The organism is Microbacterium aerolatum (genome assembly GCF_007988825.1).
Classification (GTDB): Bacteria; Actinomycetota; Actinomycetes; order Actinomycetales; family Microbacteriaceae; genus Microbacterium; species Microbacterium aerolatum.
The window spans coordinates 54,688-280,370 of sequence record NZ_BJUW01000002.1; the positions used below are offsets into that span (position 1 = coordinate 54,688).

Annotated in this window: 221 protein-coding genes and 6 tRNA genes (2 of these 227 only partly in view); 78 read left to right on the top strand and 149 right to left on the bottom strand. The window is 68.5% G+C overall.

Going from position 1 to position 225,683, the window contains the following annotated elements; all coding sequences use genetic code 11:
• The 26 genes from rplE to MAE01_RS02525 all read right to left on the bottom strand — a co-directional run.
• Positions 1-150, bottom strand: partial view of a 50S ribosomal protein L5 gene (gene rplE / locus MAE01_RS02405; protein WP_147037968.1) — the 5' end (the start) only. Its footprint begins 441 nt before the window's first position; only the first 150 of its 591 coding nucleotides appear in the window; it begins with the start codon at positions 148-150; its stop codon lies off the left edge, out of view.
• Entirely contained in the window at positions 150-509 is a 360-nt protein-coding gene (rplX, locus tag MAE01_RS02410) for a 50S ribosomal protein L24 (RefSeq protein ID WP_147037969.1), read from the bottom strand. The genes rplE and rplX overlap by 1 nt, the downstream gene beginning before the upstream one ends.
• A 2-nt stretch (positions 510-511) precedes the next feature.
• Positions 512-880 carry a 50S ribosomal protein L14 gene (rplN, locus tag MAE01_RS02415; protein WP_147037970.1) on the bottom strand — a complete coding sequence of 123 codons (369 nt, stop codon included), beginning with the start codon at positions 878-880 and terminating at the stop codon, positions 512-514.
• A 27-nt stretch (positions 881-907) separates the two neighbouring features.
• Complete coding sequence (rpsQ, locus tag MAE01_RS02420; RefSeq protein WP_036324786.1) at positions 908-1,216, bottom strand: 30S ribosomal protein S17; 309 nt, start codon at positions 1,214-1,216, stop codon at positions 908-910.
• A complete protein-coding gene (rpmC, locus tag MAE01_RS16130) occupies positions 1,216-1,533 on the bottom strand; it encodes a 50S ribosomal protein L29 (protein WP_147037971.1) in 318 nt (105 codons plus the stop codon). The genes rpsQ and rpmC overlap by 1 nt, the downstream gene beginning before the upstream one ends.
• The gene (gene rplP / locus MAE01_RS02430) at positions 1,533-1,952 is read right to left on the bottom strand and encodes a 50S ribosomal protein L16 (protein WP_144792547.1); all 420 of its coding nucleotides are present in this window, start codon (positions 1,950-1,952) and stop codon (positions 1,533-1,535) included. Before rplP ends, rpmC begins: the two co-directional genes overlap by 1 nt.
• Positions 1,952-2,710, bottom strand: a complete 759-nt coding sequence (gene rpsC / locus MAE01_RS02435; RefSeq protein ID WP_147037972.1) for a 30S ribosomal protein S3 — start codon at positions 2,708-2,710, stop codon at positions 1,952-1,954. The genes rplP and rpsC overlap by 1 nt, the downstream gene beginning before the upstream one ends.
• On the bottom strand, positions 2,710-3,108 hold the full coding sequence (gene rplV, locus MAE01_RS02440) for a 50S ribosomal protein L22 (RefSeq protein WP_147037973.1): 399 nt from the start codon (positions 3,106-3,108) through the stop codon (positions 2,710-2,712). Before rplV ends, rpsC begins: the two co-directional genes overlap by 1 nt.
• Before the next feature lie 25 nt (positions 3,109-3,133).
• A complete protein-coding gene (rpsS, locus tag MAE01_RS02445) occupies positions 3,134-3,415 on the bottom strand; it encodes a 30S ribosomal protein S19 (protein WP_120229702.1) in 282 nt (93 codons plus the stop codon).
• Positions 3,416-3,427: 12 nt separating this feature from the next.
• Positions 3,428-4,267 (bottom strand): 50S ribosomal protein L2, encoded by an 840-nt coding sequence (rplB, locus tag MAE01_RS02450; protein ID WP_147037974.1) that lies wholly within the window; start codon positions 4,265-4,267, stop codon positions 3,428-3,430.
• A 21-nt stretch (positions 4,268-4,288) separates the two neighbouring features.
• The gene (gene rplW, locus MAE01_RS02455) at positions 4,289-4,612 is read right to left on the bottom strand and encodes a 50S ribosomal protein L23 (protein WP_147037975.1); all 324 of its coding nucleotides are present in this window, start codon (positions 4,610-4,612) and stop codon (positions 4,289-4,291) included.
• Positions 4,609-5,271 carry a 50S ribosomal protein L4 gene (gene rplD, locus MAE01_RS02460; protein WP_147037976.1) on the bottom strand — a complete coding sequence of 221 codons (663 nt, stop codon included), beginning with the start codon at positions 5,269-5,271 and terminating at the stop codon, positions 4,609-4,611. Before rplD ends, rplW begins: the two co-directional genes overlap by 4 nt.
• A 3-nt stretch (positions 5,272-5,274) precedes the next feature.
• Positions 5,275-5,934 (bottom strand): 50S ribosomal protein L3, encoded by a 660-nt coding sequence (rplC, locus tag MAE01_RS02465; protein ID WP_147037977.1) that lies wholly within the window; start codon positions 5,932-5,934, stop codon positions 5,275-5,277.
• Positions 5,935-5,944: 10 nt separating this feature from the next.
• Positions 5,945-6,253, bottom strand: a complete 309-nt coding sequence (rpsJ, locus tag MAE01_RS02470; protein WP_017201594.1) for a 30S ribosomal protein S10 — start codon at positions 6,251-6,253, stop codon at positions 5,945-5,947.
• A 352-nt stretch (positions 6,254-6,605) separates the two neighbouring features.
• Complete coding sequence (locus tag MAE01_RS02475) at positions 6,606-6,818, bottom strand: hypothetical protein (RefSeq protein ID WP_144792566.1); 213 nt, start codon at positions 6,816-6,818, stop codon at positions 6,606-6,608.
• Positions 6,819-6,961: 143 nt separating this feature from the next.
• Positions 6,962-8,152, bottom strand: coding sequence for an elongation factor Tu (gene tuf / locus MAE01_RS02480; protein ID WP_144792569.1), 1,191 nt, complete (start codon positions 8,150-8,152; stop codon positions 6,962-6,964).
• A gap of 193 nt (positions 8,153-8,345) precedes the next feature.
• Positions 8,346-10,460: an elongation factor G gene (fusA, locus tag MAE01_RS02485; RefSeq protein ID WP_147037978.1), complete on the bottom strand. Its 2,115-nt coding sequence runs from the start codon at positions 10,458-10,460 to the stop codon at positions 8,346-8,348.
• A gap of 85 nt (positions 10,461-10,545) precedes the next feature.
• Entirely contained in the window at positions 10,546-11,016 is a 471-nt protein-coding gene (gene rpsG / locus MAE01_RS02490; RefSeq protein ID WP_017201608.1) for a 30S ribosomal protein S7, read from the bottom strand.
• A gap of 5 nt (positions 11,017-11,021) precedes the next feature.
• On the bottom strand, positions 11,022-11,390 hold the full coding sequence (rpsL, locus tag MAE01_RS02495) for a 30S ribosomal protein S12 (RefSeq protein WP_017201609.1): 369 nt from the start codon (positions 11,388-11,390) through the stop codon (positions 11,022-11,024).
• Positions 11,391-11,606: 216 nt separating this feature from the next.
• The gene (locus MAE01_RS02500) at positions 11,607-12,254 is read right to left on the bottom strand and encodes a spermidine/putrescine ABC transporter substrate-binding protein (RefSeq protein WP_147037979.1); all 648 of its coding nucleotides are present in this window, start codon (positions 12,252-12,254) and stop codon (positions 11,607-11,609) included.
• A 55-nt stretch (positions 12,255-12,309) separates the two neighbouring features.
• A complete protein-coding gene (locus MAE01_RS02505; RefSeq protein WP_147037980.1) occupies positions 12,310-12,804 on the bottom strand; it encodes a DUF6121 family protein in 495 nt (164 codons plus the stop codon).
• A 7-nt stretch (positions 12,805-12,811) separates the two neighbouring features.
• On the bottom strand, positions 12,812-13,876 hold the full coding sequence (locus MAE01_RS02510) for an MFS transporter (protein WP_147037981.1): 1,065 nt from the start codon (positions 13,874-13,876) through the stop codon (positions 12,812-12,814).
• Between the two features lie 111 nt (positions 13,877-13,987).
• Entirely contained in the window at positions 13,988-14,149 is a 162-nt protein-coding gene (locus MAE01_RS15870; protein WP_186806108.1) for a hypothetical protein, read from the bottom strand.
• A gap of 58 nt (positions 14,150-14,207) precedes the next feature.
• Entirely contained in the window at positions 14,208-15,098 is an 891-nt protein-coding gene (locus MAE01_RS02515; RefSeq protein ID WP_147037982.1) for a sugar ABC transporter permease, read from the bottom strand.
• Complete coding sequence (locus MAE01_RS02520; protein ID WP_147037983.1) at positions 15,098-16,711, bottom strand: ABC transporter permease subunit; 1,614 nt, start codon at positions 16,709-16,711, stop codon at positions 15,098-15,100. Before MAE01_RS02520 ends, MAE01_RS02515 begins: the two co-directional genes overlap by 1 nt.
• Before the next feature lie 65 nt (positions 16,712-16,776).
• The gene (locus tag MAE01_RS02525) at positions 16,777-18,009 is read right to left on the bottom strand and encodes a sugar ABC transporter substrate-binding protein (protein WP_147037984.1); all 1,233 of its coding nucleotides are present in this window, start codon (positions 18,007-18,009) and stop codon (positions 16,777-16,779) included.
• A gap of 189 nt (positions 18,010-18,198) precedes the next feature.
• Between MAE01_RS02525 and MAE01_RS02530 the strand changes: the two genes are divergently transcribed.
• Positions 18,199-18,687 carry a YajQ family cyclic di-GMP-binding protein gene (locus tag MAE01_RS02530; RefSeq protein WP_147037985.1) on the top strand — a complete coding sequence of 163 codons (489 nt, stop codon included), beginning with the start codon at positions 18,199-18,201 and terminating at the stop codon, positions 18,685-18,687.
• Here MAE01_RS02530 and MAE01_RS02535 read toward each other — a convergent pair.
• From MAE01_RS02535 to MAE01_RS02555, 5 genes are read right to left on the bottom strand one after another with little or no spacing between them, the layout of a single operon-like run.
• Complete coding sequence (locus MAE01_RS02535) at positions 18,674-19,726, bottom strand: alpha/beta hydrolase (RefSeq protein ID WP_147037986.1); 1,053 nt, start codon at positions 19,724-19,726, stop codon at positions 18,674-18,676. The genes MAE01_RS02530 and MAE01_RS02535 overlap by 14 nt on opposite strands.
• 37 nt (positions 19,727-19,763) lie before the next feature.
• Positions 19,764-21,158: an FAD-dependent oxidoreductase gene (locus MAE01_RS02540; protein ID WP_147037987.1), complete on the bottom strand. Its 1,395-nt coding sequence runs from the start codon at positions 21,156-21,158 to the stop codon at positions 19,764-19,766.
• A gap of 34 nt (positions 21,159-21,192) precedes the next feature.
• The gene (locus MAE01_RS02545) at positions 21,193-22,254 is read right to left on the bottom strand and encodes a polyprenyl synthetase family protein (protein ID WP_147037988.1); all 1,062 of its coding nucleotides are present in this window, start codon (positions 22,252-22,254) and stop codon (positions 21,193-21,195) included.
• Between the two features lie 21 nt (positions 22,255-22,275).
• Positions 22,276-23,028 carry a class I SAM-dependent methyltransferase gene (locus MAE01_RS02550; protein ID WP_147037989.1) on the bottom strand — a complete coding sequence of 251 codons (753 nt, stop codon included), beginning with the start codon at positions 23,026-23,028 and terminating at the stop codon, positions 22,276-22,278.
• Positions 23,025-23,609 (bottom strand): DUF402 domain-containing protein, encoded by a 585-nt coding sequence (locus tag MAE01_RS02555; RefSeq protein ID WP_229718223.1) that lies wholly within the window; start codon positions 23,607-23,609, stop codon positions 23,025-23,027. Before MAE01_RS02555 ends, MAE01_RS02550 begins: the two co-directional genes overlap by 4 nt.
• 58 nt (positions 23,610-23,667) lie before the next feature.
• On the opposite strand from MAE01_RS02555, the gene MAE01_RS02560 reads away from it, so the two are divergent.
• A complete protein-coding gene (locus MAE01_RS02560) occupies positions 23,668-24,933 on the top strand; it encodes an isochorismate synthase (RefSeq protein WP_229718224.1) in 1,266 nt (421 codons plus the stop codon).
• A gap of 187 nt (positions 24,934-25,120) precedes the next feature.
• Here the strand turns inward: MAE01_RS02560 and MAE01_RS02565 are convergent, their stop codons facing one another.
• The 5 genes from MAE01_RS02565 to MAE01_RS02580 all read right to left on the bottom strand — a co-directional run bounded on the left by MAE01_RS02565 (position 25,121) and on the right by MAE01_RS02580 (position 29,303).
• Positions 25,121-25,975 (bottom strand): polyphosphate kinase 2 family protein, encoded by an 855-nt coding sequence (locus tag MAE01_RS02565; protein WP_147037990.1) that lies wholly within the window; start codon positions 25,973-25,975, stop codon positions 25,121-25,123.
• A gap of 106 nt (positions 25,976-26,081) precedes the next feature.
• Complete coding sequence (gene menD / locus MAE01_RS02570) at positions 26,082-27,752, bottom strand: 2-succinyl-5-enolpyruvyl-6-hydroxy-3-cyclohexene-1-carboxylic-acid synthase (protein WP_147037991.1); 1,671 nt, start codon at positions 27,750-27,752, stop codon at positions 26,082-26,084.
• Positions 27,749-28,096 (bottom strand): PLD nuclease N-terminal domain-containing protein, encoded by a 348-nt coding sequence (locus MAE01_RS02575; protein ID WP_147037992.1) that lies wholly within the window; start codon positions 28,094-28,096, stop codon positions 27,749-27,751. Before MAE01_RS02575 ends, menD begins: the two co-directional genes overlap by 4 nt.
• A 66-nt stretch (positions 28,097-28,162) precedes the next feature.
• Positions 28,163-28,235 (bottom strand) — tRNA-Met (locus tag MAE01_RS15875).
• 57 nt (positions 28,236-28,292) lie between these two features.
• On the bottom strand, positions 28,293-29,303 hold the full coding sequence (locus MAE01_RS02580) for a helix-turn-helix transcriptional regulator (RefSeq protein WP_147037993.1): 1,011 nt from the start codon (positions 29,301-29,303) through the stop codon (positions 28,293-28,295).
• 62 nt (positions 29,304-29,365) lie between these two features.
• On the opposite strand from MAE01_RS02580, the gene MAE01_RS02585 reads away from it, so the two are divergent.
• The 3 genes from MAE01_RS02585 to MAE01_RS02595 all read left to right on the top strand — a co-directional run bounded on the left by MAE01_RS02585 (position 29,366) and on the right by MAE01_RS02595 (position 31,558).
• Positions 29,366-30,400, top strand: coding sequence for an ATP-binding cassette domain-containing protein (locus MAE01_RS02585; protein WP_147037994.1), 1,035 nt, complete (start codon positions 29,366-29,368; stop codon positions 30,398-30,400).
• Entirely contained in the window at positions 30,397-31,176 is a 780-nt protein-coding gene (locus MAE01_RS02590; RefSeq protein ID WP_147037995.1) for an ABC transporter permease, read from the top strand. Before MAE01_RS02585 ends, MAE01_RS02590 begins: the two co-directional genes overlap by 4 nt.
• Positions 31,177-31,243: 67 nt before the next feature.
• Positions 31,244-31,558: a DUF4229 domain-containing protein gene (locus MAE01_RS02595; RefSeq protein ID WP_147037996.1), complete on the top strand. Its 315-nt coding sequence runs from the start codon at positions 31,244-31,246 to the stop codon at positions 31,556-31,558.
• A gap of 3 nt (positions 31,559-31,561) precedes the next feature.
• Here MAE01_RS02595 and MAE01_RS02600 read toward each other — a convergent pair whose 3' ends face one another.
• From MAE01_RS02600 to MAE01_RS02610, 3 genes are read right to left on the bottom strand one after another with little or no spacing between them, the layout of a single operon-like run.
• Positions 31,562-32,530 (bottom strand): 1,4-dihydroxy-2-naphthoate polyprenyltransferase, encoded by a 969-nt coding sequence (locus MAE01_RS02600; RefSeq protein ID WP_147037997.1) that lies wholly within the window; start codon positions 32,528-32,530, stop codon positions 31,562-31,564.
• A gap of 24 nt (positions 32,531-32,554) precedes the next feature.
• The gene (locus tag MAE01_RS02605) at positions 32,555-32,848 is read right to left on the bottom strand and encodes a DUF4287 domain-containing protein (RefSeq protein ID WP_147037998.1); all 294 of its coding nucleotides are present in this window, start codon (positions 32,846-32,848) and stop codon (positions 32,555-32,557) included.
• 17 nt (positions 32,849-32,865) lie between these two features.
• Positions 32,866-33,222: a cupin domain-containing protein gene (locus MAE01_RS02610; protein WP_147037999.1), complete on the bottom strand. Its 357-nt coding sequence runs from the start codon at positions 33,220-33,222 to the stop codon at positions 32,866-32,868.
• A gap of 45 nt (positions 33,223-33,267) precedes the next feature.
• On the opposite strand from MAE01_RS02610, the gene MAE01_RS02615 reads away from it, so the two are divergent.
• Positions 33,268-34,302, top strand: coding sequence for an ArsR/SmtB family transcription factor (locus tag MAE01_RS02615; protein ID WP_229718225.1), 1,035 nt, complete (start codon positions 33,268-33,270; stop codon positions 34,300-34,302).
• Here the strand turns inward: MAE01_RS02615 and MAE01_RS02620 are convergent.
• Positions 34,299-34,748, bottom strand: coding sequence for an Lrp/AsnC family transcriptional regulator (locus MAE01_RS02620; protein WP_147038000.1), 450 nt, complete (start codon positions 34,746-34,748; stop codon positions 34,299-34,301). The genes MAE01_RS02615 and MAE01_RS02620 overlap by 4 nt on opposite strands.
• A gap of 71 nt (positions 34,749-34,819) precedes the next feature.
• On the opposite strand from MAE01_RS02620, the gene MAE01_RS02625 reads away from it, so the two are divergent.
• Complete coding sequence (locus tag MAE01_RS02625; RefSeq protein WP_147038001.1) at positions 34,820-36,253, top strand: DUF6421 family protein; 1,434 nt, start codon at positions 34,820-34,822, stop codon at positions 36,251-36,253.
• A 15-nt stretch (positions 36,254-36,268) separates the two neighbouring features.
• Positions 36,269-36,910, top strand: a complete 642-nt coding sequence (locus MAE01_RS02630; RefSeq protein WP_229718226.1) for an SDR family NAD(P)-dependent oxidoreductase — start codon at positions 36,269-36,271, stop codon at positions 36,908-36,910.
• Between the two features lie 197 nt (positions 36,911-37,107).
• Here the strand turns inward: MAE01_RS02630 and MAE01_RS02635 are convergent, their stop codons facing one another.
• Positions 37,108-38,517 carry an MFS transporter gene (locus MAE01_RS02635; protein ID WP_147038002.1) on the bottom strand — a complete coding sequence of 470 codons (1,410 nt, stop codon included), beginning with the start codon at positions 38,515-38,517 and terminating at the stop codon, positions 37,108-37,110.
• Between the two features lie 47 nt (positions 38,518-38,564).
• On the opposite strand from MAE01_RS02635, the gene MAE01_RS02640 reads away from it, so the two are divergent.
• Both MAE01_RS02640 and MAE01_RS02645 read left to right on the top strand, forming a co-directional pair.
• A complete protein-coding gene (locus tag MAE01_RS02640; RefSeq protein ID WP_147038003.1) occupies positions 38,565-39,632 on the top strand; it encodes a threonine aldolase family protein in 1,068 nt (355 codons plus the stop codon).
• A 91-nt stretch (positions 39,633-39,723) separates the two neighbouring features.
• Positions 39,724-40,461, top strand: coding sequence for an SDR family NAD(P)-dependent oxidoreductase (locus MAE01_RS02645; protein WP_147038004.1), 738 nt, complete (start codon positions 39,724-39,726; stop codon positions 40,459-40,461).
• Between the two features lie 59 nt (positions 40,462-40,520).
• Here the strand turns inward: MAE01_RS02645 and MAE01_RS02650 are convergent, their stop codons facing one another.
• Entirely contained in the window at positions 40,521-41,120 is a 600-nt protein-coding gene (locus MAE01_RS02650; RefSeq protein WP_147038005.1) for an NUDIX hydrolase family protein, read from the bottom strand.
• A 44-nt stretch (positions 41,121-41,164) separates the two neighbouring features.
• Between MAE01_RS02650 and MAE01_RS02655 the strand changes: the two genes are divergently transcribed.
• Positions 41,165-41,818: an alpha/beta hydrolase gene (locus MAE01_RS02655; RefSeq protein ID WP_229718227.1), complete on the top strand. Its 654-nt coding sequence runs from the start codon at positions 41,165-41,167 to the stop codon at positions 41,816-41,818.
• Here MAE01_RS02655 and MAE01_RS02660 read toward each other — a convergent pair.
• Positions 41,807-42,121, bottom strand: a complete 315-nt coding sequence (locus MAE01_RS02660) for a glycine zipper domain-containing protein (protein WP_147038006.1) — start codon at positions 42,119-42,121, stop codon at positions 41,807-41,809. The two genes, MAE01_RS02655 and MAE01_RS02660, sit on opposite strands and share 12 nt — an antisense overlap.
• A gap of 281 nt (positions 42,122-42,402) precedes the next feature.
• On the opposite strand from MAE01_RS02660, the gene MAE01_RS02665 reads away from it, so the two are divergent.
• Complete coding sequence (locus MAE01_RS02665; protein ID WP_147038007.1) at positions 42,403-44,022, top strand: ABC-F family ATP-binding cassette domain-containing protein; 1,620 nt, start codon at positions 42,403-42,405, stop codon at positions 44,020-44,022.
• Here MAE01_RS02665 and MAE01_RS02670 read toward each other — a convergent pair.
• Positions 44,015-44,428: a DUF6157 family protein gene (locus tag MAE01_RS02670; RefSeq protein ID WP_147038008.1), complete on the bottom strand. Its 414-nt coding sequence runs from the start codon at positions 44,426-44,428 to the stop codon at positions 44,015-44,017. The genes MAE01_RS02665 and MAE01_RS02670 overlap by 8 nt on opposite strands.
• 70 nt (positions 44,429-44,498) lie before the next feature.
• Between MAE01_RS02670 and MAE01_RS02675 the strand changes: the two genes are divergently transcribed.
• From MAE01_RS02675 to MAE01_RS02700, 6 genes are all read left to right on the top strand, one after another.
• Positions 44,499-49,256: an Lhr family ATP-dependent helicase gene (locus MAE01_RS02675; protein WP_147038009.1), complete on the top strand. Its 4,758-nt coding sequence runs from the start codon at positions 44,499-44,501 to the stop codon at positions 49,254-49,256.
• 36 nt (positions 49,257-49,292) lie between these two features.
• On the top strand, positions 49,293-49,541 hold the full coding sequence (locus MAE01_RS02680; protein ID WP_147038010.1) for a type II toxin-antitoxin system Phd/YefM family antitoxin: 249 nt from the start codon (positions 49,293-49,295) through the stop codon (positions 49,539-49,541).
• The gene (locus tag MAE01_RS02685) at positions 49,538-49,807 is read left to right on the top strand and encodes a Txe/YoeB family addiction module toxin (protein ID WP_147038011.1); all 270 of its coding nucleotides are present in this window, start codon (positions 49,538-49,540) and stop codon (positions 49,805-49,807) included. The genes MAE01_RS02680 and MAE01_RS02685 overlap by 4 nt, the downstream gene beginning before the upstream one ends.
• Complete coding sequence (locus MAE01_RS02690) at positions 49,804-50,742, top strand: EI24 domain-containing protein (RefSeq protein ID WP_229718228.1); 939 nt, start codon at positions 49,804-49,806, stop codon at positions 50,740-50,742. Before MAE01_RS02685 ends, MAE01_RS02690 begins: the two co-directional genes overlap by 4 nt.
• Positions 50,735-51,508: a DNA-formamidopyrimidine glycosylase family protein gene (locus MAE01_RS02695; protein ID WP_147038012.1), complete on the top strand. Its 774-nt coding sequence runs from the start codon at positions 50,735-50,737 to the stop codon at positions 51,506-51,508. Before MAE01_RS02690 ends, MAE01_RS02695 begins: the two co-directional genes overlap by 8 nt.
• Before the next feature lie 102 nt (positions 51,509-51,610).
• Positions 51,611-52,018, top strand: coding sequence for a transferase (locus tag MAE01_RS02700; RefSeq protein WP_147038013.1), 408 nt, complete (start codon positions 51,611-51,613; stop codon positions 52,016-52,018).
• A gap of 28 nt (positions 52,019-52,046) precedes the next feature.
• On the opposite strand, the gene MAE01_RS02705 is transcribed toward MAE01_RS02700, so the two are convergent.
• The 3 genes from MAE01_RS02705 to MAE01_RS02715 are packed head-to-tail and all read right to left on the bottom strand — an operon-like array spanning position 52,047 to position 55,752.
• Positions 52,047-53,876, bottom strand: coding sequence for a PhnE/PtxC family ABC transporter permease (locus MAE01_RS02705; RefSeq protein WP_147038014.1), 1,830 nt, complete (start codon positions 53,874-53,876; stop codon positions 52,047-52,049).
• The gene (phnC, locus tag MAE01_RS02710; protein WP_147038015.1) at positions 53,873-54,772 is read right to left on the bottom strand and encodes a phosphonate ABC transporter ATP-binding protein; all 900 of its coding nucleotides are present in this window, start codon (positions 54,770-54,772) and stop codon (positions 53,873-53,875) included. The genes MAE01_RS02705 and phnC overlap by 4 nt, the downstream gene beginning before the upstream one ends.
• A gap of 41 nt (positions 54,773-54,813) precedes the next feature.
• A complete protein-coding gene (locus MAE01_RS02715) occupies positions 54,814-55,752 on the bottom strand; it encodes a PhnD/SsuA/transferrin family substrate-binding protein (RefSeq protein ID WP_186806093.1) in 939 nt (312 codons plus the stop codon).
• A 148-nt stretch (positions 55,753-55,900) separates the two neighbouring features.
• Between MAE01_RS02715 and MAE01_RS02720 the strand changes: the two genes are divergently transcribed.
• A complete protein-coding gene (locus MAE01_RS02720; protein WP_147038017.1) occupies positions 55,901-56,509 on the top strand; it encodes a LysR substrate-binding domain-containing protein in 609 nt (202 codons plus the stop codon).
• A 189-nt stretch (positions 56,510-56,698) separates the two neighbouring features.
• Here MAE01_RS02720 and MAE01_RS02725 read toward each other — a convergent pair whose 3' ends face one another.
• Entirely contained in the window at positions 56,699-59,236 is a 2,538-nt protein-coding gene (locus MAE01_RS02725) for an ATP-dependent Clp protease ATP-binding subunit (protein ID WP_147038018.1), read from the bottom strand.
• 116 nt (positions 59,237-59,352) lie between these two features.
• On the opposite strand from MAE01_RS02725, the gene MAE01_RS02730 reads away from it, so the two are divergent.
• The gene (locus MAE01_RS02730; protein WP_147038019.1) at positions 59,353-60,066 is read left to right on the top strand and encodes a glutamine amidotransferase-related protein; all 714 of its coding nucleotides are present in this window, start codon (positions 59,353-59,355) and stop codon (positions 60,064-60,066) included.
• Between the two features lie 166 nt (positions 60,067-60,232).
• Here MAE01_RS02730 and MAE01_RS02735 read toward each other — a convergent pair whose 3' ends face one another.
• Complete coding sequence (locus tag MAE01_RS02735; protein WP_147038020.1) at positions 60,233-60,688, bottom strand: glutaminase; 456 nt, start codon at positions 60,686-60,688, stop codon at positions 60,233-60,235.
• Between the two features lie 83 nt (positions 60,689-60,771).
• Here MAE01_RS02735 and purU point away from each other — a divergent pair, with 83 nt between their 5' ends.
• Entirely contained in the window at positions 60,772-61,635 is an 864-nt protein-coding gene (purU, locus tag MAE01_RS02740; RefSeq protein WP_147038021.1) for a formyltetrahydrofolate deformylase, read from the top strand.
• 63 nt (positions 61,636-61,698) lie between these two features.
• Here purU and MAE01_RS02745 read toward each other — a convergent pair whose 3' ends face one another.
• The 3 genes from MAE01_RS02745 to MAE01_RS02755 all read right to left on the bottom strand — a co-directional run bounded on the left by MAE01_RS02745 (position 61,699) and on the right by MAE01_RS02755 (position 65,000).
• The gene (locus MAE01_RS02745; RefSeq protein ID WP_147038022.1) at positions 61,699-62,427 is read right to left on the bottom strand and encodes an amino acid ABC transporter ATP-binding protein; all 729 of its coding nucleotides are present in this window, start codon (positions 62,425-62,427) and stop codon (positions 61,699-61,701) included.
• Positions 62,424-63,893 (bottom strand): amino acid ABC transporter substrate-binding protein/permease, encoded by a 1,470-nt coding sequence (locus MAE01_RS02750; RefSeq protein ID WP_229718229.1) that lies wholly within the window; start codon positions 63,891-63,893, stop codon positions 62,424-62,426. Before MAE01_RS02750 ends, MAE01_RS02745 begins: the two co-directional genes overlap by 4 nt.
• Before the next feature lie 72 nt (positions 63,894-63,965).
• Positions 63,966-65,000, bottom strand: coding sequence for an NAD(P)H-dependent flavin oxidoreductase (locus tag MAE01_RS02755; RefSeq protein WP_147038023.1), 1,035 nt, complete (start codon positions 64,998-65,000; stop codon positions 63,966-63,968).
• 45 nt (positions 65,001-65,045) lie between these two features.
• Between MAE01_RS02755 and MAE01_RS02760 the strand changes: the two genes are divergently transcribed.
• Together MAE01_RS02760 and MAE01_RS02765 are read left to right on the top strand one after the other, a co-directional pair.
• Positions 65,046-65,333 (top strand): DUF6412 domain-containing protein, encoded by a 288-nt coding sequence (locus MAE01_RS02760; RefSeq protein ID WP_147038024.1) that lies wholly within the window; start codon positions 65,046-65,048, stop codon positions 65,331-65,333.
• Positions 65,334-65,398: 65 nt separating this feature from the next.
• Positions 65,399-66,145, top strand: a complete 747-nt coding sequence (locus MAE01_RS02765; RefSeq protein WP_147038025.1) for a YidC/Oxa1 family membrane protein insertase — start codon at positions 65,399-65,401, stop codon at positions 66,143-66,145.
• 2 nt (positions 66,146-66,147) lie between these two features.
• Here MAE01_RS02765 and MAE01_RS02770 read toward each other — a convergent pair whose 3' ends face one another.
• Positions 66,148-67,089, bottom strand: coding sequence for an EamA family transporter (locus tag MAE01_RS02770; protein ID WP_147038026.1), 942 nt, complete (start codon positions 67,087-67,089; stop codon positions 66,148-66,150).
• Between the two features lie 64 nt (positions 67,090-67,153).
• Here MAE01_RS02770 and MAE01_RS02775 point away from each other — a divergent pair, with 64 nt between their 5' ends.
• Positions 67,154-68,209 (top strand): hypothetical protein, encoded by a 1,056-nt coding sequence (locus MAE01_RS02775; protein ID WP_147038027.1) that lies wholly within the window; start codon positions 67,154-67,156, stop codon positions 68,207-68,209.
• On the opposite strand, the gene MAE01_RS02780 is transcribed toward MAE01_RS02775, so the two are convergent.
• From MAE01_RS02780 to MAE01_RS02795, 4 genes are all read right to left on the bottom strand, one after another.
• Complete coding sequence (locus tag MAE01_RS02780) at positions 68,196-69,284, bottom strand: alcohol dehydrogenase catalytic domain-containing protein (protein WP_147038028.1); 1,089 nt, start codon at positions 69,282-69,284, stop codon at positions 68,196-68,198. The genes MAE01_RS02775 and MAE01_RS02780 overlap by 14 nt on opposite strands.
• A 1-nt stretch (position 69,285) precedes the next feature.
• Positions 69,286-69,993 (bottom strand): HAD family hydrolase, encoded by a 708-nt coding sequence (locus tag MAE01_RS02785; RefSeq protein ID WP_147038029.1) that lies wholly within the window; start codon positions 69,991-69,993, stop codon positions 69,286-69,288.
• Entirely contained in the window at positions 69,990-71,129 is a 1,140-nt protein-coding gene (locus MAE01_RS02790) for a TIGR03364 family FAD-dependent oxidoreductase (protein ID WP_229718230.1), read from the bottom strand. The genes MAE01_RS02785 and MAE01_RS02790 overlap by 4 nt, the downstream gene beginning before the upstream one ends.
• 345 nt (positions 71,130-71,474) lie before the next feature.
• Positions 71,475-72,524 carry a sensor histidine kinase gene (locus tag MAE01_RS02795; RefSeq protein ID WP_229718231.1) on the bottom strand — a complete coding sequence of 350 codons (1,050 nt, stop codon included), beginning with the start codon at positions 72,522-72,524 and terminating at the stop codon, positions 71,475-71,477.
• A gap of 324 nt (positions 72,525-72,848) precedes the next feature.
• On the opposite strand from MAE01_RS02795, the gene MAE01_RS02800 reads away from it, so the two are divergent.
• A complete protein-coding gene (locus MAE01_RS02800; RefSeq protein WP_147038032.1) occupies positions 72,849-73,505 on the top strand; it encodes a response regulator in 657 nt (218 codons plus the stop codon).
• Between the two features lie 9 nt (positions 73,506-73,514).
• Here the strand turns inward: MAE01_RS02800 and MAE01_RS02805 are convergent, their stop codons facing one another.
• On the bottom strand, positions 73,515-74,381 hold the full coding sequence (locus MAE01_RS02805; RefSeq protein ID WP_147038033.1) for an EamA family transporter: 867 nt from the start codon (positions 74,379-74,381) through the stop codon (positions 73,515-73,517).
• 205 nt (positions 74,382-74,586) lie between these two features.
• Between MAE01_RS02805 and MAE01_RS02810 the strand changes: the two genes are divergently transcribed.
• The 4 genes from MAE01_RS02810 to MAE01_RS02825 are packed head-to-tail and all read left to right on the top strand — an operon-like array spanning position 74,587 to position 78,764.
• Positions 74,587-75,867: a M18 family aminopeptidase gene (locus MAE01_RS02810; RefSeq protein ID WP_147038034.1), complete on the top strand. Its 1,281-nt coding sequence runs from the start codon at positions 74,587-74,589 to the stop codon at positions 75,865-75,867.
• Between the two features lie 33 nt (positions 75,868-75,900).
• Complete coding sequence (locus MAE01_RS02815) at positions 75,901-76,734, top strand: EamA family transporter (RefSeq protein WP_147038035.1); 834 nt, start codon at positions 75,901-75,903, stop codon at positions 76,732-76,734.
• Between the two features lie 15 nt (positions 76,735-76,749).
• Complete coding sequence (locus tag MAE01_RS02820) at positions 76,750-78,198, top strand: purine-cytosine permease family protein (RefSeq protein WP_147038036.1); 1,449 nt, start codon at positions 76,750-76,752, stop codon at positions 78,196-78,198.
• Positions 78,195-78,764, top strand: a complete 570-nt coding sequence (locus MAE01_RS02825) for a cysteine hydrolase family protein (protein ID WP_147038037.1) — start codon at positions 78,195-78,197, stop codon at positions 78,762-78,764. Before MAE01_RS02820 ends, MAE01_RS02825 begins: the two co-directional genes overlap by 4 nt.
• Before the next feature lie 246 nt (positions 78,765-79,010).
• On the opposite strand, the gene MAE01_RS02830 is transcribed toward MAE01_RS02825, so the two are convergent.
• On the bottom strand, positions 79,011-79,718 hold the full coding sequence (locus tag MAE01_RS02830; protein ID WP_147038038.1) for an MBL fold metallo-hydrolase: 708 nt from the start codon (positions 79,716-79,718) through the stop codon (positions 79,011-79,013).
• An 85-nt stretch (positions 79,719-79,803) separates the two neighbouring features.
• On the opposite strand from MAE01_RS02830, the gene MAE01_RS02835 reads away from it, so the two are divergent.
• The 5 genes from MAE01_RS02835 (at position 79,804) to MAE01_RS02855 (ending at position 84,581) form a co-directional block, all read left to right on the top strand.
• Positions 79,804-80,415 (top strand): TetR/AcrR family transcriptional regulator, encoded by a 612-nt coding sequence (locus MAE01_RS02835; RefSeq protein ID WP_147038039.1) that lies wholly within the window; start codon positions 79,804-79,806, stop codon positions 80,413-80,415.
• 121 nt (positions 80,416-80,536) lie between these two features.
• Complete coding sequence (locus MAE01_RS02840) at positions 80,537-81,592, top strand: alpha/beta hydrolase (protein ID WP_147038040.1); 1,056 nt, start codon at positions 80,537-80,539, stop codon at positions 81,590-81,592.
• A gap of 35 nt (positions 81,593-81,627) precedes the next feature.
• On the top strand, positions 81,628-82,512 hold the full coding sequence (locus tag MAE01_RS02845) for a tryptophan 2,3-dioxygenase (RefSeq protein WP_147038041.1): 885 nt from the start codon (positions 81,628-81,630) through the stop codon (positions 82,510-82,512).
• Entirely contained in the window at positions 82,512-83,369 is an 858-nt protein-coding gene (locus MAE01_RS02850) for an amidohydrolase family protein (RefSeq protein ID WP_147038042.1), read from the top strand. Before MAE01_RS02845 ends, MAE01_RS02850 begins: the two co-directional genes overlap by 1 nt.
• Positions 83,370-84,581, top strand: a complete 1,212-nt coding sequence (locus MAE01_RS02855) for a kynureninase (protein ID WP_147038043.1) — start codon at positions 83,370-83,372, stop codon at positions 84,579-84,581.
• 125 nt (positions 84,582-84,706) lie between these two features.
• Here the strand turns inward: MAE01_RS02855 and MAE01_RS02860 are convergent, their stop codons facing one another.
• From MAE01_RS02860 to MAE01_RS02895, 8 genes are all read right to left on the bottom strand, one after another.
• Complete coding sequence (locus tag MAE01_RS02860; protein WP_147038044.1) at positions 84,707-85,192, bottom strand: FBP domain-containing protein; 486 nt, start codon at positions 85,190-85,192, stop codon at positions 84,707-84,709.
• Between the two features lie 207 nt (positions 85,193-85,399).
• Positions 85,400-86,611, bottom strand: a complete 1,212-nt coding sequence (locus tag MAE01_RS02865; protein WP_229718232.1) for a M20 metallopeptidase family protein — start codon at positions 86,609-86,611, stop codon at positions 85,400-85,402.
• 104 nt (positions 86,612-86,715) lie between these two features.
• Positions 86,716-87,489: an ATP-binding cassette domain-containing protein gene (locus MAE01_RS02870; RefSeq protein ID WP_147038045.1), complete on the bottom strand. Its 774-nt coding sequence runs from the start codon at positions 87,487-87,489 to the stop codon at positions 86,716-86,718.
• The gene (locus MAE01_RS02875; RefSeq protein WP_147038046.1) at positions 87,486-89,336 is read right to left on the bottom strand and encodes a dipeptide/oligopeptide/nickel ABC transporter permease/ATP-binding protein; all 1,851 of its coding nucleotides are present in this window, start codon (positions 89,334-89,336) and stop codon (positions 87,486-87,488) included. The genes MAE01_RS02870 and MAE01_RS02875 overlap by 4 nt, the downstream gene beginning before the upstream one ends.
• Positions 89,337-89,343: 7 nt before the next feature.
• Entirely contained in the window at positions 89,344-90,369 is a 1,026-nt protein-coding gene (locus MAE01_RS02880; RefSeq protein ID WP_147038047.1) for an ABC transporter permease, read from the bottom strand.
• Positions 90,370-90,379: 10 nt separating this feature from the next.
• Positions 90,380-91,972 (bottom strand): ABC transporter substrate-binding protein, encoded by a 1,593-nt coding sequence (locus MAE01_RS02885; RefSeq protein ID WP_147038048.1) that lies wholly within the window; start codon positions 91,970-91,972, stop codon positions 90,380-90,382.
• Between the two features lie 33 nt (positions 91,973-92,005).
• Positions 92,006-93,580 (bottom strand): hydantoinase/oxoprolinase N-terminal domain-containing protein, encoded by a 1,575-nt coding sequence (locus tag MAE01_RS02890; protein ID WP_147038049.1) that lies wholly within the window; start codon positions 93,578-93,580, stop codon positions 92,006-92,008.
• Positions 93,577-94,683: an S-methyl thiohydantoin desulfurase family protein gene (locus tag MAE01_RS02895; RefSeq protein ID WP_147038050.1), complete on the bottom strand. Its 1,107-nt coding sequence runs from the start codon at positions 94,681-94,683 to the stop codon at positions 93,577-93,579. Before MAE01_RS02895 ends, MAE01_RS02890 begins: the two co-directional genes overlap by 4 nt.
• A gap of 73 nt (positions 94,684-94,756) precedes the next feature.
• Here MAE01_RS02895 and MAE01_RS02900 point away from each other — a divergent pair, with 73 nt between their 5' ends.
• Complete coding sequence (locus MAE01_RS02900) at positions 94,757-96,235, top strand: PucR family transcriptional regulator (protein ID WP_222591642.1); 1,479 nt, start codon at positions 94,757-94,759, stop codon at positions 96,233-96,235.
• 15 nt (positions 96,236-96,250) lie between these two features.
• On the opposite strand, the gene MAE01_RS02905 is transcribed toward MAE01_RS02900, so the two are convergent.
• From MAE01_RS02905 to MAE01_RS02930, 6 genes are all read right to left on the bottom strand, one after another.
• Positions 96,251-97,378: a CaiB/BaiF CoA transferase family protein gene (locus MAE01_RS02905; RefSeq protein WP_147038052.1), complete on the bottom strand. Its 1,128-nt coding sequence runs from the start codon at positions 97,376-97,378 to the stop codon at positions 96,251-96,253.
• 94 nt (positions 97,379-97,472) lie between these two features.
• Positions 97,473-99,056, bottom strand: a complete 1,584-nt coding sequence (locus MAE01_RS02910; protein WP_186806094.1) for an amidohydrolase — start codon at positions 99,054-99,056, stop codon at positions 97,473-97,475.
• A gap of 10 nt (positions 99,057-99,066) precedes the next feature.
• Complete coding sequence (locus tag MAE01_RS02915; RefSeq protein ID WP_147038054.1) at positions 99,067-100,542, bottom strand: amidohydrolase; 1,476 nt, start codon at positions 100,540-100,542, stop codon at positions 99,067-99,069.
• A 30-nt stretch (positions 100,543-100,572) separates the two neighbouring features.
• Positions 100,573-101,601, bottom strand: a complete 1,029-nt coding sequence (gene ocd / locus MAE01_RS02920) for an ornithine cyclodeaminase (RefSeq protein ID WP_147038055.1) — start codon at positions 101,599-101,601, stop codon at positions 100,573-100,575.
• On the bottom strand, positions 101,598-102,236 hold the full coding sequence (locus MAE01_RS02925; protein WP_147038056.1) for an FMN-binding negative transcriptional regulator: 639 nt from the start codon (positions 102,234-102,236) through the stop codon (positions 101,598-101,600). Before MAE01_RS02925 ends, ocd begins: the two co-directional genes overlap by 4 nt.
• A gap of 9 nt (positions 102,237-102,245) precedes the next feature.
• Complete coding sequence (locus MAE01_RS02930; RefSeq protein WP_371861756.1) at positions 102,246-105,686, bottom strand: bifunctional proline dehydrogenase/L-glutamate gamma-semialdehyde dehydrogenase; 3,441 nt, start codon at positions 105,684-105,686, stop codon at positions 102,246-102,248.
• A 131-nt stretch (positions 105,687-105,817) separates the two neighbouring features.
• On the opposite strand from MAE01_RS02930, the gene MAE01_RS02935 reads away from it, so the two are divergent.
• Positions 105,818-106,708 (top strand): LysR family transcriptional regulator, encoded by an 891-nt coding sequence (locus tag MAE01_RS02935; protein ID WP_147038058.1) that lies wholly within the window; start codon positions 105,818-105,820, stop codon positions 106,706-106,708.
• 236 nt (positions 106,709-106,944) lie between these two features.
• Here the strand turns inward: MAE01_RS02935 and MAE01_RS02940 are convergent, their stop codons facing one another.
• Genes MAE01_RS02940 through MAE01_RS02955 form a run of 4 tightly spaced genes read right to left on the bottom strand, consistent with a single transcriptional unit; the run spans position 106,945 to position 111,240 of the window.
• On the bottom strand, positions 106,945-107,763 hold the full coding sequence (locus MAE01_RS02940) for an FAS1-like dehydratase domain-containing protein (protein WP_147038059.1): 819 nt from the start codon (positions 107,761-107,763) through the stop codon (positions 106,945-106,947).
• The gene (locus tag MAE01_RS02945) at positions 107,760-108,989 is read right to left on the bottom strand and encodes a CaiB/BaiF CoA transferase family protein (RefSeq protein ID WP_147038060.1); all 1,230 of its coding nucleotides are present in this window, start codon (positions 108,987-108,989) and stop codon (positions 107,760-107,762) included. The genes MAE01_RS02940 and MAE01_RS02945 overlap by 4 nt, the downstream gene beginning before the upstream one ends.
• The gene (locus tag MAE01_RS02950) at positions 108,986-109,963 is read right to left on the bottom strand and encodes a hydroxymethylglutaryl-CoA lyase (protein WP_147038061.1); all 978 of its coding nucleotides are present in this window, start codon (positions 109,961-109,963) and stop codon (positions 108,986-108,988) included. The genes MAE01_RS02945 and MAE01_RS02950 overlap by 4 nt, the downstream gene beginning before the upstream one ends.
• The gene (locus tag MAE01_RS02955) at positions 109,960-111,240 is read right to left on the bottom strand and encodes a hydroxymethylglutaryl-CoA reductase, degradative (RefSeq protein WP_147038062.1); all 1,281 of its coding nucleotides are present in this window, start codon (positions 111,238-111,240) and stop codon (positions 109,960-109,962) included. Before MAE01_RS02955 ends, MAE01_RS02950 begins: the two co-directional genes overlap by 4 nt.
• A 200-nt stretch (positions 111,241-111,440) precedes the next feature.
• On the opposite strand from MAE01_RS02955, the gene MAE01_RS02960 reads away from it, so the two are divergent.
• The gene (locus MAE01_RS02960; RefSeq protein WP_147038063.1) at positions 111,441-112,289 is read left to right on the top strand and encodes an alpha/beta fold hydrolase; all 849 of its coding nucleotides are present in this window, start codon (positions 111,441-111,443) and stop codon (positions 112,287-112,289) included.
• 80 nt (positions 112,290-112,369) lie between these two features.
• Positions 112,370-114,274: a helix-turn-helix domain-containing protein gene (locus MAE01_RS02965; protein WP_147038064.1), complete on the top strand. Its 1,905-nt coding sequence runs from the start codon at positions 112,370-112,372 to the stop codon at positions 114,272-114,274.
• Between the two features lie 58 nt (positions 114,275-114,332).
• Here the strand turns inward: MAE01_RS02965 and solA are convergent, their stop codons facing one another.
• The gene (gene solA / locus MAE01_RS02970) at positions 114,333-115,442 is read right to left on the bottom strand and encodes an N-methyl-L-tryptophan oxidase (RefSeq protein WP_147038065.1); all 1,110 of its coding nucleotides are present in this window, start codon (positions 115,440-115,442) and stop codon (positions 114,333-114,335) included.
• A 177-nt stretch (positions 115,443-115,619) separates the two neighbouring features.
• Here solA and MAE01_RS02975 point away from each other — a divergent pair, with 177 nt between their 5' ends.
• A complete protein-coding gene (locus tag MAE01_RS02975; protein WP_147038066.1) occupies positions 115,620-116,435 on the top strand; it encodes an endo alpha-1,4 polygalactosaminidase in 816 nt (271 codons plus the stop codon).
• 22 nt (positions 116,436-116,457) lie between these two features.
• Here MAE01_RS02975 and MAE01_RS02980 read toward each other — a convergent pair whose 3' ends face one another.
• Positions 116,458-116,676 carry a hypothetical protein gene (locus MAE01_RS02980; protein ID WP_147038067.1) on the bottom strand — a complete coding sequence of 73 codons (219 nt, stop codon included), beginning with the start codon at positions 116,674-116,676 and terminating at the stop codon, positions 116,458-116,460.
• 188 nt (positions 116,677-116,864) lie between these two features.
• Between MAE01_RS02980 and MAE01_RS02985 the strand changes: the two genes are divergently transcribed.
• A complete protein-coding gene (locus MAE01_RS02985) occupies positions 116,865-117,212 on the top strand; it encodes a hypothetical protein (protein WP_186806095.1) in 348 nt (115 codons plus the stop codon).
• 27 nt (positions 117,213-117,239) lie between these two features.
• Here MAE01_RS02985 and MAE01_RS02990 read toward each other — a convergent pair whose 3' ends face one another.
• Positions 117,240-117,638 carry a four-helix bundle copper-binding protein gene (locus MAE01_RS02990; protein ID WP_147038068.1) on the bottom strand — a complete coding sequence of 133 codons (399 nt, stop codon included), beginning with the start codon at positions 117,636-117,638 and terminating at the stop codon, positions 117,240-117,242.
• Between the two features lie 170 nt (positions 117,639-117,808).
• Between MAE01_RS02990 and MAE01_RS02995 the strand changes: the two genes are divergently transcribed.
• Both MAE01_RS02995 and MAE01_RS03000 read left to right on the top strand, forming a co-directional pair.
• Complete coding sequence (locus MAE01_RS02995; protein ID WP_147038069.1) at positions 117,809-119,173, top strand: MFS transporter; 1,365 nt, start codon at positions 117,809-117,811, stop codon at positions 119,171-119,173.
• Positions 119,174-119,214: 41 nt separating this feature from the next.
• Positions 119,215-119,820, top strand: coding sequence for a dihydrofolate reductase family protein (locus tag MAE01_RS03000; RefSeq protein ID WP_147038070.1), 606 nt, complete (start codon positions 119,215-119,217; stop codon positions 119,818-119,820).
• 52 nt (positions 119,821-119,872) lie between these two features.
• Here MAE01_RS03000 and MAE01_RS03005 read toward each other — a convergent pair whose 3' ends face one another.
• Positions 119,873-120,088: a DUF2795 domain-containing protein gene (locus MAE01_RS03005; protein ID WP_147038071.1), complete on the bottom strand. Its 216-nt coding sequence runs from the start codon at positions 120,086-120,088 to the stop codon at positions 119,873-119,875.
• A gap of 55 nt (positions 120,089-120,143) precedes the next feature.
• Positions 120,144-120,566, bottom strand: coding sequence for an Hsp20/alpha crystallin family protein (locus tag MAE01_RS03010; protein ID WP_147038072.1), 423 nt, complete (start codon positions 120,564-120,566; stop codon positions 120,144-120,146).
• A 112-nt stretch (positions 120,567-120,678) separates the two neighbouring features.
• On the opposite strand from MAE01_RS03010, the gene MAE01_RS03015 reads away from it, so the two are divergent.
• Positions 120,679-120,978: a MerR family transcriptional regulator gene (locus MAE01_RS03015; RefSeq protein ID WP_147038073.1), complete on the top strand. Its 300-nt coding sequence runs from the start codon at positions 120,679-120,681 to the stop codon at positions 120,976-120,978.
• Positions 120,979-120,987: 9 nt separating this feature from the next.
• A complete protein-coding gene (locus MAE01_RS03020) occupies positions 120,988-121,212 on the top strand; it encodes a hypothetical protein (RefSeq protein WP_147038074.1) in 225 nt (74 codons plus the stop codon).
• Between the two features lie 41 nt (positions 121,213-121,253).
• On the opposite strand, the gene MAE01_RS03025 is transcribed toward MAE01_RS03020, so the two are convergent.
• Positions 121,254-121,562, bottom strand: coding sequence for an ArsR/SmtB family transcription factor (locus MAE01_RS03025; RefSeq protein ID WP_267901835.1), 309 nt, complete (start codon positions 121,560-121,562; stop codon positions 121,254-121,256).
• Between the two features lie 131 nt (positions 121,563-121,693).
• On the opposite strand from MAE01_RS03025, the gene MAE01_RS03030 reads away from it, so the two are divergent.
• Both MAE01_RS03030 and MAE01_RS03035 read left to right on the top strand, forming a co-directional pair.
• Positions 121,694-122,992, top strand: a complete 1,299-nt coding sequence (locus MAE01_RS03030) for an FAD-dependent oxidoreductase (protein WP_186806096.1) — start codon at positions 121,694-121,696, stop codon at positions 122,990-122,992.
• Between the two features lie 36 nt (positions 122,993-123,028).
• The gene (locus MAE01_RS03035) at positions 123,029-123,436 is read left to right on the top strand and encodes an arsenate reductase ArsC (RefSeq protein WP_147038077.1); all 408 of its coding nucleotides are present in this window, start codon (positions 123,029-123,031) and stop codon (positions 123,434-123,436) included.
• A gap of 67 nt (positions 123,437-123,503) precedes the next feature.
• On the opposite strand, the gene araA is transcribed toward MAE01_RS03035, so the two are convergent.
• The 4 genes from araA to MAE01_RS03055 form a co-directional block, all read right to left on the bottom strand.
• Positions 123,504-125,027 (bottom strand): L-arabinose isomerase, encoded by a 1,524-nt coding sequence (araA, locus tag MAE01_RS03040; RefSeq protein WP_147038078.1) that lies wholly within the window; start codon positions 125,025-125,027, stop codon positions 123,504-123,506.
• A 9-nt stretch (positions 125,028-125,036) separates the two neighbouring features.
• Positions 125,037-126,620 carry a xylulokinase gene (locus MAE01_RS03045; protein ID WP_147038079.1) on the bottom strand — a complete coding sequence of 528 codons (1,584 nt, stop codon included), beginning with the start codon at positions 126,618-126,620 and terminating at the stop codon, positions 125,037-125,039.
• Positions 126,617-127,351, bottom strand: coding sequence for an L-ribulose-5-phosphate 4-epimerase (locus MAE01_RS03050; protein WP_229718233.1), 735 nt, complete (start codon positions 127,349-127,351; stop codon positions 126,617-126,619). The genes MAE01_RS03045 and MAE01_RS03050 overlap by 4 nt, the downstream gene beginning before the upstream one ends.
• A 103-nt stretch (positions 127,352-127,454) precedes the next feature.
• On the bottom strand, positions 127,455-128,468 hold the full coding sequence (locus MAE01_RS03055; protein ID WP_229718234.1) for a LacI family DNA-binding transcriptional regulator: 1,014 nt from the start codon (positions 128,466-128,468) through the stop codon (positions 127,455-127,457).
• A 204-nt stretch (positions 128,469-128,672) separates the two neighbouring features.
• On the opposite strand from MAE01_RS03055, the gene MAE01_RS03060 reads away from it, so the two are divergent.
• Positions 128,673-129,857, top strand: a complete 1,185-nt coding sequence (locus MAE01_RS03060) for an integrase core domain-containing protein (RefSeq protein ID WP_147038081.1) — start codon at positions 128,673-128,675, stop codon at positions 129,855-129,857.
• A 349-nt stretch (positions 129,858-130,206) separates the two neighbouring features.
• Here the strand turns inward: MAE01_RS03060 and MAE01_RS03065 are convergent, their stop codons facing one another.
• Complete coding sequence (locus tag MAE01_RS03065; RefSeq protein WP_147038082.1) at positions 130,207-130,899, bottom strand: TetR/AcrR family transcriptional regulator C-terminal domain-containing protein; 693 nt, start codon at positions 130,897-130,899, stop codon at positions 130,207-130,209.
• Between the two features lie 137 nt (positions 130,900-131,036).
• Between MAE01_RS03065 and MAE01_RS16135 the strand changes: the two genes are divergently transcribed.
• Both MAE01_RS16135 and MAE01_RS03075 read left to right on the top strand, forming a co-directional pair.
• Entirely contained in the window at positions 131,037-132,134 is a 1,098-nt protein-coding gene (locus tag MAE01_RS16135; protein WP_147038083.1) for an oxygenase MpaB family protein, read from the top strand.
• A gap of 2 nt (positions 132,135-132,136) precedes the next feature.
• A complete protein-coding gene (locus tag MAE01_RS03075; protein WP_186806109.1) occupies positions 132,137-133,546 on the top strand; it encodes an aldehyde dehydrogenase family protein in 1,410 nt (469 codons plus the stop codon).
• A 219-nt stretch (positions 133,547-133,765) separates the two neighbouring features.
• Here the strand turns inward: MAE01_RS03075 and MAE01_RS03080 are convergent.
• Both MAE01_RS03080 and MAE01_RS03085 read right to left on the bottom strand, forming a co-directional pair.
• A tRNA-Ser gene (locus MAE01_RS03080) sits at positions 133,766-133,857 on the bottom strand.
• Between the two features lie 30 nt (positions 133,858-133,887).
• Positions 133,888-134,937, bottom strand: coding sequence for a LacI family DNA-binding transcriptional regulator (locus tag MAE01_RS03085; RefSeq protein WP_222591643.1), 1,050 nt, complete (start codon positions 134,935-134,937; stop codon positions 133,888-133,890).
• A gap of 163 nt (positions 134,938-135,100) precedes the next feature.
• Here MAE01_RS03085 and MAE01_RS03090 point away from each other — a divergent pair, with 163 nt between their 5' ends.
• Genes MAE01_RS03090 through MAE01_RS03110 form a run of 5 tightly spaced genes read left to right on the top strand, consistent with a single transcriptional unit; the run spans position 135,101 to position 141,534 of the window.
• Positions 135,101-135,466, top strand: coding sequence for an L-rhamnose mutarotase (locus MAE01_RS03090; protein WP_147038086.1), 366 nt, complete (start codon positions 135,101-135,103; stop codon positions 135,464-135,466).
• Positions 135,467-135,468: 2 nt separating this feature from the next.
• Complete coding sequence (rhaI, locus tag MAE01_RS03095) at positions 135,469-136,632, top strand: L-rhamnose isomerase (protein ID WP_147038207.1); 1,164 nt, start codon at positions 135,469-135,471, stop codon at positions 136,630-136,632.
• 29 nt (positions 136,633-136,661) lie between these two features.
• Positions 136,662-137,972: an MFS transporter gene (locus tag MAE01_RS03100; protein ID WP_222591644.1), complete on the top strand. Its 1,311-nt coding sequence runs from the start codon at positions 136,662-136,664 to the stop codon at positions 137,970-137,972.
• A gap of 38 nt (positions 137,973-138,010) precedes the next feature.
• Positions 138,011-140,047 carry a bifunctional aldolase/short-chain dehydrogenase gene (locus tag MAE01_RS03105; RefSeq protein ID WP_147038087.1) on the top strand — a complete coding sequence of 679 codons (2,037 nt, stop codon included), beginning with the start codon at positions 138,011-138,013 and terminating at the stop codon, positions 140,045-140,047.
• Positions 140,044-141,534, top strand: coding sequence for a rhamnulokinase (locus MAE01_RS03110; protein ID WP_147038088.1), 1,491 nt, complete (start codon positions 140,044-140,046; stop codon positions 141,532-141,534). Before MAE01_RS03105 ends, MAE01_RS03110 begins: the two co-directional genes overlap by 4 nt.
• A 119-nt stretch (positions 141,535-141,653) precedes the next feature.
• On the opposite strand, the gene MAE01_RS03115 is transcribed toward MAE01_RS03110, so the two are convergent.
• The 4 genes from MAE01_RS03115 to MAE01_RS03130 are packed head-to-tail and all read right to left on the bottom strand — an operon-like array spanning position 141,654 to position 147,342.
• Complete coding sequence (locus MAE01_RS03115; RefSeq protein ID WP_147038089.1) at positions 141,654-144,212, bottom strand: family 78 glycoside hydrolase catalytic domain; 2,559 nt, start codon at positions 144,210-144,212, stop codon at positions 141,654-141,656.
• A 26-nt stretch (positions 144,213-144,238) separates the two neighbouring features.
• The gene (locus tag MAE01_RS03120) at positions 144,239-145,099 is read right to left on the bottom strand and encodes a carbohydrate ABC transporter permease (protein ID WP_147038090.1); all 861 of its coding nucleotides are present in this window, start codon (positions 145,097-145,099) and stop codon (positions 144,239-144,241) included.
• On the bottom strand, positions 145,096-145,989 hold the full coding sequence (locus MAE01_RS03125; protein WP_147038091.1) for a carbohydrate ABC transporter permease: 894 nt from the start codon (positions 145,987-145,989) through the stop codon (positions 145,096-145,098). Before MAE01_RS03125 ends, MAE01_RS03120 begins: the two co-directional genes overlap by 4 nt.
• Positions 145,990-146,046: 57 nt before the next feature.
• Positions 146,047-147,342 carry an ABC transporter substrate-binding protein gene (locus tag MAE01_RS03130; RefSeq protein WP_147038092.1) on the bottom strand — a complete coding sequence of 432 codons (1,296 nt, stop codon included), beginning with the start codon at positions 147,340-147,342 and terminating at the stop codon, positions 146,047-146,049.
• A gap of 116 nt (positions 147,343-147,458) precedes the next feature.
• Here MAE01_RS03130 and MAE01_RS03135 point away from each other — a divergent pair, with 116 nt between their 5' ends.
• Together MAE01_RS03135 and nagE are read left to right on the top strand one after the other, a co-directional pair.
• Positions 147,459-148,508: a LacI family DNA-binding transcriptional regulator gene (locus MAE01_RS03135; RefSeq protein WP_147038093.1), complete on the top strand. Its 1,050-nt coding sequence runs from the start codon at positions 147,459-147,461 to the stop codon at positions 148,506-148,508.
• 124 nt (positions 148,509-148,632) lie between these two features.
• Entirely contained in the window at positions 148,633-150,564 is a 1,932-nt protein-coding gene (gene nagE / locus MAE01_RS03140; RefSeq protein ID WP_147038094.1) for an N-acetylglucosamine-specific PTS transporter subunit IIBC, read from the top strand.
• A 33-nt stretch (positions 150,565-150,597) separates the two neighbouring features.
• On the opposite strand, the gene MAE01_RS03145 is transcribed toward nagE, so the two are convergent.
• The 4 genes from MAE01_RS03145 to serS form a co-directional block, all read right to left on the bottom strand.
• On the bottom strand, positions 150,598-151,866 hold the full coding sequence (locus tag MAE01_RS03145) for an LCP family protein (RefSeq protein WP_147038095.1): 1,269 nt from the start codon (positions 151,864-151,866) through the stop codon (positions 150,598-150,600).
• A gap of 17 nt (positions 151,867-151,883) precedes the next feature.
• Positions 151,884-151,968 (bottom strand) — tRNA-Ser (locus MAE01_RS03150).
• A gap of 43 nt (positions 151,969-152,011) precedes the next feature.
• Positions 152,012-152,842, bottom strand: a complete 831-nt coding sequence (locus MAE01_RS03155; RefSeq protein ID WP_147038096.1) for an HAD family hydrolase — start codon at positions 152,840-152,842, stop codon at positions 152,012-152,014.
• Entirely contained in the window at positions 152,839-154,155 is a 1,317-nt protein-coding gene (serS, locus tag MAE01_RS03160; RefSeq protein WP_147038097.1) for a serine--tRNA ligase, read from the bottom strand. Before serS ends, MAE01_RS03155 begins: the two co-directional genes overlap by 4 nt.
• Before the next feature lie 59 nt (positions 154,156-154,214).
• Between serS and MAE01_RS03165 the strand changes: the two genes are divergently transcribed.
• Complete coding sequence (locus MAE01_RS03165; protein ID WP_147038098.1) at positions 154,215-155,213, top strand: diacylglycerol/lipid kinase family protein; 999 nt, start codon at positions 154,215-154,217, stop codon at positions 155,211-155,213.
• A 102-nt stretch (positions 155,214-155,315) separates the two neighbouring features.
• Here the strand turns inward: MAE01_RS03165 and MAE01_RS03170 are convergent, their stop codons facing one another.
• The 3 genes from MAE01_RS03170 to MAE01_RS15880 form a co-directional block, all read right to left on the bottom strand.
• Positions 155,316-156,077: a hypothetical protein gene (locus MAE01_RS03170; RefSeq protein ID WP_147038099.1), complete on the bottom strand. Its 762-nt coding sequence runs from the start codon at positions 156,075-156,077 to the stop codon at positions 155,316-155,318.
• 20 nt (positions 156,078-156,097) lie between these two features.
• Positions 156,098-157,552, bottom strand: a complete 1,455-nt coding sequence (gene cls / locus MAE01_RS03175; protein ID WP_147038100.1) for a cardiolipin synthase — start codon at positions 157,550-157,552, stop codon at positions 156,098-156,100.
• Between the two features lie 73 nt (positions 157,553-157,625).
• Complete coding sequence (locus tag MAE01_RS15880; RefSeq protein ID WP_186806097.1) at positions 157,626-157,799, bottom strand: hypothetical protein; 174 nt, start codon at positions 157,797-157,799, stop codon at positions 157,626-157,628.
• A 117-nt stretch (positions 157,800-157,916) separates the two neighbouring features.
• On the opposite strand from MAE01_RS15880, the gene MAE01_RS03180 reads away from it, so the two are divergent.
• Positions 157,917-159,041 (top strand): DUF4192 family protein, encoded by a 1,125-nt coding sequence (locus MAE01_RS03180; RefSeq protein WP_147038101.1) that lies wholly within the window; start codon positions 157,917-157,919, stop codon positions 159,039-159,041.
• A gap of 1 nt (position 159,042) precedes the next feature.
• On the opposite strand, the gene lysS is transcribed toward MAE01_RS03180, so the two are convergent.
• On the bottom strand, positions 159,043-160,572 hold the full coding sequence (lysS, locus tag MAE01_RS03185) for a lysine--tRNA ligase (protein WP_147038102.1): 1,530 nt from the start codon (positions 160,570-160,572) through the stop codon (positions 159,043-159,045).
• A 171-nt stretch (positions 160,573-160,743) separates the two neighbouring features.
• Between lysS and MAE01_RS03190 the strand changes: the two genes are divergently transcribed.
• On the top strand, positions 160,744-162,534 hold the full coding sequence (locus MAE01_RS03190; protein WP_147038103.1) for a DUF2207 domain-containing protein: 1,791 nt from the start codon (positions 160,744-160,746) through the stop codon (positions 162,532-162,534).
• A gap of 101 nt (positions 162,535-162,635) precedes the next feature.
• Here MAE01_RS03190 and MAE01_RS03195 read toward each other — a convergent pair whose 3' ends face one another.
• From MAE01_RS03195 to hpt, 10 genes are all read right to left on the bottom strand, one after another.
• The gene (locus tag MAE01_RS03195) at positions 162,636-163,325 is read right to left on the bottom strand and encodes a DUF2520 domain-containing protein (protein WP_147038104.1); all 690 of its coding nucleotides are present in this window, start codon (positions 163,323-163,325) and stop codon (positions 162,636-162,638) included.
• Positions 163,315-165,126 (bottom strand): PH domain-containing protein, encoded by a 1,812-nt coding sequence (locus tag MAE01_RS03200; protein WP_229718235.1) that lies wholly within the window; start codon positions 165,124-165,126, stop codon positions 163,315-163,317. Before MAE01_RS03200 ends, MAE01_RS03195 begins: the two co-directional genes overlap by 11 nt.
• Positions 165,123-165,716, bottom strand: coding sequence for a PH domain-containing protein (locus MAE01_RS03205; protein ID WP_371861757.1), 594 nt, complete (start codon positions 165,714-165,716; stop codon positions 165,123-165,125). The genes MAE01_RS03200 and MAE01_RS03205 overlap by 4 nt, the downstream gene beginning before the upstream one ends.
• Positions 165,673-166,155, bottom strand: coding sequence for a DUF3180 family protein (locus tag MAE01_RS03210; protein WP_147038105.1), 483 nt, complete (start codon positions 166,153-166,155; stop codon positions 165,673-165,675). The genes MAE01_RS03205 and MAE01_RS03210 overlap by 44 nt, the downstream gene beginning before the upstream one ends.
• A complete protein-coding gene (gene folK / locus MAE01_RS03215) occupies positions 166,152-166,673 on the bottom strand; it encodes a 2-amino-4-hydroxy-6-hydroxymethyldihydropteridine diphosphokinase (RefSeq protein WP_147038106.1) in 522 nt (173 codons plus the stop codon). The genes MAE01_RS03210 and folK overlap by 4 nt, the downstream gene beginning before the upstream one ends.
• Entirely contained in the window at positions 166,673-167,047 is a 375-nt protein-coding gene (gene folB, locus MAE01_RS03220) for a dihydroneopterin aldolase (RefSeq protein WP_147038107.1), read from the bottom strand. Before folB ends, folK begins: the two co-directional genes overlap by 1 nt.
• Position 167,048: 1 nt before the next feature.
• Complete coding sequence (gene folP / locus MAE01_RS03225) at positions 167,049-167,855, bottom strand: dihydropteroate synthase (protein ID WP_147038108.1); 807 nt, start codon at positions 167,853-167,855, stop codon at positions 167,049-167,051.
• Positions 167,852-168,439, bottom strand: a complete 588-nt coding sequence (gene folE, locus MAE01_RS03230) for a GTP cyclohydrolase I (protein ID WP_147038109.1) — start codon at positions 168,437-168,439, stop codon at positions 167,852-167,854. The genes folP and folE overlap by 4 nt, the downstream gene beginning before the upstream one ends.
• A 2-nt stretch (positions 168,440-168,441) precedes the next feature.
• The gene (gene ftsH / locus MAE01_RS03235) at positions 168,442-170,454 is read right to left on the bottom strand and encodes an ATP-dependent zinc metalloprotease FtsH (RefSeq protein ID WP_147038110.1); all 2,013 of its coding nucleotides are present in this window, start codon (positions 170,452-170,454) and stop codon (positions 168,442-168,444) included.
• Positions 170,455-170,542: 88 nt separating this feature from the next.
• Complete coding sequence (gene hpt, locus MAE01_RS03240; protein WP_147038111.1) at positions 170,543-171,094, bottom strand: hypoxanthine phosphoribosyltransferase; 552 nt, start codon at positions 171,092-171,094, stop codon at positions 170,543-170,545.
• 84 nt (positions 171,095-171,178) lie between these two features.
• On the opposite strand from hpt, the gene MAE01_RS03245 reads away from it, so the two are divergent.
• The gene (locus MAE01_RS03245) at positions 171,179-171,772 is read left to right on the top strand and encodes a DUF937 domain-containing protein (protein WP_147038112.1); all 594 of its coding nucleotides are present in this window, start codon (positions 171,179-171,181) and stop codon (positions 171,770-171,772) included.
• Between the two features lie 14 nt (positions 171,773-171,786).
• Here the strand turns inward: MAE01_RS03245 and tilS are convergent, their stop codons facing one another.
• Positions 171,787-172,779, bottom strand: a complete 993-nt coding sequence (gene tilS / locus MAE01_RS03250) for a tRNA lysidine(34) synthetase TilS (protein WP_147038113.1) — start codon at positions 172,777-172,779, stop codon at positions 171,787-171,789.
• 63 nt (positions 172,780-172,842) lie between these two features.
• Here tilS and MAE01_RS03255 point away from each other — a divergent pair, with 63 nt between their 5' ends.
• Together MAE01_RS03255 and ppa are read left to right on the top strand one after the other, a co-directional pair.
• Positions 172,843-173,454 (top strand): TMEM175 family protein, encoded by a 612-nt coding sequence (locus MAE01_RS03255; protein ID WP_229718236.1) that lies wholly within the window; start codon positions 172,843-172,845, stop codon positions 173,452-173,454.
• Between the two features lie 43 nt (positions 173,455-173,497).
• The gene (gene ppa, locus MAE01_RS03260) at positions 173,498-173,989 is read left to right on the top strand and encodes an inorganic diphosphatase (RefSeq protein WP_147038114.1); all 492 of its coding nucleotides are present in this window, start codon (positions 173,498-173,500) and stop codon (positions 173,987-173,989) included.
• A gap of 89 nt (positions 173,990-174,078) precedes the next feature.
• Here ppa and MAE01_RS03265 read toward each other — a convergent pair whose 3' ends face one another.
• Complete coding sequence (locus MAE01_RS03265) at positions 174,079-175,443, bottom strand: peptidoglycan DD-metalloendopeptidase family protein (protein WP_147038212.1); 1,365 nt, start codon at positions 175,441-175,443, stop codon at positions 174,079-174,081.
• A 230-nt stretch (positions 175,444-175,673) separates the two neighbouring features.
• Between MAE01_RS03265 and MAE01_RS03270 the strand changes: the two genes are divergently transcribed.
• The 5 genes from MAE01_RS03270 to MAE01_RS03290 all read left to right on the top strand — a co-directional run bounded on the left by MAE01_RS03270 (position 175,674) and on the right by MAE01_RS03290 (position 177,636).
• Positions 175,674-175,746: transfer RNA gene (locus MAE01_RS03270), tRNA-Glu, on the top strand.
• A gap of 27 nt (positions 175,747-175,773) precedes the next feature.
• Positions 175,774-175,847 (top strand) — tRNA-Asp (locus MAE01_RS03275).
• A 72-nt stretch (positions 175,848-175,919) separates the two neighbouring features.
• A tRNA-Phe gene (locus MAE01_RS03280) sits at positions 175,920-175,992 on the top strand.
• A 238-nt stretch (positions 175,993-176,230) separates the two neighbouring features.
• Positions 176,231-176,902 carry a helix-turn-helix domain-containing protein gene (locus MAE01_RS03285; protein WP_147038115.1) on the top strand — a complete coding sequence of 224 codons (672 nt, stop codon included), beginning with the start codon at positions 176,231-176,233 and terminating at the stop codon, positions 176,900-176,902.
• Positions 176,878-177,636, top strand: a complete 759-nt coding sequence (locus MAE01_RS03290) for a hypothetical protein (RefSeq protein ID WP_147038116.1) — start codon at positions 176,878-176,880, stop codon at positions 177,634-177,636. Before MAE01_RS03285 ends, MAE01_RS03290 begins: the two co-directional genes overlap by 25 nt.
• A gap of 258 nt (positions 177,637-177,894) precedes the next feature.
• Here MAE01_RS03290 and MAE01_RS03295 read toward each other — a convergent pair whose 3' ends face one another.
• Positions 177,895-179,019, bottom strand: coding sequence for a carboxylate-amine ligase (locus MAE01_RS03295; RefSeq protein WP_147038117.1), 1,125 nt, complete (start codon positions 179,017-179,019; stop codon positions 177,895-177,897).
• A gap of 129 nt (positions 179,020-179,148) precedes the next feature.
• Here MAE01_RS03295 and MAE01_RS03300 point away from each other — a divergent pair, with 129 nt between their 5' ends.
• The 5 genes from MAE01_RS03300 (at position 179,149) to MAE01_RS03320 (ending at position 184,361) form a co-directional block, all read left to right on the top strand.
• On the top strand, positions 179,149-179,955 hold the full coding sequence (locus MAE01_RS03300) for a class II glutamine amidotransferase (RefSeq protein ID WP_186806098.1): 807 nt from the start codon (positions 179,149-179,151) through the stop codon (positions 179,953-179,955).
• Positions 179,956-180,083: 128 nt separating this feature from the next.
• Positions 180,084-181,664 carry an HNH endonuclease signature motif containing protein gene (locus tag MAE01_RS03305; RefSeq protein ID WP_186806099.1) on the top strand — a complete coding sequence of 527 codons (1,581 nt, stop codon included), beginning with the start codon at positions 180,084-180,086 and terminating at the stop codon, positions 181,662-181,664.
• A gap of 172 nt (positions 181,665-181,836) precedes the next feature.
• The gene (locus MAE01_RS03310) at positions 181,837-182,445 is read left to right on the top strand and encodes a hypothetical protein (protein WP_147038120.1); all 609 of its coding nucleotides are present in this window, start codon (positions 181,837-181,839) and stop codon (positions 182,443-182,445) included.
• Positions 182,446-182,484: 39 nt separating this feature from the next.
• Complete coding sequence (locus MAE01_RS03315) at positions 182,485-182,904, top strand: DUF6630 family protein (RefSeq protein ID WP_147038121.1); 420 nt, start codon at positions 182,485-182,487, stop codon at positions 182,902-182,904.
• Between the two features lie 56 nt (positions 182,905-182,960).
• Positions 182,961-184,361, top strand: coding sequence for a threonine/serine exporter family protein (locus MAE01_RS03320; protein WP_147038122.1), 1,401 nt, complete (start codon positions 182,961-182,963; stop codon positions 184,359-184,361).
• On the opposite strand, the gene MAE01_RS03325 is transcribed toward MAE01_RS03320, so the two are convergent.
• Positions 184,351-185,766, bottom strand: coding sequence for an amidase (locus MAE01_RS03325; protein WP_147038123.1), 1,416 nt, complete (start codon positions 185,764-185,766; stop codon positions 184,351-184,353). The genes MAE01_RS03320 and MAE01_RS03325 overlap by 11 nt on opposite strands.
• Positions 185,767-185,820: 54 nt before the next feature.
• Here MAE01_RS03325 and MAE01_RS03330 point away from each other — a divergent pair, with 54 nt between their 5' ends.
• On the top strand, positions 185,821-186,276 hold the full coding sequence (locus tag MAE01_RS03330; RefSeq protein ID WP_147038124.1) for a hypothetical protein: 456 nt from the start codon (positions 185,821-185,823) through the stop codon (positions 186,274-186,276).
• 12 nt (positions 186,277-186,288) lie between these two features.
• Here the strand turns inward: MAE01_RS03330 and MAE01_RS03335 are convergent, their stop codons facing one another.
• From MAE01_RS03335 to MAE01_RS03350, 4 genes are all read right to left on the bottom strand, one after another.
• Positions 186,289-187,317: a fatty acid desaturase family protein gene (locus MAE01_RS03335; RefSeq protein WP_147038125.1), complete on the bottom strand. Its 1,029-nt coding sequence runs from the start codon at positions 187,315-187,317 to the stop codon at positions 186,289-186,291.
• A 205-nt stretch (positions 187,318-187,522) separates the two neighbouring features.
• Positions 187,523-187,786 carry a hypothetical protein gene (locus MAE01_RS03340; RefSeq protein WP_147038126.1) on the bottom strand — a complete coding sequence of 88 codons (264 nt, stop codon included), beginning with the start codon at positions 187,784-187,786 and terminating at the stop codon, positions 187,523-187,525.
• Positions 187,787-187,982: 196 nt separating this feature from the next.
• Positions 187,983-188,969 (bottom strand): intradiol ring-cleavage dioxygenase, encoded by a 987-nt coding sequence (locus tag MAE01_RS03345; protein WP_147038127.1) that lies wholly within the window; start codon positions 188,967-188,969, stop codon positions 187,983-187,985.
• Between the two features lie 63 nt (positions 188,970-189,032).
• Positions 189,033-190,244, bottom strand: coding sequence for a glycosyltransferase (locus MAE01_RS03350; protein WP_147038128.1), 1,212 nt, complete (start codon positions 190,242-190,244; stop codon positions 189,033-189,035).
• A 69-nt stretch (positions 190,245-190,313) separates the two neighbouring features.
• Between MAE01_RS03350 and MAE01_RS03355 the strand changes: the two genes are divergently transcribed.
• The 3 genes from MAE01_RS03355 to MAE01_RS03365 are packed head-to-tail and all read left to right on the top strand — an operon-like array spanning position 190,314 to position 193,843.
• The gene (locus MAE01_RS03355; protein ID WP_147038129.1) at positions 190,314-190,577 is read left to right on the top strand and encodes a glutaredoxin family protein; all 264 of its coding nucleotides are present in this window, start codon (positions 190,314-190,316) and stop codon (positions 190,575-190,577) included.
• 28 nt (positions 190,578-190,605) lie between these two features.
• A complete protein-coding gene (locus MAE01_RS03360; protein WP_147038130.1) occupies positions 190,606-192,051 on the top strand; it encodes an MFS transporter in 1,446 nt (481 codons plus the stop codon).
• Between the two features lie 31 nt (positions 192,052-192,082).
• Positions 192,083-193,843, top strand: a complete 1,761-nt coding sequence (locus tag MAE01_RS03365) for an aldehyde dehydrogenase family protein (protein ID WP_229718238.1) — start codon at positions 192,083-192,085, stop codon at positions 193,841-193,843.
• An 83-nt stretch (positions 193,844-193,926) separates the two neighbouring features.
• On the opposite strand, the gene pip is transcribed toward MAE01_RS03365, so the two are convergent.
• On the bottom strand, positions 193,927-194,889 hold the full coding sequence (pip, locus tag MAE01_RS03370; RefSeq protein ID WP_147038132.1) for a prolyl aminopeptidase: 963 nt from the start codon (positions 194,887-194,889) through the stop codon (positions 193,927-193,929).
• Positions 194,890-194,980: 91 nt separating this feature from the next.
• Positions 194,981-195,859 carry a KPN_02809 family neutral zinc metallopeptidase gene (gene ypfJ / locus MAE01_RS03375; RefSeq protein ID WP_147038133.1) on the bottom strand — a complete coding sequence of 293 codons (879 nt, stop codon included), beginning with the start codon at positions 195,857-195,859 and terminating at the stop codon, positions 194,981-194,983.
• A gap of 47 nt (positions 195,860-195,906) precedes the next feature.
• Between ypfJ and MAE01_RS03380 the strand changes: the two genes are divergently transcribed.
• Both MAE01_RS03380 and MAE01_RS03385 read left to right on the top strand, forming a co-directional pair.
• A complete protein-coding gene (locus MAE01_RS03380) occupies positions 195,907-196,896 on the top strand; it encodes a malate dehydrogenase (RefSeq protein WP_147038134.1) in 990 nt (329 codons plus the stop codon).
• Positions 196,897-196,937: 41 nt separating this feature from the next.
• Complete coding sequence (locus tag MAE01_RS03385) at positions 196,938-197,384, top strand: recombinase family protein (protein WP_147038135.1); 447 nt, start codon at positions 196,938-196,940, stop codon at positions 197,382-197,384.
• A 28-nt stretch (positions 197,385-197,412) separates the two neighbouring features.
• On the opposite strand, the gene MAE01_RS03390 is transcribed toward MAE01_RS03385, so the two are convergent.
• From MAE01_RS03390 to MAE01_RS03520, 27 genes are all read right to left on the bottom strand, one after another.
• Positions 197,413-198,105 (bottom strand): hypothetical protein, encoded by a 693-nt coding sequence (locus MAE01_RS03390; protein WP_147038136.1) that lies wholly within the window; start codon positions 198,103-198,105, stop codon positions 197,413-197,415.
• A 15-nt stretch (positions 198,106-198,120) separates the two neighbouring features.
• Positions 198,121-199,770 (bottom strand): alpha/beta hydrolase, encoded by a 1,650-nt coding sequence (locus MAE01_RS03395; RefSeq protein WP_147038137.1) that lies wholly within the window; start codon positions 199,768-199,770, stop codon positions 198,121-198,123.
• Complete coding sequence (locus MAE01_RS03400; protein ID WP_147038138.1) at positions 199,767-200,099, bottom strand: hypothetical protein; 333 nt, start codon at positions 200,097-200,099, stop codon at positions 199,767-199,769. Before MAE01_RS03400 ends, MAE01_RS03395 begins: the two co-directional genes overlap by 4 nt.
• A 74-nt stretch (positions 200,100-200,173) precedes the next feature.
• A complete protein-coding gene (locus tag MAE01_RS03405; RefSeq protein ID WP_229718268.1) occupies positions 200,174-200,947 on the bottom strand; it encodes an FHA domain-containing protein in 774 nt (257 codons plus the stop codon).
• A 93-nt stretch (positions 200,948-201,040) separates the two neighbouring features.
• Positions 201,041-201,421, bottom strand: coding sequence for a hypothetical protein (locus MAE01_RS03410; RefSeq protein WP_147038139.1), 381 nt, complete (start codon positions 201,419-201,421; stop codon positions 201,041-201,043).
• Positions 201,422-201,438: 17 nt separating this feature from the next.
• Complete coding sequence (locus MAE01_RS03415) at positions 201,439-202,074, bottom strand: DNA/RNA non-specific endonuclease (RefSeq protein WP_147038140.1); 636 nt, start codon at positions 202,072-202,074, stop codon at positions 201,439-201,441.
• Between the two features lie 43 nt (positions 202,075-202,117).
• A complete protein-coding gene (locus MAE01_RS03420; RefSeq protein ID WP_233442696.1) occupies positions 202,118-202,744 on the bottom strand; it encodes a hypothetical protein in 627 nt (208 codons plus the stop codon).
• Between the two features lie 11 nt (positions 202,745-202,755).
• On the bottom strand, positions 202,756-203,457 hold the full coding sequence (locus MAE01_RS03425) for a WXG100-like domain-containing protein (protein WP_147038214.1): 702 nt from the start codon (positions 203,455-203,457) through the stop codon (positions 202,756-202,758).
• A gap of 71 nt (positions 203,458-203,528) precedes the next feature.
• On the bottom strand, positions 203,529-204,386 hold the full coding sequence (locus tag MAE01_RS03430) for a hypothetical protein (protein WP_147038142.1): 858 nt from the start codon (positions 204,384-204,386) through the stop codon (positions 203,529-203,531).
• A complete protein-coding gene (locus tag MAE01_RS03435) occupies positions 204,383-205,066 on the bottom strand; it encodes a hypothetical protein (RefSeq protein ID WP_186806100.1) in 684 nt (227 codons plus the stop codon). The genes MAE01_RS03430 and MAE01_RS03435 overlap by 4 nt, the downstream gene beginning before the upstream one ends.
• Positions 205,047-206,165, bottom strand: a complete 1,119-nt coding sequence (locus MAE01_RS03440; protein WP_147038143.1) for a hypothetical protein — start codon at positions 206,163-206,165, stop codon at positions 205,047-205,049. The genes MAE01_RS03435 and MAE01_RS03440 overlap by 20 nt, the downstream gene beginning before the upstream one ends.
• On the bottom strand, positions 206,155-206,832 hold the full coding sequence (locus MAE01_RS03445) for a hypothetical protein (RefSeq protein WP_147038144.1): 678 nt from the start codon (positions 206,830-206,832) through the stop codon (positions 206,155-206,157). Before MAE01_RS03445 ends, MAE01_RS03440 begins: the two co-directional genes overlap by 11 nt.
• Positions 206,829-207,095 (bottom strand): hypothetical protein, encoded by a 267-nt coding sequence (locus MAE01_RS03450; RefSeq protein WP_147038145.1) that lies wholly within the window; start codon positions 207,093-207,095, stop codon positions 206,829-206,831. The genes MAE01_RS03445 and MAE01_RS03450 overlap by 4 nt, the downstream gene beginning before the upstream one ends.
• A 14-nt stretch (positions 207,096-207,109) precedes the next feature.
• On the bottom strand, positions 207,110-207,811 hold the full coding sequence (locus MAE01_RS03455) for a glycohydrolase toxin TNT-related protein (protein ID WP_147038146.1): 702 nt from the start codon (positions 207,809-207,811) through the stop codon (positions 207,110-207,112).
• Positions 207,812-207,814: 3 nt separating this feature from the next.
• Complete coding sequence (locus tag MAE01_RS03460) at positions 207,815-208,513, bottom strand: WXG100-like domain-containing protein (protein ID WP_147038215.1); 699 nt, start codon at positions 208,511-208,513, stop codon at positions 207,815-207,817.
• A gap of 88 nt (positions 208,514-208,601) precedes the next feature.
• Positions 208,602-210,320: a periplasmic substrate-binding domain-containing protein gene (locus MAE01_RS03465; RefSeq protein WP_147038147.1), complete on the bottom strand. Its 1,719-nt coding sequence runs from the start codon at positions 210,318-210,320 to the stop codon at positions 208,602-208,604.
• A 10-nt stretch (positions 210,321-210,330) separates the two neighbouring features.
• Entirely contained in the window at positions 210,331-210,552 is a 222-nt protein-coding gene (locus MAE01_RS03470; RefSeq protein WP_229718239.1) for a hypothetical protein, read from the bottom strand.
• Positions 210,553-210,653: 101 nt separating this feature from the next.
• A complete protein-coding gene (locus MAE01_RS03475; protein WP_229718240.1) occupies positions 210,654-210,950 on the bottom strand; it encodes a WXG100 family type VII secretion target in 297 nt (98 codons plus the stop codon).
• 110 nt (positions 210,951-211,060) lie between these two features.
• Complete coding sequence (locus MAE01_RS03480; protein WP_147038148.1) at positions 211,061-215,575, bottom strand: type VII secretion EssC family protein; 4,515 nt, start codon at positions 215,573-215,575, stop codon at positions 211,061-211,063.
• A gap of 58 nt (positions 215,576-215,633) precedes the next feature.
• A complete protein-coding gene (locus MAE01_RS03485; protein ID WP_147038149.1) occupies positions 215,634-216,893 on the bottom strand; it encodes an RDD family protein in 1,260 nt (419 codons plus the stop codon).
• Positions 216,890-218,518: a serine/threonine-protein kinase gene (locus MAE01_RS03490; RefSeq protein WP_147038150.1), complete on the bottom strand. Its 1,629-nt coding sequence runs from the start codon at positions 218,516-218,518 to the stop codon at positions 216,890-216,892. Before MAE01_RS03490 ends, MAE01_RS03485 begins: the two co-directional genes overlap by 4 nt.
• On the bottom strand, positions 218,515-219,804 hold the full coding sequence (locus tag MAE01_RS03495; RefSeq protein WP_147038151.1) for an FHA domain-containing protein: 1,290 nt from the start codon (positions 219,802-219,804) through the stop codon (positions 218,515-218,517). The genes MAE01_RS03490 and MAE01_RS03495 overlap by 4 nt, the downstream gene beginning before the upstream one ends.
• Positions 219,804-220,619, bottom strand: a complete 816-nt coding sequence (locus tag MAE01_RS03500; RefSeq protein WP_147038152.1) for a PP2C family protein-serine/threonine phosphatase — start codon at positions 220,617-220,619, stop codon at positions 219,804-219,806. The genes MAE01_RS03495 and MAE01_RS03500 overlap by 1 nt, the downstream gene beginning before the upstream one ends.
• Complete coding sequence (locus MAE01_RS03505) at positions 220,616-221,839, bottom strand: RDD family protein (RefSeq protein ID WP_147038153.1); 1,224 nt, start codon at positions 221,837-221,839, stop codon at positions 220,616-220,618. Before MAE01_RS03505 ends, MAE01_RS03500 begins: the two co-directional genes overlap by 4 nt.
• Complete coding sequence (locus MAE01_RS03510) at positions 221,836-224,256, bottom strand: transglutaminase TgpA family protein (protein WP_186806101.1); 2,421 nt, start codon at positions 224,254-224,256, stop codon at positions 221,836-221,838. Before MAE01_RS03510 ends, MAE01_RS03505 begins: the two co-directional genes overlap by 4 nt.
• A complete protein-coding gene (locus tag MAE01_RS03515; protein WP_147038154.1) occupies positions 224,253-225,512 on the bottom strand; it encodes a DUF58 domain-containing protein in 1,260 nt (419 codons plus the stop codon). The genes MAE01_RS03510 and MAE01_RS03515 overlap by 4 nt, the downstream gene beginning before the upstream one ends.
• Positions 225,512-225,683, bottom strand: partial view of an AAA family ATPase gene (locus MAE01_RS03520; protein WP_147038155.1) — the 3' portion only. The gene runs 800 nt beyond the window's last position; the window shows 172 of its 972 coding nt (coding positions 801-972); the start codon falls outside the window, past its right edge; its stop codon occupies positions 225,512-225,514. The genes MAE01_RS03515 and MAE01_RS03520 overlap by 1 nt, the downstream gene beginning before the upstream one ends.

The window sequence follows — 225,683 nt, forward strand, 5'->3', positions numbered from 1 at the left end:
GGTGTTGACGACGACCTTGACGAGGCCGGGAATCTGCATCACGTTCTCGTAGCCGAACTCGTCCCGCAGCTTCTGCTGGATCTCGGCCTTGTACTTCTGCTTCAGGCGCGGCTGGATCTTGCCAGCCGGCGCGGCAGTGTCGGTGCTCATCAGAGGTCCTTACCTGACTTCTTCGCGTAACGCACGCGGACGGTGCGCTTGACGCCGTCCTTGGTCTGCTCCTCGACCCGGCGGCCGACGCGAGTCGGCTTCTTGGTCTCGGGGTCGACGAGTGCGACGTTCGAGATGTGGATGGGAGCCTCGAGGGTCTCGATGCCGCCCGTCTTGGTGCCACGCTGCGTCTGGCCGACGCGGGTGTGCTTGGTGATGTAGTTCACGCCCTCGACGATGACGCGGTTCTGCTCGGAAAGGACCTCGAGGACCTTGCCCTGCTTGCCGCGGTCGCCGCCACGCTCGGGCTTGGCGCCCGAGATGACCTGAACCAGGTCACCCTTTTTGATGTTCGCCATGATCAGATAACCTCCGGGGCGAGCGAGACGATCTTCATGAACTTCTTGTCACGAAGCTCACGACCGACCGGTCCGAAGATACGGGTGCCGCGGGGCTCCCCGTCGTTCTTCAGGATGACGGCGGCGTTCTCGTCGAACTTGATGTACGAGCCGTCCGGACGACGGACGGACTTCTTCGTGCGGACGATGACCGCCTTGACGACGTCGCCCTTCTTGACGTTGCCGCCCGGGATCGCGTCCTTGACGGTGGCGACGATGGTGTCACCCAGACCTGCGTAACGACGGCGGGAACCACCGAGAACGCGGATCGTGAGCAGCTCCTTCGCGCCGGTGTTGTCGGCGACCTTGAGGCGGGATTCCTGCTGAATCACTATTACTCCTTGAAGTAAGCCGAAGGCTTACTTGGCCTTCTCGACGATCTCGACCAGACGCCAGCGCTTGGTGGCGCTGAGCGGGCGAGTCTCACTGATGACGACGAGGTCGCCGATGCCGGCCGAGTTGGTCTCGTCGTGCACCTTGCGCTTCTCCGTGCGGCGGATGACCTTGCCGTACAGGGGGTGCTTCACGCGGTCCTCGACCTCGACGACGATGGTCTTGTCCATCTTGTCGCTGACGACGTATCCACGCTGCGTCTTGCGGTAACCGCGAGCGTTCTCGTCACGCACATCGTGCGAGACGGGAGCTTCCGCTTCCTTCTTGGTGGCCATTACTCAGCCTTCCCTTCGGCGTCAGCCGAGGCATCCTCGGTCTTCTTCGCCTTCGACTTGGACGCCTTCTTGGCCGGTGCTTCGACCGGAGCGGGCGTGGCACGGATGCCCAGCTCGCGCTCGCGGATCACCGTGTAGAGGCGCGCGATGTCGCGCTTGACGGCGCGGATGCGGCCGTGGCTCTCCAGCTGGCCGGTGGCCGACTGGAAGCGGAGGTTGAACAGCTCCTCCTTGGCCTTGCGCAGCTCCTCAACGAGGCGCTGGTCTTCGAACGTGTCGAGCTCTGCCGGGGCGAGCTCCTTGGTGCCGATCGCCATTACGCGTCGCCCTCCTCGCGCTTGATGATGCGTGCCTTGAGAGGCAGCTTGTGAATGGCTCGGGTCAGTGCTTCGCGAGCGAGTTCCTCGCTCACACCGGCGACCTCGAAGAGGACGCGACCCGGCTTGACGTTTGCGACCCACCACTCGGGCGAACCCTTACCGGAACCCATGCGGGTCTCAGCAGGCTTCTTCGTGAGCGGACGGTCGGGGTAGATGTTGATCCACACCTTTCCACCGCGCTTGATGTGACGCGTCATCGCGATACGAGCTGCCTCGATCTGACGGTTGGTCACGTAAGCGGGGGTGAGGGCCTGGATGCCGTACTCGCCGAAGGAGACCTTCGTGCCGCCGGTAGCCTGACCCGAGCGACCCGGGTGGTGCTGCTTGCGGAACTTGACCTTACGGGGGATGAGCATTATGCCGACGCTCCTTCTGCAACAGGTGCCTCGTTGCGCGGGCCACGACGACGGTCGCCACCGCGGTCATCGCGACCACGGGACTTCGGCGCGTTGGCCTGCTCACGAGCGAGTTCCTTGGCGGTGAGATCGCCCTTGTAGATCCAGACCTTCACGCCGATGCGGCCGAAGGTGGTCCGCGCCTCGTAGAAGCCGTAGTCGATGTTCGCGCGCAGCGTGTGCAGCGGCACACGACCCTCGCGGTAGAACTCCGAACGGCTCATCTCCGCGCCGCCGAGGCGGCCGGAGACCTGGATGCGGATGCCCTTGGCGCCGGCGCGCTGAGCGCCCTGCAGACCCTTGCGCATCGCGCGGCGGAACGCCACACGAGCAGAGAGCTGCTCGGCGATGCCCTGCGCGACGAGCTGAGCGTCGGCCTCGGGGTTCTTGACCTCGAGGATGTTCAGCTGGATCTGCTTGCCGGTGAGCTTCTCGAGGTCGCCGCGGATGCGCTCGGCCTCGGCGCCACGACGACCGATCACGATGCCCGGACGGGCGGTGTGGATGTCGACGCGGACGCGGTCACGGGTGCGCTCGATCTCGATGTTCGAGACACCGGCGCGGTCGAGCTGCTTCTTCAGCAGGTTGCGGATCTTGACGTCCTCGGCCACGTAGTCGGCGTAACGCTGGCCCGGCTTCGTCGAGTCCGAGAACCAACGGGACACGTGGTCCGTGGTGATTCCGAGGCGGAAGCCGTACGGGTTTACTTTCTGGCCCATTACTTGCTCGCCTTCTTCTTGCTGTCGCCCTCGGCCGCAGCAGCGACCTCCGGCGTCGAGAGCACGACCGTGATGTGGCTCGTGCGCTTCTTGATCTGGAAAGCGCGACCCTGAGCACGGGGGCGGAAACGCTTGAGCGTCGTGCCCTCGTCTACGTAGGCGTTCGCCACGTACAGGTCCTGCTCGTCGAGGTACTCGCCGTCACGATCCGCCTTCACCTGCGCGTTGGCCATGGCCGACGCGACAAGCTTGTAGATCGGCTCACTGGCGCTCTGCGGGGCGAACTTGAGGATCGCCAGAGCTTCCTGGGCCTGCTTGCCCTTGATGAGCGCGACGACACGACGAGCCTTCTGAGGGGTCACGCGGATGTGTCGCACGCGTGCGATGGACTCCACCATTTCTCTCTCCTCTATCGTCCCCGCGTCAGCGGCGACGGCCCTTCTTGTCGTCCTTCTCGTGGCCGCGGAAGGTGCGGGTGGGCGCGAACTCGCCCAGCTTGTGGCCGACCATGGTCTCGGTGACAAACACAGGGATGTGTTTGCGACCGTCGTGGACCGCGATCGTGTGACCCAGCATGGCCGGGATGATCATGGACCGACGTGACCAGGTCTTGATGACGTTCTTGGTACCGGCTTCGTTCTGCACGACGACCTTGCGAAGCAGGTGCTCGTCGACGAAGGGGCCCTTCTTGAGACTCCGTGGCATCTTCTTCTACTCCTACTTGCGCTTCTTGCCGGCGGTGCGACGGCGCACGATGTACTTGTCGCTTTCCTTGTTGGCGTGACGGGTACGACCCTCAGCCTGGCCCCAGGGGGTGACGGGGTGACGACCACCGGACGTCTTGCCCTCACCACCACCGTGCGGGTGGTCAACCGGGTTCATGGCGACACCGCGGACGGTCGGGCGGATGCCCTTCCAGCGGTTACGGCCGGCCTTGCCCCAGTTGATGTTCGACTGCTCGGCGTTGCCGACCTCGCCGATCGTGGCGCGGCAGCGTGCGTCGACGTTGCGGATCTCACCCGACGGCAGGCGAAGCTGCGCGTAGGGACCGTCCTTGGCGACGAGGCGGACGGATGCTCCGGCGGAGCGAGCCAGCTTGGCACCACCACCGGGACGGAGCTCGATCGCGTGGATCACCGTACCGGTCGGGATGTTCTTCAGCGGCAGGTTGTTGCCGGGCTTGATGTCAGCCGATGCGCCGTTCTCGACGACGTCGCCCTGCTTCAGCTTGTTCGGCGCGAGGATGTAACGCTTCTCGCCGTCGAAGTAGTGCAGCAGCGCGATGCGTGCGGTGCGGTTGGGGTCGTACTCGATGTGAGCGACCTTGGCGTTGACGCCGTCCTTGTCATTGCGACGGAAGTCGATGACGCGGTACTGGCGCTTGTGGCCACCACCGATGTGACGGGTCGTGATGCGGCCCTGGTTGTTGCGACCACCGGTCTTCGAGAGCGGGCGCAGCAGCGACTTCTCCGGCGTCGATCGAGTGATCTCGGCGAAGTCAGCCACCGACGAGCCACGGCGACCCGGGGTCGTGGGCTTGTACTTGCGAATAGCCATGATTGTCCTTTATCCCCCGGGTCAGCCGATTGCCGTGAAGATGTCGATGGTGCCCGACTTCAGAGACACGATGGCGCGCTTGGTGTCCTTGCGCTTGCCAGTGCCGAAGCGGGTGCGACGGGCCTTGCCGACGCGGTTGATCGTGTTGACCGACGCGACCTTGACATCGAAGATCTTCTCGATGGCGAGCTTGATCTCGGTCTTCGAAGCGCGCGGGTCGACGAGGAAGGTGTACTTGCCTTCGTCGATCAGCGAGTAGCTCTTCTCAGAGACGACCGGCTTCAGAATGATGTCGCGGGGGTCCTTGTTCAACGCCGTGTGGAGGGCGCCGTTCTGCTCGGTCATGCCGAGACCTCCTCGGTTGCACCGGTCTTGGAGGCGATGAAGCCCTCGAGAGCGGCCTTGGTGAAGACGATGTCGTCAGAGACGAGCACGTCGTAGGCGTTGAGCTGGTCGAAGCTGATCACGTGGAGGTTCGAAAGGTTCCGAATGCTCTTGGTGGTCAGCTCGTCGTTGCGCTCGGTCACGACCAGAACGTTCTTCGACGTGGCGACGGTCGCGAGGAACTTCGCGGCAGCCTTCGTCGAGGGCGCTCCGTCGATCCCGAAGGACTCGATGGCGTGCAGGCGGTCACCGCGGAAGCGGTCGCTCAGCGCACCCAGCAGGGCGGCGGCGATCATCTTCTTGGGGGTGCGCTGCGAGTAGTCGCGCGGCTTCGGGCCGTGGACGATGCCACCGCCGGTCATGTGCGGCGCGCGGATCGAGCCCTGACGGGCGTTACCCGTGCCCTTCTGCTTGAAGGGCTTGCGGCCGGCACCGGAGACCTCGCCACGACGCTTGGTCGAGTGCGTGCCCTGGCGTGCCGCCGCGAGCTGCGCGACGACGACCTGGTGGATGAGCGGAATGTTCGTCTTGACGTCGAAGAGCGCGGCGGGCAGCTCGATGGAGCCTGCCTTCTTGCCGTCGGCCTTGAGGACGTCGAGCGCGAGAGTCGAGTCAGCCATGGACTAGGCCCCCTTCACTGCGTTGCGGACGTAGACGACGCGGCCACGAGCACCGGGGACGGCGCCCTTGACGAGCAGCAGACCCTTCTCGGCGTCGATGCCGTGCACCGTCAGGTTGAGGACGGTCACGCGCTCGCCACCCATACGGCCGGCCATGCGCATGCCCTTGAAGACGCGGCTCGGGGTCGACGATGCGCCGATCGAGCCGGGCTTGCGGTGGTTGCGGTGTGCACCGTGCGATGCCGAGACGCCCTTGAAGTTGTGGCGCTTCATGACACCCGCGGTGCCCTTGCCCTTGCTGGTGCCGACGACGTCGACTAGCTGGCCCGCCTCGAAGAGGCCGTCCACCGTGAGCTCCTGACCGAGTGAGTAGTCAGCAGCATCCGCGGTGCGGATCTCGGTGACGTGACGGCGCGGCGTGACGCCGGCTGCCTCGAAGTGGGCGGTGAGGGGCTTGTTCACCTTGCGGGGGTCGATCTGGCCGGCCGCGATCTGAACGGCGTTGTAGCCGTCCTTCTCGGGCGTGCGGACCTGAGTGACCACGTTGGGTGCCAGCTCGATGACGGTGACGGGGACGAGCTTGCCGTCCGCGTTCCACACCTGGGTCATGCCGAGCTTGGTGCCCAGCATTCCCTTGGAAATCTTTGCGTTGATGTCAACCATGAGAGACCCCTTACAGCTTGATCTCGATGTTGACGTCAGCCGGGAGGTCGAGACGCATCAGCGAGTCGACGGCCTTGGGCGTCGGGTCGACGATGTCGATCAGACGCTTGTGGGTGCGCATCTCGAAGTGCTCGCGGCTGTCCTTGTACTTGTGGGGCGACCGGATGACGCACACGACGTTCTTCTCGGTCGGAAGCGGCACGGGGCCGACGACAGTCGCGCCCGCACGGGTCACGGTGTCGACGATCTTGCGCGCCGACGTGTCGATGACCTCGTGGTCATACGACTTCAGGCGAATGCGGATCTTCTGTCCCGCCATTGTCTGCTCACTCTCTATAAAGCGTCTTACCATTCGAAGCCGGCGGCTCCGAGGCATTGGACGCATTGCGCCACTGTTCTTCTATCAGCCCGCCGCGCACGACGAAACGTCGATGCGAACTGTCGGGGCTTGTTCTGCTACCCGCGGCCTAGATCACTGTGCTTGTCGCACCGTCTATGCACTGCCCTGGTAGTGATCCGGTGGACGCTCAGCGCACCGCCGGAATGTGGAACCTGTCTATTCTGCCATGCCGGATTTCACTTACGCAAACCCGGGCGTGTCGCGCCGCGATCCCGCGCGAACACAGCGAAGGCGGCGCATCCCGAGATGCGCCGCCTGAGTGCCGAAACGACTACTCGTTTCCGATCGATTTGTCGGCCTCGTCGCGGATCTGATCGATCTTCTCGGAGGCTCCTGGTGCGATCTTCTTCGCGAAGTCCGCGACACCGTCGAGGACCTTGTCGCTGATGTCCTCGGCCTGCTCGCTCTTGACTGCCTCGGCGATCTTGTCCTTGTTCTGCTCGTACAGGTCCTTGCCCTTGTTCACCACGTCGTCGACACCCATGAGAATCCCTTCGAAGGCCGATGCCGGCGGGACTCCCCGCGGCCCTCTCATTGTGCATGCGGATGCCGCGCCATGGAAGAGGCCGGGGCATACGACAGCGGGGCCGGGCCCGAAGGCCCGACCCCGCTGAGGAGTAAGAGAACTTACTTGACGATCTTCGTGACCGTACCGGCGCCGACGGTGCGTCCACCCTCACGGATGGCGAAGCCGAGGCCCTCCTCCATGGCGATCGGCTGGATCAGCTCGACCGACATGTCGGTGGTGTCGCCGGGCATGACCATCTCGGTGCCCTCGGGCAGCGAGATGACGCCGGTGACGTCGGTGGTGCGGAAGTAGAACTGCGGGCGGTAGTTCGTGTAGAACGGGTTGTGACGGCCACCCTCGTCCTTGGACAGGATGTACGCGGTGCCCTCGAAGTTCGTGTGCGGGGTAACCGAACCCGGCTTCACGACGACCTGGCCGCGCTCGACGTCCTCACGCTTGAGACCGCGAAGCAGCAGACCACAGTTCTCGCCGGCCCATGCCTCGTCGAGCTGCTTGTGGAACATCTCGATACCGGTGACCGTGGTCTTCTGCGTCGGGCGGATGCCGACGATCTCGACCTCGGAGTTGATGGCGAGGGTGCCACGCTCGGCGCGGCCGGTGACGACCGTTCCACGACCGGTGATCGTGAAGACGTCCTCGATCGGCATGAGGAACGGCTTGTCGCGGTCACGCTCCGGGTCCGGAACGCTGTCGTCGACAGCCTGCATGAGCTCGAGGATCGCGTCGACCCACTTCTCTTCGCCCTCGAGCGCCTTCAGCGCCGAGACCTTGACGACAGGAGCGTCCTCGTCGAAGCCCTGGCCTGCGAGCAGCTCGCGGACCTCGAGCTCGACGAGCTCCAGGATCTCCTCGTCGTCGACCATGTCGGACTTGTTCAGCGCGACGAGCAGGTACGGAACGCCGACCTGCTTGGCGAGCAGAACGTGCTCACGGGTCTGAGCCATCGGGCCGTCGGTGGCGGCGACCACGAGGATGGCGCCGTCCATCTGAGCAGCACCGGTGATCATGTTCTTGACGTAGTCAGCGTGACCCGGGGCGTCAACGTGCGCGTAGTGGCGCTTGGGGGTCTCGTACTCGATGTGCGAGATGTTGATCGTGATACCACGCTGACGCTCTTCAGGAGCGGAGTCGATGGTCGCGAAGTCGCGCTGCACGTTGGTGTCAGACGGGTACTTGTCAGCGAGCACCTTGGAGATGGCTGCGGACAGCGTCGTCTTGCCGTGGTCAACGTGACCGATGGTTCCGATGTTGACGTGCGGCTTGGTCCGCTCGAACTTGGCCTTGGCCACTGGGTCCTCCTCAGGACGTTCGTGTAGAGATTGCCGGGCACTGGATTGTGACCGGTTCGCTACGGGGTTTGATTCTCAGTTTAGTAGAGAGTGCTTTGTGAAGTTGTGTGTTGTCCGACCGGACGCCCCTGCCCTTCGTGCTTCGACAAGCTCAGCAGGCTCAGGGAGCGGGGCATCCGGCCGGGCTCAGGGCTTACTCGCCCTTGGTCTTCTGGATGATCTCGTCTGCGACGGCCTTGGGGACCTCGGAGTACGAGTCGAACTCCATCGAGTACACCGCGCGACCAGAGGTCTTCGAGCGCAGGTCGCCGATGTAGCCGAACATCTCGGACAGCGGAACCGATGCCCGGACGATCTTGATGCCGGTGGCATCCTCCATCGACTGGATCTGTCCACGACGCGAGTTCAGGTCGCCGATGACGTCGCCCATGTACTCCTCGGGCGTACGTACCTCGACAGCCATCAGCGGCTCGAGCAGCACGGGGTTCGCGCGGCGCGCGGCCTCCTTGAAGCCCATGGATCCTGCGATCTTGAACGCCATCTCCGAGGAGTCGACGTCGTGCGCGGCACCGTCGACGATGGTCGCCTTGACGCCCACCATCGGGTAGCCGGCGAGCACGCCGACGTTCATCGCATCCTGGAAACCAGCATCGATGGAGCCGATGTACTCACGCGGGATACGACCACCGGTGACCGAGTTGACGAATTCGTACGTCTTGTCGGCCGTGACCTCGAGCGGCTCGATGTTGAACTGGATCTTCGCGAACTGTCCAGAACCACCGGTCTGCTTCTTGTGGGTGTAGTCGTGCTTCTCGACGGCCTTCTTGATCGTCTCGCGGTAGGCCACCTGGGGCTTTCCGACGTTCGCCTCGACGCGGAATTCGCGCTTCATGCGGTCGACGAGGATGTCGAGGTGCAGCTCGCCCATGCCCTTGATGGTCGTCTGACCGGTCTCGGGGTTGAGCTCCGTGCGGAAGGTCGGGTCCTCCTCAGCGAGCTTCTGGATCGCGAGACCCAGCTTCTCCTGGTCGGCCTTGGTCTTCGGCTCGATGGCGACCTCGATCACCGGCTCCGGGAACGTCATCGACTCGAGGACGACCGGGGCGGCCGGGTCGGCGAGGGTGTCACCGGTGGTGGTGTCCTTCAGTCCGATGACGGCGTAGATGTTGCCCGCGGTGAGCGAGTCGACCGGGTTCTCCTTGTTGGCGTGCATCTGGAAGATCTTTCCGATGCGCTCCTTCTTGCCCTTGGTCGAGTTGACCACGGCAGAGCCCGAGTCGAGGTGGCCCGAGTACACGCGAACGTAGGTCAGACGACCGAAGAACGGGTGCACGGCGACCTTGAACGCGAGAGCCGAGAACGGGTCGTTGGCGTCGGGACGACGCTCGATGACCTTCTCCTCGTCCTTCGGGTCGTGCGCCTCGATGGCACCGACGTCGAGGGGGTTGGGGAGGTAGTCGACGACTGCATCCAGCATCGGCTGAACGCCGCGGTTCTTGAACGCGGAGCCGCAGAGGACCGGGTAGATCTCGTTCGCGACGACCATCTTGCGGATGGCGCCCTTGATCTCGGCGATCGTGAGCTCTTCGCCGCCGAAGAACTTCTCGAGCAGCGCGTCGTCGGTCTCGGCGACGGTCTCCAGCAGCTGCTGGCGGTACTGCTCGGCCTTGTCCTTGAGGTCGGCGGGGATCTCCTGCACCTCGTAGGAGGCGCCCATCGTCACGTCACCCTTGGAGTCACCGGGCCACACCAGCGCGCGCATCTCGATGAGGTCGACGACGCCGACGAAGTCGTTCTCGGCACCGATCGGGAGCTGCAGCACGAGCGGCTTGGCTCCGAGGCGGTTGATGATCGTGTCGACGGTGAAGTAGAAGTCCGCACCGAGCTTGTCCATCTTGTTGACGAAGCAAATGCGCGGAACGCCGTACTTGTCAGCCTGACGCCACACGGTCTCGGACTGGGGCTCGACGCCCTCCTTGCCGTCGAAGACGGCGACAGCACCGTCGAGGACGCGGAGCGAGCGCTCCACCTCGACCGTGAAGTCCACGTGACCGGGGGTGTCGATGATGTTGATCTGGTTGTTGTTCCAGAAGCAGGTCACGGCGGCAGACGTGATCGTGATGCCGCGCTCCTTCTCCTGCTCCATCCAGTCGGTGGTCGAGGCGCCATCGTGCGTCTCACCCAGCTTGTGGTTCACGCCCGTGTAGAACAGGATGCGCTCGGTGGTGGTGGTCTTGCCGGCATCGATGTGCGCCATGATGCCGATGTTGCGGACCTTGCTCAGGTCGGTGAGCACGTCTTGTGCCACAGGAGTGTCCTTTTCTGTCTAGCAGTGAGACTGCGAAGAGAGTGGGGTGCCCGCCCCGGCGCGACGCCGGGGCGGGCGAGGCTGTTTACCAGCGGTAGTGTGCGAACGCGCGGTTCGACTCGGCCATCTTGTGAGTGTCCTCACGACGCTTGACTGCAGCGCCCAGGCCGTTCGAGGCATCCAGGATCTCGTTCTGGAGGCGCTCGGTCATGGTCTTCTCACGACGACCCTTGGCGTAGCTGACGAGCCAGCGCAGGGCGAGCGTGTTGGCGCGGTGAGGCTTGACCTCGACCGGCACCTGGTAGGTCGAGCCACCGACGCGGCGGCTGCGGACCTCAAGGGTGGGGCGCACGTTGTCGAGCGCCTTCTTGAGGGTGGCGACGGCATCCTGGCCGTTCTTCGCCTCGACGCCGCGGAGGGCGCCGTAGACGATCGACTCGGCCAGCGACTTCTTGCCGTCGACGAGGATCTTGTTCACCAGCGAGGTGACGATCGGCGCGCCGTATACGGGGTCGTTGACGACGGGGCGCTTGGGGGCGGGACCCTTACGAGGCATCTAACTCAACCCTTCTTCGCGCCGTAGCGGGAACGAGCCTGCTTACGGTTCTTGACTGCCTGGGTGTCCAGGGCGCCGCGGACGATCTTGTAACGCACACCGGGGAGGTCCTTCACACGACCACCGCGCACGAGCACCAGCGAGTGCTCCTGCAGGTTGTGGCCCTCGCCGGGGATGTAGGCGGTGACCTCGGTGCCGTTGCGGAGCTTCACACGAGCGACCTTGCGCATCGCCGAGTTCGGCTTCTTCGGCGTGGTGGTGTAGACGCGGGTGCAGACCCCGGCCTGCTGGGGGTTCGACTTCAGGGCGGGCGCCTTGGTCTTGGTGACCTTGGGCGAGCGACCCTTGCGAACCAACTGCTGAATGGTTGGCACGTTCTCTCCTCATAATGCTGCACGGTGACAGCGTGATGGGTTTCACATCATGACCCACCGGCACGCCTGATCAGGCGGGCTTTTGGTGTGATGGGTATGCCGTGGGGGCTGACCGGTATGGACCGGAGCCCGTGTGCAGGCACGCCGAGACGTGCACACACCTGATCAAGTGTAATGCCGCGTAACGCAAGCGGTCAAATGACCGTGGATGCCGTGCTACGGCGCCTCCGGGTCGAACGGTGAGTCCAGCGCTTGAGTGAGTTCTTCGAGCATCGCCTCGATCTGCGGCTCGACGTACTGCGAGATCGCGGCCTGCACCGCGAGTCGGTGCCGAAGCAGCATCCCGCAGATCTCGCGACCGACCATGTTGGCGTATTCGTCGGCGAGCGCGACCTCCTGGCGCAGAGCCGTCTTCGCCTCGTCGGACAGTGGCGGCAGCGGAGGCAGTTCGCCGGTTGCGTCGTCCGCGAGCCCGGCGATCGTGAACAGGAACGGTGCCCCGGGCACCGGATCGGGGTCCAGCGGCATGCCCTCGTACTCCGGAGCGAGGTCTTCGGACGGCCGGTAGCTGCGGGCACGGTTGCGGGCTGCCTGCTGGTCGAGCTCCGCCTGGAGCATCGGCAGGTTTCGTGCGGTGTACTCGGCGACGGCATGGTCGACGACCGTCTTGATACGGGTCGAGAGCCCGTGCTGCACGCCGTGCGGAACGTTGGACCCGATGCCGACGGCGGAGAGGATTGGCGAGCCGAGGCAGCGACGGCAGGGAGCGACGCGTCCGCGGTGCGTGGCGGGCTCCCAGCGCGGCACCCAGCGCAACCAGGCTTCGACAGCCTGGTCGACCTGCGTCTCTAGCGACCGCTCCACACCTAAAGAGTACGGTCATCCGCGCGGACACAGGAGATTTCCGGCATCCGCATCGTCAGACGTCGGGTTCGTCGCGCTCCCACGGCCAGCGCGGCCGGCTCGCGCGGGTGCGCCGCAACGCGACGCCCGCCCACCCCGCGACGGCTGCGGCGGCGAGCACCACGACGCTCGCTCCCCCGGTGATGAGGTCGCCCATGGCCGCCAGCGCCGTGACGAATTCGCCTGTCTCGACCAGCGCTGTCACGCCGACGCCGAGCAGGTGCGCGAGCGCGGTGGCGATCGAGATCACCCAGACTGAGCGGAATCGCGGGTGCGCGATGCGCACCGCCAGCCACAGGATGCCGGCATACGCGGCGAGTGCGATGATCATGCCGACGATGCCGGGAGCCTGGCCGAGGCCGGGCACCGAGATGATGTCGGTGTCGGTGGTCACGCTCAGCGCCCCGAGCCCGAACACGGCCAGTGCGAAGAACCCGATGGTCGTCATGACCGTCGCCAGAACGGCCGAGACCCCCGCGGGCGCAGGGCTGCGGGGGTCTGGCGATGACATGTCGGCGTTACCTCGAGAGGGTGGGGCCGGCTTCGAGCGTGCGCTCGTACTCGCGCTGCGCCTCTTCGTTCAGCTCGGTCTTGCGGGCTCCGCTGCGGGCGACCCATGCGCCGAACCAGATCGTCAGTTCGCGGCCGAAGACGAACGCGGCGATGGCCAGCGGCGCCAGCAGCTCGCCGCTGACGAGCTCTGCGCCCTCGCGAGCGGTGAGGAGCCAGAACGGCGCTTCGAACAGCTGGCCCAGGATGTGACCGGCGTACGCGAACAGTCCGACGATGATGCCGAAGACGACCCACAGGCCCCAGCGGCCACGGTTGATGATGGCACCGAGAAGCCAGAACCCGATGAAGAAGACGACAACCGGAACCCAGAAGGCCCAGGTCATCAGCGGTGCGAGAGCGGCTTCCCCGATGTTCTCGCCGGTGACATCGCCGGCGAGTGCGCCGAGCCCGAGCCACGTACCGAGGTACAGGATTGCGAAGGCGAGGGTCGCGAGCAGGCCGATCGCTCCGGCTGTTCCGCGGTTGCCGCGCTCCGCCGGAGGCTCGGGAGCCTGCACGAAGATCGGCTGGTGCTGCGATACGGGCTCGGCGACGACCGCCGCCGGGACGAACGATTCGTAGCCGTTTCGATCGGACGGGGCGGGCTCTGACGCGACGGGCTCCGACGGAACGACGCGCGTCTCGGTGTCGTCGGCGGCCGGCGCGAGGTACGCGCTGTCGGCGATGGACGGGTCGGAGGCGTGTCCGCCGAGGGCGCTGTCGGCCGCGGCATTCCCAGTCACGGCATCCTCGGTCTCGGCATCCGTGTTCTCGGCGCGATAGGTCTCGGTGCCGTATGCGTCCGCAGCGGCGGACTCGCGCGCGTCCGGCGCGGAGAACGTGCCGGGGTGCTCCTGCTCGGCGGCCTCGAAGGCCGCGAGGTCGGGGTCGACCTGATCGTCAGCACGGTCGGCGCGCCCAGGGACGTCGCCGCGCGCGGCTTCCGCCTCTGCGAGTCCGGCCTTGGCGCTGTCGACGACGTCGTCGACGTCGGACTTCTGCTCTGGCTGGGGAACCTCGGGGTCACTCATGGGGGCGCCTCTCGTCGGATATGTGCACTGCGAGGATATCGCCGCCCGCAGACGCGCTCATGGAGGCGTGCCGACGTGTCGCCGGACCCGGATTCACCGCGCGGAGCGGGGTCAGGGGCTCGCGGGGGCCACGATGCGCAGCGTCTCGCCGACGAACGCCGCGAAGCCCGGCATCATGGGCGTCGCGAACCACAGCAGCGCGCCGATCACGCCCACGCACAGTACGCGCGCGATCCAGCTCACCGCCACGTTGCTTCCGTCTGCCCGTGCCATGCCTCCAGCGTACGACCGGGATCGGGCGCAACCGGGCTGGACACGCGCTCGGACGAGCTCAGCCCTTGGTGGCTCCTGCGGTGAGTCCTCCGACGATGTACTTTTGCAGGAAGAGGAACAGGATCATGACGGGGATCGCGGCCATCACGGCGCCGGCCGAGAACGCCGACCAGTCCGCGTAACGCGGGTTCGAGACGAGCTTGGTGAGCCCGACGACGAGGGTCTGCTGCTCGGGGTCGATGAGCATGACGCTCGCGACGACGTACTCGTTCACCGTGCCGATGAAGCTCAGCAGTCCCACCACGGCGAGGATCGGGGCGACCAGGCGGAGGATGATCGTGAAGAAGATCCGCGCATGCCCTGCCCCGTCGATGCGGGCCGCCTCGTCGAGCTCCTTCGGGATCGTGTTGAAGAAGCCGTACATGAGGTAGGTGTTCACGCCCAGCGCGCCGCCGAGGTAGACGAGGATCAGGCCGGTGTGGGTGTTCAGGCCGATCGCGGGGAACCAGTCCCCCAGGGTCGACATGAGCAGGAAGATCGCGACGACGGCGAGGAGTTGCGGGAACATCTGCACGACAACGATCGTGACCAGGCCCACGCGTCGGCCCGCGAACCGCATGCGCGAGAAGGCATACGCCGCGCACGCGCCGATGAAGACCGTGGCGAAGCCGGTGACGACCGCGATGACGAGCGTGTTGAGGAACCACATTCCGTACGGGTTCTTCGGATCGGTGAGGATGCGCACGTAGCTGTCGATGCCGATCGCCGAGAACAGCTGATTGGAGCCGGTCAGCGTGCCGTTCGGGTTGAGCGATGCGGACAGCACGTACAGCAGCGGGAACAGCGCGAAGATGCTCACCACCACCGCGACGACGTGACGCCATCCGGTGTCGGCGAACCAGCCGCCGAACGTGCGGCGCCGCACGGGTGAGGACGATGTCGTGGTCATCAGTTCAGCTCCTCGAGCGCCTTGGTCTTGCGGAAGCTCACGATCGAGATCACGGCCACCACGATGAAGATGATGATCGTGAACGCCGAGGCGAGGCCGTAGTCGCGCGTCTGGCCTGTGAAGGCCACCTTGTAGACCATCGAGATCAGGATGTCGGTGTGCCCGACGGGAATGGAGACGTCGGTGAAGCGCGGCCCGCCGTTGGTGAGCATGTAGATCAGGTTGAAGTTGTTGAAGTTGAACGCGAACGACGAGATCAGCAGCGGCGCGACGGTCACCAGCAGCAGCGGCAGCTTGATCTGCCGGAAGATCTGCCATGGGTTCGCGCCGTCCATGACACCGGCCTCATTGACCTCTTCGGGGATGCCCTGGAGCGCGCCCATGCAGACCAGGAACATGTACGGGAACCCGAGCCAGAGGTTGACGATGAGGACCGAGACCTTCGCGAGGACCGGGTCCGTCAACCACGGGATGGATGCTCCGCCGAAGAGCACCTGGTTGATGAAGCCGAAGCTCTCGTTCATCATGCCTGCCCACACCAGTGCGGAAAGGAAGGCCGGGAACGCGTACGGGAGGATGAGCAGGATGCGGTAGCCGTTGCGGAATCGCATGCGGGTGTTGTTGAAGACGATGGCCAGCAGGAGGCCGAGGAAGAACGTCGAGGCGACCGAGATCAGCGCGAACACGAACGTCCAGACGGTCACCGAGATGAGCGGTCCGCGGATCGAGTCGTCGGTGACCGCGCGGACGAAGTTGTCGAAGCCGACCGTGATCTGCCAGCCGGGCAGGAGCTCTTCGCCGTCTGGCGAGGTGAAGGCGCCGGTGCCGATGTCTTCGTAGACGGTGCCGGAGCCGGTGTCCGTCATGGTGCCGGCGGCCTCGTCGTACTCGAGCGTCGAGACGTAGAGGTAGCCGTTCTGGCCGTCGGGGGTGCGGATGGCGCCGTCGTTGGGGTCGTCGCTGTATGCGACCGAGAGCTGTTCGATCTCGTTGGAGCGTGCGAGCACCTGGGCGAAGCTGAGCGTGTTCCAGCCATCGACGGCGACGGCCTTGCCGTCCTCGATCGTCGCGCCGTCGACGTCAGCCAGCGGCTGATCGTCCGTACCGACGCTGACGTCGCCGTCTGCAGGGTCGGTGACGAGTAGGCCGAGCGTGCCGAGCTGCTCCACCACGGTCACCGGGAAGGCCGGCGAGTCCTCGACCCGCTCCTGCGCCGAGGCCATGAGTGCCGCGACCGCCTGATCCTTCGAGCCGTTGTGTCCGGTGCCGTAGTTCGTGAAGCCGATGTAGCCGGTGTACAGCAGCGTGAACACCTGGAAGACGACGAGGAAGATGACACCCGGCGTGAGGTACTTGGCGGGAATCGCCTTGCGCGAGAAGTAGACGTAGTTGACGAACACCGTGACGAGCACGACGAGCCCGAGCACGACCCACTCGCGGTGCGTGAACAGCACGAAGACTGCGTAGAGGGCGACGGCGTCGACGATCGCGAGGAGCACGATCTTCAACAGCATCCAGCCGATGCGCCCCGATGCCGCCTCGGCGATCTGCGCGGCCTGACGCTGGCGCTTGGTGGGCGGCGGCGTCTGCTCCGTCGTGGTGGTGTCGCTCATCTTCATCCCGTCATCACACTGTCGGGGCGAGCGCGTGCGCACCCACCCCGACAGAACGAACTGTGTTACTTGATGGCTGCTGCCACGTCGTCGGCCAGCTTCTGCCACGTCGCCGCGGGATCCGCACCGTTGATGATGGCGGCCTCGGCGATGCCCCAGAACTGCCAGACGGCGCCCATGGCGGGGATGGCAGGCATCGGGACGGCGTCGGCACCGACGGCCTGGAAGCCAGCGATGATCGGGTCGGATGCCGCGGTGTCAGCGGCTGCGGTGAGCGCCGGGAGGATGTTGCCGGCCTCGAACAGGGCGAGCTGGACGTCTTCGGTGCCCAGGTAGTTCACCAGGAAGTCGTTCGCAGCGACCTTGTTGTCCGACTCGGAGCTGACGAAGAAGCCCTTCACGCCGGCGAACGGCGAGGCGACCTGGTCGGTCGGGCTCGGGATCGGGTCGATCTCGACGTTGATGCCGGCGTCGACGGCTGCGCCGACGTTCCACGGGCCGGTCAGCCAGAAGGCCGCCTTGCCGTCGATGAACTGCTGCTTGGCGATCTCACCGTCGATGTCGGTGTTGAGGACGCCGGCTGCGCCCTGGGCGCCGAGCCACTCGGCGAAGGCCGTGCCGCCCTCGCTGCCGAGCTGCAGGTCGGCAGGGTCGTAGCTGCCGGAGGCGTCGGTGCCGAACACCGGGGCGCCGAACGCGGTCTGGAACGGGTACAGGTGGTACGGGTTGCCCTCGGCGCCCTGCTCGACGACGAACGGCTGGTCGAGACCGGCGGCCTTGCCCTTGGCGATCATGTCGTCGAAGTTCGAGGCGGCTTCGGGGACAACGTCGGCGTTGCGCAGCACGGCGATGTTCTCGACGGCGTACGGGAGCATGTAGACGGTGCCGTCGTAGGTCGACGCCTGGAGTGCGACGTCGAGATAGTCGGACGCCGAGTCACCGAGCTCGAGCGGAGCGACGACGCCGTTGGTGGACAGCTCGCCCAGCCAGTCGTGCGCACCCATGGTGATGTCCGGACCCTTGCCGGTCGGAACCTGCTGGATGAAGTCGTCCTTGATGGTGTCGACGTCCTTGCCGACGATCTCGACGGAGACGCCGGTCTTCTCTTCGTAGGCGTCGGCCGCGCCCTGCACGGCGTCGGCGCGCTCTGCATCCACCCAGACGACGAGCGAGGAATCGGTGGACTCAGCGCCACTGTCGTTGTCATCTGCGCCACCTGCGGCGCAGCCTGCGAGCGTGAGCGTGGAAACGGCGGCGATGGCGCCGAACGCGAGGATGCCCCTCTTGTTCACCTTCATTGGTGTGTTGCCTCTCTTGATGCGTGTGCCCGCAGAACTGCAAGCGCTTACAGTATGCATTGCAGTCCGCCATTAAGGCAATGCCTGGAACGGCTGATATCAAGCTGTAATACAACGGCGATCGGCGCCGGTTCTCGTGGAAGCGTTTCCAAGATCGTGCGGAGAAAGGCGAATCGGTAGGATGGCGCCATGGCAGACTCATCGTTCGACATCGTCAGCAAGGTCGACCACCAGGAGGCGGAGAACGCCCTCAACCAGGCCCGCAAAGAGGTCGAGCAGCGCTACGACTTCAAGGGCACCGGCGCTTCGATCGAGTGGAGCGGCGAGTCCGTTCTGATCAAGGCGGGCACCGAGGAGCGGGCCAAGGCCGTGCTCGACGTGTTCCAGTCCAAGCTCATCAAGCGCGGCATCTCACTCAAGAGCCTCGAGTCGGGCGATCCCTTCGCCAGCGGCAAGGAGTTCCGCATCGTCTCGACGCTGAAGGACGGCATCTCCTCCGAGAACGCGAAGAAGATCGGCAAGATCATCCGCGACGAGGGCCCGAAGGGCGTCAAGAGCCAGATCCAGGGCGATGAGCTGCGTGTGCAGTCCAAGAGCCGCGACGACCTGCAGGCTGTGATCGCACTGCTCGAGGGCTCGGATCTCGACATCGACCTGCAGTTCATCAACTACCGGTAGCCGCCACCCACCCGGTCACCCAGCGCTCCAGCCGCGCGTACGCATCGTCGCGCGCCTGCTTACGTGACAGGAACACGTCGTGGAGCGCGCCGTCGATGCGCTCCACTGTCACGGACGATCCCAGTTTGAGAGAGCGCTGGGCGATGTCCTCGACGACGAGCACGGTGTCGGCCGAGGTCAATTCGTCCGACCAGCGCGTGGGCAGGGCGGACTTCGCCGACAGCAGCACGCACACGGGCGCCGGGATCGACAGCCCCTCGGCCACCGTTCGATGCCCGTGCAGGATCGCGCGCAGCCATCCGGCGTTCACCGACATCGCCGGGACGGGGCGCCACTGCGGGTTCGTCTCCATCAGGTCGTCCGGATCGGCGACGGCGGCCTGAGCCCTGGCGTAGAACCCGAGATCGATCTGCGGCGCGGCATCCAGTGGCCGCAGACGCGCCTGCAACTCCACCATCGGGGCGATCGCGGCGCGCAGCGGCGCGAGCTGGAACTCCAGCCACGGGGAGTTGAGGATGACGGCATCCGCCGCGTCGGGATGCCGCGACGCCCACAGACTCAGGACGAGCCCACCGGTGGAGTGCCCCATCAGCACCAGCCGGCGGCGAGTGCCGGAGTCCGCGGCATCCGCCCGCATCGCCTCGAGTGCCGCGGCGATGTCCTCGTCGTACGTCGCGAGGTCGGCGATGTATCCGGGGGTCTGACCTTCGCGCAGGCTCCGGCCGTACTTGCGCAGGTCGAGGGCCAAGAAGCGCGCCCCGCGCGAAGTCCAGAACCGGGCCAGTCGCTTCTGGAAGAAGTAATCCGACCACCCGTGCACGTACAGCACGTCGACCCCGTCGAGCATCGGCGGCGGATCGACGAGCGGGCGCCCTTGCACCCGCCGCACGAAGCGCTCCCACGCGGTCGGCGCGGGCGGCGGCGCCTCGGGCAGCGCTCGAACGAGCGTCGCCACGATCTCACCTTCGTGATCCTCGCCGAGCGGCAGCGTCAGCTGCTCGAACTCGTCACCGAGGACGTCGGGCACCCACGCGGTCATGCCCTCAGGCTATCGACAGGCTCACCCCGCCGTGGACTCACTCGCCGCGGGAGATGCGCACCATCTCGTCACGCGGGACGACCTTGACGCGCGCACGCTCGTGCGGCTCGCCCAGGGCGACCTCGTGCTGGTCCAGCCGGTGCCAGCCCTCGAGGTCGGTCCACTGGATGCCGCGCGACTCCAGCAGCGCCGGGATCGCGGACTCCTCCGGGTGCTCCGGCTGCCACCAGGAACCCTGATCGTTGACGAGGTGCTGCACGGTCTCCATGGCGTCGGACTTGGTGTGACCGATGAGGCCGACCGGTCCGCGCTTGATCCAGCCCGTGGCGTAGATGCCGGGAACCCGCTGGTTGGAGTCCTTCGCGAGCACCTGACCCTCGTGGTTGGGGATCACGCCGTGCTTCTTGTCGAACGGCACATCCTTGAGCGGCGAGCCGAAGTAGCCGACGGCGCGATACAGCTGGCCGATCGCGACCTCGCGCATCTCGCCGGTTCCCTTCATTCCGCCCGAGCCGTCCGGCTGCGTGCGTTCGTAGACGATGGCGGCGACCCTGCCGTCGGCATCCTTCTTGATCTCGACAGGCTTGGCCCAGAAGTGCAGGTGCAGCCGGCGGCTCGCCCTCCCTTCGACAGGCTCAGGGAGCGAGGAATAGTTGTTCACGCCGGGGCGCGTGCGCCACTGCTGCAGCACCCGGTCGATGACCTTGACCTGCTTGTTGCTGGAGATCGCTGCGATGGATGCCTCGTCGTAGTCGAAGTCCTCGTCGTAGACGACCATGTCGACATCGCGCAGCTCGCCGAGCTCGCGCAGCTCGAGCGGGGTGAACTTCACCTGCGCGGGGCCGCGGCGCCCGAAGACGTGCACATCCGTGACCTTCGACGCCTCGAGTCCGGCATGGACGTTCCCGGGGATCTCGGTGGGCAGCAGGTCCTCGGCGTGCTTGGCGAGGATGCGCGCCACATCGAGGGCGACGTTGCCGTTTCCGAGCACGGCGACGGACTCGGCATCCAGCGTCCACTCGCGCGGCACGTCGGGGTGGCCGTCGAACCAGCTCACGAAGTCCGCAGCGCCGTAGGAGCCCTCGGCGTCGATCCCCGGAATGTCCAGGGTGGTGTCGCGAATGGCGCCGGTCGCGAAGATCACCGCGTTGTAGTGCTTCTTGAGGTCGGCGAGCGTGATGTCCTCGCCGAAGCGCACGTTGCCGAAGATGCGGATGTCTCCGCGGTCGAGCACGTCACGCAGCGCGTTGATGACGCCCTTGATGCGCGGGTGGTCCGGGGCGACCCCGTAGCGGACTAGCCCGTAGGGCGCGGGAAGCTGCTCGAACAGGTCGATCGACACGTCGAACGAGCGCTCGGTCTTGAGCAGGATGTCTGCGGCGTAGATGCCGGCGGGGCCTGCCCCGACGATGGCCAGCCTGAGCTTGGTCATGGGTGTCCTTTCGGATGCTGCAGCGAGCGGATGCTCAGCTGCTGCGGTCTGCGAGAGATTCGGCGAATCGCATGAGCGCCTCTCGCACCGGGCCCTTCGGCAGCGGTGCGAGCGCCGCGATGGCGTCGCTGGTCCAGGTGCGCGCGAGCTCGAGCGTCTTCTGCGTGACGGCGTGGTCGCGCAGCTCGGCCAGCGGCTGATCGAGGATGACGGGGTCGGCACCCTCGGCGATGCGGGTCACGCCGTCGTCGATGCGAGCGGCGAGTTCGGCGGACGCGGCATCCTGCTCGGCCTTGAGCAGCAGGTACGGCATCGTCGGCACGCCGGCGCGAAGGTCCGTTCCCGGCACCTTGCCGGTCTCGGCGGGGTCGGCGGACAGATCGATCACGTCGTCGAGCAGCTGGAAGGCCACGCCGACCTTCTCGCCGTAGACGCGCAGCGGCTCCTCGTACTCCGTCGGCGCGTTCGAGAAGATCGCTCCGCCCTGCGTCGCCGCGGCGATGAGCGAGCCCGTCTTGTCGGCGAGCACCTGGATGTAGAACTCGATCGGGTCGTCGCCGTCCTGCGCACCCACCGTCTCGTGCAGCTGTCCCATGACGAGCCGCTCGAAGGTGTCCGCCTGCAGCCTGATGGCCCGGTCTCCGTGGCGCGACATGAGCTGGCTGGCACGGGAGAAGAGGATGTCGCCGGTGAGGATGGCGACGCTGTTGCCCCAGACCGCATGCGCGGCGGGAACACCTCGCCGGCGGTCGGCACCGTCCATGACGTCGTCGTGGTACAGCGAGCCGAGGTGGGTCATCTCGAGCGCCTTGGCGATGTCGATGACCGCCGGGATGTTCCCCTCACCGAGCTGCGCTGTCAGCAGCGTGAGCACAGGGCGGATGCGCTTGCCGCCGGCCTCGTAGAGATAGCGCGCCGACGCGTCGGCGATCGAGTCGGCGACGCGGAGCTCTTCGGCAAGGCCGCCCTCGACGAGATCCAGCCCGTCCTCGATCTGCCGGGCGACGCGCCGGGCGGCGGGCCCGATGAACACGCGGTCGCTGAAGCCGAGACGGCTCGCGAGGCGCGAACCCGGGGCGGCGGGGCTCGAAGTCACGGTTCCCACCCTACCTGTGGCTCACTCGGGCTTCGTCGCCGCCGCGGACGCGGACGCCGCGGTCGCGGGCTTGGTCGCACGATGCAGCGCGACGATGCCGAAGGACAGGTTGCGGTAGGCGACGTCGGTCCAGCCAGCCTCGCGGATCCAGGCAGAGAGCAGCTTCTGATCCGGCCAGTCGCGGATCGACTCGTTCAGGTAGTCGTACGCGTCGGCGTTCGTGCCGGCCAGACGGGCGACACGGGGCAGCACCTGCGCGTTGTAGAACCGGTACAGCCCGCGGAACGCCTTGCCCGGGGGCGTCGAGAACTCGTTGATGACCAGGCGACCGCCCGGCTTGGTGACGCGGAACAGCTCGGCGAGCGCCTTCTTCGGCTGCTGCACGTTGCGCAGCCCGTACGACATCGTCACGGCGTCGAACTCGTCGTCGCCGAACGGCAGATTCATGGCGTCGGCTTCGACGAACGAGAGGTTCGGCAGATGGCCGTGCCGGCGCCTGCCCTCGGCCAGCATCCCCGGCGAGAAGTCGGCTGCCACGACGTCCGCGCCGCTGGCGGCGAGGGATGCCGACGAGGATGCCGTGCCCGCGGCGAGATCGAGGATCCGCTCGTAGCGCTGCGGAGCCACCGCGCGGGTGGTCGCCGCACGCCAGAACGCGTCGTTGCCGAACGTCATGACGGTGTTGGTGCGGTCGTATCCGGCCGCGACCTGGTCGAACATGCCGCTGACGCGCTGGGGGTCCTTACCGAGGTCGGCGCGATTGGGCTGGCTCATCCATCCAGTCTAGATCTGTGCAGGCTGAGCGCCTCCAGACGATCGAGCCATCCGTCCGCGGTGGCGTCGTCGAACGGGGTCTCCTGCGCGCGTACGCGCGTCTCGAGATCGAGTGTGAGGTCTTCCAGGCGCGTCATCACGTCTGCCGGATATGCGTAGCGGATGCTGTGCTCCGCCCACTCGTCGCGGTCGTCGACCCAGGTGCCGTTCGGGCCGTCAGCAGGGTCCCGATCGCGTTCCAGGCGGATGACGTCGAGGTCCATGTCGATGCCTGTCGCCAGCAGCGGGTCGTCGGTCCAGCGCACCTCCCAGCCGAGATCGATGTAGGTGCGCATGCCGATCGGGTGGTCGCGGTTGACGGTGAGGGCGAAGTCGCCAGACGGCGGCACCAGTGTCACGTTGGAGGCCGCCGCATAGAACTCGGCGCCGGGGCGGAAGCTGTGCCACCCGACGGGCTGGCCGACCCAGTCGCCCCATTCGTCCGCGCCGAGGTAGACGCATTCATGGCGCCAGTGCGGCGAACCATCCCACTTGCGCCACTGGAAGACCATCTCGGTGCCGGGTGCGGGGCGTCGATTCACCCGGCAAGCCTAGCCCCGGGCATCCTGTGGGCCCTGCGCGGCGAACTATCCTGGGAGGGTGAGCAACCGCCTGATCGTGCAGACCCGTGAATTCGATCCGGTCGACGATCTTCTGGCTTACGCAGACCCGGATGCCCCGCTCGCCTGGCTGCGCCGCGGCGAGGGCGTCGTCGCGGTCGGCGGTGCGGCGCCGGTGTCGATCCGCGTCTCCGCGGGGCAGGGACCGTTGCGCAGCGCCATCCTGGCGGATGCCTGGCGCGATCTCGCGGCAAACGCCGAGATCGACGATCCGGTCGGCCTGCCAGGCACAGGCCTCGTCGGCTTCGGCGCGCTCACCTTCGATGAAGGGTCTGAGGCGGACAGCATCCTGATCGTGCCGTCTGTGATCCTCGGCAAGCGCGAGGGCCGCGGCTGGATCACCAGGATCGCGGAGGCCGGCGAAGACCTTCCGCAGGACCAGCCTGGTGCGACGATCGAGCCGCGCGCGTACGGTGCGCACTGGGCGGGAACCGTCGGGCCGGGCGCGCAGTCGCCCGACGGCTATCAGTCCTCGGTGCGCACGGCGCTGGAGCGCATCGGCACCGGCGGCGTCAGCAAGATCGTGCTGGCGCGCGACCTCGCCGGGACGATTCCGGCAGGTTCGGACCTGCGCCGGCTGGTGCGCGCGCTCTCGAGCGGATACCCGGACACGTGGACCTTCGCCGTCGACGGACTGATCGGCGCGAGCCCGGAGACCCTCGTCACGGTTCAGAACGGAACCGTGACCGCACGCGTGCTGGCGGGCACGATCGGCCGAGGAGCGGATGCCGACGAGGATGCCGCGGCGTCGGCTCATCTCGCATCGAGCACCAAGGACATCGACGAGCACGAGTACGCCGTGCAGAGCCTGCTCCAGTCGCTGCGGCCGCACGTGCGGGCGATGGCGTCGAGCGAGCAGCCGTTCCTGCTGAAGCTGCCGAATCTGTTCCACCTCGCCACGGATGTCGAGGCCGGACTGTCGGATGACGGATCCGCCCTGGACCTCGTGGGGGCGCTTCATCCCACGGCTGCCGTCGCGGGAACCCCGACGGATGTCGCTGTCGCGGCGATCCGCGAGATCGAGCCGTTCGACCGGGGCCGGTATGCAGGCCCCGTGGGATGGATCGACGGCGACGGCAACGGCGAGTGGGCGATCGCACTGCGCTGCGCCCAGTTCACGGCGTCGGAGGATGCGATCGGCGTCACGGCGTACGCCGGCGCCGGCATCGTCGCGGCGAGCGACCCGGAGACCGAGTTGCTGGAGACCCGGGTGAAGTTCCGGCCGCTGGTCGACGCGCTGGCCTGAGGGCGAAGCTTCGACTCGCTCCGCTCGCTCACTCCGTTTCGTCTGCGGAGGCTGCGCCTCCTCCGCGGGGCGCCCCGCACTTCAGCACGGAGTTTCATTGGTGCGGGTCGTTGAGCGAGCGGAGCGAGACGAAACGCGTTGAGCGCAGGCGCACAGCGCCGGAGTCGAAACGTCCCCACTACGGACGTCAGCTCGCGGCGAGGCGTTTCTTCTCGGCCTCGACGTCGTAATCGGCGGCCGGCCACTGCGGGTCGATATCCTCGAGCGCGGCGAGCAGCAGCTCCTGCACTGCGAGCCGGGCGTACCACTTGCTGTCCGCGGGCACCACGTACCAGGGCGCGTGTGCGGTGGATGTGCGGTCGAAGACCGCCTGATACGCCGCCATGTACTGCGGCCACAGCATCCGCTCGTCGACGTCGCCGGGGTTGTACTTCCAGTGCTTGTCCGGGCGTTCCAGGCGCTCCATCAGCCGGTCCTTCTGCTCCTCGGGCGAGATGTGCAGCATGACCTTGACGATGCGGGTGCCGGATGCCACCACTCGCGCCTCGAACTCGTTGATAGCGTCGTACCGTCGTTCGATCTCGTCCGCCGGCGCGAGTGCGCGCACCTTGCCGATCAGCACGTCCTCGTAGTGCGATCTGTCGAAGACTCCGATGAACCCCGGCTGCGGCAGCCGCTTCTCGACGCGCCAGAGGAAGTCGTGGGCGCGCTCCTCGTCGGTCGGGGCTTTGAACGCCGCGAGCTCGACACCCTGCGGGTCGACACCGCCGACGACGTGACGGACGATGCCGCCCTTGCCGGCTGTATCCATCGCCTGCAGGATGAGCAGCACAGAGTCCCTGGCGTCGCCGACCCGGCCGATGGCGAACAGTCGTTCCTGTAGTTCGCCGAGCGCCTCGGTGCCTTCGGCGAGGTCCTTCTCCCCGGATTCCTTGTCTCCGCCGTATCCGGGGTGGCTGCCTGCGTCGACGTCCGAGAGCCGGAAGCCCTCGCCCACACGAAGGAGTTCGGTCGCTTCGTCGGTCCAGCTTCGGTTGCGCATGCCCCTATCGTGCCTGAGCACGGCTTCGGACCACAGCCCTTGACACGCCGGCCCAGCTCATGGACGGCGGCATGTCGCCGACGGCTTCCGAAGCTGTGCACGCGGGTCACCGTGGCAGGGGCACCTCGATGATCTGCGGCCCGGCGACGGGCGAGGTGAGCGCCTGGTCGAGCGCAGTGCGGGTTGTGATGCGCTTATAGTCCCAGCCGTAGGCGCCCGCGAGCTGCTCGATGCCGGCGGTGTGCGGCGTGTAGAAGACGCGGTCGAGGTCGGCGCGAGGTGCGGATGCCGCGACCTCGAGCCCGTCGAAGATCGTGCCCCCGCCGTCGTTGCCGACGATGACCTGGATGCGGGGCTTCTGCTCGTCCGGCGGCAGCAGCAGCGCGCCGACGTCGTGCAGGAAGGCGAGATCGCCGAGCAGCACGCGCGTGACGCCCGCTGCGCCGTCGGCCTGGCTCGCGATCGCGATGCCCGTGGCGGTGGCGATCGTGCCGTCGATGCCCGCGAGCCCCCGGCTCGCGTGCACAGGCACCTTCTTGCCACCGAGCACGGCGTCGGCGACGCGGACGAGGCGGGAGGAGCCGAACATCAGCCGGTCGTGCGGCCAGGTCGCGCGCCACACGGCGTCGACGAGCAGCTCGCGGTCGAGCGGACGGCGGACCGCGTCGAGCTCGGCGCGGACCGCGTCGCGGCGGGCGGCGGGATCGTTGGAGTGCAGGCCGTCCTGGTCGGGGGCGTTCTCGCTCAGGTCGATGACGGATGCCGCGGATGCCCGCATCCATTCGCCGAGCCACGCACGATCAGTATCCCCACCGCCGACGTCGACGGATGCCGCGGCGAGCGTGCGTCCGTTGAGGTTCAGCGCCTCACCGCCGGAGCGGACGGCGACGACGTCGACATCGTCACGTTTCAGGAGAGCGGTGACCTCACGGCTGAGGGTGGGATGGCCGAGCACGACGACGCGCTCGATGCGACCGCCCAGGCTTTCGTCCCGCAGGTGTTCACGGTAGCCGTGCACCACGTATCGGCCGAAGCGAGACCCGCTGACGATCTCGGCGACGAGCGGCCAGGACCCGGCGTGCGAGATCTCCTCGGCGGCGGGGCCGGCATCGGCTCCGGCGACGACGACGGTGCGAGGCTCTCGTTCCAGGATCAGGGGTACACCGGCATCCGGCGTCGGCGCGGGGCCGGCGGTCGCGGCGAAATCGACCGGAAGCGCGCTCGACAGCGGCTCGCGCATGGGGAGGTTCAGGTGGACGGGGCCGGCGACGCCGGGAAGTGCGGCCGGCGTTTCGTCGGCACCCATCGCGGCGGCGACTGCCTGCGTCGCCAGGCCGTCCCAGCTGCCGTCGCCGGGAACGGGTGCGTCATGCTGCCATCGCACGAACGCGTCGAACAGCCCGGGCTGGATCGTGGCCTGATTCGCTCCGACGCCGCGCAGCTCGGGCGGACGGTCGGCGGTGAGCAGCAGCAGCGGGACGCCCGAGTGGAAGGCCTCCATCGTCGCGGGCAGCAGGTTCGCTGCCGCCGTACCGGAGGTGCAGATCACCGCGGTGGGGACGCGCGTCTCACGGGCGAGGCCGAGAGCGGTGAAGCCTGCGACGCGCTCGTCGATGCGCACGTGCACGCGGATGACGCCCTGCCGGGCGAGGTGCGTGGCGGCGAGCGCGAGGGCCTGCGAGCGCGATCCCGGCGAGATCACGACGTCGCGGACGCCGGACGCTACGAGTTCCGCGAGAAGGGATACCGCGGCATCCGCTGCCGGGGATGGGCTCATGAACGCGAGTCGGCGGCGGGGCCGTCGGTCTCGTCGTCGAGGCGTGCGAGTTCCTCTTCCAGGCGGCGGATCCGCTCGTCCTGCTCGGTCTTGCCCAGAGTGCGGAGGAACTCGGGGTCGTCATCGGGTGCCACGGAGCGCATGCTCGCCTGGTCGCTGCGCCGCCGCCGGCCGAGCACGAACCAGAGGATGCCGCCGAGCACGGGGATCAGCACGACAATGGCGATCCAGGCGCCCTTGGGCACACCACGATGCCGCGTCGCCGGCTGCACTGCGCAGTCGACGATGCTGAACACCCAGAACACGAGGGCCAGGAAGCCCCCGACGATCAGTACTCTCGCCACGTCTCCAGTCTAGGCGGGATATCCGATGATGGGCCTGACAGCTCACAGGCGCGAAGCGCGTAATAGACGCGACGGCGGGAGTCGAACCCGCAACACCGTCAGGTATGAGCTGAAGCCCGGGGCCACCCGGATCGCCGCGATGGCACCGACGCTACCGGGCCGCGATCGTTCTGACCAGAGCGGATGCGCCGATATCTCAGCGTGAGTCGTCCGATGACAGCGTGTGACGCGCTACGGGCGGTGGTGCATCCAACGCCCGCAGCATCCGGACCAGCGCCTCTCGGAGCTCCGACCGATGCGGTTCGGGAAAGTCGGTCGTGTACTCGACTCCTGGTGGAATCCACAGCAGGGCATAGATCGCCTCGCGCCAGTCCGCCCCGCCGAAGGGCCAGCGTGAATGCGCCGTATCTTCGGCGCTCGCACCCTGCGCCCAGATGCCGAAACGCTCCTCCATCTGCGCCAGCGGAAGCTCCATCACGACGTCTGCTTCGATCTTCTGCGGCGACCAGGATGTCGCGATCAGGATCCGGTCGGCGACCTCCTCTTCAGAGATCTCACGCCGGGTGAACAGCACCCTGCTGTGCTCGACTCGCGTGATCCGATCCACACGGAAGGTGCGCCAGTCGTCGCGGTCGAGGTCCCAGCACAGCACGTACCACTTGCGATCCGCCGGCGCGAGGATGTGCGGCTCGACGCGACGCGTGCTCTCGACACCCCACACATCCGTGTAGTTCAATCGGATGCGTTCGCCGTCACGGGACGCGAGAGCGAGCTCGCTGAGCACCACCGGGGAGATCACCGGAGCGTCGCCCATCCCCACCGGCTGGACCGACGAGGCCAGCGCGTTCACCCTCCGACGCAGAGCAGACGGCAGCACCTGCTCCAACTTGGCAAGTGCCGTGAGGGTCACCTCCGGACCCCCGACGAGATGCTGAGTCGCGGCGGCGCGGAGTCCGATCGCCATCGTGACCGCCTCATCGTCGGTGAGCAGCAGGGGCGGTACCGCGCTTCCCGCCTCCAGACGATACCCACCCGCCAAGCCAGGCGCCGACTCGATCCGGTAGCCGAGCTCGCGCAGTCGATCGACGTCCCTCCGCACGGTGCGCTCGGTGACTTCGAGCCTGCGTGCGAGGTCGGCACCCGACCAGTGCTGGTGCGTCTGCAGCAGATTGAGCAGGGCGAGCGCTCTGGTGGTGGTGTCGGTCATGGATCTCAGATTGTCAGATCATGCGGACAGGATCTGTCCGCATCCGTTTCTACGCTCGGCCCATGGCACACGAAAACATCATCCAGAGCGAAGGCCTGACGAAGGTCTTCACCGTCAAGAAGGCGAAGGTCGCCGCGGTCAGCGACCTCACCTTCACCGCCCGTCGGGGCGAACTCGTCGCGTTCCTGGGACCGAACGGCGCCGGAAAATCCACCAGCCTCCGCATGCTGACGACCCTCATTCCACCCACCTCCGGCACCGCCCGGGTTGTGGATCACGACATCCGATCGGATGCGGCCGGCGTGCGGGCGCGGATCGGTTACGTCGGCCAGCTCACCAGCGGCAGCTTCTCTCAGCGCGTCCGCGACGAGCTGTTGAGCCAGGGTGCCTTCTACGGGATGACGCGGCGCGACAGCGTCCGCCGAGCCGACGAACTGATCGAGTCACTCGATCTCGGCGGTTTCGCGAACCGCTCAGTGCAACAGCTCAGTGGAGGGCAGAAGCGCCGACTCGACATCGCGCTCGGCCTGATGCACGCACCGTCCCTGCTCTTCCTCGACGAGCCGTCCACGGGCCTCGACCCGCAGAGCCGGGCGAACCTCTGGGATCACATCCTCCAGCTGCGCGCCCAGCACGGCACCACGGTGTTCCTCACCACGCACTACCTCGAGGAGGCCGACCGATACGCCGAGCGCGTCATGGTGATGGACCGCGGACGAATCATCGCCGACGACGGCGCCGACGCGCTCAAGGCGACCCTGGCGGGAGACCTGCTGACCTTCGGCTTCGCGAATGCTGCGGAGACGCACGCCGCGCAACGCGAGATCGCGCGCCTCACCCCGGCTGAGATCACGCAGGACGGCACGACCCTCTCGTTCTCCGTGCCGGACGGCGACCGTCTTCTCCCGCTCGTCGTGCGCGAACTTGATGCCGCCGGACTCACCGTCCGCAGCGCCATCGGCGTTCCCCCCACCCTGGACGACGTCTTCCTCAGCCTCACCGGCCGCACGCTGCGCGAAGCCGGTGAAGGAGACGACAAGGATCCGGCGACCTCGACACCAGAGATGGCACCCGCAACGACAGGAGCATCCTCATGACCACCGCTGACACGCTCGTCCGCGCGAACCTCGCCCGCGACGTCTGGAACGTGCTGACCCGAGAGCTGAAGCCGGTCCTGCGAGACCCCTTCACGCTGATCTTCAGCCTGCTTCAGCCGCTGGTCTTCCTCGGGCTGTTCGCACCGTTACTGATCAGCGGATCGAACGCACCCGCCGGCGAGACGCTGCAGTGGTTCGTCCCTGGGGTCCTCGTGATGATCGTGCTGTTCGGCACCGGCGCCACCGGATCGAACCTGCAGTACGAGATGATGACCGGTTCGCACGAGCGCACCCTCGTGGCGCCCCTCGCCCGCTCATCGCTGCTTATCGGCCGCGCGCTGAAGGAGGTCGCGCCGATCGTCATCCAGTCAGTGATCATCGTGGTGATCGCATGGCCGTTCGGATTCTCCGTCAATCCGCTCGGCCTGCTCGCCGGCTTGGGGCTGCTCGCGGTGTTCGGCGTCGGGCTCGGCTCCCTGTCGTACACGCTGGCGCTCGGGACCAAGGACCGCGAGTGGCTCTTCTGGGGCGTGCAGCAGTCGCTGATCTTCCCGCTGCTGATCCTCTCGGGCATGCTGCTCCCTCTGGATGACGGTCCGGCGTGGATGCGGGTCGTGGCATCCGTGAATCCGGTGAACTGGGTCGTCCAGGCGGAGCGTGCACTGCTCGCCGGCGACTTCGGTGCGATGACTGTCGCGTGGGGCTGGGTGTCTGCGCTCGCGGTGTGCGTCGTCGGTCTGCTCGTCGGCGTGCGAGCGATCAGACGGAGCAGCTGATCCCTCACTGGTGCGGTGCCCCGTCCACGACGGAGTGCCGCACCAGGACGCCGATTACACTGGAAGGGTGAAGATCCCGCCCATTGTCACCTATACCGTGCTGCGCCTGCTGGCGTTCCTCGTGCCTCTGGCGATCATGTGGTTCTTCTTCCCGATCATGCGCGAGCTCTGGTGGCTGACGGCGATCTTCGCCGCGCTCATCGGCATGAGCCTGTCGATCCTGTTCCTGCGCAAGCCGCTGTCAGGCGCATCCGCCGGGATCCACGAGCGTCGCGAGGCGCGCGGAGTCGGCCGGCAGAACGTGGCGGCGCAGGATGCCGACGCCGAGGACGCAGTGCTCGATTCGACGAACGACGAGACTGCCGCTCCCCGCGAGAGCTGATCCTCAGCCGACGAACGCCCAGTACAGCGCACCTGCGTATGCGAGCGCCGTGAGCGACGTGAGCCCCAGCGCGACCACGAGTTCGCGCGACCGGCGGTACGACCACACGATGATGATCGCGGGGATGCCGGCGAGCAGCGCCATCAGCGCGAGCCACGCGATCGGGTAGAGCAGCGCGATGAGCGCTGCGATCAGGAACGGCACGATGATGAACGCGGTGTACAGCGCCTGAGTGGCACGACGCCCGATCATCACGGTGAGCGTGCGCTTGCCGACCTCGCGGTCCTGATCGATGTCGCGCAGGTTGTTGGCGAGCAGCACCGCGCAACCGAAAAGGCCCGCGGCGATCGCGCCGAGCCACGCCTCCTGCGGCAGCTGGAACGCCTGGACCCAGGTGGTGCCGAGCACCGGGATGAGCCCGAAGAAGACGAAGACGAAGACCTCGCCGAGGCCGAAGTAGCCGTAGGGGCGCTTGCCGCCGGTGTAGAACCAGGCCGCGACGATGCAAGCGGCGCCGACCGCCAGCATCCACCACTGCCCGGTGCGGATCACGATCACGAGCCCGGCGAGCGCGGCGAGCGCGAAGAAGGCGAGCCCGATCATCAGCACAGTCTTGGGCTTCACGCGCCCCGAGGCCGTCAGGCGGGCGGGCCCGACCCGGTGGGCATCGGTGCCGCGGATGCCGTCGCTGTAATCGTTCGTGAAGTTCACGCCGATCTGCAGCAGAACCGCGACGGCGAGGCAGGCAAGGGCGATCACCCAGTGCAGCTCAGGATCGACCAACTGCGCGGCGCCCGTGCCGATGACCACGGGGGCCACTGCCAGCGGCAGCGTGCGCAGGCGCGCGGCGCCGATCCAGTCGCGGGCGGTGATCGGTGGCGCCTCGACGATCGGTCGCTTTGCGGGGTTGCCACTGGTGCGGACCGGCTTGCGCTTGGCCGGCGTCGTCTTGCGCTTCGAGGATGCTGCCACGGAGGGCAATCCTAGCGGCGGGGACTATGCGCCGTTCGGATTCGAATCCTTGCCTTCGAGCCACAGGGTGTCGCCGGCATCGGCGTGCGAACCACCGGAATCGACGTGCTTGGCGTCGATCTTCGCCCCCTTGGTGATCACATGCACCATGGCCATTCCGTGACCACGGCCGAGGTCGTAGTCGGACTTCAGCCATTCGAGGATGGGCGTCGCCTTGGTGGTCTCGTCGAAGCCCTTCTCGCGAGCGAGTTCGACGAGCTGGCGCGGGGTGAGTCCGGTCTTGGTCTCGACGGCGTCGAGGTAGGCCTGAAAGGACATGATTCTCCTGGTTTCGGTCAGTCGATGAAGGTCTGGATGATCTCGGCGGATGCGTGGATGCAGAGGATGCGCAGCGTGCCCTCGCCGATGTTGGTGAAGCCGTGCACGACGCGCGGCGGCACGGTCACGGTGTCTCCCGCTTCGGCGATCAGGATGTCGTCGCCGCGGCGGATCCGCACGGTCCCCTCGAGCACCACCCACGTCTCCGAGTAGGGATGCCAGTGCAGACCGGGGCCCTCGCCCGGCTGATTCTCGACGAAGAAGTACGAGACGTCCGCGCCGTGCTCGGCGCCGACGAACCGGCGTGTGCGACCGGTGCCGATGCGGGTCTGCGCAGCGGTGACGATTCCGTCTGGCAGGGATGCGGTGTTCATGCGTCCAGTCTCGACAGCGACACGGCCGCCCCCTAGAGTTTCGATGTGACTCGAAACATGACGGGAGTGGGCCCCGTCGAGGGCGTAGTGCACCCGGACCATCGCGTCGAGTTCGTGCTCAGCCGCGGCGACATCCAGGCCGTGCGCTTCGGCATCTCTCCCGGGCACGAACTGGCGCACGCCGTACGGGTGCTGTTGCGCCCTCAGCAGCATCCGCTGCAATGGGGCTGGCTGCGCGCCGTGCGCGACCGGCTCCCGCGCGAGGGCTTCCGCCTGCTCGCCGCCGTGATCGGCGACGACGGGTACCTGCCCGACTTCCTCACCGCGGCGCCGAGCTGGGACATGACACCGGCCGCCGAGCTCGAGGCGCTGCGCTCGACGCCGCTGGACCCGATGCGCGTGGACTTCGCGAAGATGGTGCTCCGCTCCAGCGGCTCTCGCCAGAGCGCCCTGCGGGAGATGCAGGATCAGCCCGCACGCGCGAGGGCGATGATCGCGGATGCCTGGCAGGAAGTGTGGGATGCCGCGCTGGCGCCGGTGTGGCCGCAGCTCGAGCGCCTGCTGCGGGCCGACATCGCGGTGCGCTCGCGCACGATCGCGACCTCGGGGATCAGCGGCATGGCCAACGGACTGCACCAGAACGTCAGCTGGGGCGCCGGCGCCGTGCGCGTGCGGCTACGCAGGCACAGCGAACAGGTGGACTGCCGCGGCAGCGGCCTCGTCCTCGTGCCGTCGGTGATGTCGTCGTGGGGATGCATGGTGCTGACCGAGCCGCCGGCGCAGCCGACGCTGTTCTATCCGGCGCGCGGGGTCACGGCGGGGTGGGCGCGGGATGCCGCCGACGTCGCCGGCGCGCTGAGCGCGCTGCTCGGCTCAGCGCGCGCTGAGATCCTGCTCGGCGCCGGCGCCGCGCGCACCACATCTCAGGTCGCTGCGGATACCGGGATCGCCGTGTCGACGGCATCCCACCACCTCACCGTGCTGCGCGACGCCGGGCTCATCGCCAGCGAACGCGACGGCGCACGGATGCTGCACCTGCGCACGCCGCTCGGCGAGGCGATGGTCGGAGCGGTGCTCTAGTCCTCGACCGCGATCGGCCTGTTCTCGTAGTACGTCTGCAGAACGACGGTGGTGCGAGTGCTGACGTTCGCGATGCCGCGGATGTCGCCGACGAGCTGCTCCAGGGCGCGCGGCGAGGCGACTCTGACGAACAGCATGTAGCTCGCGTCGCCCGCGATCGAGTGGCACGCCTCGATCTCGACGAGGTGTTCGAGCAGCTCGGGGGCGTTGTCGGGCTGCCCCGGATCGAGTGGGGTGATCTCGATGAACGCCGACAGCGGCTTGCCCAGCGCCTCGGCGTCGAGCATCGGACGGTAGCCAATGATCACCCCGCGCGATTCCAGCCTGCGCAGCCGCGACTGCACGGCCGACGTGGACAGCCCGACGGCGTCCGACAGCTGCGCCAGCGTCGCCCGGGCGTCGCGGGAGATCTCGGCGATGATCCGGCGGTCGACAGTATCCTCCATAGGTGGAAGAATATCGGCATACACACTGTTTCGCCGGATATTTTCCGCTGAGTCCACGATCGGAGGTCCCGATGTCCACTCCCCTTCAGAACACTGCCATCATCGGCGAGCCCGAGGTCGTCGAAGACGCCGCCACCGCCGAGAGCAGTGCCGCGTGGCGGATGCTGAAGGATGCCGCGATCGCGCTCCGCGAGCTGCAGATCAAGGACGGGTCGATCCCGTCCGCGGAGGACCACTCCGAAGCTCGCACGCACGTCGCCGCGATCACGGCCGGCATCCGTGCGCTCGCCCCCGCCTTTCCGCACGACGCCGAGTATCTCGCCGCGTCGGTCGCGGACTTCGAGCGCTGGGCGTCCGGCGGTTTCGAGGCGCCGGACTTCCTCGATTCCCTGATGGCGTTCCAGCCTCAGCAGCACCGGATCGACGGCATCCGTCACCTCGTCGTCTTCCCGATGTACACCCAGAACGGTTCGTCGGATCGGCTGGTCGAGGCGCTCATCGTCCAGGCGATCTGGCCCGAGTTCGTCGCGGAGCTGGAAGCCGGCGACTACGGCAACAAGCTGTTCGTCTCGCTTCGCCTGATCGATTTCACGCCCGGCTACGACACGAACTCGGCAGTGCTGTTCCCCGAGACCGTCGCGATGCGCGAGATCCCGCCGTTCACCTGGGGCGCGATCTTCCAGGACCGCGAGGCCGCCCGCTATCGGCGAGTGGTGCGTGCGGCATCCGAGATCACGAAACTCGAGCTGCCCGAGGAGGCGGCGCGGATGCTGGACGACCAGGATCTCGCCGAGAAGACGTTCGTGATGTGGGACATCATCCACGACCGCACGCACATGCGCGGCGACCTGCCGTTCGACCCGTTCATGATCAAGCAGCGGATGCCGTACTTCCTGTATTCGCTCGAGGAGCTGCGGTGCGATCTGACCGCGTTCCGCGAGTCGGTGGCCATCCAGAAGCGGCTCTCCGCCCGGGCGGTCGCTGAGCCCGCCGAAGCGCTGTCGGATGCCGAGCAGGAGATGCTCGAGCACGCCGGACTCGTCCAGTACGCGGTGATCTTCGACCGGATCTTCCGGTTCGCGATCACCGGCTCCCGGGTGCGCAACTACGACGGACTCGGCGGACAGCTGCTGTTCGCCTGGCTGCACCAGCGCGGCGTGCTGCACTGGACCGATACGCAGCTCACGTTCGACTGGGACGGTGTTCCGGATGCCGTGATCGCCCTCGGCGAGGCCATCGACGAGCTGTACTGGCGGTCGATCGACCGCCCGAAGACGGCGCACTGGCTGGCGGCGTACGAGCTCGTGAGCTCGGTGCTGACCCCGAACCCGGCATCCGTATGGGCACGAGGCCTGACGGACGAGGTGCTCGCGGGCGCTCCCAAGGGGTACACCGACGCGGTGCTGGACGACGAGTTCCCGCTGTCGATGTTCTTCGAGGCGCTGGAGAAGAAGATGCGCCCGGTGATCGCGTCGACCGCGGGAATCCGCGGCACCGACGACTGATCCGATGGGGACGCCGTGACTGTTGCGGGACGCACAATCGTGCTCGGTGGGGCAACGAGCGCGGCGGGGAGAGCGGTCACGCGGGCACTGGCGGATGCCGGAGCCCGCGTGATCGCAACCGGGAGGTCGGAGTCACGGCTGGGCGCATTGCGGGATGCCGGTGCGGAGGTCGTCGTCGCCGATGCGACCTCGCTCTCCGACATGCAGAGGTTCGCGGGGACGCTCGGGGCCGTCGACGCGGTGATACCGCTGGTCGGCGGATGGCGGGGAGGCGGCGGGCTCGCCGGGCAGTCCGATGAGGATCTCGCCGCCCTCCTGCCGGCGCTCGAGGCCGTGCGGGCGACTTCGCGCGCCTTCGACGCGCTGCTGCAGGCATCAGATGCCGGGCGCTTCGCGATCGTGTCATCCACCGCGGTCGCCCGCCCTCTCGCCGGCGGAGCGAACTACGCGGCGGTGAAGGCCGCGAGCGAGGCGTGGGCACGGGCGGTTGCGCACGGGTTCGCGAAGAGCGCTCGGGATGCCGGTGCGCCGCTGCGCGCGGCATCCATCGTGTTCCGGGCGAAGGCGCTGGAACCGGAGGCGCTCGCTGCGGCTGTCGTGGGGCTGTGGGATGCCGACGCCGCCGAGCTCAACGATCGCGTGATCGACCTCGGCTGAGGTGATCAGGCTTCGACTCGCCTTCGGCTCACTCACCCCGTTTCGTCTTCGGAGCGTTCGGCTCCTCCGCTCAACGAACGGCGAAAGAAGCGTTCGGCTCCTCCGCTCAACGACCCGCGAAAGACGCTCCCGCGGGTCGTTGAGCGAGCGAAGCGAGACGAAACGGGGTGAGCGAGCGCAGCGGGTCGAAGCCGACGTCAGGCGTGCGGGCCCGTCAGCCCGGGAGGCTGCCCCGGCACGGGCGGCGGCGCATCGACAGACTCGTTCGGCACCGCCGCATCCGGGATCTGCTGCTCCGGCGCCTGCTCGTAGAGCAGCGTCAGCTTCCGGTACGAGCGCGTGAAGAACGCGAGACCCGCCACGACGACCATGATGAGCCCGGCGAACAGGCACACCAGCGCGATGCCTCGGGCATCCCCCTCGCCCAGCAACCAGCCCCACTGCCGCTGACCCGCCGAGCTGCCCATGTACGGGATGATGATGAACTCCGCTATCGGCGCGATGAGGAACGCCGTGATCGGAGCAGCGCTCGCCTCCAGAGCCGCCGCCGTGCCGAACACGCGGCCCTGCCGCTGGAAAGGGACGACCTTCTGGATCACCGTCTGCTCTGCAGCCTCGATGGGCGGCACGAGCATCATGTACAGCCACATGCCGATCACGTACAGCGGCCACCACTCGCGCAGCATGAAGATCGAGCCGAGCAGACCCATGGCGATCACGACGAGCAGCATGGTCCGCACCGGCCGCTTGCCGAGCCCGAACTTCGCCACCAGTGCGCCGCCGATGAGGAACCCAGTCGACGCGAACGCGAGGGCGATGCCCCACAGTTGCGCGTTGAAGAGCGTCAGCCCATACGGATCCATCAGCGCCATGTAGACGCCGCCGATGAGGTTGTTGAATGTCGAGAAGATGATGAGCGCGAACAGCCCCGGAGCCAGACGGATCGCCTGCACGCTGCCGCGGAAGTCGAGCGCACCGGAAGAATCCGGATCGGGTACCGGCTCGGCCTCCGGGATCCGGATGAACAGCAGATGCACGAAGCTCACGCCCATGAAGACGATCGCGATGACCAGCGTCCACCCCATGCCGAGGAATCCGATCGACAGCCCCGAGAACACGCTCGTCACGAGGAAAGCGATGCCCTGCACCGTGCCGACCAGGCCGTTGGCGTTGGCCCGTTTCTCCTCCCCGATGAGCAGGGTCACCGTGGTCGAGAGCGCGATGTTGCGCAGCTGCTCGATTACACCGCCGAACAGGATGATCGCGGCGAACAGCCAGAACCAGGGCGCCCCGAGGTCCAGCAGCTGATCCTCGGTGAAGAAGAGGTAGAGCACGCCGGCGATGCCGAACGCCACGGCCGACACGATGCTCGACAGGACCATGACCGCGTGCTTGCGGTGCCGGTCGACGACCGTGCCGAACACCATCGCGAAGAGCGCGACGAAGAGCATGTACGCGCCGCCGATGATGCCCGTCGCGAGCACGGACTGCGTCTGGATGTACACCCAGAACGTCAGGGCGAACCAGAGGAAGCTCGTCGTCACGTTGGCGATGAGCGTGTTGATCAGGACGCCGATGAAGGCCCTTTGCGCTGCGGTGCGCTGCATGAGAAAAGAGTAGGCGTCACCGCCGACATCCGACATAGGCTGTTTCAGTGAGCACTCTGCATGACCCCGCGATCCGGGGATTCGCGTCGGATAACTACTCCGGCATCCACCCCGAAGTTCTCGCGGCCATCGCCGCCGCCAACGACGGCCACCAGATCGCCTACGGCGAAGACCACTACACCGAGCGCCTGCAGGAGGTCTTCCGCGGGCACTTCGGCGACGGCATCCAGGCCTTTCCCGTCTTCAATGGCACCGGCGCGAACGTCGTCGGTCTGCAGTCGATGCTCCCCCGCTGGGGCGCGGTGATCACGGCATCCACTGCGCACATCAACGTCGACGAGGGCGGTGCGCCGGAACGCATGGGCGGCATGAAACTGCTCACCGTCCCGACCGAGAACGGCAAGCTCACCCCCGAGCTCGTCGACCACGAGGCCTGGGGCTGGGGCGACGAGCACCGCGCGCAGCCGCTGGTGGTCTCGATCACCCAGTCCACCGAGCTCGGCACGCTCTACACCGCCGACGAGATCCGCGCACTCGCCGACCACGCGCACGACCACGGCATGCGTCTGCACATGGACGGCTCGCGCATCGCGAACGCCGCGGCGGCCCTCGACGTACCCGTGCGCGCCTTCACCCGCGACGCCGGCGTCGACGTGCTCAGCTTCGGCGGAACGAAGAACGGCGCCATGCTCGGCGAGGCGATCGTGGTGCTGAACGACGAGGCATCCGACGGCCTGATCTACAGCCGCAAGTACTCCATGCAGCTGGCGTCCAAGATGCGCTTCGTCTCGGCGCAGCTCATCGCTCTGCTCGAGGGCGACCTGTGGCTGCGCAACGCCCGCCACTCGAACGCCATGGCCGCGCGGCTTCGCAGCGGCATCGAGAACGGCCTCGCCGACGGGTCGATCCGCGGGGTCGGGTTCAGCCAGCCGACCCAGGTGAACGGCGTCTTCGCGACGCTCCCCGAGGGAGTCGCCGACCAGCTGCGCGAGGCGTTCCGTTTCTACGACTGGGATGCCGCACGCCGCGAAGTCCGCTGGATGTGCAGCTTCGACACCCAGGAGCAGGACGTCGACGCGTTCATCGCCGAGCTCAGTCGACTGACCACCGCCTGATTCATTCACTGGAATACAAATAAGATTCGCTTGTTGCATTGAGTACAGGCCCGACGAACGCCGGGTCGATCCCACAAGGAAAGAGGAGATCATGACTCGTTTCGATGGACGTGTCGCCCTGGTCACGGGCGGCGCAAGCGGAATCGGCAAGGCGACGGCTCGTCGCATCGCGTCCGAGGGCGGAACGGTCGTGATCGCAGACGTGCAGGACGACCTCGGCGCGCAGGTCGTCGCCGAGATCGAGAAGGACGGCGGCAAGGCGCTGTTCATCCACCTCGACGTCACCAGCGAAGACGGCTGGAACGACGCGGTCGCGAAGACCATCGAGACTTACGGCGGGCTGAACATCCTGATCAACAACGCCGGCATCGGCGACAACGAACCAATCGAGGTCACCTCGCTCGGAACCTGGGACAAGGTCGTCGCCGTGACGCAGACCAGCGTCTTCCTCGGCATGAAGGCCGCCGCCGAGGCCCTCAAGAAGAGCGGCAACGGCTCGGTCGTGAACACCAGCTCGATGTACGGCATCGTCGGCTCGGGCGTGAGCCCCGCCTACCACGCGGCCAAGGGCGCTGTGCGACTGCTCACCAAGACGACCGCTCTCGGCTGGGCCAAGGAGGGCGTGCGCGTGAACTCCGTGCACCCCGGCTTCATCGACACCCCGATCCTCGGCGAGACCGACCGCGACATGCTGATCGCCGGCACCCCGATGGGCCGCCTCGGCCGCCCTGAGGAGATCGCCGCTCTGATCACCTTCGTGGCGAGCGACGACGCCAGTTTCGCCACGGGCGCGGAGTTCGTCGCAGACGGCGGCGTTACCGCCGGCTGAGATTCCGCACTGAAGGATGCGGCGGGCCCTCCGGGGCTCGCCGCTTCTGCGTCAGCGGATCAGCGCAGCAGGCCGAGGCTCGCGAGCGCGTTGCGAATCAGCGTGCCGCGGCCGCCCTCCATCTCGGCGGCGACGGCATCGGAGGCCGCCTCCTCGGGGGAGAACCAGGTCACCTCGAGGGCGTCCTGACGCGGCTCGCACGTGCCCGTCACCGGCACGACGAACGCCAGCGACACGGCATGCTGCCGATCGTCGTGGTAGGCGCTGACCCCGGGGAGCGGGAAGTATTCGGCGACCGTGAACGGCAGCGGCTGCGGCGGCAGCAGCGGGAACGCCATCGGACCCAGGTCGTTCTCGATGTGCCGGAACAGCGCGTCGCGGACGGTCTCGCCGAACCGTACCCGACCGGACACGATCGTGCGGGTCATCTCGCCCAGCGGCGTCGAGCGGAGCAGGATGCCGAGCTCGGTGACCTGACCGGTCCCGTCCGTGCGCACGGGGATGGCCTCGACGTACAGCATCGGCAGCCGGCGCCGCGCCTCGGCGAGCTCGAACTCACTGAGCCAGGCAGGGTTGCTCGCGTCGGCGGGCAGCTCACTGAACTGCGAGAGGTCGTCGTCCTCGCCGTCGGGCTCTGGATCTGGTGTGCGCACCGCCATGCTCCATTTCTACCAGTGTCGGTGTGCGCTGGCAGGATGTCAGTGTGAGCGACCCCCTGATGATCGACGCGGATGCCACGCGGTGGGCACCCGGTGACCGTGACGGCCTGCCGCTGCTGGTGATGCTCCATGGCTACGGCTCAGACGAGAACGATCTGTTCGGGCTGGTCCCGTTCCTGCCGGACGGGATCGCCGTGGCATCCGTCGCCGCCCCGCTCACGCCGCCGTGGCCTTCGCCCGGGCGCTCCTGGTACCCGATCGAGGGCATGGAGAGCCGGCATCCGGATGCCGTCACCGCCGCCGCGCGAGCGCTGCTGCACTGGCTGGATGCCGCGGCCTCCGATGCCCCGAAGATCGCGCTGCTCGGCTTCTCGCAGGGCGCCGCGGTCTCTCTGCAGGCGATGCGACTGGATGCCGCCCGCTTCGGCGCGATCGTCGCGCTCAGCGGCTACGCCACCCCGGGAGACCTGCCCGACGACGAGGAGCTGCGCACGTCACAGCCTCGCGTGTTCTGGGGGCGCGGCACGCACGACGACGTCATCCCGCAGGCACTGATCGATCACACCGCGCAGTGGCTGCCCGACCACTCAGAGCTCACCGGCCGGGTCTACCCCGGCCTCACGCACAGCGTGTCAGAGGACGAACTGCAGGACGTGCGGGTGTTCCTGGAGAAGTGGCGGGACGGCTCAGCGGACTGAGCCGGGGCCGTCCGGATCGGCGTCGTCATCGAAGGCGTCGCCGTCAGTTGCAGCATCCTGCGGGCCGTCGGTTTCGGGACCGTCAGCAGTCTCGTCGGCACTGCCATCCCCTGGCTTCCGACGCCCGCTCGCACCGAAGGCGAGCGCGAACGCGATCCCGATCGCGATGCCGATCGCGATGCCCATTCCCATGTTGTCCAGAGCCGAGCCCATCGCGACGCCGACGCCCATTCCCAGCGCGATGCCGATGCCCCAGCTGGCGCGCTGACGGGCCTCGCTCCTGCTCATGTCGTGGTCGGCCATGACTTCACGGTACGTCGTCGCGGCGGTGACAGCATCCGCCGCTCGACGGATATCGCGACACGCCCGACGGTTGCGCCGCGCGACACGCCCGGGTAGCATCGTCGAGTCCTGTCCGCCGTGTTTGGAAGTTCATTGATCTGAGTCGTCGCCTCCGCGCCCATCTTTCCGCGCGCTGACACGACCCTTCCTTGTACGGTTTCGCCGCCGCCTTCGGCGTCGTTCTTCGACGCGCCCAGCCGCCGCGACCGGTGTCAGTGCATTCGCACACCCCGGAGACACGCATGTCAACACCCACCATCCACTCCTCGGTCACCCTCGACCGACTCACCTTCACCTGGCCCGACGGGTCCACTGCGCTCGACGGCGTCACCGGATCGTTCGGGACCGGCCGAACCGGCCTCGTCGGCCGCAACGGCTCTGGCAAGTCCACGCTGCTGCGGCTGATCGCGGGCGAACTCGTCCCGAAATCGGGGACGATCACGACGACCGGCGACGTCGCCTACCTGCCGCAGCAGCTCACCCTCGACACGGATCGCCGCGTCGCCGAGCTGCTCGGCATCGCTTCGGCGCTGGACGCGGTGCGCGCCATCACGGCGGGCGACGTCGACCCGGCGCACTTCGATGCGGTCGGCGACGACTGGGACATCGAGGCGCGCGCCGAGGTCGCTCTGGCCGAGGCGGGCCTGGACCCCTCGTTCCTCGACCGCTGCGTCGGAGAGCTGTCGGGCGGTGAAGCCGTACTGGTCGCCATCGCCGGCATCCGCCTGCGACGCGCACCGATCACTCTGCTCGACGAGCCGACCAACAATCTCGATCGCGCTGCGCGAGCAGCGCTCGCCGCGATGGTGCGCGCCTGGAAGGGCACGCTCATCGTGGTGAGCCACGACGTCTCGCTGCTCGAGCTGATGGACGACACTGCCGAGCTGTACGAACACACGCTCAGCGTGTTCGGCGGACCGTACTCGGAATGGCGGGCATGGCTGGATGCCGAGCAGAACGCGGCCCGTCAGGCCGAACGCGACGCGAAGCAGGCTCTCAAGAAGGAGAAGCGCCAGCGCATCGAGGCCGAGACGAAGCTCGCCGGACGTGCTCGAGTGGCGAACAAGGCGTACGTCGAGAAGCGCGTGCCGAAGATCATCGCGAACGGGCGGAGGATGGCCGCGCAGGTGTCGGCCGGCCGGCTGCGAACGGAGGTCGCCGAGAAGGAGGCCGAAGCGCGTGAGGCTCTGGACGCGGCGGGCCACCGGGTGCGAGGCGACGCCTCGATGAAGATCGAACTGCCCGATCCCGATGTGTCGCGTGGCCGGCGCATCGCGACGATCAGCGACGCCGAGCGATCCTGGGTGATCCAGGGACCGGAGCGCGTGGCGGTCATCGGCCGCAACGGTGTCGGCAAGACGACGCTGCTGCGGCGGCTGGTGGCACCCGTCGCCGATGAGCCGGCACCGACGCTGGACGCGCATGCGCACACCGACCGGATCGGCTACCTGCCGCAGCGGATCGACGGGCTCGACGACTCGCGATCGGTCATCGAGAACGTGGCGCTGGCCGCACCGGCGATCCCCGAGAAGCAACTGCGCAACCGGCTCGCCCGGTTCCTGATCCGCGGAGACACGACCGACCGCCCGGTCAGCACGCTGTCCGGCGGCGAGCGCTTCCGCACCGCGCTGGCGACGCTGCTGCTGGCCGACCCCGCACCGCACCTCGTGGTGCTCGACGAGCCGACCAACAATCTCGACCTCGACACGGTCGACCAGGTCGTCGAGGCGCTGCGCGCCTACCGCGGAGCCGTGCTCATCGTCAGCCATGACGACGCGTTCCTGGACCGGCTCGACCTCGATCTCATCCTTGAGCTCGATGCCGACGGTCGGCTCGGCGACGTGGCGGAGGCGGCTACTTAGCCCGGCTGCTGCGCATCGCCCTGGTGTGCGCGAGCGAGGGATCGGCGGCAAGCGCCGCGTACTCCTCCGAATCTCGCGGCACCAGGGCGACGCGCCCCTCCGCATCATGATGCGTGCCCCAGCCGTAACGCTTGCCGATCGGCGAGGACCGCAGGCACGGCTGCCCCTTCGAGAAGAACTCCACCCTGGCCGCCGCGTCATCCGGGTCGATGCCCTTGCGCAGCGCGTGCGTCTCGAAGATGACGTCGTCGGAGGTGCGGCCGTACGGCTTCTCGGCGATGAGCCGATAGTGCAGCGCCGCGATGGACAGGTTCTCGGCGATCGGCGGCTCGGCGCCGTGATCGATCGGACAGTCCTCGGACACCTCGATGAACGTGCCCTGGTAGTTCGTCGCGTGGTCAGCCATGACACCACCATCCACCCGCGCAGGAACATTGTCGAGAGCGCATGTCGGATGCCTGCACGAAGATGGAGGGATGAGCGATGTGCTCGACAGGTTCACCCCGGCCACGCAGGACTGGTTCCGGGGTGCCTTCGCCGCGCCCACCAACGCGCAGGCGGGAGCATGGGAGGCGATCTCCGCCGGCAAGCACGCTCTCGTGGTCGCTCCGACCGGATCGGGCAAGACGCTGTCGGCGTTCCTGTGGGCGATCGACAGCATCTTCCGCGAGAAGACGGATGCCGTGGATGCCGTCGGCACCCGCATCCTCTACATCTCTCCGCTGAAGGCACTCGGCGTCGACGTCGAGCGCAATCTCCGCTCCCCGCTGGTCGGCATCGGCCAGTCCGCGCGAAGGCTCGGCGTCGACGCGCCGGGAGTGACGGTCGGCGTGCGCTCGGGAGACACGACCTCGAGCGATCGCCGCAAGCTCGTCACGAACCCGCCTGACATCCTCATCACCACGCCCGAGTCTCTGTACCTCATGCTCACCAGCCGGGCCGGTGAGACGCTGCGCGGAGTGCACACGGTGATCATCGACGAGGTGCACGCGGTCGCCGCCACCAAGCGCGGTGCGCACCTCGCAGTGAGCCTGGAGCGCCTGGACGCGCTGCGCCGCGCCGCGGGGGCGGATGCTGCGGCTCAGCGCATCGGGCTGTCAGCGACCGTCCGGCCGATCGACGAGGTGGCGCGGTTCCTGGGCGGTTCGGCGCCGGTCGAGATCGTCGCGCCCAAGGCATCGAAGACGTTCGAGCTCTCCGTGTCGGTCCCGATGGACGACATGACCAATCCCCCGCCGCCCCCTGGGGTGCCGGCGGCCGACGACGCGGATGCCGAGTACACCGAGGTCACCGGGTCCGTCTGGCCGCACGTCGAAGAGGCCATCGTCGATCGCATCCTCGAGAACAGCTCGACGATCGTCTTCTCCAACTCGCGTCGCCTGGCGGAGCGTCTGACCGGGCGGCTCAACGAGATCTACTCGGAGCGGATCGGCGTGCCGCTGCCTGATGCGTCGGCGCCGCCCGCCGCGATGATGGCGCAGGCGGGCTCCACCGCGGGCGCTGACCCCGTACTCGCCAAAGCGCACCACGGCTCGGTGTCGAAGGAGCAGCGGGCGCTGGTCGAGGAGGAGCTGAAGTCCGGCATCCTGCGCTGCGTCGTCGCGACCAGCAGCCTCGAGCTCGGCATCGACATGGGCGCGGTCGATCTCGTCATCCAGGTGGAGGCCCCGCCGTCCGCGGCATCCGGTCTGCAGCGCGTCGGGCGCGCCGGCCACCAGGTCGGTGAGGTGAGCCGCGCCGCGCTCTTCCCGAAGCATCGCGGCGATGTGCTGCACACCGCGATCGTCACCGAGCGGATGCTGGCGGGTCAGATCGAGGCGATCGCCGTGCCGCGCAATCCGCTCGACATCCTGGCTCAGCAGACCGTCGCGGCCTGCGCGCTGGATGCGATCAGCGTCGAGGAGTGGTTCGAGACCGTGCGCCGGTCCGCACCGTTCCAGTCCCTGCCGCGCTCCGCGTACGAGGCCACGCTCGACCTGCTGGCCGGGCGCTTCCCCTCCGACGAGTTCGCCGAGCTGCGCCCGCGCCTGGTCTGGGACCGGGATGCCGGCACTCTGACCGGGCGCCCCGGCGCGCAGCGGATCGCGGTCACCAGCGGCGGCACGATCCCGGACCGCGGGCTCTTCGGCGTGTTCGTCGCGGGCGAGGGCGCCGGCCGCCGTGTCGGAGAACTCGACGAGGAGATGGTCTACGAGTCCCGCGTCGGCGACGTCTTCACGCTCGGGACGACGAGCTGGCGCATCGCCGAGATCACGCACGATCGGGTCAACGTGATCCCGGCGTACGGACAGCCCGGCAAGGTCCCGTTCTGGCACGGCGACGGCATCGGCCGCCCGTACGAGCTCGGCGAGGCGCTCGGAAAGTTCTCGCGCGAGGTGGATGCCGCCGCTCCCGAGAAGGCCGCACAGCGCCTCATCGACGCGGGTCTCGACGAGCAGGCCCGTGCCAACCTCCTCGCGCACCTGCGGGAGCAGCGTGAGGCCACTGGCACCCTTCCGACCGACCGGAACCTCACCGTCGAGCGTGGCCGAGACGAGGTCGGCGACTGGCGCGTCATCCTGCATTCCCCGTACGGCATGAAGGTGCACGCGCCGTGGGCCCTGGCGATCAATGCGCGTGTGCGCGAGCGCCTGGGTGTCGAAGGATCGGCGGTGGCGAGCGACGACGGCATCATCGTGCGCATCCCGGATGCCGACGCCGAGCCGCCTGGTGCGGACCTCTTCGTCTTCGACGCCGACGAGATGGAGCACATCGTCACTGAGGAGGTGGGCGGGTCCGCCCTGTTCGCCTCCCGGTTCCGCGAGTGCGCCGCCCGCGCGCTGCTCATGCCTCGCATGAACCCGAACAAGCGGACGCCACTGTGGCAGCAGCGGCAGCGATCCGCGCAGCTGCTCGAGGTGGCGCGCCGGCATCCGACTTTCCCGGTGATTCTCGAGACCCTGCGAGAGGTGCTGCAGGACGTCTACGACCTGCCCTCGTTGCGCCGTCTCACCACCGCGATCGCCGAGCGCCGCGTGCGGCTCGTCGAGACCGAACCCGCGCAGCCGTCGCCGTACGCGCGCGACCTGCTTTTCGGCTACGTCGGCGCGTTCATGTACGAGGGCGACTCGCCGCTGGCCGAACGCCGTGCGGCGGCGCTCTCGGTCGATCCCGCTCTGCTCGGCGAACTGCTCGGCACGGTCGAGATGCGCGAGCTGCTCGACCCCGACGTCATCGCGCAGTTCGAGCGCGAGGCGCAGCGGCTGGAGCCGGACCGTCATGCCCGCGGCATCGAGGGCGTCGCCGACCTGCTGCGCACGCTCGGCCCGCTCGATGCCGCCGAGGTCGCCGAGCGGTTGGAGCCGGACCCTTCGACAGGCTCAGGGCCCGGCACCGAGGCGTTGAGTGGGCCGGAAGGTTCTCCCCGCGGGTCGTTGAGCGAGCCGGACGGTCCTCCACGCGGGTCGTTGAGCGAGCCGGAGGCGAGACGAAACGGGTTGAGCGAGGACGGCGAAGCCGCCCGAGTCGAAACCACTCTCGCTGAAGCCCAAGCCCACCTCGACACCCTGATCACTGCCCGCCGCGCCATCCCTGTCACGATCGCAGGTGCCTCGCGGGTCGCCGCCATCGAGGATGCCGCACGCCTCCGCGACGCGCTGGGAGCGGCGCTGCCGACCGGCATCCCGGTCGCCTTCCTCGAACCGGTAGCCGACCCGCTCGGCGACCTCGTCTCCCGATACGCGCGCACGCACGGCCCGTTCACGACCGATGCCGTCGCCGCCCGATTCGGTCTCGGAACGGCCGTCGCACGCCACACGCTGCAGCGTCTCGAGCAGTCCGGACGGGTGACCAGCGGGTACTTCCTGCCCGAGGCCTCCGGAGCCGCGACGGAGAACGAATGGTGCGACACCGAGGTTCTGCGGCGGCTGCGCATGCGCTCTCTCGCCGCGATCCGCGGCAGTGTCGAACCGGTCGCCCCGGAGGCGTACGCGCGATTCCTGCCGGACTGGCAGCACCTCACCCGACCCCTGGAGGGCATCGACGGAGTGCTGGCCGTGGTCGAGCAGCTCTCCGGTGTGCCGATTCCCGCGAGTGCCTGGGAATCGCTCGTCCTTCCGTCGCGGGTGCGCGACTACTCCCCCGGGCTGCTGGACGAGCTCACCTCGAGTGGCGAGGTCGTCTGGGCGGGGCACGGGACGCTTCCCGGGCGCGATGGCTGGGTGTCGCTGCATCCCGCCGATCTCGCACCCTTCACACTTCCGGTGACCGACGCCGAGATCGCGCCGGATTCGCTCGAGCACACACTCCTGGAGGCGCTCGGACGCGGCGGCGCCTACTTCGCCGCACAGCTGAAGGAGATGGCCGGTGCAGAGAACGAGCAGTCCGTGCTCGAGGCCCTGTGGAACCTGACCTGGTCGGGTTTCGTCACCAACGACACCTTCGCCCCCGTGCGTACGTTGCTCGCCGGCGGATCGCAGGCCCACAAGTCGGTGCGGCGGGCTCCGCGGGCGCGAACGTTCCGCGGCGTCTCCTTCTCGGGGCTGTCGGGCCCCGCACAGCAGTCACGGCCGACGGCCACGGGCGGACGGTGGTCGCTGCTCCCCACGGCCGGTCCCGCGGAGGCCTCGGCGACGGCATCTCGCCGCGCTACCGTTTCCGCCGGCCTGTTGCTCGATCGCTACGGCGTCGTCACGCGAGGAGCAGTGCAGTCCGAGGGCACACCCGGCGGCTTCGCCCAGGCGTATCGAATCCTCGCGGGGTTCGAAGAGGCCGGGCACTGCCGGCGCGGCTACGTCATCGAGAAGCTCGGGGCGGCGCAGTTCGCGGCATCCACGACCGTCGATCGGCTGCGCACGTTCGCGAACCTGCCCGATCCTGCACCCCTGCGGTCCATCACTCTCGCTGCGACGGATCCGGCGAACCCGTACGGCGCCGCGCTCGCGTGGCCGCGACGCGAGGGCGTCTCGCACCGCCCCGGTCGCAAGGCCGGCGGGCTCGTCGTGCTCGTGGACGGGGCGCTCGTGCTGTACCTGGAACGAGGCGGCCGCACGGTGCTGGCGTTCGATGACGATCCGGAGGTGCTACGGGCGGCGGCATCCGATCTCGTCGCCACCTCACGCGCCCGCCGGCTCGAAACGCTCACCGTGGAGAAGATCAACGGCGAACCGATCTACGGCACGACCTTCGCCACAGCCCTGCAGGAGGCCGGTTTCGTGCCGACTCCGCGGGGATACGCCCTGCGGAAGGCCATCTGAGACTGGTACGATATCTGGTACAAGTCGGGAGGAATCATGGCAATCACCACGAGCGAGGCACGTCGCGATCTGTTCGGGTTGATCGAGCGAGTCAACCTCGACCACAGCGAAGTGGAGATCACCTCGCGGCGAGGATCAGCCGTGCTGATGTCGAAGGACGAGTACGACTCGCTCATCGAGACCAGTTACCTGCTGCGCTCGCCCGAGAATGCGCGGCGTCTGCTGTCGGCCCTGGACTCGGCGCGCTCCGGGAGCGTCGAGGAGCACGACCTCCGCGACGCATGACCACCGCCCGGCTCCTCACCTGGACGCCCGAGGCGTGGGAGGACTACCTGCACTGGCAGACGCAGGATCGGAAGACTCTGCGGCGAATCAATCAGCTCATCGCGGACGTGCTGCGCGACGACCCTTTCGAGGGCATCGGCAAACCCGAGCCGCTGCGGCATGCTCTAGCCGGTGCCTGGTCGCGGCGCATCGATGAGGCGAACCGCCTGGTGTACGTCGCCGACGCGACGCACGTCACCATCCTTCAAGCGAGGTACCACTATTGATTCGGGAGTTCTTCGCCGGTGTGGGCACGCTGCTGCGCGGGTTCGGGATGTGGAAGTCGAACACGAGGCTCTTGGCCCTGGGCCTGATCCCGGCGTTCATCGCGTGGCTGGTTCTGCTGGCCGCGCTCGCGCCGCTCGTGATCTGGTTGGGTCCGATCACCGACTGGATGACCCCGTTCGCGGACGGCTGGACCGCACCGTGGCAGGGTGTCCTGCGATTCGGCCTCGGTGCTGTGGTGCTGGTCGCCTCGCTCGCCCTCGCCGCGGCGGTCTTCACCGCCCTCACTCTGACGATCGGCGACCCGTTCTACCAGCGGATCTGGCGTGGCGTCGAGCGCTCGCTCGGCGAGGAGCCGACTGGCGAGACCGGTTTCTGGGCGACCGTGGGTGAGGGCATCCGCCTCGTCTTCCTCGGCCTGCTCGTCGCGCTCGTGACGCTCGTGATCGGCTTCGTCCCCGTGGTCGGCGGTGTGGCGGCATCCATCATCGGCGTCGTCCTGAACGGCAGGGTACTCGCCCGCGAACTCACCGGACGTGCCTTCGATGCGCGCGGGCTCACCGGATACTCACGATCCGGGATGCTGCGCGCAGGCCGCGCCCGCGTCATCGGCTTCGGCGTGGCGACGCAGCTGTGTTTCCTTGTGCCGTTCGGCGCGATCGTCACGATGCCCGCCGCGGTCGCCGGTTCGACGCTCCTCGCGCACGACCTGCTGCGGCGCGCGAATCCCGACCGGACGCCGGAGGTGTCGCAAAGTGCCGCTCCCGCGCCCGCCGGGCGGCAGGAAGAGCCACCTCCAGGGAGAGCAGCCGCGACCTCCACGCGGGAGGTGTCGCAAAGTGCCGCTCCCGCACCCGCCGGGCGGCAGGAAGCGACACCTCCCGGGCCGACCGCAAGCGCGCCGCCGCCGCCTCCACCGGGGCCGCCCCGTGCCTGAGGGCGACACCGTCTTCCGCACCGCGCGGCGGCTCGACGAGGCCCTTGCCGGGCACGAGGTCACGCGGTTCGATCTGCGCGTCCCGCATGTCGCGACCGCGGATCTCACGGGCGCCACGATCCGCGGCTGCGCGGCGCGCGGCAAGCACCTGCTGCTGCACATCGGCGATCACACGCTGCATTCTCATCTGCGCATGGATGGCGCGTGGTTCCTGTACCGACCGGGTGAGAGGTGGCGGCATCCGGCGTTCAAGGTGCGCGCGATCGTCGGCACGACCACGCACGAAGCCGTCGGCGTCGACATCGCCGACATCGAACTGATCCCCACTCGCGACGAGGAGCAGATCGTCGGGCATCTGGGTCCCGATCCCCTCTCCGACGACTGGGATGCCGCGACTGCGGCGGCCCGCCTGAGCGCCGATGCCCGCAGCATCCACGTCGCTCTGCTCGACCAGCGCAACGTCGCGGGCTTCGGCAACGAGTACGCCGCCGAGCTGCTGTTCCTGCGCGGGATCCTGCCGACCACGCCTGCGACAGAGGTCGACACGGCAGCCCTCGTCGACCTCGGTGCCCGCACGATCCGCGCCAACCGCGAGCGGGTCGATCGCACCTTCACCGGGGTGAACCGGCCAGGACGCACGACCTGGGTGTACGGCCGCGCGAACCGGCCGTGCCGACGATGCGGAACGCTGATCCGCCGCGGCGAGCAGGGTGCCGATCCGACTCGCGAGCGCATCACTTTCTGGTGCCCGAACTGTCAGCGCTGACGGTCAGAACCACTCGATCCGGTTCAGCATCCCGATTCGGGAATGAATTCGCCCCTCCCATGGTTGTTGATATATCCGGAGATGTCCGGACTGGGAGGAATCTTGGGTAAGAACTACATCGATATCGAGGACGACCAGGGCACGACGCTGCGTTATCGCAAGCACGTCAACGGCCGTGGCCTTGTCGCGCACGGCGCGAAGGTGCATCCGAAGGCCGTTGTCGAGGTCGGCGCCTATGTCGAACCGGGGGCTCGCGTGGGCGCGGGAGCCAGAGTGATCCGCGGAGCGTGGGTCGAACCGGATGCCGTGATCGGCGAGAACGCCTACATCGACGCCCACGCGCACATCGGCGAGGGTGCAGCCGTCGGCGAGGGCGCCCACATCGGCGTCCGCACCGACATCGGCGCCGGAGCCCGCATCGCACGAGGTGCCCGAATCGGTGACGACGAGACCGTCGCAGCGGGGCTCCGCATCGCCACCGACCGGAAGGGTCTCTGGCTGGCCGCCTGAGCCCGGTCGGGTCTGCGAGGTCCGCGCGCTACTTCAGCGCGCGCCGGATCAGGATCGAGGCGCTCTCGACGACCACGACCATCGCGATGATCACCAGCACGTAGGCGAGCACTTCGTCGAAGTGCCTCCCCTGCAGGGCGTTCAGCAGCAGGAATCCGATGCCGCCTGCGCCCACGATGCCGAGCAGCGTCGCCGAGCGGATGTTCTGCTCGAGCAGGTACATCAGGTGGCTGACCATCGCGGGCACCGACATCGGCAGCGTCGAGGAGAAGAACACCTGCGTGCGTGTGCTGCCGCCTGCCGCGAGCGCGCGCTCCGGTCCGTTCGGCACCTCCTCCATCGAGTCACCGATGAGCTTCGCGAGCAGTCCCACTCCGCCGATGCCGAGGGCCAGCGCGCCGGCCTGCGGACCGATGCCGGCCGCGATGATGAACAGGATCGCCACGACGAGATCGGGGATCGCTCGGATGAACAGGGCGATGCCGCGGAAGGTGTTGCGGATCCAGCTGTTCGGTGCGACGTTCCGCGCTGACAGCGGGCCGACCACGGCGGAGATGATCGCGCCCATGAGCGTGGCGGCGAAGGCGATCTGGATCGTCGTCACCACGGCCGCCGTGACATCGGCGACGCTGCGGCTGCCGAAGTGCGGGGGCCAGATCGCGCGGTCGCGCGCGGGATCGACGAGCTCGTTCCATGACGGCGCGAGCATCTTCGTGATGTCGGGTGCCGCGTAGACGAACGCGCCGATGACGACGAGGATGCCGACCCAGATCCACAGCGTGTTGCCGATGCGGCTGCGGTCCCAGGGCCGGTGCATGGCCGCCTCGATGCGGGCGTGGCGATCCAGCGTTCTGATCGTCCCCGTGCTCTTCGCATCCGCGACGGCGGGCTTGCTGCGCGCGACGGCGCGGGCCACCGTGTCGCCAAGACCCTTGCCGGTCGGCTGCACGCCGAGGAGGCGGGTGCGCAGCAGTGACGAGACGACCTCGAACAGCACGCAGAGGACGATGATGATCACCACGAGCGGGATGACGCGTCGCATCCCCGCAGGTCCCCCGTGCAGCGCTTCGTCGAGCTCGTAGCCGATGCCGATCACTCCGACGACACCGAGGATGACGGTGCCGCGCAGGTTGATGTCGGCGCGGTGGAGAGCGACCGCGATCCACGCCGGAAGCACCTGCGGAACGACGCCCGACCAGAACTCCTGCGACTTCGAGCCTCCGGCGGAGCGGATGGCGAGCCGCGGACCCTCGTCGATCTGCTCGATGGCATCGGCGAACATCTTCGAGATCATGCCGACCGAGTGCAGGCCGATCGCGACGATGGCCGGCAGCGTCCCGGAGTTGAACCAAAGGAAAGCGAAGATCACCACGAAGACGACGTCGGGGACAGCGCGAGCGATGACGCCGATGCCGCGGCAGGCGGCCAGCACGAGCCCGTGCGGCGTGGTGTTGCGTGCGGCCCCGTAGGCCACCGGCACCGAGAGCACGGCAGCCAGCGCGGTACCGGCGATCACCAGCGCCAGCGTGATGACGATCGTGAGGAACATCTCCCAGATCGGCGCGAAACCGACCCAGGTGGTCACGTACGTCGTCGTGCCGTCGGCCTGACGCTCGCCGGCGACCTCCCAGCCCGGCCACTGCATGGGGGTCGCCATCCCGAGGAAGCGGGCGATGTTCTTGCCCGTCGTATCGAGACTCTTCAGGCTGTAGTCGAGTCCGATGAACGACCAGACACCGAGGGCGAGGATCGCCATGATGACACCGTAGGAGACGATCGTGGACAGTCGCGGCGCCGGACGCCGGACGAGTGCGGAGCGAGCGGCGATAGCCGTGGGGCGTTCGGCGACCGTGGTCACGCGGGCTCCTCGTTCGCGAAGTCCTCGGCGAGGCGGTCGCGAGCGGATGCCGCACGCTGCGCCTCCTGGCTGCGCACCTGTTCGCGCGCCTCGGCGAGCTCGTCCTCGAGCGCCGCGATCTCACTGGTCGTGGTGGCGACGCGGCCGTAGATCTCCATGACCTCTTCGCGGCTGAGGTCGTCGGTGCGCGTGTCGAGCACGACCCGGCCGGCGCGCAGGCCGACGATGCGGTCGCCCCAGCTCAGTGCCAGATCGACTTGGTGCAGTGAGCAGATGACGGTCAGCGATCGTTCGGCCGCGATCTCTCGGATCAGCGCCATCACCTGGCCGCTCGACTCGGGGTCCAGGGATGCCACGGGCTCATCGGCCAGGAGGATCTCGGGGTCCTGCATGAGTGCGCGGGCGATCGCCACGCGCTGCTGCTGGCCGCCGGAGAGCTGATCGGCCCGCTGGTAGGCGAACTCGAGCAGCCCGACCCTGTCGAGATGGCCGAGTGCCTTCTCGCGCAGGGCGCGCGGGTAGGTGACGATGCCCACGCGCGGGCCGCGCAACGACGACAGACCGCCGGTGAGCACGTTCTCGAGTACGGTGAGCGCGCCGACGAGCTCGAACTGCTGGAAGATGAAGCCGATGCGACCGCGCAGGGCGCGCAGGTGCCGACCGATGAGCCCCGCGACGGGTTCGCCGAGGGAGACGACGGCCCCCTCGGTAGGGGTCTCCAGCCCGTTCATGTGACGCAGGAGCGTCGACTTGCCCGAGCCCGAGAGCCCGAGCAGGACGACGATCTCTCCTGGTTCGACGGACAGCGACACCCCCTCCAGTGCCGGGACTTTGGCTCCGGGGTAGGTCTTGCCCAGATCTGTGATCCGGACTGCGGGGGTGTCGCTGTTCGTCATGTCAATTGCTCCTGGCTGCGTCTACGTGGGATCGGACAGGGTCAGGCGCGGCAGGCCTCGACCTCATCGGCGATCTCGGTGCACAGCGTGCGGATGAGGTCGTAGTACGCGTCGTCGACGGCACCGAAGCCGAACCAGCCGTCGGTGAGGAACTCGTTGAGCTCGACGCCCGCGTCGGTCAGGTCGGACTGGGTGCTGTCGGCGAGAGCCGCGACCAGCTGGTCCTGCACGTCCTGCGGCAGAGCGGCCTGCATGACGATGGGAGCGGCGGGAACCTGCACGCGCTGGACCTCTTCGAGCTCACCAGACTCGATCAGCGGGTCGGCGTCGATGTCCTGCGCGAAGCCGACCTGGCAGTCGGTGCCCTCGGCGACCTTCCTGGCGTTGAGGTCGTGCTCCTCGCCGAAGAAGCGGTCGTCATCGGCGACGGTGACACCCGCCTCGAGGAGGCCGCCCATCGGAACCGCGAAGCCCGAGGTCGAGGTGGGGTTGACGAAGCAGACCGGGCGATCGGCGAAGTCCTCGAGCGAGGTCACGTCGGTGGCCGCGGGGTTCTTGACGGCGACGGAGAAGTAGCCGGGCTCTGCACCCTCCTGGGTGATCTGCGCGCCGATCGGAACGATGTCGGCGCCGGCGTTCTGCGACTGGAAGTACGTGAAGGCGGAGATCTGCGCGATGTCGATCTGGTCGGCGGCGAGGCCCTGCACGACGGCGGTGTAGTCGGTCGCCTGGAAGAACTCGACGTTCTTCCCGGTGATCTCGGCGATCCAGTCGGCGATCGGCTGGGCGTCCTGGTCGGCGCCCTCGTGGTCGGGAAGGACGGCGAAGACCAGCGTGTCGGAGTCACCGGAGGCGAATGTGCCCTCGGCGTTTCCGCCGTCGGTGGAGGAGTCGGCGGTGTCGGCGGCGCAGGCCGTGAGACCGAAGGCGAGGGTGAGGCCGGCGGCGAGCGCGAGTCCGCGCTTGAGGGTGGACTGCATGGAGGAACCTTTCGAAGGTGCGGGTGCAGGGTGATGTGCTCGGCTGGGACGCCGACCTCCACGAGCTAACGGGCGCAGAGCGACCAGCGCGGATAGAGAACCTGACGTGGCCGTGAACTCGACATGAACAGCCGAGTAGCCTGAACGCATGGCATCGCGCACGTCCACCCCCCGCACATTCCGGCTGGGCGCTGTCCCCGGCGCGACACCAGGCAAGTGGATCGACACCTGGAAGCAGCGGATGCCGCGAGTCCTCCTGGAACTCGTGCCGATCGAATTCGCCGATCAGCGCACAGCGATAGACGACCTGGATGCCGCGCTCGTGCGCAGACCGCTCGACGATGCCGACGATCTGCACGTCATCCCGCTGTATGACGAGGTTCCGGTCGTGGTGGCATCCGCGGAGTCGCACCTCATGGCCGCAGATCAGCTCACCGCCGACGACCTCGTCGGTGAAGTGCTGATCACCCCGCTCGACGACGTGCTCGGCCCACTGTCGCTGCCGACCGTCGCGCCGAAGTTCTCGCCGCTCGCGACGACGGCGGATGCCATCGCCACTGCCGCATCGGGTGTCGGCATCGTCGTCGTACCGATGTCGCTGGCGCGCCTGCACCAGCGCAAGGACGTCGGCTACCGCCCCCTGCTGGCAGGACCGACGTCCCCCGTCGTCCTCGCCTGGCGGCGAGATCGGACCACGGAGGACGTCGAGACCTTCATCGGGATCGTCCGCGGACGCACCGCGAACTCCTCGCGGTGAGGCCGAGCGATTCGGAGCCTGGCTTCGACTCGCTGGCGCTCGCTCACCCCGTTTCGTCTCGCTGACGCTCACCGCACCGCACCGCACCGCACCCCGCAGGGCACAGTAGTGCGGGTCGTTGAGCGAAGGCGCGAAGCGCCGAAGTCGAAACGGGCTGAGCGACCGAAGGAAGTCGAAGCCACCTTCCGATCAGGCCGCCAGGACGGGGGCCTGTACCGCGAGGCCCTCGGCTCCGGCATCCACCTGCACGGCGCCGCCGTCCGCGAGTTCCCCCGACACCAGCAGGTCCGCGATCCGGTCGTCGACCTCGCGCTGGATCAGCCGGCGCAGTGGCCGCGCACCGTATTCGGGCTCGTACCCGTGCTCGCCCAGCCACTCGACCGCGGCGTCCGTGACCTCGACAGCGATAGAACGCTCCGCGAGCCGCGCGGACGTCGCCTGGAGCATGAGCCGCACGATCCGTCCGAGCTCGTCACGCGTCAGCTTCTGGAACAGCACGATCTCGTCGATCCGGTTCAGGAACTCCGGACGCATCGCCTCACGGAGCTTGCCCATCACGCGTGCGCGGAGGTCGGCCTGAGACGCGAACCCGTTCGCGGAAGCATCCTGCGAAGACACGAAACCGAGCGCTCCCGAACGCGAGGCGAGGAACTCCGAGCCGATGTTCGAGGTCATCACGATCACCGTGTTGCGGAAGTCGACCGTGCGGCCTTGACCGTCGGTGAGGCGGCCGTCGTCGAGCACCTGCAGCAGCAGGTTGAACACGTCGGGGTGCGCCTTCTCGATCTCGTCGAACAGCACGATCGAGTACGGGTTGCGTCGCACGCGCTCGGTGAGCTGTCCCGCCTCGTCGTAGCCGACGTATCCCGGAGGGGCGCCCACGAGCCGCGAGACCGTGTGCCGCTCGCCGAACTCGCTCATGTCGAAGCGGATCACGGCGTTCTCGTCGTCGAAGAGGCGGTCGGCGAGAGCCTTCGCCAGCTCGGTCTTTCCGACGCCGGTCGGACCGAGGAACAGGAACGATCCCACCGGGCGGCGGGCGTCGCCCATGCCGGTGCGGCTGCGTCGCACGGCACGTGCCACCGCGGCCACGGCGTCGTCCTGACCGATCACGCGCGCGTGCAGGTCGGCCTCGAGATCGGCGAGACGCTCGCGCTCGTCTTCGGTGAGCCTGCTGGCCGGGATGCCGGTGGCACGCGCGATCACCTCGGCGATCTCGCGCTCGTCGACGATCGCTGCGGCGTCGTCGGTGCGACCGGCGGATGCCGCATCGATCCGGGCCTGGACCGCCGCCATCTCATCGCGCAGCCGCGAGGCCTCCTCGTACTGCTCCGCAGTCACGGCGGCGTTCTTGCGCGACTCGAGGTCGGCGAGTTCCGCCAGCAGCGCCGACGGGTCCTCGGGCAGGCCGAGCTTCAGCCGCAGCCGGGCGCCCGCCTGGTCGATCAGGTCGATCGCCTTGTCAGGAAGCACACGGTCCGGCAGGTAGCGGGCGCTCATCGTCACGGCGGCGCGCAGCGCGGCATCCGTGTAGGTGACCGCGTGGTGCTGCTGGTAGGCGTCCTTCAGCCCCTCGAGAATCCGAACGGCGTCCTCGATGGAGGGCTCGTCGACCTTGACCGGCTGGAAGCGGCGTTCCAGTGCCGGGTCCTTCTCGATCTGGCGGTACTCCTTGAGCGTGGTCGCACCGACCATGTGCAGGTCGCCGCGGGCGAGGCGGGGCTTGAGGATGTTCCCGGCATCCATCGCCCCTTCGCCGGCTCCGCCTGCGCCGACCACAGTGTGCGCCTCGTCGATGAAGACGATCACCTCGTCCTTGTGCGCGTCGATCTCGTCCATGGTCTGGGTGAGTCGCTCCTCGAAGTCACCGCGGTAACGGGTGCCGGCCAGCATGGCGGGCAGGTCGAGCGCGATGACGCGGCGGCCGGCGAGCTGCGCGGGGACGGCGCCGTCGACTATCGCCTGCGCGATGCCGTCGACGATCGCGGTCTTGCCGACGCCCGCCTCACCGATCAGCACCGGGTTGTTCTTGGTGCGGCGGCTGAGGATCTCGATGGTCTGCTCGATCTCGTCGCTGCGGCCGATCACGGGGTCGAGCGCGCCCTCGCGCGCCCGTGCGGTGAGGTCGGAGCCGTACTTGTCGAGCATGGGCGACTCGGATGCCGTGGCCTCCGCGTCGGCGGTCTCGCCGCCGACCGGGGCGGTGACGTGCTCGCGCGCGCCCTGGGTGAGTGCCTCGGCCGTGACGCCGGCGCGGGCGAGGACCTGACCGGCCGGCACATCCTGGCCGAGCACGAGCGCGAAGAACAGGTGCTCCGGATCGATGTATGTGGCGCCGGCAGAGCGTGCCACCTGGTAGGCGTGGAAGAGCGCGCGGCTCGCGCTCGGCGTGATCGTGGCGGCGGCCACTCCGGTCGCTTCGCCGGGGAGCGGCAGTCGGGCCTCGACGGCCTCGACGATCTGCGCGGGCTGCACGCCGATGTTCTCGATCGCGCGCACGACCGTGTCGTCCTCGACGATCATGCGCAGCACGTGCAGGGCGTCGAGTTCGGTCTGGCCGCGCTCGAGGGCGAACCGACCGGCGCGCTGCAGGATCCGCTGGGTGCGCGCGGTGAGGAACCGGCTGAGGTCGATGGATCGGGCCTGCCGGGACTGTTCGCCCGCGAGATACCGGGCGAGGAAGTCGTCGAACGAGCCTGCGCCGGTGTCGCTGAAGTCGTTGGGCACTGTGTCCTCCTGAAAAGTTGAGCGTACATCACTCAAGTACGAAGTTGAGCGTAATGCACTCAAGTTCAACACGCTCCGGCGGAGGATATTCCCGCCCGGCCGAATAGAATTCTCAGGTGGCCTCGATCCTGTACGTCTGCGTGAGGCCGGAGCAGGGCGCGGCGGATGCCGAGCACCAGTCGTTCCGGCGAGCACTCGGCGTGCCCTCGCTCGACCGGTGGGATCTGCTCGAGACGCCGCTGGACGCCTCTGTGCCGGAGCAGTACGACGGAATCGTCGTCGGCGGGTCACCGTTCAACGTCGTCGTGGAAGAGCGAGGCGAGCTGCAGCGGCGGGTGGAGGGCGACCTCGAGCGACTCGCGCGGGCCGCGCTCGACGGCCCGCTCTCGGCGTTCTTCACCTGTTACGGCATCGGAGTGGTGACGCGGATGCTCGGCGGCACGGTCGGCTCCGCAGTGCCGGAGTCGACGCGGGCCACACAGGTGCGCATCACCTCGGCCGCCGCCGAGGATCCGATCTTCGGCCCGTCGGCGCCTGCGATGTCGGTGCTCACGGCGCACAAGGAGGGCTCGATCGAGCCGCCGCCCGGAGCCGTGCTGCTCGCCACGAACGACGACTGCCCCGTGCAGGCGTACCGGGTGGGGAACCGGCTTTATGCGACGCAGTTCCACCCCGAGGTCACCCCGCAGGACTTCGTGGATCGGATGGCGTACTACCGGACCACGGGGTACTTCGACCCGCGGGAGTACGACCTGACGGCCGAGCGCGTGCTCGCGGCATCCGTCACCGGCACCGACCTGCTTCGCCGCTTCGCGGCGATGCTGGGCTAGGGCCGGCTTCGACTCGTCGCTGCGCTCCTCGCTCACCCCGTTTCGTCTCGCTCCGCTCGCTCAACGACCCGCAAAGACACTGAGCTCAGTGCGGGTCGTTGAGCGGAGGCGGCGCAGCCGCCGCAGACGAAACGGGCTGAGCGACCGCAGGGAGTCGAAGCCAGAGCTACGGCCGCAGCAGCTCGAGCTGCTCGCGCAGGTACGCCTCGAGCGGGCGGTACGCGCTGCCCGACCAGTTCACCATCGGCACGCCGTCGCGCATGGCGAGCGGACCGGACGAGCCGCCGGCATCCACGGCATCCAGGTCGACGACCGTCCAGCCGATGTGCGCGACCTCTCCCTCGCCGAATCCACCGCGCAGCGCCATCTGCCTGCGCGCGGCGCGCTCGCGGGCCGACTCGGCCGTGTAGCCGCGGCGTCCTGGGTCGGCGGCGCGCAGAATCTCGGCGGTCACGAGCGTCCGATCGTCGGTGAGCAGCAGCACACCGACGTGCCAGGCCTCGCCGACGCGCACGATCCGGTCGCCGCGCCAGCGCGAGGAGCGCTCCTCGCCGAGCCCCTCTTTCGGGATGCCCTCGAGCGCGCCACGCGCGTCGGCGATCAGTTCGGCGGCGGAGGTCACGGATTCAGGCTACTCGCGCCCCCGATTCGTCACCGCCGCCGCGAACGCGGCAGAATCGATGCACACCCCTGCAAGGAGCATCCATGTCTCAGACCGATACCGCACGCCTGCTCATCGCCTGCGATGACCAGCCCGGGATCGTCGCCGCCGTCGCGAACGTCCTCGCTCAGCACGGCGCGAACATCATCTCGCTCGATCAGCATTCGACGGATGCCGAGGGCGGACGGTTCTTCCAGCGCACGGTGATCCACCTGCCAGGGCTCGCAGCCTCCCGCCCCGCGCTGGAGGCATCGATCGAAGAGGTGGCCGAGAGGTTCGGCATGGAGTGGTCGCTGCACGACACCTCACGCCGCAAGCGCGTCGCGATCTTCGTGTCGAAGTACGACCACTGCCTGATGGAACTGCTGTGGCGTCAGCAGCGCGGGCAGCTCGACGTCGACATCACGATGGTCGTCTCGAACCACCCCGACCTCGCCGAGGCGGTGCGCACGTTCGGAGTGCCGTTCGTGCACATCCCCGGCGGAACCGGTCCCGAGGCGAAGGCGGCGATGGAGTCGCGCCAGCTCGAGCTGCTCCAGGGCAACGTCGACCTCGTCGTGCTCGCCCGCTACATGCAAATCCTCACGGACGACTTCATCGAGCGCATCGGCGCACCGGTGATCAACATCCACCACTCGTTCCTGCCCGCGTTCATCGGCGCGAACCCGTACGCGCGCGCCAAGGAGCGCGGTGTCAAGCTCATCGGCGCGACGGCGCACTACGCCACGGCAGACCTCGACGAGGGCCCGATCATCGAGCAGGACGTCACGCGCGTGACGCACTCCGAGTCGGCCGCCGAGCTGCAGAGCCGCGGCGCCGACGTCGAGCGGCTGGTGCTCGCCCGCGCCGTGCAGTGGCACGCGGAGGACCGCGTGATCGTGCACGGCCGCTCGACCGTCATCCTCTGACGTTTCCTCGAACACGAAGAACGGCCCGGGCGATCGCCCGGGCCGTTCTTCGTGGTGCTGGTCTCAGAGCACCTTGGCGAGGAAGTCCTTCAGCCGGTCGCTCTTCGGCGCACCGAACAGCTCGGCAGGCACAGCCTCCTCGACGACCACTCCGGCGTCCATGAACACCGTGCGGTCCGAGACCTCGCGTGCGAAGCCCATCTCGTGGGTCACGAGCACCATCGTCATGCCGCCCTCTGCCAGGTCGCGGATGACCTGCAGAACCTCGCCGACCATCTCGGGGTCGAGGGCGCTGGTGGCCTCGTCGAACAGCATGATCTCGGGGTCCATCGCCAGCGCGCGGGCGATCGCGACGCGCTGCTTCTGACCGCCGGAGAGGGATGCGGGCTTGGCATCCGCCTTCTCCGAGAGTCCGACCCGCTCGAGCAGAGCCAGCGCGCGCTCGCGGGCCGCCGTCTTGGAGAGCCGTCCGAGTTCGATCGGCGCGAGCGTGATGTTCTCCAGCACGGTCATGTGCGGGAAGAGGTTGAAGTGCTGGAACACCATGCCGATGCGCTGGCGCACCTCGTCGAGCTTGACGCTCTTGTCGGTGAGGTCGACGCCGTCGATGATCACCTGGCCGCTGGTGGGCTCCTCGAGCTTGTTCAGGCAGCGCAGCAGCGTCGACTTGCCCGAGCCCGACGGGCCGATCACCGCGACGACCTCACCGTCGGCGACCGTGAGGTCGATGCCCTTGAGGACCTCGTTGCTCCCGAAGGACTTGTGCAAGTCTCGGACGTCGATCTTGCTCATGCGTTGAACTTCCTCTCCAGGCGGTTCGCGAGCAGCGTCAGCAGCGTGATCACGACGAAGTAGATGATGGCGACGATGGTCAGCACCTGCGCCGACAGGTACGTCGAGGCGATGATCTGCCGCGACTGGAACGTGAGCTCCGCGAGCCCGATGACGCTGATGAGCGAGGTGTCCTTCAGCGTGATGATGCCCTGGTTGACGAACGACGGGATCATGATGCGGAACGCCTGCGGCAGCACGACCTTCTGCATGGTCTTCCACTGGCCGAGGCCCAGCGACCGCGACGCCTCGTTCTGACCGGGATCGACGGCCTGGATGCCGCCGCGGATGATCTCGGTCATGTACGCGCCGGTGTTCAGCGACAGCGTGATCGCACCGGCGACGAACGGGTTGAACGTGAGCCCGGGGAACAGCTGCGGGATCGCGAAGAAAACGAAGAACGCCTGCACGAGGATCGGGGTGCCGCGGAACACGTACACGTACGCCGTCGAGACCCAGCGGAACAGGAAGAACTTCGAGATGCGCCCGAAGCCGAACACGATGCCGAGGATGAAGGCGACGACGATCGCGACGATCGTCGAGAGGATCGTGAGCCACAGACCCTCCATCAGGGCGGGCCAGTACTGGATGGCGACCGAGATGATGTCGGTCGGCTGCGTCGACTGCTCGCCGCCGCCGAGGTAGCGGTCGACGATCTCGTCGAACTCGCCGGATTCCTGCACGTTCGCGAGGCCGGCGTTGAACATCTCGAGCAGCTCCGGGTTCATCCCCTTGTTCACCGCGAAGCCGTACTCGCCGCCGAGCTCGGGCTCGCCGATCAGACGGAAGCCGGATCCCTGCTGGATGCCGTAGGCGAGGACCGGGAAGTCCTCGAAGTAGCCGACGGCCTGGCCGGCCTTGACCGCATCGACCATGTCCGTCGTGTCCTGGTACGGAGTCACGCGGAAGCCGTACTCGTCCTTGTTGTCATCGGCGAAGGTCTGCCCCTGCGTGCCGGTCTTGACGGCGACGGTCTTGCCGTCGAGGTCGTCCAGCGACTGGATGTCGCTCGCCTCGAGCACCCCGAGCTGGATGCCGCTGGTGAAGTACGGGTCGCTGAAGTCGAACGCCTGCTTGCGCTCGTCGGTGATCGACATTCCGGCCATGACGGCATCGACCTGGTTGGACTGCAGCGCCTGCACTGCGGCGTCGAAGCCGAGCTGCCGGATCTCGACCTCGAAGCCCTGGTCATCGGCGATCGCGCGGAGCAGGTCCATGTCGATGCCGACCAGATCGCCGTCGGAGTTCGTGAACTCGAACGGGGCGAACGTCGTGTCGGTGCCGATGACGTAGGTCTCGCCCTCGTCGGCAGCTGTGGCCGGCGCTGCCACGCCGAACAGCACGCCGGCCGCGACCAGGGCGGTCATCGCCAGCGCCGCGATCCTGCGCCCGAGCGAACGCGAGGGTTCTGAAAGATTTCGGATCACGACGGATGCTCCTCGGATCGGTGATACGACCGGACAGCCGCGGTCATCCAGCCTAACCCCGCGATCTGGACGTCACAGCCCGACGATGAGCTCCGCGAACACCTCGTCAGCGCTGTCGAGTCGCGCAAGTGGGGCAGCCTGGCCGAGCCAGAGCGACTGTAGCTCGCCGAGGTTCTGCTCGCCCGCCGCAGCTCGGAAGCGCCCGGTCAGCCAGTTCTGCATCGGGAACGGCGCGATCGTGCCGCTCGCCTCGATCGCCCGCACTGCACGGTTCCGGGCGCCGCGAGCGAGCCGGCCGCTCATCGCTCGAGTCAGCACGCTCTCATCGGCGGCCGTCGTGCGGATCGCCGCACGGTGGGCGTCGTTCGCCGCGGACTCCCGGGTCGCGAGGAACGCCGTGCCCACCTGCACACCGGCTGCGCCCAGAGCGAGGGCCGCCGCCACGCCTCGCCGGTCGGCGATGCCGCCGGCCGCGACCACGGGGATGCCGACGGCATCCACCACCTGCGGCACGAGGGCGAACGTGCCGACCAACGACTCCGCCGCGTCACGCAGGAACGACACCCGGTGCCCGGCGGCTTCCGCGCCCGAGGCGACGACGACGTCGACGCCGCCCTGTTCCAGCGCGACCGCCTCGGCGACCGTCGTCGCGGTGCCGATGACGCGGATGCCGCGGCGATGCGCCTCTTCGATGACCTCGGCCGACGGCACTCCGTAGACGACGCTGAGGGCCGCCGGCGCGGCATCCCAGATCGCGTCGAGCTGCTCGTCGAGTGTCGGCAGATAGCGTTCGGGGCGGTGCGGAATCTCTACCCCGACCGCCTCGTAGAAGGGCTCGAGCGCCTGCGCGAACACGGTGTGCTGCGGACCGGGTTCGACCTCGTCACCGGTCGGCAGCCAGATGTTCAGCGCGAACGGCCCGTCGGTCGCCTCCCGCAGCGCGGCGGCCGTGTCACGGATCCGCGAGCCGTCGTAGCCGTACAGCCCGTAGGCGCCGAGCCCGCCGGCCTCGCTCACCCCCGCTGTCAGAGCGACGGACGACATCCCGCCGAACGCTCCGAGAAGAATCGGATGCCGGATGCCCAGGACTTCGCGCAGGTCGCTCATGAATCCGAGGCTACGCCTCAGGGGGTCGCTGGTAGCCTCTGTGACATGGCGGACGGGATCGAGCAGCTGATGCAGCTCATGCTGTCTGCGCTCGGCCTGATCGCGATGCCCGATCTGGCATCGCTCGACCTCGCCGCCCTCACTCTCGCCGTCGCCCTGCTGACTGTCGCCGCGCTCGTCGTCGCGATCACGCTCGGCGTCGTGCAGGCAGGGCAGGGTTCCGCCCCGCACCCGCTGCGCGCCATCGATCCGTCCACTCTGCTCTCACAGAGCGACCCGGGAGCCGCCGGGCATCCGCGTCCCAGGGCGCCGGGAGTCGTGCGCGCCGTGTGACCGTCCGTTCGTGACGGGAGCACGGCCTTCAGCCGACTCTCCCGACACCCAGAACGGACACCTCCTTGGACATCTATGCCTTCCCGCCGATCGCGGCGATCCTCGACGCCGCCTACGGCGCGCTGACCGCGCTCTCTGCAGCGCTCGAACCTCTCGCCGGCAGCGCCGCATCCGCAGCCGCCGTCATCCTCGTCACCCTCCTCATTCGCGCGCTCCTCATCCCGGTCGGCGTCTCTCAGGCGAAGGCCGAGCGGACGCGTGCACGCCTCGCGCCGAAGCTCCGCGAGCTGCAGAAGCGCCACAAGAAAAACCCCGAGCGCCTGCAGCGCGAGACCATGCAGCTGTACAAGGACGAGAACACCTCGCCCTTCGCGGGATGCTTGCCGGTGCTGCTGCAGGCTCCGGTCGTCGGCATCCTCTACACGCTGTTCCTGCGCACTGACATCGCGGGGCACGCGAACGAGCTGCTCGCGCACGATCTGTTCGGCGCCTCGCTGGGCACGAGCCTGGTGCACATGCTGTTCGCGGGCCCCTTCTCGTTGCCGACGCTGCTCGTGTACCTCGCACTGATCGCGATCATGATCGTCGTCGCCGAGGTCACCCGGCGCGTGTTCCGCCCGGCGCCGGTCGACGACTCGCCGCTCTCCTCCCCCGGGATGCTGCGCATGATGAGCGCGATGCATTACCTGACGGCGGTTTTCGCGGTGTTCGTGCCGCTGGCCGCAGCGCTCTATCTGACCGTCACCGTGGCATGGACGCTCGTGCAGCGTGTGGTCCTGCGCCGTCGCTATCCGCTTCCGGTGCCCGTGTGAGGTCAGTTCGGAACGATAGGGATCGTGCCGGTGAAGACGGCAGGCGGCCCGTCCGGGCCGCTCTTGCCGTCGACGCGGCGCTTCTCTCGACGCACCCCCAGCGCCGTGCCCACGCTCGCCGCGACGACGAGCGCGACGGCGGCGAGCTTCAGCGGCGTCGCCGACTGGCCGAGGACGAGCCAGCCGGCAAGCGTCGCGAACGCGGGCTCGAGGCTGAGCAGCACCCCGAAAACGCGCTGCGGCAGACGACGGAGAGCTGCAAGCTCGAAGCTGTAGGGGATCACCGACGACAGCACCGCGGTGAGGAACGCGAGCAGAAGCAGCATCATGTCGCCGTCCACTGCGGCGACCGTCGGGATGCCGACCGGGAGCAGCAGGACGGACGCGACGAGCAGCCCGACCACGAGGCCGCCGCTGCCGGGGATGGACTCGCCGACCTTGGCGCTCATCCGGATGTAGAACACCCAGAACGCTGCGGCGATCAGAATGAAGACGACGCCGAGGAGGTCGAGCGGTTCGCCACCCAGCATCCCGTCGAGCCCGAGCAGCCCCATGCCGATCAGGGCGACCGCGACCCACACGCCGTCCATCAGCCGGCGGGTGAGAACGGCCGCCAGAATCAGCGGACCGAGGAACTCGATCGCGACCGCAGGTCCCAGCGGAACGCGCTCGATCCCGGAGTAGAAGAAGCCGTTCATGCCGGCCAGCGACACCCCGAACAGCACCGCCGCGAGCCACTGCTGACGGCTCCAACCACGGGTCCTCGGCCGCACGATGACGAGCAGGATCAGCGCGGCGATCCCGATCCGAAGCGACGTGACGCCCCAGGCGCCAAGGGCCGGGAAGAGCTGCGCGGCGATGGCCGCGCCGAACGGCAGCGACAGGCATGACCCGATCACGAGCACCACGCCGACGGCGGGGCGAGAGGACGAAGTCGAGGTCACGTACACAGCGTGCTCCCCGCGGGACGTCCTCGTCCAATCGTGCGGGCCGCGATAGGTTCGACGGGTGACCTCGACTCGGATCGCCGCCGGTGCACGGCGCACGGCGTGGGTGCCCGTCGTCGCGGGTGGGCTGTGCGGTGTGATCGCCGCAGTCGTCTACGGCATCATGCTCGGGCTGCCGTTGAGCGTCTTCTCGCTCTTGCTGATCGGCGGATCCGGTCTACTGATCGGCGTCGTGCCGATGGGACTGGTCCTGCTCGCCTCGGCCCTGTCCGCGCCCATTCCTCGGACCCTCGTGATCTCGGGGGCGGCATCGGTCGCACTCGCCGCCTTGGCGTCCTGGGTGCTGACCCGCGGCCATTACTTCGTGCCGATGGTCGCCACGGCGGCGGTGACGACCGTTGTGCACATCTCCGCCGCTCGTGCCGCTGCCGGCCGGCCAGGCGGCAGACCGGCCGCGCGAGACGCCGACACGTCGATCACGGCGCGTGTTCTCACTCTGATCGTCGGGGGATTCGTCGCGCTGTTCACGTCGCTGGGCGCGATCGGGATGCTGCGCGAACAGCTTCACTTCGGGTGTTCCTACGGCACCGAGGGTGAGGCTGCCGGTGCTTGGATGTGTGCCGACGGCATCGGCTACATCTTTCCCGGCCTCACGCTCCTGTTCGGATCTGCCGTCGCGCTGCTGAGCGGGATCCTCGTACTGCTCGGTGCACGAGGAGAGAGCACCCGGGCGCGCACTCTCACGGTCCTCGCGTTCGTACCGCTGCTGTGGTCAGCCGGCTGGCTCGGCACAGTGACGCTCCCGCGCGCCGACCCGCTGCCGGATGGTGAGACCTGGTTGAGCGTCTGGGTGATCAATGTCGGCATCGGAACGCTGCTCGCCGTTGCGGGCGCGACTCTCGCGGCTTCCGCACCGGTGCGGCGTGGTCGAGTCTCCAGGCTCTTGTGGATCGCGGCCGGCACGCTCCTCGCCGCCGCCACGATCGCGCAGCCAGGGCTCGCGGTGGCGACGTTCGCCGCCGCATCGCTGTTCGCCGCCGCGCGGCTGATTCCGGCCCTCGCTCAGACAGCGCCGCCTTCCGCAGGCGATGAGCGCGACAGAATCAACGCGGGTTGATCGCGACGCGCAGGGGCGCTCCCGGTGCGGATGCCGCGGCGATCGCCTCATCCACCTCGGCGAGCGCGAACACCTCCCCGACGACTTCCGCGAATGGGTAGGCGCGTCCCGTGCCGGTCAGGAACCCCGCCGCGGCCGCCAGCTCCCTTCCGGTGTAGTTGTGCACGCCGGCGATCGTGAGCAGGCGCCGCACGGCATCCTCCGCGTCGAACGGCACGCGGTCGGCGGGGAAGACGCTGCCGACCAGCACGGCCGTTCCTCCGACGTCCGCCGCGGCGATCGCGTCGGCGACGGCATGACCGGATGCTTCGATCACGATGTCCGCCGGGGCCATCGGTGCCGTCGCGGCTGTCCCTCCGAATCGCTCGGCGAACGCCCTGCGCTGCGCCGACGGATCGATCACGGTGACCTGAGCGCCGGCATCCGCGGCGATCGCCACCGCCGACAGCCCGACGAGCCCGGCGCCGTAGACGAGGACGCGCACGCCCTCGAGCGGGCGCCCCGCGGCTCCGCGGCTGACGGCGGCCCACGCGGTCGCCGTCGCGCATGACGCAGGTGCGAGTACGGCAGACGGCAGCGCTTCGGGCACGCGCACGATCGCGGTGCCTGCGCGCAGGTGGACGTGGCTGGCGAATCCTCCGGTCAGCTCCCAGCGCGGACCGATCCGTTCGTGACCGTACTTGGCGAGCGTCCGGCATTTCTGCGTAAAGCCCGCCGTGCATCGGTCGCACTCGCCGCACGAGACCGTCACCGACCACACCACACGATCGCCGAGGCGCAGTTCGACCCCGTCGACAGACTTCACGCCGTGCTCCCCGAGCGCGATGATCCTGCCGACACTCTCGTGGCCAAGCACCAGCGGGGCAGGTGCCGAGCGATGGCCTGCGACGGTGTGCACATCCGACCCGCAGATGGTCGACAGCTCAACCGCGACCAGGGCGTCGTTGTAACCGAGGGCGACCCCGGGAACGGCGACCGTCTCGTGCGCCTGTCCGGCGCCGAGCCACACCCGCGCTGTGGCGGCGGGCCTCAGATTGACGTCGTACCGCGCCTCGTGCGGCGCCAGCACCCGCATGTCACGGCGTCCGTGCTGCGAGAACGCGGCCGACGAGGTCGCGCTCGACGAGCGCCCCGGCCAACGCTGTCACGTCGTCCAGAACGGCATCCGCATCGGCGAGCGCGTCACGGTCGTGCGCGCCGCTGAGCACACCGGCGACGAAGCCGGCACCGGCGCGGCGGCCCGACTCGACGTCGCTGCTCGTGTCGCCGACGACTGCGACGGCCTGCACCGAAGGCGTGCCGGTGCGAAGGAGCGCGGTGAGCACGAGGTCAGGAGCGGGCCGGCCGCGACCCGCGTCGACCGGGGACAGCGCGAGGTCGATGAGCTCGTGCCAGCCGAGCGCGTCGATCAGCGCGTCACGGGTCACCGGTGCGAAGCCGGTGGTCAGAGCGACCTTGAGCCCGGCGTCGCGGAGTCCGACGATCGCCTCGGCCGCGCCGGGGATCTCCAGGACGCCCTGCTCGGCGATGATCTCGGAATAGGCGGCCTCGAACGCCGCGGTCGCGGCGATGGCCGCGGCGACGTCACCGCCGGCGAGGTGCGTGAAGACGTCGATCTTCGACATCCCCATGGTGTCGCGGACGTACTGCAGAGCCTGCGGCCACGGCATCCGATCCGCGACGCCGGTGCGTTCGGCCGCGCGCTGGAAGGCCTGCTCGACCACGCCGTCATCGCGGACGGTCGTTCCTGCCATGTCGAGGACGACGAGTTCGATGGCGGTCATGATTCTCCTCCTGGTGCGAGCTGTGGGGCCCGTTCGATTGCTGTTCGAAGCGTGTGCTCGGCAAGGCCGAGACCACAGGTCATGCCGATGCCGGTGGTCGCAGCGATCACGTGCAGGCCGGGTTCCGGCTCCTCGATGAGGAACTCATCCGGCCCGGATGCGTAGACGCCCTGCCATCGCTCGATCACGCGGATGCTGTCCATCTCGAACAGCGCACGCGCTTCTTCGAGGAAGGCATCGAACGCGGCTTCCGGCTGGAACGGACCGGGCTGGATCGCGCGGCGGTGCGAGTCGCCGAGTATGAGCGTGCCGTCCGGCAGCTGCGTGTACATCTGATTCAGATCGAGCGCGGCGAGATCGGGGCGTTCGGCGTGCATCCGCTCGCGCAGCGCGGCGGTCTCGGCGTAGCCACCGAACCGGCCGTAGCGCAGCAGCGACCAGCCCGTGAGGAGCGGCGCCTCGAGTGCGCGCGGCATCGTCGCGCTGACTCGCATCATGTCGAGGGCGCAGCGGATGACGCCGACCTGCTCTGCGAGATCGGGAAGGAGCTGGTCGATGTCGTGTCCGATCGCGACGACGACCCGGCCGGCGTCGATCGCGCCGCGCGTGGTCTCGACGCGGATGCCGGACACCGCTGTGACGGCGGTACGGAAGCGGAATTCGACCCCGAGTGCGGTCAGGTGACGCACGATCGCGCCGACGGCTTCGCGCGGGTCGGTCTGCAGGTCGGACTCGATGTGCGCACCTCCGACGACGGCACCCGCGCGCAGCGGGGCACGGTGCCGCAGCTCTCCGGCGGTCAGCATCCGAACGCCGCCGTCCACGGAGGCGCGCTCGAGCACCGCGAGCTCGTCGATGCGGCTTGCAGCGATCAGGGTTCCGGATTCCCGCAGCCAGAATCCGGCGTCCGTCGACAGACGCAGCCATGTCTCCCGCGCGGTATCTGCGAAGTCACGGGCGAGGCCGGTCTGGGCGCCGATGCACAGGTGGCCGAAGTTGCGGATCGTCGCGCCGACCGGCGATGCCGTGCGATCGACGACGATCACGCGCAGACCACGACGCACGGCGGCGTATGCCGCGCCGAGACCGACGATGCCGGCGCCGACGACCACGAGATCAGCGGTATCTGAGGCCACGGAGTGACGCGACATGATGGCCTTTCGGTGCGAGGGATCGAAATCCACTGTCGCACCGGAAATCTCGCGTCTCGGGCCGAACCCGGAAGAGTTTGCCTCGCGTTCACCTGAGATTCCACGGCGCTCTCAGCGGGTGAACGCACGCTGAACGAGCAGCCGGAACGCTCTGCCGCGGGCAGAAAAAACCGCGAGCGTGGCGATCAGATCTCACACGCCCGCGGTCAGCGCTGGGGACGCTATTTCTGGGGTACTACCGAAGCTAGAACTTGTCATTGCAGGTCATAAGCAACCAAGGTCGACAATGTGTTGGACTTTCGTCCAGATCCCATGCGAGGGTGCTCGGGCTCAGGCGATCGGCAGACGGGCGGACACCCGCCACTGGCCGTCGACCGCCTCGGCGCTGAACTCGCCGCTTGCGCCGATCACACGCTCGGCCATGCGGTTGAGGCCGGTTCCACTGGAGGGCAGGTCTCGCCGGGGAGTCGCCGGAAGCGGGCTGCGGATCGAGAGCGCAGCCGACTCGTCATCGACATCGAGTCGGATGCTGACTTCCCCCGGCCCCGCGTGCTTGAGGATGTTCGTCGCGGACTCGCGGACGATTCGCGCCAGGACGATCTCGGCGATGCGAGGAAGACGCGTGTCGCGCGGGTCACCCGTGCTGACGACGGGGTGCCCGGCGGATTCGATCTCGGATCGCGCCTCGTCGACGGCTTCTGCGAGGTCGCCGGTCTGAACCGCCGAGGTGCGCGGGCCGTCATCGGCGAGCTCGATCACGAAGCGCAGATCGGCCATCGCCTTCTTGGCGGCCGTGCGGATCGCCTCTTGCGAGTCACGGCTGATGTCGGGATCGTCGAGCATCTGGACATGCAACGCCACGACGGTGAGGTGGTGGGCGATGCTGTCGTGAAGCTCGCCGGCGATCCATCGCCGCTCGGCGAGTACTGCTTCTTTCTCCTGCTCCGCCTGGATCACGAGCTGTTCTTCCAGACGATGGCCCCGGGCTGAGGCCATCCGCAACGCGAAGCCGATGACACCAGCCACAGTGGCGATGATCAGATAAATGCCGACGTTGACTGGGATTCCCAGATCGCCATAGGCGACGATCCCGGTCGCCACGAGGAAGGCACCCACGTACACGAGGATCAGCGCACTTTGCCCGAGCCGCATCACAAGGCCGACGCCGACAGACGCCGCCAGGATCACCCCGAACTCCGTGTTCGTGACGAACGACAACGTGAACACGATGCCCAGCGCGGCGACAGCGATCCAAGGCGACCAGAGGAACAGCGCGAAGACCGCAGTGGTCGCGATGCTGAGGAGCGATTGGGGTAGATCGATATCAGGGTTGAAGGCGAGATTGAAGATGTCGACGGCTATGAGAATGCCAAGGACCACCAGGATCGCAATGCGTTCGAGTAGGTTCAGCGACTCTGCCCTCGCCAATCGGAGAACCCCGGGATCCTCCCCATTCGACCGACTTCGGGCCATAGCTTTATTATCTCCTATTCGCCAGGTACTCTAGCGAATGATGCCAAGGGCACGCGCGAGCTGCTCCCAAAAGGTCATAGTGTTCACCACCTAGATTAGGTCTTACGTCGGATGTCTGTATTCATCCTCTCGGTAAGCTCCAGCGTGCACATCTGACTACCGTTCACTCTTTGATAGCCAAACGTCTACATTGGCGCCATGGGCAGTTCTGCCCGCCGTTAGGCTTCCCACATGCCGCAAATCCGCGTTCTCATCGTCGACGACGACCCTCTGGTCCGCACCGCGCTGGCGCACTTCATCTCGCGCGATCCCGAGGTCGATGTGATCGGCGAGGCCGAGACCGGCCTCGAAGCGATCTCGTTCATCGAAGGCGATCGCCCCGATGTCGTGATGATGGATGTGCAGATGCCGGAGATGAACGGCATCGAGGCCACCGCGGCGATCGCGGAGCGTTGGCCCGAAGTCCGAGTCCTCGCGGTGACAACGCTCGACGGCAGCGACACGGTCCTCCCGATGCTGAGTGCGGGCGCATCCGGCTACATGCTCAAGGACTCGAGTGCCGCCAGCATCCTCGCCGCGGTCCGCGAGGTGTACAGCGGTGCGAGCTCTCTCTCGCCGTCCATCGCGTCGCTGCTCATCAAGCACGTCCGCGACGAGGCACCGACGGGAGTCGGCGCCGACGAGCTGGAAGTCCTCACCGACCGCGAGGGCGAGGTGCTGCAGTGTCTCGCTCAGGGCATGTCGAACGCTGAGATCGCACGTGCACTCATCGTGTCCGAAGGCACGGTCAAGGCTCACCTCGGGCGGATCATGTCCAAGTGGCAGCTTCGTGACCGGGTGCAGATCCTCGTGACCGCAGCGCAGGCGGGGCTCGTCAACTTCCGCTGACCGACGAGGTCATCCGGCGAGCAGGACGATTCCTGCCACCACCACGCCTGCTGCCGCCAGCCGCGCGGCGGGCCTGCTCTCCTTCAGGACGAACACGCCGAAGAGACTCACCAGCACCACGCTCACCTCACGCAGCGGGGCGACGAGCGCCACGGGCGCGATCGACACTGCGACGAGGATGAGGATGTACGACAGCGGCGAGAGGAACCCGAAGACGAGCACGCGACGCCACTGGAATCTGGCGAACGCGGCCGTCTCGCGCCACCGTCGGCGCAGCATCACGGAGTAGACGAGGATCTCCATGACGCAGGTGCCGACCATGTACGGCACCGGGGCGAGATCCCATTCGCGAACGGCGTGGGTGTCCCAGATCGTGTAGGTCGCGATCGCGACGCCGGTCAACAGCCCGAAGACGATCGACGGGTCGAGCCCGCGCTCGCGCTCGCCTCGCGGCGCCCGGTCGACGAGTCCGAGGGCGACCACTCCGACGATGATCGCCAGAACTCCGGCGAGCGCCCAGCCCGAGGGCCGCTCACCCAACAGCACGATGGCGGCGATCACGGCGAGGAACGGTCCGCTCCCCCGCGCTGTCGCGTACACCGTGGAGAGATTGCCGACCCGGTAGCCGTGCTGCAGCACGAGCATGTAGGCCACGTGCAGCACGCCCGAGACCCCGACGCCGATCAGGAAGCCTGTCCAGTCGCTCTCACCCATGCCGCCGGTGAACGGGATCGCGACGCCCCAGATGACGGCGCCGGCGACGGCTCCGCACCATAGGAACGGGATGCCGGCACGGCTGATGCCGTGGGCGAGGATGTTCCACACCGCGTGCGTGACGGCGGCGGAGAAGACGAGGACGAGAGCGAATGCCGACATGAGAGCCTTCTGTCCGTCGGCGGGCGCGACGAACGGGCTCCTCCGGGCTTTTGTCCTGTCAGATGACGGCCGTCTGCGAAGACGAACCGTGGTGCCGCTCGGACCAGTCGGGCGTGAGCCCCGGAACCCTAGGCACTGTCGAGCGTCACCCTAACACCACGGTGTGAACGCGCGGCGTCCAGCGGTCGCGGATACGATCGAACCCATGGTCGTCACCGCCGCAGCTCTCTCCCACGTCGAGGATCTCGCCGACTTCGTCGCCGCCTCCCCTTCGAGTTACCACGCCGCCGCCGAGGTGGCCCGCCGCCTCGAGGATGCCGGTTTCGTCCGTCTCGAGGAAGACGATGAGTGGCCCGCGCAGCCCGGCGGCCGTTTCGTCGTGGTTCGGGACGGCGCTGTCATCGCGTGGGTGGCCCCCAAGGACGCCGCACCCACGACACCGGCGCAGATCTTCGGTGCGCACACCGACTCCCCCGGCTTCAAGCTCAAGCCCCAGCCGACGACCGGGTCCCGCGGCTGGCTGCAAGCAGGCGTCGAGATCTACGGCGGGCCCCTCCTGAATTCGTGGCTCGATCGCGAACTCCGACTGGCCGGCCGGCTCGCCCTCGCCGACGGACGCGTCGTCCTCGCCGACACGGGAGCCCTCCTGCGTCTGCCCCAGCTCGCCGTCCACCTCGACCGCGAGGCGAACAAGGCGCTCACCCTCGACAGGCAGCTGCAGACCCAGCCGGTGTGGGGCCTCGGCGACCCCCTCGAGGAGGATCTGATCGGCGAGCTGGCTTCGTCGGCGGGTGTGAACGCCGCCGATGTGCGCGGCTTCGACGCGGTCGTCGCGGACTCCGCTCGCGGTGCCGTCTTCGGCAAGGACGACGCCTTCTTCGCGAGCGGACGTCTGGACGACCTGGCATCCGTGCACGCCGGCGTGGTCGCGTTGGCCGACGCGTCGAAGGCCCCGGATCGCATCGCCGTCCTCGCGGCGTTCGACCATGAGGAGCTCGGCTCCGCCTCGCGCTCGGGGGCGGCCGGCCCGTTCCTCGAAGACATCCTGTCCCGCGTGTACGCCGGTCTCGGGGCGGATGCCACCGAGCAGCGACGCGCGTTCGCGGCATCCTGGCACCTGTCCAGCGACGTCGGCCACTCGGTGCACCCGAACTACGCCTTCAAGCACGACCCGGTCGTCCAGCCGCTGCTCGGTTCCGGGCCGATCCTGAAGATCAACGCCAACCAGCGCTACGCGACGGATGCCGTCGGGTCCGCCGCGTGGGCGCAGTGGTGCCAGACGGCAGGGGTCGCGTCGCAGGAGTTCGTCTCGAACAACACCGTGCCGTGCGGCTCGACGATCGGCCCGATCACGGCCACCCGTCTCGGCATCCGCACGGTGGATGTCGGCATCCCGATCCTGTCGATGCACTCCGCTCGCGAGCTCGCCGGGGTCAGCGATCTGCACGACCTGACCCGCGTGGCGGAGGCGTTCTTCTCGGCCTGATGCCCGTCTTCGGGCCGAGAGCAGGAGGATGCAGTGGGAATCGCTCTCGCACTCGCATCCGCTGTCGTCTACGGACTGGTCGACTTCGCCGGCGGCATCCTGTCACGGCGCGTTCACTATGCGTTCGTGGCCTGGGTGGGCCAGGTCGGCGGTCTGGTCTGCGCATTCGCCGTCGCGCTCATCGTTCCCGCCACGCAGGTCGAGGCGACTGATCTCGCGTGGGGCGCTCTCTCCGGGATCGGAAGCGCTGTCACGATGCTCTTCCTCAACCGGGGACTGTCACGCGGAGCGATGAGCACAGTGCTGCCGATCAGTGCCGTCACCGGCGTCGCACTGTCCGTTCTAGCCGGTGTGGTGTTTCTCGGCGAACAGCCGTCTGTTCTTGCATGGGCGGGTTTCATCGTCGTGCTCCCGGCGCTGTGGCTCGTTTCCCGAGGTCGAAGGACAGACGGCGCGCAGCCTGATGCGGTGCGCGACGGGCTCATCGCAAGTGCCGGTGTCGCCGTGCAATACGTCGGGCTGGGGATGGCAGGGCCCGAGAGCGGCCTGTGGGCAGTGGCGGCAGGCCGGGTCGCCGCCGTGATCGTGCTGAGTCCGTCGGCATTCCGTATCCGACACATCCAGCGGTTCCGATGGGCCGACGCGGGCAAAGCGCTGACGATCGGAGCGGGCGCGGCGATCGGCCTCACGCTGTACCTCCTCGCAACCCGTGAGGAGTTGCTCGCCGTCGCGGTGACGCTGGCATCGCTCTATCCCGCGATTCCGGTGCTGCTCGGCGTCTTCGTGCTGCATGAGCGGTGCACCCGACGTCAGATCGTCGGCCTGGTCGGCGCGGCGCTCGCGGTGGTGCTGCTCAGCTCCGCGTAGTGCCAATATGGGGGCATGTCAGAGAAGATTGCGGCCGGCCCTGCGCTGATCGAGCGCGCCGGCATCGAGATCATCCCCGAGTCCGACCGGACGGCGAAGCCGCGCGACCTGTTCTGGCCGTGGTTCGCGGCGAACGTGTCGGTGTTCGGCATGTCCTACGGATCGTTCGTGCTCGGGTTCGGCATCTCGTTCTGGCAGGCGACGCTGGTCTCGGTCATCGGCATCGTCGTCTCGTTCGCGCTGTGCGGGCTGATCGCGATCGCCGGAAAGCGCGGCTCAGCGCCGACCATGGTCCTCTCCCGCGCGGCGTTCGGCGTGCACGGGCAGAAGGTTCCGGGCATCGTGTCGTGGCTGACCTCGATCGGCTGGGAGACCTTCCTCGCGATCATGGCGGTGCTCGCCACCGCGACCGTCATCACGCAGCTCGGCGGCGACGGCGACAGCATCGCACTGAAGATCATCGCGACCGTAGTGGTCGCGGCACTCATCGTCGCGGCATCCGTTCTCGGCTATCACACGATCATGAAGATGCAGTCGGTGCTGACGTGGATCACCGGCGCCGTGACGATCCTGTACGTCATCCTGACCATCCCGCACATCGACTTCGCGGCAGTCATGTCACTGCCAGACGGCAACATCGGTGCCGTGATCGGCGCGCTGGTGATGGTGATGACGGGCTTCGGGCTGGGCTGGATCAACATCGCTGCGGACTGGTCGCGGTATCAGAAGCGCACCGCATCCGACGGCGCGATCGTGTTCTGGAACACGTTCGGCGGCGCGATCGCACCGGTGCTGCTGGTCGTATTCGGTCTGCTGCTGGCGGGGTCGGATCAGGAGCTGATGGATGCCGTCGGCGCAGACCCGATCGGGGCGCTCGCAACACTGCTGCCGATCTGGGTGCTCGTGCCGTTCCTGCTCACTGCCGTGCTGGCGCTCGTCTCAGGTGCGGTGCTCGGCATCTACTCTTCGGGGCTGACGCTGATCAGCCTCGGTATCCGCATCCCTCGCCCGTCGGCTGCGGCGATCGACGGCGTCATTCTCACGCTGGGAACCATCTGGGTGGTGTTCTTCGCGACCGACTTCCTCGGCCCGTTCCAGTCGTTCCTCATCACGCTCGGCGTGCCTCTGGCGTCGTGGGCCGGCATCCTGATCGCTGACATCCTGCGCCGCAGGAAGGATTACGACGAGGATGCGCTGTTCGACGCGAAGGGTCGCTACGGCGCGTGGGACTGGACGTCGATCATCACGATGGTCGTCGCGTCGGTGATCGGGTGGGGCTTCGTGGTCAACAACTTCGCGGCAGAGGCCGCCTGGAACAACTGGCAGGGCTATCTGCTGTTCCTGATCGGCGGGCGTGACGGCGAGTGGGCGTACGCGAACCTCGGCGTCTTCTTCGCGCTGGTTCTGTCGTTCCTGGTGACCTGGTTCGCGCGGGCTGCGACGATCCGGCGGCAGGAAGCGTGAGCAGCGCCCCGGGTCCTGTAGACGGGACCTGGCTGGTCGTCATCGACCCGCAGAACATCTTCGCCTCGTCCGATTCGGCATGGGGTTCGCCGTTCTTCGCCGAGACCATGCCGCGGATCCGCTCGCTGGCCGACGCCTTCGGCGGGCGCGTGCTCGTGACCCGCTGGATGCCGACTGCGGACCGGTCCACCTCGTGGGGCGAGTACTTCGAGGCCTGGCCGTTCGCGGATCAGCCGCCGACGGACGAGCTGTTCGACCTGGTTCCGGATGCCGCCGGGCTTTCGCCGCGGGCGACGCTCGACCTGCCGACGTTCGGGAAATGGGGCCCGGAGCTGGAGTCGATCGTCGGTCACGGCGGACGCATCGTGCTCGCCGGAGTCTCGACGGACTGCTGCGTGCTCTCCACTGCGCTGGCCGCGGCGGATGCCGGCGCTCGGGTGACCGTCGTCACGGATGCGTGTGCGGGTTCGACGGCCGAGAACCACGCCGCCGCCGTGCATGTGATGGGGCTGTATCCGCCGCAGATCACCCTGGCGACGGCGGCCGAGGTCCTCGCCGGGCGCTGAGCGTTCGGTCGGTTGAAACTCCGGGTCGTTGAGCGGAGCGGCCGGAGGCCGCGCAGACGAAACGGGTTGAGCGCAGGTGCGAAGCACCGAAGTCGAAACCATCCGTCCACCTGGAGAAGGCTTCGACTCGCTGCGCTCGCTCACCCCGTTTCGTCTCGCTGACGCTCGCTCAACGACCCGCTGCGGGACCGCCGCGGGACCGCCGAGGGTCCGCTCGCTCAACGACCCGCTGAGGTCCGCCCGATCTCACGCCGCGCGGACGGCGGCGGCGATGTCGGCGGGTGAACCCTGCCACGGCGCGCCATGCCCCGGCAGCACCCAGGATGCCGGTACTTCCGCGAGCCGGTCGAGCGACGCAATCGCCTCTGCTGGTTCGTCCGTGAACGGCGCGGGCTGCGCACCCTCACGACCGGTGAGGACGTGGCGGGTGGTGAGCGCGTCGCCGACGAACACGGCATCCACTGCCGGAACGTGCACTGCGATGCTGCCGGGCGAGTGCCCCGGCATCCCGATCACGACCGGTGCGCCGGGCAGTTCCAGTACGTCACCGTCCGCGACCTCGACGACATCCTGCACGTACCGTGTGCGCATCGCGTTCTTGCGCAGTCCATAGGCGAAGAAGCTCAGCACGGGTCCGATGCGCGCGGGACCCATCGGCGTCTTCGGCTTTTCGCCGGTGCGCACCCGATGCGCGTCGGCGGAGTGGATGAACACCGGCACGCCGGTCTCCTGTCGCAGCCGCTCGGCGAAACCGATGTGGTCGCTGTCGCCGTGCGTGAGGACGAGTCCACGGACATCGGAGACCGGACGGCCGATCGCCTCGAGTTCGCGCTGCAGGTCGTTCCAGTGCCCAGGCAACCCGGCATCGACGAGAGTGATGCCCTCGGGAAGATCGATGAGGTACGACGCGACGAGGTCGTTGCCCAGTCGGTGCAGGTGCGGTGCGAGCTTCATGATGTGTCCTCAGCATCCATTTCGGGTTGTCATGGCTATGATACGTAGCTATCATAGCTAACGTCAATAGCCATTGGAGGTTCGGATGCCAACGCCGGAGCGCACGTCCCATACTGCGATCGTCGAAGCAGGACGAGAGATCCTCGAGTCCGACGGACCCGCCGGGCTGACGATGCAGGCCGTCGCCACCCGTGTCGGCGTGCGCGCACCGTCGCTGTACAAGCGCATCCGCAACCGCGACGCCCTCCTGGCCGCGGTGGCCGAGGCGACCGTCGACGACCTCACCCACCGCCTCACCGCCGCCGCGAGATTGCATTCCGCGGCCGAGATGCCCGGAAACTCCGTCGATCTCGGCCGCGGAATGCAATCTCAGGGGGCTCGGGGGGCTCGAGAGGAGCTGGTCGGGCTCGCGGAGGCGTTTCGGGCGTTTGCGCACGAACGTCCGGAGGGGTTCCGGCTGATGTTCACGGCATCCGCTCCACTCGATGCGCTCGAGCACGCGGCGGCACCGGTCCTCCACGCAGCGCGCGCGCTCGTCGGCGACGATGACGCCCTCGACGCCGCTCGCCTGTTCACCGCGTGGGCGACCGGCTTCCTGCAGATGGAGCTGGCCGGAGCGTTCCGCCTGGGCGGCGACGTCGACGACGCCTTCGATTACGGACTCGATCGCTTGATCCACGGGCTCGCCGCGGGGTGAGGCGCACGCGCATCCGGATCGCAGTTCCTGCCGTTCTGCCCGCGCCAGACCGGCGAGAAGTGCGACCCGAACGGGTACAGCGCCACTCGGTTCTGCCACACTGATTCCCGGAGGGGCATACATGAGCGCGCACGAGAACGACGAGACTCCCGACGACGCGAAGCCGCATCGGCGGTGGCGGAAGACCAGGATCACCGTCGGCATCCTCATCGCGGTCGTGCTGGTCGTGGCAGCGATCGGAGCCATCACGCCATGGCCGTCCGCGATGGTGATCCGCGCCGTGTTCACCAAGGGCGGCGATGCGACCGCCGCCGAGATGGACAAGCACGTCCCCGACACCGAACTGACCGAGACGCTCGACGTGTCCTACGGCGACGACGGCACCGACACGACCATGGATGTCTTCCGCCCGGCATCCGCCACCGACCCGCTGCCGACGGTCGTCTGGATTCATGGCGGAGCCTGGATCTCGGGGTCGAAGGAGAACGTCGACCCGTACATGCGAATACTCGCTGCCGAGGGCTACACGACCATCGCGGTCAACTACACGATCGGCCCGGAGGGCACGTACCCGACCGCCGTGGGCCAGCTCAACCAGGCGCTGGAGTACATCGACGCGAACGCCGAGGACCTGGGCGTCGACGCCTCGCAGATCGTCCTCGCCGGGGACTCCGCCGGGAGTCAGCTGGCCAGTCAGATGGCGACGATCATGACGAACCCGGACTACGCCGAGATCATGTCGATCGACCCCGCACTGGATGCCGATCAGCTCGTAGCCACGGTGCTCAACTGCGGCGTCTACGATCTGGCCGCCCTCGCCGCGCTCTCGGGAATCGAGGGCTGGGGGCTCAAGTCCGCGATGTGGGCATACGCCGGCGACCGGACCTGGGCCGAGGGCGCCACCGGATCGACGATGTCGACGATCGGCTGGGTGACGGCCGACTTCCCCACCACGTACATCTCCGGCGGTAACGGCGACGGATTGACCTGGCTGCAGTCGATCCCGATGGCCCAGCGCCTCGAAGCGCTGGGCGTGGACGTGACCACCCTGTTCTGGCCCGCGGCCCACGAGCCGGCACTGCCGCACGAGTACCAGTTCCACCTCGACATGCCCGACGCGCAGACCGCCCTGCAGAAGACACTCGACTTCCTGGACGCACACACGACTCAGCCCTGACGCCTGACCGATCGTTCGGGATATCCTCAGGAATCATGGGCACTGATTCGACGAGCGAGTCCAGCGGCGGCTCCGCGCACAACGAGCGGGCGCTCGAGGACACGATCGTCACCGACCTCTCCGGTCGCATGACCTACGGGTCCTACCTCGGACTCGACCGCCTGCTCTCCGCGCAGCATCCGGTGAGCGAGCCGCAGCACCACGACGAGATGCTGTTCATCATCCAGCATCAGACCACCGAGCTGTGGCTCAAGCAACTGCTGCATGAGCTGTCGTCGGCGCGCGATCTGCTGGCGAGCGACGACCTGCGCGAGGCGCTCAAGCGGGTGGCGCGCGTCAAGCGCATCCAGGACGTGATGACCCAGCAGTGGTCGGTGCTGGCGACCCTCACGCCGACCGAGTACGCGCAGTTCCGCGGCGCGCTGGGCAACTCGTCCGGATTCCAGTCGGTGCAGTACCGTGCCGTGGAGTTCGCGCTCGGCAACAAGAACGAGCGGATGCTGTCGGTGTTCCGCGATCACCCCGCGAACCTCGCCCTGCTCACGACGGAGTTCGAGCGGCCCACGCTGTACGACGAGTTCCTGCGGTACGCGTCACGGCGCGGCATCCCGATCCCGGCCGAGATCCTCGAGCGCGACATCCGCGAGCCGTATCGCCCGCACCCCTCCCTCGTGCCGGCGATCCGCGAGATCTACGAGCACCCGCAGACGCACTGGGATCTCTACGAGGCCTGCGAGGACCTGGTCGATCTGGAGGACAACTTCCAGTTCTGGCGCTTCCGGCACCTGAAGACCGTGACGCGCACGATCGGGATGAAACCCGGCACCGGCGGATCGAGCGGGGTCGGATTCCTGCAGCGCGCGCTTGAGCTCACGTTCTTCCCCGAGCTGTACACGGTGCGCACCGAGATCGGGGCGTGATGCTCGAGGTGCACCGCGTGCCCGGCGGCTTCGTCACCGGAGGATTCACCGACCATCACGTGCACCTGCAGCTCGTCGATGCCGCCGCCCTGGCGGGTTCGGTGCTCGGCCGGGTCATCGATCTCGGCGGGAATCCGGAGGTGCTGGCCGTCGCCGCTTCTCGGGAGCAGGACGAATCAGGCGTCGAGATCGCCTTCGCCGGCGCGTTTCTGACGCCGCCCGGAGGCTACCCGTCCGATCGCGCGTGGGCGCCGGCAGGATCGGTGCGCGAGATCGCCGACGCGGATGCCGCCGCCCGCGCAATCGCCGAGATGAAGGATGCCGGCGCCGGCTGCATCAAGATCGCCAGCAACAGCACGGCGGGACCGGTGTTCTCGGATGATCTGTTCCGGGAGATCGTCGCACTGAGCGCGGCGAACGGGCTGCCGGTCGTCGCACACGCGGAAGGCCCGGGCGAGGCGCAACGGGTGGTCAGGCTGGGCGCGACCATGCTCGCCCATGCGCCGTTCACCGAGCGGCTGACCGAGTCCGAGATCGATCTGCAGGCGGAGTCCGCGGAATGGGTCTCTACCCTCGCGATCCACGGCGACGGCGCCTATGAAATCGCGGTCGACAACGTCCGCCGGTTCTACGCGGCGGGCGGGACCGTGCTGTACGGCACCGACATGGGCAACGGCCCCACACCGCCAGATCTGAACCCTCACGAGATCGCCGCGCTGCGCGAAGCGGGGATCGATGGCGAGGACCTGCTGCGCGCGCTCGACCCCGTACCCGGTGCGCCGTGCCTCTTCATCCCCGGCGAGTCGTTCGACCCGCTGCTGGCCCGCCCCCTCACTCCCGCCGATCTGGAGGCCTGAATGACCGATCTGCTCGCCGAAGCCCGCGACCTCGACGCCCGCGATCCGCTGGCTGCCCACCTCGAGGCCTTCGTCCCGGCCGCCGGCGTCAGCGCGTACCTCGACGGCAACTCGCTCGGCCGGCCACTGCGAGAACTGCCCGACCGCCTCGCGGCCTTCGTGCGCGAAGACTGGGGAACGCGGCTGATCCGCTCGTGGGACGAGCAGTGGATGGACCTGCCGACCGCCCTCGGAGACCGGATCGGGATGCTGTGCCTCGGCGCCGCGGCGGGCCAGACGGTGGTCGCGGACTCCACCACGGTGCTGCTGTACAAGCTCATGCGCGCGGCGGTCGCGGCGCGCCCCGAGCGGACCGAGATCGTCATCGAGGACGGCAACTTCCCCACCGACCGCTTCATCGCCGAGGGCATCGCGGCCGAAAGCGGGCTGACGCTGCGCTGGATCAGTCCCGACCCGGTCGCCGGTGTGCAGGTCGCCGACATCGAGGCCGCCGTCTCGGCGCGCACCGCTCTCGTCGTTCTTAGCCACGTCGACTATCGCTCCGGCGCGCTGGCCGACATGAAGACGATCACGGATGCCGTGCACGATGTCGGCGCGCTGATGCTGTGGGACCTGTGCCACTCGGTGGGCGTGATCCCGGTCGAGCTCGATGCGTGCGGTGTCGACCTCGCCGTCGGGTGCACCTACAAGTATCTGAACGGCGGGCCTGGTTCACCCGCTTTCGCCTACGTGAACGCGCGCCACCACGGCCTGCTCCGACAGCCCATCCAGGGCTGGATGGGTGCGGGTGACGTGTTCGCGATGGGCTCCACGTACGCGCCGGCCGGCGGCATCCGCCAGTTCATCAGCGGCACCCCTCCCGTGCTCGGGATGCTGGCGATGCAGGGCATGCTCGACCTGATCGAGCAGGCGACGATCGGTGCCGTGCGCGAGAAGTCGCAGGCGCTCACCGACCTCGTCGTGCGGGCCGTCGACGAGGAGCTCGCCCCGCTCGGCGTGCGGCTGCTCAGCCCGAGGGATGCCGCGCTGCGCGGCGGACACGTCACGATCGGCCACCCGGACTTCGCCGAGGTGACCAAGCGACTGTGGGCCGACGGCGTGATCCCGGACTTCCGGTTCCCCGACGGCATCCGGCTGGGATTGTCGCCGCTGAGCACCTCGTATGCCGAGGCGCTCAGCGGCGTACTGGCCGTGCGCGATGCGCTGAGCTGAGGGGCCGGAGGTTCGCTTCGACTCCTCGCTGCGCTCGTCGCTCAACGCGTTTCGGCTGCGGCGGCTCCGCCGCCTTCGCTCAACGACCCGCAGGGCGCGAGCTTTCGTCCCACGATCCAGCGGGGTCAGGCGGCGACGGCGCGCAGGAAACCCCTGACGTTCTCGCCGAGCCGTGCGATGCGCTGGTCCCTGGCCGCTTCCCGGTCGAAGCCTTCGTAAGCCAGCGGCGGCAGCTGGCGCACGGTGTGCGAGCAGCCGAACTCCGCGCAGGCGAGGGTGCCGATGGTGTCGCCGTTGCGTCCCGCGGCACCGGCCTTGCGGGCCGAGAAGAGCTGCACGTCGTTGCGGAGCGTGACGTCGTCGCACCACGAGCACTGCGCGCGGGCGAGCACGCGCTGTTCCGCACGCTGCAGGAGCGCGCCGGTGAGCACGCCGTCAACCTCGGTGACGACGTAGGCGCGACGGGCGAACTTCTGATCCGACCAGCCCAGGTAGTCGAGCCGGTCGAAATCGGTCTCGGCGAAGCCGGGCGCGAGGGTCAGGGAGGAGACCTCCTTGCGGGAGGCGTTGATGAAGGATGCGCGGATGTCGCGCTCGGTGAGGGTACGCATGATGATGCTTTCTGTTCAGACTCGAGGATGAGCCGGCATCGCTCAGATGGATGCCGGGTACGACGATCTGCCGGGGACGGTGATCCGCCTCCGGCCGATGCTCAGCCTCTGCCGCCGGCGCGCGATGCGCCTGCGACCGCCTTCCGCGCCCGAGGGGCGCTCACACAGAACAGCACGGGGCGAGTTTACCCGTCGATCGGACGGACGTCACGCGCGCTCGAGCCGTCGCCACGCCAGCTCGGCGAGCACTGACGCCTGAAGCCCCAGCACGCCGTCGTCGAAGACCGCGTGCTCGGAGTGCAGGGGCCCCGACCCCTCGTCGGGCGCCGCGCCCAGGAACACCAGGGTGCCCGGCACCTCCTCGAGCACGTAGGAGAAGTCCTCCGATGCCATCGACGGCGCCTCAAGGCGGGTCACCCGCTCGGCACCGACCAGCTCGTCGAGGACATCCAGCGCGAACGTCGTCTCGACCGGGTCGTTGTAGGTCACGGGGTACGAGGCGATGAACTCGACCTCGAGGGTGCAGCCGTTCGCCTCGGCGATCCCGGTCAGCATGGCGGGCAGCTGGTCGCGGATGATCTCCAGCGTCGCCTTGGACAGCGTGCGGATGTTGGCCTCCAGCTGCACCTCGGCCGCGAGCACGTTGCTGGCAGCCGAATCGCTGGAGAGCCGCGTGATCGAGATCACGGCCTGGTCTGTGGCCGGCAGCCGCCGTGCACCGAACGCCTGCACGGCGAGGATGAGCTGTGCCGCCACCGGTACAGGGTCGATCGCGTTCTGCGGGAACGCCGCGTGGCCTCCGGTGCCGCGCAGTGTCATGCGCAGCGCACTGGCGCTGGCCATCATCGACCCTGCCCTGGTGACGAGTTGCCCGCGCGGAACCGTGCACTCCACATGGATCGCGTAGGCGGCGACCGGGCGCTCCCCCGCCGCCTCCAGCACACCCTCTTCGAGCATGATGCGGCCGCCGGCCCGTCCCTCCTCACCGGGCTGGAACATGAACACGACCGTTCCGGGAAGCTCTGCCCGCCGGGCGACGAGAAGCCGCACCGCACCGAGCAGGCCCGCCATGTGCAGATCATGACCGCAGGCGTGCATGGCGCCGGAGGCGGACGCGAAGTCCAGGCCGGTGGCCTCGTTCACGGGCAGGCCGTCCATATCGGCGCGAAGCAGCACGACAGGGCCCGGCATACCGCCCCGGAGGACCGCGGTCACCGACGACAGCGAGCGCCCTGTGCTGATCTCCAGCCCGAGGCCCTCGAGCTCGCGCAGCAGGATCGCCTGGGTGCGAGGCAGCTCGAGTCCGATCTCGACGGCCGTGTGCAGCTCGCGCCGCACGGTGATCAGGTCGTCCAGCAGGCCCGCGGCTTCCGCCTCGAATCGCGTCATCAGGTCAGCATCCTCTCGGGGTGTGCGCATGGTGCCTCCGAACCTATTCGGTGGCGCGCCGATCGATAATGTGCGCCGGTCACACAGTGGGCTGAATCCGTCGTACGAACCACCCAGGCCGGGCGCAGGCGGCTTCAGTCGCTGAGCACCATTCGTTCGCCCAGCACGGGGACGGCTTCCAGCAGCTCCATCGTGTACGGCTCCGCGGGGGCGGCGAGCAGCTCGTCCGTCGGCCCGTACTCGACGATGTGCCCGTCGCGCATCACGGCGATGTCGTCGCTGACGTACCTGACCACCGCCAGGTTGTGAGAGATGAACAGCATCGTCAGTCCCAGGCGCTGCTGCAGGTCGCGCAGCAGATTCAGCACCGTGGACTGCACGGAGACGTCCAGGGCGCTGGTGACCTCATCGGCGATGAGTATCTCTGGTTCGCCGGCGAGCGCCCTGGCGATCGTGATGCGCTGACGCTGTCCGCCGGAGAACGACTTCGGAAGCTCGCCCGCGCGCCCAGGATCCATGCCGACCTGCTCCAGCAGCTCGGCGACGCGGTCGCGACGTGCCGTCCGGGACAGGTCACGATCCGCCGCAGTGAGGCCCTCGGCGATCGACTCACCGATCGGCATCCTGGGGTCGAGTGCGGAGAACGGGTCCTGGAACACCATCTGGATGCGACGGCGCGCGGTCCTCGCCGAGCGACGTCTTCCGACCGAGCTCACGCCGTGCACGCGGATGTCGCCCGCGTGGATCGGCGCGAGTCCGACCGCAGCGTTGGCGACGGTCGACTTCCCCGAGCCCGATTCGCCGACCAGCCCCAGCGTCTTCCCTGCAGGCACTTCGAGAGACACCCCGGAGACGACCTCGCGGCGCCCGTACCTGACCTGGAGATCCTCGATCTCGAGTGCGTTCACAGCGACACCTCCACCGGTGCGGGAGCGGGTTCGGGTTCCGGGTCGGTAGGCAGTTCGTCGCCGATGACCGGGAGCGGCCTGGTGCGGTCGGAGTGCATGTCCGGCAGGCAGGCGATCAGGCCCCTCGTGTAGGGATGCGTCGCCTGCTCCTTGATGCGCGCGGCATCCAGCTGCTCGACGATCTCGCCGTCCTTCATCACCACGACGCGGTCGCAGAAGCCGGACACGAGTGCGATGTCATGCGAGATGAAGACGATGCCGGCGCCGGTCGCGCGCTGTGCGCGGCGCAGCACGCCGAGCACCTGGCGCTGCACTGTCACGTCGAGCGCCGTGGTCGGCTCGTCGGCGATGATCAGACGCGGATGCCCGGTCAGGGCCATGCCGATCATGGCGCGCTGGCGCATCCCGCCGGAGAACTGGTGCGGATAGTCGCGGAGGCGTTCGGCGGGGTTCGGGATGCCGACGGCATCCAGCCCCTCCACGGCGCGCTGACGCGCCTGGGAACGACTCATCCCCAGATGCTGCTGCGGCACCTCCGTGAGCTGGCGTCCGATCGTGAGCGCCGGGTTCAGCGACGTGAGCGGATCCTGGAAGATCACGCCGAGCTCGACGCCGAGCCGCTTGCGAGCGGTCGGGCCGAGGCGGCCAGCCATGTCGATGTCGTCGAAGCGCCGTTCCTCCGCCGTGACGATCGCCGAGGCATCCAGCAGACCGGCCAGCGCCATCGCGGTCAGCGACTTCCCCGATCCGGACTCGCCGACGATCCCGACGATCTCGCCCGCTCGCACGCTGAGATCCACGCCGCGCACGCGTTCCACCACGCCGCCGTCCCCGTCGGGGAAGGCCACGCGCAGCTGCCGCACCTCTGCGAGCGGCTTCGTGTCGTCGTCAGGGCCCGCAGCCGGAGCGGGAGCAGGGCGCTTCGCGATACCGGCCAGCGCTGCGCCGCGCCCGGTCCGCGCCACCGCGCGAACTCCCTGGCCCGGCTGATCGGCGACGGTCTCGGCGATCATCGTGAAGACCAGACCGGCGAAGACGATGGCGATGCCGGGCCCGACCGCCGCCATCGGGTTGGTGTACAGGTGGCCGAGCCCCTCGTTCAGCAGCCGCCCCCAGTCGTACGCGGGGGCCTGGACGCCGAGCCCGAGGAACGAGAGTCCGGCGAACGAGAGGAGAGTGACGCTCGCGGACGCTGCCGACTGCACGAGCAGCGGATTGGCGATGTTCGGGAGCACATGCTTGAACATGATCCCGACCGGCCCCACCCCGACCACGCGGGCGGCGCGCACGTAGTCCTGGTCGGCCACGGAGGAAGCCATGTTGTAGACCAGGCGCGTGATGCTGGGGATCCCCGCCAGGCCGATCGCGAGCATCGCCCCCGTCGCCGAGGCATCCCAGATCACCGTGAAGAACAGCACGAGCAGCAGCCATGGGAAGGCCAGCAGCATGTCCATCACCCAGATGAGGGCGCGGCGGGCCGGCCGGGGCAGGATCGCCGCAGTGAGACCGATGATGAGCCCGCCACCGACGAGCATCGCCGTCGCGCCGATCGTCAGCAGAAGCGACAGCCGCGTGGCGACCATGACACGGGCGAAGATGTCGCGTCCGATGTCGTCGGTGCCGAACGGGTGGGCGAGGCTGGCGGAGGACCAGCGCTCCGCGATGTTGCGCTCCGATGCCGCCTGAGTCCAGATGTCGGGCCCTATAACGGCGATCACCAGCAGGACGGCGATGCCGACGAGTGCGGCGATGCCGGTGAGGCTCAGCCAGCGTGAACGGCGACGCGGCTTCGAGGTCGCACCTCCCGCGAGGGACGTCTTCGGATTGCGCGGAACGAACGTCGTCATCTCGGGCTCACCCTTCTGCGATCGTGGTGCGCGGGTCGATCGTGATGAGGATCAGATCGACGACGAGGTTCACGGCGAGCACCATGGTCGCGTAGACGAGCACCATGCCCTGGACCATCGGGTAGTCCTTGGTGCCGACCGCCGAGACCAGCGTGCTGCCGGTTCCGGGGATCGCGAACACGGTCTCGATGATGACCGTTCCCGCCACCAGGCCCGACAGCAGCAGTCCGCCGACCGTCAGCGTCGCCGTGACGATGTTCGGCAGAGCGTGCCGCAGCAGGATCAGCCGCTGCGGCAGGCGCTTCGCGCGGGCCGTGGCGATGTACGTCGAGTCGAGGACGCGGATCATCTCGACCTGCACGATCCGTGCCAGGTACGCCATGGGCCCCAGGGCCAGGCCGAGCACGGGCAGCACGGCGTTGTCGATGTCGCCCCAGCCGGCCGGCGGGAACAGGCCGAGCCACATGCTGAACAGGGCGATCAGGCCGACCGAGAGCAGGAAGTCGGGCACGGCGATCAGTACGCCGAGCACGCCTGAGATGCCGCTGTTCGCGGCGCGTCCGCGTCCGGTCCTGGCCAGCAGCGCCGCACCCATGCCGATCGGCAGCGCCCCGATGACGGCGACGGCGAAGCCGAGAGCGGCGAGGCTGAGCGTCGTCGGGAAGCGGGACACGATCGTCCCGGTGACCGACAACCCGGATTGGATCGAGGTGCCGAGGTCGCCCCGCAGCAGTCCCCCGAGGTAGTCGAGGAGCTGCTGCGGGACGGGCTTGTCAAGACCGAGGTCCGCGCGGGTGCTCTCGACCAGACTCACCGGAGCGGTCGGGCCGAGAGCCGCGCGGACCGGATCGCCCGGCACGAAATGGATCAGGAAGAAGGCGGCGAGGATCACGACGAGCAGGCTCACGATCAGTCGCCCGATCCTGCGGATGGCGAAATCGGTGCGCGGCGAGCGCCGCTGCTGCAGCTCTCGCAGCTGGAGCAGGCGCGCCGTCGCCGGCGGCCGGTTCTCTGAAGCCTGTGTCGTGGTCATCGCCGCCCGCTCACTCCGTCATGCGGATCGTCACCGGCTGCAGGTAGTCGGTGATCTCGAAGGTCGCACCCGACATGTACGTCGGGCGGATCGTCCCGGTGAGCAGGAAGGTGTGGAAGTTCTCCACCACGACCTTCTCCGCTTCCTGCCAGTAGCCACAGGCCTCATCGGCGTCCGCCGAGGCACGGGCCTGGTCTGCGAAGCCGTTGTACTCCTCGTCGGAGACGCCCATGAAGTTCAGGCCGCCGTCCTCGGGGAAGGCTCCGCCGTAGAAGAGGTCCTGCGTGACGGGGCTGCCGACACCGATCTGGATCCAGCCGGTGTCGTAGTCGAACGTCTCGTACAGGTACTCCGACCAGCCGGCGCCGTCCATCGCGATCAGGTTCGTCGTGATGCCGAGTCCGTCCCAGTCCTCCGCCACGAGCTCGGCCGCAGACGAGTGGGCGGTGGAGGTGGCGTCGTAGATGAAGTTGATGTCGAGCGACTGGCCGTCCTTGCTGCGCTTGCCGTCGGAGCCCTCGGTCCATCCCGCCTCGTCGAGCAGCTCGGCGGCGCGCTCCGGGTCGGATGCCGGACGATCCCAGACGGGCTCCTCGCTGTAACAGGTGAACGGAGCGTCGGTGATCCAGGAGGTCAGCTCCTCCGGCCGCCCGCCCGAGACGACCTCGGCGGTGTCCTCGTGGTTGAACCCGAGGATCAGCGCTTCGCGAACCAGCGGATCGTGCGTCGGACGGTCCTCGCGCTCGTTGAACAGCATCTGCCCGATCGGGTTGATGGTTCCGGCGAACTCGTGGCCTGCCGCTTCGATGCGCTCCTGGTCGGGACCCTCGACAGCTGCGGCATTGACCTCTCCGGAGAGCATCAGGTTCGCCCGTGTGGACGTGTCGGTGACGACGCTGATCTCGAGCTTGTCGGGCAGCCCCTCGGTCTCGGAGGTGATGCCGTCGGGCCCCCAGGTGTAGTCGTCGCGGGCCTCGAACGTGTACAGATCCGCTCCGACGTCGGTGAGTTCGAAGAGCCCGGTGCCGTTGGATGCGGTCTCCAGGCTGCCGGGGTCGGCGAGCCCTGCCTCGGCGACCATCGGGATGCTCCCGAGGATGCTGGCCATGAACGGGTCGGACGCGTCGGCGCTCACCTCGAGGGTCGATCCGCTTCCGGTGGCCTGGATGCCGGCGGGCAGCACATCGGCCAGCGTCGTGGTGTTGGCGGGGTCGGCGTGGAAGTTGATGTTGGCGGCGGCGACCTCGCCGGTGAACTCGGTGCCGTCGTGGAAGGTCACGCCGTCCTTGAGTTCGAAGGTCACCGAGGTGCCGTCGTCACCGAGCTCCCATGACTCGGCGAGCCAGGGGAACTCCTCGCCCTCCTTGTCGGTGTAGATCAGCGTCTCGTAGGCGTACGTGACGATCTGGATCTCCTGCGGCTGAGTGGCGCTCATCGGGATGATGCTGCCGACCTCGGGGAACAGGGCTTGACGGAAGGTTCCTCCGGAGACGTAGTCGCCCTCATCGGGCGATGCGCTGCCGGTGGAACCCGAGCATGACGCCAGTGTCATCGCGAGGACGACGAGTCCGGCGCCTACCGGTACTGCGATACTGCGTTTCATTGCAATCTCCTCATTCGGGTGGTGGTGCGAGGTTCAGCCGACGGCGACGTCGGCGGTGAGAGTTGCGAGGGGGCCCGCCGCCTTCACACTGACGTTCACGGTCGGACGAGCGGTGTAGGGCACGTGCGTCTCGAGGATCTCGACCACGGACACCTCCAGCGGATCGGCTCCTGCCTGGATCGCCTTGGCGATGGCCGCCTCGGATGCCTGGGCGATGGCGTCCTCGCGGTCCTCCATCGACGCCATGTGGTCGGCGCGTCCGCCGGCGAGGGAGATGGCGGCCCCGACGGCGTTGGCCACGCCGCCATGATCGGGTCGCAGGATCTCGCCGGCGCTGGGGAGGCGGTCGGGCACGAGGAAGCCTCCACCGCCGACGACCACCAGCGGGATGTCGACGCGTCCGAGCGACAGCCGCTCGACGGCCTGGTCGAGCCGGTCTGCGACGACCTCCCACGCGCGCTCGAGCGCCTGCGATGTCGCGCCGGGCAGCGCCGGCAGGCTCCTGCCGGCGACCGAACGACCGCCGAGTGCCGCGGCATCCGTGAGCGTGGGCGTCGATCCGCCGAAGAGCAGCCCCTCCCGGTTGATCCGGTAGCCGACCGACTCCGGCCCCACGCGTCCTGTCGCGACGTCGACGATGGTTCCGCCGCCGATGCCGACGGAGAGCACGTCCGGCATCCGGAAGTTCGTGCGCACTCCGCCGATCTCGCGCGGCAGCGTGGATTCGCGTGGGAACCCGCCGACGACGACGCCGAGATCGCTGGTGGTGCCGCCGACGTCGATGACGATCGCGTCGTCGTGACCGGACAGGTACGCGGCACCGCGGATCGAGTTGGCGGGCCCGGATCCGATGGTGAGCACGGGGTACTGCGTGGCGTAGTCGAGCGACATCAGGGTGCCGTCGTTCTGCGCGAAGAAGGTGACCGCGTCGAGGCCCTCTTCGGCGACGACCGTGACGAGCGCCTCGGTGACCGAGCTCGCGACGCTGTAGAGCGCGGCGTTGAGCAGGGTGGCGTTCTCGCGCTCGAGAAGACCGGTGGGGCCGATGTCCTGGCTGAGGAACACCCTGGCGTCCGGGCCGAGGTGTCCGCGCAGCAGTTCCGCGACCTCGAGCTCCTGCTCGGGCGAGGACGGGCTGAAGATACCGGCGACCGCGATCGCATCGAAGTGGTCGAGTCCGTCGACGAAGCGCAGGATGCCGTCGCGGTCGAGCGGCGAGATCGGCGTGCCGTCGACCATGTGCCCGCCGCCGAGCATGGCGGAGTCCGCCAGCACCATGTCGACGAGGTCCTGCGGCCACCCCGTCAGCGGCGGGTACTCCGTCGCCGCGGGGGCTCCGAGCCGGATCATCGCGACGCGGTCGAGGCGGCGACGCTGCACGATGGCGTTGGTCGCATGCGTGGTGCCCAGCATGACGCGCGAGACGCGGTTGCGATCCGTGCCGACCGTCGCAAGGACGTCGGCGATGCTCACGCGGATGCCGCCGGTGACGTCGTCACTCGTCGGCTGCTTCGTGTGGGCGAGGACGGCGCCCGATCCGTCGAGGATGACGGCATCGGTGTTCGTGCCGCCGACGTCGACGCCGAGGGAGAGGTCGCGGGCGCTCATCGGGCTGCTCCTTCGAAGGGCGTGTAGGGAAGGTCGTAGCCGAACGCGGCGGGGCCGGCGAGCTCGAGCCCGCGAGGCGTGCGCCAGATCGGGTCGCAGGGCCAGGCGAGGACAGAGACGCGCTGTCCGAAGCGCAGCATCTCGGTCGTGATGGCGTGGCCGGTCTCGGCGTCGATGATCGTGATGAGGTCCGGCACGCTGACGAGCACCTCGCCGTCCTCGAGGACGAGGAGGTTCTCGTTCTGCAGCTCCAGACGCTGCAGCCGACCGCGGTCGTCTCCTGTTCCGGTGATCGTCACGGATCCCCGGACGAATCCGCCGACCGTGCGGCGGTCGAGATCGGTGATCTTGCCGCTCAGCAGCACTCTGGCGTCGAGTTCGGCCGCGACCGCTGAGACCGGGTCCGATGCGTTCAGGAGTGCGTGGCCCACCCGGATCGCGGCGCTCACGGTGCCTTCGATGACGGCGCCGCGAACGGTGTCGGCGGTCATCGGGTAGTGCGCGCCGATGCAGATCGAGCCGCTCGCGACGGTGAGGGCGCGGGCGTGACGCTCCAGCCAGTGCAGATCCACCGTCTTCATGACCGTGATGTTGCCGACGACGTCGCTCTGCACGGCCCAGTCGCAGTGCACTCCCGCGACGTTCATGGCCATCATCGAGGCATCCGGGAATGCACGTCCCATGCCGTCGGCGTCGAGCACCTGCAGTCCGAGTCTCGCCGCCCAGCCGATGGGGCGAACGCCGTTGCTGCCGCCGATCTCTGCGGCCATCAGCGTGGTGACGGGTCGGCCGATGAGTCGCTCCGCCTCCTCGAGCAGTGCATGGATCTGCCCCTTCGAGGACAGCATCTCGATTCCGACCGTCGGCGCGCCGATGCCGGACATCAGGATCACGACGTCGTCCGGACCCAGATCGTCGACGGAGACCAGACGCACCGGGCCGTGCTCGCGAAGCTCCCGCTCGACCATGGTCTGTGCGCTGTAGACCTCGCCGCCGCCGCCGGTGCCGAAGATCGCCGTTCCGACGCCGAGAGCGGCGATGTCGTCGGGGGTGATCTCGGTGATGCGCTCGCCGACCTGTGCCGGCGGGGATGTCTTTGCCATGCCCCCACGTTACGGAGAGGGCTGCAGGGGAACAATGTGCCTCGGATCCACTGTTTCCTGCCAGACTGTGCTCGTGGCACAGTACCTGATCCGCGACCTCGACTCGGCGGCTGAACGGCTCGGCCTGCGGCATCTGGCCGGCCCGATCGACGACCGCTCGATCGATCGCGTGGACCTCGGCACCCTCGACCGGCTCGACGCGGTTCCCGCCGGTGCTCTGCTGATCCTGACCGGCGAAGAGCAGCCCGCACCGTTCCGCATCGACGTCGCGCTGCGCCGCGCCAGCGCTCGGCGCCTGGCCGGCATCGTGTTCACGATCGATCTCGCCCTCGCGGAGACGGCAGCCGCGCTCGCCGCGCGCGGCGGCGTCCCGGTGTTCTGCGCGCCTGACGCCGACGCCGCCGAGCTCGCCAAGGCGATCGACCGTGCCGTCGCCGGCGGCGCCTCGGAGGCCATGATGCGCGGCGCGCAGGCCGTCGAGCGCGCAACCGAGGCTGCTGCCGGCGACGATGCCTCCAGCGACGGCATCCTCGCCGCGGCGTCCCGCGCGCTGGGCACCACGCTGTCCGTCGTCGAGGATCCGACCGTGCAGTGGTCCGAGCGGGATGCGGTCTGCATCGGGGAGGTGCCGATCGGTCGTCTCACGGCCGCATCGCCGGACCCGGCCACCGAGGTCGCGATCCCGGTCGTCGCGGCCCTGCTCTCGCGCGCCGCGCAGCGTCAGAGCCGCGACCGCTTCGCGCCGACGCAGTCGAGGGCGGATCTGCTGATCGAACTCGTGCTCACCGACTCCTCCCGCGTGGAGGGCTTCGTCGGGCGCGCGGCCCACCTGGGCCTCCCCCTGCAGCTCTCCCACGTCGTCGCGTGGCTCGCGCCGGCCAATCCATCCGCCGTGCACGACCGCGCTCCGCGCACGGTCCAGCCGGCCCTCGAGTTGTTCGCGCTGCAGCTCGTCGAGGAGAGGCCGGAGATGTGGCACTTCGCGTTCCTGCAGGACGACCTGATGCTCGTGTGCACCGAGGAACACGGCGCCCCGGACCACCAGCGACGAGTGCGCGAGGTGGCCGTGCGCATCAAGGAGCAGGCTCATCTGCTCGCGGGCAGCGGGTGGGAATACACCGTCGGGCTGGGTACGCCGCAGCTCGGGGCGACCGGTTTGCGCCAGTCCGCCGCCGAGGCCCGCATCGCCGCCGAATCCGCCATCGCGGCCGGGCGGCGCGGCGGCGTTGAGCTGACGGATGTGACGGGTCTGCGACGCGTGCTGCTGGACGTGTACGCATCGCCGATCAGCCGCGACCTGCTGAACGACATCCTTCGTCCACTCGACGAGCTGGGCGCGGAGCGGGCGCTGACCGCGGTGCGCACGCTGCAGTCGTATCTCGCGCACGAGGGCTCGCTCGTGCACACCGGTCGCGAACTCATGCTGCACCCGAACGGAGTCGGCTACCGCATGCGGCAGATCCGCGAGCTGCTGGGCATCGACCTCGACGATCCCGACGTGCGCTTCGCCGTGGAGCTCGCGTGCCGGGTGCGCCTGCTCGGCGCAGGCTGAGCGATCCGGCTCCTTTCAGATGGCGGATTCCGCGCGCAGGGTCGCGCCGTGCTCGTCCAGGGCCGGGGCGCGGTCGAGCCTGGGCGTGCCGTTGGTACCGAGGGCCGAGCGGGCGATCGAGACTCCGTCGTCGTCGAAGACCAGACCGAGGGATGCCGCATGCGCGCCGTGCGCCGCATCCTCCGGGGTGCGCACGCGGGCGACGAGCACCCTGGCGGCCCCCAGCCGCTCGACGACCTCGTCCAGCGAAAGCGCCGCCACGCGTGAGCCGACGATCGCCTCCAGTTCTTCGCGTCCGGCGACGCGCGCCTGGTTGCGTCGCCAGCGTTCGTCGCCGAGTGTGTCGGCCAGGTCGAGCGCGGCGACGAGCCGTGCGAACATCGCATCGTTCGTGGCGCCGAGCACGACGTGCCCGTCGGATGCCTCGAAGGAGCGGTACGGCACGATCGACGGGTGCGAGCTGCCCCAGGGCTTCGACGGCGGACCGCCCGCGGACGTCGCAGCGATGACCGTGCCCAGCGAGCTGATCGCCGTGGCGAACAACGAGAACTCGAGCCGCCGCCCCTGACCGGTGCGCTCGCGTTCGAGAAGCGCGGCGAGCACGCCGTTGATCATCGACATCCCGGTGGCGATGTCGACCATCGCGACGCCGGATCGCACCGGGTCTGCCCCCTCGTAGCCGGTGACGTGCATGAGGCCGGATTCCGCCTCGACTGTCACTGCGGTGCCGGGCTCGGCGGCGAGGGGCCCGGTCTGCGAGAAGCCGCTGATCGACGCATAGACGAGACGTGGATGCCGCTCCCGCATGTGCTCGGCGCCGATGCCCAGCCGCTCAGCCACTCCGGGGCGGAAGCTCTCGACGACGACGTCGGCGGTGCCGATCAGCCGATCCGCGATCTCCTGGTCGGCCGGCCGCGTGAGATCGAGCGCGATGCTGCGCTTGCCGCGGTTGATCGCGTGGAAGTAGGCGCTCGCACCGTGGATGAACGGCGGACCCCAGTGCCGCGTCTCGTCGCCGATCTCGGGTTGCTCGACCTTGATGACGTCCGCGCCGAGTTCGGCGAGCGTCATGGTCGCGTAGGGGCCGGCGAGCAGTCGGGTGAAGTCGATCACCCGGATGCCCGCGAGAGGGCGATATGACATGGCCTCGAAGCTATCGGCCGAGGAGAGCCAGCAGACATGGTCGTTCGGTCCAGCATCCGTGACGAAGGATGGGCTCTCCGAACACTCGGCGGGATCAGCGGACGAAGACCTGCTCGCCGCGGATCCAGGTCTCGGCGACCCGCACCTGCGCGATCTCGTCCTCGGGCACCGTGAACACGTCGCGTTCGAGCACGGCGAAGCTGCCGTCGAACCCCGGCTGCAGCATCCCGACGCCCTCCAGCGGCGAGAGCAGGCGCGCCCGTGCCGTGTACAGCAGCACGGCCTGCGGCACGGTGATCGCCGCCTCGGGGCCGAAGTCGACGCCGTTGTAGGTTCGACGACGCACGGCGGCCTCGATCGACAGCATGACGTCATCCGCGCCGCTCCAGGCGGTCGCCGGCCGGTCGCTCGACAGCGCGAGCGGCTCGACGCCGTCGTACAGTCGCGCGATCGGGTAGGCGTCCGGCACCTGCTCGGTGCGCAGCGCCTTCTCATAGCCGTCGTACTCGGCGAAGAAGAACACCGTGTGCGTCGCGATGCCGAAGCTCATGCGCGCCTCTCGCAGCCGGCGCACGTAGTCGTCGCTGACGATCGTCGCGTGTTCGATGCGCACCGACGGGATGCCGTCGAGCCACGGCTCTGCATCGGCGAACAGCTCGACGACGCGGTCCAGAGCCTGATCGCCCATCGCGTGCACGGCGAGCTGGACGCCGTTGCGGCGCGCCCACTCCCCCGCGGCGAGCACATCGGCGTCGTCCACCAGGCGGAGGCCGTGATCGCAGGAACCGGGATAGGGCTCGTGGACCCAGGCGGTGCGGTTCGAGTAGGCGCCGTCGAGGACGACCTTGACGCCGGCGATCCGCATCTGCCCCTGCTTGTCGGCGGGTGCGAGGTCGGCGAGCGGATCCTCCGGATCCCAGCCCGGGTACAGCGCCGCAGTGGCGCGCAGGCCGCGGTCGGCTGCCGCGCGGAAGGTCGCGAGCGGCTCGTCGATGCGGCTGGAGAGCAGATCGCACACCGCGACGATGCCACGGGAGGCGAGTTCTTCCCCGATCGCGACGAGCGCGTCGATCTGCTCGTCACGGGTGGGCGCCGGGACGAATGCGGCCACCGCGCCGACGGCCGCGATCTCGGTGAGCACCCCGTTGGGCGAGCCGTCGGCGTCGCGTTCGAATCGCGCGCCGTCCGGATCGGGAGTGGATGCCGAGACCCCGGCGATCTCCAGCGCCTTCGTGTTGCACACCGCCGAGTGCGCGTCGCAGCGCCACACGAGCACCGGACGTTCGGTCGAGACCCGGTCGAGATCGGCGGCCGTCGGCATCCGGCGTCCGGGGAACTTGGTGTCGTCGAACCCGCGGCCGAGGATCCACGCTCCGGTAGCCGTCACCGAGTCCGCATGCCGGCGCATGACCTCGACGAGATCCTCCACCGAGGTCACCACCGGCGGGAAGCACTCGGCGGCCGCGGCCGTCCCGGCCATGAGCGCCGGATGGGTATGACTGTCGATCAGACCGGGCAGCACCGTGCGTCCGCCGAGATCGACGGCATCCTGATCGCTGACGTCGGCGGCGTCACCGACCCAGTCCACGACTCCGTCTCGGAGGCGGAACGCCGAGGCGAACTCCGCCTCTCCTGCTCCGGTGAACACCTTCGCGTTCGTGAACAGCTGCGTGCCCATGGCCCCGTCCTCAGATGTCGCGATGCGTGAACCGGCCGCCCAGAAGCGTGGCCGCCACCGGCATGTCGCGCAGCTCATCGCGATCGGACGCGTACGGGTCGCGACCTGTGATCACGATGTCGGCCGGCTGACCGACTTCGAGCGTCGAGCGAGTGGATGCCGCGAGCGCGACGTCGAGCGGAACCCGCTGCTCCGGGTGCCAGACGTCTCGATCGTCCCGGCTGCGAGCGGTGGCCGCGGCGATGGAGATCCACGGGTCGAGGGGCGCGACCGGAGCATCCGATCCGAGGCGCAGCTCGGCGCCCGCACGGTGCAGCGAGCCGAACGCGAATGCGCGACCGGTGCGGCCGGCCCAGTGGTGGTCGGCGATGTCACGGTCGTCCATGGCGTGCTCCGGCTGCACACTGGCGACGAGGCCGAGCTCTGCGAAGCGCGCGAAGTCCTCCTCGCGCACCAGCTGCGCGTGCTCGATCACGCCGGGCATGCCGAGTTCGGCGAACGCGTCGAGGACCTCGGTGTTGGCGCGGTCGCCGATCGCGTGCACCGCGGCGCCGATGCCGGCATCGCGCGCACGCACGAGCAGCCGGCGCAACTCGGAGACCGGGACGCTCTCCATGCCGCAGGAGAGCGGGTGGGACGGGTCCATGCCGGGGTACGGGTCCCAGCACCACGCCGTGCGGGTGTTGAGGGATCCGTCGACGACGACCTTGAGCCGGCCGAAGGTCACGAGTCCCTGATCGTCGATCTGGTCGCCGGTGCGCCATCCGGCTGCGATGACCTCTTCCAGCCGGTCGGGCCAGACGGCGGCCTCGACGCGCAGGGCGTTGACCCCGTCGCGCACTCGCGAGCGCCACAGGGAGACGTTGTCCGCGCTCTCGAACTCGACCACGCCGACCACGCCGCGGGATGCCGCGGCATCCGCCGCCTCGCGGTACCCCGAAAGCGGCAGGGCATCGGTCTGATCGAGACCGTGGTGCAGCTCGATCCAGGGCCCTTCGCGCAGCAGACCGGTCTCGTCGAGGTCGACGCCCAGGCGCGCGGCGGCCGCACGGTTCATCCAGCCGCAGTGCAGGTCGCCGCTGACGAGGACGACCGGCACCTCCGGCACGGCCGCCTCGATCGCGGCGAGGGAGGCGGGCTCGCCCCAGAGACCGTCTCGGAAGCCGTAGCCCATGAGCATGCCGTTCAGCAGCGGATGCCCCTCGTCGAGTGCACGGCGCACGGTGGCCAGCACGTCGGCGGCGCTGGTGGTGGCGGTGAGATCCACCCGGCTGCGGCGGATCACGTGCTGCGTGAAGTGCACGTGGGCGTCCCACAGGCCCGGCCCGATCCAGCGACCCGAGACATCCACGACCTCGCCTTCGGGTTCGACCGTCCCGGAGGGGCCGATCGCGGCGATGAGCCCGTCGCGCAGGACGATGTCGATGGTCTCTGCCTCGCCGTATCGGCGGGCTCCGCGCAGGGTGAGGGGCGACAGGTCGGTCATGATGCTCGATTCTCTCAGTGCGGCGGAACGTCAGGCGACGGGGACGGGTGCGGTGGCGAAGCCGAAGAGGTCCTTCGGGTCCTCCGGCGCTGCGACGAGATCGATCTCGCGAGCGAGATCGGTGCCGACCACATCGGCGCGCAGATGCCGCAGCGCCGAGAAGTCCTCGATGGCGAAGCCGACCGAGTCGAAGATCGTCACCTCTTCCGGCGACGTGCGGCCGGGGGCGGTGCCGGCGAGCACCCGCCAGAACTCGGTGACGGGGAAGTCGGCGGCGACGTTCTGGATCTCTCCCTCGATGCGGGTCTGCGGTGCGTACTCGACGAACACCGGGCCCCGCTCGAGAATGCGCGGATCGAGCTCCGTCTTGCCGGGGCAGTCCCCGCCGATCGTGTTGATGTGCATGCCGGGGGTGACGTCGGCATCCTTCAGCACCTCGGCGACGGCCTTGTCCGCGGTGCACGTCGTGACGATGTCCGCACCGGACGCCGCCTGCGACGACGAGTCGCAGACCGTGATGTCGAACCCGAGCGGGCGCAGATTGCGGACGAACTTCTCCGTCGCCGCGGCATCCACGTCGAAGATCCGCAGGGTCTGGATGCCGAGGACGGCACGGAAGGCCAGCGCCTGGAACTCGGCCTGGCTGCCTGCACCGATCATCGCCATGACGCGCGAGTCGGGACGAGCGAGGTGGCGGGCCACCATGGCGGAGGTCGCGGCGGTGCGCAGAGCCGTGAGCACAGTCATCTCGGACAGGAACACGGGGTAGCCGTTGTGGACGTCGGCGAGCACGCCGAAGGCCGTGACGGTCTGATACCCGCGAGCGGGGTTGAAGGGGTGCCCGTTGACGTACTTGAACGCGTACACGTCCGGGTCGCTGATCGGCATGAGCTCGATGACCCCGAACGGCGTGTGACTGGCGATCCGCTCGGTCTTGTCGAAGGATTCCCAGCGGCGGAAGTCCGCCTCGATCGTCTCGGCCATCCCGGCCATGATCCGCTCGGGTCCGGTGCGTGCGACCCACCGGACGAGATCTGCGACTCCGACGAACGTGGTCATGCGCTCTCCTCCCGCCCGTGCACGTGCGACATCCGCGCCGCGAGACGCGGGTTCTCATAAGGTCCAGGCGACTTCAGCGCGTCGATGACCCGGTCGACCACCTCGGCCGGCTTGTCCTGGCTCATCTTCTCCTTGGCCTCGAACCGGTCCACCCGCATCCGGAACCCCACCGTGCCGTGCACGATGCGGGCGGCGTAGTCGGCGTTCTCCAGGGTGCGGTTCATCAGGTACGGCTCTGGGAGCGGATTCTCGAAGTGGGCGACGAGCCGCTCGAGCACCTGCAGGTTCTCCTCGTCGGAGAGGATCTCCGGCGTTCCGTGCAGGTGCGCGACGGCGAAGTTCCAGGTCGGCACGGCCGGCGAGGTGTCGTACCAGCTGGGCGACACGTAGCCCTGCGGGCCGTACACGATCACCATCGCATCGTGCTGCCCGAGCTCGTGCAGGCGCTCGTCGGGCCGGCCGACGTGACTGACGATCACGATGCCGTCGGCATCCTCGTCGAGCAGGATCGGGTAGTGCGACGAGACGAGGCCCTTCCCCGGCACGAAGCTGACGATCGTCGCCCACGGATTCTCGCGCACGAGGGCGCGGATTCCTTCGGCGTCGTCGAACGCGTAGTCGGGGTTGGGTCTCATCGATGTCTCCTAGGAGGTGAGTGCGGCGATCTCGTAGCGGTGCGGGGTGCCGAAGCGGTGCGAGGAGACCGACACGGCCTGCTCACGCAAGTAGGGCAGCAGCTCGATCCGTCCGGCCGACACCACGGGACCCGCGTAGATTGCGACGGCCGGAGAGCCGCCGGTGTGACCGGCGGTCGTCGCGGCGTCGCCGCCGACCAGGCGGATGCGCCCGCCGGACTCGGCCAGGCGCGCGGCGCGCGCACCCCAGCCCTTCTCGTCTTCGACAGCGACGCCGATGCTCAGCCCGCTCAGCCAGGAGCGGACGGATGCCGGGAGCTCCTCTGCCGCGCTGACGCTGAGTCGCGCACCGGTGCGGACGCCGGCGGCGATCACGCGGATCGCCTCTGCGGGCTTCGCGTTCTCGATCCGGATGGTGACCGGCACGGTGTCGTAGCGCAGCGCGTTCTGCTCGGTCTCGAGCGCCGTGACGTCTCGTACTGCGCCGAACTCCTCGGTCCAGGCCGTGGCGTCGGTCGAGAGTGCGCCCTGCAGCCAGGCGACGTCGGCGCCGGCATCCTTCGCGGCGGTCAGCGCGCTGCGCGAGACGGCGTCGGCGGGCGCGTCGGCCGTGACCGGAGCATCCTCCCAGTCGGACAGGCCGACGAGGTAGTTCGGGCCGCCGGCCTTGGTGCCGGCACCGACGGCCGCCTTCTTCCAGCCGCCGAAGGGCTGACGCTGCACGATGGCGCCGGTGGTTCCACGGTTGACGTAGAGGTTGCCCGCCTGGACGCCGGCGAGCCACTGCGCGATCTCGTCCTCGTCGAGGGCGTGCAGGCCGCTGGTGAGGCCGTAGTCGATCGCGTTGACCATCCCGATCGCCTCGTCGAGGGTCTTGGCGGTCATGATGCCGAGCACAGGACCGAAGTACTCGGTCAGGTGGTACGGGCTGCCGGCGGCGACGCCCTCACGGATGCCGGGACGCCACATCTGTCCTGCGTCGTCGAGCTTTTCCGGCTCGATGATCCAGCGCTCGCCGGGCTCGAGAGAGGTCAGCGCGTGGAGCAGCTTGCCCTCGGCCGGCCCGATGAGCGGCCCGATGCGGCTGGAGCCGTCCCACGGCTGCCCGACCGGATACGAGCCGACGGCGTCGATGAGCTGACGGCGGAACCGCTCGCTCGTCGCGACGGAGCCGACGAGGATGACCAGGGATGCTGCGGAGCACTTCTGCCCGGCGTGGCCGAACGCGGAGTAGGCGACGTCCTTGGCGGCGAGGTCGAGGTCGGCGCTCGGCGTGACGATGATGGCGTTCTTGCCGCTCGTCTCGGCCAGCAGCGGCAGGTCGGGGCGGAAGCTGCGGAACAGCTCGGCGGTCTCGTAGCCGCCGGTGAGGACGACCCGCTCCACGGCAGGATCGCTGATCAGCTTCTGACCGAGCTCACGACCGTCGAGCTGCACGTACTGCAGCACGTCGCGCGGCACGCCGGCCTCCCACAGCGCCTCGATCATGACTGCTCCGGAGCGCCGGGCCTGGCGGGCGGGCTTGATGATCACCGGCGAACCCGATGCGAGGGCCGCGAGCGTGGAGCCGGCGGGAATCGCGACGGGGAAGTTCCACGGCGGGGTGACGACGGTGAGTCCCACCGGACGGTGCGTGGCACCCTCGATGGCCTCGGCGCGCTTCGCGCTCTCGGCGTAGTAGTGCGCGAAGTCGATGGCCTCGGAGACTTCGGGGTCGCCCTGCTCGATCACCTTGCCCGCTTCGGATCCCATCACCTCGAGCAGGTCGGCTCGGCGCTGCTCGAGCACCTCGCCCGCACGGTGCAGGATCGCGGCGCGGCCGTCGGCTCCCAGTGCACGCCAGCTCTCGCCCGCCGATGCTGCCCTGGCGATCACGGCATCCAGCGCCGCGACATCCGACAGCGTGTTGCCGGCGACGGTCTCGTCGCCGAGGACGGAGTCCGCCATGCGGGAGCGGATGCCGTCGGCCCAGGCGCGGTTGGCGCCCAGGCTCGGGTCGGTGTCGGGGGTGTTCTCGAATCCGTCGGCCGGCATGGCGACCGCCGGTGCGCTGCGGTCCTGAGTGCGGTTCGCGGAGGGAACCTCGGTGGGCATCGACGCGATCGATGCGAGGAACCGGTCACGCTCGCGTGCGAACAGCTCGGGGTCGTCGTCGAGGTCGAAGACGGCCGACATGAAGTTCTCCGTCGACGCGCCCTCCTCCAGGCGGCGAATCAGGTAGGCGATCGCGACGTCGAACTCGGTCGGGTGGACGACGGGCGTGTAGAGCAGCAGCGAGCCGACCGTGCGGCGGATGACGGTGGCCTGCGCGGTCGCCATGCCCAGCAGCATCTCGAACTCGATCCCGTCGGTCACCCCGCGCTGATTGGCCAGCAGCCACGCGAGGGCGATGTCGAACAGGTTGTGACCAGCGACGCCGATGCGCACGTTCTTCACGTGCTCGGGGCGCAGCGCATAGTCGAGGACGGCCTTGTACGAGGCGTCCGACGCCTCCTTGCTGTGCCAGGTGGCGAGGTCCCAGCCGTGGGTCTCGGCGTCGACCCGCTCCATCGGCAGGTTCGCGCCCTTGACGACGCGCACCTTGATCGATGCGCCTCCGGCGGCGACGCGGGCGGCCGACCACTCCTGCAGGCGGATCATCGCGCCGAGTGCGTCCGGCAGGTATGCCTGCAGCACGATTCCGGCCGAGAGGTCGCGGAACTCCTCACGATCCAGGATGCTCGTGAACACCGCGATGGTGAGATCGAGGTCCTTGTACTCCTCCATGTCGAGGTTGATGAACTTCTTGCCACGCGCCTTCGCGATGCGGAACAGCGGCACCAGCGCCGTGGCGGCGTGGTGGACGGCCTCGTCGAACGCCCAGGGGCTGTGCGGGGCGACGGTCGAGGACACCTTGATCGAGACGTAGTCCACGTCGTCGCGCTCGAGAAGGCGACGGGTGCCGGCCAGGCGCCTGGCGGCCTCCTCCTCGCCGAGGATCGCCTCGCCGAGCAGGTTGATGTTCAGGTGCACGCCCTCGGCGGAGCGGATGCGGCGGATCGCCGACCCGAGCTTCGCATCGGTTGCGTCGACGATGAGGTGGCGGACCATGCCGCGCAGCACCTTGCGGCTGATCGGCACGACGATGCCGGGGAACGCAGGGGCCAGCGCTCCGCCGAGGCGGACGAGGCCGCGCAGGGCTGCCGGCAGGAACTTCGGGGTGATCGGGGCGAGATCGCGCAGGTTGTGCGCGGCGACCTTGAGGTCTTCGGGGCGGACGACGCCGTCGACGAAGCCGACGGTGAAGTCGAGGCCGTTCGGGTCGCTGAGAACGCCGGCGAGACGCTTCGCGGCGGTGTCGCTGGGCACCTCGCGGCTCTCTTCCAGCCAGCGCTTCACGAGCGCGATCGCGTCGTCGGCGAGAGCGGCGAGTTCGGCGTGGCCGGTGGCTGCGTCAGTCGTCTGGGTCATCATGCTTCCTCACTCGAGAGCGCGGCGGAGCCGCGCGATCTGCTCTCAGTGTGAGGCCTGATGTTTGTTCGTGAAAAGCGAGCCTTTACGATAGATACCATTCGGTTCTGTCGATGATTTGGAGAGTGCGGATGTTCGAGCTGCGACGACTGCGCCTGCTGCACGAACTCGCGCTGCGCGGCACCATCGCCGATGTGGCCCGCGAGCTCTCGTACAGCCCTTCCACGGTCTCTCAGCAGCTCGCGCTGCTGGAGCGCGAGGCGGACGTCGCCCTGCTCGAGCCGGACGGCCGCCGGGTGCGCCTGACGGCACAGGGACGGATGCTGGCCGCCCATGCCGCACGCGCGCTGGAGCTCGACGAAGCCGCTCGTGCCGAGCTGTCGATCTCGCGGGATGCCCGGGCGCCGGTGCGCGTCGCCGTCATGCCGACGGCGGCCGAGGCCCTCGTGCCCGCGGCGCTCACCCTGCTCGCCGAGCGCGAGCCCGGGCTGCGGCTGGAGATGGTCGAGATGCCTCCGGAGGAGGGGCTGTTCGAGCTGCGGGCGCATGCCTTCGATCTCGTCGTCGCCGAGCAGTACCCGGGATACACCCGCGAGCTCCAGCCCGGCATCGAGCGCACGCTGCTCGGCCGCGATCCGGTGCGTCTGGTCGTACCGCCGGGCTCGCCCGCGAGAGAGCTCGCCGATCTGCGCGACGCGGCCTGGGCGATGGAGCCGCAGGGCGCCGCCGTGCGGCAGTGGGCGGTGCAGCAGTGCCGGGCTGCCGGCTTCGAGCCCGATGTGCGGTTCGAGGCGACCGACCTGACCGCGCATGCGCGACTGGCCGCAGCAGGTCACGCCGCGGCCATGCTGCCGGATCTGAGCTGGACCGGCGACCGATCGTCGGTGCGGCTGCTTCAGCTGCCCGGCGACCCGGTACGCGAGATCTTCGCCGCGACCCGCTCGTCCTCGCGAGACGGTGCCGCGGTCGGCGCCGTGCTCACGGCGCTGGCCGACGCTCTCGCCGCTCACCGCCCGCGCTGAGCCGGGCAAGGCTTCCGATCCTCGCGGGTCGTCGAGCGAGCGCAGCGAGACGAAACGCCTTGAGCGAGCCGAAGGCGAGTCGAAAGGAACTCCGGCAGCGAAGGCTTCGACTCCCGTCGGTCGCTCAGCCCGTTTCGTCTGCGGCGCTGCGCGCCTCCGCTCAACGACCCGCAAGAGAGGCCCCTCGTCTGGCCCAGGCACCTCTCGCTCAACGACCCGCATGGAGAATGTCCCTCTCACGTCCAGGCGATCTCCGCGGTCGCGAGGAGGGTGTCGTCGGCATCCAGCAGCGTCGCTCTGGTCACGCCGTCGTCGTCCCTGCCGGCGATGCGCAGCGGACGGTCGACGAGAACCGGCGCGATCGCACGGACCTCGAGCCGGGCGGGGGTGCGCTCCGGGGCGTGTCTGCGGACGGCATCCATGAGCAGGATTCGCGTGAGCGGGCCGTGCACGAGCAGGTCGGGCAGTCCCTCGACGTCCCGCGCCCAGGCGCGGTCGTAATGGATGAGGTGGGTATTGAAGGTGAGCGCCGAGAAGCGGAACAGCTGTCGGGCGTCGAGCTCGAGCTCTTCGATCCAGTCAGCGGATGCCGCGGCATCCGGGTCAGTCCTCGGCGGGCGCGCCGGGGCGTCTGAATCCGCCTGCTCGAGGAACACGTCGTGCCACACGCTGCGGATCGCGGTCTGACCGGCGACGGCGTACTCCCGCTCGATGTCTACGAACATGAGCCGGCCGCTGGCGCCGTTCTTCTCGACGACCTTTCCGAGCGTCGTCGTCTGCGTGACCTCGTCCGCGATCGCGACCGGCCGGAAGAACTCGGTGCTCTCCCCCGCGTACATGCGACGCGGCAGGTCGATCTCGGGGATCACGCCATCCCTGGCCGGCGTGCCGTCGGGCCGCAGATCGGCGAGCGGCACGGCGAAAGGGAACAGGATGCCGTCCCACGCCGGAGGCAGTTCGTCACCGGCATCCCGCCGATCCTCGCTCGCCGCGAACGTGCCGCGGTAGGCCTCGACGGTCTCCGCGTCGACGACCGAGGTGCGCACGACGGTCACGGCAGCACTCCGGCTGCCCGCAGCTCGGCGATGCGCGCGGCGTCGTAGCCGGCGAGGTCCGCGAGCACCTGATCGGCGTGCTCGGCGAGCCGGTTCGCCGTCCGCGCCGGGGTCGCGGGGGTGGCGGAGAGCTTGATCGGCTGGCCGAACATGCGCAGCGTGCCGAGGTCGCCGTAGTCGGCCTCGACGATCATGTCGCGCTCGGCGGTGCCCGGATCGTCGACGACCTCGCCGATCGTCTTGATCGCCGTCAGCGGCACGACGTCGCCGGCCATCTGCTCGAGTTCGGCCTTCGTGTATCCGGCGAGCCAGTCGACCACGATCGGCTTGACCTTGCGGTCGTAGACCTCGGGGACGAGGCGCTTGCGCATGGTGTCGATCTCCGGGTCGGCCTTGACCTCGGGCGTGCCGAACAGGTCGCAGGCCGCGTTCCAGAGCTTGTCTGTGTACGCGCCGAAGAACACCTGGCCGTCGGCGCAGTCGAACAGCTCGTAGGGCTTGACCCAGGAGTGCTGATTCCCGGCGGGCTCGGCCACCTTGCCTTCGACTGTGTAGTCGACCACGGCGGTCTCGGTGAGCGCCATGATGCTGTCCACCTGTGCGACGTCGACGAGCTGTCCCACCCCGGTGGCCTCGGCGTGGCGCAGCGCCGCGAGCGTGCCGATGACGGCGAACAGGGTCGCCGAGAGGTCGCCGATCGTCACGCCTACGCGCACCGGCGGCTGGCCGGGGTAGCCGCTCATCGACCACAGCCCGCCCGCGGCCTGCGCGGTGTTGTCGAAGGCCGGGCGGCGGCTGCGCGAGCCGGTCTGGCCGTAGCCGGAGATCGCGGTGTAGACGAGCTTCGGGTTGATCTCCTTCAGCACGTCGTAGCCGACGCCGAGCTTCGCCATGGTCCCGGGACGGAAGTTCTCCACCAGGACGTCGGCCGAGCGGACGAGGTCCTTCAGAACCTCCTTGCCGGCATCCGATGCCAGGTCGAGGCCGACACCGAGCTTGCCGCGGTTGTACTGCGCGTAGTAGGCGCTGAACTCCTCGTCGCCGTCGGTGAGGTACGGCGGGAAGCCGCGTGAGACGTCGGGATCGCGCGGATTCTCGATCTTGATGACCGTCGCGCCGAGGTCCGCGAACATCTGGGCGGCGTAGGGGCCGGCGAGCACGCGGGACAGGTCGAGGACCGTGACGCCGTTCAGCGCACCGGGTGCGGGGAGCGAGATGTCGGTCATGCGGATGCTGCCTCCTGTGTGAGTTCGGACGCGCCGGCGGCGGCGAGCGCACGGGCCACGTTCGACGGCGCGGGGATGCCGCGGATGCGGGAGAGCCAGAGCGTGGTGGCTGCGAGGGCGCCGAGATCCAGTCCGGTCTCGATGCCCAGGCCGTGCAGCATCCACACCAGGTCCTCTGTGGCGAGGTTACCGGTCGCGCCCTTCGCGTACGGGCAGCGTCCGAGGCCGCCGACCGAGGCGTCGAATTCGGCGACGCCGAGCCGCAGCGCGGCATGGACGTTGCCCAGGGACTGCCCGTAGGTGTCGTGCAGATGCAGGGCGAGGGCCGAGACCGGGATGCCGGCCGCCAGCGTCTCCTGGACCACGCGTCCGGTGAGGCCGGGGGTCGCGACGCCGATCGTGTCGCCCAGGGCGACGGTGCGGCTGCCCGCCTCGTGCAGCGCGGTGGCGGCCTGCGCCACCGCCTGCGTGTCGACCTCACCTTCCCAGGGGTCGCCGAAGGCCATCGACACGTAGCCACGGACCGGGATGCCGTCGGCGGTGGCTGCTTGGATGACCTCGACCGCGCGGTCGATGGCTCCGGATCGGGTGTTGTTCAGGTTGGCCTTGGCGAACGACTCCGTCGCGCTGACGACGACGGACACCTCGCGGATGCCGGCATCGAGCGCGCGCTGCAACCCCTTGAGGTTCGGCACCAGCGCGACAGCCCTTGCGGCGTCGGGCACGTCCACGGCAGCCACCACTTCGGCCGCATCCGCGAGCTGCGGGATCCAGGCCGGCGGGACGAAGCTGGTCACCTCGAGGTCGCGGGATCCCGCGGCGTACAGCCGGCGGCACAGTTCGGCCTTGACCGGCGTCGGGATGATGTCGGTCTCGGCCTGCAGGCCGTCACGGGGCCCGACCTCGAACACGGTGACCCGAGCGGGCATGCCCTCCTCGGTCTGCACGCGCGGCGACGGTACGGAGTTCGTCATGCCCGGCCTCGGCCGGCACGCAGCTCGTCGAGGACCTCGCGTGCGTGCTCCACGCGGATCTTCCGATCCGCCACGATGCGTGCGGCGACCTCTCCGATCTCATCGACCTCGGCGCCGGCGCTCGCAGCGATCGTGCGCGCGTGCAGCGTCATGTGTCCGCGCTGGATGCCCTCTGCGGCAAGCGCGCGACAGGCGGCGAGGTTCTGCGCGAGGCCCACAGCGGCGATGACGCTCGCCAGTTCGCGCGCCGTCTCGACCCCGAGCAGTTTCACGCCCGCCTGAGCGGTGGGGTGGGCACGGGTCGCGCCGCCGACGAGGCCGACGGCGAGCGGCACCTCGAGGGTCCCGACGAGGTTGCCGTCGGCATCCGTCTCGAATCGCGACAGGGCCGCGTACTGACCGTCGCGGGCGGCGTGCGAGTGGCAGCCGGCCTCTACGGCACGCGTGTCGTTTCCCGTGGCGAGGACGACGGCGGTGATGCCGTTCATGATGCCCTTGTTGTGGGTGGCCGCGCGGTACGGATCGGCCTCGGCGAAGGCGCTGGCGGCGACGATGTCGTCCACGACCTGCGGGCCGCCGAGAAGCTCGGCGTCGAACACGGCGCGGGCGCGGGTGAGGCGCAGCTCCGCCTTGTTGGTGAGGATGCGCAGGAGGGTGCGTGAGCCGGCGATCTCAGCGATGCGCGGCGCGATCGCCTCTGCCATCGTGTTGACGGCGTTGGCGCCCATGGCGTCGCGGACGTCGACGTGCAGATGCAGGATGACCTGGGTGCCGGCGCGCGTCTGGAGAACCCGGACGGAGATGTCGAAGGCGCCACCGCCGAGGGATACCAGCATCGGATCCTGCTCGTTGGCCAGCGCCAGGAGCTCGTCGCGGGCTTCGAGAAGCGCGAAGCGCGTGCCGTGCGGGTCGACGGCGTCGAGGACCTGGATCTGCGCGATCATGACGTCCCCGGTGTACGAGGTCGTGAAGCCGCCGTGCCCTCGTGCCATGCGCGCCGCGTTCGAGGCCGCGGCGACGACGCTCGGCTCCTCGGTCGCCATCGGGATCAGGCGGTCTCGTCCATCGATGGTGAAGTTCGTGGCGACCCCGACCGGGATGCCGATCAGCCCCACGACGTTCTCGATCATGTGGTCCGCCTGAGCGAGCGAGAGCCCGTCCTCTGCGCCGAGCGCACCGAGCGCACTCGCTTCGAGGCCCGCACTCTCGGCGACGAGCGCACGTCGCTCGTGCGGGGTGTGGTCGCGCAGACCTGAGATTCGGCTGTTGGTCGGCATCGGCCACCTTCCTTCGTGGGCAGACGCCGGATCTTCGGCGTTGCGTGTCACCGTCGACACTAGAAGCGCGATCCGCGAGCGACGATGGGCGGATCGCTCATTGAACGCACGCGGGCATAGGGCGATGACACATCTCCCGACTGTCGGCACCGACCTAGACTCGCAGTCGCAGCGATGACGCGAGCCCCGAGGAGACCCCGATGCCCTACACCGAGTCCGCCGCCGTCCGGCTCTACTACGAGGAGTTCGGGTCCGAGACGGATCCGCTGCTCGTGCTCGTCTCCGGCGGCGGAGCCCAGCTGCTCAGCTGGGACGAGGACTTCATCGCACATCTCACCGACGGGGGACTGCGGGTCGTCCGCTTCGACAATCGCGACACCGGGTTCTCCGAGCGGTTCGGCGGCGAGCAGGACGTCGACGGCGGCTATGACCTGGCCGACATGGGCGATGACATCCTGCACATCCTGGACCACCTCGGCGTGGACTCGGCGCACATCGCCGGGCACTCGATGGGCGGGATGATGGCGCAGACTGTCGCCATCGCGCACCCGGAACGCGTCCGCAGCCTCGGACTGCTGTCGACGATCCCCGGCCGCAGCCCGCGGTACGTGCTGCACGGTGAGCGTCCCGAGCTGCTCGAGGCCCCGATCCGGGTCACCCGCGAACAGGCCGTCGCGTTCGCAGAGTCGGCCGTCAGCTCAACGCCGCGAGGACGGTACGACCCGCAGGTGAAGTGGCATGTCGCGAAGGCGGGCGAGGCGTACGACCGCGGCTACGCGCCCGAGGGATACGCCCGGCAGTGGGCCGCGCTGCGCCGAGCCCCGGAGCGGCTCGAGGATCTGCGTTCGGTCGCGGTGCCGACGCTGGTCTTCCACGGCCGCGATGACGACGTGCTGCACTGGCACTCCGCCGTGGACATCGCCGAGGCGATCGCGGGATCGGAGCTGCAGGTGCAGCCCGACATGGGACACCTCATCCCCCACGAGCTCTGGCCCGATCTCGCGCAGGCTCTGCTGCGCACCGCTCGCCGCGCCGAGGAGCAGCGCTGACGTCGCTCGTGGCGACCGCGGAACGTGGCATGCTCGACACGGGAGCCGCGCGGGGCGACGTGGCGAGGAGAGGAGCACCGATGCGCGAGGACGCCGAAGCGATCTCCGTTCTTCTGGGTGCCGCCTACGATGCCGAGTCCGTCGGCCCGACCGAAGTCAGTGACGCGCTGCGCCGTATCGGGGCATCCGAGGAGCAGGCCGCCGAGATCGCCGATCGCGTGCACCGCTCACAGCGGGAGTTCTCGCGACTGCGCCGGAGAGAGCACGAGCTGTCGGCCCTGTTCTCGAGCGCCAGGGAGCTCGCGGAGCTCCGCGACAGCGACGCCGTGCTGGAGCGGCTCGTCCAGCGTGCACACGAGATGATGGGCGCCGATCTGGCCTACCTGTCCGAGTTCGACCCCGGCACTCGTGAACTTCGCGTGCGGGAGACGAGCGGTTCGGTGAGCGCGTCCCTCCCCTCGCTCCGCGTGCCGCCGGGGCGTGGGCTCGTCAGCGCCGTGGTCGAGTCGCGTGCGCCGCTGTGGGTCTCGAACTACTCGTCGTACACGAGCGAGCGGCACGACTCCGGCGTCGACGAGGCTGTCTCCGACGAAGGACTCGTGTCGATGCTCGGCGTTCCGATGCTCACCAGCGATGACGTGCTCGGCGTGCTGTTCGTGGGCAATCGCACGGAGAAGTCCTTCTCTCCGGAGGAGGTCTCCCTGCTCTCGGCTATGGCGGACCACGCCTCCGTCATCCTGCAGACGACCTACACGCTGCGGAGCCTTCAGGAGTCCGAGGATGCCAGCCGCCGGAACCTGGAGAGCCTGACGGCGCACCTCGTCGAACGCGATCGCGCCAACACCGTGCATCAGGAGCTCGTCCAGGCCGTGCTCGCCGGCGGCGGGTTCGGCCCGGTTGCCGAGACGCTGGCCTCGGCGCTCGGCCGCGCCGTGGCGATCCTGGATGACCAGGACCAGATCATCGCCGCAGCCGGGCTCCCCCTGGCGGCGGGGATGCTGGAACCGGATGCCGCGATCCACGACGCCATCGCCGAGAGCCGTCGCTCAGGGCACTGCGTCGCGGTCATCGGATCCACGGTGCGCGCCGTCGCCGCGCTCAGCGCGGGCAAGCGGCACTTCGGTGCGATGCTGCTCGGCGACGGGGAGTTCGAGCTCGGAGCCGTGGACTTCCGCACGGTCGAGCGGGCAGCGCAGGTGGGCGCACTGCTCGCGCTGCAGCAGGAGGCGGCATCCGGTGCCGATCAGCGGGTGCGCAGCGAACTGATCACCGACCTTCTCGACGACGTCCCCGAGCGCCGCTCGGATGTGGAGCGGCGGGCGCGCCGGCTCGGCGTCGATCTGCGGACGCTCGACACTCTGCTGCTCCTGGCCGTTCCCGGCGATCAGCAGACGGCTGCCGCGCGCGCCCTCAGCCGGCACCTCGACGAGCGCACGCTGGTGGGCGAATACCGCGGGTTCATCGTCGTCGCGCACGCCTCGGCGCGGGATGCTCTCGAGCCCGAGCGGCTTCGCGCCCACGTGGAGGCATCGATCCAGCATCCGGTCTCACTCGTCGTCCCGCGAGCGGCGAAGGGAGCGCTGCCGGATGCCTTCGTGGCCGCGATGCGCACCGCCCGGCTGCTGGCGGCCCTCGAGATCACCGGCATGACCGTGCAGGTCGACGACTTCCTGCCGTACTCGGCGATCCTCGACACGGATTCGCGGGCGCTGGGAACCTTCCTGCGCGACACGATCGGCGCCGTGCGGACGTATGACGCCGATCGGGGCGCCGACCTGCTCGGCACGCTGCGCGCATTCGTGCGGAACAACGCGAGCCCGACGCGCACGGCCAGGGCGCTGAACTTCCACACGAACACGATCCTCCAGCGGCTCGACCGGCTCGACCACGTGCTGGGCGCCGATTGGCGCGAGGACGAGCGCATGTTCCGCCTCGGCATCGCCGTGCGGCTCGACGAGCTGCGCGAGCGCTTCGAGCGTCGCTGAGGGCGACGACGGCCGGCTTCTAGGCTCCGCGCTCGACGACCTCGCCGGCGCGCATCACCTAGACCGCGAACGCGGAGACGTCGTCGGTGGACTCGCCGTCGAGAGCGAGCTCGGCAAGGATGCGGCCGATCGCCGGAGTGAATTTGAAGCCGTGACCGGCGGTGAGCCCGACGATGATGTCCGGATGCTCCGCCAGCGGGCTGAGCACGAATCGCCGATCGGGCGTGAGCGCGTACTGGCAGGTGACGGTGCGCAGCTCGTGGCCGGCACCGGGGATGAGTCCTCGCACGAAATCTCCGAGCTGTGCCGAGAGGTCCGCTGAGGGCAGGAAGGTGCGTTCGGCCGGTGTCATGCGGTTGTTCGACACGTCGCGGGCGGCCTTCACAGACGGCTCCCCGAAGGTGGGGAAGCCGTAATAGCACTCGTCGTCCTCCCAGATCCAGACCGGGAAGCGATCCCTGTCGTACGACTCCGGTTCGGCGGGGTGGAAGTAGGTCACCTGCTCCTGCATGACGTCCAGCGGGATCGCTGCGCCGAGCGGCTCGAGCAGGGCGTTCGTCCAGGCGTCCGCAGCGACGATGACCTTGCCCGCACGCACGTCTCCGTTGGAGGTGCGCACGACGACGCCGCCGTCATCGGGCACCAGGCTCTCGACGGTCGTGCGGTCGCGGATGTCGGCCCCGTGCACACGGGCGCGCATCTGCAGGGTGGCGACCGTGCGGGCGGCGTGGGCGATGCCGGTGTCGGCCGTGTAGACGGTCTCGACGTTCTCCGGCACGCGGAACTGCGGCCAGCGCGCGGTCACCTCGGCCGGGGTGAGCAGTTCGTGGGGGACGTCGCATTCGGTGAGTGCGGCGGTGAAGTCGGATGCCGAGTAGGGACCGTCGACGGGAAGGAAGATCACTCCGCCCGTGATGGTGAGCAGGCGCTCGCCGGACTCCGCCTCCAGATCCGCCCAGTCGCGATATGCGGACTGCGCCAGCCGGACGTACTGCGGTGCGCCGTACGAGGTGCGCACGATCCGCGAGGTGTCGTGCGACGCTCCGCGCACGTGGCCCAGCTCGTACTGCTCGAACGCGACGACCTTGGCTCCTCGGCGGGCGAGGTGGTACGCGGCGGCGCTGCCGGCCGCGCCCATCCCGACGACGGCGACCTCGAACGATTCCATGGGCTTCCTGCCTCCTCAGCGGATCGATTCACGCCAGTGTGCGGGAGCGCACCGTCCGGGTACATGGATCGACTACCCATGTCTGGTGGGTCGAGATGTGTCGGATGCACGGCAAACAGTCGCGTGTGACGCGGGCGCTGTTCCGCCGGCATGCGGGACGATGGTCTGGTGAGAAGGATGACGCTTGTCCGCGCTGCCGCCTGCGCCGCGGTGCTGCTCGTGATGAGCGGATGCGCCGTTGCCGCCGACGACACTGTCGGCGGCGCGGCATCCCTCGCGCTGCCACCGGCCGGCGCCGTACCCGACTATCAGCTCGGCGGAGCGTATCCGCCGGCGGACGGAGTCGGCATCGTGGGGCGCGATCGCGGCGCCGAGCCCGCCGACGACGTCTACTCGATCTGTTACGTGAACGCGTTCCAGACCCAGCCGGGAGAGCTCGACAGCTGGCCCGAGGACCTGCTGCTGCACGCCGGCGGCGCCTCGGTGTTCGATCCCGATTGGCCGGACGAGGCGCTGGCGGACACCTCGACGGACGACAAGCGCGGACGGATCGCGGCGATCGTCACTCCGTGGATCACCGGGTGCGCGGTCGACGGCTTCGACGCAGTGGAGTTCGACAACCTCGACTCATACACGCGCTCCGGCGGAGCGCTCGACCTGGACGACAACCTGGCTCTGGCGACCGAACTGGTCGACGCGGCCCATGCGGCCGGGCTGGCCGCCGGTCAGAAGAACGCCGCCGAGGATGCCGCGGCGCTCCGCGAGCAGGCGGGGTTCGACTTCGCCGTCGTCGAGGAGTGCGCGGCGTATGACGAGTGCGAGGCGTATACAGAGGTGTACGGCCCGCAGGTCATCGACATCGAGTACACCGACCAGCTGCCCCGCTCGTTCGCCGAGATGTGCGCGGATGCCGATGCGCCGGCATCCATGGTGCTGCGAGATCGCGACCTGCTGCCCGCCGGAGCGCAGGGCCACACGTTCGAGACGTGCTGATGCGTTGCGCCGGTGAGGTGATTCAGCGCTCGAGGTGGCGTGCGGGCATGCCCGGGTTCGGTCGCATCGCTGGAAGGCCCCGGACGAAAGCGTCGGCTCCGACTCGATCGGATGACGCGTTCGTGAAGGTGGAGCGGACGCGAATGGGTCGGGCTCGCACGGCCAGCGGCACGGCGAGCATGAGCGTGATGACGGTGAACCCGAGGGCGATCATGCCGAGTACGATTTCGAGGTTTGTCATGTTCGTCCTTTCTCGTGTCCAGCTCACGCTAAGCGCAGCAGGCGTTCCGAGCGCGGGCCTTGCGGTGCGGTCCGGGTGTGCGCTAAGCGCACGCCGCCGTACTGTTTCGCCGCATGACAGCGCGATTCCCTGCGCCTGCGCGCCCGACGTACTCTTGCGGGACCGCATCCCAGAGTCAGGAGTTCATCGTGTCCACCCCGCTGCCGCACCTTTCACCCGTCGAGGTGACGGAGCGTGCGGCGTGCATGTGCGACCACGGTAATGTGTGCTCGTCGTTCGCCCCGGGGCACGCGCTGCACCTGATCCAGGCTCGCCTCGCCGCGGCCACGCCGAGCGACTGGGTCGACGGAATCGTCGAGCATGCGGATGCCGTCACCGGCGAGCTGCGCGTGCGCACGCTCGAGGGTGAGGAATGGGCGCTGTGGAGCGCGCAGGGCGCAGCGCTCGAGGCGGCGCCGGGGTCACCGGTCGCACTGCACCGGAGGTATCACGTCCTCGCCGTCGGGCGCGTGCGCTTCAACGTCGCCGCCGCCTGACGACCGGCCCCTGAGCCTGTCGAAGGGTCAGGCGGCCATCATCATGTTCTTCATGTCCATGCAGGCGTCCATGCACGCCTTGCAGGACTGAGCGCACATCTTGCAGACCTCGCTGTGGTCGGCGTGCTTCATGCAGGCGTCCATGCACAGCTGACACATCGCGATGCAGGCATCCAGCATCGCCATCATCACGGCGGGCGTCATCCCCTGCATCCGCATCACCGACCGCATCGTGGTGTTGCACATGTCGGCGCAGTTCATGCACGCCGGGGCGCAGTCCATCATCTGCATCGAGCAGACCGTGCATGCCTGCTCGCAGGCGGAGCAAGCGTCCATGCACGCCTGCATGACGGCCATGTCCATCATCTCCATACCGGCCATGGTCTTCATGTCCTCTGACATGGCACCCATCATCATCGAGTCCATCTGCGCACCTCGCTCTGCATCGTGGCCGAGCCTCCGCACGACTCGCGCCGGGATGACGAGCGATCCGCCCGCCTGCGGCCAGCGTAATCCCGTTGCCCGCGCACGTCGATGCCGATCTGGGCTGCTCTTCGAGCGCCCGGCGCCGTCGGGCGGGGCGTAGTCTCATCACCGTGTCAGCCTTCTCCGCCGTGCAGCGGCTCGTCATCACGATCGCCGTTCTCGCGTCGTTCGTGACGTTCCTCGACGGCACCGTCGTCACCGTCGCGCTGCCGGCCATCCGGGATGAGCTCGGCGGCGGCATCACGACCCAGCAGTGGGTGGTCGACGCGTACCTCATCACCCTCAGTGCACTCATCCTGCTCGCCGGATCTCTGTCCGACGCGTACGGCCGCGTCCGCATCATGCGGATCGGGCTGATCGCCTTCGGGATCGCGTCGGTCGCGGTCGCCGCGGCACCGGAGCCCCTCACCCTCATCATCGCCCGGGCACTCCAGGGCGCGGCGGGGGCGCTGCTCGTGCCGAGTTCGCTCGCGCTGATCATGGCAACCATGCGCGGCGAGCTGCAGTCCCGTGCGATCGGCGTCTGGACCGCCTTCACCACTGGTGCGCAGATCGCGGGCCCGTTGCTCGGCGGGCTGTTCGTCGACCTGCTGTCCTGGCGCTTCGTGTTCCTGATCAACGTCATCCCGATCGGCATCACGCTGGTCCTGCTCGCCCGGCTGGAGCTGCCCGATCACCCGCGCGGTGCGCGCGTGGACTGGTGGAGCGGGATGCTGTGCGCCTTCGGCCTCGGCGCCATCGTGTTCGCCCTCATCGAGCAGCCGAACCTCGGCTGGGGGTCGCCTGCGATCTGGGTGCCCGGTGTGGCGGGCGTCGCACTGTTCATCGGCTTCCTGGTGCGACAGCGGTACTCACCGGCCCCGCTGATGCCGCTCTCGCTGTTCAGCGCACGCAACTTCGCCTGGGGCAACCTCGCCACGCTGTTCATCTACGCCGCCCTCTCCCTCAACGGGTTCGTCATCGGCGTCTACCTGCAAGAGGGGGCGGGCCTCCCCGCGACGGCGGCCGGACTGGCGAGCCTGCCGATCACGATCCTGATGATCCTGCTCAGCTCGCAGGCCGGGGCATGGGCGGGCAAGCTCGGTCCACGTCTGTTCATGACAGCCGGACCGTTGCTCATGGCAGCCGGCGCGCTGCTCCTTCTCACCGTGGCCGAGGACTTCAGCTACTGGTGGCAGGTGCTCCCATCGATGATCGTGCTGGGGCTCGGGCTCTCCCTCACCGTCGCGCCCCTCACCTCCGCCGTGCTCGGTGCGATCGACGAGAACCACTCCGGCATCGCATCCGCCGTCAACAACGCGATCTCGCGCGTCGCCGGACTCATCGTCGTCGCCATGCTGTCAACGATCGTCGGAGGCACGCTCGATCTCGGCGGCTTCCACAGCGCGGCCTGGGTGACAGCGGCGCTGATGACCGCCGGAGGCATCGTGTCGTTCATCGGGATCCGCAAGCTCGCACCTCCCGTCACTCCGTAGACCGTCGCCATCTCCTGACCACCGATCCAAAAGAGGCCTCGATGCCCGACACCACCTGCCACATGTCGATCTCGCTCGACGGCTTCGTCGCGGGATTGGATCAGAGCCGTGAGGATCCGCTCGGAAGACGCGGCATCGAACTCCACCGCTGGCACCTCGGGGACGAGCGCGCGAACGACGCCGATGCGACCGCCACGGGCTGGCTGATGCGTCCGCGGGGCGCGTACATCATGGGCCGCAACATGTTCGGTCCCATCCGCGACGAGTGGGACGAGGACTGGCGCGGATGGTGGGGCGCCGAGCCGCCGTACCGTGCGCCGGTGTTCGTGCTCACCCACTATCCGCACGAGCCGATCGAGATGGAGGGGGGTACGACTTTCCACTTCATCACCGACGGTTTCGATGCGGCGTACGCCCGTGCACGCGAGACGGCCGGCGACGACGGAGTGGACATCGCCGGCGGCGCCTCGACCGTGCGGCAGGCACTTGCCGCGGGCGTCGTGGATGAGCTCACGCTCGACATCGCCCCGGTGCTGCTGGGTTCCGGCGAGCGGATCTTCGAAGGCATCCGCACGTTCGACATGGAACCCGTGGAGGTCCTGCACTCGCCGTTGGCCACCCACATCCGCTATCGCCGGGTGCGCTGATTCCTGCTCTCTTGCGTCTGCCCCGCGTCTCGTCAACGGGCTGGTCCGGCGCTCAAGCCGCAGAGGCGGCTCCGACGAGTTCCGCGCGCCCTTCGACCAGGTACCGGATCTCCCATCGGGCGTTGAAGTTGTGCGCGGGGAGGTCGCGGATCACGGCCTGATCTTTGAGACTCAGGCCGTCCCGCTCCGCTTCGCGAACAAGGTCGTCCTTGGTGGCGGGAAACTCCATATCACGCAGAAATGCGTTGAGGCGAGGTGAGATGTTCATACGTCGGTCCTTTCTCGGGCGAGCGAGCGGGCGGGAAACCCCGCCCGCTCGATGTTCACGCGTCGATGGCTCGGCGTTCGCCCGCGGATTCGACCATGATCTTGCGACGCTTCGCGCGCTCGCTCACCGGGATGTGCACGGACAGGACGCCGCACTCGTAAGAAGCGCTGATCCGGTCGACGTCCACCCCATCGCCAAGGGTGAACTGACGAAGGAATGCTCCGTCCGGGCGCTCCCTGGTCAGCCAGCGGACCCCTTCTCGCGAGTCGGCGGTGCGCTGCGCGCGAATGGACAGCTGAGACCCGTCCAAGTCGATGTCGATCGACCCTGGATCGATGCCCGGCAGGTCGGCGTGCAGGACATAGTCGTCGCCGTCGCGGAACAGGTCAACCGGAACGTGTCGAGGAGCCCGAACGGAATCCAACACCGACGCAGCGATTCGGTCGAGCTGGCTCAGCGGGTCGAGGTTCATTGTCATGAGGATCTCCTTTCTCGGCGCCCCGAGGGGCATTCGGGCTACAGATTATCTGTAGCAGATGTTTAGATTTGTTATACATCACGACGCGGATAGGATGCAAGTGGAGGTGCTGATGAAGGAGCGCAAGGAAACGACGCCCGTCTACGGGATCGCCGTCGCAGCCCAGCTGTCCGGCGCGCCGGAGGCCACACTCCGCCTGTTCGAGGCGAAGGGCCTGCTGACTCCTTCTCGGAGCGCGGGCGGCACACGCCGCTACAGCGACGCCGACATCGAAAGACTTCGACGGGCCACTGTCCTGCGGGCGGCGGGTGTGAACATCACCGGAATCCGCCACGTTCTCGAACTGCAAGACGAGAATGCCGCTCTACGCACCGGTCTCGACCACGGAGCCGACCCGCAGCACGATCGATGACCACACCCCTTGCGTCTGACCCGCGTCTCGTCAACGGGCTGGTCGGGCGCCGCCCGTCACGGCATCATGGCGCGCATGTGGACGATACTGATTGTGCTTCTGATCGTGTGGGCAGCCCTCTCGATCCTCGGGTTTGTCGTCAAGGGGCTGCTGTGGCTCGCGTTGATCGGAATCATCCTGTTCCTGGCGACGCTGGTGGTGGGATTCTTCCGGCAGAAGGCGGGCAAAGACTGACCTGACGACGAGCGCCGCAAGACGAGGGCGCGGATGGACCTCTAGACGCTTGCGGGCACCCCTCTGCGGAGCGCATCCGCGGCCGCATCGAGCGCTTCCTCGTTGAGGGCGAAGTACGCCCATCTGCCGCGCTGTTCGCGCGTGACGAGCCCGGCCTCGACGAGGAGCTTCATATGGTGTGAAACCGTTGCCTGCGAGAGTCCGACTGGTTCGGTGAGATCGCAGATGCACGCCTCACCGGCCTCGCCCCCGGAGATGAGGGACAGCAACATCACACGGGTCGGATCGCCCATGGCCTTGAACACGCGCGCGACGCGCTCGGCGTCCTGGTGGGAGAGAGACGAGGTCACGCGAGGCACGCAGCAGGCGGTCGTTTCATCAGTCGCGGGGAGGCTCACACGGACAGTTTGACACGTATTGACATTCTTCGATAGGTGCGCCAATGTTCTCGTATTGAAGTTCTTCGATTTGAGGAGATGTGATGCCTGAGCTTCCTGTCGTCGTGGTCGGTGCAGGACCGCAAGGTCTCGCCGCTGCGGCGCACCTGACCGAGCGCGGCCTGGATGTCGTCGTTGTCGAACGCGGCGCCGCCGCAGGCTCGGCGGTCAGCGAGTGGGGACATGTGCGACTGTTCTCTGCTTGGTCGGAGCTCACGGATGCTGCCGCCCGTCGCCTGCTCGAACCGACGGGATGGGAGGCGCCGGCGAGCGGCTATCCGACGGGCGCGGAGTGGGTGAACGAGTACCTCACGCCCCTCGCCGAGACTTTGGGCGACCGGGTCCGGTATGGCACGACGGTGACGGGTATCGCTCGACACGGGCGGGACAAAGTCATCGACGAGGGACGCAAGAACCAGCCGTTCGTCGTGCACACGCGTGACCAGGACGGCCGCGAGGACAGGGTCCTCGCTCGCGCCGTCATCGACGCGAGCGGCACCTGGAGCCTCCCGAACCCAGCCGGCGCCGGCGGATTCCCCGCCGTCGGCGAGAACGCGGCCGCCAGGCGCATGTCGTACCGCATCCCGGATGACGTCTCCGAGTTCGCGGGCGCCCACGTGGTCGTCATCGGCGCCGGGCATTCCGCGACGCACACCGTGCTCCGTCTGAGCGAACTGGCTCGACGGGGGCCGGGCACTCGAGTGACGTGGTTGCTGCGCCGCGGCACCACGGCGAACGTCTTCGGCGGCGGTGCCGGTGACGAGCTTCCCGAGCGCGCCGCACTCGGGTCCCGGGCACGGAAGGTCATCGAAGCCGGCCTCGTCGACGTCGTGACCGGATTCCGGATCAGCGAGTTCCGACAGGACGACACGCTGACCATCCGCTCTGAGGATGGTCGCGAGGTCTCGGATGTCGCCCACGTGTTCGCGCTCACGGGCTTCCGGCCGGACACGAGCATCCTCCGCGAACTGCGAATCGACCTCGACACGACGCTGGATGCCGTAGCTGGGATCGCATCCGAGATCGATCCGAACCTCCACTCCTGCGGCTCCGTCTCCGCGACCGGGGCGCGTGAACTCACGCAGCCGGAAGAGGATTTCTTCATCGTGGGCTCGAAGTCCTACGGGCGCGCTCCGACCTTCCTCGCACTGACCGGCTTCGAGCAGGTGCGCAGTGTGGTCGCCCACCTCGCCGGCGATGCCGAGGCCGCGGCACGAAACGAGCTGACTCTTCCAGAGACGGGGGTCTGCGGTGGTGCCGGCGGCTTTGACGCCGACGGAAGCGGCTGCTGCGGGGCACCTTCCGTGTTGCAGATCGGCTCTCGCCCCGTTTCCGTGGGCTGATCACCGAGACCGAATGAAGACCCCCCAGGAGACCAGATGACGAGCTCCACTGCCAAGCCCTCGGTTCTGTTCGTCTGCGTGCACAACGCCGGGCGTTCCCAGATGGCCGCCGGATTCCTCCGCGAAATCGCCGGCGACCGAATCGAGGTCCGCTCGGCCGGGTCGATGCCTGCAGACAAGATCAACCCGGTCGCCGTCGCAGCGATGAAGGAACTCCGCATCGACATCACCTCCGAGCGGCCCAAGGTCCTCACCGACGAGGCTGTGCGGGTCTCGGACGTCGTCATCACGATGGGGTGCGGCGATGCCTGCCCGTTCTTCCCGGGCACGCGTTATGAAGACTGGAAGCTCGACGATCCGGCCGGGCAGGGGATCGACGCTGTACGCCCCATCCGCGACGAGATCCGAGATCGCATCGAGAAGCTGGTCGCCGAACTGATCTGAGCCCAGCGGAGAGGGCAGCGTTCGCCCGAAGGTCAGGCTCGCCTCACGCTCCGGGACGGCGCCTCAATCACAACCCCTGCGCGAGCCGGTGATATGCCTGGTTCCACCGGACCTGCTTCTGGAATTCCGGCAGAGTCGTCTCGTCGTCGATCACGAGCAGCTCGACCTGCGCCATCTCGGCGAAGTCGCGGAATGCCTCAAGCCCCACGGCCGTCGACATCACCGTGTGATGGGCGGCGCCCGCCGTCAACCATGCTGCGGCGCTGGTGTGGAAGTCGGGCTGCGGCTTCCACACCGCACGCCCGACCGGGAGCTTCGGCAGCGATGCGCGGGGCGCGACGTTCTCGACGACGTTCGCGGTGAGGCGGAACCGGTCGCGCATGTCACTCATGGCGACGACGACGGCGGGGCCGGGGTCGGCGGTGAAGACGAGGCGCACCGGGTCCTCCTTGCCGCCGATGCCGAGCGGGTGGACCTCGAGCGTCGGCTTCGCGGTGGTCAGCGACGGCGAGACCTCGAGCATGTGCGCGCCGAGGATCAGCTCGTCGCCGGGGGTCATGTCGTAGGTGTAGTCCTCCATGAGGCTGGCTCCGCCGGGAAGTCCCGCCCCCATCACGTTCGCGATGCGCACGAGTACGGCCGTCTTCCAGTCGCCTTCGGCTCCGAACCCGTACCCCTCGGCCATGAGTCGCTGCACGGCGAGGCCGGGCAGTTGCTTGAGCGCGCCGAGGTCTTCGAACGAGGTCGTGAAGGCGCCGAAACCCCCCTCCTCGAGGAACGTGCGCAGTCCGATCTCGATCGCCGCGCCGTCGCGCAGCGACTGGTGGCGTTCTCCCCCGCGGCGCAGTTCGGGGACGACCTCGTACAGTTCCTCGTACTCGGCGACGAGGGCGTCGACGTCCGATGAGGATGCCGCGGCGACGGCATCCGCCAGATCGTTCACGCCCCACGTGTTCACCTGCACGCCGAAGCGCAGCTCGGCCTCGGTCTTGTCACCCTCGGTGACGGCGACGAAGCGCATGTTGTCACCGAATCGGGCGAGTTTCAGACTGCGTGCCGCGGCAAGACCGGCAGCCGCGCGCTGCCAGGTGCCGAGCTCGCGCTGCACGCGCGGGTCGGTGGCGTGGCCGACGATCGTCTTGCGCGGAACGCCGAGGCGCGTCTGGATGTACCCGAACTCGCGGTCGCCGTGCGCCGCCTGGTTGAGGTTCATGAAGTCGAAGTCGATCTCGGCCCACGGCAGCTCGATGTTCGCCTGAGTGTGCAGGTGCGCGAGCGGCTTCTGCAGCGCGTCCAGCCCGGCGATCCACATCTTGGCCGGACTGAAGGTGTGCATCCAGGCGACCAGCCCGATGACCCGGTCGTCGGCGTTCGCCTCGAGCGCGGTGCGGCGGATGGCGTCGCTGTCGGTGAGCACCGGCTTCCAGACGATCTTCACCGGCACATCGGATGCCGCCCCCAGCGTCTCGGCGATCACCCGCGACTGGTCGGCGACCTGCGCGAGAGTCTCCGGCCCGTAGAGGTGCTGGCTGCCGGTGAGGAACCAGACCTCGTAGCCGTCGAGGGAGGTGGTGAGCGGGGTGCGGTTCATGAGCGTCCTTCAGAGTGAGTCGACGGCGGCGGCTTCGATGGCGAGGCCCGCGCGGTAGCGGTCGAGGTAGGTGGCGAAGCCGGCGACATCGGCCGGGTCGGGGTCGGCGGTGACGATGGAAGCGTCCGCGAAGACGTGCGTCTCGAGGTATGTGCCCAGGTCCGCGGCGTCAGCGTGGGCGAGGTAGGAGGCGAGGACGGCGATGCCCCACGCTCCTCCCTCGGAAGCGAGCTCGCCGACCGCGACGGGAACGCCGAGTGCACCGGCGAGGAAGCGCTGTGCGACGCCGGAGGTGCGGAACATTCCGCCATGCGCGAGCAGACGGTCGAGTGCCACGCCTTCGTCCTCGAGCACCTTCATGCCGATGGCGAGGGTGCCGAACACTCCGTAGAGCTGCGCGCGCATGAAGTTCGCGAGGGTGAAGTCGCTGTCCGGGGTGCGCACGAACAGCGGGCGCCCGGCGGTGAGCCCCGCGACGGGTTCGCCGGCGAGGTGGTTGTAGGCGAGCAGCCCGCCGCCGTCCGCCTCGCCGGCGAGCGCTTCATGGAACAGGGCGTCGAAGGCCGCATCGGCGGTGATCGAGGTTCCCGCTGCGGCGGCGAATCGGACGAACAGCCCGACCCATGCGCCCAGCTCGCTGGCTCCGTTGTTGCAGTGCACCATGGCGACCTGGTCACCGGCAGGCGTCGTGACAAGGTCGAGCTCGTCGTGGGCGCGGGCGAGCGGACGCTCGAGCACCACCATCGCGAAGATGCTCGTACCCGCGCTGACGTTACCGGTGCGGGGCCGGACCGAGTTCGTGGCGACCATGCCGGTTCCGGCGTCGCCCTCCGGCGGGCACAGCGGGACGCCGGGTCGCAGGACGCCGCTCGGATCGAGCAGTGCCGCGCCCTCGTCGGTGAGGTCGCCGGCCGCTGCTCCGGCAGGCAGCACCCGCGGAAGGAGGTCTTTCACGGGGCACGGCAGGCGGTCTGCGGCGAGCGCGTCATAGGCGGCCAGCATCCGCTCGTCGTAGTCGCGCACGGCCGAATCGATCGGGAACATGCCCGATGCGTCGCCGATGCCGAGCACGCGTTTGCCCGTGAGCTGCCAGTGCACGTAGCCGGCGAGGGTAGTGATGAAGTCCAGCTGCGGCACGTGCGGTTCGGCGTCGAGGACGGCCTGGTGCAGATGCGCTATAGACCATCGCAGCGGGATGTTCACGCCCAGCAGTTCGGTGAGCTCGGCCGCGGCGACGCCCGTGTTCGTGTTGCGCCAGGTGCGGAAGGCTGTGAGCTGCTCACCTTCGGCGTCGAAGGCGAGATAGCCGTGCATCATGGCGGAGACGCCGATTGCGCCGATGCTCGTCGGCTTCACGCCATACCGGTCGTGCGCGTCGGCGACGAGGTCGGCGTAGGCGGCCTGCAGCCCGTGCCAGACCTCTTCGAGCGGGTAGGTCCAGAGGCCGTCTGCGAAGCTGTTCTCCCAGGCGAAGGATCCGGTGGCGAGGACGTCGCCGGCGTCCGCTCCGATCAGGCAGGCCTTGATCCGCGTCGACCCCAGCTCGATGCCGAGGCTGGTGCGGCCGGCGAGGATGTCATCGCGGGCGGTCATCGGCGGGCATCCGTGCTCTGCCCGTAGACGTTCTGATAGCGGTCGTAGAGGCTGTCGATCGCCTCCTGCGGGATCGGGATCAGCGGACCGGCCTCTCGGGCGTGGTGAACGGTCCGAGCGACGTCTTCGACCATGACGGCGGCCTTCACGGCATCCTTCGCGTCCTTGCCGATCGTGAACGGTCCGTGGTTCTGCATGAGCACGGCGCGCGAACGGTGCCCGGTGAGCGTGTCGACGATGCCGCGACCGATCGAGTCGTCGCCGATGATCGCGAACGGTCCGACCGGGATCGGTCCGCCGAACTCGTCGGCCATCGCCGTGATGACGCACGGGATCTCTTCACCGCGGGCGGCCCAGGCGACCGCGAAGGTCGAGTGGGTGTGCACGACACCACCGACCTCGGGCATGTGCCGGTAGACATAGGCGTGTGCGGCGGTGTCGCTGGACGGTGCGCGATCGCTCCCCTCGCTGCCGGCGACGACGTTGCCGTCGAGGTCGCAGAGGATCATGTTCGCGGGCGTCAGGTCGTCGTAGGAGACGCCGGACGGTTTGATGACGAACAGGTCGGCGCTGCCGCCTGGGGACAGCCGCACCCGGCCGGAGACGTTGCCGCCGGTCCAGACGACCAGGCCGTTGCGGACGAGTTCGCCGTGCAGGCGCGCCACGTCGGCACGGATGGCCCGAATGGATGCTTCGACTTCGCCGGAGAAGGCGGGGGCTGCGTTGCTCAATGAACACCTCGAGGTTGCTGCGGCGAACTGTGACCGGTCACAGAAGTGTGACACGGCGTCCATTCGCGGTCAAGCCGTGTGCCCACAAGGAGGCGCGGCGTGACTATCGGGCGGGCGGCGCGATGGAATCGCGCATCACGAGGACGGGCGCGATCGGGGGGATGCCGGATGCATTCACCGGCTGCGCTGACACGAGGGCGGCGATTGCCTGACGGGCGAGCTCGTCGAAGTCCTGGCGCACCGTGGTGAGCTTCGGCCAGTAGTACGCGGCATCCGGGACATCGTCGAACCCCACCACGCTCATCTCCCCGGGCACCGACACCCCCGCTTCGTGCAGGCCGCCGAGCAGACCAAGGGCCATCTGGTCGTTCGCGGCGAACACCGCCGTCACGCCGGAGCGCCGCACCTGCTCGGTGGCGGCATACCCGGAGCCGGCGGTCCACGATCCCGCGATGATCGGGCCGGCATCCAAGCCGCGCTCGGCGAGTTCGGCGGCGAAGCCCGCCGCTCGGGACTCGGCCTCAAGCCAGTCGGCGGGCCCGGCGAGATGTGCGATGCGCGTGTGCCCCGCGTCGGCCAGCGCGGCGACCGCGAGCCGCGCACCGGCCGTCTGGTCGACCGACAGTCCGCGCATCCCGCGACCGGCCGAGTGCAACGTGATGACCGGCACATCGATCCGCAGCGCGTCGAGCGCCTCCAGGGTGCGAGCGTGCGGGGCGACGACGACGATCCCCTCCACCCCCTGTGCCACGAGATGATCCACTGCGGAGATGACGGAGCTCTCGTCGCCGGCATCCGCGAACGCGGCGCTCACCCAGTACCCGGCTGCACGGGCCGATGCTTCGAGCGCCGCGATGCTGCGGGAAGGACCGTACTGCATGGCATCCGAGGCCAGCACGCCGATGGTGCGAGATCGACGGGTTCCGAGCGCGCGTGCGGCGTTGTTCATGCGATAGCCGAGCTCGCCCATCGCCGCGAGTACGCGCTGCTTGGTCTCCGCTGCGACATCGGGGTGATCGTTGAGCACTCTCGACACCGTCTGACGGGACACCCCTGCGGCGGCGGCCACGTCACGCACGCCCGCGCTGCGACGCAGGCCGGTAGTCGAATCACTCACGCCGACGAGTGTACGACGGGGGCTTGAGGACCGAGGTCGGGGCCGCTTGGAAACGTCCGCTGACTCGGAAGAAATGGGCACTCGACCAGGACTTTAATGGCGGAGACGGAGGTGCCTGGTTTCAGGACATCGTGAACGGGTGTCTCGGGACATCGTGAACGATCGTGTTCTGCGCGTTGGGATGTCTCAGGTCATCGTGAACGGGTGGCCAAGTACGAGATCCTGATCAAAGCCGTCACTCTCCAGGGCATGACCTACGGGCAGGTTGCCGCCTGCTACGGGGTCTCGAAGACTCTGGTCCACAAGCTCCACCATCGGTGGCTGGCCGAGGGCGATGCGGCGTTCGAGCCGCGCTCTCGCCGTCCCCGGACGACACCGAACCGGACTCCGGATCCGGTCCGAGATCGTGTGATCGCGCTCCGCGATGAGCTCGCCCACCGCGGCCTGGACGCCGGCGCAGACACGATCATGGAACACCTCGCCCGGGAGAGGACCCTCCTGTCCCGGGCGACGATCTGGCGCATCCTCACCGCGAACGGGAAAGTCACCCCACGACCTCAGAAACGCCCCCGCTCCTCCTGGCGACGCTTCACCGCCGACCGCCCCAACGAGCTCTGGCAATCCGACTTCACCCACGTCGCCCTCACCGACGACACCGACATCGAGGTGATCGGATGGCTCGACGACCACTTCCGCAACATGCTCCATCTCACCGCCCACCGCCGCGTCACCGGCCGGGTCGTGACCGACACCTTCACCGCCACCGCCCACGAACACGGCTACCCGGCAGCGACACTGACCGACAACGGCATGGTCTACACCACCCGCCTCGCCCGCGGCGGACGCGGCAGAGGCGACGGCACAGGCAACGGCTTCGAAACCCTCCTCGCCGACCTGGGCATCGCCCAGAAGAACGGCAAACCCTTCAAACGCACCACCCAAGACAAGATCGAACGCTTCTGGAAAACCCTGAAGAAACACCTCGCAGCCCACCCCGCCGACAGCATCACCGAACTGCAAACCATCCTCGACGCGTTCCGCACCTACGACAACGACGTCCGCCCCCACCGCGGCATCGGCCGCAAAACCCCCGCGTTCGCCTACCAACTCATCCCGAAAGCGACCCCGACACGACCCGCCGACCCGAACATCTGGCGAGTCCGCTACGACACCATCGACAACGACGGCAAGATCACCCTCCGCCACACCGGCAAACTCCTCCACCTCGGCATCGGCATCGGCATCGGCATCGGCAGAGCCCACTCCCGCACCGAGATCATCTGCCTCGTCCACAACAACAACGCCACCATCATCACCCCGAACACTGGAGAACTCCTCGCAGAATTCACCCTCGACCCCACAAAGAACTACCAACGCAAAAACGACTGAACCCCCGGAAACCGGGGGTTCAGTCGTTCACGATGTCCTGAGACATCCCAATGGCGGAGACGGAGGGACTTGAACCCTCGGTCCCCGTGAGGGGACTCCACCTTAGCAGCGTCGCGCTCTGGGGCCAGAGCGCATCGCAGCCCATCGGGGCCACTCCCCCGACTCGCGGCGCTCACCGGGCATGGGCGCAGCGCCCGCTCACATTGGGAGACAGCGGGAGAGGCTCCCGACGGCGCTTCGAGAAATGAGCCGTGACCAAGCGCTAGCGGGCTAGCCAATCGCGTACCCGTTCACCGCGGACAGTGTGGACCGCTGGCGGAAGGTCGTTCCGATGACTGCGTACGCCTCGCTACGCTTGGGCGCGCACTGTCTGAAGGTGCAAGGCATCTCGCGCGCCGGCGATGAACAATTCGACGCTCATCTCAAGCTGCCGTCGGTCGTAAGTGGTGACCGTGAGCTCGGCAATGCGCGCGAGTGTTGGAAATTTGGCGGCGTCGCGCTGCTCAAGCGCTCCGCGGAGGATTTCGGTGCGGGGCGTCACACCGCTGCGGAGTTCAATCACGACGTCTCGGGCGTACGCAAGGCAGATGTTGGTCAGCAGGGAGAGGGTACGCATCGCGCTCTCGTCGTCGAACCCTGCCTCGACCATCTTCTGCAGAACCGCCTCGGTCGGTTCAAGGATCTGGGTGACATACGGATCAGTGAGGCGGATACGATCCGCGAGGACGCCGGTCGCGATCGCACTGTCGGTGAAGCCGAACGCGTAGGTGCGGCAGGCTTCCTCCCAATCCGCCTGGTGGGCGATCTCTACCGCAGAGAACGACGTCGCGAACGCATCCATCGCCACCATCCCGAGGAGGGTGTCGCGATCGCTGACATGGTGATTGATCGCCTTGCGGTCCACGCCCAGGCGTCGCGCCAACGCCTGCATCGACAGCTCATCGGGCGTCATGGAACGAGCGGCAGCGATGATGCGATCCAAAGTCAGGCCGGCGTGCACACCGATCGCGCGCACAGGTCGCTTCGCATGAGTGGTAGGCATCTGCCCCTCCGTCCACGGGATGTCAGCATCGAGAATTGACAACTGTTCCCACCCGGTAACTATACTGTGTCGAAACCTGTTCCCGGGTGGGAACACCTACAACGAACGACGCACCCACGCGAACGAAGGAGTACGCAATGACCGAGGCTGCCCAGCTCGACGACAAGGGCTTCCGGATCGTCACCAAGGAGCGCCTGGAAGGAAACGCGCAGAGATGGCGACGTTTCGGCGAGCCGACGCCTGCTGGTCAGACGCTGAACGCGGACGGCACGCTGGACTACGGGTTGTTCGGCCCAGGCTCAGTGGTGTGGGAGGTACTGCTGCATCCCGCGACGATCGTGTTCCAATACGCTTTCCAGGGTCTGATGCAGTCGACGTACCGGCCCGTCATCGCCGGTGTCCGCGACCATGACCCTCTCTCGCGGAAGACGCTGAAAGGCACGGTCACCTTCTTCGACCTGTTCGAGCGCGGGCAGCGCAACTCGGGGATGCACGCGCCGATGTGGCTAGGCGACACGGAGTCTGCGGAGCGGATGTGGAAGCACCTGAAGAACATCCACACCAAGGTCGCCGGCGACATCATCGACGTGGGCGAGCCAGAGATCGGTGGCTACGCCGCCGCAGGGGCACGGGACGCGATGTGGGCCGCGCTGACGGAGATGCACTCGATGCTGTGGCTGTACGAGAACCTCGCGTTCCGCGACGGGAAGCTTCCCCACAAGCTCTCTCCAGAGAAACGCGACCAGTATTTCACCGAGGTTGCCGCGTACTGCCGCCTGGTCGGCGCTCCGGAGGAGGACATACCGCATTCGAAGGCGGACATGGATGCGCTGTACGCGAAGTACTCGCACCTGTTCGGCACACCCGCGACGATGGCGATCTGGCCCGACACCGGCGAGGACTTCGCCAAGCAGATGTTCGGCCTGTTCAAGAGGAACTTCCACCGCTCTCAGCTGCCCGCCCTCTGGTACGCCGGTGTCCTCGACCACGGCCTGTTCCGCCAGCTCGCCGCCGGCTCCTCCTCCGGCAAGATGCGCCAGTCGATGGGCATGGGACCGGTACGGTCCTGGTTCGCCGTGCTCGGCGCGAAGCTCGCCCTGCCGTTCGTATGGGTGATGCAACGCGGCCGGTTCGAACGCCACTACATGCGGCTGATGTGGGGACCGGACGGCGTCAAGCTGATCCAGGCCGCCCGCAAGCTGCAGACCGAGGTCACTGGCCGGAAGTACCGCTGAACGTGGCTTCCACCGACACGGACACGGATATCGCCACCGCGATCGCGACCGCGCGGAACCGCTTCGACAGCGGTGCCACACGGCCGCTCACCTGGCGTCGGCACCAGCTCGAGCAGCTCGCCCTCCTGCTCCGTGAGAACGGACCGCAGATCGAGCAGGCTTTATGGACGGACCTCCATAAGAATCCGACCGAGGCCCAGCTCGCCGAGACCGGCGTCGTACTCGGAGAGATCACGCACACGCTCCGCAATCTCAAACGGTTCACCAAGCCGCGCCGAGTCTCGCTGCCGCTCTCGCTGCAACCCGCCAGCGGCCGACTCGTCCGAGAACCGCTGGGCGTCGCGCTCATCATCGCACCGTGGAACTACCCCGTGCAGCTGCTGTTCGCTCCGCTCGTCGGCGCGTTAGCGGCCGGCAATGCCGTCGTCCTCAAACCCAGCGAACTCACCCCGACAGTCTCATCGACGATCGCCCAGCTGGTTCCGAAATACCTCGACCTTCAGGCCGTGCATGTCGTCGAGGGAGGTATCGCTGAAACCACCGAGCTGCTCAGTCACCGGTTCGACCACATCTTCTACACCGGCAACAGCGTCGTCGCCAAAGTGATCTCGCGCGCAGCCGCCCACCACCTCACCCCGGTCACGCTCGAGCTCGGCGGCAAGTCACCGGCGTGGGTCGATGACGACGCGCACCTCGACCAGGTGGCACGTCGCATCGTATGGGGCAAGTTCATGAACGCCGGACAGACATGCGTCGCGCCGGACTACATCCTCACGACACCGGATCGCGTGGATTCGCTGACAACCGCACTGCGCCGCGCCATCACGGACATGCTCGGCGAGGATCCCTCCCAGAACGACGACTACGGACGCATCGTGAACGACCGGCACTTCGCCCGGCTCGCCGGGTTGCTCGCCGACGCCGAGATCGCCATCGGCGGCGAGCAGGACGCCCGCACCCGCTACCTCGCACCCACTGTCGTGCATGCCCCCGCGCCTCGCGCGCTGGACGCAGAGCCGGCCTACATGCGCGAGGAGATCTTCGGTCCGATCCTCCCCATCGTCCCCGTCACCGACGCGGATGCGGCGATCGCGTACGTCGCGGCGCGCGACAAGCCACTCGCCCTGTATGTGTTCACAGGATCCGCGACGACCAGGGCCGCTTTCATCGCACGCACCTCATCCGGCGGCGTCGGACTGGACACCCCCATGCTGCAAGCCGGGATCGCGGAACTTCCGTTCGGAGGAGTAGGCGCAAGCGGCACCGGCGCCTACCACGGGCAGTACTCCATCGACACGTTCAGCCACAAGAAGACAGTCGTTCGCAAACTGCACGTGCTCGACACGCTGCGCTTTGCCCAACCGCCCTTCACACCGGCAAAGCGCAAGATCGCCGCCAAGACGACGAAGTAACCCCCGAATGCGCGGTCAAGCTCGTGGGATGAAGTGAAGATCCCGCGTGGCCATCGAGGACGGCTGGACCGCAGCAGACGAGTCCCGTCACGACTGTGCGTCCTGACGCCCGATCGCCGCGTCAACGTGGCTCATTCTCGACGTGCCCGTGCACGAACCACCCGAGCACCTCAGGGAATTCGCCCAGCCATCAAATAGGGCTTCTGACCAGGGATTTTTTGGCGGAGACGGAGGGATTTGAACCCTCGGTCCCCGTGAGGGGACTCCACCTTAGCAGGGTGGTGCACTAGGCCTGACTATGCGACGTCTCCAGGCATCCGACGCGATGAGCGCGGATGCACTCAGCCATCATAACTGCTCGTGCCGCCCGCGAACGAATCACCGGAACCGACGGTGGACTCGCGCACCACGAGCTCAGGGCGAAAGCGCACGCGCCGCTCGTACGCGCCGGCCGGATCGTCGATCGACTTGAGCAGCAGCTCCACGGCGGTCCGCCCGATCAGCGCGGCGGGCTGACGGATCGAGCTGAGCGGCACGACGGTGGCGGCCGCGAAGTCGATGTCGTCGTAGCCGATCAGCGCGATGTCGTCGGGAACACGCACGGAGCCGAAGATCGACAGCCCCTGCAGCAGCCCCACCGCGAGCAGATCGTTCGCCGCGAAGATCGCGTCCGGCCGCTCCTCGGGCGTCCGCTCCGCGATTGCTTCTCCCGCGGCGCGACCGTTCAGCACCGTCAGCGCCGGCATCTCGATCTCCTCGAGCTCGGCTCCCGTCACTTCTGCCACGGCGCGACGAGCACCCTCCAGACGATGGGCGACCTGCGCGAGAGACGACGGGCCGCCGAGGAACAGCAGTCTCCGCCTGCCCTGCTCAAGCAGATGCGCGGCGGCCAGATACCCGCCCTCGACATCGTCGACAGCCACCGAACACGTGAAGGCGTCTTCGCTCTCGTGGTCGACGAGCACCACCGGGATGCCGGCTCGCTGCAGCCGCAGCAGTGAGTCCTCGACGAGCGCCGCCGGCGTCAGGAGCACGCCGTTGACCCGCTGCTCGCGGAACAGGTCGAGATAGGTGCTCTCCCGCGCCGCGTTCTCGTCACTGTTGCCGAGCAGCACCGACAGCCCGTCCTGCTCGGCCCGCGCCTCCGCTCCGCGCGCGACAGCCGCGAAGAAGGGGTTGCCCGCGTCGAGCACGACCATGCCGATACTGCGGCTGCGGCCGGCACGAAGCTGACGGGCGGCGTCGTTGCGGACGAACCCGAGCTCCTCGATGGCCGCCTGCACCCGCGCGGCCGTGGCCGCGGCGACCTTGTCGGGCTGATTCAGGACATTCGAGACCGTACCGACAGACACGGATGCCGCTGCGGCGACCTCCCGCACACTCACTGCCACTGCGGCCTCCTCACCTGCGCACTGACCGTGAGTGTACGGCATCCGCCGTGCCGCGCACGCGTCTGCCACGACTTGCATGCACCCCGGGCCAGGCTTACCCTTGAAACGATTCACTCAGGATGCCGCCACACGGCATCCACGTCGGCCAAGGAGTCCGTCAAAGATGACCACACCGCATCGCGTCTGTTTCCAGCTGCAGGTCCGCCCCGACCTGCTGGACGAGTACCTCCGACGGCACTCCCCCGTCTGGCCCGAGATGCTCGCCGAGATCGCCGCTGCCGGCCGGCGCAACTACTCCCTGTTCCTCGGCGAAGGCGGCACTCTGATCGGCTACTACGAGACCGACGACGACGAAGCCGCTCAGGCTTACCTCGAGCAGTCCGAGGTCGCCACGCGCTGGGAGGCCGAGATGAGCCGCTTCTTCGTCGGCCTCGATGGCCGCCCTGATCAGGCCGCCACCCCTCTGACCGAAGTCTTCAACCTCGCGGACCAGCTGTCCGCCACCGCATCCGACGACGAAAGCGAATGACCATGAGCATCCTCACCCCTGAAATCCGCGCCGAGCTCGAGAAGCAGGCCATCGAGCTGCCCTCCTGGGCGTTCGGCAACTCCGGCACCCGCTTCAAGGTGTTCGGCACCCCCGGCACTCCGCGCGACCCGTTCGAGAAGATCGCGGATGCCGCACAGGTGCACAAGTACACCGCACTGGCGCCCGCCGTCGCGCTGCACATCCCGTGGGACATGGCCGACTTCGACGACCTGCGCAAGCACGCCGAGGATCACGGCGTCGCCCTCGGCACCGTCAACTCCAACACCTTCCAGGACGACGACTACAAGTTCGGCGCCCTCACCCACGAGGACGCCTCGGTCCGCCAGAAGGCGATCGACCACCACCTCGCCTGCATCGACGTGATGGATGCCACAGGCAGCCGAGACCTGAAGATCTGGCTCGCCGAGGGCTCCAACTACCCCGGCCAGGCCGACATGCGCGGTCGCCAGGACCGCCTCCACGAGTCGCTCGAGAAGATCTACGCGCGCCTCGGCGACGACCAGCGCCTCGTGCTCGAGTACAAGTTCTTCGAGCCGGCGTTCTACCACACCGACGTTCCGGACTGGGGAACCTCCTACGCCCAGGTGAGCGCCCTGGGAGAGAAGGCGATGGTGTGCCTGGACACCGGCCACCACGCCCCCGGAACGAACATCGAGTTCATCGTCATGCAGCTGCTGCGCCTGGGCAAGCTCGGCTCGTTCGACTTCAACTCGCGCTTCTACGCCGACGACGACCTGATGGTGGGCGCTGCCGACCCGTTCCAGCTGTTCCGCATCCTCTTCGAGGTCGTCCGCGGCGGTGGCCTGAACAACCCCGACGTGGCCTTCATGCTCGACCAGTGCCACAACGTCGAGGACAAGATCCCCGGCCAGATCCGCTCGGTGCTCAACGTCCAGGAGATGACGGCCCGCGCCCTGCTGGTCGACAAGGATGCGCTCACCGCCGCGCAGCGCTCCGGCGATGTCCTCGCGGCGAACGCCGTGTTCATGGATGCCTTCTACACCGACGTCCGCCCGGCTCTCGCCGAGTGGCGCGAGTCGCGCGGCATGGATGCCGACCCGATGGCCGCCTACGCGGCATCCGGTTACCAGGAGAAGATCGCCGCCGATCGCGTCGGCGGAGTCCAGGCAGGCTGGGGCGCGTAAGCGCGGCCCGCGAGACAGCTCGGAGAATCATGACCAGCACCACTCGTACCCGTCGCCCACTGACGGCCTGGAAGGCCACGATCGCGGTCGCGATGTCGAACTACATCGAAGCGGGCGCGATCATCGCGCTCGCCACGAGCCTGACCCTCTGGCAGGGTGAGTTCGGCTTCGACAACGCCGCTGTCGGCCTCGTCGCCGCCCTCAGCGCCAACGCGTTCGGCGCCGCCATCGGCGCCGCGATCGGCGGGCCGCTCTGCGACCGCCTGGGCCGCAAGTTCATCTACACCTATGACCTGATCGTGTTCATGATCGGCGCCCTGATGGTGACGTTCTCCCCGAACTTCGCCGTGCTGCTGATCGGCGTGATCCTCATGGGCATCGCGGTCGGCGCCGGCGTCCCGGCATCCTGGACCTACATCGCCGAGGAGGCCCCGAGCGAGCAGCGTGCCGCGCACGTCGGCACCGCGCAGCTGGCCTGGTCGATCGGCCCCGCGATCGGATTCCTGCTCGCCGTCGTGCTCGGCCCGCTCGGCATCGTCGGCTCGCGCATCATCTTCTTCCACCTCTTCGTGATCGCCGCCGTCACCTGGTGGGTGCGCCGAGGACTGCCGGAGTCCAAGCGCTGGAAGGAGCAGCGCGAGAGCGAGCAGGCATCCGGACAGAAGGTCTCGATCTTCTCCGGCATCGGCGCGCTCCTCTCCGACCGCCGCAACATCGGCGCACTGTTCTTCCTCCTCGGCGTCTACGGCCTCTGGAACACGGTCGCAGGACAGGCCGGCATCTTCCAGCCGCGCGTCTACGACGCTGCCGGCCTGCATGACCCGATGCAGCAGAACCTGCTCCAGGTGCTGGTGTGGACCCTCACCGCAGCGGCCACCTACTTCGGCTTCATGCGCTACGGCGACCGCGTCAGCCGCCGCTGGCTCTACTTCGGCGGTGCGCTGCTGGGCGTCATCGCCTGGGTCGTGCTGGTCTTCGCCCCTCCCGGCATCTTCTCGCTGCTGTTCTTCGCCATCACATGGGGCATCTCGGCCGGCATCGGCGCGCAGGCCTTCTACGGCCTGTGGACCGCCGAACTGTTCGCGACCAAGTACCGGGCCAGCGCGCAGGGCATGCTCTTCATGCTCGCCCGCGTGATGGTTGGGCTGCTGAGCCTGGTCTTCCCGGTGCTGCTGGATTCGATCGGCCTCGGCCAGCTCGGACTGCTCATCATCGGCCTGCTCGCCGCCGCACTCCTGATCGGCACCATCTGGGCGCCGAAGACCGAGGGCAAGACGCTCGAGCAGATCGAGCAGGAGCGCTACGGAACTCCCGCCCCTGTCACGGACGCGCGCGCCTGACGCCGTCCGACCTCCACCTCTCATAAAGGATGACTGACATGACCAACCCCACAGCTGCCGACCTCATCGAGCGCAGCAACCGCCTGGGCGCAGACCCGAAGAACACCAACTACGCCGGCGGCAACACCTCAGCCAAGGGCACCGAGACCGACCCCGTCACCGGCCAGCCGGTCGAGCTGATGTGGGTCAAGGGCTCCGGCGGAGACCTCGGCACGCTCAAGGAGCAGGGTCTCGCGGTGCTGCGCCTGGACCGCATGCGCGCGCTCGTCGACGTCTACCCCGGTATCGACCGCGAAGACGAGATGGTCGCCGCGTTCGACTACTGCCTGCACGGCAAGGGCGGCGCCGCACCCTCGATCGACACCGCCATGCACGGGCTGGTGGATGCCGCGCACGTCGACCACCTGCACCCCGACTCCGGCATCGCGATCGCGACGTCGGCTGACGGCGAGGAGCTGACCGCGAAGATCTTCGGCGACAAGGTGGTGTGGGTGCCGTGGCGCCGTCCCGGCTTCCAGCTCGGCCTCGACATCGCCGCGATCAAGGCGAAGAACCCGCAGGCGATCGGCACGATCCTCGGCGGACACGGCATCACCGCCTGGGGCGACACGTCGGAAGAGGCCGAGGCGAACTCGCTGTGGATCATCGACACCGCAGCCGCGTACATCGCCGCCAACGGCAAGGCAGACCCGTTCGGCGGCATCCGCGCGGGGTTCGAAGCCCTCCCCGAGGCCGAGCGCCGCGAGCGTGCGGCAGCCCTCGCGGGCACGATCCGCGGCATCGCATCCGCCGACAAGCCCATGGTCGGCCACTTCACCGACTCCGACGTCGTGCTGGACTTCCTGGCATCCGAGAAGGCGCCTGCCCTCGCCGCCCTCGGCACGAGCTGCCCCGATCACTTCCTGCGCACCAAGGTCAAGCCGCTCATCCTCGACCTGCCGGCCACGGCGTCCCTCGACGAGCAGGTCGCGCGCCTGCACGAGCTGCACACCGAGTACCGCGCCGACTACCAGGCGTACTACGACGCGCACGCCACGACCGAGAGCCCGGCCATCCGTGGTGCAGACCCGCTCATCGTTCTCGTTCCGGGCGTCGGCATGTTCTCGTACGGCGCGAACAAGCAGACCGCCCGCGTCGCCGGCGAGTTCTACGTCAACGCCATCAACGTGATGCGCGGCGCCGAGGCGCTGTCGACCTACTCCCCCATCTCGGATGCCGAGAAGTTCAACATCGAGTACTGGGCGCTGGAGGAGGCCAAGCTGCAGCGGATGCCGAAGCCGAAGTCCCACCAGGGGCGCATCGCGTTCGTCACGGGCGCGGCATCCGGAATCGGCAAGGCCATCGCGACCCGTCTGGCCGCCGAGGGCGCGTGCGTCGTCGTCGCCGACCTCGATCTCGAGAAGGCGCAGGCCGCCGCGGCGGAGCTCGGGAACACCGACGTCGCGATCGGCGTCGCCGCCAACGTCGCGGATGCCGATGCCGTGCAGGCGTCGCTGAACGAGGCCGTCCTCGCCTTCGGCGGCGTGGACCTCGTCGTCAACAACGCCGGCCTCTCGCTGTCGAAGCCGCTGCTGGAGACCACCGAGAAGGACTGGGACCTGCAGCACGACGTCATGGCCAAGGGCTCGTTCCTGGTGTCGAAGGCCGCAGCGCGCGTGCTCATCGATCAGAAGCTCGGCGGCGACATCATCTACATCTCGTCGAAGAACTCCGTCTTCGCCGGCCCGAACAACATCGCCTACTCCGCCACCAAGGCCGACCAGGCGCACCAGGTGCGCCTGCTGGCCGTGGAACTCGGCGAGCACGGCATCCGCGTCAACGGCATCAACCCCGACGGCGTCGTGCGCGGCTCCGGGATCTTCGCCTCCGGCTGGGGCGCGAACCGCGCTGCCACCTACGGCGTGGCAGAGGAGGACCTCGGCCAGTTCTACGCGAACCGGACGATCCTCAAGCGCGAGGTCGTTCCCGAGAACGTCGCGGATGCCGTGTACGTGCTGACCGGCCCCGAGCTGTCGCGCACGACCGGACTGCACATCCCGGTCGACTCCGGCGTCGCCGCGGCGTTCCTGCGATGACCCACCGCGGGTCGTTGAGCGAGCGCAGCGAGACGAAACGGGTTGAGCGAGCGCAGCGAGTCGAAACCGGCTCCGACAGCGAGACCGTGCGCGCCGTCGCGGCCGTCGACCTCGGCGCCACCAGTGGCCGCGTCATGATCGGCCGCGTCGGCCCGGACACGCTCGACCTCGAGCTCGTCTCGCGGTTCCCCAACGGACCGGTGGAGCGCGAGGACGGCCTGCACTGGGACTTCGACGCGCTGTACGCGCACGTGCTCGAGGGGCTGGCTGAGGCGGTCCGCCGGGAGCCGGCGATCGAGAGCATCGGCATCGACTCCTGGGCGGTCGACTACGGCCTGCTCGGTGATGGAGAGCTGCTCGCGCAGCCCTTCCACTACCGTGACGAGCGCACGGCACGCGGCGTCGCCGAGGTGCACGAGATCGCCCCGTTCGAGGAGCTCTACCAGCGCAACGGGCTGCAGTTCCTGCCGTTCAACACGCTCTACCAGTACCGCGTCGAAGAGCGTATGAAGGATGCCGACACCGCCCTCCTCATCCCGGACCTGATCGCCTACCTGCTCACCGGCGCAAGCGTCGCCGAGCGCACGAACGCGTCGACGACCGGGCTGCTGAGCGTACGCTCGGGCGAGTGGGATGCCACGCTCGCCGAACGCCTCGGCATCGAGCCGGCCCTGCTGCCCGCACTCGTCGACCCCGGCACAGTGATCGGGACGCTGCGCCCGGAACTGGCCGAGCGGATCAGCAAGGAGCTCCCCGTGATCGCGGTCGGCTCGCACGACACGGCATCCGCCGTCGTCGCCGTGCCGCTGTCGTCGCACGACTCCGCATACATCTCATGCGGCACGTGGGGCCTCGTCGGCGTGGAGCTCGCAGAGCCCGTGCTGACGGATGCTGCGCGCGAGGCGAACTTCACGCACGAGCTGGGCGTCGACGGCCGCTACCGGTTCCTGCACAACGTCACGGGCCTCTGGCTGCTCAGTGAGACCGTGCGGGCCTGGGAGGCGGAGGACGGGGCGACCATCGATCTGCCCGAGCTGCTGGATGCCGCGGCATCCGTCACGGGCGAGATCGCACTGTTCGACGCCAACGACTCGTCGCTGAGCGCCCCGGGCGATATGCCGGCGCGCATCGCGGCAGTGCTCGACGCACAGGGCTCGTCTGTGCCACAGGACAGACCCGCGTTCGCCCGCACCATCGTGGAGAGCATCGCCGCCGCGTTCGCGGATGCCGTACAGACAGCCGCTGACCTCTCGGGGCGCGAGGTGGACAGCATCCACCTGGTCGGCGGCGGGTCCCTGAACCGCCTGCTCTGCCAGGCGACCGCCGACCGCGCCGGGCTCCCGGTGCTCGCCGGCCCCGTCGAGGCGACCGCCCTCGGCAACGTGCTCGTGCAGGGTCGTGCGCGGGGCGGCGCTCCCGCAACGCTCGAGGAGCTGCGCGCTCTCGTCGCCCGCACGCACGAACCGATGCGCTTCGACCCGCGCTGAGCGCGCCCTCCGGGCGTCCGGGCCACACGGTCCACGCAGAAAAGCGAGAACCTCGCAGAGAATCCCAGGATCTCTGCGAGGTTCTCGCTTTCTTGCGAAGCGACCGACGAGGCGACCGCCTAGGCGACGACCGCCTGGAATCGACCGCCGGACTCGACGAACTGCTCCTCGAGCCCTGCGATGCGGATCGTTCCCTCGACTCCGGTCGGCACCGTCAGCTCGTAGTGCACGCCATCCGCCTCACGCCGCCACGATCCCTCGATCAGGCCGTACGGCGAGTCGAAGGCCACGCGTGCGTGCTCGAGGCCGCCGCCGGGCTGCGGCTCCCAGATGATCCTCCGATAACCCGGAGCCGCAGGCGCGAGGCCGCCGATCGTGCGGTGCATCCAGTCAGCGACGCTGCCGAGAGCGAAGTGGTTGAAGCTGGTCATCTCACCGGGGTTGATCGAGCCGTCCGGCAGCATGGAGTCCCAGCGCTCCCAGATCGTCGTCCCTCCCATGCGCACCGTGTAGAGCCAGGACGGGCACTCCTCCTCGAGGATCAGGTCGTATGCGGCATCCACGTGTCCCGATGCGGTCAGCGCGTCGCTGATCACCGGCGTCCCGGCGAACCCGGTCGCGATGCGGTTGCCCGCCTCGCGGACGAGCTCTGCGAGCCGGCGGCCCGCGGACTCCTGCTCCGCGGAACTGAGCAGTCCGAAGCGGATCGCGAGCGCATAGGCGGTCTGCGCATCCGAGGTGAGCGTCCCGTCGGCACGGACGTACTCCGTGCGGAACGCATCCCGCGCCTCATCCGCGATTCGCGCGTAGCGCTCCGCGTCGGCGAGTCGTCCGAGAAGACGTGCGATGTCCGCGAGGCGGCGCGTGGAGAACGCGAAGTACGCGGATGCGACCAGGTATCTGTCCGTGCGCGCATCAGCCGGATCATGCGGCGGGGCAGCAGGATCGAGCCAGTCGCCCAGCTGGTGGGCGTCCTTCCACAGCCGCGACTCCCCCGCCTGACGGATCATCCGCTCGACCCACTTCTGACCGCTCGCGTACTGCTCGTGCAGCACGCCCAGGTCTCCGAAGCGTTCGTAGAGGGTCCACGGCGTCAGCACCGACACGTCGCCCCACACCGCACCCGTTCTGATCGGATTCCAGGTGGGCCCGCCGGGGATGACGGGAACGAACCACGGGATCGTCCCGTCCGGCAGCTGCTCGAGTGCGACATCGGCCAGCCAGTTCTCGAGGAAACCGGCCGAGTCGTACAGGAAGGATGCCGTGGGCGCGAAGACCTGCACGTCCCCGGTCCAGCCGAGTCGCTCGTCGCGCTGAGGACAGTCGGTCGGGATGCTGAGGAAGTTGCCCCGCATGCCCCACCGCACGTTCTCGTGCAGACGATTGAGGTCAGGGTTCGACGTCTCCAGCCATCCGGTGCGGCGCATGTCGCTGTGGATGACGCGTGCGACGACGTCGCCCTCCGCGATCTCTTCGAGACCGGTGACGGTCGCGTAGCGGAACCCGTGGAAGGTGAACTTCGGCTCCCAGAAGCGCTCGGGCCCGCCGTCGAGGACGATCGTGTCGTGCGCATCGGCGAGCCGCAGTGGCCGGATACCGAGCTCGCCGTTCTCGAGCACCTCGGCGTGACGCAACGCGATGACATGGCCCGCAGGGCCCTGTGCGCGCACCCGGAGCCGGCCGACGAGGTTCTGCCCGAAGTCCAGGAGGTGCGTGGTCTCGTCGACGCGCGTGACGACGACCGGGGCGAGCTCCTCCGTGCAGCGGACGGGCGGCAGGGCCGGTGCGACCAGTGTCGAGGCGTCGCGATGCCCCACCCGTACCGGCGTCCATCCGTCGGAGGCGGCGCCGGGCTTCGACCATCCGGCCTGCTCGTCGCGGGAATCGTGCTTCTCGCCGTCGTAGAGACCGGAGACGAGGATCGGGCTCGGCGAGGCAGCCCAGTCGCCGTCGGACGCGATGGTGGTGCGGCTGCCGTCCTGATGGGTGATCTCGAGCTGGGCGATCAGCGCCTGGTCGGTCCCGTACAGGTCGCGGTAGCCGCCGTTGAAGCCGATCCGTCCGCGATACCAGCCATCGCCGAGCCATGCTCCGAGAACGTTCTCGCCCTCGACGACCTGCTCGGTCACGTCGAACGTCCAGTAGACGAGGCGCTCGTCGTACTTCGTCCACCCTGGCGAAAGCTCGTGGTCGCCGACGCGGATGCCGTTGATCTCGGCCTCGTAGAGCCCGTGAGCTGTGACGTACAGCCGGGCATGCGCGATCGGCTGGTCGACGCGGAAGCCGCGGCGGACCAGCGCGGGGCGACGGTCTGTGTCGGCCGTCTCGTCCCAGGACGCGCCGACGGGGACCGCGATCCAGTCCTCGACGTCGAGGAGACCGGCCTCGGCCACCGTCTCCTCGCTCCAGGTGGACCACTGCTGGTCGGCGCCGCGCACCCGCACGCTCACGCGAACCTGCTCACGTGACGAGAGCGGCTCGAACGGCCAGGCGACGAGCACCTGTTCTCCCGTCGATTCGGAGGCGATGACGGTGCCATCGGCTCTCTCGCACCGGAGCTGCCAGGCCTCCTGCGTCCATCCGGGTGTCGCCTCGGTCCTCCAGGAGAGACGGGGGGCCGGCACCCCCATTCCGAGCGTGTCGTCGATGTGCTCGAAGCGGGGGGCGGAGACCTTCACAACTGTCCTTTCAGAATCGGGCGTGCTCATCCCTTGACCGCTCCGGCCGTCAGGCCCTTCTGGATGCGCTGGTTGAGCACGAGGTAGATGAGCAGCAGCGCGAAGACGTTGATGCTGATCGCGGCGAAGAGCGGTCCGTACTGCGTCGTCCCGAACTGTCCGTTGAAGTTGAGCAGTCCGACCTGCAGAGTCCGGAGGTTCCCGGAGTTCGCGAACGTCAGCGCGATGAGAAGGTCGTTCCAGAAGAAGAAGAACTGCACGAGCCCCACGGTGAACAGCCCGTTCTTCATCATCGGCAGCGCGATGGAGAAGAACTGCCGGTAGATGCTCGCGCCGTCGAGCGTCGCAGCCTCGAAGACCTCCCGCGGGATCGCACGGAAGTACGTCGCCATGAGGAACACGGTCAGGGGCATGCCCGTGGCGGTGTAGGTGATCACCAGAGGCCAGAGCGAGCCGGTGAGCCCGAGCTGGAAGTACGCGCTGAACAGCGGGAGCAGGATCATCTGCGTCGGCACCATGATGCCGGCGAGGAAGATGATCAGCACCCCTCCGCGCCCCTTCCAGACCAGCACCTCGAGCGCGAAGGCCGCGGCGGTGCCAAGCAGGAGCATGAGGAAGAGAGCAGGCAGCACCGTGATGGCGCTGTTGAAGAGCGACTGGCCGAGACCCGCGGTGTCCCAGGCGATGACGAAGTTGTCGAAGTTCCACTGCTGCGGCAGGGCCCAGGTAGGTTCCTCCAGGAACTCGCGCTGGGTCTTGAATGCACCGAGCAGCAGCCAGATCAAGGGGTAGCCGACGACGATCAGGAGGACGGCGACGAGAATCCAGATGGGCGCTTTGCGCAGCATCCGCGCCATGCGACGGGATGCCGGAATCGACGTGCTCATGCGACGCCTCCCTTCTTGGCGGTGCCTGCATTGGCACGGAAGATGAAGACCGTCACGATCAGGCAGATGATCGTCAGGAGCATGGCGATCGTCGACCCGTATCCGTAGTTGCCATAGGTGAAGGCGTTGTCGAACATCGAGATCGTCAGAGGGCTCGTCGAGGTTCCTGGACCACCGTTGGTGAGGGCGAGCACGCTGTCGAAGACCTTCAGCGTGCCGTTGACGGAGAAGATCAGCGAGGACACCAGGACCGGTGCGGAGAGCGGGAGGACGACATGGCGGACGAGCTTCCATCCGCTCGCGCCGTCGAGACGAGCCGACTCCAGCACGTCCTCGGGGATGTCGATGAGACCGGCGTAGAGAAGCACGCCGTAGAAGCCCATCGATCGCCAGATGTCCATGATGGCGATCACGATGAAGGCGCTGCCGCCGTCGCCGAACCAGTCGACGGGCACGCCGCCCAGCCCGGAGAGGAGCGAGTTGACGACGCCTTCGGTGGGAGCGATGGAGAACAGCTGCTGGAACAGCAGCGCGACCGCGACCGTGGGCATCACCACGGGGAAGAAGACCAGGGTGCGGACGATGCCCGATGCCCGCTTCAGGGCGAACACGTACAGCAGCGACAGCAGGTAGCCGAGCAGCACCTGTCCGATGGTGACGACGAGGGCGTACTTCAGGGTGAACAGCAGTGCAGAGTGCACTTCGGAGTCGCCGAACATGCGGATGAAGTTGTCGAAGCCGACGAACTCGAAGCCGACGATGGCGTTGCCCTCGAACACCGTGTAGCCCATCGACCACACGACGGGGACGAGCATCACCACCGAGTAGATGAGTAATGCGGGGCCGAGAAGTATGGCGATCGCCTTGCGATCACCGAGCACGTTCTGCATTGGTTCTCCTGAAGAAAGAGGAGGCGGCAGACGATGCCGCCTCCTCTCGGGTTCTTGTTAGTCGAGGTCCGCCTGGACCATTGACATGAACTCCTCGGCCGACACGCTGCCCGACACCAGCGGGGCGGCGTTGCGCTGGCTGGTGGTCGTCGCCTCGGCCGAGAAGAGCGCCTCGAACCAGAGGACGGTGGTCTCGGTCTCTGCGACCTGATCCTGGATGAGCTGCGTGAGCTCCGGCACATCGGCGACCTCGGTGTTCAGCGCGAAGCCGGACACCCGGTTCTCCTGCTCCAGGGCGGTCGAGCCGTAGTTCTCGGTGATGCAGCTGAGCCACGCTCCGGTGTCGTCGTTCACGGCCTTGGCGTTCATCGTGATCGGCAGCCCGACGTTCGCCGCGAGCTGCGAGCGGTCGCCTGCTCCGCCGTCGACGCCGGGGAACGGCATGAAGCCGACGTTCTCGGCGCCGATCTGGTTGACCTCGGGGTCGTTCGCCTGGCTCAGGAACCACGAGCCCATGTAGAACATCGCGGCCGACCCGTTGAGGAACTGGTTCTCGCTGGTGGCCATGTCGATCGAGCCGACGCCCTTGCCGAAGTAGCCCTTGGCTCCCAGGTCGGCGATGGCCTGCGCGGCTTCGACGTACTCGGGGTCGGTGAGCGATGTCTCTCCGTCGGCGACCTTCTGCAGCGCGTCGGGGCCGAGGTCGCGGAAGATGTAGCTGGAGATGAGGCGGGTGATGGGCCACCCCTGCTCGCCGCTGGCCGAGAACGGCTGGATGCCGGCGGCGGCGAGCTTGTCCGCAGCGGCGACGAGCTCATCGAACGTCTGCGGCTCCTCAATGCCCTGCTCGTCGAAGATCGCCTTGTTGTACCAGATGCCCTCGACGTTGTACTCGAACGGCAGAGCCCGGAAGCCGCCGTAGAGGTTCTCGATGGTCGAGATCGCCGCAGGCTCGATGTTGTCGATGACATCGAGGTCGGTGAGGACCTCCTCGAAGTCTGCGACGTTGCCAGAGTCAGCGAGTGTCTTGGTCAGGGCCGGGGCGTTGCCTGCGCTGAAGAGGACGGGCAGATCGCCCTGACCGGCCTTGAGCTGGAGCTGCTGGTCGAGGTTCGACTGGGGCACCGTTTCGACGTCGACGGGAAGGGTCTCCGCCTCCGCTGCGCAGAGGTCGCCCGCGAGAGTCTCGAGAACGGCGGGAACCTCGGTGTTCTCGACGTTGACGAACAGGGACAGCGAGTCGGAACCCGCCGAAGAACCGCCGCCACCGCACGCGGTGAGGGCGATGGCCGATGCTCCGGCGATCGCGGTGAATGCACCGCGCTTCCAGAGCTGTGCTGTGGTGAGCTTCATTTCTTCCTCCTTGGACGGGCGAGCCGCATTGATCACACACTTGAAGCGTTTCAGATAGTACGCTTGAAGCGCTTCAAGATGCAACTCCCCACCGAGCACGGACGGAAGACGATCAGATGAACAGCTCCCCGCTGTCGGCTGGACGACCTCGACCGGTCATGGCCGATGTCGCCCGGCACGCCGGCGTCGCGATCGGAACCGTGTCGAACGTGCTCAACAATCCCGGCCTCGTCGCCGACGACACCAGGGAACGGGTGCTGCGGGCGATCGAGGAGCTCGGATTCGTCCGCAACAACGCCGCTCGCTCCCTCGTCACCGGACGCGCCGACACCGTGGGCTTCGTGATCGTGGACCTCGGCAACTCGTTCTTCGTCGATCTCGCGCGAGGGGTCGAGGAGGAACTCGACGAGCACGACATCCGCCTTCTGCTGGCCAACAGCGACGTGGACCTGGCGAAACAGGACTCCTACATCAGCGTCTTCGAAGAGGCCAAGGTGGCGGGGATCCTCCTCGCCCCTCTTGATGCCCCACTCGACAGCGCACGCGCTGCACGCAGGCGCGGGATGCCCGTCGTGCACGTCAACTGGCCAGGAGATGAGGACGCGTGCGGCGTCGTGGTCGACGAAGAGCTGGGCGGGTATCTCGCGGCCAAACACCTCCTGGATCAGGGTCTTCGGCGTCTCGCGTTCGCGGGCGGACCGTTCTCCCTGTCCGCCGTCGCCCAGCGTCACACCGGCGCGCAGCGCGCGGTCGCCGAGGTCGCAGGCGCCCGGCTCGAGACGATCGAGACTCACAGCATCACCGTTCGCGGCGGCTATGCGCTCGGCGTCGAGATCAGCTCACGGCCCACGGGAGAACGGCCGGAGGGTCTCGTCTCCGCGGCCGACGCACTCGCGGCCGGCGCGATTCAGACCATGCAGCTCGCCGGCATGCGCGTGCCCGACGACATCGCCGTGGTCGGGTACGACGACAACCACTTCGCGCAGGACAGCTCCATCCCGATCACCAGCGTCGGCCAGCCTGGACACGAGATGGGGCGCGTCGCCGCCCGCGTGCTGTACGAGGAGATCTCCTCCGCCGCGGATCACGTGCACCGGACGGTCACGTTGAAGCCGACCCTGTTCACGCGGGCGAGCTCATCGCCCAGCGAGGTGCGCTCGGTCTGAACAACGGCGTCTGGCGTGACCACGCGGGACGCGATTCATCAACAGATCGAGAGCGCTGCCCCCGCTGACGCACGCGGGGGAGTATCGTGACCCGACGAATCCGCTCTCGACGAGGAGATGTCAGATGAAGTTCTTGCAGCGCCTGGGTCGGTCGATCATGCTCCCCGTCGCCGTCCTCCCTGTGGCGGCGATCCTGTCGGGCATCGGCTACTGGATCACCTCCGCCGCCGGCGACAACATCGCCTCGGCGTTCTTGAGCGCGGCCGGCGGTGCGCTGCTCGACAACACGGCGCTGCTGTTCGCGGTCGGCATCGCATTCGGCATGGCGAACAAGTCGGACGGCACTGCGGCCCTCGCCGGACTCGTGTCATGGCTGACGGTCACGACGCTGCTGAAGCCCGAGACCGTGGCGCTTCTGACCGGCGTGGGAGATGTGAACGAGGTCGATCCGGCGTTCCTGAAGGTGCAGAACGTCTTCGTCGGCATCGTCTGCGGGCTTATCGGAGCGTGGTGCTACGACCGGTTCAAGGACACCAAGCTGCCCGACGCCCTGTCGTTCTTCTCCGGCAAGCGTTCCGTCGCGATCGTCACGGCTGGTCTCTCGCTCGTGCTGGCGATCGTGCTGTTCTTCCTCTGGCCGTTCGTGTACGGCGGCCTGGTCACGTTCGGCGAGTGGATTGTCACTCTCGGCCCCGTCGGCACCGGGATCTACGGGTTCCTGAACCGCCTTCTGATACCCGTCGGCCTGCATCACGCGCTGAACTCCGTGTTCTGGTTCGACGTCGCCGGCATCAACGACCTGAACAACTTCCTCAGCGGCGAGGGCACCTACGGGGTCACCGGCCAGTACATGACGGGCTTCTTCCCCGTCATGATGTTCGGCCTGCCGGGAGCAGCTCTCGCGATGTACCTGACGGCGAAGACCAAGCGCAGGAAGATCGCCTACGGCATCCTGCTCTCCGGCGCGATCTCTTCGTTCTTCGTCGGTGTGACCGAGCCGCTCGAGTTCGCATTCATGTTCCTCGCGCCGCTGCTGTATCTGATCCATGCGATCTTCATGGGGATCTCGATGGCGATCGCCGCGATCCTCCCGGTTCGAATGGGCTTCGGGTTCTCGGGCGGATTCATCGACCTCGTGCTCGGCTGGGCGAACCCGATGGCGCAGAACCCCTGGCTGATCCTCGTCCTCGGCGCATTCTGGTTCGCCATCTACTTCCTCGTGTTCTACTTCGTGATCAAGCGCTTCAACCTCAAGACGCCCGGCCGCGAGGACGACGAGATCGACGCGATGGATGCCGCGGCGTCCGGCCCGGACGACGCCTACCTCGCGACCGCCAGCCGCTTCCTGGATGCGCTCGGCGGCAAGGACAACATCACCGAGCTGGAGAACTGCGCGACGCGTCTGCGCCTCGAGGTCGCTGATGTCGAGAAGGTGGATGCCGCCGCGCTCAAGCGCGCGGGAGCGGCGGGCACGATGAAGTCCGGCGGCCGTGCCGTGCAGGTCGTGTACGGCCTGAACGTGCAGTTCGTGAAGGACGCCATGGAGCGGCTGATCTCCGGAACTGCGGAGCCCGTCCCCGGCCCGCCCGCCGGCCCCGCGCCCTCCGTGCTCACAGACGCGCCGCCGGCCACGGCCACCGGACGCAGGATCAGGATGCGTCAGCCTCTGCAGGGTGAGGTCGTCCCGCTCGCCGACGTTCCGGATGCCACGTTCTCAGAGGGCATCATGGGCCCTGGTGTCGCGATCCGCCCGAGCGGCGATCTCGTGATCGCTCCGGCCGACGGCGTCGTGGAGGGCGTGTTCCCCACCAGCCACGCAGTCGCGCTGCGGCTCGACGACGACACGGAGCTGCTCATCCACGTCGGCGTCGACACGGTGAACATGGGCGGCGACGGCTTCGAGACCCTGGTCGAGAAGGACGCTCACGTCACCGCGGGCACACCGCTGCTGCGCTTCGACACGGCGAAGATCATCGCCGCCGGACTCTCGCCGCTCACTCCGGTGATCGTCCTGAACGACGAGAACGCCGAGATCGAGTTCACCTCGCCTGCGTGACGGCAACTCCCCGCGGGGCTGCCACCGTCCGCACTACTGGCGGACGTTGCCGTTGGAGCAGGTCTGCTGCGCCGCGGAGTTCCCCCGGATCGAATCCGGCAGCTGCGTGACGCCCTCGCTCGGCGCGGGAGTCTCCGTGCCCTCGGCCCCCTCGGTGGGCTCCGTGGTCTCCTCCGGCGCGTCGGTCGACGGCGCGTCCTCCACCACGACACCGTCGTTGGCCGTGTTCTGGTGGGTGACCTGCAGCTGCTGGTTCGCGTTGATCGCGTCCCACATGACGCCGGCGGCGTCGTAGTTCGGAATCACCTTGTTGACGTTGTCGGAGTCCGTGAACGTCGGGTACTGCAGGAACACGATGTCCTCGAACGGAACGTCCTTCACCGCGAGGCCGACCTGCACGATCGTCATCGGGTTGGTCAGGGACGTGCTCGCCTCGAGGTTGCTCAGGGCAGTGTGAGCAAGCCGGAGCATGACCGGCACGTTGCCGAGCACTTCGCCGCTGATGAGCTTGCGGGCGAGGCTCGACATGTACTGCTGCTGGTTGCCGATGCGGCCGAGGTCGCTGCCGTCGCCGACGCCGTGGCGCGTCCGCAGGAACTGCAGCGCCTGCAGGCCGGAGACGGTGTGCGTGCCGGCCGTCATGTCGAGACCGGTGTGGTAGTCCTTGATCGGGCTTGCGAGACAGACGTCGACGCCGCCGATCGCGTTGGTGATCTCGATCACCCCGCCGAAGGTGACGGATCCCGCGAATTCGATGTCCTGGCCGGTCAGCTCGGATATCGTCTTGGCGACGCAGTTCAACCCGCCGTAGGAGTACGCGGTGTTCAGAGGCTGCTTGCTCATCGCGGAGGTCGTGCCTCCGTCCTCACGGGTGCATTCCGGGATCGGCAGCATGAGGTCTCGCGGGAAGCTCACCGCGGTGATGCGCCGTGGTTCCTCCGAGACGTGGAGCAGGATGTTCACGTCGTTGAGGGTGCCCTCGGAGTCCGAACCGCTGCAGCGGTCGCCGAACAGGTGGGCGTACTTCTCTTCGCAGTTGTCGGTTCCGACCAGCAGGAGGTCGAAACCGCCCTCGTAGGCGCTGATGTCCGGCGGGACCGACTCCTGACCCTCGAGTTCGACGGCATCGGCCGTCGCCGTGCCGTACAGGTCGCTGACGACGAAAGCGCTGACGCTGAGCCCGCTCACCAGCACGACGGCGAGCGCCACGCCGAGCATCTTCAGCAGCTGACCGATCGGGCCCGGGGTCCGCAACTGACCGTGGCGTGCCACGGTCTTGCGGCGACGGATCTTCTCGCTCACTCAGTGCCTTTCAAATGCGGAGGGTGTGGGATTCGAACCCACGAGACATCTCTGCCCACTGGTTTTCAAGACCAGCTCCATCGGCCGCTCGGACAACCCTCCTCGGCGGACGAATCCGCCGATCAGTGGTCGAGTCTAGCCGGTTTCATTCTCGCGCCCTGACCTGGGCGAGCCCTGGATGCGGCAGCAGCGAGTCGAGGGCGTCCGCGAGGCCGCCGTCCTCGACGATCCCGGTGATCTCGCCCGCGGCATCCTTCACCTCGTCGGGCGCCTGCCCCATGGCGACCGCGCGCCCGCCGAGCCCGCGGGCCCACTCGAACATGCCGATGTCGTTGCGCCCGTCCCCCACGACGAGCGTCTTGCCGCCGTCGATGCCGAGCTCGGCGTGGACGCGCGCCAGCGCGCTGCCCTTGTCGACGCCCTGCGGTGCGATGTCGAGCCAGGCGGTCCAGCCGATGGCGTACGAGACCTCGTTGAGCCCGGTCTCGGACACGATGCGGTGGAAGTCCTCCTCATCGTGCCCGGGCGAGACCACGACGACGCGCGAGACCGGCAGCGCGCCGAGCTCGTCGATCTCCACCTGGCGTCCGCCCTCGAGCGACCAGTCGCCGACCTCGCCGGTGAACAGCCGCGTGCCATCTCCGAGCTCGACCATGTAGTGGGCCTCGGGGAGACGCTCGGTGAGCAGCTCCAGCACCTGACGGGGATCGAAGGTCTCGACGTGCCAGCGCTCCCACCCGTCCGCGACGCGGCGCATGGTGACGGCTCCGTTCGAGCAGACGACGTGGTCCGCAGCGATCTCGAGTTCCTCCACCCAGCGCTCGGTCGCCGCCCAGCTGCGACCGGTCGCGATCGTCACGACGTGACCGGCGTCGCGCACCCGTGCGACGGCCTCCGGCACGCCGGGGCTCATGGTCTCGTCCTGCAGGATGATCGTTCCGTCGACGTCGAGTCCGACGAGCCAGGGAGCGCTCACTTGGCATCCCGAGCATCGGCGGCGGCGCGCAGCGGCTCGAGCACTTCCAGCCCACCCAGGTACGGCCGCAGCACCTCCGGCACGAGCACGGACCCGTCCTCCTGCTGGTGCGTCTCGAGGATCGCGACGATCCAGCGGGTGGTGGCGAGGGTGCCGTTCAGCGTCGCGACGTGCTCGGTCTTGCCGCCGGCCTCGGCCCCTGAGCCTGTCGAAGGGCGGTGGCGGACGTCGAGGCGGCGGGCCTGGAACGTCGTGCAGTTCGACGTCGAGGTCAGCTCGCGGAACGCGTTCTGCGTCGGCACCCACGCCTCGATGTCGTACTTGCGCGCGGCGCTCGAGCCGAGGTCACCCGCGGCGACGTCGATGACGCGGTACGACAGGCCGAGAGCGGTGAGCATCTCCTCCTGCAGGGCGACCAGGCGCAGGTGCTCCGCCTCGGCATCCGCGGGGTTCGTGTAGACGAACATCTCCAGCTTGTTGAACTGGTGCACGCGGATGATGCCGCGGGTGTCCTTGCCGTACGAGCCCGCCTCACGGCGGTAGCAGGTCGACCAGCCGGCGTAGCGCAGGGCGCCGTCTGCCAGATCGACGATCTCGTCCTTGTGGTAGCCGGCGAGCGCGACCTCGCTGGTGCCGACGAGGTACAGGTCGTCGTCCTTGTCGAGGTGGTAGACCTCATCCGCGTGCTCGCCGAGGAAGCCGGTGCCCTGCATGATCTCCGGACGCACCAGCGTCGGCGTGATCATCGGGGTGAAGCCGTTCTGCAGCGCCTTGTCCAGCGCGAGGTTCATCAGCGCGATCTCGAGTCGCGCGCCGATCCCCTTCAGGAAGTAGAAGCGCGACCCGGACACCTTCGCGCCGCGGTCCATGTCGATCGCACCGAGCAGCTCGCCGAGCTCGAGATGATCGCGCGGCTCGAAACCGAACACGGGCGTCTCTCCGACGCGGCGCAGCTCGACGAAGTCGGCCTCGCCGCCGGCGGGGACGCCGTCGATCACGACGTTCTCGATGCGTGCGAGAGCGGATGCCGCGGCATCCGCCGCCTGGTTCGAATCCTGCTGAGCCTGCTTCACGCGGTCGGCGAGTTCCTTGGCCTGGGCGACGAGCGCGGCCTTCTCCTCCTTGGGAGCCTTCGCGACCTGCTTGCCGAAGGCGTTCTGCTCGGCACGCAGATCCTCGAAGGCAGTGAGCGCCGCGCGACGCGATCGATCCGCCTCGATCGCTGCGTCGACGGTGGCGCCATCGTGGCCGCGCGCGATCTGCGAGCGGCGGACGATCTCAGGCTGGTCGCGGAGAAGTGCGAGGTCGATCATTCCTAAAGTCTAGCCAGGGTGGCATCCCGCATCCGGATGCTGGTCGTAGAGTGATCGCCATGACGAAGAGCACGGCACTGCACCGCCAGGCGGCCCTCGTCTACAACCCGATCAAAGTCGACGAGAAGCGGCTGCGCACCGCCCTGCGCCACCATTCTCGAGAGGCCGAGTGGGCCGCTCCCCTCTTCTATCCGACCACGATCGAGGATGCCGGGCAGCAGGCGACCCGCGATGCGATCGCCGAAGGGGCCGAGGTCGTGCTCGTGGCCGGCGGCGACGGCACAGTGCGCGCGGTCGCCGAGGCGATGGCGGGCACCGACGTGCCGCTGGCGATCGTCCCCAGCGGCACGGGCAACCTACTCGCCCGCAACCTCGGTCTTCCGCTGCTCGACCCGGACAAGATGATCCGCGCCGCTCTCGGTGATTTCCGGCATCCGATCGACATCGGGTGGGCGGAGCTCACCCGCGAGGACGGCGAATCGAGCGAGCACGCCTTCGTCGTGCTCGCGGGCATGGGGCTGGATGCCGACATGATCGCGAACACCCGGCCCGATCTGAAGAAGTCCGTCGGCTGGGTCGCGTACGTGGACGGCGCGGCACGTTCGCTGCCCAGCGCCAAGCCGTTCCGCATCGTCTATCAGGTCGACGATTCGCGGCTGCACTCGACCAAGGTGCACAGCGTGCTGTTCGCCAACTGCGGCACGCTCCCCGCCGGCATCGCCCTCATCCCGTCCGCGTCGATCTCAGACGGCGTCATGGACATGGCGATCATCCAGCCCTCCGGCCCGCTCGGATGGCTGGGAGTGTGGCGCAAGATCTGGTGGGACAACTCGGTGCTGCGCCGGTTCCGCACCGGGCGACTGGTGCTGCAGCGGCGCGGCAGAGACGCCTCTGTGCGCTATCTGCGCGGGCAGTCCGCCGAGGTCGGGCCGATCGCGCCGACGGCGATCGAACTGGACGGCGACGAGTTCGGCCTGGCCGTGCGCATCCGCTGCCGGGTCGCACCGGATGCCCTCCTGCTCGCGCTGCCGGAGGGGCACCCGGTCGAGGGGCTCTGAACGGCTGACGCGGTCGAGCGCGCGTCGAAAGGGCATTCCGGCACGGTTACGAGCGCTCGCACCGTGCTGCATTGCCCTTTCGGTGCCGCGCCTGCCGCGATCTCAGCCGCGGAGGACGTTCACCGTTCCGTCGAGGTTGTCGCCGACCAGCGTCAGCGTGAACTCGTCGTCATCGTCGACGTCGCCGCTCAGACCGATGACGGTGGCGCGCGGTGCCATGTCCATCGTGCACATGCGGTCTTCGGTCTTGAACGTGACCGTCGCGCCGCCCGCCTGCTCCTCGACGCCCTCGACGATCGGCGGACAGCTGGAGGAACCCCAGGTGAGCAGCACGATGCCCTCGTCGTCGAACCAGCCGGCGCTGGGCGTGTACTCGGTCTGCTCGCCCGGCCCGCCGGTGAGCGCAGGGTTCCCGTCGAGCTCGGCGTCGTCGGTCATGTCGCCGAGGGTGACTGTGAACTCCACGTCCTTGGTGGGGTCGACGCCCTCGGGGAGCGCCCCGATGCTCGCCCGGGCGACGAGGTCGGCCGTGCAGGCCTGCTCAGTATCGCCCCCGTCGCCGCCCTCGGCATCGCCGCTCGCCGCCTCGGTCAGGGTCACGGTGACCGTCTGCCCGTCGGCTGTGACGTCTTCGACCATCGGGATGCAGGTGGATGAGCCCCAGCTCACGATGGCGAACATGCGCCCGTCGTCGAGCCAGGCCGCTTCGAAGTCGTCGCCGGAGGCCGGCGCCGGCGCGCTATTCGAGTCGTCGGGATCCGCGCTGCTCGCGGGCTGCTGCCCGCCGGATGCGCACCCCACGACGAGCAGGGCCGCACCGAGCAGTGCGGACGCGGAGAGAGCCAGACGCGATGCCGTGTTCATGGCTTCAGGGTACTCCGCCGCTACTGCAGCGCGGAGGTGAGCCTGGCGAGGTTGTCGAGCACGGTCGACCGCAGCGGCTGCTGCATCCATTCCTCGAGGGTGAGCTCCCGGCTCAGCGCCCGGTACTGGTCCTCGACCGCACGCACCTCGGCGACGAATTCCTCGCCGCGCACCAGCATCGACACCTCGAGGTTGAGACCGAACGATCGCATGTCCATGTTGCTCGACCCGATCACCGCGACCTCGTCGTCGATCGTGAGGCTCTTGGTGTGTAAGATGAAGGGCCTGCGGTACATCCAGATCCGGACGCCCGCACGCAACAGCGCCTCGTAGTAGCTGCGCTGCGCGTGGTAGACGACGGCCTGGTCGCCCTCCTCCGATACGAAAAGCTCGACCTGCACGCCGCGATCGCAGGCCGAGCTCACCGCGAGCAGCAGCGCCTCGTCCGGCACGAAGTACGGGCTGACGATCATGATCTTCTGCTGAGCGCCGTAGAGCAGCGCGAGGAACAGGCGCAGATTGTTCTCGACCTCGTATCCGGGGCCGGACGGCACGATCTGGCAGTCCAGGTCGCCGGTGCCCATCTCGGGATGGGTGATGTCGATCTCGCTGAGGATCTCGTCGGTCTCGCTGTACCAGTCACTGAGGAAGATGGCGTTCAGGCTCAGCACGATCGGCCCGTCGACGCGCACCATGAGGTCGACCCAGTGCAATCCTCGCTTGATGTTCTTGGGCAGGTTGTACGTCGAGTCGGTGACGTTCTGCGAGCCGAGGTATCCCACGACCCCGTCGACCACGAGGAGCTTGCGGTGATTGCGCAGATCGGGGCGCTGCATCCGCCCCTTGAGCGGCTGCATCGGCAGAAGCAGGTGCCAGTCCGCGCCCATCGCGTCGAGTCGCTTCACCGTCGCGCGGTATCGCGGCTTCCAGCGGTTCGCCCAGTGATCCAGGAGCACGCGCACCGGCACCCCGCGGGCCGCGGTCTCTTCCATCGCGCGGAAGAAGTTGTCGGTCGAGTCATCCGACTGCAGGATGTAGAACTCGACGTGCACGTACTCCTTCGCCGCGCGGATCGCCTCGGCCATGGCATCCAGCGACTCCTGATAGTCGCTGATCAGGTGCGCGCCGTTGTCCCCCGAGATCGGCAGCGCGCCGAGGTGCTGGTTCATCGCGACCACGGACCGCAGCCATGCCGGGGCGTTCGGACGCAGTGTGCCGAAGTGCAGCTGATCGCTCGTCTCGGCGATGTACTGATTGATCTGCTCCTGCTTGCGCCGCCGCGCCCGCGGGAGGCGCGGATTGCCGATGAGCAGGAAGAGCAGGACTCCGACGTAGGGGATGAAGAACACAGCAAGGAGCCACGCCATCGCCGACGTGGGACGCCGGTTGCGCGGGATGACGATGATCGCCGTGATGCGAACCGCGAGATCGACGATGAGGGCGAAGATCAGCACCCACAACGGCCACCGCTCCACGCTTCACCCCCGGCGTCGTCAGGCGCCGATCCGGCGCGTCACCTCAGCGTAGCCGGTGCCGCAGACGCAGCCGTCAGGCGCGGGGAGGCAGACCGCGCGCCGCGCGCTCTTCGGCCTCGATCTTCGCGTGGACCTTGCGCTCCGTGCGGTCGAAGCGGATGATCCCGCGCAGCACGAAGAAGAAGACGACGCTCACTCCCAGGGTCGGCAGGATCGACCACGCCACCGCCAGCCAGAAGTTGTCCATACCTCCATGGTACGCGGTCATCCTGCGACGCAGCCCACTCGTCCTGCACAACGAGGGATGCGGGCGCGGGCCTGTGAGTGCGGGTTCTCGGGGTGCGCGCTCGGCCACACTCACGGCATGAGCACAGTCCTGAAAGCGACCGATTCCGCCGACTTCCTCGGCCTCGTCCCGGCCTTGGCCGGTTTCACACCGCGGCAGAGCATCGTGCTGCTGCCTTTCCAGCGATCGCGCGCGCACGGCGCGATGCGCATCGATCTCCCCCACGACGATGCCGACATCGACGAGTACGTGGACACCGCGATCGGATTGCTCTCCCGCGTCAGCGGGACGGATGCCGTCGCCCTGGTCGTCTACACGGACGAGCTGCCGCAGCACACCCGCGACGGCATGATCCTGCCCGAGACCGTCGTCGTCGAGGACCTGCTGTCGCTCGCGGTCGAGTCGGGGCTGCGCATCGTCGACGCCCTGTGCGTGATGCCGTGCGGCTGGTCGGGCTACATCGAGGACGAGCCCGAGCTGCATCCGCTCGACGAGATCCCCGAGACGCCGGCGCTCCCCGGCATCGCCGACGTCTCGGGCGACCAGGATGCCGGCGCCGATCTGCCTTCCGTCGACCTCGCGGAGAAGGAGCGCGTGGGGCGGGCCCTCCGCGACCTGTCGGACGTGCTCGCGCACGAAGGATCGCCTCATGATGTCCGCGAGAACCCGCAGGCGCTGGCCGCGACGCTGCTGCTCGACGATCTTCCGCTGTTCTTCGAGACGGCGCTGGAGCGTCCGGAGAACCTGCCGCCGTTCGTGTCCGCCGCCCTGCTGTGGTGCCTCGACCGCCCGACGTTCCGGGATGCTGCCCTGCTTCAGTGGGCGACGGATCTGCCCACCGGCATCCGAGTCCTCGACGCGCAGCTCGCCTTCACGCACGACGGCGCGACCGTGCCGTCGGAGCTGGGGCGGCTGTTCATCGGCCAGGGCGATGCACCGGATCCCGACCGGCTGCGCGTAGCCCTCTCCCTGGTGCGCAACGTCGCGGCCCGCGCTCCGCGCGCGGCCCGCACCGCTCCGTTGACGGCCGCCGCATGGCTGTCATGGGCGCTCGGGCGGTCGACCCATGCGGGCCGCTACCTGGCGGCGGCCGGTGAGATCGATTCCGGCTATCCGCTGGCGCGGTTGCTGAGCAGCCTGATCGACGCCGCCGTGCTTCCCGAGTGGACGTTCCGCCGCGGCAGCGGCCTGGATGCGGGCTGAGCTACTTGACCAAGGGGAAGAGGATCGTCTCGCGGATGCCCAGCCCGGTGATGGCCATCAGCAGCCGGTCGATGCCCATGCCCATGCCACCGGATGGCGGCATGCCGTGCTCGAGCGCCCGCAGGAACTCCTCGTCGACGCGCATCGCCTCGACATCGCCGCGGGCGGCGAGCTTGGCCTGCTCGACGAAGCGCTCGCGCTGGATGACCGGGTCGACCAGCTCGGAGTATCCGGTCGCGAGTTCGAAGCCGCGCACGTACAGGTCCCACTTCTCGACGACGCCGGGGATCGAGCGGTGCTCGCGCACCAGCGGCGAGGTGTCGACGGGGAAGTCCATCACGAAGGTCGGGCGCGACAGACCGGGCTTGACGAAGTGCTCCCAGAGTTCTTCGATGAGCTTGCCGTGGATCGCGTGCGGCGGCACATCGACGCCGTTCGCCTCCGCGAACGCGACGAGCTCTTCTACGGAGTCGTCGACGGTGAAGGTGCGCCCCGCCGCCTGCGACAGCGACTCGTACATCGAGACGCGATCCCACTCGCCGCCGAGATCGTATTCGGTGCCGTCAGCCCAGGTGACCGTCGTGGAACCGGTGACGGCGACCGCGGCCTGCTGCACGAGCTCCTGCGTGAGCTCTGCCATCTGGTTGTAGTCGCCGTACGCCTGGTAGGCCTCGAGCATCGCGAACTCGGGGCTGTGCGTGGAGTCGGCTCCCTCATTGCGGAAGTTGCGGTTGATCTCGAAGACCCGCTCGATGCCGCCGACGACGGCACGCTTGAGATACAGCTCAGGCGCGATGCGCAAGTACAGCTCGGTGTCGAAGGCGTTCGAATGCGTGATGAACGGGCGAGCGGATGCCCCGCCGTGCTGCACCTGCAGCATCGGGGTCTCCACCTCGAGGTAATCGTGCGAGCCGAACGTGGCACGCAGGCTCGCGTTGACGGCGGCGCGGGCGCGCACCGTGTTCCGGGCCTGCTCGCGGACGATCAGGTCGAGGTAGCGGCTGCGGACGCGGCTCTCCTCGCTCAGGTCGGCGTAGGCGTTGGGCAGCGGCAGGATCGCCTTGGACGCGATGGCCCAGTCGTCGGCCATGATCGACAGCTCGCCGCGGCGGCTGGAGATGACCTGTCCGTGCACGAAGACGTGGTCGCCGAGGTCGACGAACTCCTTCCAGCGCGCGAGCGACTCCTCGCCCACCTCGGCGAGCGAGATCATCGCCTGGATGCGCGAGCCGTCACCGGACTGCAGCGTGGCGAAGCAGAGCTTGCCGGTGTTGCGGCTGAATACGACGCGGCCTGCGATGCCGACGACGACGCCGGTCTCCGCGCCCGCTTCGAGGTCGTCGTACTCGGCGCGCAGCGCCGGGATCTGGTGGGTCACCGGCACGCCGACCGGGAATGCGCCGCCCGCGGCATCCGTGCGCTGTTCGATGAGGCGCTCGCGCTTGGCGAGGCGGACGGCCTTCTGCTCGTGGACGTCTTCGCCTTCGGCGTCGTCTGAGATGGAAACGGGCGCGTCAGGCGCGGTGGTCATATCGGCTCCTCGGAAGTCGCCTTCGAGTTTACCGGGCCGGGCTGAGCGCCTCCCGTTCGGGTCGTTGCGCCCGCCAGTTGCGGGGCTGCACTTTCGGGTCGTTGAGCGGAGTCGCGCAGCGACGAAGTCGAAGCCGAACCTTCCGGCGAGCTCCGCGACTACCCTCGAACCATGCGACTGCGCTCCCTGATCCTCGTGACCGCCGCAGCAGCTGCACTGTTCGCCGGAGCCGCCGTCCCGGGATCCGCGGCGGCAGACGTCGACGACTTCGATTTCTCGTCGTGGGACGCGACGTTCGACGTCGGAATCGACGACGAGGGGCGCGCCACGCTGCACGTCGTGGAGACGCGCGTCGCCGAGTTCCCCGAGTCGGATCAGAACCGCGGCATCGTCGCCGGGTTCCCCGAGCGCTACCAGGGCGCGAGCCTCGAGACCACGATCATTTCCGTGCGAGACGAGAGCGGTGACGACGTCCCGTTCGAGACCGAGGATGACGACGGCGTACTGTACGTGCTCACCGGGAACGACGACTTCGTGCACGGCCCGACGACCTATGTCATCGAGTACGAGATGCGCGACGTCATTCTCGCGGCGTCGGGCACCGAGGTGGACGAGTTCTACTGGGATCTGCTCCCCCTCGACAGCACGCAGGACATCGGGTCGTTCCACGCCGAGGTCCGGTTCGACGACGGGCTCGCACCGCACCTGACGGGCGACGCGGCCTGCTACCAGGGCGGCCAGGGTTCGACGGACACCTGCGTCCTCTCCTCAACCGGCAACGTGTTCGCCGTCTCCGCCACGGATTTGAACGCAGGCGAGGGTGTGACCGTGGCGATCGCGCTTGAGCCCGGCACCGTGACCCAGCCGGCGGCGCGCCTGCCCAACCCGACGACCGACGTGCTGCCCTACGCCGTCGGCGGCGGCGTAGCGCTGCTGTCGGCCGGAGGCTGGTTCGCGACGAGCCTGATGATCCGTCGACGCCGTCGCGGCACAGGGATCGTAGTCGCGCAGTACGACGTACCCGACGCCATGCCGCCCCTGCTCGCGAGCGCCCTCATCCCCGGATCGAAGAATCCGCTCACCGCACAGATCATCCATCTCGCCGTGCGCGGGATGCTGCGCCTGGAGGACATCCCGGAAGAGGGCGAGAAGAAGCGCCGACCGCGCCTGCGCCGGCTGGACGCGCCGATCCCCGACCCGATCGACCAGCGCGCGCTCAGGGCCCTGTTCGGCAGCGACGAGCTCGGCGTTGTGATGAAGATGCCGAAGAACAGCAAGTCGTTCGCCGGCCGCGTCCAGAAGCTGCTGAAGTCCGCACCGCGCGAGGCCGCGCAGCGCGGTTTCACGACCAAGGCGCGCAGCACGGTGGCGCGCATCATCCAGGCGGTCGCGCTGCTCGCGTTTGCGGTCATGGTCGCCCTGCTCGTGTCGAGCATCGTGATGGACCGCGACTCCGCCGGCCCACTGTTCTTCGCGACCCTGCTGTGCGGTGTGCTGGTTCTGATCTCGAGCGTCATGGCGTTCTCGAAGCACACCGTTCTCACGCGCGACGGCGCTCTGCAGCTGGAGTACCTCGAGGGCGTGCGGGAGTTCATCCGCGTCGCCGAGGAGGATCGACTGCGGATGCTGCAGTCCTACACCGGTGCCGAGCGGCGCAGCGACGGCGGCGTCGACGTCATCCACGTGTACGAGCGGCTGCTGCCCTACGCGATCCTGTTCGGGCAGGAGCGCGAGTGGGGAACGGTGCTCGAGCACGCGTACGGGCAGGCGCACCAGGAGCCAGGGTGGATCGATGGCACGGGCTACGGGATCGCTCTGCGCGTCGCGCTTCTGTCGTCGGCGACCCGCACGTCGTCGACGTACTCCTCGCCGAGCAGCGGCAGCTCTTCAGGCTTCGGCGGCTCAGCCGGCGGCGGGTTCTCGGGCGGCGGTGGCGGCGGCGGGTTCTCCGGCGGCCGCTGAGCAGGCTTCTGCCGAGCCCGTCTTGGGTCGCGCAGCATCCGAAAACACGCAAACCGCCCTTGCCCGCATCGCGGAAGGGCGGTTTCTGCGTTCTCGACGCGTCAGAGGACGGGCGGGTCGGATGCCTCGCGCAGCGCGGTCTCGACGGTGGACTGCACGAGCGCCGACAGGTAGCCGCCCGGGTTCTCGATGCCGATCCCGCGCAGGAGCGACGTCGACTGCCCGATGATCGCGCGCGAGAACTCGGATGCCGTGGCGATCGCCTCGGCGTATGCCGCGCGGTCCTCCTCGCCGATGACGACCGGTTCGCAGCCGAGCTCGACGGCGAGCGCCTGCGCGATCGGCAGCACCGGCGCGGGAGCGGTGACGGCGGCGAACCCGGCCTGCAGCTGCCGGAGGTCGATCGACGTGCCGGTGAAGGAGATCGCGGGGTGCACGGCGAGCGGGATCGCGCCCGCCCGCTGCGCAGGCTCCAGCACCGCGATGCCGTAGGCCGGGTCGGTGTGCAGCACGAGCTGACCCGGCTGCCAGGCGCCGAGCTCGGCGAGACCGCTCACCAGTCCTGGCAGCTCACCATGCGGCACGGCCAGGATCACCAGCTCGCTGCGGCGCAGCACCTCCTGCGCATCCAGCACCGGAACACCGGGGAGGATTCCGGCCACACGGTCATCGTCCGATCCGCTCGTCACACCGGTGATCGCATGGCCCGCTCCGCCGAGGGCTGCGCCGATGACCGGTCCGACGCGGCCGGCGCCGACGATGCCGACGCCGAGACGGCCGTCACGACTCACGCGGCTCCTCAGTCTGGACGGGCGCCTCGGCCTGGACGGGCTCCACGGCCTGGACAGGCTCCTCGGCCTGGACCGGCGCCTCGCTCTCGGCACCGGCATCCACCTCGGCATCCATCGCCCACCGGTGTCCGAGATCGCGCTGCACGGCGACCGACGCGCGATGCGCGATGTCGTTCACCGTCGCGTTGACCTCTGCGCTGTCGATGCCGACGACCTCACCCAGCACAGGGCCCGTGACGCTGTGCGCCTTCAGATACCCGACGCGCTGTAGGCGGTCGATCGGCCCCTGCTGAGCGGAGATGCCCTGCAGCCGCACGAGCGGGAAGATCGCGAGCTTGCGCCACAGCACGCCGCGGCGCAGCAGCATCCCGAAATCGGTGACGGCGAAGCCGTGCCGCTTCCAGGAGAAGGGCCGGCGCCACCAGGCGCGCCTGGCCATCTTCAGGTACGGGTCGTCCTGCTTCTGCGGACCTTGGATGCCGTGCTCCCACACCAGCGGCCGATCGGCTTCCGGCAGGTCGGGCAGGATCAGCCCGAGCACCCGCTGCACGTCGGCGGCGACGCCGACCGGCAGCACGATGTTGAACTGCTGCGCGGTGCTGGACTGCTGCTGCGCGAGGCTCTTGCCGCTCATGCGGTTGATCTTGATCGCCCACCACCCGAAGGGGCGCCACAGCATCGACTGCGTGACCTCGACGGCGAAGATGCGCCCCGGCGGGATGGTCTCGGTGATCGTCGTGAACAGTCCGTAGGTGATGCGCACGCCGTCCGGCGTCGGTGCGATCGAGTAGCGCAGCGACTTCGAGATCTGCGCCCAGGTGATCGCCACGGCGGCGATGATGAACGGGATGCCGAGGCCGAGCGCGATGCCGAGGATCCCGAATCCGGCATCCGGGCCGCCCTCGGCGAGGATCGCCGGTACCGCGAACGCCATCGTGATGCCGAACAGCACCAGGAAGAACACCAGCCACAGCAGTCCTGCCAGCAGCTGCGACCCGACGAGGCGCCCGGTGGGGATCTTGACCACGCTCTCGGGGGCGACGTCTGCGAGGTCGACGCCTTCGATCAGGCCGCTGACGCCGGTGTTCATCGAGCCGACGAGCTGGGAGCGGCGGGTGCCTGCCGGAGCGGTTTGTGCTCCTCCCGCCCGGGCGGCACGGGCAGCGCGAGCACCGGATGCCAGCCGCAGGATGTCCGCGCGCACGCTCTCGGCCTTGGGCGTCGACAGGTACTCCAGCGGGACGTTCGCGTCGGTTCCTGCGCCGACGACCTCGAGCTTGGCCATGCCGATCAGGCGCGCGGGGAAGGGCCTCGTGAGGTTCACGCCCTGCACGCGGTCCAGGGGCGCACGCCGCTGCGACCGGAAGACGATGCCCTTGCGCACCTCGACGTGCTCCTCCGAGATGCGGAACTGCTGGAACCGCCACACCATCCAGAACGCCGCGATGAGCACGACCAGCACGCCGAGCACGATGAGCAGTGCGATCAGGATGAAGTTGTTCGACAGCACCCAGTCGACCGGGTCTCCGGCCGAGTAGTCCTCGACGTGCGCCTGCGGCGCGAAGGCGTTGACCATCCAGTAGATGATGCGATCGCGGAAGCTGTTCAGCACGATGCCGGCCACGATGATCAGCACCAGTCCGCCCTTGAACAGCGGCGTCAGCGGATGCAGGCGGTGCCACTCGCCATCCGCGAGCGAGTCGACGTCGGCGGGCGGCTCCGGGACGGGCGGGAGCGGTGGCAGCGGCGGCTGCGCGGGTGCCTGCCCGGCGAACTGCTCCGGCTGCTCGGGGGTACTCACAGGCCCGTCCGGCGCGTCTCGGCGACGTCGATGAGCGTGTCGCGCAGCGACTCGGCCGCGGCCTGGGTGAGTCCAGGGATCTGCACGCCGGTGGTCGCGGCTGCCGTGACCATCTTCAGCTGCGCCACGCCGAACGCACGATCGAGCGGTCCGTGCGTGATGTCGACGAGCTGCATCCTGCCGTAGGGCACGGCGATGATGCGCTGCCAGAGGATGCCCTTGCGGAACACGATGTCGTCCTCGCGCAGCATGTAGCCGATCGCCTTCGCCTGCCGGGGAAGGATGATCAGTGTGATCAGCTCGATCAGGATCAGCACGCCGGCCGGGATCCACACCCACGTCTGGTGGAAGGCGATACCGACGACGAGGGCCGCCGCCAGGATGAGTGCCAGGAAGATGCCGTTCTGCACGAACTGCGAGGTGACGTAGCGCGGCGAGATCTGGTGCCATCGGCCGTCGATTGCGAGGCGGCCGGCGCCGCGCGGCTCCCGCAGCTGCTCGTACGTGCCCTCGTCGAGCACCGGGGCAGCAGCGGGCTGCGGCCGATCAGCTCCCGTCGGCTCCGGCGGGGTCATCTGGCTGTCGGTCATCAGGATCCTTCGGCAGGGTGCAGAACTGTTCGGCGACGAGGGCTGCGACCACGAGCGCGAGCGAACTCACCACGAGCGCCGCCATCGCCACAATCGACCCTACCTGGGGTGCGACGGGACGCGACAGGAGGAACGCCAGCAGCCCCGATCCGAATCCGGCCATGATCGCGCCGAGCAGGCTGGATGCGCGTGCCAGCGTCGCGACGCGCATCGCACGGAACGGGTCGATCCGCGTGCGCGACCGGCCGCGCACGCTGCGCCGCACGGGCCACGCCAGGGTGATGACGGATGCCGCGAGCAGCAGCAGGAGCACGGGCAGGAACCCCGACGGGGAGAAGGTCGCCCGCCCTCCTGCGGTGAGGAGGTGGTCGACGAGATAGCCGACGCCCCCTCCTGCCAGGGCCAGGAGGATGAGGACCAGCGGCGAGGTGCGCTTCATCGGCGCAGGGCCGCGATCAGGTCGGCGACGCGGCCGCGGCCGGGGATCTCGGCATCCGGATCCACGCTCAGCCACGGCTCGAGGACGAACAGCCGCTCGGCCGCGCGGGGGTGCGGGAGCAGCACATGCGGGTCATCCGACTGCAGCGCACCATAGGCGATGAGGTCGAGGTCGAGCGTGCGGTCGCCCCAGCGCTCGCGGCGCTCGCGGCCGTGCTCCTCCTCGATGGCGTGCAGCAGGCCGAGCAGCACCTGGGGTGCGAGCCTGGTGCTCACCAGCGCCACGGCGTTCACGTAACCAGGGGCATCGGGATCCGGACCGTCCAGGCGCACCGCGACCGTCTCGTGCAAGTCGGACAGGCGCAGGTCGTCGACGAGGGGCAGCCTGCCGATGCGCGCGGCCGCCTGCCGGATGGTCTCCGCACGATCCCCGAGGTTCGCGCCGAAGGCGATGACGGCCTCGACCGCATCGCGGCCGGGTCGCGGATCGGGCGCCGGCATCGGCGGCATCCGCACCATCAGGGCTCCTCGGTACGTGCGCGGCGGAGCGTGACGGCCACGTCCGTGAAGGTCAGCGGGATCGGCGCGTGCGGCTTGTGGACGGTGACCTCGACGGCGCGCACCCTGCGGTCGTCGAGTGCGACGTCGGCGATGCGCTGCGCGAGCGTCTCGATGAGGTTCACCGGTTCGCCGGCGACGACAGCGGCGACACTCTCGGCGAGTTCGCCGTAGTGCACCGTGTCGGCCACGTCGTCGGATGCCGCGGCATCCGCTAGCGAGAGCTCGAGGCGCAGGTCGATCGTGAACTCCTGCCCATTCTCGCGTTCGTGTGCGAATACGCCGTGCCGCCCGAACACGGTCAGGCCGGTGAGGCGGATCTCGTCGCTCGTCATCTCAGCCCTCCCACGCGTGGGCGATCGCCAGGGCGTCGCGGGTCGCCGCGACGTCGTGCACGCGCACCGCCCACACGTCGTGGCGGACGGCGAGGGCGCTCGTGACGGCGGTGGCGAGGTCGCGGCGCTGTTCGGAGATGTCGTCGGTGCCGGCCTCCGAGGGCAGCGTGTCCGCCAGGAAGCGCTTGCGCGAGGTGCCGATGAGCACCCGGTGACCGAGGGCGGTGATGTCGTCGAGTCCGCGCAGCACATCCCAGTTCTGGTCGCCGGTCTTCGCGAACCCGATACCGGGGTCGAGGATGATGCGCGAGGGGGCGATGCCGGCGGCCGCGGCCTCGCCGACGCGTTCGCGCAGCTCGCCGGCGACCTCCCGCGCTGCCCGCCGGTACTCGGCGCGCGCGTACATGTCGGTCGACGGACCCCGCCAGTGGCCGATGGCGAAGTCGGCGCCGGACTCCGCGACCGCCGCGAGCATGTCGGGGTCGGCGAGACCTCCCGAGACGTCGTTGACGATGCGGGCGCCGGCGCGGACGGCCGCGGCTGCCGTGGACGCGTTCAGCGTGTCGATGCTCAGCGGGATGCCGCGTGCGGAGAGCTCCTGGATCACCGGGAGCACCCGCTGCTCCTCGACTGCCGGATCGACGCGCTCGGAGCCGGGACGCGTGGACTCGCCGCCGATGTCGAGCACGGTGGCACCGGCATCCCGCAGCGCGAGCCCGTGCGCGATCGCGCGCTCAGGGTCGATGTACCGGCCGCCGTCGCTGAAGGAGTCGGTGGTGACGTTGACGATTCCCCAGATGCCGGTCATGCGCCCGCTCCTATGAGCACGACGATCTCCGCCCGCGCTGCAGCATCCGTGTACTCGCCGCGTGCCGCGATCGTGAGCGTCGAGGCATCCGTCTGGCGTCCGCCTCGCATCGTGACGCAGCCGTGCACGGCATCCAGGACGACGAGCACCCCACGCGTATCGAGGTGCTCGGCGATCGTGTCGGCGATCTGCTCGCCGAGACGCTCCTGCACCTGCGGCCGGGCGGCGATCGTCTCGACGACGCGGACCAGTGCGCCGAGGCCGACGACCTGCTCGCCAGGAAGGTAGGCGATGTGCGCGTGGCCGGCGAAGGGCAGCAGATGGTGTTCGCACACGGAGCGGAAGCGGATGTCGCGCAGCAGCACGGCACCGGACGGCAGAGTCTCGGGCGCGGGGCCGCGGGACACGCTGATCGTGCGGGCGAGCGGGGCCGCGGCATCCTGGCCGACGCCGGAGAAGAACTCCTCGTACAGCTCGGCGACGCGCGCCGGCGTCTGCTTGAGGCCCGGTCGGTCGGGGTCCTCACCGATCGCCTCGAGCAGCTCGCGTGTCAGCCGCTCGACCCGTTCCCGGTCGACGGCCACGGTCAGGCCGTCGCCGGGCGCGCCTGCCCAGATGCCGGAGCGCTGCCGGTGGCGCGGGTCGCCGTGGCGTCCGCCGAGCCGTCGACGGATGCTGCGGCATCGGCGGGAACCACGCGGGTGGGCATCTCGATCGGCGGGCGATCGGAGACCGGACGGTCGTCGCTCGAGAGCCACAGCGGGCGCTCGGGGAGCTTGCGGACGTCCTTGAAGATCTCGGCGATCTGATTGTGGTCGAGGGTCTCCTCCTCGAGCAGCGCGAGGGCCAGGCGGTCGAGGATGTCGCGGTTGTCGCTGATCACCTGGTACGCCTCGTCGTGCGCCTGCTCGATCAGGGTGCGCACCTGGACGTCGACGCGCTCGGCGACCGACTCGGAGTACTCGCGCCCGCGGCCCATGTCGCGGCCCGCGAACGGCTCGCCGCCCTCGGAGCCGAGCTTCACCGGACCGAGGTCGGTGGTCATGCCGTACTCGATGACCATCTTGCGGGCGATGCTGGTGGCCTTCTCGATGTCGTTCGACGCGCCGGTGGTGGGGTCGTGGAAGACGAGCTCCTCGGCGACGCGTCCGCCCATGGCGTAGGTGAGCTGATCCTGCAGCTCGTTGCGGGTGACGGAGTACTTGTCGTCGACGGGCATGACCATCGTGTACCCGAGCGCCTTGCCGCGCGGCAGGATCGTGATCTTGGTCACGGGGTCGGTGTAGTTCATCGCCGCCGCAGCGAGCGCGTGACCGCCCTCGTGGTACGCCGTGATGAGCTTCTCGCGGTCCTTCATCACGCGGGTGCGGCGCTGCGGGCCGGCGATCACGCGGTCGATGGCCTCGTCGAGCGCCCGGTTGTCGACCAGCTGCGCGTTCGAGCGGGCCGTGAGGAGGGCTGCTTCGTTGAGGACGTTCGCCAGATCCGCACCGGTGAAACCAGGCGTCTTGCGGGCGACGACCTCGAGGTCGACGCTCTTCGCAAGCGGCTTGCCCTTGGCGTGCACCTGGAGGATGTGCAGGCGGCCCTTCATGTCCGGCGCATCCACGCCGATCTGACGGTCGAAGCGGCCGGGGCGCAGCAGGGCGGGGTCGAGGATGTCGGGGCGGTTCGTCGCCGCGATCACGATGACGTTCGCGTTCGGGTCGAAGCCATCCATCTCGACGAGCATCTGGTTCAGCGTCTGCTCGCGCTCGTCGTTGCCGCCGCCCATGCCGGCGCCGCGGTGACGGCCGACGGCGTCGATCTCGTCGATGAAGATGATGGCGGGGGCGTTCTCCTTGGCCTGGTTGAACAGGTCGCGAACGCGGGATGCTCCGACACCGACGAACATCTCGACGAAGTCCGATCCGGAGATCGAGTAGAACGGGGCACCGGCCTCGCCGGCGACGGCGCGGGCGAGGAGGGTCTTACCGGTTCCGGGAGGGCCGTAGAGCAGCACGCCCTTCGGGATGCGGGCGCCGATGGCCTGGAACTTCGCGGGGTCCTGGAGGAACTCCTTGATCTCCTCGAGCTCCTCGATGGCCTCGTCGGCGCCGGCGACGTCGGCGAACGTGACGGTCGGCGTCTCCTTGCTGACGAGCTTGGCCTTGGACTTGCCGAACTGCATGACCTTGCCGCCGCCGCCCTGCATGGACGACAGGAGCCACCAGAAAAGCAGGCCGAGAAGCACCAGCGGGAGCAGCAGCGAGAGGAAGCCGTCGAACCAGGTGGCACGGGGAACGACGTCGTTGAAGCCGTCCTTCGGCTCGGCGGAGCTGATGGCCGAGACGACCTCGTCCGCACGCGCCTCGACGTAGTAGAACTGCACCTGCGTGGAGTCCTCGAACGCCTTCGAGAGAGTCATGTCGACGCGCTGATCACCATCGGTCGTGGTTACCTCGGTGACGGTCTCCCCCGCGAGCAGGTCGAGGCCCTGCTGCGTCGTGATCGTCTTCGGAGCGCCCAGGTTCGAGATCAGCAGGAACCCGCCGAACAGCAGCACACCGATCAGCACCACGTAGAGCAGTGGGTTGCGGGTGATCTTCTTCACGTCCATGATCCGTTCAGCGTATCGCGCACGTCCTTGGGCCCCGCTGTGATTCGCCCAGGGCGTACGGTCCGTCAGACGCCGGGGAGAAGCAGTGTCAGCTGTACACGTGCGGTGCGAGCACGGCGACGTCGCGCAGGTTGCGGTAGCGCTCGTCGTAGTCGAGGCCGTAGCCGACGACGAAGTCGGTGGGAATGTCGAATCCTACGTACTTGCAGTCGATCTCGACCTTCGCGGCTTCGGGCTTGCGCAGCAGCGCAAGGACCTCGAGGGACTCGGGGCCGCGCGACTCGAAGTTCTCGAGCAGCCAGCTGAGGGTCAGACCGGAGTCGATGATGTCCTCGACGATGAGCACGTGCTTGCCGTGCAGGTCCGTGTCGAGGTCCTTGCGGATCTGGACGACACCGCTCGACTTCGTGCTGGAGCCGTAGCTCGACACCGCCATCCAGTCCATCGGCGCGTGCACGGGAAGCGCGCGGGCGAAGTCGGCCATCACCATCACGGCACCCTTGAGGACGCCGACCAGGAGCAGGTCCTTGCCCTCGTAGTCCTTCGTCACCTGGGCCGCGAGCTCTTCGAGCTTCGCTTTGATCTCCTCCTCAGTGACGAGGATCTCTGCAAGGTCATCCTGGATCTCAGCCGCGCGCATGACTCGATTTTAGGTGACGGATGCCGCGGGGTCGGCCATACTGTGAGCAATCGCGGGCAGCGACCCGCCGACGAAGGGACTCCCATGGCTCTTGATGACATCCTCAAGCAGGTTCCGATCGACGACATCGCCGCACGGCTCGGCGTCTCGCACGACGAAGCGAAGAAGGCCGTGGAGCAGGGCGGCGCCGTCCTGCTGGGCGGCCTCGCGAAGAACGCGCAGACCGACGAGGGCTCGGCCGCGATCCAGAACGCGCTCAAGCGGCATGAGGGCGCGACCCCCGCCGCCAAGGTCGACGACATCGATCAGGCCGACGGCGGCAAGATCGTCAAGCACGTGCTCGGCGACGACGCCAACGACGTCGCGGCCAAGCTGAACGAGTCGGACAAGACGCCGGGCATCGACTTCGGCAAGCTGCTCCCGATCCTCGCGCCGATCGTGATGGGCCTCATCGCGAACATGAACAAGAAGAAGTCCGGCGGCGCGGAGGCGGCGTCCGGTGAGTCCGGAGGCGGGATCGGCGATCTCATCGGCGGCCTGCTCGGCGGCGGCTCGTCCTCAGGTTCGTCCGGCGGAGGCGGCATCGGCGATCTGCTCGGCGGGATCCTGGGCGGCGGCTCCTCCTCCGGAGGCGGCGGCATCGGCGATGTTCTGGGCGGACTGTTCGGCAAGAAGTAGCCCGTCCGGCAGGGCTACTGCCGGGCGGTGAACACCACTCGCCCGCCGACACGTGCGGCCGAGCATCCGGGAAGATCGATCGGGCCCTGGCCCGACCAGTCCGTGACGAGTCGCGCCACCTCGAGCGTCTGCGTTCGTGTGAGGCTCGCGCCGAACTCGCTGTGCGCGACGAGGCGGATGATGCGGTTGCGCAGCGCCGCGGGGTTGGCGGCGAGCGCGGCGACGCTGACGGAGATGCCCGCCTCGGCGTGCTCGACGATGTCCTCGATCGTCTCGTGGATGATCTCGTCGAACGCCTCGGCGTCCTCTCGCAGCTGCTCGGCCGTGCGGGCGAGGGCCTCGGCGATGCCCGGCCCGAGTTCGGCCTCGAGGACCGGCATCACGTTCTCACGGACGCGAACCCGCGCGAAGCGGTGCTCGCGGTTGTGCGGATCGTGCCACGGTTCGAGATCCGATGCCGCGCAGAACGCCTCGGTCGTCGCCCGCCGCACGCCGAGCATCGGCCGCAGCCAGACGGTGCCGTCCTCGTCCTCCCGGCGCGGCGCCATCCCCTGCAGGCTCGCCGCACCGGAGCCACGGGCGAGCCCGAGCAGCACGGTCTCGGCCTGGTCGTCGAGGGTGTGCCCAAGCAGCACGGCCGCAGCCCGCTCTTCGGCGGCGATCCGGCGCAGGGCCGGGTAGCGCGCGTCGCGCGCGGCCGCCTCGGTTCCGGCATCCGATCCGGCAACCTGGACGCGTTCCACACGCGAACGGATGCCGAGGGCCTCGGCCTTCGCAGCAGCGGATGCCGCGGCATCCGCTGACTCGTCCTGCAGACCGTGATCGATCGTGGCGCTCGTCACCTGCATGCCGCGTGAGCGCGCCTCGAAGGCGGTCGCGGCGGCGAGGGCGAGCGAGTCCGCACCGCCGGAGAGGGCGACGATGACCACTGCGCCGTCCGGGATACTCGCGAGTGCGGTGCGCACAGCGAGGCGGACCTCTGCGACGGCGGGTGAAAGCGATGGCATCCTCCAACGCTACGACACCAGACACCTCTATCATCGGCATCCGCCCGGTCGTACTCTGAGCGGGTGACCGACCAGGCGACGTTCGCACCGGAGCGATTGAAGGCGTTCGTCGATGCCGTCGTCGCGATCGCGATGACGCTGCTGATCCTGCCGCTGCTGGAATCGGTCTCGGAGGCGGCGGACGTCGGCACGGACACCGGCGATTTCCTCGCCGAGCACAGCGGGCAACTCATGAGCTTCACGCTGAGCTTCGTGCTCATCGCCGCGTTCTGGATGGAGCACCACGGCCAGTACCAGCAGGTGCGGCGCGTCACGCCGGCGCTGCTCTGGATCAACGTCGCATGGATGCTGACGATCGTGTGGCTGCCGGTGCCGACGGCGATGCTCGGTCAGATGCACCCCGATCCCCTGCAGGCGCTGCTGTACATCGGGACGCTGATCCTGACGCAGGTGGCGACGATGGCCGGCAAGCTCTATCTGCTGCGGCAGCCCCAGCTCACGGACATGTCGCCGGAACTGCTCCGGCGCGGCACGGCCGGGGACCTCGCGGCGATCATCCTGTTCTGCATCGCGCTGCCGATCGCCGCTTGGGTGCATGTGATCGGGTACTTCGCGCTGTTGCTGGTCGCGCTGTCGGATCCGCTGGAGAAACTGCTGCTGCGCGCACGCAGGTAGGCTTGTCCGCGGCATCCAACCGTCTTTTCTGAGGAGCACACGCATGGGCGCACACGACGCCGTCATCGAGATTCCGCGCGGCAGCCGCGTCAAGTACGAGGTCGACCACGAGACCGGGCGAGTGCACCTCGACCGCGTTCTGTACACGACCTTCGGTTACCCGGCCGACTACGGCTACTTCGACAACACGCTCGGCGAGGACGGCGACCCGCTCGACGTGCTCGTGCTGCTCGACCACGCGATCTACCCCGGTGTCGTCGTCGAGGTCCGTCCCGTCGCCGTGCTGAAGATGAGCGACGAGGCCGGCGGAGACGACAAGCTCGTCGCCGTGCTGAGCAAGGACCCGCGCTGGTCGCACATCCAGGATGTCGACGACCTGGCCGAGTACACGAAGAAGGAGATCGCGCACTTCTTCGAGCACTACAAGGACCTCGAGCCCAACAAGTGGGTCAAGGTCGACGAGTGGGGCAACGCCGCCGAGGCGCAGCGCATCCTCGACGAGTCAATCGTCCGCTTCGGTGAGCAGGGCCACTGAGCCCGTCGAAGTGCACTGAGCTTCGTCTCGAACTTCAGAAGCCCTCGGTCCGCGTTCTGCGGCCGAGGGCTTCTTCGTATTGAGGCGCGTCAGACCGAGATGCCGCGCGCCGCCATGTAGTTGATCGGGTTCGTGTAACCGCCGTTGATGTAGACCTCGAAGTGGAGGTGGCAGCCGAACGAGTTGCCGGTGTTGCCCGCGTAGGCGATCACCTGTCCGGCGTTGACGTACTGCCCTGACCGCACCGCGAACGAGTTGATGTGGCCGTAGCCGGTGCCGACGCCGCCACCGTGCTGGATGCGGACGTAGTTGCCGTAGCCGCCGTTCCAGCCCGCGTAGTCGACGGTGCCGGAGTGCGCGGCGAAGATCGGCGCATTGCAGCCGTTTGCGAGGTCGACGCCGTAGTGCCAGCTCGATGCACAGCCGTTGTTGCCGCACTGCGAAGAGCGGGGGCCGTAGCCCGAGCTGCGGTAGCCGCCGTGCGGGCGCACCCATCCTCCGGTACCTGCGGATCCGCCGCCACCACCGCCGCCGCCGTTGTTGTTGTTCTTCGCGGCTTCCTCGGCGGCCTTCTTGGCAGCGGCTTCTGCGGCGGCCTTCTTCCGGGCCTCCTCAGCCTTGCGGATGCGCTCGCCTTCTTGGAAGTCGGCGACCGTCTTGGCGGTGTTGTCCTTGAGGGCGGCGAGCTGAGCCTGCAGGGTGCTGAGGTTGGCGGACTGCTCGTCGAGCGCTGCCTGCGCGGCGTCTGCAGCCTCCTGCGCGGCGCGCATCTTCTCCTCGGCGACCTGCTGGAGGCGGTCGCGCTCATCACGGGCGACGACGGCCTGGTCGCTCAGCGCCTGAGCCGAGTTGCGCGCGGCGACGGCGTCGTCGTACACCGACTGGTTGTAGGTGAGGAGCTTGTCCATCGTCCCGAGACGCGACAGCAGCTCGTCGGCGTTGGTCGCGGAACCGGCGAAGAAGAGCTCGAGGGCCGTATCGTCCCCGCCGTTGCGGTAGAGCTGAGTCGCGACCTGACCGGCCTTGCGTGCGGATTCGTCAGCGATCTGCGCCTGCTCGTCGGCCTGCGCCTGCAGCGCATCCGCTTCTGCGATGGCGGCGAAGTACGCCTGCTGCGCCTCGTAGAACTCGTTTCCGGCGGCCTCTGCGGCGGCCTGGGTCTCGGCGACGCGCTGCTTGAGGGACTGGATGAGCCCCTCGATGCGAGAGACCTCCGCCGCCTTCGCTGCTTCGTTCCGCTTCGCGCGCTGCACGTCGTCCCAGCTGGGATAGGAGGCGGCGTACGCGGCGTTGACACCCGAGCCGATGCCGAAGGCGCTCAGGGCGACGACACCGAGGGCGCCGAATCCGAGGGCGTTGCGGCGGGTGAGCGCACCCTTCTCCCAGAAGCTACGGCGCTCGGCGGTGCTGGGCGCGCATCCACAGGAATCCCCTGCGTCCAGCGCAGCATCCATGGCGGACTGCTCGACGTTCACACGGCCCCTTCCGCCGAAATCACACATGCCACACTAACAACATCTTTAACATCCGCAACAGAAACTTCCTGGCGCGAAGTCGCACTGCGCACCATCCATCGTCCTCCCGAAACGCCCGGGCGGCGAGCAGACTCGCCCTCGATTGGTGTTTTCGCCAAATCATCCTTTATGCTTGAGCGTCGGCAAGGAAGTCCCCCGGGACGCCCTTCGGCCCCATCGTTTAGCGGCCTAGGACGCCGCCCTTTCACGGCGGTAGCACGGGTTCGAATCCCGTTGGGGTCACTCCATCCGATACAATTTAAAAAGTATGGCCCTGTAGCGCAGTTGGTTAGCGTGCCGCCCTGTCACGGCGGAGGTCGCGGGTTCAAGTCCCGTCAGGGTCGCTCTATGCGACGGGCCCTTTTTTCGAAGAGGGCCTTTCGTCTAGGATGCGGCGGATTTACGATGTGCCGCATGGCTCTGTAGCTCAGTTGGTAGAGCGCACGACTGAAAATCGTGAGGTCACGGGATCGACGCCCGTCGGAGCCACAAGGACCGTCGTTACAACGGTTCTAGAAACCCTCGCCTAGCTTCTACATGGCGGGGGTTTTGCTTTGCCCTCCCGGTCGTTGAGCGAAACCTCTGCGGGTCGTTGAGCGAAGGCGGCACAGCCGCCGAAGACGAAACGTGCTGAGCGAGCACCAGCGAGTCGAAGCGCCACGTAGAGTTCCCCCTTGCTGCGCGGAACGCAGGGTGCTTAAATCTTCCTTGTACGGAAGGTTTAAACATGAGCTATCTGTCGACAGACGAGGCGGCGCAGCAACTCGGCGTCACGCCTCGCCGCGTCGTGCAGCTGCTCAACCAACACGCCCTCGACGGGCACCGAGTTCAGCGTGACTGGCTTGTTTCAGCATCCTCTGTTCGACAGCGCCAAGCCCTGACCGCGGCGCGCGGCCGCCCGATGACTTCGCAAACAGCACGCTCTCTGATCGACGCACTCGACCGCGACGCGCGCCTCCCCGCTCGTCGAGCCGATCTCGTGCGCAACCGCGATGCTGAACTCCTTTCGAGCGCCATCGCTCACTCCGTTGTCATCGACACCTACATGACGCGGGATCCGGAATCGGCGTCGGAACGCCTGCATCTCACCGGCGAATCCGCGCTCGACCGGATCACATCCCTCCCTGGAGAAGCTCTCATCGGGACGGTGCGCGAGGTTCATGGGTACCTGCAGAGCACTTCGCTCGAAGAGCTCATCGACGACGCCATGCTGGTTCGAAGCGACGAGGGAACAGTCCACATCTATCGGTTCCGCGATGACGAGTTCCCATGGGCCGAGATCCCTGCAACGTTGATCGCCGTTGACGCGGCGCGCAGTATGAACTCGCGCGTGCGCGCCGCTGGCCTAGAGGCCCTCGATCGAAAGAGAACACGATGGCTGGCCAGGCACACGAGATAAAGCTGGACACGAGCGTGCCTCCATGGCCGCTCGCGTTCGAACTCGCATCCACTCTACCGAAAGGCAGCTGGGTTCTCGTCGGCGGTCTCATGGTTCACGTCCACGCTCTTCGCGCTGGTGTCGCTGCGATGCGCCCGACCAGTGATGTCGATCTACTCCTGAACATCGCGACGATCTCGGCCGGCGAGGTCGGTAGAGCCATCACCGGCCTCGGGTTTGAGACTGTTGAGCCTTCGCGCGGTAACCCGGTTCATCGGTTCACGCGCGGCGAGGATGTCGTCGACGTCATGGTCGCCCGGAATGTCCGCATGCCCACGCGCTGGATGCAACACCCCATCCTGCGCTCGCCCGGCGCAGCGCAGGCGCTTCCGCGTCGCGATCGGTACACCCTCCTGGGTGATGAACGGGCGGTGGAAATCGACGTGCCAGACCCTCTTGGAGCGATCGTCGCCAAGGCCGCAGCCTACGCGGTCGATTCCCGCAACCCGCTGCGCCATCTCGAAGATCTTGCTGTGCTCGGCGCCGCGACGGGCACTCCCCGAGCGCTCGACCTCGACACGCTCACGCCGAGCGATCGGCGCCACTTGAATCGCGTCCTCCCGTTCCTCACGGACTCACGTCACAGCTCGTGGGCGATTCTCGATCCGTACGAGCGAGAGCTTGGGCAAAGAATCTGGGCGCGTATCGCTGTTGCGGTGGCGGGATCGAGAGCGGTGGACGCGGAAGAGCCGTGAGCCTTCTTGCCGCTATTTCGAAGGGGTCGCCAGTCCCGTAGACGCTGGCGAGCCATCGTGCGATGGTCAGTGGGAACCGAATCGGAATCTCAACGTTAAGACACAAAGCACGATGGCTCACGACCAGTCTGCCCTCTTCGAACTCCTCAGGGAAGTGGCCTCACCGAGTTCACCGACCGGATCCGCGTGGCGGCCGGAATGCCACCTTCATGTCCGCCACCCAGTGCCGGTTCCTGCAGCCGCACTGACCGACACCGCTCAGTCGTCGAGCCCGGCAGTGACCCTGGCCAGCTCCGCGACGACATCGCTCAGCTGCCCGGTCTTCTCGAGCATCGCCCGCTGACGCATCGCCCCGTTCCCCCGAGCGAAGATCTGCTCGATCTGCTCCTCGACGAGCGCCTCGTCGCCGTTCTCGCGCAGGGCATCCCGCACGTGGTCGACGAGATCGGCGACGATCTCGCGGGCCGGCCGAGGCTTCGATGTCCGCGGGTCGATGAGGTCGCCGGTGATCCCGAATCGACCGGCCTGCCAGCCCATGAGCCGGAGCATCGAGACCGACAGCGGCAACGGCTCCTCTCCTGCACGCCATTCTGCGGCGGCCGTGTCGACGAGTCCGCGGGTCAGCGCCGCAACCAGAACGGTGTCCGCGGCATCCGCGCAGACGTCCGCCACCCGGATCTCGACGGTCGGGTAGTGATGCGACAGACGCGCGTCGAAGTGGACCATGCCCTCATCGAGGATGGCGCCCGAGCCGACCATCGAGGCGACGGTCTCGCGATAACCTTCGGCGGTCCCGAACATCTCGGTCGGTCCGGCCGTCGGCCACCGCACCATGGCCTGTGAGCGGAAGCTCTCATACTTCGTGTCCTCGGCCTGCCAGAACGGGGAGTTCGCGCTCAACGCGAGCAGCACCGGCAGCCACCCCCTGATGCGATCGAGCACCCCGACGCCCTCGTCATCCGACTCGATGGACACGTGCACGTGGCATCCGCCGGTGAGCTGCTCGGTGGTCGTCAGCCCGAAGTGCTCGACCATCTGCAGGTACCGGGGTTTGCCGACGATGGCGGTTCCGGCAGGTAGCGGCGACGTCCCCGCAGCGATCACCCGTGCACCCGCACGCCGCGCGGCGGTGATCGCATGGTCTCGCCACGCGCGCACATCGTCCGCGAGCGCGGTCATGTCCGTATGCGGAACCGTGTCGGTCTCGACCTGCTGCTGCTGGAGCTCGTGCTCGAGGGACCCGCCCGGCACCTCATCCGACGTGGCGTCGGCCGGTTCAGCTGCTTCCGCCGCGTATCGCAGCGTCTGCGCGGCCACTGACAGCGGCCGCCCGCTCTCGGCATCCACGAGCAGCAGTTCTTCTTCCACACCGACGGTTCGCATGGGCCCAGTGTGTCAGCCGGCCCGAATCGTGCCGAAGGGATTGCGCGCAGAGCGGACGGTGCCGTATGAGGTTGCCTCATCGCCCCAATGAGAGAAGGCTCGAAAGGTCAACGAGAGGAGATTCTCACTGTGTGCCGACTGCTTGGCTACGTCACCACCCGCCCGACCTCGGTCGTCGACGTCCTCGGACGCGACGACTTCGACACCTTCACCGCGCTCACCGAGGTGCACAGCGACGGGTGGGGCATGGCGTGGCATCGCTCGCTCGGTGACGAGACCCGGGCGGTCTCGTCGGCGCGCAACGCTTCTATCGACCCCGAGTACGAGACGCTCGCGGAACAGGCGCTCGGATGCTGCGGGCTGGTGCACCTGCGCTGGGCGACCGGCGGGCTGCCGGTCTCTCCCGAGAACACCCACCCGTTCACGGATGCCGGATACGCGTTCGCGCACAACGGCCACATCGCGCCGATCGATCACCTCGAGGCGCAGCTCAGCGCAGCTTCTCGAGCGAAGCTCGTCGGCGATACCGACAGCGAGCGCTACTTCCGCCTGATCATGCAGTGCATCGACGAGGCGGCCGGCGACGAAGCCGAAGGCGTCACCCGTGCGCTCGAGATCCTGGTGCGCGAGTTCCCGAACTCGAGCCTCAACGCGCTGCTCCTGACGCCGAGCAAGCTGTTCGCGATCCACATCAACAGCCGGGTGGACTCCCCCGTCGAATCCCTCCGAGAGCTCTTCGAGTCGGTCGAGGCGATGCCGGCCAGCCACGCGACCGAGTACTACGCGATGGATTACCGCATCACCGACGACGCCGTCCATGTCATCTCGAGCGGAGTGGATGCGGACGGCTGGACGCGCATCCCGGAGGACACCGCCGTGATGATCGATCTCGCAACACGGGAGGTGACGCGGTTGCATCCGGTGCCGCTTCCGTAGCCGAGTGCGTCTCGTCCGCAGGCGCACTTGCTCTCCACAGGTGCGGATACGCGGGAGGTTTTCCACAGTTCGTGAATACCTCCTGATCTGGGGTTTGAATGTCGGTGGCCCCCCTGTTCAATGGAGCTATGACTTCACTGGTGCAGGAGCTCGAGAGCATCGATCGGCGGCTCGCCGATGCGATGGCTTCGTCGACCGCGCACGATGGGGTGCGGCTGGCTTCCGATGGCGAGCTGGTCGAGACGCTGCAGGTGCTCGGACGCATCCAACGCCGTCTGGATGGCGCGATCACCGAGACGACCGACCGGGTCGTGGAGCGGGACCAATGCGAGCGCGCGGCCCGGTTGACGACCCAGGTCGGATGCCGCGATGCGTCAGACCTGCTGCGTAGGGTGCTGTGCGTCGACGGGTACACGGCTCGCCGGTATGTGACCGCCGCAGCCGGGACGCACCGGGATCTGGACATCACCTCCGGGGCGCTGCTGCCGGCGCGATACCCGGAACTCGCTGCCGCGTTGCTCGGCGGGGAGGTGTCGCTGAGCGGTTTCCTGGCCTGCGTCACCCCACTGCAGAAGCATGCGCGGCTCGGTGCGGCGGAGCGGCTGTCGGCGGATGCCGTCCTCGCACGATTGGCAACCGGGCGACCGTTGGACGGCGCTGAAGATACCTCCGCCGACATGGACGAGTCCCCCGAGATCGATCCGGACGAGCAACGGGCGCCGGTACCGACGACCGACGAGCTCGCCGGTCTAGCCGCACACATCATCAATCGGCTCGATCCGGATGGCGCAGAGCCCACGGACCGTGCGGCGAAGCGGCGCCGGCATCTCACGATCGGACGCCTGAGGGACGGATCCGTCCCGGTGCGTGGAGAGCTGCTGCCCGAAGTGGCCGCGCAACTGCAGAAGCTCATCGACAGCCTCCTCAACCCCAGGGTCGATCCCGACGCACCTGTCTGTGGCACCGTGCAGTTCCGACCCTCCGACGAGACCCCGCCTGCGGATGATGCATCCGATGCCGGTGTCGCCCGGTCGGACGGTGTCCCAGCGCACCGGGTGGAATCACCGCCACCGGAGGTCGCCGACCTCCGCACCCACGCGCAGAAGCGCCACGATGCGTTCGCGACCATTCTCGGTGTCGCAGCAGCGTCGGGCGGCATGCCGCAGGCCGGCGGGGCGGCGCCGACCCTGGTCGTGTCCATCACCGCCAGCGACTTCGCGAACGGCACCGGGCGCGCCACCATCGAAGGCCCCGGCTACGACGTCCCATTCGGCGTCGCCGCACATGCCGGATGCGCGGGCGGGGTTCAACGGGTTCTGTTCGACGACAACGGTGCGATCATCGCCATCGGCACCAGCGCACGCATCTTCAACGCCCATCAACGCCGGGCGATCGTGCTCCGAGACCGCAACTGCCTCATCCCGGGGTGTGACATTCCCGCCGAATGGTGCGAGATCCATCACGTCACCGAGCATTCGCGCGGCGGACCCACCCACACCGACAACGGTGTGCCTCTGTGCTGGCACCACCACCGCGCCCTCGACCAGGGCCACTGGTACATCCGCATGCGAAACGGACGGCCAGAGATCCGCGGCCCCAACTGGTGGGATCCCTGGGCTCTCTGGCGATCTCCACACCTCGACTATGCCGCCGTCGACCAGGCTCTCGAGACGGGAAGAGAACGAGAACCCGCCTGGGGCAGCTGGTGACCGGCGGTCGGTGCCCCACAGTGCCGCGACAGCAGGCGCCAGCACCGGGTGCTGCCCGCGGCACGGAGCGCTGGATTCGGCGATATGCGGAGCGCCCATGAGGTCGAACCGTCCCCTCCTGATCGGCCTCCACGTCTTGTGCGGTCCGATTCACTTGTGATCGTCTGTCGGCATGACGTTCTTCCCGCCGGACCCAGATGTTCCCGAACCCCAGGAGCGCGAGTCGAGCCAGCCGCGGTGGTGGGCGGCGCCCGAAGACGAGATGCCCGCGCTCTTCCCCGCCTCCGAAATCCTCGCAACCACCGATCACGTCGCCGTCGCTCTGATGGGCGCCGCGATCTACCGCGACGGCATCGAGTTCCGGCTCGAACGCCGCCTGCGCCGCAACGGGCTCCCCGGCCCAGAGTGGAACAAACTGTGCGGGGCGTTCATGGAGCACCATCCGTGGGGAGATCCGATGGATCCCGCAGGCCGCCTTCGGTTCGGTCTCGTCCTGGGCGACGGTGAACGAGTCTTCGCGGATCAGTCGCGGTTCTTCGGCGACGGCGATCCGATGGCCGAACCGACGCATCACACTCTGAACCGCCGAGGCGGAGGAGGTGGCGGAGACGGAAACTCGTACTCTGGTAGCGACGGGTTATGGCTCTGGCCCGCGCCCCCGGCCGGCCCGATCGAACTGGTCATGCAGTGGCCCGCGTTCAACATCGATGAGCGGCGCGTGATTCTCGATGGAAACGGGATGCTCGAGCTCGTACCGCTCGCCAGACGATTCTGGTCCTGATATGGCACCGCCGCACACATCACAGCGAAACGAGGACTCATGACCAATGTGATCGAAGACTGGACCCGCCTCTGCCAGCTGCTGGACGACGATCCCGAACTCGCGCCGGCCGTTCTCGACGCCGTCGAAGGGGGCGAGGAACCGTGGGAGGCGCTCATCGATGCCCTCGATGACTCCGGTGCGCTCGCCTATCTCGATCTCGGCGACACCGGCGCCGAGCTGGCCGATGCCTTGCCGGCGCTTCCCCGCGTATTCCGCACCGGAGCGGATGTCGACGAGGTCGGCGACATCGACGATCTCACCGCTGCGGTCGCCCGCGCGAACGAACTCCTCGCCCCGCACGGACTGCACCTCTTCCACATCGAGGATCCGGAGGACGAAGACGCCTACCCTCTCGTCGCCGTACCCGCCGCGGACGTCGACGAGATCGCGAGCCTGACCTCAAGGCTCGCGCGCTGACCTGCGGCATCCGACCGGATGCCGACACCTCCGCCACGACTCGAGACAATGGAGACATGGCCACCGAACGACGCTTCCACCTGCTGAACTCCGTGCGCCGTGCGATCCGCACCGACCCCGACAAGGTCGCGCTCACCGAGGCGTACACCGTCCTGAGCGAGACGGTGGTCGTGAAGATCCTCGACCTCGCCCTGCGGATCGGCGAGTCGATGTTCGCCGTCGGCGCCTCAGCGCACGACGCCACCTTCGCGATCATCCGAGTCGCCCGTGTCTACGGCCTCACCGGTGTACACGTGGACGTCAACTTCAACGCGATCAGCGTCTCGTATCACCGGGGCGAGGACGATTGGCCCACGACGATGATCCGGGTCGTGCGCGCCGCTTCGCCCGACTACGCGAAGCTGCAGCGGCTCCAGGCTCTGCTCGTCGACATCAGCGACGGCATGGACCTCGATGAGGCACGACTGGCTTTCCGAGTCATCCGGCGCACGCCCTTCCTCTACCGCCCGATCGTCGTCATCTTCGCCCGCGCCCTGCTGACGGTCGGCGTCGCCATCCTCTACGACGCCTCCCCGGTGATCATCCTGCTGAGCTTCCTCGCCGCGCTCGGCGCAGCCTTCACCCAGGCCGGGCTCGCCCGCCTGCAGGTGCCACTGTTCTTCAGTCAGATCGCGGGCGGGTTCGTCATCACGGCAGTCACGACCGTCGTCTCGGCACTCGGCGCCGCCGGCATCCCGCCCTTCGTCGCCGTGGAACCATCGATCATCGTCGCCTCGGGAATCGTGCTCATGCTCTCGGGCCTCACCGTCGTCGGCGCCGCACAGGACGCCATCGACGGCTTCATGCTGACCGCGGGCGGACGCATCCTCGACCTGACGATGCAGACGCTCGGGGTGGTACTCGGCATCCTCATCGGCCTCGAGCTCTCCCGCCTCGTCGGCATCAGCATCCCGCTGCCGACCGACGCGATCCCGTTCGGGTCGGTCGTGGCGCAGATCGCCGGCGCGATCATCATCTCGGTCGCCGTCGCGCTGTTCAACGGCGCGGGCATGCGCATCATCCTCATCAGCGCGGTCCTCAGCACTCTCGCGATCCTGGCGTACAGCGCGACGATCGCCTTCGGCATCCAGCCCGGCGGTGCGAGCGCCATCGGCGCGCTGCTGGCGAGCTTCATCGGCATCCTCACGGCACGCGGCGTCCACGTGCCGTCGGTCGCGGTCACAACTGCGGCGATCGTCCCGCTCGTGCCGGGTACGGCGGTCTTCCGCGGCCTGCTCGGCGTGGTCGACTCCGATGGGACGGCCGAGGGGATGCTGGTCGGCATCAGCCCGCTCGTGCTCGCCGGCTCCATCGGCGTCGGACTCGCCGCCGGCGCCTCGCTGGGTCTCTACCTCGGCACTCCGCTGCGCGCCACGCTCTCCGGCGTCTCGAAGTCGCGCGCACGGCTCAGGCGCTGAGGCGCCAGGCCGGCGGATGCGGCAGCGGCCCGACCCGCTCCTCGAGCGTCGCGGCGAGCGCGATGATCGCCGCTTCACCGCCGGGGCGCCCGATCAGCTGCACGCTCACCGGGTGGCCGCTCGCATCCAGTGTCACCGGCACGACGATGGCCGGCAGACCCGCGACGTTCACGAAACTTGAATACGGCGCGTACTGCACCTGCTGCGAGAAGTTGCGTGCCGCGTCAGAGGCGTCGAACCATCCGATCGGCTGCGGCGGCAGCGCGAGCGCGGGAGTCAGCACCGCGTCGAACCGCGCGAACGCCATGATCGTCTCGCGCTCGAACACGGTCGCCGCGGCGAGCGCCTCGAGCACCTCGGCGCCGGAGAGTTGCCATCCCTCGCGCACGAGCCAGGCCGTGATCGGCTCGACGAGCTCGAGATCCGCGTCCGACAGCGCCATGCGCGCCGCACTGGTCCGCCAGATCGTCGTGAACATCTCGGCGTAGCCGCGCGGCCGCCAGTCGAACGCGTCGACGGCGGTGCCGGCATCCGCCAGCAGATCTGCCGCGATCGCGACGGCACGGGCGGCGTCCGGGTCAAGTCGGATGTCTTCCGCATCGTCCCAAGGAGAGACCGTCGTGACGCCGACGCGCGCGGATGCCGCGCCTGCACCCGTCGCCGCGTCGAGGAACGGCCCGGAGCCCGGCGCCGCCGTCGCGTAGGGATGCGGGCGGCCGGTGACCTGCACATCGAGCAGCAGCGCGGCATCCGCGACGGTGCGTGCGATGGGACCGGCGACGGGAAGCCCGCCGGGGCTGTCGAGCCCCGACGCGAACGGCACCCGCCCGCGCGAGGGCTTGATGCCGACGACGCCGACGGTTGCGGCCGGGATGCGGATCGACCCGCCGCCGTCGGACGCCGGGGCGAGCGGCAGGAGCCCCGCCGCCACCGCGGTTGCGGCGCCTCCGCTGGATCCGCCCGCGCCGTTCGCCGGATTCCACGGGTCGCGCGCGGGAGGGCCGATCTGGGTCTCGGTGTACCCGGTGAGCCCGAACTCGGGGGTGTTGGTCTTGCCGACGCTGATGCCGCCGGCTTCGTCGAGCACGGCCGCCTGATCGCCGGTGGTGTCCGGTATGAAATCGCGATGCAACCGGGAGCCGAACCGCGTCGGCACCCCGGCTCGCGGTACGAGGTCCTTGTCGCCGAACGGCAGCCCCCACAGCGCACCGGCGGGTTCGGCGGCCTCCAGAGCGCGGGCGCGGGTCAGCGCAGCATCCGCCGTCACCTCGACGAAGGCGCCGAGTCCGGCGTCGAGGCGATCGATCCTGTCGAGGTAGTGCCCCGTGAGCTCGATCGGGCTGACCTCGCGGGCCCGCAACGCCGCCAGCTGCTCGATCGCGGTCAGGTCGTGCAGCTCGGTCATGATTCGACCCTATGCCGCATTCCGCGTCGGCAACCCGCGTGGGATGATCGGCCCATGCTCCGTCGCGGATCGGCCGCCATTGCCCTCCTCGGCACGCTCGCGCTCGGCGGGTGCAGCGCCCCACCGTTCGTCACGACGAACACCTGCATCGACTGGGTGTACTTCGAGACTCCCGCGGATGCCGCAGCCGACGCCGACGCGATCGCACTCGGCTCGGTCACCGAGCAGCGCGGGTCGACGCAGTACGAGGGGATGGCGGCGAACATCTGGACCGTTGAGGTCACGGAGTGGTTGAAGGGCGGCGGTGAGGGCTCGATCGACGTCGTCTCACTCCCGCGCAGTTGCGACGACACGGGCGACAGCATGTCGCAGTTCGGGCCGGACGACAGCGTCGTCCTGTTCCTGCGCAGCACGGAAAACGGCTGGGAGGGCATCACGCCGTGGCAGCAGGTGACCGCCGCCGAAGACGACACGATCCCCGATAGCTGGCCGGACGACCTCTACGAGTGAGCGGTCCCGGCGCTACGCCCGCTGGAACTGCGCCACAGCGGGGCAGTCGAACGGATCGCCAGCCGCGAGACCGACGCGGTTGAGGTACTCGATGACGATCGCGTAGGACCGGATCAACGTCGTCTCGGTGTACGGCACGTCGTTGGACGCGCAGTAGTCGCGGACGATCCCGCGAGCCTTCGACAGGTGCAGACGCGGCATGCTCGGGAACAGGTGGTGCTCCACCTGGTAGTTCAGCCCACCCATGAGCCACGTCGCCCACCAGCCGCCGCTGATGTTGCGCGAGGTGCGCACCTGCTTCGTGAAGAAGTCGAGCCGCGCGCCGGGCTCGATGATCGGCATGCCCTTGTGGTTCGGGGCGAACGAGGCTCCCATGTACACGCCGAACACCGCCATCTGCACGCCGACGAAGGCGAAGGCCATGCCCAGCGGCAGGAACAGGAAGATCGGGGTGAGCACGAGGGCGAAGCGCAGCGCGATGATGCCGAGCTCGATCCAGCGCCCCTTGACCTTCTTCTCCGTGACGAGGTACTTGATGCTGAGGTAGTGCAGGTTCAGGCCCTCGAGCGTGAGCAGCGGGAAGAACAGCCAGCCCTGCTTGCGGGTGATCAAGCGGATGAGCCCGCGCGACTTCGCAGCATCCTCTTCGAGGAACGAGATCGTGTCGATCTCGATGTCGGGGTCTCGGCCGACCATGTTGGGGTTGCCGTGGTGCTTGGTGTGCTTGGAGTCCCACCACGAGTAGCTCATGCCGATGGAACCGGCGAGGATGCGCGCGAGACGGAAGTTCGCGGGCCCCGAGGTCAGGATCTGACGGTGGGCGGCCTCATGTGCGAGAAACGCGATCTGGGTGAAGATGATGCCGAGTGCGCCGGCGATGAGGAGCTGGAACCAGCTGTCGCCGAGAAGGATGAACCCGGTGATCGCTCCGCCGAGGGCGAGGGCGATGCCGGCGGCGACGAAGCTGTAGAAGCGGGGCGCGCGCTGCAGCAGCCCCATCTCGCGAACGACCTGTGAGACGTTCTGGTAGGCCTTGGCCATCGGAGGGAAATCGGCGTTGCCGGCATACGTCTGACGTACGCGTCCAAGAGTGCTTGTGGCTTGTTCTACCCGTGCAATGGAGATGATGCTCTCCCGTCGATCGGAGCCCTTGAGCTGTGAAGCCAAAGGCAGCTGCCGATCGCTTCGTCCAAGGCTAACCCGGGCCGTATACGGCACCGCGTATACGTCGGCTGCTCGCCGCCGGTCAGACGCGGGAACGGCTGAGGTGCCCGCGCAGGGTCTGCACGAACGAGCGGGGGCGACGCTGAGTGGAGCCCTCGAGCGCGTGCCTGGCGTCGGCAAGGGTCTCGAACGACCCGACCTCGGCGCCCTGATTGTCGTGGACGACGTGGCCGTCGGCCTCGAGTTCGACGAAACCGGCGTACTCGCCGTCACGGGTCGCGACGTGCACGTCGTCGTCGGCTTGCTTCCAGGTGAGAGTCGATGGATGGGTGGTGGTGTTGCTCATGGTGTTGCTCATTGCTGTGTGCGGACGCGCGCGTGCGCATCCGGAATTCTGAAGATCGAGGGCGGATGCCGCGCGCGTCGGTGTGCGCGGTCCTTTACGGCCCTGATCAGTGGCGACGTGCGCGCCGAAATCGCGGCGAAACCTTCACGTTGCACAATCAGTCTACCAGCAGTGGGCAGAGCGTGCCTGGGTCCGGTCAACTCGACGGCGGCGCAGCAGGTGCATCGCCGCTTCCCGGGCCGCCACTGGGGGCGTCTCCGGGGCCGCCTCCGGGAGCGCCTCCGGAGGGAGCGGAACCCGTCGACGGGGTCGTCGCGGTGTCGACGAAGACCTTCAGCCGAGCGGCGTATCCGCTGGACGCGTCCCCCGTCACGGTCGCCAGTTGCAGCTGCCCGCTGTCGTCTCCGAACACGTTGTCGCTCTCCAGCGTGACGTTCGCGAGGTTCGTCGTCGACCCGCTGTACCGCGAGTCGGCGTAGACCGTGCGGCAGGTGTCCTCGGGCAGCGCGATCTGCGAGGTGGCGATGGCGTTGGCGGAGTCGTTGATCGAGTTCGCATCGGGATAGACCTCGAAGTGGATGTGCGGCCAGCGACCGGAGTAGCAGCCCGGGAAGATCGACGTGAAAGAGACCTTGCCCTCGGCATCCGCTACCTGGACGCCGCGCAGGTAGGTGACGTCCTCGAGTCCCGACGAGTACATCGAGTACTCGCCCTGCGCCGTGCAGTGCCAGACGTAGACCGCAACGCCCGCGAAGGGCGCGTTGCCGTTCGCCATGTCTAGCACTTCGAGTTCGAACGTGAGCGGGACGCCGTCCGCGGTGGCCGAGCCGTCGATCGAGGAGCGGATGTCCTGGCGGATGATGCCGGATTCCTCGAGCACGTCGGGGCCGTTCGATCCGTCGCCCGGGTAGGGACCGGCGGTCTCGTCGGGGATCTCCCCTTCGGATGTGGAAGTGCCGGAGGCGGTGGATGAGGAGGTGCCGGACGAGGCCGGTGTGCAGGCGGCGAGTACGGCCGCGCCGATTCCGAGGCCGGCGAGGCTGAAGACGCTGCGGCGGGTGAGGAGGGTGCGGATGTCGAAGGGCGCGCCCTGATCGACGACCTCCTCGTCGGGGTGGTCGAGGAGGCGGCCCTCATAGGCGGGACCGTCAGGCGTCGGGGTGGGATCGGGGATGCGGCTCATGTCTCTCATGATCGGTTGCGTCATGAGGACGGTTCTCTGTGCGAGCTATGAACCGGTTATGAATCAGAGCTCGCCGGGACGCATGGCTTCGGCGTCGATCGCGCGGAGGATGCGCTGGGCTGCCGTGTCGGTCGCCGGCTCGGCCTTCTCGGCACGAGCGCGTTCTCGCCGCGGCGCGTATACGAACAGCGAGTGGAACAGGAATCGCGCGAAGAACGCGACCACGAGAGAGATCGCGGTCGCGAGCACGCTGGAGATGTGCCAGGTCTCGACCATCAGCACCATGATCGGGATGCGCAGCGCCGCCTCGACGTTGTTGAACGTGAAGGATGCCGCGAATCGCGCCCAGACACCGCGCGCATCCCCGCGCATGTCACCGAAGACGAACCGCTCCTGCAGCAGGAAGTTGCCGACGATGGTTGCCTCGGCGCCGATGATCGCCGCCCACACGTACGGCATCCCGATTGTCGTCAGCACCCACATGATGCCGAGATTGGCCAGCGCGCCGATCAGGCCGATGAGCGCGAACAGCGACATCTTGCCGAACCGCAGCCGCGTGAGGTGGGCGATGAAGGTCGCTCCCTGGCGCAGCGAGGCCTTCGAAGTGCCGCTGCGCCGCTCGGAGAACTCCATCGGCACCTCGGCGATGCGCATGTCGGTGCGGGCGAGGATCTCGAGCAGGATCTTGAACCCCTGCGGGCGGAGCACCTGCACGTGCAGACGTGTCCGGTCGACGAGGAAGAAGCCGGTCATCGGGTCGGTCGCGCCGGCCAGCCGGCGCGGGAACATCGCCTTCGTCAGCCACGTCGACGCCCGCGACACACCGAACCGAAGAGTGGTCCCCAGGCCCGCGGAGTCACCCCCACCCACGTAGCGCGAAGCCGCGACGACGTCGACATCACCGGCCGAGAAGCGATCGAGCATGGTCGGGATGAGCTCGGGTGGATGCTGCAGGTCGCCGTCCATGACGACGCAGACGTCCCCGCGGGCGGCCTCGAGACCGACGACGACGGCGCCGCCCAGACCGCCGGTGTTCGCCTCGCGGTGGATCACGCGCACGGGCAGCGGCGCGGCCTGCGCGACCCGTCCGATCTCGGCCGCGGTGTCGTCCGCGCTGTCGTCGACGAACAGGATCTCGGCCTCGTGCCCCTCGAGCGCGCCGGCGGTGCGCTGCACCAGCTCCGCGACATTGTCACGCTCGTTGAAGGTGGGGACGATGACCGTGACGGCGATGCCCACGTGCGTCCCCTTCCGTACTCGCTGACACGACGGCATCCATCGTCCCACGCCGGGCCTGTGCGCCGGTACGGCCCCTGCCCAGCTGTGGACGAATACCCTGGATGTATGACTTCGACCGCTCCCGACACCATCACCATGTTCGGCGCCGACTGGTGCCGTGACTGCATCCGCACCAAGAAGCAGTTCGACGATCTCGGCATCGAGTACACCTATGTCAACCTCGTCGACGAGCCGGCCGCAGCCGACGTCGCCAAGGAGATCTCCGGCCGCACGAACATCCCGGTCGTCGTCTACCCGGATGCCACGCACCACGTCGAGCCGTCCGACGACGACGTCGCCACCAAGCTGCGCGAGCTCTCGCTGATCTGACGCGCCTCCGCGCCGATACACTGGCGCGATGAGCAACGAAGCTCGACCCGAACGAGCTCCTTCCCGCCTGTCGCTCCGCACGATCGCCACGTACGCCGCAGGGTCCGTCGGCACCGGCGGCTACGCCACGCTGCCCGGACTCGTCCTCACCTACTTCCTCACCGACAATCTCGGGGTGGCGGCCCTCGCCGCCGGCCTGATCGTCACGGTGGCGAAGGTGTGGGATGTCGTGATCGATCCGCTGATCGGCGCGGCATCCGATCGTCAACTCGCCCGCACCGGTTCACGGCGCGGATTCATGATCACCGGTGCCATCACTCTGCCGGTCTTCTTCGCCCTCACCTTCGCGGTGCCTCCGTCTTGGGGGCCGGCAGCCGGAGCGATCTGCGTGCTGCTGGCGTTCCTCGGCACCGCGACGGCCTTCAGCCTGTTCCAGGTGCCGTACGTGGCGCTGCCGGCGGAGCTCACCGACGGATATGACGAGCGCACGCGCCTGCTCGGCTGGCGCGTCATCGTGCTCACCGCTGCGATCCTGCTGTTCGGCGCCGGCGGCCCGATGCTGCGGCGCGCGACCGGCGACCCGGTGACCGGCTATCTGCTGATGGGCATCGTCGCGGGCCTCGCGATCGGCGTCGGGATGCTGATCGCCGCCCGCACGGCGCGGGCTTCCGCCCTCGCGAGCCCGACCCCCAGCCCTGCGAGATTGCATTCCGCGGATGAGACGCCCCGCAATGCCGGCGATCTCGGCCGCGGAATGCAATCTCGGGGGCTGCGGGAGCAGTACCTGTCCGGATTCCGGACGCTGCGCCGCAGCGCGCCGTTCCGCGCACTGCTCGGCACCTTCGTGCTGCAGGCGCTCGCCACCGGCACCATGCTCGCCGGAGCTCAATACGTCGCCCGCTGGGTGCTCGGCGACGAGGCAGCGGTCGAGATCCTGTTCGTCGCACTCGTCGCACCGGCGCTCATCGCGACGCCCGCCTGGACCGCGCTCTCGCGCCGCACCGGGAAGGAGCGGGCGTTCCTCGGCGCCAGCATCCTGTTCCTGATCGCCTCGGCGAGCATCGTCATCGCCGTGTGGATGCCGGGCGTCTGGATCTACGCGTCCGTCGCGGTCGCCGGGATCGCCTATGCGGGACTCCAGTCGCTCCCGATGGCGATGCTGCCCGACGTGATCTCGCACGACGCACGCACCGGCGGAAGCGGCCAGGCCGGCACATTCACCGGCATCTGGACCGCCGGCGAGACGGTCGGCTTCGCGCTCGGCGCCACCGCCGTCTCGCTCATGCTCGCCGCCACGGGGTACATCTCGACCGTCGCGGGCGTCGAGACCGTGCAGCCGGACGCCGCCGTCACGGGCATCGTCCTCAGCTTCAGCATCCTGCCCGCGGTACTGATGGCGCTCAGCATCCTGCCGCTGTCGCGGTACCGCCTGCGGCGCAGCGACATCGACGCCGCGCAGACTCTGCCCGCTTAGGCTGGGAACACCCCACACGAAGGAGATGCCGATGACGTCAGCGACCGCCGTGACCCCCGCCGCAGGCCTCGACGACGAGGAACGCGCACGCCTGGATGCCGCGATCGACGACCTCGAAGCCGGGTCCCGCACGTGGACGGCGCTGAGCGTCGGACAGCGCGCGACGCTGCTCCGGGCAGTGCGCACGGCAGTGGCGGCGTCCGCCGAGGAGTGGGCGCACACCGCATCCGCCTCCAAGGGACTGGGCGGCAGTCACCCGCTGCGCGGCGAGGAATGGCTCGCCGGGCCCTACAGCGTCCTCGGCGCGCTCGACGCGTACGCCGAGACGCTCACCCGGATCGGTGAGGGGCGCAACCCGCTCGAGGGAATCCGCATCGGCCGGGCACCCGACGGCCGCACCCGCGTGCGCGCCTTCCCGCTGACCGGACTCGACAAGGTCCTGCTGTCCGGATTCACCGGCGAGGTCTGGCTCGAACCCGGCACGACTCCCCGCACCGCTCGCGCGACCGCCGGGCTCGCCCAGCGCACCCCGCACGAGACCGGCGGCGTTGGTCTCGTTCTCGGCGCCGGCAACGTCAGCTCCATCCCGGTGCTCGACGTGCTCTACGAACTGCTCGCGCACAACCGCACCGCGCTGCTCAAGGTCAACCCCACGCAGGACGCGCTCGTGCCCGTCTTCGAGCACGCCTTCGCCGCGCTCATCGAACCCGGGTTCCTCCGCATCGTCCGCGGCGGCGGCGACGTCGGCGCGTACCTCACCGGCCACAAGCGCCTCGCACACGTGCACATCACGGGATCCGCCGCGACCTTCGACGCGATCACCTGGGGTCCGTCGAGCGGACCGGATGCCCCTGCCGCGAAGCGCCGGCGCCGCGAGGACCGGCCGCTGCTGAAGAAGCCGATCACGGCGGAGCTCGGCGGTGTCTCGCCGATAATCGTGGTGCCCGGAGAATGGTCGGACGCCGACCTCCGCTTCCATGCCGAGCACATCGCGACGATGCGTCTGCAGAACAGCGGGCACAACTGCATCGCCGGGCAGGTCGTGATCCTCTCGTCCGACTGGGCGCAGGCCGGCGCCTTCCGGGCCGCGCTCCGCCGCGCGTACGCCAAGGCGCCGGAGCGCCCGATCTGGTACCCGCGTTCGGAGGACCGGATGCGGCAGGCGAACGACGACTACCCCGACGCGCTCGTGCTCGGCGATCGACTCCTCGTCGAGATCGACCCCGAAGGGGACGCCACGGCGGTCGAGAACACCGAGTACTTCGCCCCGGTTCTCGGCGTGGTCGCGCTGCCCGGCACGGGACAGGACTTCCTGGATGCCGCGGTAGCCCACGCCAATGAGAAGCTGCAGGGCACGCTCGGCGCCAACCTCCTGATCGACCCCGCCACGCAGAAGGCACTCGGCACGGGGTTCGAGCGCGCCATCACCGAACTGCGCTACGGGTCGATCGCGATCAACGCGTGGACGGCGTTCGGTTTCATCACCCCGACGCTGACCTGGGGCGCGTTCCCCGGCAACACGCTGCAGAACGTAGGCAGCGGCATCGGCGTGGTGCACAACGCGCTGCTGCTCGACCGCGTCGAGCGATCGGTGCTGCACGGGCCGTTCCGGCCCTTCCCCCGGTCGCTGCCGGTCGTGAACGGCGGCGGACGCTTCACGATCCTGCCGAAGCCGCCGTGGTTCGTGACCGCGCGCACCGGTGCCGCGGTGAGCGAGGGCCTCACGAGGTTCCGCGCGAGCGGCGGGATCGTGGGGCTGGTGAAGACGCTGGTTCAGGCGCTGCGGGCCTGAACCACTGCGAGATTGCATTCCGCGGATGAGATGCCGCGCATTGCGCGCGGCCTCGGCCGCGGAATGCAATCTCGCATGCGGGGTCAGACGGCGAAGGCGTCGGTCGCGTCGCGGAGCGCCTGCTGGATGCCGGGTTCGGATGCCGCGTGCCCCGCGTCGTCCACGACGACGAACTCGGCCTCTGGCCAGGCGCGGTGCAGGTCCCACGCCGTCATCATCGGCGTGCAGATGTCGTACCGGCCCTGGACGATCACGGCCGGGATGTGCCGGATCGCGTCGACTCCGGCGATCAGCTGTCCCTCGGTCCACCATCCGTGGTTCACGAAGAAGTGGTTCTCGATCCGGGCGAAGGCGACGGCCGTGGCATCCTCGGTCATCCGCTCGATCGTGTCGGGATCCGGTCGGAGCGTGATCGTGGATCCCTCCCACTTCGACCACGCCCGCGCAGCGGGAACGTGGACGGCCGGGTCGGAGTCGAACAGCCGCCGGTGGTATGCCTCGATCATCCGGTTGCGCTCGAGCGGCGGGATCGGCGCAGCGAACTCCTCCCAGAGGTCGGGGAACAGCGCACCGGCGCCGCCCTCGTAGAACCACTCCAGCTCTTCGCGCCGCAGCGTGAAGATGCCGCGCAGCACGAGTTCGGTCACGGCATCCGGGTGCGCCTGCGCATAGGCGAGGGCGAGCGCGCTGCCCCACGATCCGCCGAAGACCTGCCACTTCTCGATGCCGAGGTTCTTGCGCAGCAGCTCGATGTCGGCGATCAGGTGCGCGGTGGTGTTGAAACGGAGGTCGGCCTCCGGCTCGCTCGCGTGCGGGATGCTGCGACCGCAGCCGCGCTGGTCGAACAGCACGATGCGGTATTTCTCGGGGTCGAAGAACCGGCGGTGCCACGGGGCTGTTCCGCCGCCGGGCCCGCCGTGCAGGAACACCACCGGCTTGCCCTCCGGGTTGCCGCTGACCTCCCAGGCGATGCGCTGTCCGTCACCGACGAGCAGCATCCCGCTCTCGTACGGTTCGATCGGCGGATACAGTGCATCCGTGTTCATGTGCGTCCCCCGGTGAATCAGCAGCCCGCCGTGATCGGCGCTGCCTTCACCGTACCGTGTACCCTTCGCGAAGCGTGCGACCGGACCCGCGTCACGACACGAGGTCGATCGCCACGGAGTCGTCGAAGGTGTCGCACACGCCGACGCCGTTCTGATAGCCGTTCGCGAACCAGTGCTGCCTGTTCTCGCTCGACCCGTGCGTGAACGACTCGGGGTTCGAGAAGCCCGACATTTCCTGGATGTGGTCGTCACCCACGACGAGGGCGGCGTTGAGCGCGTCCTCCAGCTGCGCCTCGGTCGGAGCCTCCAGGTAGTGGACGCCGTTGTCGTCGGTCAGCTCGGCCGCGTCGGCGAGCCACGCGCCCGCATAGCAGTCGGCCTGCAGCTCGATGCGCACCCCGTCGCTTCCCGGCCCTGTCTCCCGCCCCGGGTGTGCGGCCATGACCCCGGTGATGTTCTGGATGTGATGGCCCCACTCGTGACCGACGATGTACAGCTGGGCGAGCTCGTTCGCGGAGGCGCCGAACTGCTGGCGCATGATCTGGAAGAAGCCGGGGTCGATGTAGACGCCCTGCTCGGGCGGGCAGTAGAACGGGCCGACCGAGTTGGATGCCGTGCCGCACTGCGTCGACGTCTGCCCCTGGAACACGTACAGCTGCGGAGGCGTGTACCCCTCGACGTGTTGCGCCCAGTACTCGTCCAACAGCACCTGGGCGCCGGCCATGCGGCAGTCGTCCTGCGTGTTCGCGTCTTCGCCCGTGTCGCACGCGAGGGCGGTGCTCCCGGCGCCGGGAGATCCGCCGCCCTGCGTCCCGCCGCCGATCAGACCCGACAGGTCGATGCCGAGCAGAGGACCCGCGAGCAGGGCGAGGATGCCGAGGATGCCCACACCGCCACCGGCGATCGCAGCCGTCCGGCCGGGACGACGGGTGCGGTGACCCGAGATGTCGGATTCGGGGTTGAACGTCATGCGATGAGAGTACCCCCCGCCTCCCGGACGGACGTAGGCTCCTTGACATGGCGACCACGATCACGATCACGGGTGCGGGCGGACAGATCGGATACGCGCTGCTGTTCCGCATCGCCGCCGGCGACATGCTGGGTCCGGACGAGAAGGTGCGACTGCGGCTGCTCGAGATCCCGCAGGGGCTCGGCGCCGCCGAGGGAGCGGCTCTCGAGCTGCAGGACGGCGCCTTCGACCTGCTGGAGCACGTCGAAGTGACGGATGACGCGGCGACCGGTTTCGACGGATGCGACATCGCCCTGCTGGTGGGCGCGCGGCCGCGAGGCCCCGGCATGGAGCGCGCCGACCTGCTCGCGGCGAACGCCGGGATCTTCGGGCCGCAGGGGCGCGCGATCGCCGAGAACGCGAACCCCGGCGTGCGCGTCACCGTCGTCGGCAACCCCGCCAACACGAACGCGCTGATCGCCGCGGCATCCGCCGACGGGGTCCCCGCGGAGCGGTTCACCGCGCTCACGCGCCTCGACGAGAACCGGGCCAGGGCGCAGCTCTCCGTCGCGCTCGGGGCGCCGATCACCGGCATCCGGCGCGTGCCGATCTGGGGCAACCATTCGGCGACGCAGTTCCCCGATGTCACGCACGCGACCGTCGACGGCCGCCCGGTCCTCGATGCGCTGGCCGAGCGCTTCGACGACGTGCAGGGGTGGCTGGATCAGACGTTCATCCCGCGGGTCGCGAAGCGCGGCGCCGAGATCATCGAGGTGCGCGGTTCGTCGTCGGTGGCATCCGCCGCGAACGCGACGATCGAGCACACCCGCGACTGGGTGCGCGGTACGGATGACTGGACCAGCGCAGGCGTCGTATCGCACGGGGAGTACGGCGTCCCTGAGGGTCTCGTATCGTCTTTCCCGGTGCGAGCGGTGGACGGCGAGTGGCGAATCGTCGAGGGTCTCGAGCTGAGCGACTGGGCGCGCTCCAGAATCGACGCGTCGGTCGCCGAGCTGGCCTGCGAGCGTGAGGCGGTGCGCGCGCTCGGGGTGCTGTGATCGCCCCTGCACAGGGCAGAATGGATGCCGGAGGTTCGGCGATGAGCGATGTGAATGAGATGGCGGATGCGGCACTGACGAGTCCGCTGCACCTGCCGCACGCAGCGGCGTCGTGCCCGAAGTGCCTGGCGGACGCCGATCACGACTGGTGGTCGGCTCGTCCGGAGGGTGCACGGCTGGTCGGACTGGTCGTCGCGCGCGACGGGATGCCGTCGGTGACGGAGCAGCGCACGGAGCTCACCCGTTTCGGCGTGCCGATCGAGGGGTTCCGGCATCCTGCCCCGGAGATCCTGGAGACCTGGGGAGACCGGCTGTCGCGCCTGCTCGACACGCTGCAGCGCGGCGACGTGCTCGTCGTCGCGAATGTGCACGCCCTCGGGCGCGACCGCGACGAGGAGACCCGCACCGTGGCGGCGCTGCGCAGCCGCGGGATCATGGTGAAGGTGCTCGGCCACCACGCGCGGCACCTCGCCGACGCCGACCGCTGACCCTTCGGCGGACTCAAGGACAGATCAGTCAGTCGCCGTACGGCGCGACGGGGAACTCCGTGTCGTCAGGCTGCGGCTGGATGGGCGTGCCGTCCTCGTTGCGATAGACCGGGCTCCCTTCTTCGGGGAAGTAGAACCTCGGCTGCCAGGTCGGTCCCTCGAAGCCGGGGAACCGCTGCGAGGCACCGGTGTATACGAGGCCGTCGAAGACCATGTCCGACAGGTCTCCGGCATCTCCCGGGAAGCATCCCGGCGCAGCGGACACCTCGATCGTCCCGCGCCCCGGCCGAACGGTCACCACGCCGCGGCCCACTGAGCCGCCGGTGGCGATGACGTTGACCTCACGCCGTTCGCCGTCTCCGAGTACGGATGTCTCGGGCACCATGCCCGCCGCTTCGAAGGCGGATGAGGCGTCGGCGACGACGGCGTCGACATCGAGCTGCTCAGGCTCGAGCGTCCGCACCCAGGAGAACGCGTAGCCGGAAACGCCGACGTCGGCGCTGCAGGCGATCGGCGAGGCGCCGTAGGACTCGACCGTCCAGTCACCCTCGTGGATCGCCATGATCACATCGTGCATCGCCGTCGAGTAGGCGGTGTACCGCTCCTCGCCGTCTCTGTAGAGGGCGTCGCCCGTCGGCACTGTCGCACCGCATCCCGTCATCGTCACCACCGTCCCGGCGGCCAGAGCCACCATCAGTACTCGCCGGAGCACGCCCCGCATCAGTCCACCGTCCACTCAGAAGTCGATGAAAGCGTACTCATCGCTGATCCACCAGTTGCTCTCGTCCCAGAATCCCTGCGTACTGCCCTCACCATCGCGCTGCGTTCCAGGTTCTTCGGTCCGGATGATCTCGGACACGTTGAAGAACGACTCTGATCCGGGCTCGAGGTATGCGCCGGGCCCGAGGGCGCCGTGCCCGGTCGACGCGGGAAGTTCGCCGCCGTCGCCGTCGACACCGCCGTCGCTGCCGAACACGGTGACCCCTGGCAGTTGCTCGGGCGAAACGGAGTGCTCGAAGGTCGTTGCGCGGCCGATACGGGCGACCGCGTCGTCCTCGGAGATCGTCGCGTAGATCTGCGGGTCGCCAGTGGACAGGTTCGCGAGTACGGCCTCGTCGTTCGGAAAACCGGCCGATCCGACCGCGATGAATGCGGTGACGCCTGCGCCGTCGGGATCAGATCCGATCGCGAGTGCGGCGGTCGTGCTGCCGTAGGAGTGGGCGATGACGTTGACGTCGGCGTGCGGCGCGAGCGTCCCGATCCCGCGCAGGTAGGAGGCAAGGGCGGCGGCGGCGTCCTCGGCTCGCGCCATGCCCGGCTCCTCCGCGAGGCTCGGGGTGTCGTATCCGAACCAGACGACGGTCGCACACCCCTCGCCCACCGAGCGGTTCAGCGCCCTGGCTGATTCGCCCCAGGCATGCATGTCGCTGACGTTGCCGTTCATGCCGGGAACGAGCGTGTTGATCTCGGATGCCGTCGCGAGGTCTCCGTGCGCGATGGCCGCCGTCGTCTGCTCCGCACCGTCCGGGTCGAAGCTGATCAGGCTCGGCCGCGGCGAGCCCTCCGCCTCGAGTGCGCGCTGGATCGCTTCGAGCTCGTCGCGTCGATCCCCGGGTGGCTCGGTCGCGAGCATCGCCGTCAGCCGGTCTCTGTTCACATCCGCGCGCACATCCCACGGGATGCCGTCGAGATTGCCGAGCACGTCGGGATGCGCATCCAACAGCTCGTCGTGGAGCTCGGGATGCGCGTTCCACAGCGCGATGACCTCCGCGCTGTCGTCGGCGCCCAGCAACTGTTCGAACACCGCTCTCGCCTCGGGTGTGAGGGATGCGGAGGCGGCACCGGCGAGCGCGGCGAGGGCTTCGTCGTAGGCGGCGTCCCAGTTCTCGAAGTGACGCTCGTACTCCGAGCGCAGCGCGGAAAGGTGCTGCCAGGACAGGTCGCGGGCCTGCGCCGCCTCGGTCGCCGCGTTCTGCGCGAGATCCGTGAACAGGCCCACACCGGCACCGGCGACGACGAGAGCGACCCCGGCAGCATCTGCGGCATCCTCGCTGCGCTGCATCCAGTCGGCCTCGGCCATCTCGATGTCCTCGACCAGGGCGTTCGCGCGCTGCGCATGCCGCTCGTGCGCATCGGCGTACTCCTGCAGCACGATGGCGAGCAGGGCCGCCTCGCCGATGTCGGCGTCGATCGTGGTGAGCAGGCGTTCCGCATCGTCGCGCACTGCGCTGACCGACTCGCCCGCGCCTGACACTGTGCTCGCCCGCGCGACGGCATCACGCAGGTCTTCGAGCCTGTCCTGCACACGCGTGAACTGACCTGACCACCAGGCCATGCTGCCGACGTCGCCCTCGATCCGCTGCGGCACCGCGCTGACGGTCGTCACGGTGATCTCTGACCGGTGAACTCTTCTTCGAGCTCATGAAACCCGTCGGCGATGGCCTGTGCGGAAGCGGCGAGCTGCGATGCCCCGTCGACGCGTGCCGACGATGCCGTGCGCAGCCCTGTGAGGCGGCGGTGCATCTCGAGCCGCAACGCCACACGGGAAGCGGGATTCTCGATACCGACGTCCTCCGCCCGCAGATCAGCGGCCTGCATGAGCAGCTCCGTCACGGCGGCGTTCAGAGCGCTCGCGGCGCCGGTCAGCTCGGCCCGGAAGATGTCGACGTCGCCCATTCGGCCTCCCCGCCACTCCGGTGCGATCCGGGTCGCCATGACCCGAGACACAGGCTAGGGCAGATGCACCGGTGCGCCGATGGGCATGACTGCCCATCCGGATGCTGCGGCGATCAGTCGTCGGAATCGCTCTGGTTGCGCAGCGCCTCGTCGTCGATCAGAGGGAGGTCGGCGCGTGTGACGACCTGTGACGTCACCGCGTACTCGACCAGGCGGGCGCGGCGGTTGGTGGCGAGCTTGCCGGGGCCACCTCGGAGACCCTGGACGCCCATGCGGTCGAGCTTGTCGCAGACGTTGTCGAGCTTGCGGTTGAACTTGCTCATGCTCCAGCCGAGGCGCTTGGCGGCGTCGCTCGACGAAGGGAGCTCGTTCATGCTCACGCCCTCGCGGCGCAGCATGGGCTCGGCGAGCGCCACGATCAGCTGCTTCTGCATGGCGGTGAAGCTGACCGGCATGACCGTCGTCTCGCCGCTCATCGATGCCTCCACCTGGCTCGACACCTCGTACGGCGCCTCCTCGGTGTGCAGATTCAGTTCGTACGTGACGGGGCCCGCCGTGAAGACGATGACGTTGCGCTCGAAGACGAGCGGCATCCGTGCCCCCGGCGACAGCCAGGACTGCACGGCGCCACCGGCGCTGGAGACCGTTGCGGCGAGGCGCACGCCCACGTTCGCCAGCCACCACAGGCCGTCGTGGTGCTGCAGTTCGAGGAAGTGCCGGTGCAGGTACGGGTTGTCGTCGATCTCGAGATCGCCCTCGCGCCCGATGATGAAGGGGTTGCCCGGAGGCAGTTCGTGCCATTCCCCGGCGAACTCGAGGCGCAGCGGTGAGGCTTCGCGCGGCCCCTTCGTATCGGCGTCATCGTCCAGCGCCGTGGCACCATCCATCTCAGTCACGTATCGACCCCCTCCGCGAACATCCTGCCACGCGGAAGCGTCCACCGTGTGATCGGCTGCTTCAGCCCACGGGATCTGCGCGTTTCAGCCGAACTTCGGGCGCAGCTCCTCGCGCAGCTGTTCGATGTTCGCCGGGCTCACATTCCACCGCGAGACGTCGGTGTCCTCGAACGTCACCTCGTACTTGCCGGTGGTGCGATCGAACTGCACCAGGAGCTTCACCGGCAACGGCTCACCCGGCTTGTAGTAGCTCGCCGTGTAGGCCTCCACAGCGGGCTGCACACCGGACGGACGCGAGGCCACTGCCGAGATCACCCCGTCGGGTGAGTACGCGTACCCCGATGTGCCGCTGATCCTGTCATCGTCGAAGCTGATGACGATCGAGAGCGACTGCCAGTCGTCCGCCGTTCCCCGCATGTTGTCGACCAGCGCGTGGATCAGATCTGCTGTGACGTCGTTTGCCATGACTCTCCTCGAATCGCTCAGATACCCGGCATGTTGCGCCGCTGAACGCGGTCGAACGACTCGCCCGACTCGTTCCAGAAGCTTGGCCAATCCCGATGTACGACGTCGCCCGTTGCGGGGTTCGTGACCGTGTAATCGACCTCAAAGCTATCAGGGCGCACCGCACCGGGCGGGTACACGTCGATGTTGTAGTCGACCTGGTATCCCTTGTTCGCCCAGGCCGCCCATTCGTTCTCCATGGTCTTCCACGCACCGCGGTTCAGATTCGCCGCCTGGGGCACGATGCCCGCATCGGGGGTGTCACCGTAGAACCGGTGTCCGCCGAGGTGTCCGCCGTCGTCCGTGGTGCGACCGAGGTTGCCGACGTCGGTGGCGTTGTCGCCGCGTGTGCTGCTGCCGAAGTCGTCGAGGATGGTGCCCTGTTCGGACATCGGCCTGCCGGTCTCCGGATCCCAGTACGTCGTCTTGGAGTTCCTGCCGCGCGACGTCACCGTGGTGTCGAACGTGTCGATGTCGACCACGCCGTCGTTGTTGCGTCGCTGGTTCTGACCGTGCCGGCGGAACATCTCGCCGAGCTGGCGGACATGCACGGGCAGGTCGTCGAGCGCGTTCTTCAACGGTCGGATGACATCATCACCGATTCCTCTTCCCATTCCTCAGCCCTCCTCGTTCCTCATCCTCGATGGAAGTGCAGACTCACTCGCCGGGGCGATCGATCTCCACGCTGACGAACCGCGATCCGGGGATCGCCCGCACCTCCACCTGCGAATCGTCCAGCGCGCCGGCGTCGAGCCCGAACCGCTCCTCGATCTGGGCGTTGCTGAGATTCTGCAGGTCGCTGGATTCACCGGCGGGTGCGAGGAAGCGCATGTCGCCCTGTGCGGTCGCACCGTACTTGTCGGGATCGTCCTGGCCGATGGCATCCTCGTACAGCTCCTCGACGAACTGCTGCGGAACCTTCTTCGGCACGCCCTTCACCTCGTCGACGATGTCGCCCGGGACCTCGCGGATACTCTTCGCGATGGACGTGCCGAGATCGGCGGCGGGGTCGTAGCCCGGCGCAGTATGGCGGCCGGTGCGGCCGAGCTGATCGAGACCGCGGGTGACGTCGGTGAGCATGTCGTACTTCTTGGCGTGCGAGGTGGGCTTGTCGCGTCGATGCCGCGGCGTCTGCGAGGCGTTCCGCCGGTCGAGCCCCCTGATGGCGTCCGCATCGGCGCGGTGCTTGCCGCCGCGCTTGCGGAACTCACCGGCGAACCCGCGTTTGAACTCGCGTCCGGCGCCGTCGACGGCATCCACCAGATCCCTCATCAGCTTCTTCATCTGCATGTCGTTCAGTCCCCCGAGATCTGCAGGTTGGCGAGATCGGCCAGGAGCCGGTCGGTGAGCTCCTCGACGTCTGTGGCGTGGGCATCCATGTCTTCGGCGGCCTGGTCGAGTGCCTCGAGGTCGGCGTACATCTCGTCCACATCCCCGATGGCGCCCTCCACGACGGGAGAGTCCAGCATCGCCATCACCAGGCCAGGAACCTGCTCGGCCAACGGCTCGAGCACCAGCGGGAGTACCTCGTTGATGACCTGTTCGAGGGTGATCTCCATCATCATCGAGAACAGTTTCTTGCGCACCAGGATCAGCACTGCGGCCCCGCCCGCGCCGAACGGCCCTGCCGCGAGCAGCGGGACGAGCTGGATCAGGGTGAGGGTGACCTCGGCGATCACCTTGATCTTCAGCGCCAGCACGACGTCGGCGGCGATGTCGATTCCGCTGGCTGCGGGGTCGAGCACGTCGAGCAGCTGCTGCACGTTCTCGGAACGGTTGCGGTTCCACGCAGTGACGTGCGCTGTCCCCGTCTGCCCTCGCATGGCGGTCGCGATCTCGCCGTTGATGCGGCGGTCCGCGGCCTGCACCAGCGTCTCCATGTCGCCGCGGTACCCGCGCACGAGAGAGGCCGCCTTGCGCACCTCATCCTCATCGATGTCGGGCCATTCGAGACCCATCTTGTCCATGATCCAGATGAGCTCGTTGGGGAGCATCATGCCCACAGCGACCACCTCCGCAAAGAGGCTACTCAGCGGTGCGGAGGGAGCGCGATGGGCAGATCAGCCCATCAGCGCGGTGCGTCACCCGGTACGAAGTACCGCAGCGGCGACAGTCCGGTGCGCACGATGGCGTCACCGCCTGCGCTCAGGAACTCGCCCATCGTCGCGACACTGATCGAGCCGGAGGGATCCGCGATCATGACGTTGTCGACCACCGGCAGCAGTGTCGCTGTACCTTTCGGCCAGGCGGCGAAGGTGAGGGTGACGCCGTCGTCACGGACGTGGATCTTGGGGTCGGCGATGTGCACGTCGGGGCGCTGCAGTGCGATGGACTGAGCCTCGTACGCGCGCACGCTGAACAAGCGCAGCACCCGCTCGAAGCGCAGCTCGAGAGCTGAGAGCCGCTCACGCCATGCGAACGGCGCCCACGCGCCGTCGACGATGATCAGCGGATGCGCGCTGACGAGCGGTGCCTCCGACTCGAACAGTTCCTCGGCCAGATCGAGGACTCGTGCGACACCGGCTTCGTCGTCAGAGCCGACGATCGCCACGCGTGCGCGGGCGAGCGCGAAGACGACTGGATCGCCGCTGAGAGCTCCGGCATCGATGCGCGCGGGGTCGAGAAGAACAGCGGATGCCGTCGCCTCGTCTTCGACGACGATGACGCCGCCGCTGGGCTGCGGCAGCGCGCCCGCCGACGCTATGGCGTCGGTCACCAGTTCCCGGAACGGACGCGAGAGGCTCTCGGCACGCCCCTGAGTGATCGCCTGGCCGTCCTCGTCGAGTCCGACGAACAGGTCGCCGGCGATGTACTCCACCCGCGGGTGGGCCTCGCCCGGTGCCGTCAGCGAAAGCACACCGAGTTCGCTCGCGCCGTAGACCCGCGGGGCCGCGTTCACCGCGACGTTGCCGAATGCGCCTGTCATGAGCTCTGTTCCTCTTCTCTCACACCTGCCAGAGTAGCCGTCGCGCCTTCTGCCTCGCGCTCAGCTGTCGACGCGAATAGCGCGACGACGTCGGCCCATGACCAGCGGGCATCGATCCCTCGTACCGGCTCACCTGCACGACGGTCGGAGACCCAGCCGGACGGCACGATGTGCAGCGCCAGCGTCCCAGCACCCGCATCGGCTTCTGACAATACGAGTGCGATGCCGACAGTCTCGGAATAGGTCCAGCAGTCGACCTCGGTCGCGCCCGCGGCCCGGAGCGCCGTCGTGTAGGAGCCGATGCTGTCGCTGCGGCGCTCATCGAGATTCAGGACGCGCCAGTTGCCCGCCCACTGCATCCCGGCCGCCTGCATCTGTGAGGCGAACTTCGCGATCTCGTCGGGCGTCGCGCCGGAGCCGTCTCCGGCCCAGGCGAGCGGAAGGATCGTCAGCGAGCCGTGCACGAGGACGGGGTTGTCCTTCGACAGCCACCCGTCCGTCTGCGCGTCGATCGCGGCGGGTGGGGGTCCGTCCTCCGCTCGCATCAGCGTGCGCCCCTCGAAGGGAAGCAGCGCTCCACTCGTGATGGATGCCGCTCCGAAAGCCGCCTCGGCATCCCGCTGGAGGTCCATGTCGAAGCTCATCGCCATGCCGTCCGGATCACGTGTCTGCGCCCGCACGCTGATCGGAGATGTCCTTCCATGACCAGCCGACGTTCACGGAGCCGACGGCAGGGGCGTCGCGGCGGGGCGATAGCCAGCCCGCCGGCACGACGTGCACGCTGAGGGCATCGGAGACGCCGTCGCCGTGGTCGCGCTGCCGGACGAGCACGACTGCGTTGGTCGAGCCGAACTCCCAGAAGGTCGCTTCGCTCGCGTCTTCTGCGCGCAACGCGGCGGCGTACGAGCCGAGGCTGTCGTCAGACCCGTCGAGCCCGACCGGGATGCCCTGCCCTGCCCGATGCTCGCAGGCATCGCGGATCTCGCCGGCGAGGACGTCCATCCTCCGTCGCTGCTCGTCCGCCGAACGATCGTCGTCCCCGTTTCGCCGCAGCGCCAGTGGAAGCACGTGCGCGGCTCCACGCGACAGCACGGGGACAGCGGTCGCCGTGGGCGCTCCGGCGGCGACCGCATCCACGGCGCGCATGATGTCGTCCACCGACGACGACACCCGCCAGTGCGCAGGCCGGGCGGCGGCGCCGTCGCCCTCGCGCCGGACGCCGTTGTCAGCGGCTTCCTTCGCCGAATCGGGAGCGTGGGGACCGAAGCGTTCCAGTGCAGGCGGAGCGGATGCGACCAGCAGGGCGCACCAGCCGCCGAAACCAGGAACAGCTCCGCGATAGCGATCGACCGAGTTCAGCTTCGCCTCATGGAACGCATCGTCGCCGACTGGCGAGGCCATCGTCACCTCGATCACCCCGTCGGTCGAGATCTGCTGGGTGACGGAGAGGACCTGGGCGTATGGGACGCGGCCGCCGGGATCCCCGTCCGGGTAGAACAGGTCGATGATCCGGCGGCAGAAGAGGCCGACGCCATCTGCTTCCCACGCCACCTCGCGGATCGGGGTGCCGGTCGGCGCGTAGAACGTCAGGGTGAAGCGATGACGGTTCGGCGACACCAGCAGGAACCACTCCGGAGGGTTGCCGTCCGCGACCACACGGAGGCTCTTCCCCTCGGCGTAGCGTTTCCGTGCGTCGTCCGGTTCCAAGTACGGCGGATCGCCGAGCGCTTGAAGCCTGCTCGTCTCGAACTGTGCCGGGTAGCGCACGCTATTCGACATAGAAGGGAGTGAAGTCGCCGACGCTCCGATCGGAGATGTCGAACACCGCCTCGGGGATGCCGTCCGGCAGGTAGCCTCCGGGGATCCACTGCGGGTTCGCCCCGCCCTCGTTGCCCGACGGCAGCCGCAGGTTGCCGTCGGCGATCTGCTGGGGGCTGAAGTCCGCGCGGACGACGTCCACTGGATTGTCCCTGGTACCGAAGAACCCGTCTCCGAGCCCGAGCATGGGACTCAGCGCCTCCGGATCACCATCGGCCTGGCGGATGATGTCATCGATCTCGGACGTCGGGAACACGAACGTCGTCCCGCCGTTCCCCGGACCGTACTTGTCGAGGTTGTCCGCCCGATAGAAGCGCGTCGCGCCGCCCTCGAACCGGTCGAGATGCTGCCGCACGTAGTCGCCGTCCAGGTAGTCGCCCGGATCCGGGCGATCGCCCTTGCCGGTACCCACGATTCCGTCCGGCGTCCAGTCGGTGTCCGACCGCCACGCCGTCTGCAGCGGATGCGTCACATCCGCCGAGTCGAGATTCTGGACCGCGCTGGTGTTGCGGTTCTGCTTCTGACCGTGCTTGCGGAACATCTCGGCAAGCTGCCGGACGTGGATGGGCATGTCGTCCAGCGCGTTTTTCAGAGGCCGGATGACGGAGTCGCCGATGCCTTTGCTCATGCGTCACTCCTCGGGGGCTCCGACAGCGCGGCCATAGAACGCCGGGCCTTGGCCACCTGCCGGAGCTTGAGCAGGACGCGCTCGAGCGCCTCGGCCTCGTCGTCGTACGTGCGGATCGTGGAGCGGATCGGGTTGTGCCGCTCATCGACGAGGAACACCGTGTAACGGTCTCCGTCGCGCTCGAGCACCGCGGCATCGTCGTGCAGGCGGCCTGCACCGTAGAGCACGGGAGTGTCGAGACCCTCCTCGCGCACGATCTGCATCAGATCTCCAGCATTCAACGGCCGACCTCCCCGATCATCCCCATCTTATCGAGCAGGTCGACGCTCACCGGCAGCAGGTCCTGGGTCGCCCCGCCCGCCGTTCCCCAGTCGGGGATCGGCGCAGCTTCGCCCCGCGACACGCTCGTCAGGTCGCTCAGGTCGAGATCGTACTTCGCAAGGGTGTCGTCGACCGCGGTGCGGGTGGCATCGTCGAGCTGGTTGTATACCGACTCCACGTCGGCGGGCGAGTGGCGCCACTCGTACTCGTGATAGGAGTTCGGGTTCTCGTGGTACGGCAGCGATCGGCTGTCGTACGAGAAGGGGCCGTCCTCGGGAACCGGGGAGACGTAGCGGCCGCCGGGGTCCCCGTACCGATCGAACCGGTCGCCTGCGTTCGGCACGTGGTCCTGCATGATCGGGTTGCCGTCGGCATCCAGGACGAAGCCGTTCTCGGGAGCCTTGGACCAGTCGATGTCGCCGTTCTCGTCCAGGCACTCCGGCCGAGGGACGAGGGCGTCGTCGTCAGGACGCCGTGTGCGCGGGCGCGTGGGCGCATCGGGCCCACCGTCGAAGTGGTCGATGTCGTTGACGCCGCCCTGATTGCGTCGCTGCTGCGCACGATGCTGGCGGATCATTTCGCCGAGCTGCCGGACGTGGATCGGCATGCCGTCCAGCGCGTTCTTCAGAGGGCGGATGACGGAGTCGCCGATCCCCACGGGTCAGTCCCCTCCGATGTTCAGGCTGGCCAGATCCGACATCAGTCGCTCGGTGAGCGTCTCGACGTCTGCAGCGTGCTGCTCCATCTCGCCCTCGGCCTGCTCGAGCGCCTGCAGGTCCGCGTAGAACTCCTCCGGGTCACCGGCGACTGCCTCGACGATCGGGGAGTCCAGTGCCGCCATGATCACGGTCGGCAGCTCTTCTGCGAGCGGCTCGATGACCATCGGCAGCACCTGGTTGAGCACCTGCTCGATCGCGATGTCGACAGCGGCGTTGAGCAGCTTCTTCTTGATCAGCAGCATCGGGCCCGCACCGACCGCGGTGATCGGGTTGGTCAGCATGGCCACCAGGGTGATCATGGTGGTCGTCACGTCGGCGATGACCTTGATCTTCAGTCCGAACACGACGTCGGCGGCGATGTCGACGCCGGTGGGTACAGGGCCCATCAGGTCGAGCAGTTTCTGCAGGTTCTGGGAGCGGTTCGCGTTCCAGGCGGCGACGTACGCGGGACCTGCCTGTCCGCGCATCGCTGAGGCGAGGTCGCCGTTGACCTTGCGGTCCATGGCCATCAGCTTGGCTTCGAGGTCGTCATGGAACACCCGCACCATGCCGGCGCCGCGGCGCAGCTCGTCCTCGTCCACGTCGGGCCAGTCGAATCCGAGCTTCTCCATCACCCAGATCAGCTCGTTCGGCAACATCATTCCCACAGCGCTACCTCCTCCACCAAAGACGATACGAGGCGGCGGCGGCGCACCGCCATGGGGAGAACAACCCAGGTCGTGGTGCTCATCACGGCACGACCTCCCACTGCGTCATCCCGGAAGTCAGCGACGCATCGGCGCCGTTGCGGGTCGAGACACCGGTCACGCCGCGGTCGATCACGGTGAGCTGCGGGTTCGCCGCGATAGGGAGCGCGACGGCGGCGCGCACGATGGTCGCCTCGATCTGCGCGCGGACCTCCCGGGCCTCGTACACGTCGGTGGTCTGCGACAACTGGGCGATGAGGGCGTCGCGATCGGCATCCGCATTGCGGGTGAGGGATGCCGTGCCCTCCGTGCCCCACTGGTCGGCGATCTGCGCCGCCGACTGCGGGATCCGCACACGCGCGATCACGGCGTTCCAGCTGCGCTGCTCCAGCGCAGCCTGGTAGTCGTCGCTGCCGCAGTCGGTCACACCCCAGCCCGCCTCGGCGGCGGCGTCGCGCAGTGCGGCGAACGCGCCGACGGCGAACTCGCTGCTCCGGTCGTACAGCACGCACACCCGAGAACCGGCGGCGACGCCCGCGCTCTCGCGGTCGACAGCCGCATCGTCGGCCGGGGTGCCGAGGGCTGCGGTGAACCCCGAGTCCTCGGCCACGATGTCATATGCCCGCGATCCGGGTGCCGAGACCATCGAGGTGCTGGCGGTGTACGCAGACGCCCACTCACCGCCGCCTCGCTCGACGAGCGCGGAGGCCGGGAGCGCGCGGAGGAACGCCGCGCGCGCGGGTGCGCCGCCGAAGACCCCGGCCGGGTTCAGTTGCACCGACCACACCGTGCCGTCGTGGGAGGTGTTCACGGTGAAGTCGACGCGTTCGAGTTCGCGCACCGGTTCGCGGTTGGCGGCGGTCGGGCGCAGCTGCACGACGTCCAGCCGATCCCCGATGTCGGCGAGCGGGTCGTCTCCGCCGGGGACCAGGTCGATCCGGGCGACCTTCGCAGTGACCAGTCCGCGATAGGACGTGTTGGGCACCAGCGTCACGCCCTGCCCGTCCTCGTCGGTTGTGATGTCGTCGATCTGGAACGGACCGCTCGAGAGCAGCAGTTCGGCAGGAGCCTGCGCTCCGTCCTCGAGTTCGAAGCCCGCGTTCCAGACCTCGGCGATCTCGGCGAGCGCTGCGGCGTCCTCGTCCTGGATGGCGTCGATCACCGCCTGCTTCGCCTCCATGGCGTCGTCGATGCCGAAGGCTCGGGCTCCGACCACGTGCGCGGGAACCGATGCCTTCACCGCGGTCTGCCAATCCATCCGCGGCGTGGGCCAGGTCGCATCGATGGTGCGGGCGAACTCGTCGATCTTCGGCGGCGCCGGTGGGTCAGCGGCATCCTCGGCACCGGCATCGTCGGCGGCACCATCCTCGCCGGCCTCGGCGGGGAGCAGGCCGACCGTGTCCGCCCAGCCGAGCAGCAGGTCCGCGGCATCGAGCGGGATGCCGTCCGACCAGACCGGTTCGGCGAGGTCGTAGCGCACGGTGAACGGGTCGTCCGAGACGATCGTCACGGTGCCGAACCCCTCGTCGGGCACGAACTCCCCTTCGATCACGTCGCCGAAGTCGCCGCGGATCGCCTCCGCCACATCGACGTTGCCGGGTGTGGGCGCAGCCGCGGCGTTGGTCGAGGTGAGCTCACCGTTCCACCCGACCGTGATCTCGGTGCCCGGAACGACGGACTCGGGAAGGGCAGGGGTGCAGCCGGCGAGCATCAGTGCTGCCAGCGCGGCCAGCGGCGCCGCCCGGCGGTGTCCGGCTCTCATGACGCGGCCGTCACAGCGGATCGGTGTCGTCGCCGCTCTCCTCGGCCATCGCGCGGAAGGGCTCGCTCTCTTCGCTCTCCAGCCACGCGCGGGCGTGCTCGAGGAAGACTGCAGGGGACTCCTCCGCCTCGGCCGCGGAGGAGAACGGACCGAGGGTGTCCTCGGAAGGGCGCTCGTCCGCCTTCTGCACCGACTGGGTGGAGAGGTTGTACCAGTAGCTCTGTCCGCTCATGATCCCGATTCTATTCATGCGTCCGTGCGCATTCCTGGCAGAGAAAGAGGTCGTGGTGCCGGCTCTGGGCCGGCACCACGACCTCTGTGAAGCGCGAGGGCTCAGGCGCCGCCGGCGAGCTCCGAGTCCTTGTCGCGGATCGAGTCGGCCATGCGGTCGAGTGCCTGTGCCATGTCGTTGACGGCCTCGGCCGCGTCGTCCAGGGAGGTGGTGAGCTCCGAGTACGCCGTCGAGTAGGCCTCCGAGGCGTTCTCGGTCTTGAACCCGTCCTGGACGAGGTCGTCGATGACGCCCTGGAGCTCCTTCAGGGTGTCGGTGACGGTGGTTCGTCCGTCGCGGAGTCGTGACGACGCCGTCTCCATCTCGCTGTACGTTGCACCAAAGTCATGTCCGGCCATGAGAACCGCCTCCCAGCGTTTCATCGTCTTCAGGCCTCAGTGGCCCCTTATGTGACGAGGTTAGTCAATGATCCGCGCGCGGCAAACGGGGAGCGGTACCCATGGCACCACTACCCATTCGCCGCGGAATCGGGCACGAGCGGCATCTGCATCGTGATGGCGCGACCGGCCTGCACGAAGATGCCGCGGCCGACCGGGAAGTCCGCCCGCTTCACGCGCCCGAACGGCGTCTTGAAGATCGCCTCGCCGTCGTAGGTGTCGGGCTTGAGCACGATGCCCTGACGTCCAGTCTTCCACTCTCCGAGCACGCCGATGCTGCCGCTTGCGCGGCTGATCTCGGCCTCGCCGATCAGCAGATGGTCGCTGTTGTTCATCGCCTGCAGCAGTGCCCGCATCGGGCGATCCGCCGGCCCGTCTGCGAGGTGCGGCATGTCCTCGATCACGATCATGATGCGTCCGTCCGGGGCGTCGCTCACGACCAGCTCCGCGAGCTCTGTGGCGAGCTCCTTCGCGTCCTCTGGCTTGATCGCGCTGCGCACCCACGGACGGAAGTCCTTGAGCTCTGCGCGGCGACTTCCGAAGTGGTACATCCGCAGACTCGGGTTGTACCGCTCCATGGCGATCACGAGCGCCTTCAGCGCGTTGGTGCGCCCGGAGGACGGCGGACCGGAGATCACGAACGATCCGATCGGCTCGAACCCGTGCGGTGCGAGCGATTCGTCGGCGACGCCGAACACCGGCATCCCGTTCACCTGAGTGGGCATGTCCGAGACCGGGACCATGGTCGGCAGCGCGCCGATCTCGGGCAGGTCGCGCACGCCCTCCGCACGGAGCCGCTCGCCCAGCACGCCGAGCGCCTTGGTCTGCTCGACGACGTTCATCGTGCCGCCGAGCACCGCGATCTGCGCCTCGTGGCCGTCGACGACCGCGCGGCCGGGTGCGGACTGCTCGTCCAGGATGTCGCGGGGCGCGCCGAGCAGCATGTACTGGCTCGGGTCGCCCATGCGCAGGATGACCTTGCGCGAGATGTTCGCCGCCACGGCGCTCGGGACGGCGTTGCCGCGGTCCGCGGTGATGACGGTGTGCACGCCGAGCGTGCGACCCTCGCCGAGGATCCGCATGAAGATCCGGTAGAACGGGCCGCGGCCCGGCGCCATCTCCCAGTCCTTCTTGAACTCGGCGTAGTTGTCGATGAGCAGCAGGATGCGGGGCATGTTCGGATCCGCCAGTTCGCGGTATTCCTGGACGGATGCCGCGCTGGCCGCCGAGAACGCCGCCGCGCGGCGGTCCATCTCGCGGTCCAGCGTCCGCAGCAGGCGCTGGATGCGCTCTGCATCCGCGCCGTCGACGACGGATCCGACGTGCGGCAGCGCGGAGAGCGCGCCCAGCGCACCGGAGGCGAAGTCGAGGCAGTACACCTGCACGCGGCCGCGGTCCGGCCGCATGCCGGCGGACGTGGCGATGGTCTTGAGCAGCGTGGACTTGCCCGAGCCGGAGGTGCCGTAGATCACGAGCGATCCGTCGCGGTCCGGGGCGAACACGGCCGCTTCCTGCAGTTGCTTCTCCGGCACGTCCAGGAGTGCGATGGGGATGCGGGTGTCGCCCTCGTTGGGAAGATCCTGGAGGTCGACGAGAGCTGCGAGGTCGTCGAGCCACGGGCGGCGCGGACGCGGGAGCCCGGCGACGTCGCTCGCGCGGATCAGGGTCGACACGATGCGCTTCTGATCGTTCGGGCCGAGGTCCTCCTCGTGCGCGTCGGAGTCGGCCGGACGGTCGGACTCCCACTCGCGACGGGCGCCGAAACGCAGCTCGGCCACCCTGACCTCCGCCACGGCGGTCTCGTCCTCCGTCGTCCAGCCACCCGCGTAGGCGGACTGGAACGGCACGAGCCGGCCTGGACCGGTCTTGGCGATCGCCCGGCCGGGGATCGACGCGGGGAACGTCGCGGCGATCGCGTCGTCGACGACGTCGCGCGAGTCGGATTCGTCCGCCATCCGCAGTGCGATGCGCAGGTTCGTGTTCGCGCGGAGGTTGTCCTTGATGACGCCGGCTGGGCGCTGGGTCGCCATGATCAGGTGGATGCCGAGCGAGCGGCCGCGCTGAGCGATGTCCACCACGCCGTCGACGAACTCCGGCATCTCGGACGCCAGGGCGGCGAACTCGTCGATCACCAGGACGAGCGCGGGCGGGCTCTCCGGGTCCTGACGCTTCTCGAGCTCGAGCAGATCCTTGGCCTTCTTGCGATTGAGCAGGTGCTCCCGGTGCTGCAGCTCAGCCCGCAGACTCGTCAGGGCACGCCGCACCAGGTGCGGGCTCAGGTCGGTAACGAGCCCCACGCAGTGCGGCAGCTCGACGCAGTCGGCGAACGCGGATCCGCCCTTGTAGTCGACGAACAGGAACGTGACCCGGTCAGGGCTGTGCGCTGCGGCCATGCCCAGCACCCACGCCTGCAGGAACTCCGACTTGCCGGCGCCGGTGGTTCCGCCGACGAGCGCGTGCGGGCCCTGGGTGCGCAGGTCCAGCGCCATCGCGTCGCTCGGCCCCTGGCCGATGATCGCGCGCAGCGTGCCGGACTTCTTCAGTCGGGGTCTCGGGTTCGGTGAGCGATCCACGATCGTGTTGTTCTGCGTCCATCGCTCGATCACGACCTGCGGGTCCTCGGCGATCCCCGAATCGACCAGCTGCAGGAACATCACCGAGCTGGGGATGTCGGACGAATCGTGCACCACGGTGCTGGCATCCACCACGGGTGCGAGGCGCCTGGCGAGCATGTGCATGTAGGCGTTGGAGACACCCTCGACCTTGACGTGCTCGTAGTTCTCGCCGTTGCGGACAAGGCCGACGTGCGCGTCCTCGAGTCCGGAGGTGACGTCGATGTAGCTGCGGCACACGGCCGGCAACGACTCCACGGTGGGCGAGACGAAGACTGCGTGGACACCGTGATCCGCGCCGCGCTCCAGCACATCGGTGAGACGACCGCGGTCGACCGGCGCATCGCCGGTGACGAACACGACCACCGACACCGGCGGCGTCTTCTGGTGCTCGGTCGCGGCGCGCGCGACATCCGTGCCGTACAGCAGCGGGTTCCAGTCCTCCTTGAACGGTCCGCGAGGCTCTCCCCTGCCGGAGGCCGCGGCCGCTCGGCCCACGTGCTCCTCGAGCATGCTGAGAAGTGCCGCGCCGGTCGGCGCCGAATCCGCGAGCGCGATGTCGCGGAACGGGCTCTTCTCGCTGGAGGTGTGCGGCATCCACTTGAGCCAGTCGAGCTCCGGCGTCCATGCCGAGTCGGCGAACGCGACGGCGACGAGGTCGTTGGGCGCGTGCAGGCCCAACAGCTGCACGGCGATCCCGCGCATGGTGTCGGCCACGGCACCCTGAGGGCCGGCGATGCCGATCGACCCGGCATCGCCGAGCGTGTCGAACACCGGCACGTCGTCGACGAACGCGTAGCGCTCCTGCAGCCGGTCGATGCGATCGATGAACTCCGGCAGCCCTTCCGGCGTCTCGGCGTCGTCGATCGTGTTGCGCCCCGGAAGCCGGCAGCTGCCCAACCGCACGGCGAGGAAATTCCAGTGCTCGGGCCGCCTGGTCCACAGCATCGGTCCCAGGCGCATGGCGTGGTCGAACACCTCGGCGACGGGCGGCGCCTCGGCATTGCGGGCGCGCTCCTCCTCCGGCTTGCCGCGGAAGAAGTCCTCCTCGAGCTGCTCGTACTGCCGCTCGAACAGCAGGAACTCGTGGTTCGTGCTCTTCTTGCTCTGCATGGACTGATTGATGATGTTGCCGAACGCCATCAGCGGAGTCATCACGATCATGAGGAGCGATCGGGGGTTCTCGTTGAGGGCGTACAGCGCCAGGCCCATCAGGATCGGCGCAATGAGGATCGGCCACGGGAACAGCTTCCCGATCTTCTCCGTTGGCATCCGCGGCGGCCTGAACCGCGTGCCGGGATAGCGCACCTCGACGCGCGGGCTGCGGTTGAACAGCAGTCCGCCACCGCGCTCGATGATGGGCTCTTCGGCCCCCGTGCCGTCGAATGAGCGCGCCAGGCGGAGGACGAGCGTGGTGCCGCCGATGACGAACGGCTCGCCCTCTTCGACACGGACGCGCTGCACGGCGACGCCGTCGACGAGCACGCCGTTGGCGGAGTTCAGGTCGACGACCTCGATCTGAGCGCCCACTTCGAGGCGCGCGTGGCGCTTGGAGACCATCGGGTCGGTGAGGACGACGTCGTTGCCGACCTCCCGACCGATCGAGACGTGCCCCGAGGAGATCGGGAACTCCTGACCGGCGAGCGCGCCGGCGGTGGCGTGCAGAACGCCGACGATCGCGCGCTGTCCGCCGAATGCATAGTCGGGTCCGTAGTTGACGATGGATGCCGCGAAGCCGGAGCCGATCGGTGCCTCGCCGATCGGGACGTCCGGCTGCAGCGGCACCAGGCGGTCGCCGGTGGGCGGGGCGACCGCGAGCGTGAGCACATCGCCCTCGGCGACCGGAGTCGACCGGGTGGGATCCGACTCGGCGACCTGGCGGGCCACGTCTCCCGTGGTGGCGGTCGAGTCCGTCGTGATCACGACGTCGACGGGGTCGTTCCCCTGTCGATGCAAGGTCAGCTTCAGTCTCATTCGTCTCCCCCGGTTCCGGCCCGCCGGCCGGTCGTCATCGTCATCGTCCCGCTCCGGGTCACAGCCGGACCACGGCCGCGGTGCGGTCGCCGATCCGGATCGTGTCGCCGTCGGTGGTCGCGACCGGCGCGCCGGCGGCGACCTCGTGCTCCACGCCAGCGCGGATCAGTCCGGACCCGTTCGTGGACTGGCAGTCGAGGATCTCGAGGCCGCCCTCGACCGGCCGCACCAGCAGGTGCGTCTTCGAGAGCGACTTGCTGTCATCGGTCAGTGCTACCGCCCGTGCACCGGGGTGAACCGCGGCATCAGGATTCCGCCCCAGGAGGACCGGCTCTGTGACCGGGATGCTCTCCCCGGTGTCGAGTCGAAGGCCGAAGCGCGCGACGGGCTCAGCCCGCTGCGGGGCGACGGGTTGCGGCGCGACCGACTGCGGCGCGACGGGCTCGACAGGTTGCGGTGCCACGGGTTGCGCCTCCGCGGCCGGCGCTGTCGCAAGGGGCGAGCCGCTCACCGGACGCTCGTGCGCCTCGTACGGGCGCGCGATGCCGAGCACACCGGCGCTGCCGCGGTTCCCCGGCCGGTACTGCGGTTGCGCCGCAGGGTCCAGGGGCGTCGCGAGCGACGGGAGCGTCTCGCGCTCCTGCGTCGGTTCGGCCTTCACCATCTTGCGCGCGACGCGCATGCGCTTCTCGTCGTACGGCTGCAGTCCGCGGCGCACATCCACGAGCCAGACGCTCGCCGCCTTGTCGTGCAGGCCGCGTCCGCGCCGGTCCGGGTCGAACGTCGGCGAGGCCAGGAAAAGTGCCGGGCCCAGCACCGGCACGATGTTCGACACGTACACGATGAGGAAGCGCAGCAGTACGGCACCGACGCCCGGCTTCTCCAGTGTCCGGACGTTGACGCTCCGCAGACCCGTGATGGCCTTGCCGATCGTCATGCCCTTCCTGCCGTGCATGACCAGCTGCACGATGCAGAACACCAGCGAGAGCAGCGTCGTGACGCCCGCCATCACGATGGCGAGCACGAAACTTGGATGGTTGACGAATCCGTACGAGGAGATGGATCCCGTGGCCAACTTGAGCAGCAGCGGCACCGCGCCCAGCCAGAGCGGCAGCTGCAGCAGCATCCAGAACGCCACGTCGCAGACGAGGGCGAGCGCGCGACGCCCGAAGGGTGCGTTCAGCAGCCCCAGCGCTGCCGCGTACGCAGGATCGGCCCGGCCCTCGGCATCGAGCCCCTCGACGACCTGCTTCTTCTCGTCGATCTCCCAGATCGCTCCGACGGGCATCTGCCGGCGGTCGTCACCCTGGGCTGTCACTCCACGCACCCCCGCACCGGCTCCGAGGCGCGCCCGTCGCCGCGGCGCAGCATCACGTCGATGCACACCTGGCCGGATGCCGCGCCCTGGAACGTCACCGTCGTCTGCTTCGTGGTCTCCGTACCCCCGTCGCCCGCGAGATCCACGGTGTTCCAGAGGTACAGGTCGCCGTCTTCAGGCGACGGGTTCGTCCAGTTGAACGTGATCGCGGTTCCCTCGCGCGTGCCGGCGAGTTCGTCGACCGTCGGCACGGCTTCCGACACGGGGTTCTGCGGGACGACCTCGTCCTGCGTGGCGACCGGGTCGGGCTCGCCCGTGCCGTTCAGCAGGTTGACTCCCACGATCACACCGCCGACGAGCACGACGGCGGCGGCCGCGATGCCGATCCACATGCCGGCGCGGGGCCTGCGCTTCGCATCGGCCGTGACGGGCTCGACTGCGGGCACGCCGGGAGCGGTCGGCGCCGGGGGTGCCTCGGGCGACAGCGTGCGCGGTCCGCGCACGACGGTGCGATCATCGTCGACCGGTGCGGATGCCGCTGCCGGAGTGCTCGGGCGCACGACCGTGTCCTCGACGGCAGGGGATGCCGCCGCCTCGAAGCGCGGACCCGGAACGTCGACGGACGGGGCGGGCTGCGGGGTTCCCAGCTGCCTTGTCGTCGCCGACGGGCGGGTGTTCCCGGCATCCGGTTCGATGCTGACGACGTTGCGAACGCGCGTCAGCCCTTCGTCGTCGTCCTCGAGGTCTTCCGGAAGCGGATGATCGTCGACGATGTCGATCGGCGTGACCGAATGGGTCAGTTCGATCTGCACCTTCTGCAGCGCTCGCGCGAACGCGACGGCGCTGGGGTATCTGGCCTCAGGATTCTTCGCCATCGCGCGCTCCAGCACCTGCTGGAGGCTGCCGGGGGAGTCCGGCCGGGACAGCGAAGGCAACGAGGCGCGCTCGATGCGCTCGATCAGGTCGGCGCTGGTGTTGCGCTCGCCGGGACGCTCGAACGGAGAGCGACCAGCCAGCAGCGTGTACAGCGTCGCTCCGAGGGCGAAGACGTCGGAGCGCTGCCCGCTCTGCGGCGGGTCGGCGAAGAACTCCGGCGGCGACCACGGGATCGACATCCCGGTCGCCTCGGACACCGCACCCGTCGTCGACGCGATGCCGAAGTCGGTCAGCGCGGGCCGGTTGTATTCGGTGACGAGGATGTTCGCCGGCTTGATGTCGCGGTGCAGCACGCCCGCGCGGTGGGCGGTCTCGACGGCACCAGCGACCTGGATGCCGACCCGCAGCGCCTCGGCGACCGAGAAGGGCTCCTTGCGCGCGCGGATCTGCAGGTTCGGCCGCGGGCAGTACTCCATCACCAGGTACGGGCGTCCGTCGCCGGCGACACCGGCCTGATAGATCGTCACGATCGCCGGATGCGTCGACAGCATCGCCATCACGTTCGCCTCATCGGCGAACTCCTGTGCCGCACCGCTCGAGATGCGGTCGGCGAGCAGGACCTTCACCGCGACGCGGCGCTTGGGCATCTGCTGTTCGTACAGGAAGACGTCGGCGAAGCCGCCGGTGCCCAGCGGTTCGACGAAGGTGAAGCCGGGAAGTTCGGGGGGCGGGGAGGGCGGCCTGCTCACGGAAGATCCTCGAAGGTGACGGTCACGCCATCGCCGAGATCCACGACATCATCCGAGAGAACGAGGGTCTGCTCGCCGGGGTGCAGGCGCAGCGGGTCGGCGCCTGGGCGCAGCAGAGTGGAGCCGTTGGTGGTGTGCAGGTCGACGACCACGACGGTGTCGCCCTCAGGACGGATCTCGAGGTGGCTGCGGGAGATGTCCTGCTGCGGGCTGTCCACCGCGACGAGGTGGGGCAGGTCGGCGCCGCTCGCGCGCGTGGATCGCGGCTTCCGTCCGATGATGACCGTGCGGTCGAGAGTGACGACCTGGCCGGTGGAGACCCTGATCCGTCCGGATGCGCTCGAGATCACGGGCAGCACGGCGGTCGGGGCATCCGGATCGGCAGCCGGAGCGTTCTGGCGGAGCGCACGAGCCTCTGACACCGAGATGGTGTCGCCGTCGTGATCGCCGGCGGGAACGGGCGGTGCCGGCGGCACCGGCGGAGCAGGCGGCACCGGCGGTTTCTGCGATGCGACGGTCGCTCCGAAGAGCTGGTCGAACTCGTCCGCGTCGGTCGCGTAGGTCACCTCGTCGGGCGTGAGCGTGGCGCCGTCGACCGCGTCATCGATCGGCGCGGGCGTCTCGGGGATCTCCGCCGTCGGGGGCTCCGCCTCCGCGTCGGACTCCTCGATCGGCGACTCCTCCACCGGAGGCTCCTCGATCGGCGACTCGACGGCGGTCTCCTCGACGGCCGACTCCTCCACCGAGGCGTCCTCCGTCAGGGCGTCGTCGAGCGCGGCGTCGTCGTCAGCAGGTGCAGCCTGGGCGACGGGCGCGGCGATCGCCGAATCCGGCTCCGTCACATCCGCCGACTCGATCTCTGCGGTCGCACCGGAGGCACGCACAACGCCGCCTGTGATCGGGAGCGATGCGCCAGCATCGGCATCGCCGATGGTGACGGCTATGCGGCTCGCGCCCGCGACGAAGCGCTCGCTCCACGTGGTCACGTTCGAGCCGGTGAAGCTCTCCTCGCCGTCGGGGCCGGTGACGCTCGCGGTCACCTCGCCGCGCACGGCGATCCTGGCATCCGGCCCTTCGAGGACGACAGCAGCGAACGGCAGCACCGCCTCGAACGAACCAGCGGCGTGATCCGTGAGCGCGTCGATGACCGCGGCCAGATCTCCCCCGGACTGCTGACGCTCCCACAGCGTGGACACGAGCTCCGCCGGAGCATCGGGCGACAGGGCGATCAGTGCACCGGGAGCCACCAGGACGTTCCAGTCCCCCGGTCGGTATGTGGTCTGCATCAGCCCATCCCTCCTGCGACGGCCTCGCGCGGCCGGGTGTCCTCGTCGATGTCGTCATCGGCGCGCATCTGCACGCCTGGTCGGGATGCCACCGAGACGGCGTCCACCACCACGACTGTGATGTTGTCCCTGCCGCCGGCGGTGACGGCGGCCGCGACCAGTGCGTCGGCCGCAAGCTGCGGGTCGCGCTCGGTGTTCAGGATGTCGCGGATCCGGCCGTCGGACACCTCCGAGGAGAGCCCGTCGGAGCAGATCATCATACGATCACCGAGCTCTGCGGGGAACATCCAGAAGTCGGCGTCGCCGGTGCTTCCGGCGCCGATCGCCCTGGTGATGATGTTGCGGCGGTGGTCCGAGACGGCCTCGTCGATGCTGAGTTCGCCGGACTCGATGAGCTCCTGCACGACGGAGTGGTCCACGCTGATCTGTTCGAGCTCGCCGTCTGAGAGCCGGTACGTGCGGGAGTCGCCGATGTTGAAGCTCAGCCAGTAACCCATGCCGTCGACGTCGGCGAGCACCAGTCCGCTGAGGGTCGTACCCGCACGGGCCATCGCCGACACGGAGAGCGCGTCGACGGCATCGCGCGAGCGGCTGAGCACGTCCAGCACGTCGTCGAGCTCGAGGCTCTGCCGGCCGATGTAACGGGAGAACTCCGCCACGACGGCGGCGCTGGCACGCTCGCCTGCCTCGTGTCCGCCCATGCCGTCTGCGACGACGAAGACCGGCGCACTGGCGAGCAGGGCGTCCTCGTTCAGGGTGCGACGGAGGCCCGCGTGCGTCGAGGATCCCGCCGAGACGATCAGTGGTGCGGTCACGCGTAGCCTCCGACCGTGACGATGCGGTCGCCGATCTCGATGGCGTCGCCGAGACGGACGCGCACCTGCTCGCCGGGCTCGCAGGTGATCCGGTGACCGTCGCGCATGATGACTGTGCCGTTCGTGGAATGCCGGTCCATGATCCAGCCGCCGGACGGCTCAGCGGCCGCCTCGAAGTGCGTCTTCGACAGCGACAGCGTCTCGTCGCGGACGGGGACGACCACCGCGCCGCCCTCAGGCGACGGGTTGCGCCCGAACAGCGTGCGTCGCGACACCGTCACCCTGGTGCCGTCGTCCCAGGTGAACACCAGACGGTGGCCGGGGATGCTGATGCGGGTGTCCTCGATGTCCGGGGACTCACCCTGGTCCGTTGCCGGGGCCGGCGCCGGGGCGGGCGCCGGGGCGGCGGGTGCCGCCGGGGATGCCGGAGCGGGTACTACCGGTTCGGGCGCGGGAGTCTCCCGCGCGGGCGGTCCGTCCTGAGTGATGCCGGGGACGAACGCGATGAGCGAATCGCCGTCCGCTGCGGGGGTGCCGGGCTGTGTGACCGGCTCAGCCGGTGCCGGACGCGGGGCCTCGGGGGCGCGCACGGTCTCATCCAGCGCAGGCGCAGCGGGCGCGGGAAGAGTCGGATACGCGGGAGCCTGCGGTGCTGCCATCGGCGTCGCGAGTCCGGGAATCGGCGGTGCCGAGTTCGGTGCTGAGTTCGGCAGCGGCGGGCGCGGCGGCACGCGGACGTCCTGCTCGGGAAGCGTGCCGACCGTCGCGGGCCTGATCCCGGCATCCATCATCAGCGACCGCGCGACCTTGTCGTGCCATCCCTGAAAACGACCCGAACCGTCGAACAGCGGCGTGAAATACCCGACGACGATGGATGCCGCGAGTCCGAAGATGATGTTCCGCAACAGCGTGCGGCCGAAGCCGAGCGGGGCGCCGTCGGCCTCGCTCACGAGGCGCAGGCGCTGCGCCCGCATCCCGATCGACCCGTTGCCGGACTGCATGATCGTGTAGACCACGAACCAGCCGACCATCAGCAGCCACACGACGATGGCACCGGCGCCGAGGACGGCGAGCATCCCGTCGGGCCCTGCCATGACCGCGAAGACGACGAGCAGGGTCGTCAGGACGATGCCGATTCCGGCCGCGATCGCGGCATCGATGATGTATGCCACGGCACGCCGTGATGTCGGGGCGACGGTGCCGAACGACGTGTGCGTCATGGTGTCTCGCTCTCGGGTGCTTCGTTCGTGCTGTTCTTGATGGTGCCAGGTTCTCGCCGAACGCGCGCGGTCGCGGCATCCCTCAGGCTCTGGAACCCGCTCGACAGAGCCGATCCGCCCAGCACGGAACGCAGGCTCAGTCGCGCCTTGATCCGCTTCCAGAAGCCGGCCTCGCTGCCGAGGCCGACGACGATGTCGTCGACCTCCTTCCAGAACGTCTCGACGTCCTCCGGGCTCGGGTCGTTCGGGCCGAACACGTCGGCGTCCGCGCGATCGGCCAGGGTCGTCACCGTCGGGACGGCGAGGGAATCGGCGACCAGAACCGCTTCTTCCCCGCGAGTGGCGCCCGGCGTGATGCGCGCTCCGTAGTCGACGGCGCGGTCGGTGAGCTCGTCCCACCCGCCGGCGATGCGGTCGGCCGTGCGGTCGGCCGTGCGCCGTGCACGTCGGCGGGAGGCCTTCCAGGCGCCGATGATGATGAACGGCGAGGCGAGCAGGGCGATGATGCCGAGCGAGATGCCGCCGATCGCGAGGATCGCGGCGATGATGCCGGCGATGTTCAGCGACTCGTCCTCGGACTCGCGGTCATCCGGCAGCGTCGGCGGTAGGTCGACCGGTTCCTGAGGCGGGGGCGGCGGCTGCAGCACCTGCGGCTTCGGGTCGGCGCGGGGCTTGGTGTTCTGATCGTTCGGGACCTGATCCTCCGGCGGGGTCGGGTCGAACGGCACCCAGCCGAAGCCGTCGAAGTCGACCTCGACCCAGGCGTGCAGATTCTCGCCGTTGGCCGAGAACGCGGCGGCGCCGGCATCCTTCTCCTCGGGGTAGAACCCCATCACGACCCGCGCCGGGATGCCGAGCTCACCGGCCAGCAGCGCCATGGCGACCGCGTACTGCTCGTCGTCGCCGATCATCTGGTCACCGCTGATGAGAGTCGTGATGCGCTCCGAGGTGTGCCCGGCGCGCGAGATGACCTCGCCCTCCAGCCCGTGGCTGAAGAAGCCCTCCTCGGAGAGATACGTCACCAGCGCCTGAACCTGCTCGACCGGCGTCTCGGCCTCGGAGATGATCTCGCCGGCGAGCGTCGAGAGATCCTCGGGAACGTTCTCGTGCTTCGGCAGCCGCACGCTGCCGAACTCGGCGTCGGCGAGCTGCTCGTCGGAGTGCTCGGCCGGCACCGTCGTCTGCACCGTGTAGCTGTCGCCCTTCCGCAGCCCCTGAGTCGCCACGGCCGTACCGGACCCGGTGCTGTAGTAGGTGCTGCGACGCAGCGCATCGTCGTCGTCGCCGGCGAAGCGGAGCTCCGAGACGAGGCCGGCCTGCGGCACCCAGACACCGCTGTACTTGTCGATGTCGATCTGCAGGCTCACCGGCAGGCCCTCGGCGTCGGGCGACATGTTGGAGCGGATGGGCGTGAACGCGCTGGATGAGCCGGGCCCGCCGTCGGTGACGTTGATCACCTGGCCGTCGAACTCGTCCATCGCCGCGAGACGGATGCGCGCACCCTCGGGCAGGCCCCGGACCGTGAACAGCGTGTTCTCGGCGTCATCGCGCACGTGACCGCGGAACGACTGCAGCGCACTCGGATAGTCGCGCACGTCGAACGGCGGGATGATCGTGTCGCGCAGCACGTGCCGGACCTCGGTGGGCGCGGTGAACGCGCTGGTCGCTGCTCCCGCGCCGACGGCGACGGCGAGCACGACGGCGCCCGATATCAGCCGGCGGATCCGCATCTGGTTCGCGCGGGCCGGATCGACCTCGCTGACCGAGACGGCTGCGTTCTGCGGCATCCAGATCTGCCGCACCGCGAGCCAGGCGATGCTGACGACCGCGAACAGCGCGCCCTGGACAATAGGGACCGCCGGCTCCGGCGTGCCGAGGGCGATGACCGCCGCGAGCAGCGCACCGGCGGGGATCAGCGCCCAGGCGGGCTGGGTCAGGCGAAGAGCGAGGGATGCCGTGACCACCGCGGCGACCAGCAGGAGCAGGAACGGCACGATCAGGTGCCCGTCCGCGCCGGAGACCGGTGCGACCGTGGTGAGCATCTGCTTCCACGACGTGACGACGCCGATCGCGAGCTGCTGCAGGGTCTCGAGCGACGGAATGACGCCGATGATCGCGGTGTGCGGCAGAGCCAGCGCGCCGCCGAACACGAAGTACGCCAGCACGGTGAGACCGGCGATGATGAGGATTCCCCAGCGGCGCCATGCGGCGACGACGGCGATGCCGATGCCGAGGACGGAGCCGCCGATGGCGGCTCCCAGGTAGCCGGGGCCCGCGAAGCTCGGCCAGAAGCCGGCTGCGGCCACTCCGAGAAGGAGAGCTGTCGCGGCGATGTCGAGGATCCAGCGGCGCATGGGGATCGCTGCGGTCTCGGCGGGGGCTGCGGCGGGAGCATGGGCTGCGGCGGGGGCGCTCATGCGAGGACCTTCTGCAGGGCGAGCGGGATCTGCCCGAGGGCGCCGACGCTGACCACATCGGCGTCTCCGATGCGCCGGAGTGCCGGCACCTCGACGGTGGTGTCCGCGACGATCGCGATCACGCGGGCGCCGAACGGCAGGCGCGAGCAGGCGAGGCGGAGGTCTTCGCCTGACACCTTCGCTCCGCACACCAGCACGACGACGCTGGCGAGGGGCATGGTGGCGGCGATCACGCCGCTGAGGTCGGAGATGCCGCCCTCGCGGGGCTTGCTCTCCTCGACCGCTGCGAGCGAGTCGAGCAGCTGCTTGCCGGTGCCGGCGCGCAGTTCGCGCCCCTGCACGCGCACGTCGACGCGCTGCGAATCGCGGAGCGCGCGCAGGCCGATGGAGCCGGCGACCGAGATGCCGAGCTCGAAGTCCTGTGCCCTGGCGTAGTCGCCGCTGGAGCGCGAGAGGCCGATGACGAAGTGCGAACGGCGGGTCTCCTCGTACTGGCGAACCATCATGACGCCGGTGCGCGCGGTGGAGCGCCAGTGCACGTGCCGGAGATCGTCGCCGGGCTGGTACTCGTTCAGCGCGTGGAACGACACGTCGTCACGCGAGAGGTCGGCGGCGGGGAGGCCCTCGAGGTCGCGCAGGAAGCCGAGCGACTGGCCGTCGAACAGGACGGTCTTAGGGTGGACGAACAGATCCACCGGGTCGTCGCGGCGGTGCGCGCGCTCGAACAGGCCGAGCGGGTCGCCGCGGACCACGCTCACGGGGCCGACCTTGACCACGCCGCGGCGCTGGGTGGGGATCGCGAACAGCTCCTCGGCCTTCTCACCGGGGGCGAGGCGCTGGATGCCGAACTCGCCGCGGCCGCTGCCGACCGGCAGCACCACCCGGGACGGCAGGATGGCGCGGCCACCGGGGTTCGCGAGGGTCAGCGCGCCGACCGCGCGCTCACCCACGACGACCCGGGTGCGGGCGAGGTCGAGGGCGACGTCGTACTCGGTGCGGCCGATGAGGAACAGTGCGCACAGCACCAGCGTGATCGTCACGATGACGGCGGTGACGGTCAGCTCCTTCCAGCCCAGGCTCAGCCCTGCGATCCAGAACACGATCGCCAGCGCCGTCAGCACCCAGGCGAGAGGACGGACGACGCTCGCGATCTTCCGCAGACGATCTGCGATGCGCGCGCCGATGAGCGCCGCGATGTCACGCCAGCCGGCGTCGCGTGCGGTCTCGGTCGCGGCGGGCAGCGTCTCTGCGGTCATCAAGCCGCCGTTCGCGCCTGGGGTGCTGCGATGCGATCGAGCACGCGGGCGAGCACGACGTCGGCCGTCGTGCCGGCGAACTCCGCCTCGGCGTCGAGCAGCAGACGGTGCTGCCATGCCGGCGCGATCAGCGCCTTGATGTCGTCGGGGAGGACGTAGTGGCGTCCACGG

Coding starts and splice junctions, on each gene's coding strand:
- MAE01_RS03425 (WP_147038214.1), bottom strand. CDS start 203,457: ATGATGCTCCCCAACGAGCTCATCTGGATCATGGACAAGATGGGTCTC.
- MAE01_RS02855 (WP_147038043.1), top strand. CDS start 83,370: ATGACCGATCTGCTCGCCGAAGCCCGCGACCTCGACGCCCGCGATCCG.
- MAE01_RS02475 (WP_144792566.1), bottom strand. CDS start 6,818: ATGGGTGTCGACGACGTGGTGAACAAGGGCAAGGACCTGTACGAGCAG.
- MAE01_RS02945 (WP_147038060.1), bottom strand. CDS start 108,989: ATGACCGACATCTCGCTCCCCGCACCCGGTGCGCTGAACGGCGTCACG.
- MAE01_RS02800 (WP_147038032.1), top strand. CDS start 72,849: ATGCCGCAAATCCGCGTTCTCATCGTCGACGACGACCCTCTGGTCCGC.
- MAE01_RS02525 (WP_147037984.1), bottom strand. CDS start 18,009: ATGAAGGTGAACAAGAGGGGCATCCTCGCGTTCGGCGCCATCGCCGCC.
- ftsH (WP_147038110.1), bottom strand. CDS start 170,454: ATGGACGTGAAGAAGATCACCCGCAACCCACTGCTCTACGTGGTGCTG.
- MAE01_RS02780 (WP_147038028.1), bottom strand. CDS start 69,284: ATGCGGGTGCTGGCGCCGCACGAGGCGCGGTACGACGTCAATCTGAGG.
- MAE01_RS03360 (WP_147038130.1), top strand. CDS start 190,606: ATGAGCAACGAAGCTCGACCCGAACGAGCTCCTTCCCGCCTGTCGCTC.
- MAE01_RS02910 (WP_186806094.1), bottom strand. CDS start 99,056: ATGGGCACGCAGCTGTTCACGAACGCGAAGGTGTTCACCGGAGCAGGA.
- purU (WP_147038021.1), top strand. CDS start 60,772: ATGTCTCAGACCGATACCGCACGCCTGCTCATCGCCTGCGATGACCAG.
- MAE01_RS02680 (WP_147038010.1), top strand. CDS start 49,293: ATGGCAATCACCACGAGCGAGGCACGTCGCGATCTGTTCGGGTTGATC.
- MAE01_RS03475 (WP_229718240.1), bottom strand. CDS start 210,950: ATGGCCGGACATGACTTTGGTGCAACGTACAGCGAGATGGAGACGGCG.
- MAE01_RS02660 (WP_147038006.1), bottom strand. CDS start 42,121: ATGGCCGACCACGACATGAGCAGGAGCGAGGCCCGTCAGCGCGCCAGC.
- rpsQ (WP_036324786.1), bottom strand. CDS start 1,216: ATGGCCACCAAGAAGGAAGCGGAAGCTCCCGTCTCGCACGATGTGCGT.
- MAE01_RS03345 (WP_147038127.1), bottom strand. CDS start 188,969: ATGAGCCGCATCCCCGATCCCACCCCGACGCCTGACGGTCCCGCCTAT.
- MAE01_RS02715 (WP_186806093.1), bottom strand. CDS start 55,752: ATGCAGTCCACCCTCAAGCGCGGACTCGCGCTCGCCGCCGGCCTCACC.
- MAE01_RS02955 (WP_147038062.1), bottom strand. CDS start 111,240: ATGCCGACCAACAGCCGAATCTCAGGTCTGCGCGACCACACCCCGCAC.
- MAE01_RS03420 (WP_233442696.1), bottom strand. CDS start 202,744: ATGAAGAAGCTGATGAGGGATCTGGTGGATGCCGTCGACGGCGCCGGA.
- MAE01_RS03440 (WP_147038143.1), bottom strand. CDS start 206,165: ATGTCGAATAGCGTGCGCTACCCGGCACAGTTCGAGACGAGCAGGCTT.
- MAE01_RS02950 (WP_147038061.1), bottom strand. CDS start 109,963: ATGACGAACTCCGTACCGTCGCCGCGCGTGCAGACCGAGGAGGGCATG.
- lysS (WP_147038102.1), bottom strand. CDS start 160,572: ATGACCACCGCGCCTGACGCGCCCGTTTCCATCTCAGACGACGCCGAA.
- ocd (WP_147038055.1), bottom strand. CDS start 101,601: ATGACCACGTTCGTCGGAGTCGCAGATCTCGTCCGGTGGGTCGCACGC.
- MAE01_RS03330 (WP_147038124.1), top strand. CDS start 185,821: ATGCTCCGTCGCGGATCGGCCGCCATTGCCCTCCTCGGCACGCTCGCG.
- MAE01_RS03315 (WP_147038121.1), top strand. CDS start 182,485: ATGACCAATGTGATCGAAGACTGGACCCGCCTCTGCCAGCTGCTGGAC.
- MAE01_RS03505 (WP_147038153.1), bottom strand. CDS start 221,839: ATGACGCACACGTCGTTCGGCACCGTCGCCCCGACATCACGGCGTGCC.
- MAE01_RS02520 (WP_147037983.1), bottom strand. CDS start 16,711: ATGAGCGACACCACCACGACGGAGCAGACGCCGCCGCCCACCAAGCGC.
- MAE01_RS03100 (WP_222591644.1), top strand. CDS start 136,662: ATGACCAGCACCACTCGTACCCGTCGCCCACTGACGGCCTGGAAGGCC.
- MAE01_RS02960 (WP_147038063.1), top strand. CDS start 111,441: ATGCCCTACACCGAGTCCGCCGCCGTCCGGCTCTACTACGAGGAGTTC.
- MAE01_RS03210 (WP_147038105.1), bottom strand. CDS start 166,155: ATGAAGCGCACCTCGCCGCTGGTCCTCATCCTCCTGGCCCTGGCAGGA.
- MAE01_RS02965 (WP_147038064.1), top strand. CDS start 112,370: ATGCGCGAGGACGCCGAAGCGATCTCCGTTCTTCTGGGTGCCGCCTAC.
- MAE01_RS02760 (WP_147038024.1), top strand. CDS start 65,046: ATGGCGGACGGGATCGAGCAGCTGATGCAGCTCATGCTGTCTGCGCTC.
- MAE01_RS03385 (WP_147038135.1), top strand. CDS start 196,938: ATGAGCGATGTGAATGAGATGGCGGATGCGGCACTGACGAGTCCGCTG.
- rpsJ (WP_017201594.1), bottom strand. CDS start 6,253: ATGGCGGGACAGAAGATCCGCATTCGCCTGAAGTCGTATGACCACGAG.
- MAE01_RS03180 (WP_147038101.1), top strand. CDS start 157,917: ATGAGCACAGTCCTGAAAGCGACCGATTCCGCCGACTTCCTCGGCCTC.
- MAE01_RS03045 (WP_147038079.1), bottom strand. CDS start 126,620: ATGACCGCCCGCGATGACATCCTCGCCGGCCGCACCAGCCTCGGCATC.
- rplV (WP_147037973.1), bottom strand. CDS start 3,108: ATGGTGGAGTCCATCGCACGCGTGCGACACATCCGCGTGACCCCTCAG.
- MAE01_RS03460 (WP_147038215.1), bottom strand. CDS start 208,513: ATGATGTTGCCGAACGAGCTGATCTGGGTGATGGAGAAGCTCGGATTC.
- MAE01_RS03415 (WP_147038140.1), bottom strand. CDS start 202,074: ATGGGAAGAGGAATCGGTGATGATGTCATCCGACCGTTGAAGAACGCG.
- MAE01_RS02865 (WP_229718232.1), bottom strand. CDS start 86,611: ATGCGCACACCCCGAGAGGATGCTGACCTGATGACGCGATTCGAGGCG.
- MAE01_RS15870 (WP_186806108.1), bottom strand. CDS start 14,149: ATGGCACGGGCAGACGGAAGCAACGTGGCGGTGAGCTGGATCGCGCGC.
- MAE01_RS02830 (WP_147038038.1), bottom strand. CDS start 79,718: ATGAAGCTCGCACCGCACCTGCACCGACTGGGCAACGACCTCGTCGCG.
- MAE01_RS03035 (WP_147038077.1), top strand. CDS start 123,029: ATGACGAGCTCCACTGCCAAGCCCTCGGTTCTGTTCGTCTGCGTGCAC.
- MAE01_RS02550 (WP_147037989.1), bottom strand. CDS start 23,028: ATGAGCCAGCCCAATCGCGCCGACCTCGGTAAGGACCCCCAGCGCGTC.
- MAE01_RS02515 (WP_147037982.1), bottom strand. CDS start 15,098: ATGACCACGACATCGTCCTCACCCGTGCGGCGCCGCACGTTCGGCGGC.
- MAE01_RS03430 (WP_147038142.1), bottom strand. CDS start 204,386: ATGACAGGCGCATTCGGCAACGTCGCGGTGAACGCGGCCCCGCGGGTC.
- solA (WP_147038065.1), bottom strand. CDS start 115,442: ATGGAATCGTTCGAGGTCGCCGTCGTCGGGATGGGCGCGGCCGGCAGC.
- MAE01_RS02925 (WP_147038056.1), bottom strand. CDS start 102,236: ATGAGACCCAACCCCGACTACGCGTTCGACGACGCCGAAGGAATCCGC.
- MAE01_RS03335 (WP_147038125.1), bottom strand. CDS start 187,317: ATGGCCAAGGCCTACCAGAACGTCTCACAGGTCGTTCGCGAGATGGGG.
- MAE01_RS02895 (WP_147038050.1), bottom strand. CDS start 94,683: ATGGCAAAGACATCCCCGCCGGCACAGGTCGGCGAGCGCATCACCGAG.
- rplD (WP_147037976.1), bottom strand. CDS start 5,271: ATGGCTGACTCGACTCTCGCGCTCGACGTCCTCAAGGCCGACGGCAAG.
- MAE01_RS02580 (WP_147037993.1), bottom strand. CDS start 29,303: ATGACCGACACCACCACCAGAGCGCTCGCCCTGCTCAATCTGCTGCAG.
- MAE01_RS03305 (WP_186806099.1), top strand. CDS start 180,084: ATGACTTCACTGGTGCAGGAGCTCGAGAGCATCGATCGGCGGCTCGCC.
- MAE01_RS02880 (WP_147038047.1), bottom strand. CDS start 90,369: ATGACCACGACACAGGCTTCAGAGAACCGGCCGCCGGCGACGGCGCGC.
- rplC (WP_147037977.1), bottom strand. CDS start 5,934: ATGGTTGACATCAACGCAAAGATTTCCAAGGGAATGCTGGGCACCAAG.
- rpmC (WP_147037971.1), bottom strand. CDS start 1,533: ATGGCGATCGGCACCAAGGAGCTCGCCCCGGCAGAGCTCGACACGTTC.
- MAE01_RS03325 (WP_147038123.1), bottom strand. CDS start 185,766: ATGACCGAGCTGCACGACCTGACCGCGATCGAGCAGCTGGCGGCGTTG.
- MAE01_RS02930 (WP_371861756.1), bottom strand. CDS start 105,686: ATGACCCAGACGACTGACGCAGCCACCGGCCACGCCGAACTCGCCGCT.
- MAE01_RS16135 (WP_147038083.1), top strand. CDS start 131,037: ATGACCGAGGCTGCCCAGCTCGACGACAAGGGCTTCCGGATCGTCACC.
- MAE01_RS03245 (WP_147038112.1), top strand. CDS start 171,179: ATGGCTCTTGATGACATCCTCAAGCAGGTTCCGATCGACGACATCGCC.
- MAE01_RS03350 (WP_147038128.1), bottom strand. CDS start 190,244: ATGCCGTCGTGTCAGCGAGTACGGAAGGGGACGCACGTGGGCATCGCC.
- MAE01_RS02670 (WP_147038008.1), bottom strand. CDS start 44,428: ATGGCTGACCACGCGACGAACTACCAGGGCACGTTCATCGAGGTGTCC.
- MAE01_RS02755 (WP_147038023.1), bottom strand. CDS start 65,000: ATGAGCGACCTGCGCGAAGTCCTGGGCATCCGGCATCCGATTCTTCTC.
- MAE01_RS02625 (WP_147038001.1), top strand. CDS start 34,820: ATGTCCACTCCCCTTCAGAACACTGCCATCATCGGCGAGCCCGAGGTC.
- rplB (WP_147037974.1), bottom strand. CDS start 4,267: ATGGCTATTCGCAAGTACAAGCCCACGACCCCGGGTCGCCGTGGCTCG.
- MAE01_RS02535 (WP_147037986.1), bottom strand. CDS start 19,726: ATGACCGCGTGGGTGCCCGACGTCCTCGGTGACGAGTTCGAGCAGCTG.
- MAE01_RS03090 (WP_147038086.1), top strand. CDS start 135,101: ATGACCACACCGCATCGCGTCTGTTTCCAGCTGCAGGTCCGCCCCGAC.
- MAE01_RS03410 (WP_147038139.1), bottom strand. CDS start 201,421: ATGGCAAACGACGTCACAGCAGATCTGATCCACGCGCTGGTCGACAAC.
- MAE01_RS02590 (WP_147037995.1), top strand. CDS start 30,397: ATGACCACCGCTGACACGCTCGTCCGCGCGAACCTCGCCCGCGACGTC.
- MAE01_RS02635 (WP_147038002.1), bottom strand. CDS start 38,517: ATGCAGCGCACCGCAGCGCAAAGGGCCTTCATCGGCGTCCTGATCAAC.
- MAE01_RS03450 (WP_147038145.1), bottom strand. CDS start 207,095: ATGCAGATCGTGCGCGAGGAGGGTCTCGACACTCCCGTGCTCTACGGT.
- MAE01_RS03400 (WP_147038138.1), bottom strand. CDS start 200,099: ATGGCGACCCGGATCGCACCGGAGTGGCGGGGAGGCCGAATGGGCGAC.
- MAE01_RS02650 (WP_147038005.1), bottom strand. CDS start 41,120: ATGGCGGTGCGCACACCAGATCCAGAGCCCGACGGCGAGGACGACGAC.
- MAE01_RS03295 (WP_147038117.1), bottom strand. CDS start 179,019: ATGCGAACCGTCGGTGTGGAAGAAGAACTGCTGCTCGTGGATGCCGAG.
- MAE01_RS02885 (WP_147038048.1), bottom strand. CDS start 91,972: ATGAAACGCAGTATCGCAGTACCGGTAGGCGCCGGACTCGTCGTCCTC.
- tilS (WP_147038113.1), bottom strand. CDS start 172,779: ATGCCATCGCTTTCACCCGCCGTCGCAGAGGTCCGCCTCGCTGTGCGC.
- MAE01_RS02745 (WP_147038022.1), bottom strand. CDS start 62,427: ATGAGCAAGATCGACGTCCGAGACTTGCACAAGTCCTTCGGGAGCAAC.
- MAE01_RS02875 (WP_147038046.1), bottom strand. CDS start 89,336: ATGACGACGTTCGTTCCGCGCAATCCGAAGACGTCCCTCGCGGGAGGT.
- MAE01_RS03005 (WP_147038071.1), bottom strand. CDS start 120,088: ATGAACATCTCACCTCGCCTCAACGCATTTCTGCGTGATATGGAGTTT.
- menD (WP_147037991.1), bottom strand. CDS start 27,752: ATGAGCCCATCCCCGGCAGCGGATGCCGCGGTATCCCTTCTCGCGGAA.
- MAE01_RS03030 (WP_186806096.1), top strand. CDS start 121,694: ATGCCTGAGCTTCCTGTCGTCGTGGTCGGTGCAGGACCGCAAGGTCTC.
- MAE01_RS02610 (WP_147037999.1), bottom strand. CDS start 33,222: ATGAACACCGCATCCCTGCCAGACGGAATCGTCACCGCTGCGCAGACC.
- MAE01_RS03000 (WP_147038070.1), top strand. CDS start 119,215: ATGCCCGACACCACCTGCCACATGTCGATCTCGCTCGACGGCTTCGTC.
- MAE01_RS02675 (WP_147038009.1), top strand. CDS start 44,499: ATGAGCGATGTGCTCGACAGGTTCACCCCGGCCACGCAGGACTGGTTC.
- MAE01_RS02645 (WP_147038004.1), top strand. CDS start 39,724: ATGACTCGTTTCGATGGACGTGTCGCCCTGGTCACGGGCGGCGCAAGC.
- MAE01_RS03380 (WP_147038134.1), top strand. CDS start 195,907: ATGGCGACCACGATCACGATCACGGGTGCGGGCGGACAGATCGGATAC.
- MAE01_RS02980 (WP_147038067.1), bottom strand. CDS start 116,676: ATGACAAACCTCGAAATCGTACTCGGCATGATCGCCCTCGGGTTCACC.
- rpsG (WP_017201608.1), bottom strand. CDS start 11,016: ATGCCTCGTAAGGGTCCCGCCCCCAAGCGCCCCGTCGTCAACGACCCC.
- rplW (WP_147037975.1), bottom strand. CDS start 4,612: ATGACCGAGCAGAACGGCGCCCTCCACACGGCGTTGAACAAGGACCCC.
- MAE01_RS02620 (WP_147038000.1), bottom strand. CDS start 34,748: ATGGAGGATACTGTCGACCGCCGGATCATCGCCGAGATCTCCCGCGAC.
- MAE01_RS03120 (WP_147038090.1), bottom strand. CDS start 145,099: ATGAGCACGTCGATTCCGGCATCCCGTCGCATGGCGCGGATGCTGCGC.
- MAE01_RS02990 (WP_147038068.1), bottom strand. CDS start 117,638: ATGGACTCGATGATGATGGGTGCCATGTCAGAGGACATGAAGACCATG.
- ppa (WP_147038114.1), top strand. CDS start 173,498: ATGGGCGCACACGACGCCGTCATCGAGATTCCGCGCGGCAGCCGCGTC.
- MAE01_RS02605 (WP_147037998.1), bottom strand. CDS start 32,848: ATGTCCTTTCAGGCCTACCTCGACGCCGTCGAGACCAAGACCGGACTC.
- folP (WP_147038108.1), bottom strand. CDS start 167,855: ATGACCGGCATCTGGGGAATCGTCAACGTCACCACCGACTCCTTCAGC.
- hpt (WP_147038111.1), bottom strand. CDS start 171,094: ATGCGCGCGGCTGAGATCCAGGATGACCTTGCAGAGATCCTCGTCACT.
- pip (WP_147038132.1), bottom strand. CDS start 194,889: ATGAACACGGATGCACTGTATCCGCCGATCGAACCGTACGAGAGCGGG.
- ypfJ (WP_147038133.1), bottom strand. CDS start 195,859: ATGACGTTCAACCCCGAATCCGACATCTCGGGTCACCGCACCCGTCGT.
- MAE01_RS03265 (WP_147038212.1), bottom strand. CDS start 175,443: ATGGATGCTGCGCTGGACGCAGGGGATTCCTGTGGATGCGCGCCCAGC.
- MAE01_RS02565 (WP_147037990.1), bottom strand. CDS start 25,975: ATGCGCAACCGAAGCTGGACCGACGAAGCGACCGAACTCCTTCGTGTG.
- phnC (WP_147038015.1), bottom strand. CDS start 54,772: ATGACGAACAGCGACACCCCCGCAGTCCGGATCACAGATCTGGGCAAG.
- MAE01_RS03125 (WP_147038091.1), bottom strand. CDS start 145,989: ATGCAGAACGTGCTCGGTGATCGCAAGGCGATCGCCATACTTCTCGGC.
- MAE01_RS03135 (WP_147038093.1), top strand. CDS start 147,459: ATGAACAGCTCCCCGCTGTCGGCTGGACGACCTCGACCGGTCATGGCC.
- MAE01_RS03205 (WP_371861757.1), bottom strand. CDS start 165,716: ATGACCGACAGCCAGATGACCCCGCCGGAGCCGACGGGAGCTGATCGG.
- MAE01_RS03465 (WP_147038147.1), bottom strand. CDS start 210,320: ATGAGAGCCGGACACCGCCGGGCGGCGCCGCTGGCCGCGCTGGCAGCA.
- MAE01_RS03130 (WP_147038092.1), bottom strand. CDS start 147,342: ATGAAGCTCACCACAGCACAGCTCTGGAAGCGCGGTGCATTCACCGCG.
- rhaI (WP_147038207.1), top strand. CDS start 135,469: ATGAGCATCCTCACCCCTGAAATCCGCGCCGAGCTCGAGAAGCAGGCC.
- MAE01_RS03105 (WP_147038087.1), top strand. CDS start 138,011: ATGACCAACCCCACAGCTGCCGACCTCATCGAGCGCAGCAACCGCCTG.
- MAE01_RS03015 (WP_147038073.1), top strand. CDS start 120,679: ATGAAGGAGCGCAAGGAAACGACGCCCGTCTACGGGATCGCCGTCGCA.
- MAE01_RS02935 (WP_147038058.1), top strand. CDS start 105,818: ATGTTCGAGCTGCGACGACTGCGCCTGCTGCACGAACTCGCGCTGCGC.
- MAE01_RS03320 (WP_147038122.1), top strand. CDS start 182,961: ATGGCCACCGAACGACGCTTCCACCTGCTGAACTCCGTGCGCCGTGCG.
- MAE01_RS02860 (WP_147038044.1), bottom strand. CDS start 85,192: ATGCGTACCCTCACCGAGCGCGACATCCGCGCATCCTTCATCAACGCC.
- MAE01_RS02685 (WP_147038011.1), top strand. CDS start 49,538: ATGACCACCGCCCGGCTCCTCACCTGGACGCCCGAGGCGTGGGAGGAC.
- MAE01_RS02835 (WP_147038039.1), top strand. CDS start 79,804: ATGCCAACGCCGGAGCGCACGTCCCATACTGCGATCGTCGAAGCAGGA.
- MAE01_RS03495 (WP_147038151.1), bottom strand. CDS start 219,804: ATGCAGACCACATACCGACCGGGGGACTGGAACGTCCTGGTGGCTCCC.
- MAE01_RS03310 (WP_147038120.1), top strand. CDS start 181,837: ATGACGTTCTTCCCGCCGGACCCAGATGTTCCCGAACCCCAGGAGCGC.
- MAE01_RS02805 (WP_147038033.1), bottom strand. CDS start 74,381: ATGTCGGCATTCGCTCTCGTCCTCGTCTTCTCCGCCGCCGTCACGCAC.
- MAE01_RS03190 (WP_147038103.1), top strand. CDS start 160,744: ATGCGACTGCGCTCCCTGATCCTCGTGACCGCCGCAGCAGCTGCACTG.
- MAE01_RS03390 (WP_147038136.1), bottom strand. CDS start 198,105: ATGCGGGGCGTGCTCCGGCGAGTACTGATGGTGGCTCTGGCCGCCGGG.
- nagE (WP_147038094.1), top strand. CDS start 148,633: ATGAAGTTCTTGCAGCGCCTGGGTCGGTCGATCATGCTCCCCGTCGCC.
- MAE01_RS02505 (WP_147037980.1), bottom strand. CDS start 12,804: ATGTCATCGCCAGACCCCCGCAGCCCTGCGCCCGCGGGGGTCTCGGCC.
- MAE01_RS03405 (WP_229718268.1), bottom strand. CDS start 200,947: ATGGATGGTGCCACGGCGCTGGACGATGACGCCGATACGAAGGGGCCG.
- folB (WP_147038107.1), bottom strand. CDS start 167,047: ATGACGAGCGACGAGATCCGCCTCACCGGCCTGACCGTGTTCGGGCGG.
- MAE01_RS02510 (WP_147037981.1), bottom strand. CDS start 13,876: ATGAGTGACCCCGAGGTTCCCCAGCCAGAGCAGAAGTCCGACGTCGAC.
- MAE01_RS15880 (WP_186806097.1), bottom strand. CDS start 157,799: ATGGACAACTTCTGGCTGGCGGTGGCGTGGTCGATCCTGCCGACCCTG.
- MAE01_RS03010 (WP_147038072.1), bottom strand. CDS start 120,566: ATGACAATGAACCTCGACCCGCTGAGCCAGCTCGACCGAATCGCTGCG.
- MAE01_RS03290 (WP_147038116.1), top strand. CDS start 176,878: ATGGCTGGCCAGGCACACGAGATAAAGCTGGACACGAGCGTGCCTCCA.
- MAE01_RS03165 (WP_147038098.1), top strand. CDS start 154,215: ATGACGAAGAGCACGGCACTGCACCGCCAGGCGGCCCTCGTCTACAAC.
- MAE01_RS02585 (WP_147037994.1), top strand. CDS start 29,366: ATGGCACACGAAAACATCATCCAGAGCGAAGGCCTGACGAAGGTCTTC.
- serS (WP_147038097.1), bottom strand. CDS start 154,155: ATGATCGACCTCGCACTTCTCCGCGACCAGCCTGAGATCGTCCGCCGC.
- MAE01_RS03170 (WP_147038099.1), bottom strand. CDS start 156,077: ATGAACACGGCATCGCGTCTGGCTCTCTCCGCGTCCGCACTGCTCGGT.
- MAE01_RS03285 (WP_147038115.1), top strand. CDS start 176,231: ATGAGCTATCTGTCGACAGACGAGGCGGCGCAGCAACTCGGCGTCACG.
- araA (WP_147038078.1), bottom strand. CDS start 125,027: ATGAACCGCACCCCGCTCACCACCTCCCTCGACGGCTACGAGGTCTGG.
- MAE01_RS03110 (WP_147038088.1), top strand. CDS start 140,044: ATGACCCACCGCGGGTCGTTGAGCGAGCGCAGCGAGACGAAACGGGTT.
- MAE01_RS02840 (WP_147038040.1), top strand. CDS start 80,537: ATGAGCGCGCACGAGAACGACGAGACTCCCGACGACGCGAAGCCGCAT.
- MAE01_RS03510 (WP_186806101.1), bottom strand. CDS start 224,256: ATGAGCGCCCCCGCCGCAGCCCATGCTCCCGCCGCAGCCCCCGCCGAG.
- rpsC (WP_147037972.1), bottom strand. CDS start 2,710: ATGGGCCAGAAAGTAAACCCGTACGGCTTCCGCCTCGGAATCACCACG.
- MAE01_RS03065 (WP_147038082.1), bottom strand. CDS start 130,899: ATGCCTACCACTCATGCGAAGCGACCTGTGCGCGCGATCGGTGTGCAC.
- MAE01_RS02785 (WP_147038029.1), bottom strand. CDS start 69,993: ATGACCGCCATCGAACTCGTCGTCCTCGACATGGCAGGAACGACCGTC.
- MAE01_RS02540 (WP_147037987.1), bottom strand. CDS start 21,158: ATGACCAAGCTCAGGCTGGCCATCGTCGGGGCAGGCCCCGCCGGCATC.
- MAE01_RS03365 (WP_229718238.1), top strand. CDS start 192,083: ATGACGTCAGCGACCGCCGTGACCCCCGCCGCAGGCCTCGACGACGAG.
- MAE01_RS02665 (WP_147038007.1), top strand. CDS start 42,403: ATGTCAACACCCACCATCCACTCCTCGGTCACCCTCGACCGACTCACC.
- MAE01_RS03480 (WP_147038148.1), bottom strand. CDS start 215,575: ATGAGACTGAAGCTGACCTTGCATCGACAGGGGAACGACCCCGTCGAC.
- MAE01_RS02890 (WP_147038049.1), bottom strand. CDS start 93,580: ATGAGCGCCCGCGACCTCTCCCTCGGCGTCGACGTCGGCGGCACGAAC.
- rplX (WP_147037969.1), bottom strand. CDS start 509: ATGGCGAACATCAAAAAGGGTGACCTGGTTCAGGTCATCTCGGGCGCC.
- MAE01_RS03515 (WP_147038154.1), bottom strand. CDS start 225,512: ATGACCGCAGAGACGCTGCCCGCCGCGACCGAGACCGCACGCGACGCC.
- MAE01_RS03470 (WP_229718239.1), bottom strand. CDS start 210,552: ATGAGCGGACAGAGCTACTGGTACAACCTCTCCACCCAGTCGGTGCAG.
- MAE01_RS02530 (WP_147037985.1), top strand. CDS start 18,199: ATGGCAGACTCATCGTTCGACATCGTCAGCAAGGTCGACCACCAGGAG.
- MAE01_RS02845 (WP_147038041.1), top strand. CDS start 81,628: ATGGGCACTGATTCGACGAGCGAGTCCAGCGGCGGCTCCGCGCACAAC.
- rpsS (WP_120229702.1), bottom strand. CDS start 3,415: ATGCCACGGAGTCTCAAGAAGGGCCCCTTCGTCGACGAGCACCTGCTT.
- MAE01_RS02810 (WP_147038034.1), top strand. CDS start 74,587: ATGGTCGTCACCGCCGCAGCTCTCTCCCACGTCGAGGATCTCGCCGAC.
- MAE01_RS02820 (WP_147038036.1), top strand. CDS start 76,750: ATGTCAGAGAAGATTGCGGCCGGCCCTGCGCTGATCGAGCGCGCCGGC.
- MAE01_RS03355 (WP_147038129.1), top strand. CDS start 190,314: ATGACTTCGACCGCTCCCGACACCATCACCATGTTCGGCGCCGACTGG.
- MAE01_RS03340 (WP_147038126.1), bottom strand. CDS start 187,786: ATGAGCAACACCACCACCCATCCATCGACTCTCACCTGGAAGCAAGCC.
- folK (WP_147038106.1), bottom strand. CDS start 166,673: ATGGTGCGGATGCCGCCGATGCCGGCGCCCGATCCGCGACCCGGCCGC.
- MAE01_RS02915 (WP_147038054.1), bottom strand. CDS start 100,542: ATGACCGACCTGTCGCCCCTCACCCTGCGCGGAGCCCGCCGATACGGC.
- MAE01_RS02850 (WP_147038042.1), top strand. CDS start 82,512: ATGCTCGAGGTGCACCGCGTGCCCGGCGGCTTCGTCACCGGAGGATTC.
- MAE01_RS02905 (WP_147038052.1), bottom strand. CDS start 97,378: ATGTCATATCGCCCTCTCGCGGGCATCCGGGTGATCGACTTCACCCGA.
- MAE01_RS02975 (WP_147038066.1), top strand. CDS start 115,620: ATGACGCTTGTCCGCGCTGCCGCCTGCGCCGCGGTGCTGCTCGTGATG.
- MAE01_RS02720 (WP_147038017.1), top strand. CDS start 55,901: ATGGCATCGCGCACGTCCACCCCCCGCACATTCCGGCTGGGCGCTGTC.
- rplP (WP_144792547.1), bottom strand. CDS start 1,952: ATGCTCATCCCCCGTAAGGTCAAGTTCCGCAAGCAGCACCACCCGGGT.
- MAE01_RS03445 (WP_147038144.1), bottom strand. CDS start 206,832: ATGAGCAAAGGCATCGGCGACTCCGTCATCCGGCCTCTGAAAAACGCG.